The following is a 228,461-nucleotide window of genomic DNA, read 5'->3' on the forward strand; positions in this document are numbered from 1 at the left end:
TTAGATGCCGATAACAACCCTTTGGACGGAATAAAGACCTACGTTAGCCAGGTACTGGATGCTGACTCTAGCCCAATTGATCGTAAGCATCTGCAGAAACTTATAAAAGTAGATTTTGTGGCCGCACAGCGTGGCCTTGGTAGTGAGGAAGCTGATTCCCGGTCTGCTTCTGGCCCCCATCGAATAGGTTTATTCTCCAATCAGCTTCTCAAATTTGCTCGACAGCATCTAAATGTGGCAGCAACAGGTCATGGGCACCGAGCTGACCTCATAAAAGCTGTTGCTGATGCCCAGCAGGAACTAGATAAAAAGATTCATGAGGCTATTGGACCATCGGTAGAAGAGGTTAAAGAGCTTGGGTACCCCGGCCTGCACGACCCCCAAGAGATTCGTTTCCGCACCCGCATACAGACAGCCGAATTACTCGACCATGGGACAGCTGTTCAATACAGCATGCAGAAGGATTCACTAGAAGAACTTCTTCCGGAATATTCCATTGGTCTCGGTTATCAGAATTTACAGTCCCTTAGTTACCAACTAGTTTCTTTCAAAGCTGCTCGCTTAAATCCTGAAAAGGGCGCTCCAGCTCCTGTTCATCTGGTTATGATTGAGGAGCCCGAGGCTCATTTGCACGTACAGGTACAGCGTATTTTCCCGGGGAAGGCACATAAGCTAATCAGTCCTAACGGTAGCAATGAGTCAGGTCTTAAAAGCCAATTGATTATCAGTACTCATTCTAGTCATCTAGCACATGCTGAAAATTTTGACCGGCTACGATATGTTCGCCGTATTGCTAAGAGTGAAGAACAAAACATGCCTACCACTGAGGTGGTTAATCTTGGGCAAGTTTTTGGTGATGATAAAACGACCCGTCAATTCGCTGAACGTTATTTTCGCGTTCAACACACAGATCTTTTATTTGCCAATGCTGCAATCTTTGTCGAGGGGGTTGCTGAGCGAATGCTGTTACCTCTTTTCATTGAAAGAGATTTTGCAACACTCAACAGTCGCTATCTGTCCTTCCTAGATATTGGTGGCAGCCATGCTCATCGGCTAAGATCTCTCGTTGAAAGACTCCGTATTCCAACTGTAATTATTACTGATATCGATCCAGTTGAAGAAAGACCAGGTAAGCCTAAAAAAAATGGGGATCCGACTACAACCTTAGTTGCTGTAGCTAATACAGGACAACCCGGACTGCAATGTGGGAACCCGACTCTTCGCGGATGGCACCCTAAGCTGCAACAGCTTGAGGATTTCAAGAACCCGAAAAATGAGCATCTTGTCTGGAAAGAAATTGCTGAATGTTCTGTACGTTTTGCATGGCAGTTGCCTGTAGCCGAAGCTGATGGTCAATGGCCAAGTACTTTTGAAGACTCTCTAATTCTTAGAAATATCCCTTGGTTTAAGCAACTTATTGATGAAAAAGTCGATGGCGATGGGAAGCAAATCAAACCGCCGAAGGGTGCGCTGGGCTCAGTAGCAAGAGAGGTCGCTGAAAATGATAATATTCCAGAACTACTCGCGGCTCTGCATAAATTAATGCATGGATCTTTTAATAAAGGAGACTTTGCCGCAAGTATCTTTGAAATGGTTGCTGCGGATGAGCCGATAGTCTGCCCTAAATATATCGTGGATGCATTGGAATGGCTCCAGACACAGCTTGAGCCAGGCAAGGAGGTGATGCCATGACTAACTCACCAATCCTTGACGGCAATGATCGCGATGCAGGAGTAGTTGAAGAGATCTGCGGCTACCTTACAGACATACCACCTCGTAACTACTTCCTTTTTGCAGGTGCTGGTTCTGGTAAAACACGAACTTTGGTAGAAGTTTTACGTCGCCTTACTGGTGTGACTGAGCATGAGAAGGGGGGACAATTAGCACGCTCCCTGAAGATGTATGGGCGTTCGATTAGAGTTGTGACCTACACCAAGAATGCTGTGTCTGTAATCAACGGACGTCTTGGGGACAATAATTTAGTCAGTGTGTCTACCATCCATTCGTTTTGCTGGGAGTTAATTAATGGGTTCAACGATGACATTCGCGAGTCCCTTATAGCATTAAAAGAAGCTCAACTCGCTAAAGAGACCGCAGAGGCACAAGCGAAACCGAAGGGTATTACTGCAGCAAAACAGCGTGACCTTGACGAAATCACGAATGAAATTGAGGATCTTCGGACAACAGAAGTATTCAATTACCATCCTGATCGCAATACATATGGGCCTGGCGCACTACCGCACAATTACGTACTCGATGCGACAGCTTGGTTGCTTCAAAATAAGCCAACACTCCAATCCATTCTTAAAGATCGACATCCAATAATATTGATTGATGAGTCGCAGGACACGATGAAAGGTGTATTGGACTCCTTGATGGTGCTTGCCAAAAAACGGGAGAGAGATTTGACTCTTGGTCTGCTGGGAGATCATCGACAACGAATTTATATGGATGGTCATGCCGATCTTCCAAGCATTGTTCCGGAAAGCTGGGCAACGCCTGAGTTACAAATGAATCATCGCAGTCAACGACGGATAGTCACGCTGATTAATAAAATCTGGGAAACAGAACTTGAAGGCAGGACGCAACCAACAAAGGGTTCAGCACAACATCCCCGAACGGAAAAAGCTGGTGGAACGGTTCGGCTCTTCTTGGGGGATACATCACGAAGTCCAGAGGATAAAGTGCTTAGTGAACGCTGGTGCGCAGAGCGAATGTTTCAAATTAGTGGTATAGCAGATTGGAATCAAGGGCAATATCAGTTGCTTGCGCTTGAGCATAAGCTTGTCGCCACTCGTGGCTCGTTTCTTGATGTTTATGAGGCAATGGTTTTGTTAGATCCCAACGCTGCAGCACCATCTGGCAGTGGGGACAATAAGGGGCCTTCAACAGTACAAATTTTGCTTAATGAGCTGGCGCATTTAGAAGCCTGTGTCAGTAATGAAGGAATCGTTAATGAGTTTAAGGCCACCGAGGTTTTTCGACGTTATGGCGGTTTAGATAATATGCCTGAGGACTCAGATGCAAGAGTTTACCGTACTGATGAAATGCTTGAGGCGATAGCGGTATTTGCAATGGCTTGCGCCAACCCTGAGTCAACGGTCGCTGAAGTATTAGCACCAGTTTTAAATGCAAAATTATTTGAAGTAGATCATCGCCTTCAGGAGGCTTATGCCGACAAGTCACCAGCCCCGCCAGCACCTGGACGAGGTGAGGATGAGTCAAAGCAAACAAGAGTCCGCCGTGGATGGTGTGCACTGTTTGCTGCGCCATGGAAACAACTTAAGTGCTATCGGAATTACCTTGCTGGGATTTCTGAGCTCGCAACACATCAGGTAGTTAAAGGCTCTGAGTTCAAGCACGTCATGGTTGTAATGGATGATGCTCTTGCTGGTGGAAATCTCATTAAGTACGACAAATTTTTTGGTGGTGCGGAGTTAAGTCCAACAGATAAAAAGAATGCAGAGTCTGGTAAGGAGACAACAATAGATCGGACTTTACGCTTGCTGTACGTGACTTGCAGCCGTGCGCAAGAATCGCTCGCCTTAGTGCTTTGGTCGTCCGATCCAACTGCCGCAATGGCTCGAATCGAGGAGAGCATGTGGTTTACTAAAGATGAAATACAGGTCATTCCAGAGTGTCTGGTCACCGGCCTTAGTCGCTGAATTCATAGTAACTATGTTACTTATGCCTATGATCGTAAAATAACATTTTGCTTGAACATTTACCTAAGCCGTAAGCGCTCTAAGAGACAGTAATGAAAAACACAGTGACAGATAACACCCCGAAAAAAACTAAACAATCTGAACAAGAGGGGGAGGGGCAAAACAAAAAATCCGCGGTAGGGGGGAGTGCCGCTGAGCGAGGGTTAGATTTTCAAGCTCGCGTTATCGCAATCACGATGATTTATCTGCTGTCAGAACGAAAAATAACCTGGTTAAGCGATATCCTTAACGATGTTCCATGCCTAGTTGATGCTGAAACAGGGGGACCTGGTGACGACATTTCATTACTCACCAAAAACGGAAAAACAGTTGAAATTCAGGCTAAACGTGGCCTGAGAAGCGGCACCGATTTGTGGGAGGCGCTTAATGCTTTGGTACAAGCGATCCATAAAGAAGAAATTAATTCAGGAGTGTTGGTTGTCTGTCCTAATAGTAGTGCAACGATACGTACAAATCTCGCAGAGAACATTATACGTATTGGTACAGGAAGGAAGGATGGACTCCATAAAATCGGCCACGAGTTCGTTGAAAAATCTGGACTCAATATTGAAGAGCTAACCCGTGTATGTAATTCTCTGCGAATTATTACAGTTGCTGCAGTCGAGGGAAACAATAGTGAAGAAACCAATGCTATTAACCAGCTTCAACAACTATTCTGCGAGCCTTATCAAGCATGGGGCATGCTTGTTGAACACGCTCGGAAACTCATCAGGATACGGGGTAGGGTAACAATATCTTCTTTACTGAATGAATTCAGACTTAACAATTTAGACATTAAAACTAATTCCATTGACTGTGGAATTCAGCTAAGAGCAACAATCTCTAAATGGTTTGAGGCAAGCTATTCGCAATTCAGTATTCCCGGCCAAGTTAAACCTGTTTCACTAAAGTCCTGTTGGATCCCACTAAAAACCGCAGTCATTAAGGATCTGGAAACGTTTCCTAATGACTTATCACAGGCTCTAGTTAATTATCACAGCTATTCAGCGGGCAACCGGCACTCAAGTCAAAAGTTCGATGCCTGTACCTTGGGAAGATACATTAAAAAAGGAATAATTATTGGTGGTCCAGGGATAGGCAAATCGATGCTCCTCCGCCGTATTGGAATTGAGTATGCATCAGAATGCTATCTGGTGTTACTAGCTTCCCTTACAAGAATAGCTTCTTTAATTAAACATAAAGGGATTCCTTTTGAAGAGGCGTTGGTTGACGTCGCACTTAGTGATTCGGGATTGACCTATCGAACTGTTGATTTGCAGGATGCGGTCATTTTATGTGATGGGCTTGATGAATGTGGTTCAAGTCAAAAAACAATTACCGATGCATTGCATAGATTTGCTGTGGCCTATCCCAAAGCAAGAATCTTACTTACTAGCCGCCCTGTGGGTTATCAGCCTGGGTTACTTGCTGAGTGGAGACATTATGAGCTTCTTCCTCTGGAAGACTCTCAGGCAGATGACGCTATTACACAAGTAATGGCCGCACTTAATTTTGACAGCTCCGAGGCTCGATCCCAAGCACTCGTTCACGCGAAAGAACAGATGAAGTCCCAACATCTGAAGGGGGTTGCTGCCAGAAGTCCACTAATTCTGACGATGCTGGCATCCTTGTCTTCAAAAGGAATTGAACCCGGTACCTCCCGTAGCTCGCTGTACAGACAGTTATTTAAATTACTTGAGTCATTTCCTTCAACGCGTTCTGTCAATTCTCTACCAACAGCGGCTGATCGGAACTGGTTTATCAATTTGTTAGGATGGGTTTTGCTAGAGCATGGAACAGAACCTTTTGATACAACATCCGAGCGTTGTGTTTCTGAGTGGCAAAATGAAACTCAAGGGAGCCGACTCGATTGCATGAACAAGGTTGATGCCTGCTTTAATTACTGGGAGTCTGTGGGAGCTATCGAACGAGTACATACTTTAGATCAAGAAGCGGTGACTTTTGTGCATAAAACGTTTGCTGAGTATGCTGCTGCAGTTTTCATCAAAGGACAGCCGCATAATGCGCAACGTGATTTACTAATAAAAGTTATACGGCATGAATCAAAACGTGAGACGCTTTCTTTTGCAAGTCACCTTGGTCTGGTTCAAGAGATTCTTGATGTATGGAGTGAATTGATAGTCAATGGCGATACTGCAGCGACAAAAGGATTACGAGAAGCACACAAAATTATTATTGACGCGGGGTTACCAGTAACGCCAGAGTCACTAAGTGTTTTTGCTGATTGTTGCTGGAAAGCTGCGACATCATCTATAAGTTTGTTTAACGCAGGAGATTCGCTTTGCCAAATTGCAGAACAAAACTGGGATGTTGTGCGCGATCATGTGACTTCAAACCTCAACTCACAGGATGGCTGGCTTTGGCTTGTCGCTTGGGGATGCCTCCTGACAGGTTCCCCGGATGAGGTCAGCTATCATGATGCGGTAACTGTATTGAATAGTATAAAGTCGAAATGGCCAATACGACTGCAAAAAGGAAACTCTATCTTTGATTTCATTTCTGGTCAGCACGTAAAAAACTGCATCGTTTTAGGCGCAGCAAAGGTTATCCTACGAGATCCTAAAGAAGCAGGACTGGTCGTTCTCACTGCCATAATAGATAAAGGAAGAGGCGTTTCAGCCAGCTGCCTTCTGCAGCTTCTGAAACTCTATCAAGAGGCGGGTATTGAGTTAGAAAATGAGGTGTCTCGTTATTCGTTCCTGAACCAAGATTTTATGAATGCATACGACGTAATTGATCGGGAGTGTTTAAATTTCCTATCTCTATTAGCCGACGAGTATGACGTTTCGGATCAGAATGATATTTTGCCAGAGAAGATGATTGAGCTTGGCGCATTTATGACAGTATCTGGTTTTCATCAACTGTCGTTAAGTGGATTACATCGTTTAGGATGTTTTAATGAAGATGTCGTTTATCTACGCATATTTCTGTATCAAGTTGCCAGGTCCGTAGGACTTGAGCCTGAAAAAATAAAGTATCAAGCCGCTATGTTGAAAAAACACGGTCTCAGTAACAAATCGGTACTCAATTCCTATTTTTTCCGGCTACCTGTTGTCGATATAGATTTGGCTCCTGAAAAAGTTGAAATTGACGAGTCCGATTTTGATAGTTTGTGTTCGTTAATTTTACTAGACCATGAGTACTACAGTGTTTTAGCAGCACTCGTTCTACATGAGCACATCAGTCATCCACGCGTCTTGGAATGTATAGAAAAAATCATTATGAGAGGTCATGGACTGGCCTTGTATTTAGCTGTCGAGCTCATAAAAGACATGTCTGAATCGAAATGGCAGGAATTTATCCTCCACCGGCTGGAAACATCTATTCCTGACAAAGGTTGTTCATATCTATACGATGCACTCATTTCCCCCTTCGACTTGCGTCATGAGAAAATTGTAAAGCAAGGGCTGCGAAATGAATCTATGGACATTGCAATCGCTGCCGCAAAATTTGCGACCAAACTCCCACCATCTAAAGCATTATTGATTGAGCTTCGGATTATTTATGAAGATTGGAAACAGCTGGAGAAAACTTCTCCAGATGGAGTCGGAATTGATTCGGATAGCCCTCGGGATGTTCTTGCTCAGATTTTAATGCAGAATTTCAGTCAGAATGATGTGGAGCTCATTCTGGATATGGTGCAGGAGAAGCGCAGTCCCATCCGCAGTGCAGGTGAGAAAGCATTGCTCGATGCTTTGGCTGAATCTGTCGATTTACAACAAAACCTCACGAATTGGGTCAGTGAAGGAGCCTGTAAAGGCAAATTGTTAGGTAAGATTATCAGTAATATCAATTTAAATGCTAAGACAGTAATGGAGCTTGTTCCGTTTCTTAAGCATCAGTCTGCAGAGTTACGTTTTGCGTGCATGGCACTTCTTAACAGACGATATCTCAATAATGATCAAATCGAAATGTACGCACGAGAGCTTTTAACGGATTCAGAAGTTGAAATCAGGGAAAATGCACTTTCAGTGCTGTCTTCTTTGACTCTCAATGATACCAACTGAATCGCCGCTGGTTCAACAGACACCTAATAGTCATTTAAAGTGGTTTAAAGTGAGGTGACCATGTGAGGTAAGCATTATCCTAAGGAGTTTAAAATTATAGCGGCCAAACAGAAAGTTAATAATGGTCACTCTATTCCTTGCTTGGTAGCACGATCTAGTATTTCCACCTACTGCTTTTATTCTTGGATCAAAGTATATGGTTCGGATTTCTTCCTTAACAAAGTCTAGCAAGATGCTCAATCTGAGATCCGATGGTCAAGTGGGATACTGACGAATAGTACATATTAGGGATACTTACATCGCGAACTCACAATTCATCAATGATGGGACCTATATCGAGCAAGGGTGGGTTTTTAGATAGTTTGGGGAATGCAAGAAAAATTGTTGTAAAAACTAATTTTTACACGTCAAAAAAAGATTGAATTAGATATTTACCGTAGAGATAATTTTTATTAGTTTGAAAATTACAAATTCACTTAATCCAGGATGTTATATTTTGGGCATTTTTCAATGCCCAAAATATAGCTACTAAAATTCATGTTTAATTGTTGAAAAAATCGATGTATTTATCATCATCACCATTTACGACTCCGATTCTATGCATTCCTTTCTTAACTAATAAATCATATCCAAGCGTATTTGGACCGATAGATACTAAATTTTTTTCAACTATTTTCTTATTTAAGTGATAACCTAACACTTCACAAAACAAGGTTATATGATCACCTGTTTTGATACGATTAATGACTTTAACTTCGATATTGGCAATGGCTTCAGCTATGCCAGGTATCTCAACATTAGGCAACTCTAATTTTGTAAATCCACACGTCGAAAATTTATCGACATCTCGACCGCTATAAAAACCGCACTGCATGGCTTCATTGGCTAACGACTTTCCTGGAATAGCTAAAACCACTTCCTTAGATTGCTCAGCTAAGTGATAAGAATAATTCCTATCTTCTATTGATATCGATATCATCGGTGGATTATAAGAGCACGTAGTTGTAAAGCATAACGTAATAATATTAAATCTATTTAATTCAAGATCGGAAAAAATGCCTAGCATTATTTTACTAGGTTGATAATATTCCCTGAGTTTTTTGCGGGTGATTTTAATCATTTAATAAATCTTCTCAAAACTTTCTCATATAGGAAAGTAGCAATTATAGAACAAACAATGTTGATAATTACAACCCACCACATAGGTTGATTCGAGTCGCTATTAATCCAGCCAGCCACAATAGTCGTTAATCCAAATTTATCTATCCAAAACGCAGATGCAGTGCCCAAGCCTAATGATGCCAGCCAAGACCAATATTTGATCTTTTTTTCTTGTTTTCTTAATAAGCTATCAATTGAATCAATATCAGAAACCAGCTTTATATATGCCCTTGATAATGCAATATCTGTCCGAACGGATTTTTTTTGTATAGCATCAATTGCTATAGAATTTTTAATTTCATCGAATAATTCTTTTAACTCAACTTTTTCGAAAGCAGACGTTAACTCCTTATCAATACTTTGCTTAACTTTTGTCGCTCGTACACCACTCCTTCCTTTATGAGTTATTGATGGTTCATCTGATAATTTTATAAACTCAACCCTGGCAAGGGGAATCCCTTCATCCATTGTTAAAGTTCGGTTGGAGTTATTGATTAACGTGATAGATATCTGACCTGTAAATCCCGGATCAACATAAGTATTTTCAGCTGAAAATCCAGCCATAAAAATCTGCCCGACAGTATTTACTCGAGCATAGACATTTTTAGGTAAAGAAAAAACTTCTTTAGAGTAGACTAGTATGGTATCGCCAGGGTTTGCGCAAACTTTCCCAGTAGACTCTTCTTTTTCATTTCGTTGAATATTACCTTTGTCGTCATATTTGATGAGCTCAAAACCAGCATCTAAAGATAACTCATATGTTGAATATTTAGCTTTGGTTTCATCTGCATTCTCACAAAATAATTGCGACAATGCTTTTTTAATAAAGTTATCCGTTAACATACCATTGGGATATTCTTTATCGCATAAAAGTGTCATTAGATTTTCCTTGACTAATCTTGTTTTAAATGAATAGATCAAATCTATTAGAACTTTCCATTACTATATCAAGCACGATCAATGCGATACAAGTAAAGTTGCATAACTGGGGAGTTTTATATGTTGAAATTGAAAATATCATTTTTTAGCTCGGTAACTCCAGCTTATCCTAGTGCACGTGATCGTATCCCGTTATGTAAGTGGAAAGGCTTCAACAGAAATGTGCTTTTTATCGCGCAACACGCTGCAGGTGCTGGGTCAGTTCAACGACGAGACCCGCTTTTGGCTTTGCACTGCATCGACTCGTTGAAACCAAAACACATACCGGATGGAAATATAATAATTCTCCAGATCAGCCCAAAAGTCTAGGCTCATCTGAGTTCATATAAGTCATCCGATCAACCGCATTCCTTTCATTCCCCCTTTGATAATGCTCCCACGATCTGCTGCCATAATAAAGTCAGCCCACCATTGCATCATAGGACGACGTTGCTCAAGGTAATCACTGCGGTTATAAGCGCGACGTACCTCATTTTTATCTACATGAGCCAGTGCTGCTTCAATGACATCAGGCGGAAATCCTTCCTCATTGAGTGCCGTACTGGCGATAGAACGTAAACCGTGTGATACGAGTACGCCTCCTAAGCCAGCACGCTTAAGTGCGGCATTAACTGTTTGGCTGTTCATTGGCTGGGTTGGTTTGATGCGACTGGGAAAGATAAACTCTCGGCCACCACTGAGTGACTTCATCATTTCCAGAATAGAGAGAGCCTCATCGGATAGTGGAACCGTATGATCCCGGTTCATCTTCATTCGAGCTGCAGGAATTTTCCATTCGCTAGCATTGAAATCGATCTCATCCCATCGAGCCTCAGTAGCTTCGGCAGGGCGGGTGATGGTGAGAAGTTGCCACATGAACAGGCATCTTGTGGACAGGCTGATACTTGCCGTACGCATGGTCTGCATTAGCTGCGGAAGTTGATCCGGCCGGATGCTTGGCATGTTTTTCTTTTGCGGTTTCTCGAAAGCTTTTCCGATGTTTACACTAGGAACAGCATCAATCAGGCCTGTGTTCTGCGCATAAATCATGACTTCGTTAATACGCTGACAAAGGCGGCGAACAGTCTCTAATGCCCCTCTGGCCTGAACCGGCTGAACTGCTTTAACCAGAGTATGAGCCTTAATCTCAGTGACGCTGATATCACCGATTGCCGGGAAAACATCTCTCTCAAGCGATCGCCAGATATCGTCGGCATAGTCCTCTGTTACGCTGGCTTTCTTCACATTCCACCAACGCTCCGCAACTAACAGGAAAGTGTTGGTTTTGGCTTCTTGAGAATTTCTAACCTGTTCTTTCTGATGTTCCTGAGGATCAATGTCTTTCGCTAACAGAACTCGAGATTCAGCTTTGAGTTTACGTGCATCAGAAAGGGAGACAGCAGGATAGGCTCCAAAGCTTTGCTTGGTTCGCTGTTTTGTCAGAGGTCGATAGTAACGGAATTGCCAGAGCTTACTGCCGCTGGACTTGATTAGCAGAGTAAGCCCGTCACCATCATACAGCTGGTAATCGGCAACTTTAGGTTTGGCGGCTTTGATTTCCGTATCGGTTAACGGCTTAGTTTTTCTTGCCATGGGGAGTCTCCCTGCGTTTAGGCCCAACGAAAACAATAGAGCTTTTCGTTGGGCCTATCAATGGGCCTAAAAGGTTCGGATTTAATTAGTTGGCATCAGACTTCGCGGGACAAATTCAAGGCACAAAAAAGCCCGCAGGGCTTGCGCCGTGCGGGCTCTTAGGACTTCATCGGATGACTCTGGTAATCACCGATGGAGAATTTTGGTGGAGCTGGGGGGATTTGAACCCCCGTCCGAAATTACTACACCGTCGGCACTACATGCTTAGTCCAATCTTTACATTCGCCGGCCAGCTGCGGATGGACACGCTACTGACAGACTAGCCTGATTGAGTTTAACGCTTCAGCCCCAGGCAGGACGTCCACGCGATCTCTTTTGGGTTTGACCTCTCTTGATCCCCGTCCTAAGAGCGGAGGCTAGGGAGAGAGGGCTCTAAGCAGGGTATTAAGCTGCTAAAGCGTAGTTTTCGTCGTTTGCGACTATTTTTTTGCGGCTTTTTACGAGGCCAACCGCCCCTCGGCATGCTCCTAGGGCTTCGCAAATCCCGTCGAATCCAGAATCAGCCCCAAGTAACTTTGTGCAGTATACCAGAAGTTTACTTCGATAAGCCAGCGGCTTAACGATTGGCATGCTTCATGATACGGGCTTTCGCCGTCTGCCATTCGCGATCTTTGATGTCATCGCGTTTGTCGTGCTCTTTCTTGCCTTTGGCTACGCCGATCTTGATCTTGCTCCAGGCATTTTTCCAATACAGGGACAAGGCCACCACGGTGTAGCCATCGCGGTTGACGCGGCCGAGCAGGGTATCCAGCTCGCGTCGTTTCAGCAGCAGTTTACGGGTACGCGTCGGATCGCACACCACATGCGACGAAGCCACGTTGAGCGGGGTGATGGTGGCGCCAAACAGATAGGCTTCACCGTCACGGAACGTCACGTAGCTGTCGCTGAGGTTGGCTTTGCCTGCACGCAGCGATTTAACTTCCCACCCTTGCAGCGACAGGCCCGCCTCGAACTCTTCTTCAATGAAGTATTCGAAACGCGCGCGCTTGTTTTGAGCAATGGTGGCGGAACCGGGTTTGTGTGCTTTTTTCTTTGTCATAGTGCGTTCATTATACTGGATGCTTCAGCGAAAGAAATCCTTTCCCGTTCAGCACCTGCGCAATTTTTCGCATTTTTGGCGCCCCCATCCCTTAGCAGATTTTTTGTTTGCCGCCAGATAAATGGTATTATCTGTACGTTTTATGTCTCACAGGAAATGATATGCCCCAGATCAGTCGGTCTGCATTAGTGCCGTTCAGCGCCGAGCAGATGTATCAGTTGGTTAACGATGTTCATTCTTATCCCGATTTTCTGCCAGGTTGCACCGGCAGCCGGGTGCTTAACGCTACCTCCAACGAAATGACCGCCGCGGTGGACGTCGCCAAGGCCGGTATCAGCAAGACCTTCACCACGCGCAATACGCTGCTGGATAACCAGAGCATCAATATGCAACTGGTCGATGGTCCGTTCCGCAAGCTGATGGGTGGCTGGCAGTTCACGCCGCTGAGCGAAGAGGCCTGCAAGGTGGAGCTGCACCTGGACTTCGAGTTCACCAACAAACTGATAGAGCTGGCATTCGGCAAGGTGTTCAAAGAGCTGGCGGGCAGCATGGTGCAGGCATTTACCCAGCGGGCGAAAGAGGTCTACAGTGTCTGACATCCAGGTCGAGGTGGTGTACGCCTTGCCGGAGCGTCAGTACCTGCGCAAGGTGAAACTGGCCGAGGGCAGCAGCGTCGAGCAGGCGATCCAGGCTTCGGGCCTGCTGGAGCTGCGCCAGGATATCGATCTCAAGAGCAACAAAATCGGCATCTACAGCCGCCCGGCCAAGCTGGGCGATACGCTGAACGACGGCGACCGGGTGGAGATCTACCGGCCGCTGATAGCCGATCCGAAAGAGCTGCGCCGGCAACGGGCAGAAAAGGCAAAAAAATAAGGCGCTATGAGCGCCTTATTTTTTTATCTGAAACTGATTTTCTCTTCCGCGTTGCAGCCTGCGACTGTCATGAGGAACATCATGCCCCCTCATGGGCCGAAAGAGCGGGCGGCGCCGATTACTTGGTCAGCGCCGGTTTGTTCTGGATATCGGTCAACACGCCTGCGCTGTCGAAGGTCAGCGTCAGCGTCTGCTGGGTGATGTCTTCATGGCCAGGCTGCTGGCGGAACACATAGAACCACGTCTGAGTCCCGAACGGGTCTTGCAGCATTGGGGTGCCCAATGTGTAAGCGACCTGTTGCTGGGTCATCCCTTTCTGAATTTTCGCCACGTCGGTCGACGTCAGGTAGTTCCCCTGGTTGATGTCAGGACGATAAACCACCTTTTCAAAAGTAGAACAGCCTGCAGTCAGCATCACAAGAACTACAGCGGCGGCAGTCAGCGTTTTACAGCGCATAGTAATCACATTCCTTTAGGGCATAGGATGCCGATGATAATAGACCTTGCGGCAGTTGGAAACCTTTATACCCTTCATCTTTCACGTTGCGACGCGTTGGCTTTCTTTCAGCACCTCAAGCGCTTGGCCTGTTTCAGGCCGTTGAGGAGGCTTAGGATCGCCGCCGCGCCGCACTTTAGATATCTTTCGGGTCAACAGCGTCACTGTCAGACCGCAGGAAAGTGAAAAAGTTGAGCTTTTTTATGCCGCCAGCAGTTCTTTGGCGTTCGCCAGCGTATTACGGGTGACTTCGCTGCCGCCGAGCAGGCGCGCCAGCTCCTGCAGCCGGGCGCGTTTATCCAGCGGCGCCATCTGGGTTTCGGTGACCGTGCCGTCGGTCTGTTTGCTGACGAACAGGTGCTGATGCCCGCATCCGGCCACCTGCGGCAGGTGGGTCACGCACATCACCTGGGTGGATTCGCCGAGCTGGCGCAGCAGGCGGCCAACGATGGCGGCGGTCGGGCCGCTGATGCCCACGTCCACCTCATCGAAGATCAGCGCTGGGGTTTCCATCTTGCGGGCGGTGATCACCTGTATGGCCAGCGCGATGCGCGACAGCTCACCGCCGGAGGCGACCTTCGCCAGCGGTTGCAGCGGCTGCCCCGGGTTGGTGGAGACGCAGAACTCGGTGCGGCTGGCTCCTTCGGCGCTCAGGTGCTGCGGTTCGAAGCGCACATCGATGTTGAACTTGCCGTGCGGCATGGAGAGCGCCTGCATGCTGTCGGTGATGAGCGTGGTCAGCTCGGCGGCGTAATGCAGGCGTTTCTGATGCAGCTGCTCTGCCAGCGCCAGCGCCTGCTGGTGATGCAGGGTGACCGCCTCGTTCAGGTGTTCATGGTCGCTTTCCTGCTGTGAAAGCAGCTGCTGTTCATCCAGCAACTGCTGATGCAGCTGCGGCAGCTCTTCCGGCGCGACCTGATGTTTGCGCGCCAGGCTGATTTGGCGCGACAGGCGCTGTTCCAGCTCGTGCAGGCGGTTGGGATCGAGATCCATGCGATCGGCGTAGTGGCGCAGCTCGTCGCTGGCTTCGCTGATCTGGATAGAGGCCTCTTCCAGCATGTCCAGTAGGCCGCTGAGCTTGTCGTCCAGCCCGGCCAACTCGAGCAGCAGGTGCTTGGCGCTGTAGAGCTGGCTGAGCATGTTGTTCTCGTCGCTGTCGGCCAGCAGCTGCAGCGTTTGCTGGCTGAGGGTCAGCAGTTGGCCGCTGTTGGCCAGGCGCTTGTACTCGGCGTCGGTCTGTTCGAACTCGCCGGCCTGCGGCGCGAATTCGTTCAGCTCTTTCAATTGGTATTGCAGCAGCTGCTTGCGCGCTTCGCGCTCGATGGACTGCTGCTGATGGTGCGCCAGCTCGCGGCAGCTCTGGTGCCAGCGTTGGTAGGCCTGGCTCATCGCCGCCAGCAGGGCGGGCTCGTCGGCGTAGGCGTCGAGCAGCGCTTTCTGGTGCTCCGGCTTGAGCAGCAGCTGATGGGCGTGTTGGCCATGTATTTGGATCAGGCGTTGCCCCAGCTCGCGCAGCTGCGACAGCGGCACGGCGGTGCCGTTGATAAAGCCGCGCGAACGGCCGTCGGCGTTGATCACCCGCCGCAGCAGGCATTCGTTGCTGTCGTCCAGCTGGTTCTGCTCCAGCCACGCGCGCGCGGACGGGGTGTCCGCCAGCGAGAAGCGGGCGCAAATGTCGGCACGGGCGGCTCCCAGGCGAACCACGTTGCCGTCGGCGCGGTTGCCGAGGCACAGCCCCAGCGCATCGATGGCGATGGATTTGCCGGCGCCGGTTTCACCGGTGATCGCCGTCATGCCCGGTTGAAAATCGATTTCCAACTCACGAACGATAGCAAAGTTGCTGATGGTTAATTGCGCCAGCATGGGAACCTTCCTGTGTATAAACACATAACTGTAGTTTCATACAGTATAAACTGGTTTTATATACAGTAAAGTGGCCGATGCAGATTTTAGAATAATTTTTTCGACCAGCCCAACTTGGTGCTTAACGTGTTGAAATAGCTGTAGTCCTTCGGGTGAATCAGGTTCAGATGGAAGTTGCTGCGGCGGATCAGCACTTCTTCGCCTTCCTGGATCGGCAGTGCGATCTGGCTGTCGCAGCTGATCTCCAGATCGCTGCCGATCTGCGAGAATTTCAGGCGGATGGTGCTGTCGCCGTTGATCACCAGCGGCCGGGCGGAGAGAGTGTGCGGGAACATCGGCACCAGCGCGATCGCCTCCAGCGACGGGGTGAGGATCGGCCCGCCGGCGGAGAGCGAGTAGGCGGTGGAGCCGGTCGGCGTGGCGATGATCAGGCCGTCGGAGCGCTGCGAGAAGGCGAAGCGATCGTCGATATACACCTCGAATTCGATCATGTGTGCCACTTTGCCGGGGTGCAGCACCACTTCGTTGATGGCGGTGCTGATGCGGCACTGCTGGTGCTCTTTATGCACGATGGTTTCCAGCAGGAAACGCTGTTCGTCGATGTACTCGCCTTCCAGCACGTCCGCCAGCTGCTGCAGGGCGTTGTCGGGATCGAGATCGGTGAGGAAACCGAGGTTGCCGCGGTTGACTCCGATTACCTTGATGTCGTAGCGCGCCAGCACGCGCGCGGCGCCGAGCATGTTGCCGTCGCCGCCGACCACCACCGCCAGATCGGCGCGCTGGCCGATATCCGCCAGGCTGCCGGTGACGGCGTCTTTCAGCCCCAAATCATGGGCGATTTGGCGTTCGACCATCACCGAATAGCCGCGGGCGACCAGCCAGTGGAACAGCATCTCGTGGGTTGCCAGCGCTGAAGGGTGACGCGGGTGGCCAACAATGCCAATACAGGCGAATTTTTTATTCATTTGTTGTGATTTTCCTCACCGGGACCCGTTTATGCCCCACATTGTGACCGGTTGACTTGAAACCCCGGTTTTGATCCCCATAATAAGCCAAGTTGCGAGATTAATGCTAAAACGCGGAGATATTCATGAGTAGTAAAGAACAGAAGACGCCAAACGAGCAAGTCTCGGAAGAAATGGAACAACACGCTCATCACGAGGATACGCTGCCGGAAGCGGCGGAAGGCGTCGATCTGCGCGATGCGCGTATCGCCGAACTGGAAGCCCAACTGGCGGAAGCTCAGCAGCACGAGCGCGACAGCCTGCTGCGCGCCAAAGCGGAAGCGGAGAACATCCGTCGCCGCGCCGAACTGGACGTCGAGAAAGCGCACAAGTTCGCCCTGGAGAAATTCTCCGGCGATCTGCTGCCGGTGATCGACAACCTGGAGCGCGCGCTGGATCTGGCGGATAAAAACAATCCGGAACTGGCCGCGATGATCGAAGGCATCGAGCTGACGCTGAAATCGCTGCTGGACGTGGTGCGCAAGTACGGCATCGAAATCGTCGGCGACGTCAACGTGCCGTTCAACCCGGAAGTGCATCAGGCGATGAGCATGATGGAATCCGCCGATCACCAGCCGAACCACGTGATGATGGTGATGCAGAAAGGCTATACGCTGAACGGCCGCCTGCTGCGTCCGGCGATGGTCGCGGTCTCCAAAGCCAAGGCGTAATCGCCCCGGCAACGGCATAAAGAAAGGCACCCGAGGGTGCCTTTTTTGTCTCTGGACTACGCCTGCGGCAGGCGCGGCATCCAGTCGATCGGCGTGAGCCCTTGCTGCTCCAGCAGCTGATTGGCCTGCGAGAAGTGGCGGCAGCCGAGGAAACCGCGGTGCGCGGAGAGCGGCGACGGGTGCGGCGCCTTCAGCACATGGTGGCGGTTGCGGTCGATAAAGTTGCCTTTCTTCTGCGCGTGCGAGCCCCACAGCAGGAACACCACGCCTTCGCGGTTCTCGTTCAGGGCGGCGATCACTTTATCGGTAAAGGTTTCCCAGCCCAGGTTGGCGTGCGAGTGCGCGCGGCCGCCTTCCACCGTCAGCACGGTATTGAGCAGCAGCACCCCCTGTTCGGCCCAGCTTTGCAGGTAGCCGTGATCCGGGCGTTCGAAACCGGGAATGTCGGTCGCCAGCTCTTTATACATGTTCACCAGCGACGGCGGCGCCGGCACGCCGGGGCGCACCGAGAAAGAGAGGCCGTGCGCCTGATTGGGGCCGTGGTAGGGATCCTGGCCGAGGATGACGACTTTGACGTCCGCCAGCTCGGTAAAGCGGAACGCGTTGAACACGTCTTTCTGCGGTGGATAAATGGTCTTACCGGCCTGGCGCTCAGCGGCAACAAAGGCGAGCGTTTCAACAAAATAGGGCTGCTCTTTCTCTTTGCCGATCACGTCATGCCAGGTGAGGGAGGTGGCCATAAACGCTCTCCTTTGTTTTCTTTAGCAATTCATGGGCTATAGCTTACCGTGTCGGCCCGCGCAGCGAAACCCGCTTTTCATTTCTCACTGTCACGCGTAATGCAATTATTTTTGAAAATTTACAAAAATAATTGGTTTTTGCCGCAGTGGGAAAATTGATATAAAACATAAATTTGCCCCTTCACGCCTTGTGCCTACCCGGTAAAAATTGACTTTAATCAAAGAACTGGCACGGTCAGGCTGGTATACAGAACAACAAGACAACAATGGTTTTACCAAATGGCCGAAACCAGAATTGGGTTTTCTCACGATGTGAATTTTTACGCCCTTGTACGGAGGCAACATAATGATTACCGGTATTCAAATTACCAAAGCGAACGACCAGGCGCTGGTGAATTCTTTCTGGCTGCTGGACGATGAAAAAGCGGAAGCTCGCTGCGTGTGCGCCAAGGCCAACTACGCGGAAGATCAGGTTGTCGCGGTCAGCGATCTGGGCCAGATCGAATACCGTGAAGTGCCGCTGGAAATGCAGCCGACCGTGCGCGTGGAAGGCGGCCAGCACCTGAACGTCAACGTGCTGCGTCGCGAAACCCTGGAAGACGCGGTCAAGCATCCGGAAAAATACCCGCAGCTGACCATCCGAGTGTCCGGCTATGCGGTGCGTTTCAATTCCCTGACGCCGGAACAGCAGCGCGACGTTATCGCCCGCACCTTTACCGAAAGCCTGTAATTTGCGGCGCAGTCAATCAGGGAGCTACGGCTCCCTTTTCTGCGTTTGGCGGCCGAAAACCGAACGCGGATCACATTCTGTACAAAGATAAGCATTTCTAATACAGAACTCATCCGACCTGCCGATAGCTAAATCAGCACCTATTCAGGTGCTCAATAAAAAGTCTATCGACAAGGAGTCGGCATGAGTATGCCTTTAAGTTTTACCTCTGCAGTATCCCCGGTGGCCGCGATCCCTACACCTCGCGCCGCTGCCGAGACGGCGACGGCGGCGCAGCCTGCGGCAGCGCCGGCAAATCCGGCGCCGGTGGCCTCTCCCTCTCAGAACACGCTCAATGCGCAGAATCTGTTGAATACGCTGGTCGGCGATATCTCCGCGGCGGCGCCGACGGCGGTTGCGCCGGGCGTGACCCGGGGACAACAATCTCAGGAAGGCGATTATGCGTTGGCGCTGTTGGCCAAGGACGTTTACTCGCTGAACGGCCAGGGCGCCGCCGGGTTCAACCGTCTGAGCGACAGCGCGTTGCTCGGGTTCGGCATCGATCCCGCCAGCCTGCACGACGCGGGCAGCGGTTTCCAGGCCGGGATTTACAGCAACGACAAGCAGTATGTGTTGGCGTTCGCCGGCACCAACGACTGGCGCGACTGGCTGAGCAACGTGCGGCAGGCGACGGGGTATGACGATGTGCAGTACAATCAGGCGGTTGCCGCCGCCAAAAGCGCCAAGGCGGCCTTCGGCGATGCGCTGGTGATCGCCGGTCATTCGCTCGGCGGCGGTCTGGCGGCCACGGCGGCGCTGGCGACCGGCACCGTCGCGGTCACCTTCAATGCGGCCGGGGTCTCGGATTACACCCTGAATCGCCTGGGGATCGCTCCGGCGGCGGCGAAGAAAGACGCCGAAGCCGGGGGCATTCGCCGTTACAGCGAGCAATATGACATGCTGACCAGCACCCAGGAATCGACTTCGCTGATCCCGGACGCCATCGGCCACAACATTACCCTGGCCAACAACGATACCCTGACCGGCATCGATGACTGGCGGCCGAGCAAACATCTGGATCGCAGCCTGACGGCGCACGGCATCGACAAGGTGATAAGCTCGATGGCGGAACAAAAGCCGTGGGAGGCGAAGGCCAATGCCTGAAGGGCGTCGCTTGCGGCGGGCGCTGGCGATAGCCTTACTGGCGCTGGTCGCGGTGACCGGTTTACTGATGATGGCTAAGGAGCAACAGATGGGGCAGGAGATTTCACCGTTTGACGGCCGCAGCAACCAGGCGCTGGCTCAGGCGGTGGCGCGCGGCGATACGCAGGGCATCGGTGCGCAGGCCACACAGGAGCGCTTGCGCGAACGGGGCGAGCGGCAGGTCACGCTGTTGCAGTGGGCAGTGCTTTCGCAGCAGCCGGTCAGCGTGCAGACGTTGCTGGCGCTCGGTGCCGACCCGGCGACGGCGGGGCTGGACGGCAACAGCGCGCTGCACACCGCGGCGATGTTGCAAGACGCACAGTATCTGCGGTTGTTGCTGACCGAAGGGGCGCCGGTGAACGTGCGCAATGCCGTTACCGGCGCCACGCCGCTCGCGGCGGCGGTGCTGGCCGGGCGTGAGGAGCAGCTGCGGCTGCTGCTGGCGGCCGGGGCGGACACCACGTTGAGCGATCGGCTGGGGGATACCCCGCTGCATCTGGCGGCGAAGATCAACGCGCCGCACCTGGCGCTGTTGCTGTTGCAGGCCGGTGCCGATGCCCGGGCGCGCAATCAGCAGGGTTATGCGTTCCAGTTTTACTTCTCGCAAACGCCGGCGCATTTGCAGAATGACGAGCTGAAGGTGCAGTTCCGCGAGCTGGATAAATGGCTGCAGGGGCGCCGCCTGGCCACGCATTACGCGCAGCAGTAAACGCCCATAAAAAAACCGCCTGCACAGGCGGTTTTTTCTTAGGCAGCGGCGGTTATTGCGCGTCGCCGGCCGGTTTGGCCTTCGCCTGACGGCGTTTGCCGACGTTTTTGGCGTCGCGATGGCGCACTTTCACCTTGGCCTTTTCTTTGTTCTTCGCCTTGTCTTCCGCGCGCTTGGCCAGCACTTTCTTCGACGGTTTACCGTTGCTCTTCTCGTTCGGCACCTTGGTTTTCGGCCGCAGTTCGTCGATCACGCGCGCTTTCAGCGGCTCGTTCAGGTAACGGCCCACTTTGCCCAGCAGCAGATGGTCGTGCGCTTCCACCAGCGAAATGGCAGTGCCTTTGCGCCCGGCGCGGCCGGTACGGCCGATGCGGTGCAGGTAGGTATCCGCCGTGCGCGGCATGTCGAAGTTGAACACGTGGGTGATATCGAGGATATCCAGGCCGCGCGCGGCAACGTCGGTGGCCACCAGCACGTTAACCCGGCCATCCATCATGCGTTTGACGGCTTCGTTGCGTTTGGCCTGCACCATTTCGCCTTCGAGATAGCAGGTGTTGATACCCGCTTCGCGCAGCCAGGTGGCCAGTTCGTGCACGCGCTCGCGCTTGCGCACGAAGATCACTGATTTCTGCACGTCCGGCTGCTTCAGCAGGTGGATCAGCAGCGCGGTTTTGTGCTGCACGTCATCGGCGCGATAGTACCATTGCAGGATCTTTTTGCGTTCGCGGCGCGACGGATCGGCTTCCACTTCCACCGGCTCTTTCAGGATGCGCTCGGCGAATTCGCGGATCGCTTCGCCTTCCAGCGTGGCGGAGAACAGCAGCGTCTGGTTGCGCCAGCGGGTTTCGGCAGAGATGGTTTCGATGTCCTGCGCGAAGCCCATGTCGAGCATGCGGTCGGCTTCGTCGAGGATCAGGGTTTCCACCGCGCGGCAGTCGAAGTTCTCTTCTTTAATGTATTGCAGCAAGCGGCCGGTGGTGGCGACCACCACGTCCTGGTTTTCGCTGAACACTTCCGCGTGGTTCATGTAAGCGACGCCGCCGGTGATGGTGGCGATATCCAGCGAGGTATGAGCAGCCAATTCACGCGCCTGGTCGGCGACCTGCATCGCCAGTTCACGCGTTGGCGTCAGGATCAGCACGCGCGGCGGGCCGGATTTTTTGCGTGGAAAGTCCAGCAGGTGCTGCAACACGGGCAGCAGGAAGGCGGCGGTTTTGCCGGTGCCGGTCGGAGCCGAACCTAAGACGTCGCGCCCGTCCATCGCCGGCGGGATCGCAGCGGCCTGAATGGCGGTGGGGCGATCGTAGCCTTTGTCGCGCAGCGCGTCGATCAGGCGATCATCGAGTTCGAGTTCGGAAAAAGTGGTTGCTGTCATGGTCTACCTCTACTTGGGGCGCCGATTATAGACGGGTTGGCCGCGATCTTCACCTATTTAAGCGGAAAGCCGCTCTTTTCCCGCCGATCAGATTGCCTTATGCTACGCCAGTTTTATAGCCAGGTGGTGAGTGTGAGCAAGCGATCGAAAGCCGATTTTACCCCGCGCCGCGGGGGTTTTACCTTTAAACAATTCTTTGTCGCCCACGATCGTTGCGCCATGAAAGTGGGCACCGACGGGGTGCTGCTCGGCGCCTGGGCGCCGCTGGGGCAGGCGCGCCGGGTGCTGGACATCGGCAGCGGCAGCGGGCTGATCGCGCTGATGCTGGCGCAGCGCAGCGGCGACGAAGTGACCATCGACGCGGTGGAGCTGGATGAAGCCGCCGCCGGCCAGGCGCGCGAAAACGCGGCGGAATCGCCGTGGCCGCAGCGCATCCGCGTGCATGCGCAGGATATTCACCATTATGCGCAGCAGCATGCCGCTGAGTATGATCTGATCGTCAGCAATCCGCCTTATTTTGAGCCGGCGGTGGCCTGCCGCGATCAGGCGCGCCACAACGCGCGCTACACCGAAACCCTGACGCACGAGGCGCTGTTGGCCTGCGCCGCGCAGCTGTTGGCCGCGCAGGGCACGTTCTGCGTGGTGCTGCCGCACGACATCGGCGCCGAATTCGAACGCCTGGCGCAGCAAAGCGGTTGGCACACGGCGGCGAAAGTGAACGTCAGCGATCGGGCCGATACGCCGCTGCACCGGATGTTGCTGGCGCTGACGCGGCGGGAAACGCCGCTGCGGGAGCAGGCGCTGGCGATCAAACAGGCCGACGGCAGCTATACCGACGATTTCCGCCGGTTGATCACCGACTTCTACCTGTTCTACTGAAAAGAAAAGGGCGCCGATAAGGCGCCCTGTCGCAGAGTTTAAGGTTGCAAAATGGTCGGCAGCGCTTCCGGCAGCAAATCCGGGTAGTCCAGCGTGTAGTGCAGGCCGCGGCTCTCTTTGCGCGCCATGGCGCTGCGCACGATAAGCTCGGCCACCTGCACCAGATTGCGCAGCTCCAGCAGGTTGTTGGAGATGCGGAAGTGCGCGTAGTACTCGTCGATTTCCGCCTGCAGCGTGTTGATGCGGCGCAGGGCGCGCTCAAGGCGCTTGGTGGTGCGCACGATGCCGACGTAATCCCACATGAACAGCCGCAGCTCGTGCCAGTTGTGTTGAATCACCACCCGTTCGTCCGCATCGTCCACCCGGCTTTCATCCCAGTGCGGCACCTGTTTGGCCTGCTGGATGAACGGCAGGCGCTGCAGAATGTCTTCCGCCGCCGACCAACCGTAAACCAGGCACTCCAGCAGCGAGTTCGACGCCATGCGATTGGCGCCGTGCAGGCCGGTGTAGCTGACCTCGCCGATGGCGTACAGCCCGTCGAGATCGGTGCGGCCGTGCTGATCGACCATCACGCCGCCGCAGGTGTAGTGCGCCGCCGGGACGATGGGGATCGGTTGCCGAGTCAGATCGAAGCCCAGCGTCAGCAGCTTTTCGTGGATCATCGGGAAATGCTGGGTGATGAACTCCGCCGGCTTGTGGCTGATATCCAGGTACATGCAGTCGGCACCCAGGCGCTTCATTTCATGGTCGATGGCGCGGGCGACGATATCGCGCGGGGCCAGTTCGCCACGCGGGTCGAAATCGGGCATAAAGCGGCTGCCGTCCGGGCGCTTCAGGTAAGCCCCTTCGCCGCGCAGCGCTTCGGTCAGCAGGAAGTTGCGCGCCTGTGGGTGGAACAGGCAGGTCGGGTGGAACTGGTTGAACTCCAGGTTGGCGACCCGGCAGCCGGCGCGCCAGGCCATGGCGATGCCGTCGCCGGAGGAGATGTCCGGGTTGGTGGTGTATTGGTATACCTTGGCCGCGCCGCCGGTGGCCAGCACCACCGTTTTGGCGCGGTAGGTTTCCACCCGCTCGAGCTCGCGGTTCCAGACGTAAGCGCCCACGACTCGGCGGGTGCCCGGCAGGCCGATTTTGTTCGAGGTAATAAGGTCAACCGCGTTGCGGCGTTCCATCACGCAAATATTGGGGTGAGCGCTTGCTTTCCCCACCAGCGTGGTCTCTACTTCCTTACCGGTAGCGTCCGCGGCGTGCAGGATGCGGCGATGGCTGTGGCCGCCTTCGCGCGTGAGGTGATAATGCGCCTCGCCCTGCGCGTTGACCTCGGTGTCGAACAGCACACCCTGATCGATCAGCCACTGCACGCAGTGGCGCGCGTTGCCGGCGATGAATTCGACGGCCTCTTTGTCGCACAGGCCGGCGCCGGCAATCAAAGTGTCATCAACGTGTGAGGCAATGCTGTCCGTCTCATCGAACACCGCGGCGATCCCGCCTTGGGCGTAAAAGGTGGCCCCCTCGCTGAGCGGCCCCTTGCTGAGAACGGTAACCTTGCAATGCTGCGCCAGGCGCAGCGCCAGTGACAGGCCCGCAGCGCCGCTGCCGACGATCAGTACATCGCTAACATGTTCAGATGATGGTTGCATAACGTATGATGTGTGCAGAAGAAGAGTGAATTTCATGTTAGCCTAACTGTCCGGGCAAAAGCCACGGATAGGGTGACATCAACAGAAAAAACAATGGCGATATGGAACTTCGTGTTCTATATGAACTCCAAGCGAGTGCTTGCTCAGGAAAATAATGTATGGCTGGCAGTACAATTTTACGCGTGGAGACGGATTTGGGGAGAGTTTACCTCGGATGAGCGAGCAGTTAACGGATCAAGTTCTGGTTGAGCGGGTCCAAAAGGGCGACCAGAAATCGTTTAACCTACTGGTAGTGCGCTATCAGCATAAGGTGGCGAGTCTCGTTTCCCGCTATGTGCCGCAGGGCGATGTGCCCGATGTGGTGCAGGAGTCGTTTATCAAGGCCTATCGCGCACTGGAATCGTTCCGTGGCGACAGCGCTTTTTATACCTGGTTGTATCGAATCGCCGTGAACACGGCAAAGAATTATCTGGTTGCTCAGGGGCGCCGTCCGCCATCCAGTGATGTGGACGCCAACGATGCGGAAAATTACGAAAGTGCGGGCGCACTGAAAGAAATTTCGAACCCTGAGAACTTAATGTTGTCAGAAGAGCTGAGACAGATAGTTTTCCGTACCATTGAGTCTCTCCCTGAGGATCTTCGCATGGCGATTACCCTGCGGGAGTTGGATGGTCTAAGCTACGAAGAGATAGCCGCCATCATGGATTGCCCGGTCGGAACCGTACGTTCGCGTATTTTCCGCGCCCGGGAAGCTATCGATAATAAAGTTCAACCGCTGATCCAGCGTTAGCAATGGCGGGCACAGGAAGGGTACTTAGGCATGCAGAAAGAAAAGCTTTCCGCTCTGATGGATGGTGAATCGTTCGACAGCGAGCTGTTGAGTTCTCTGTCGCAAGATCGAACGCTTCAGCAAAGCTGGCAGAGCTATCACCTGATACGTGACACACTGCGGGGTGATATCGGACAAGTGATGCATTTCGATATCGCCGATCGCGTCGCCGCTGCACTTGAGAAAGAACCTGCCCGGCTGGTGCCTTCCGCCGTCCAGGAATCTCAGCCGCAGCCTCACACCTGGCAGAAAATGCCGTTCTGGGACAAAGTGCGTCCTTGGGCGAGCCAGATTACGCAAATCGGCATGGCGGCCTGCGTGTCGCTGGCGGTCATCGTCGGCGTGCAGCACTACAACCAGCCTTCTGCGTCATCGAACGCGTCCGAATCGCCGGCCTTCACCACGCTGCCGATCATGGGCCAGGCCTCACCGGTCAGCCTGGGCGTTCCTGCCGACAGTTTCTCCACCGGCAGCGGCCAACAGCAGCAGGTGCAGGAACAGCGTAAGCGTATCAACGCCATGCTGCAGGACTATGAACTGCAACGTCGCCTGCATTCGGATCAGCTGCAGCTTGAGCAAAGCAATCCGCAACAGGCTGCCATTCAGGTTCCCGGAACTCAGTCTTTAGGAATGCAACAGCAGTAATGAAGCAAATCTGGTTCTCCGTTTGTTTATTGACGGGCAGCCTGCTCTATTCCAGCATCGCCCCGGCGCAGCCGACTGCGTCCGGGGCGTTATTGCAACAGATGAGCAGCGCCAGCCGTTCTCTCAATTACGAGCTCGCCTACATCAGCATCAGCAAGCAGGGAATCGAGTCGTTGCGCTATCGCCATGCGGTGATCGGCAACGTGCCGCTCGGCCAGCTGTTGCACATGGACGGCCCGCGCCGCGAAGTGCTGCAGCGCGGCGGCGGGATCAGCTACTTCGAACCCGGCCTGGAGCCGTTCACGCTCACCGGCGATCACATCGTCGATGCGCTGCCGGCGATCGTTTATGCCGATTTCACCCGCCTGGCCAAGTACTACGACTTCATCTCCGTGGGCAGCACCCGCATCGCCGATCGGCCGTGTGAAGTGCTGCGCGTGGTGGCGCGCGACGGTTCCCGCTACAGCTACATCGTCTGGATGGACGAGGACACCAAGCTGCCGCTGCGGGTGGATTTGCTTGATCGCGACGGCGAAACGCTGGAGCAATATCGGGTGATCTCCTTCGCGGTCGGCGCCGACGTGCAGGGCGCGATGCAGGGGCTGCTCAAAGCCAACCTGCCGCCGCTGCTGTCGCTGCCGGCGGTGGAAAACGTCCAGCTGAGCTGGAGCACCGGCTGGCTGCCGGCGGGGGTAGACGAGGTGGCGCGCAACCGCCGCAAATTGCCTAACGTCGCCGTGCCGGTTGAATCCCGCCTTTACAGCGACGGCTTGTTCAGCTTCTCGGTCAACGTCAGCCCGGCGGGCAGCGGAGCCGGGCAGCAGTACTACCGTCAAGGGCGCCGCACCATCCAGACCGAAGTGCGCGCGGGCAACGAAATCACGATTGTGGGCGAATTGCCGCCGGCGACGGCCAAACGCATCGCCGACAGCATTTCTTTCAAGGTATCGCCGTAATGATGAAAGAGTGGGCCACGGTGGTTTCGTGGCAACAGGGCGTAGCGCTGCTGCGCTGTGAACCCAAGGCCGGCTGCGGCAGCTGCACCGCGCGCTCCGGCTGTGGCGCGCGTGCGTTGAACGAGCTGGTGCCGGAAACCGAGCATCAGCTGCAGGTGCATATCGATCAGCCGCTCGAGCCGGGGCAGCGTGTCGAGGTCGGCATCGCGGAAGGCAGCCTGCTGCGCTCCGCCATGCTGGTTTACCTGACGCCGCTGCTGGGCATGATGCTGGGTGGCGCGTTATTGCAATATTGTTTCGGCAGCGACGCCTCGGCGGCAGTCGGCGCCGTGCTGGGCGGCGGGGTGGCCTTTATGCTGGCGCGCCGCTTGGCCCGGCGTCTGGGCGAGCAGGCCGACTATCAGCCGGTGGTGCTGCAGATTGGCTTACCGCCTACCGCACTGCGCATGCAGGCGGAAAACTCCCCGCTGATTTAAACCGACGGCCGCGTCATCGCCGGGTTGTGATAGGCGGGGATGCGGTTGTGGATCATATGTTCCAGCAGCGCGATGAACAGATCGGCACTGAGCAGCGAATCATCGTTGATAGCGAACAGCACATTGCCCTGGCCGTCGAATAAGCGGATGCCGCGCTGCGGATGATTTTCCAACGCGCGGATCTGCTCGATAGGCACGTTGCCCCGTTCAGTGGTCAGCAGGGTGGCGCTCAGCCGCAGCGTTTCGGTCGGCGTGCCTTGCCGTTTGCCGAGCAGCAACTGCCACAGCCAGCGTGCGTCGCCCTCAACCGTGTGAAACGACACCGTCTCCCCCTGATAGAGCGCGTTCAACGCCAATGGCCCGCGCTGCTGCAGCTGCTGATCGACGATCACGTCCGCCAGTCGCCACGAATGGGCGACATTGCTGAAGACCGTGCACCAGGGCTGATCCGCGCCGGCGCGGAACGCCGTGACGTCAAACAACCCGCCAAAAGCCTTGCCGCCGCGAAAGCGATAGATGTCGCCGATTTTCTCAAACGGAATGAAACGCTCTTTGTGATGGTGGCCGTCAAAGACCCGCACGCCGTGCTCGTAGAGCCGATACGTCAACACCGGGCGCAGGTAATGCCGCAGCGCCAGCAGCGTACAGCCGAGTAAAATTGTGCCCGCGCCGGCCTGCAACAGCGTGATGACGTCGTTCTCATCAATGCTGCTCAGCAGCGGCAGCACCAACAGCGCCGCACCCACGCTGAACAGCAGCGCCGCCGCCGCCAGAATGCCCCAGTTGACCTTCGAAAAATCGTGCCGGCTCAGCATTTGCCCTTTATCGATCATAATGCACCTTCCAATCAACGTACGCAGATATGCTGGTGAACCCCGGTGGGCTGCCGATGTAGTGCCCGGAATAATGTTTTGTCGCGGAGTTCATGCCCTTTCTATCCGAGGGACGGTGGTGGCGTATATGGGGTTTTTCCTAAAGGATGTGGGGCAAAATCGAATTCTAAGAGGTTGATCCAAATATTCTTTTTCGATAATTTCAGAAGGGGTTTATTGCGCTGCGGCCGGTTATGTATTAGCGCCGGAGTTTGACGGCCACGGAGCGCCTGCAAGCCTTGGGTTCAGGCCGTATAGCCCGTGTTAACATCTGTTTTCATCAGCCGGGGCGCCCTGTAACATTTAGCTGCGCATAATAGAATGCCTTCACTGCACCGATCGCTAGGTTTTCAGTGGTGTGGCATGTAGAATGCAGCGATTCAGGTGCAAGACGGCCTAACCCATTCACTGTCGCTTTAGGTCCATGCGGGTTTCTATAGGCGAGTAATTCAGAAATACCAAGGCAGAAAAACTTTTATAATGAAGCATATACGAAATTTCTCCATTATTGCCCATATTGACCACGGTAAGTCGACGCTGTCTGACCGCATTATCCAAATTTGCGGTGGCCTGTCCGACCGTGAAATGGCTGCGCAGGTGCTCGATTCCATGGATCTGGAGCGCGAGCGCGGCATCACCATCAAGGCGCAGAGCGTCACGCTGGATTACAAGGCGCTGGATGGGCAGACCTATCAGCTTAACTTTATCGACACCCCAGGCCACGTTGACTTCTCCTATGAAGTGTCCCGCTCGCTGGCGGCCTGCGAAGGCGCGCTGCTGGTGGTGGACGCCGGCCAGGGCGTAGAAGCCCAGACGCTGGCCAACTGCTACACCGCGATCGAAATGGATCTGGAAGTGGTGCCGGTGTTGAACAAAATCGACCTGCCGGCCGCCGATCCGGATCGCGCCGCGCAGGAAATTGAAGACATCGTCGGCATCGACGCCACCGATGCCGTGCGCTGCTCGGCCAAAACCGGCGTCGGCGTGCCCGACGTGCTGGAGCGCCTGGTGCGCGACATTCCTGCGCCGCAGGGCGATCCGGATGCGCCGCTGCAGGCGTTGATCATCGATTCTTGGTTCGATAACTACCTGGGCGTCGTGTCGCTGGTGCGCGTCAAGAACGGCACGCTGCGCAAGGGCGACAAGATCAAGGTCATGAGCACCGGCCAGGTGTACAACGCCGATCGTTTGGGCATTTTCACGCCGAAGCAGGTCGATCGCGACGTGCTGAACTGCGGCGAAGTGGGCTGGCTGGTCTGTGCGATCAAAGACATCCTCGGCGCGCCGGTGGGCGATACCCTGACGCAGGCGCGTCAGCCGGCGGATAAAGCGTTGCCGGGCTTCAAAAAAGTGAAGCCACAGGTGTACGCCGGTCTGTTCCCGATCAGCTCCGACGACTATGAATCTTTCCGCGATGCGCTGGGCAAGCTGAGCCTTAACGACGCCTCCCTGTTCTACGAACCGGAAAGCTCCACCGCGTTGGGCTTCGGCTTCCGCTGCGGCTTCCTTGGTCTGCTGCACATGGAGATCATTCAGGAGCGTCTGGAGCGTGAATACGATCTGGATCTGATCACCACCGCGCCGACGGTAGTCTACGAAGTGGAAACCACCGGCAAAGAAGTGATCTACGTCGACAGCCCATCCAAGCTGCCGCCGTTGAACAACATCCAGGAACTGCGCGAGCCGATCGCCGAATGCCACATGCTGATGCCGCAGGAATACCTGGGCAACGTCATCACCCTGTGCGTTGAGAAACGCGGCGTGCAGACCAACATGGTCTACCACGGCAACCAGGTGGCGTTGACCTATGAAATCCCGATGGCGGAAGTGGTGCTCGACTTCTTCGACCGCCTGAAGTCCACGTCGCGCGGTTATGCGTCGCTGGATTACAACTTCAAGCGCTTCCAGGCCTCCGACATGGTGCGCGTGGACGTGCTGATCAACAACGAGCGCGTGGATGCGCTGGCGCTGATCACCCACCGCGATAACTCGCAGTATCGCGGCCGTGAATTGGTGGAAAAGATGAAAGATCTGATCCCGCGTCAGCAGTTCGACATCGCGATTCAGGCGGCGATCGGCACGCACATCATCGCGCGCTCCACCGTGAAGCAGCTGCGTAAAAACGTGCTGGCGAAATGCTACGGCGGTGACGTCAGCCGTAAGAAAAAGCTGCTGCAGAAACAGAAAGACGGTAAGAAGCGCATGAAGCAGGTCGGCAACGTCGAGCTGCCGCAGGAAGCGTTCCTGGCCATTCTGCACGTCGGTAAAGACGGCAAGTAACCGCGACGAGTTCGCGAAACGAGGGAGTTTGCATGGCGAATATGTTTGCCCTGATCCTGGCGTTGGCCACCCTGGTCACCGGGATCATCTGGTGCTTCGAGCGCTTTAAATGGGCGCCGGCCCGCCGCGCGAAGATTGCGGCGGTCAACGAGCAGACCGCGGGCGCAGTAGACGATAAAACGCTGGCGAAAGTGGCTAAGCAGCCAGGCTGGGTAGAGACCGGGGCATCGGTCTTCCCGGTGTTGCTGCTGGTCTTTGTGGTGCGCTCGTTTATTTACGAACCGTTCCAAATCCCGTCCGGCTCAATGATGCCGACGCTGTTGATTGGCGATTTCATTCTGGTGGAGAAATATGCTTACGGCATTAAAGATCCGATAACCCAGACCACGCTAATTGAAACCGGTCATCCGAAGCGCGGCGATATTGCGGTATTTAAATATCCGCTGGATCCGAAGCTGGATTATATCAAGCGCGTGATTGGCCTGCCGGGCGACCGTATTACTTACGATCCGGTGAATAAGCGCGTTACGGTGCAGCCGTCGTGCAACAGCGGGCAGTCCTGCGATACCGCGCTGGCGGTCACCTACGCCGACGCGCAGCCGAGCGACTTCGTACAGCTGTTCAGCCGCAGCGGCATGGGCGAGGCCAGCAACGGTTTCTACCAGATCCCGCTGAATGACAACGTGCCGCAGGGCGGCATTCGTCTGCGTGAACGTCAGGAGAGCCTGGGCAACGTGACGCACCGCATCCTGACCGTGCCGGGCACGCAGGATCAGGTGGGCGCTTACTACCAACAGCCGGGCAAACCGCTGGCGGAGTGGGTGGTGCCGGCCGGGCATTACTTCATGATGGGCGACAACCGCGACAACAGCGCGGACAGCCGTTACTGGGGCTTTGTGCCGGAGAAGAATCTGGTGGGTAAAGCCACGGCCATCTGGATGAGCTTTGAAAAGCAGGAAGGCGAGTGGCCTACCGGCGTGCGTTTCAGCCGGATTGGCGGCATTCATTAATCGCTGATTTATTCCCTGTCAATTTCACGCCGCAGCCTGCTGCGGCGTGAAAGATTAAGGGGATATAAACACAGCATTATGTTTCCACTCGTTGTAGAATACTTTCTCGAGCGATAAAAGTTGGCTCCTGCTGGGAGCCACTGCAAACGAAACAGCTTTGGATCGGCTTTCGGCGAAGCAGGCCTGTTCCGTATGCTGCAAGTTTTTGACGCATTCTTGATCTATTGGTAACTCATGAACCCCATCGTAATAAACAGGCTGCAGCGGAAGCTGGGCTACACTTTTCAACAGCAGGAGCTTTTACTGCAGGCTTTGACTCACCGCAGCGCCAGCAGTAAACACAATGAACGTCTTGAGTTTCTGGGTGACTCGATTCTTAGCTTTGTCATCGCCAATGCGCTCTATCACCGCTTTCCTCGCGTAGACGAGGGCGATATGAGCCGCATGCGCGCCACGCTGGTGCGCGGCAACACGCTGGCGGAGATGGCGCGCGAGTTTGACCTGGGCGAATGTCTGCGGCTTGGGCCGGGCGAATTGAAAAGTGGTGGGTTCCGCCGCGAGTCAATCCTGGCGGATACGGTGGAGGCATTGATCGGCGGCGTGTTCCTGGACAGCGACATCCAGACCGTCGAGCGCCTGATTTTGGACTGGTATCGCAGCCGGTTGGACGAAATCAGCCCCGGTGATAAGCAGAAAGACCCGAAAACCCGTTTGCAGGAATTTTTGCAGGGGCGTCATCTGCCGTTGCCTTCTTATTTGGTGGTGCAGGTTCGCGGTGAAGCGCACGACCAAGAGTTTACCATCCACTGCCAGGTGAGTGGTTTGAGCGAGCCCGTGGTGGGCACCGGCTCGAGCCGCCGTAAAGCCGAGCAGGCGGCAGCGGAACAAGCGCTGAAAAAGCTGGAGCTTGAATGAGTGAAGTAAAACAACACTGCGGTTTTATCGCCATCGTCGGCCGCCCGAACGTGGGCAAATCGACGTTGCTGAACCAACTGCTGGGGCAGAAGGTTTCCATTACGTCGCGTAAGCCGCAGACGACCCGTCACCGCATCATGGGCATCGACACCGATGGCGCCTATCAGGCGATCTACGTCGATACCCCAGGGTTGCACATCGAAGAAAAACGCGCCATCAACCGTTTGATGAACCGCGCGGCCAGCAGCTCGATCGGCGACGTCGAACTGGTTATCTTCGTGGTTGAAGGCACCAACTGGACCGCCGACGACGAAATGGTGGTCAACAAGCTGCGCAGCCTGCGCTGCCCGGTATTGCTGGCGATCAACAAGGTAGATAACGTCACCGACAAATCCAAGCTGTTGCCGCACATCGCGTTCCTCAGCCAGCAGATGAATTTCCTCGACGTGGTGCCTATCTCCGCCGAGAAAGGGATGAACGTCGACACCATCGCCGGCATCGTGCGCAAGCTGCTGCCGGAAGCGGAACACCACTTCCCGGAAGACTACATCACCGATCGCTCCCAGCGCTTTATGGCGTCTGAGATCATTCGTGAGAAGCTGATGCGTTTCCTGGGTGAAGAGCTGCCGTATTCGGTGACGGTGGAAATCGAACAGTTCGTGGCCAACGATCGCGGCGGCTACGATGTGCACGGCCTGATCCTGGTCGAGCGCGAAGGCCAGAAGAAAATGGTCATCGGCAACAAGGGCGCCAAGATCAAAACCATCGGCATCGAAGCGCGCCAGGACATGGAACAGATGTTCGATGCCAAAGTGCATCTGGAGCTGTGGGTGAAAGTGAAATCCGGTTGGGCGGACGACGAACGTGCGCTGCGCAGCCTGGGCTATGTTGACGATCTGAAGTAACGCCGTGGACGGCTGGGAGCGCGCTTTCGTCCTGCATGGGCGGCCGTACAGTGAAACCAGTCTGATGCTGGATCTGTTTACCGAAGGTCATGGGCGGGTGCGCTTGCTGGCAAAAGGCGCGCGCAGCCGCCGCTCCAATCTGAAGGGTTGCCTGCAGCCCTTTACCCCCCTGTTAGTGCGCTGGGGCGGCCGCGGCGAAGTGAAAACGCTGCGTAACGCCGAAGCGGTCTCTCTCGGTTTACCCCTCAGCGGCATGATGCTTTACAGCGGCCTGTACGTGAACGAACTGCTGGCGCGCGTGCTGGAGCAGGAAACCAACTACTCGGTGCTGTTCTTCGACTACCTGCAATGCCTGCAGGCGCTGGCGGCGGAAGACAGCTCGCCGGAACAGGCGTTGCGCCAGTTCGAGCTGGCCTTGTTGCAGCACCTGGGTTACGGCCTCGATTTCCTGCACTGCGCCGGCAGCGGCCTGCCGGTGGATGACGCCATGACCTACCGCTACCGTGAAGAGAAAGGCTTTATCGCCAGCCTGGTGGTGGATCACTACAGCTTCACCGGGCGCGAACTGCGCGCGCTGGCGGAGCGGCAGTTTCCCGATGCCGAGACGCTGCGCGCCGCCAAGCGCTTCACCCGCATGGCGCTGAAACCCTACCTCGGCGGCAAGCCGTTGAAGAGCCGCGAACTGTTTCGCCAATTCGTGCGCAAACAGCCGAATACGCCGGTCGACGACGCCTGACCTTTTCCCCTTTTGCCGTTCTGCACCCGCGTGTAAACTGCTGGCACTGAAAATCGTATTTAGAGGTTGTCATGGCTGATTTACTGCTGGGCGTCAATATCGATCACATCGCCACGTTACGTAACGCGCGCGGAACCCAATACCCGGATCCGCTTCAGGCGGCATTCATTGCCGAACAGGCGGGGGCCGATGGCATTACCGTGCATCTGCGCGAAGATCGCCGCCACATCACCGACCGCGACGTGCGCTTGCTGCGCCAGACCATCCAGACGCGCATGAATCTGGAGATGGCGGTGACCGACGAGATGCTGGACATCGCCGTGGAGCTGAAGCCGCATTTCTGTTGCCTGGTACCGGAAAAGCGTGAAGAAGTGACTACCGAAGGCGGCCTGGACGTTGCCGGCCAGCTGGACAAAATGAGCGTGGCGGTCGAGCGCCTGGCGCAGGCGGGCATTCTGGTCTCGCTGTTCATCGATCCCGATCATCGCCAAATCGACGCGGCGGTGGCGGTGGGCGCCCCCTATATCGAAATCCACACCGGCGCCTACGCCGAAGCGCAGGGCGAGCTGGCGGTTCAGGCCGAGCTGCGCCGCATCGCGGTCGCCGCCGCCTACGCGGCCGAGAAGGGGCTGAAGGTCAACGCCGGCCACGGCCTGACCTATCACAACGTGCAGCCGATCGCCGCGCTGCCGGAAATGCACGAGCTGAACATCGGCCATGCGATTATCGGCCAGGCGGTGATGAGCGGGCTGCCGGCCGCGGTTGCCGACATGAAAGTGCTGATGCGGGAAGCGCGCCGGTAATGGCGGTGCTCGGGCTGGGTACCGACATCGTCGAGATGGCGCGTATCGAAGCGGTGGTGGAACGTAGCGGCGATCGTCTGGCGCGCCGCGTGCTGAGCGACGCCGAATGGGCGCTGTACCAGCAGCACCAGCAGCCGATTCGCTTTCTGGCCAAGCGTTTCGCCGTGAAAGAGGCCGCCGCCAAGGCGTTCGGCACCGGCATTCGCAACGGCCTGGCGTTCAATCAGTTCGAGGTGTTCAACGATGCGTTGGGCAAACCGAATATTCGTTTGCACGGCCGCGCCGCCGAGCTGGCGGGGGAGATGGGGGTCACCGCGATCCACGTTTCGCTGGCCGATGAACGGCGCTATGCCTGCGCGACGGTGATCGTCGAAAGCTGAAAATAGAAAGGGCGCCCTGCGGCGCCCTTGTCAGTCCTGCGGCGGGTTAAATGCGATCGGCGTGGTGCAACAACACGAACTTATCCCACAGCTGCTCATTAGTCTCGCGATGCTGCGGATCGGTAATGATGGTGTTGTCGATGGGGCAGACCTGCTGACAGGTTGGCGTATCGTAATGGCCAACGCACTCGGTGCAGCGGTCGGTATCGATTTGGTAGATCTCATCGCCCATCGAAATCGCCTGGTTCGGGCATTCCGGCTCGCACATGTCGCAGTTGATGCATTTGCGTGTGATTAGCAGGGCCATGGCGTATCTCTCATTATTAACAGGGGTATTTTTCGCAGCGGCGATTATACCGGTTAAACCAACTTTTTCATCAATTGTTCGCTGTGCCTGATACGGTCGCGGGCATGATCGAGGTCGTGCTGGATCAGCGCCATAAACAGCAGGTCGGTGAGAGCGTACTGAGCGGTGCTGGAAGAGATGGCCGCGCTGCGGGTGCGGGGCTCTTCGGCGATGGTATAGAGGCAGTGATCGGCGCGTTGCTGCAGGCCGTTGGGCGAGAAGCTGGTAAGCGCCAGCACCCTGGCGCCGGCCTGGCGCGCTTCTTCCGCCGCCAGATTGATTTCACGCCGCTCGCCGCTGAAGGAGATCGCCACCAGCAGATCGCGTTTGTCCAGCGCCTGCACCGCCGCCAGTTGAACGTGCATATCCGCTTCGGCCACCGCCATCACCCCGATTTTCAGCAGCTTGAAGGAAAAATCCTTGGCCACCAGCCCGGAGGCGCCGATGCCGATCAGCATCACCCGGCGCGCCTGGCGCAGCATGTCCAGCGCCTGATGCAGCCGTTCTTCGCTGTTGATGTCCAGCGTCGCGCGCAGCGCCGCCTGCTTTTCCGCCAACAGCTTTTCACCGACGGTTTTCAGCGTGTCGCTGCTGAGAATGTGGTTATGAACGGTCACTACCGGTTCTGCCTGCGGCTGGGCCAGCGTCTCGCTCAGCGCCAGCTTCAGCGCCGGGAAACCTTTATAGCCCAGCTTTTGGGCGAACTTCACCACGCTCGACTGGCTGACGCCGGCCAGCTGGGCCAGCTTTTGCGAGCTGAGATGGCGCGCCTGTTCGGCGTTGTTCAGCAAAAAATCCGCCAGCTTGCGGTCGTTTTGCGCCAGTGTCGGATACATCTGGCGAATGCGCAGAAGGGTACTCATTGATCTTTCCCTGGAAACCAGCGGCCATTTTGCCACGCAGGCAGCGAAAACGCGCGGTGAAAATTTTTGTGAGCTCGTCGTTAAAATAGCAAATAGCGCTCGCTTTGTTGAATAAAATATTCAAATATTGATTTAATTTTGTGAATTAAAAATTCAAAGGTGAACAGATGAACTTAGGCGCACTGGTATCGGAAACCCGCAACCCGGCCACCATGGGGCTGGATGAGATGTCGACGCTGGACATGGTCCGCTGCTTTAACCAGGAAGATCGCAAGGTGCCGGAGGCGATTGAAAAGGTGCTGCCGGCGATCGCGCAGGCGGTCGATTTGGCCGCGGTGGCGCTGAAGGCCGGCGGGCGGCTGATTTATTTGGGCGCCGGCACCAGCGGGCGCCTGGGCGTATTGGATGCCTCCGAGTGCCCGCCGACCTTCGGCGTGCCGCACGGTGTGGTGGTGGGGCTAATCGCCGGCGGGCCGGGTGCGCTGCTCAAAGCGGTGGAAGGGGCGGAAGATGACGCAGCCCTGGGCGAGGCCGACCTCCGGGCGCTGAACCTGACCGCCGTCGATATGGTGGTGGGGTTGGCGGCCTCGGGGCGCACGCCTTACGTGATCGGCGCGCTGCGCTATGCGCGCGGGCTGGGTTGCCCGACGGCGGCCATCTCCTGCAACCCGGATTCGCCGATCGCGCACGAAGCGCAGGTGGCGATCTCGCCGGTGGTGGGGCCGGAGGCGCTGACCGGTTCAACGCGTCTGAAATCCGGCACCGCGCAGAAGCTGGTGCTCAACATGCTGTCGACCGGCGCGATGGTCAAGCTGGGCAAGGTCTACCAGAACCTGATGGTGGACGTGAAGGCCACCAACGTCAAACTGGTGGATCGCGCCTGCCGCATCGTGGTGGAGGCCACCGGCGCCGAACGCGCTCAGGCGGAGGCGGCGCTGGCGCAGACCGGCTTTGAGGTCAAACCGGCGATCCTGATGATTTTAGCCGGCGTCAGCGCCGATGAGGCGCAGCAGCGGCTGCAGCGGCACGACGGCTACCTGCGCGCGGCGTTGGCGCGTTAATTCACGGTGGGGGCGGCGATGGACAAGACAACGGCATTGGCGACACAGATCCTGGCGGGCGTGGGGGGCGAGGGCAATATCCTCAAACTGGAGAACTGCATGACGCGGGTGCGCGTCGAGGTCAGCGACGAACAGCGTCTGGATCTGGCGGCCCTCAAGCAGTTGCCCGGCGTGAAGGGCTATATCAAGCAGGGTGAACAGCATCAGTTTATCGTCGGCCCGGGCGCCGCCGCCAAGGTGGTGGACGCCATGCGCGCTTTGCTGAGCGGCAGCGCGCAGCCCGCCGTTGGTGACGCCGCCCGCACCAAGGCGCAGGCCAAACAGAAATACGCGGCGCCGATGAGCGGCGCGCTGAAAAAGCTGGCCGACGTTTTTATTCCGCTGATCCCGGCGTTTATCGCCTCGGGGCTGATCACCGGCATCATCAACCTGCTGAAACGGCCCGACATCGCCGGACAGTTGGCGTTGGACTACCCGAACGCGCTGGGGCTGCTGGCGATCTTCGGCAGCGCGGTGTTCGCCATCATGAACATTCTGGTTGGGGTGAACGCCGCGCGGGTGTTCGGCGGCTCACAGGCGATGGGCGGCGTGATGGCCGGGATCCTTTCCAGCCCGGCGCTGGCGCAGATCACCCTGTTCGGCGAGGCGCTGCAGCCGGGGCGCGGCGGGGTGATCGCCGTACTGCTGGTGGTGGCGTTGATGTGCTGGGTGGAGAAACGCCTGCGCACGCTGCTGCCGGAGTCGGTCGAACTGATCCTCAATCCGCTGCTGACCACGCTGGTGACCGCCTCGTTGGCGATCCTGATCCTGCAGCCGATCGGCGGCGCCATTTCCGATGCCATCGCCCACGGCGCCAATCTGGCGATCGACAAGGGCGGGCTGCTTGTCGGGGCGCTGCTCTCCGGGCTGTTCCTGCCGCTGGTGCTGTCCGGCTTGCACCAGGGGCTGGTGCCGATCCACGTCGAGCTGGTGCAGGCGCACGGTTCCAACCCGCTGTTGCCGATCCTGGCGATGGCCGGCGTCGGTCAGGTGGGGGCGGCGCTGGCGGTGCTGTTGAAAACCCGTAACGCGCGGCTGAAGAAGGTGATCAAAGGGGCGTTGCCGGTCGGCATTCTCGGCATCGGCGAGCCGCTGATCTTCGGGGTGACGCTGCCGCTGGGCCGGCCGTTTATCGGCGCCTGCCTCGGCGGTGCGGTAGGCGGCGCGCTGATCAGCTACTGGAAAGTGGCGACGGTGATTACCTTTGGCATTTCGGGGCTGCCTTTGGCGTTGACCATCGTCTCAGGTAAGGTGATGTTGTATCTGGCGGGGATGCTGATTACGATTATCGCCGGTTTTCTCTTCACCTGGATGATGGGGTTCAACGATCCCGAGGAGTAGCGTTTGAGCGACAAGCAGCAACCATCGGCCGCAGCAGGGCGCCGCGTGGTCTTTTTCGATCTGGACGGCACTCTGCATCAGGAGGATATGTTCGGCAGTTTCTTGCGTTTCCTGCTGCGCCGTTTACCGCTGAATTTGCTGCTGGTGATACCGCTGTTGCCATTGATTGGTCTGGCGCTGTTGCTGCTGGGGCGCGCCGCGCGCTGGCCGATGAGCCTGTTGTTGTGGGCTATCACCTTCGGGCGTACCGAAGTGACGCTGAAGGCGCTGGAGCGGCAGTTCATCGAGGTTTTCCGCCAGAGGGTGACTGCGTTTCCGGTGGTGCAAATGCGCTTGCGGCAGTATCTGGATGAGCACGATGCCGAGGTGTGGCTGATTACCGGCTCGCCGGAGCAACTGGTGGCGCAGGTGTATCGGGATTCGGCGTTTCTGCCGCGGGTGCGGTTGGTCGGCAGCCGCATCGCGCGCCGCTATGGCGGCTGGGTGCTGACCTTGCGCTGTCTGGGCGTACAAAAAGTGGTGCAGCTGGAGCAACGGCTCGGCGCGGCGCTGAAGCTGTACAGCGGTTACAGCGACAGCAAGCAGGATAACCCGCTGCTGTTTTTTTGCGAGCACCGTTGGCGGGTGAGCAAGCAGGGCGAGCTGCAGCAGCTGGAATAAACAAAGGGCGGAGAATTCCGCCCTTTGCTGTTACCGCTGCCGCGATCAGTCGTCGGTTACGTCGTGCGGTTTGCGTCCGAGCTGCCAAATCTTCTCCGCATAATGCCCCAACGCCCACAGGCTCAGGCCGAGCAGCGCGAAGAAAATCGTCTTCGGCATGCTGTCCCAGAAAAACTCGAACAGGCGGGTATAGAGGTTGATGCCGAGAAAGGTCAGCCCGAAACCGCGCAGCATGGCGTCGTCATGCTTCAACCCCAGCCAGATGGCGGTGAAGGCGGCCAGCCCGAACAGCAGGCTCCAGTGGAACAGCTCAATCTGGCGCGCGCGGTACCAGCTGTCGAGATCGCCGTAGTTGCCGAAGATGGACAGCAGCCACAGCGCGATGAACAGGTACAGCAGGCCCATCGCCAGCGACACCCGCTGCAGGCCGCGCTGCGCCAATAGCGGCCGCAGCAGCAATGCGGCGGCGATCAGCACCGCGCCGAAGGCGATAAAGCGAATCGGGTAGCTCATGCCGAGCCAGTAGGCGCCCCAGCCGGACAGGTAGCCGGTCTCGGCTCCGAAGGCGTTGCCGAGCGACAGCAGGGCGAACCACCATACCAGCCCGGAGCGGCTGAACCAGCCGATGGCGCCGTACAGCAGCGCGGCGACCAGCAGCAGCACGGAAACCCGCCCGCTGCCGTTATCCAGCCAGACGCCCAGTTGCCATAAGGCGCAGGCGGTGAGCAACACGGCGACAAACAGCGCCGCCTCATTGCCGTAGCGTTTTTCCGGGTGGCGTTGACGACGACGCAGCGCCCAGACGTAGGCCAGCGCCGCCAGTACGCCGGCGATCGCCATGCGCACCGGCGCGTCGAAGCGGAACAGTTCGCTCAGCCATTCAAGCAGTGCGCTGTCGGCGAACAGGCTGGTGACGGCGATCAGCAACGAGGCCAGCGCGGCGAGAAACGCATAGCGCGCCAGCCGTCGCCAGTCGAAAGGCTGCACGTCCACATGCAGCAGCAGTTGCTGTTGTTGCTCGGGGGTCAAGGCGCCTTCCCCAACCCAGCCGTCCAGCGCCTTGCGCACCACGACGGCGTTCTTTTTACTGAGTTTCATGTTTCTTGTCCCTGAATCACACGCTGATGTGGCCAGTATAGCCATTGGCGGGCGGCTACGACAAAGGGAGGCTAGTGTGTATAATGCCCGCCGCAAAAGCGCACGAGGAATTATGCGATGACTGAATATAACGATGAGTACTGGATGCGTCAGGCATTGCAGCTGGCCCTGCGCGCGCAGGAAGAGGGCGAGGTGCCGGTGGGTGCGCTGCTGGTGCTGGACAATCAGGTGATCGGCGAGGGCTGGAACCGGCCGATCGGCCGGCACGATCCTACCGCGCACGCCGAGATCATGGCGCTGCGGCAGGGCGGCGCGGTGCTGCAAAACTACCGCTTGTTGAACGCCACGCTGTACGTCACGCTGGAACCCTGCGTGATGTGCGCCGGCGCGATGGTGCACAGCCGCATCCGCCGGTTGGTGTACGGCGCCGCCGACGAGAAAACCGGCGCGGCCGGTTCGCTGGTGGATATTTTGCGCCATCCGGGCATGAATCATCAGGTGGAGATCGTCTCGGGCGTGCTGGCGGACGAATGCGCCGCCACCCTGAGCAATTTCTTCCGCCTGCGCCGCGAACAGAAAAAAGCGCTCAAGCTGGCGCAGCGGGCGGCGGATAAGCCGGAATAATCAGTAGTTGAGCGCCAGTTCCGGCATCACCGTCGGATAGCCTTTTCCCAACGCTTCCTGCTCGGCGGCCGCTTGCGCCGCCTTTCTCTCTTTTTCCTGCAGATAACCCACCAGGCTGACCTGGTAGCGGCGGATGTTTTCTACATAGTTGTAGGCTTCACGCCCGCGCGCATAGCCATAGGTCAGCTGCGGGTAGTAGCGCTTTTGGCTGAGCATCGGCAGGCGCTGTTTGACGTCGACCCAGCTGTCCGGATTGCCTTTTTGCGTTTTGGTCAGCTTGCGTGCGTCCAGCATATGGCCCCAGCCCATGTTGTAGGCCGCCAGCGAGAACCAGATGCGCTCATCTTCCGGCACGCTGTCCGGCACCTTGGCCATCAGCCGCTGCAGGTACAGGGCGCCACCCTGAATGCTCTCTTCCGGATCGAGGCGATCGTTGATCCCCAGGCCGTCGGCGGTGGCGCGGGTCAGCATCATCAGGCCGCGCACGCCGGTGGGGGAGGTGGCCTGCGGATTCCAGTGCGATTCCTGATAGGCGATGGCCGCCAGCAGCTTCCAGTCGATCTCGTTGGCGTGTTTCTCGAACAGCGGGCGGAAGTTGGGCAGCACCGAGTCGATGGCCGACAGGAAGGTTTTGGTATCCACGTAGTCGAAGCTGCCGACGTGGCCGAGGTATTTCTCTTCCAGCCGCGCCAGGGTGCCGTCGTCCACCATTTGACTGTAGAAATCCAGCATCGCCGCGTACAGGCTGTCGTCGCCGTCGCGTTTGAGGTACCAGGTGACCGGCTCTTCGTCGGTGACGTCGAACGCCACCGCCAGCTGCGGATGGATGCGCTGCAGCAACGCGATGGTCACCGAATCGCCGAGGGTATAGTCCAGCTTGCCGTCGGCAACCCGCTCCAGCAGCTCTTTGGAGGTGAGATCGCTGGAGGACTCCCAGGCGAGATCCGGGTATTTATCCTGTTTGAGCTGCTTTAGCGTGCTGACGTGCGCGGAACCGGAGGCGACCGCCAGCTTGCCTTTGATGTCGGCGAAGCCTTTTGGCCGCGGGGTGCCCAGCCGGTACACCAGCTGTTGGGAAACGGAGTAGTAGGCGGGGCCGGTGCGCGCGCGGCTGAGGCGCTCCTGGTTGTAGATAAGGCCCGCCGCCAGCAGGTCAGCGTCGTCGTCGTCCAGATCGTCGAACAGGTCATTGATGTTCTGATGGGGGATCACCACCAGTTTTACCCCGAGGTAGTTGGCGAAGCGCTTGGCCAGTTCGTAGTCGAGCCCACCCGGCCCTTGCTTGGTGTTGAAATAGGTCAGCGGTGAGTTCAGCGTGCTGATACGCAACTCGCCGCGGGAAATGATCTCCTGGAGTTGCCCGCCCTGGCCGCTGCGCCAGGTGATATTGGGCCACAGCGCGAGAGCCAGAAGCAGGGTGACAACGCCGATGAGGATGTAGTTTATTTTAAGACGTTTCAAATAGTTATCCAGTGGTGGCACAGGTACGCCGGCGACGACAACCGCGACTTTTCTCATGGTTAAATCACCAGTGCGGGGGGCATTTTGCGCAACAAAACGCCAGTGTGCAACTTTATTGACACGTTATGACAATTCGACGGTGCGGCGCGCTTTTATCAATAATCCCTACGCAAACGGTTTCGTCGGCGGCGAGGATTCTCTATAATGACGCGCGTTTTCCCCTGTTGCGCCCAATGAAGCGTCTTATCCGTCGCTTCGAAGACGAGAGAACTTTGATTATGGAAATTCTGCGTGGTTCGCCCGCTTTATCGGCTTTTCGCATTACCAAACTGCTGTCCCGCTGCCAGGACGCCCACCTGCCCGTCAGTGATATCTACGCCGAGTATGTCCACTTTGCCGATGTTAGCGCACCGCTAAGTGCCGAAGAACACGCCAAACTTCAGCGCTTGCTCAAGTACGGTCCTTCTCTCGCCGAACACGCCCCCGAAGGCCGGCTGCTGCTGGTCACGCCGCGCCCGGGCACCATTTCCCCCTGGTCTTCCAAAGCCACCGACATCGCCCACAACTGCGGTTTGCAACAGGTGCTGCGGTTGGAGCGCGGTCTGGCGTTCTACGTCAAGGCGCCTGAGCTGACGGAAGCCCAGTGGCACCAGCTCGCTGCGCTGCTGCACGATCGCATGATGGAAACCGTCTTCAGCGAGCTGCAACAGGCTGAACAGCTGTTCGCGCACCATCAGCCGGCGCCGTATCAGTCGGTCGACGTGCTGGGCGCAGGGCGCGCCGCGCTGGAGCAGGCCAACGTCCGGCTCGGCCTGGCGCTGGCGCAGGACGAGATCGATTACCTGCTGAATGCCTTTACCGGTTTGGGGCGCAACCCGACGGATATCGAACTCTATATGTTTGCGCAGGCCAACTCTGAGCACTGCCGCCACAAGATTTTCAATGCCGATTGGATCATCGACGGCGAACAGCAGCCCAAGTCGCTGTTCAAAATGATCAAGAACACCTATGAGCAGACGCCGGACTATGTGCTGTCGGCGTATAAAGACAACGCCGCGGTGATGGAAGGCTCGCAGGTCGGCCGCTTCTTCGCCGCGCCGGAGAACGGCACGTACGATTACCATCAGGAAGACGCGCATATCCTGATGAAGGTGGAAACCCACAACCACCCGACGGCGATCTCGCCGTGGCCGGGCGCCGCGACCGGCTCCGGCGGCGAGATCCGCGACGAAGGCGCCACCGGCCGCGGCGCCAAGCCGAAGGCCGGCCTGGTGGGCTTCTCGGTGTCCAACCTGCGCATTCCCGGCTTTGAACAGCCGTGGGAGCAGGACTTCGGCAAACCGGAGCGCATTGTCACCGCGCTGGACATCATGACCGAAGGCCCGCTGGGCGGCGCGGCGTTCAACAACGAATTCGGTCGCCCGGCGCTGCTGGGCTACTTCCGCACCTATGAAGAGCGCGTCAACAGCCATAACGGCGTGGAGCTGCGCGGCTACCACAAACCGATCATGCTGGCGGGCGGTATCGGCAACATCCGCGCCGATCACGTGCAGAAAGGGGAAATCACCGTCGGCGCCAAGCTGGTGGTGCTGGGCGGCCCGGCGATGAATATCGGTCTGGGCGGCGGCGCGGCGTCATCGATGGCGTCCGGCCAGTCCGATGCCGATTTGGACTTCGCGTCGGTGCAGCGCGACAACCCGGAAATGGAACGCCGCTGTCAGGAAGTGATCGACCGCTGCTGGCAGCTGGGCGACCAGAACCCGATCCTGTTTATCCATGACGTCGGCGCCGGCGGCCTGTCCAACGCCATGCCGGAGCTGGTGAGCGACGGCGGCCGCGGCGGCCGTTTCGAACTGCGCGACATCCTCAACGACGAGCCGGGCATGAGCCCGCTGGAAGTATGGTGCAACGAATCGCAGGAACGTTACGTGATGGCGATCGCCCCGGCGCAGATGGCGCAGTTCGACGAGATCTGCCGCCGCGAGCGCGCGCCTTACGCGGTGATCGGCGAAGCGACCGAAGAGCAACATCTGACGTTGAACGATCGTCACTTCGACAATCAGCCGATCGACATGCCGCTGGACGTGCTGCTCGGCAAGACGCCGAAGATGACCCGCGACGTGACCCGTCTGCAGGCGCAGGGCCAGGCGGTACAGCGTGAGAACATCACGCTGGCCGACGCGGTGAAGCGCGTGCTGCATCTGCCGGCCGTCGCGGAGAAAACCTTCCTGATCACCATCGGCGACCGCACCGTCACCGGCATGGTGGCGCGCGACCAAATGGTCGGCCCGTGGCAGATCCCGGTAGCCGACTGCGCGGTCACCACCGCCAGTCTGGACAGCTATTATGGCGAAGCGATGTCGCTCGGCGAACGCGCGCCTGTGGCGCTGCTGGACTTCGCCGCCTCCGGCCGCCTGGCGGTCGGGGAAGCGCTGACCAACCTGGCCGCCACGGAAATCGGCAGCCTGAAGCGCGTGAAGCTGTCCGCCAACTGGATGGCCGCCGCCGGCCACCCGGGTGAAGACGCCGGCCTGTACGAAGCGGTGAAAGCGGTGGGCGAAGAGCTGTGCCCGGCGCTGGGCATCACCATTCCGGTGGGCAAAGACTCCATGTCGATGAAAACCCGCTGGCAGGAAGGCAATGAACAGCGTGAAATGACCTCGCCGCTGTCGCTGGTCATCACCGCCTTCGCCCGCGTGGAAGACGTGCGCCACACCGTGACGCCGCAATTGCGCACCGATAAGGGCGACAGCTCGCTGCTGTTGATCGACCTGGGCAACGGCCATAACGCGCTGGGTGCTACCGCGCTGGCGCAGGTTTATCGCCAACTGGGCGACAAACCGGCCGATGTGCGCGATGTCGCGCAGCTGGCGGGCTTCTTCAACGCCATGCAGCAGCTGGTGGCCGATCGCGCGCTGCTGGCTTATCACGACCGCGCTGACGGCGGCCTGCTGGTGACGCTGGCGGAGATGGCCTTCGCCGGTCACTGCGGCGTAGAGGTTAACCTCGATGGCCTCGGCGACGATGCGCTGGCGGTGCTGTTCAACGAAGAGCTGGGCGCGGTGATCCAGGTGAGCGCCGAACGTCTCGACGACGTGAAGCGGGCGTTCGCGCAGCACGGTCTGACCGACAACGTGCATCACATCGGCAGCGTACAGGCCGGCGATCGTTTCGTCATCAATCAGCACGGCAAAGCGTTGTACAGCGAAAGCCGCAATACCCTGCGCACCTGGTGGGCGGAAACGACCTGGCAGATGCAGCGTCTGCGCGACAACCCGGCGTGCGCCGATCAGGAACATCAGGCCAAGCAGGATGAACAAGATCCCGGCCTGAACGTGAAGCTGACCTTCGCACCCGAGGAAGACATCGCTGCGCCGTACATCGCCAAGGGCGCTCGCCCGAAAGTGGCGGTGCTGCGCGAGCAGGGGGTGAACTCCCACGTTGAAATGGCGGCGGCGTTCCACCGCGCCGGCTTTGACGCCGTGGACGTGCACATGAGCGATCTGCTGGCCGGGCGTCGCGATCTGCAGGACTTCCACACGCTGGTGGCCTGCGGCGGCTTCTCTTACGGCGACGTTCTGGGCGCCGGCGAAGGCTGGGCGAAGTCTATCCTGTTCAACGAGCGGGTGCGCGACGAGTTCGAGGCGTTCTTCCACCGTCCGCAGACGCTGGCGCTGGGCGTGTGCAACGGCTGCCAGATGATGTCCAACCTGCGTGAGCTGATCCCGGGCGCCGAACACTGGCCGCGCTTCGTGCGCAACCTGTCGGATCGCTTCGAGGCGCGCTTCAGCCTGGTGGAAGTGGCGGCCAGCCCGTCGCTGTTCATGCAGGGCATGACCGGCTCGCGCATGCCGATCGCCGTTTCCCATGGCGAAGGACATGTCGAAGTGCGCGATGCGGCGCATCTGGCGGCGTTGGAAAGCCACGGCCTGGTGGCGCTGCGTTTCGTCAACAACGCCGGTCAGGTCACGGAAGCTTACCCGGCTAACCCGAACGGTTCGCCGAATGGCATCACCGCTGTGACCAGCGCCAACGGGCGCGCAACGGTGATGATGCCGCACCCGGAACGCGTGTTCCGCACCGTCAGCAACTCCTGGCACCCGGAAGAGTGGGGCGAGGATAGCCCGTGGATGCGCATGTTCCGCAACGCCCGTAAGCAACTGGGCTAAAAACGGCCACCACCGTACAGAGGGCGCAAGTAATTGCGCCCTTTTTTATGGCCGGCACTCGGCGATTGGCGGCAGTGTCTGCATTTAGCGACAAGTGCTGGTTTGCTTGTCGCTAAATGGAGACATTTAACCCATTGATTTTATTGCCGGTAAACAGGTTTGACTTTAGTTGTCGGCGTTTGGCGACAGGGTGGTGTTTTTTTCATCGTGCATTGGTGCTGATTGGGCGCATGGATTTACCTTTTTTTATTTATTATAAAATAAAATCATTATGTTATGATTTTTGTTGCAAAGTTGGCACGTAACGTGCATTATTCTCGGCGGCTGCTCATTCACCTTTTTATGACGGCGCCGTAATTAGACGGCAAATCGCCTCATAAGCCTCCGAATGATGCCAAAGAAATGGTGCCTATCGTCCAACCAAACCGATAACAGACCGCGCAAGCGGCTTTATCAAGCATCGGGCGACACGTGGAGTGAGGCACCGCCTGTATCCAACTGTGATGAAGGGTTCATCAATCCTGGATACTTACGGATGCTATTCGTCCTGTTCGATGCCAGCCGCTGCGCTACATCACCCTGGGGACGAGGTTCAAGGGCATCCACACTTTCCTTGCGGCGGGGCAAGCTTATTGCCCCGGCGTCAATTCTCAACGCTGCGCTTATCCCTGTTTCGTTGCCCATGCCCTCGAACGCAGACGCTCTCCCCACACTTTCGCTTTTGCACCGGTTTTTGTTACCGAGGTCGTATGCCATCGGCAGACTAATCCTATCGGCGCGGTTCACCGATCCCACGGCTTTTTCCTTGTGCGTTCAGGATTCTCCCTTGTCGGGCTTTTCTCTTTCCGGCGAGTCAGTTAGCATCGTGACAGAGCTGAGAGAATGAGATGATTTCGTTGAAAAAATGGCGTTTATTCCCCCGTTCGCTGCGGCAATTGGTGCTGCTGGCCTTCCTGTTGGTGCTGCTGCCGCTGTTGGTGCTGGCCTATCAGGCCTACCAGAGCCTGGATCACCTGAGCGCGCAGGCGGCGGACATCAACCGCACCACGCTGGTGGACGCTCGGCGCAGCGAGGCGATGACCAGCGTGGCGCTGGAGATGGAGCGCAGCTATCGTCAGTACTGCGTGTTGGTCGATCCTACGCTGCAGAAGCTGTACCAGAACCAGCGCAAACAGTATTCGCAGATGCTGGACGCCCACGCGCCGATCTTGCCGGACGAGCGCTACTACCAAACGCTGCGCCAGTTGCTGACCCAACTGGCGGCGATCAAATGCCATAACAGCGGGCCGGACCAAGAGGCTTCGGCCTTGCTCGAGTCGTTCTCCCGTTCCAACGCCGAAATGGTGCAGGCCACGCGCGCGGTGGTGTTCTCGCGCGGCCAGCAGCTGCAGCAGGCCATTGCCGAGCGGGGCCAGTTCTTCGGCTGGCAGGCGCTGCTGCTGTTCCTGGTCAGCGTGCTGCTGGTGGTGCTGTTCACCCGCATGATCATCGGGCCGGTCAAGGCCGTGGAGCGGATGATCAACCGCCTGGGGGAAGGGCGCGCGTTGGGCAGCACCGCATCATTCAAAGGGCCGCGCGAGCTGCGTTCGCTGGCGCAGCGCATCATCTGGCTGAGCGAACGGCTGGCGTGGCTGGAGTCGCAGCGCCACGAGTTCCTGCGCCATATCTCGCATGAATTGAAAACGCCGCTGGCCAGCATGCGCGAAGGCACCGAACTGCTGGCCGACGAGGTGGCGGGGCCGCTGACTTCCGACCAGAAAGAGGTGGTGACGATCCTCGACAACAGCAGCCGCCACCTGCAGCAGCTGATTGAACAACTGCTGGATTACAACCGCAAACTGGCCGATGGCCCGGCGGAGCACGAGAACGTCGAGCTGCGCGAGATGGTCGATTTGGTGGTCGCCGCGCACAGTTTGCCGGCGCGGGCGAAGATGATTTCCACCGAAATCGCGCTGGAAGCGGAAATCTGCTGGGCAGAGCCTACGCTATTAATGCGCGTGCTGGATAATCTCTACTCCAATGCGGTGCACTACGGCAAGGAATCCGGTAACATTTGGATCCGCAGCCGTCAGGTTGGACAACGGGTGCAAATCGACGTCGCCAATACCGGCACGCCGATCCCCGAGGCTGAAAGAGCCATGATTTTCGAGCCTTTTTTCCAGGGTAGTCACCAGCGAAAAGGGGCGGTAAAAGGAAGCGGACTGGGGTTGAGCATCGCTCAGGACTGTATCCGTCGCATGCGCGGTGAGCTGCAACTGGCGACGGTCGCCGGTGCAGACGTCTGCTTCCGCATTGAACTGCCGTTAACCGCCGAGAATGAATAAATAATGTACACATGGTCTAAACGCCTTCGTCTTTCACAGACCGAACGTTCACCGCGTGCCACGCACAGAGCGCCGCTCGGCAAACGCCCGATCACCTGGCTGGGCGCCGTTTTCTTTATGCCGCTGTTGCTGGCGGGCTGCGTCGATCGCGCCGTCAGCGGCGGATTGAGCGCTCAGCAGCAAGAGGCGATCCCGGATACCAAGGTGATCGATTACCGCACCGCGGCTTGCGATACCCTGTGGCAATTGGACGACAAGGACGCGCTGGATAACGCGCTCTACTGGCTGCGCGCGATGGACTGCGCCGATCGCATCGGCTCGACCCAGGCGCGTGCGCTGGCGAAAACGGTGCCGGGCGACAGCTGGTCCGGCGTTTTCAAACAGAGCATCCTGCTGGGGAGCGCACAGCCGACCTCCGGTGAACGCCGCCAGATGCTCGACAGGATCAACAGTTACCGGATGGAGTTCCCCGGTTCGCTGCGTCCGTTGACGCAGCTGTGGCGCCAGCAGCAGATGCTGCAGATCACGTTGTTCGATGAGAAAGCGCGCTATCAGCATCTGCAGGAGAGCAGCGACAGCCAGATCGATTCGCTGCGCCAGAATCAGGCGCGCCTGCAGTCGCAGCTGCAGGACACCTCGCGCAAGCTGGAAAACCTGACCGATATCGAACGCCAGCTCTCATCGCGCAAGCAGCTGCAAGGGGAAATCCCGGAAAACGGCGCGGGCCAGCAGAAGGGCGAAGCTGCCGGTAAAAGCGGCGCGGCCGCCAAAGGCGCTGAAACGCAGGACGAACCGGAAAAAGGCACCGCGCTGCCGGTTGAACCGGAAGACACCTATACGCCGCACCCCGCCAATAAGGAGTCCCACGCGCAATGACCGCACGCAAACCGGCCAACCTGTTATTGGTTGACGACGATCCCAGCCTGCTGAAGCTGCTGGGCATGCGCCTGACCAGCGAAGGTTTTCACGTCACCACCGCCGAAAGCGGCCAGGAGGCGCTGCGCCTGTTGGTGCGCGAACAGATCGATCTGGTGATCAGCGATCTGCGCATGGATGAGATGGACGGCATGGCGCTGTTCGCCGAAATCCAAAAGCATCAGCCGGGCATGCCGGTGATCATTCTTACCGCGCACGGTTCGATTCCCGATGCGGTGGCCGCCACCCAGCAGGGAGTGTTCAGCTTCCTCACCAAACCGGTGGATCGCGATGCGCTCTATAAGGCCATCGACGAGGCGCTGTCGCTGTCGGCCTCCCCCGCGGGTGACGACGCCTGGCGCGAAGACATCGTCACCCGCAGCCCGTTGATGCTGCGCCTGCTGGAGCAGGTGAAAATGGTGGCCCAGTCCGACGTCAGCGTGTTGATCAACGGCCAGAGCGGCACCGGCAAAGAGGTGTTGGCGCAGGCGATCCACGCCGCCAGCCCGCGCGCGGGCAAGGCGTTCATCGCCATCAACTGCGGGGCGCTGCCGGAGCAACTGCTGGAGTCCGAACTGTTCGGCCACGCCAAGGGCGCCTTCACCGGCGCGGTCAGCAGCCGCGAAGGGCTGTTCCAGGCGGCGGCGGGCGGCACGCTGTTCCTCGACGAGATAGGCGACATGCCGCTGTCGCTGCAGGTGAAACTGCTGCGCGTGCTGCAGGAGCGCAAGGTGCGGCCGCTGGGCAGCAACCGCGATCTGGACATCGACGTGCGCATTATCTCCGCCACCCACCGCGATCTGCAAAAGGCGATGGCGAAGAACGAGTTCCGCGAAGATCTCTACTATCGCCTCAACGTGGTGAATCTGAAGATCCCGGCGCTCAACGAGCGTGCCGAAGACATTCCGCTGCTGGCCAATCACCTGTTGCGCGAAGCGGCTCAGCGGCACAAGCCGTTCGTGCGCAGCTTCTCGACCGACGCCATGAAGCGGCTGATGACCGCCAGCTGGCCGGGCAACGTGCGTCAGTTGGTCAACGTCATCGAGCAGTGCGTGGCGCTGACTTCGGCGCCGGTGATCAGCGAGGCGCTAGTGGAACAGGCGCTGGAAGGGGAAAACACCGCGCTGCCGACTTTCGCCGAAGCGCGCAACCAGTTTGAGTTGCACTATCTGCGCAAACTGCTGCAGATCACCAAGGGCAACGTGACCCAGGCCGCGCGCATGGCGGGCCGCAACCGCACCGAGTTTTACAAATTGCTGTCGCGCCACGAGCTGGACGCCAACGATTTCAAAGAATGACAGATTCCCGCCGGCGCCTGCCACGCAGGTTCTCAACAAATCCGGCGGAATGATTTACACTCCGTTCTCTTTGCCGCGGCGCGCCCCGGCGTAGAGCACCATGGAACGTATTAAGCGGGATCGTACACAAATGAGCAGATCACTTTCCATCGCCCTGGCCCAGCTGAACCTGCTGGTCGGCGACATTGAAGGCAACACCGAACGCATGTTGCAAATCGTGCAGGAGCAGCAGAAGGCGGGAGCCGATCTGGTCATGTTCACCGAACTGGCGCTGTCCGGCTACCCGCCGGAAGACCTGCTGTACCGCAATGATTTCTATCAGCGCTGTGATGCGCAGCTGCTGCGCCTGCAGCAGGCTTCCGCCGAGACGGCGATCCTGGTCGGCCACCCGTGGCGCGAAGGCGACAAGCTGTACAACGCGCTGTCGCTGTTTGCCGAAGGCCGCCTGCTGACCCGCTACTTCAAACAGCAGTTGCCGAACTACGGCGTGTTCGATGAGAAGCGCTATTTCCACGCCGGCAACGACACCTGCGTGGTGGAACTGAAAGGCTACCGTCTGGGACTGCTGATTTGCGAAGATCTGTGGTTCCCGGAGCCGATCGACGCCGCCAAGGCCGCCGGCGCGGAGATTATCCTGTCGATCAACGCCTCGCCGTATAACCGCGAAAAACCGTATATCCGCAAAACGCTGATGGCCGGCCACTGCCAGCGCACCCAGCTGCCGCTGGTGTACCTCAACCAGGTCGGCGGCCAGGATGAGCTGATCTTCGACGGCTGCTCCAAGGTCTTCGACGCCGCCGGCACCATGACCCACCGTCTGGCGGCCTTCGACGAGCAGGTCACTCGCCTGGAATTCAACGAGCTGGACGTGGTGGCGATGGCCGATCCGGCCGCTGAGTTGCCGCAGCTGGCGCAGGTGTATCAGGCGCTGGTGTTGGCGGTGCGCGACTACGTGACCAAGAACGGTTTCAAAGGCGCGGTGCTGGGGCTGTCCGGCGGCATCGACTCGGCGCTGACGCTGGCGATCGCCGTGGATGCGTTAGGTAAAGACAAGGTGCAGGCGCTGATGATGCCGTTCCGCTATACCGCAGATATCAGCATCGCCGACGCCAAGGAAGAGGCGGAAATCCTCGGCGTGGAGTTCGATATCGTCTCCATCGAGCCGATGTTCGATGCCTTTATGGGCCAGCTGTCGCCGATGTTCGCCGGCACCGAGCGCGACACCACCGAAGAGAACCTGCAGGCGCGTTGCCGCGGGGTGGTGCTGATGGCGCTGTCCAACAAACGCCGCAGCATCGTGCTGACCACCGGCAACAAGAGCGAAATGGCGGTGGGTTACGCCACGCTGTACGGCGATATGGCCGGCGGTTTCGACGTGCTGAAGGACGTGCCGAAAACGCTGGTGTTCAAGCTGTCCGAATACCGCAACACCGTCTCCTACGTGATCCCGCAGCGGGTAATCGATCGTCCGCCGTCCGCCGAGCTGGCGCCGGATCAGGTCGATCAGGACAGCCTGCCGCCGTACGATATCCTGGACGCGATCCTCGAAGGCTACGTTGAGCGCGACAAGTCGGTCGCCGATCTGGTGGCCGAAGGCTTCGACGAAGCGATCGTGCGCAAGGTGATCCGCCTGGTGGACATCAACGAATACAAGCGGCGTCAGGCCGCCGTCGGGCCGCGCATCACCGCCCGTAACTTCGGCAAAGACCGCCGTTATCCCATCACATCCGGTTTTGGCCGCAAAAATTGGTAATAAGGAAAGAAGATGAAAAAGATCGACGCGATTATCAAGCCGTTCAAACTGGATGACGTCCGCGAAGCGCTGGCCGAAGTGGGCATCACCGGCATGACGGTCACCGAAGTCAAAGGCTTCGGCCGCCAGAAGGGCCACACCGAGCTGTACCGCGGCGCCGAGTACATGGTCGACTTTCTGCCGAAGGTGAAGATAGAGATCGTGGTTGCCGACGACATCGTCGACACCTGCGTAGAAACCATCATGCAGACGGCGCAGACCGGCAAGATCGGCGACGGCAAGATTTTCGTCTTCGACGTGGCGCGCGTGGTGCGCATCCGTACCGGCGAGCAGGACGAAGAAGCGATCTGATCCTCCGCAGGATCATCGGTCATCAGGGCGCAGCTTGCTGCGCCCTTGCCATTTCTGTCCCCCGCACATCGCACTTCTTCGCCTCATTGTTCCCCCCATTTTTGCCTGTCAGCATTCTAAAAAAGCGAACGCTATCGCGTTTTTGATACTTTTCCCGATCGCTTCTCTCGCGAGATCTACAATCAACGTAACTATTTTGATTAAGGTGATCCCCAATGAATTTCAAGTTGCGGCTAGGCGGCAAGGGCGTGCATCCCCAGGAGCTTACTCAAGTAAGTGACTGGGGTAAGCGAACGCAGACAACAACGCAGCGGCTTGAAAGGCGATGGGGATGATGACGTTACGCCAAATCCGCCACTTCATCGCGGTGGCGGAAACCGGGTCGATCTCCGCCGGCGCCCAGGCGGTGTTTGTCTCCCAGTCTTCGCTGACGCTCGCTATCCAGCAGCTGGAAACCGAGATCGGCGTGCGGCTGTTCGAGCGCCACGCCAAGGGCATGACACTGACCCATCAGGGGCATCAGTTTCTACGCCAGTCGTATCTGATCCTGGCGACGGTGGACAACGCCAAGCGCAGCCTGCAGATCGGCACCGAAAGCCTGACCGGCAAGCTGACCATCGGCGTCACAAGTCTGGTGGCGGGCTACTTCCTGGTGGAACTGCTCACGCGCTTTAAATCGGCCTATCCCAACGTCACCGTGCAGGTGGTTGAAGACGAACGCCCGTACATCGAGCATCTGCTGGTCAGCGGCGAGATCGACATCGGCGTGCTGATCTTGTCGAACATCGAAGACCGCGACGCGCTGCAGACCGAGGTGCTGATGCACTCGCCGTATCGCCTGTGGCTGCCGCCGCTGCACCCGCTGCTGGAGCACGAGAGCATCAGCCTGGCGGACGTGGCTAAACAGCCGCTGATCCAGCTCAACGCCGATGAAATGGACGTGCACGCGCGGCGCATCTGGGCGCGCGCCGGGCTGAAGCCGGAGATCGCCATGAAGACCGCCTCGACCGAGGCGGTGCGAAGCCTGGTGGCGGCGGGGATGGGGGTGTCTATCCAGCCGGACATGGCGTACCGCGCCTGGTCGCTGGAAGGCAACATGATCGAGGCGCGCAAGCTGGACGATCTGCTGGAGCCGCTGGATATCGGGTTGGCGTGGCGGCGCGGCAGCGCGCGGCCGGAACTGGTGACGCCGTTCATCACCATCGCGCGCGAGAACGGCAGCAAACACGCCGCCGGGCTTAAGCATTCGATTTAATCGAACGCGTCGTTCAGTATTTAGAATTTGTTGCCCGCCAGAGGCTCGCTTAGGCTGATTAAAACTAACTTATTCACATTTGGTTAACGTTTTTGTCACTTAGGGGCGTCAGGCGATGGCAGATGTGCAAGTTCTCTCAGGTTTGTCCTGTCAGCAGTTCATTAACGGTCAGCTTATCGACGGCGAAGGCCAGCAGGAATGCATCGTCAATCCGGCCAACGGCGAGACGCTGATCGCCCTGACCGAAGCCTCTTCGGCGCAGGTTGGCAGCGCGGTGAAAGCCGCGCAGCAGGCATTTGGCCACTGGTCGCGCACTACACCGGCCCAGCGCGCCACGCTGCTGTTGCGCATTGCCGACGCCATCGAGCGGCAGGCGCCGCAGCTGGCGCAGCTGGAGGCCCTCAACTGCGGCAAACCGCTGCATCAGGCGCTCAATGACGATCTGCCGGCGGCGGTCGACGTGTTCCGCTTCTTCGCCGGCGCGGTGCGTACGCAACAAGGGCAACTGGCCGGTGAGTATGTGCCGGGCCACACCTCGATGATCCGCCGCGATCCGATCGGCGTAGTCGCCTCGATCGCCCCCTGGAACTATCCGCTGATGATGGCGGCGTGGAAGATCGCGCCGGCGTTGGCGGCGGGCAATACCGTGGTATTCAAACCGTCCGAGCATACGCCGCTGACCATTTTGGCGCTGGTGCCCGCGCTGCAGGAGATCCTGCCGCCGGGCGTGCTGAATATCGTCTACGGCGGCGGTGAAGGGGTCGGCAGCCAGCTGGTGGGGCACCCGCAGGTGCGGCTGGTGTCGGTCACCGGCGATATCGTCACCGGGCAAAAAATTCTTCAGGCGGCGGCCAAAAGCGTTAAGCGCACCCACCTGGAACTGGGGGGCAAGGCGCCGGTGATCGTCTGTGACGACGCCGATCTTGACGAAGTGGTCAACGGCATTCGCACCTACGGCTATTACAACGCCGGTCAGGACTGCACCGCCGCCTGCCGCATCTACGCGCAGGCGGGCATCTATCCCAAACTGGTGGACGCGCTGGGCGAGGCGGTCGCCAGTCTGCGCTTCGCCCGCAAGCGCGATCAGGACAACGAGATCGGCCCGTTGATAAGTAGCCGCCAGCGCGATCGCGTCGCCAGCTTTGTCGAGCGCGCGCTCAGCCAACCGCATATCGAATTGATCACCGGCGCCGCGGCCCACTCCGGGCCGGGGTTCTATTACCAGCCGACCCTGCTGGCGGGCTGCCTGCAAAGCGACGAAATCGTGCAGCGCGAGGTGTTTGGCCCGGTGGTCAGCGTCACGCGCTTCGAGCATCTGGCGCAGGCGGTCGAATGGGCCAACGACTCGGAATACGGGCTGGCTTCGTCGGTATGGACGCAAAATATCGATCGGGCGCTGCACATCGCCGCCCATCTGCAGTACGGCAGCACCTGGATCAACACCCATTTCACCTTGGCGAGCGAGATGCCGCACGGCGGCCTGAAACGCTCCGGCTACGGCAAGGATCTGTCCAGCGATTCGCTGCAGGATTACAGCGTTGTCAGGCACGTAATGGCGAAGTTCAAAGCCAGCTTCTAGCGGTTCTATAAAGCAAAATCAGGCGGCAGCCGTTCCCTGCCGCACACAGATACGCAACACAGGGGTAATTACGATGAGAAAAACTACCGCAGTCACCACCACCGTCTCCGCGCTCTGTCTCACCGTGCTGTGCGGTCTGGCCCAGGCGGCCGATCTGCCGCAGTCGCTGGGCAAGGGCGAAGGCCGGCTGGATATCATCGCCTGGCCCGGCTACATCGAACGCGGCCAGTCCGACAAAAACTACGACTGGGTCACCCAGTTTGAGAAGCAAACCGGCTGTGCGGTGAACGTGAAGACCGCCGCCACTTCCGATGAAATGGTCAGCCTGATGGCCAAGGGCGGCTACGATCTGGTAACCGCCTCCGGCGACGCCTCGCTGCGCCTGATTTTCGGCAAGCGGGTGCAGCCGATCAACACCGCGCTGATCCCGAACTGGAAGAACATCGATCCGCGCCTGCTGAACGGTGCCTGGTACACCGTGGACGGCAAAACCTACGGCACGCCGTACCAGTGGGGGCCGAACCTGCTGATGTACAACACCAAAACCTTCCCGACGCCGCCGGATAGCTGGGCGGTGATCTTCCAGCAGCAGAACCTGCCGGACGGCAAGAGCAACCAAGGGCGGGTGCAGGCTTACGACGGCCCGATCTACATCGCCGACGCGGCGCTGTTCCTGAAGGCCACCCAGCCGCAGCTCGGCATCAGCGATCCTTACCAGCTCAACGAAGAGCAGTATCAGGCGGCGCTGAAGCTGCTGCGCAGCCAGCACGCGCTGATCCACCGCTACTGGCACGACACCTCGGTGCAAATGAGCGACTTTAAAAACGAAGGCGTGGTGGCCTCCAGCGCCTGGCCGTATCAGGCTAACGCCCTGAAGGGTGAAGGGCAGCCGATCGCTACCGTGTTCCCGAAAGAGGGTGTGACCGGCTGGGCGGATACCACCATGCTGCATACCGACGCCAAACACCCGAGCTGCGCCTACCAGTGGATGAACTGGTCGCTGGAGCCGAAGGTGCAGGGCGACGTGGCGGCCTGGTTCGGGTCGGTACCGGCTTCGCCGGCGGGCTGCAAGGCCAGCGCGCTGCTGGGTGAGAAGGGCTGCGAAACCAACGGCTTCAACCAGTTCGACAAAATCGCCTTCTGGAAAACGCCGCAGGCGCAGGGCGGCAAGTTCGTGCCATACAGCCGCTGGACCCAGGATTACATCGCCATCATGGGCGGCCGCTAAGCCGCGGGGGCGCGGCTCGCTGCGCCCGAATCACATCAGTATGGAGCACAGAAAATGACCATTGCCGTGCAATTCATCGATGTTTCGCGGACTTTCGGCGATGTTCGCGCCGTGGATCGGGTATCCATCGACATTCAGGACGGGGAATTTTTCTCCATGCTCGGGCCATCCGGCTCGGGCAAAACCACCTGCCTGCGCCTGATCGCCGGCTTTGAACAGCTCACTTCCGGCTCGATTCGCATCCACGGCCAGGAAGCCGCCAACCTGCCGCCGTATCAGCGCGACGTGAACACCGTATTTCAGGATTACGCGCTGTTTCCGCACATGTCGGTGCTGGAAAACGTCGCCTACGGCCTGATGGTGAAGGGCGTCGCCAAACGCGAGCGGCTGGCGCGGGCGCAAGAGGCGCTGGAGAGCGTGGCGCTCGGTTTCGTCGCCGAACGCAAACCGGCGCACCTGTCGGGCGGCCAGCGCCAGCGCGTGGCGTTGGCGCGCGCGCTGGTCAATCGGCCGCGGGTGCTGCTGCTGGACGAGCCGCTCGGCGCGCTGGATCTCAAGCTGCGCGAGCAGATGCAGGGCGAGCTGAAGAAGCTGCAGCGTCAGCTGGGCATCACCTTTATCTTCGTCACCCACGATCAAAGCGAAGCGCTGTCGATGTCCGATCGGGTGGCGGTGTTCAATAACGGCCGCATCGAACAGGTGGATACGCCGCGCGAGCTTTACATGCGGCCGAAGACGCCGTTCGTCGCCGAGTTCGTCGGCACCTCCAACGTGGTGCGCAGCGAGCTGGCACAGCGCCTGCTCGGCGAAAGCCGAACCTTCTCGATCCGGCCGGAACATATCCGCCTGCTGGAGCACGGCGGCGCGGCGCAGGACGAGATCCAGGTGCAGGGCACGCTGCAGGAAATCCATTACCAGGGCGCGGCCACGCGGTATGAAATCGCGCTGAACGGCGGCGAAAAGCTGCTGGTCAGCCAGGCTAATCCGCAGTGGATCGCCGCAGGGCAACAGCGGCAGATCGGCCAGCCGATCGTCGCCTGCTGGCCGCGCGCGGCGATGGTGCCGCTGCTGGAGGAGAGGTGAGATGGACATGAGCATCGATTCCCCCTCGGCGCGTGGCGGCACCGTGCGCGCGCTGTCGACCTGGCTTTATCGCCGGCCGACGCTGTATCTGCTTTTGCTGCTGGTGCCGCCGCTGCTGTGGTTCGGCGCGGTGTACCTCGGTTCGCTGCTGACGCTGCTGTGGCAAGGATTTTACACCTTCGACGATTTCACCATGGCGGTGACGCCGGATCTGACCTTCGCCAACCTCGCGGCGCTGTTCAACCCGGCCAACTACGACATTATCCTGCGCACGCTGACCATGGCGGTGCTGGTGTCGCTGGCCAGCGCGGCGCTGGCGTTCCCCATCGCCTATTACATGGCGCGTTACACCAGCGGCCGCGTCAAGGCGTTCTTTTACATCGCCGTGATGATGCCGATGTGGGCCAGCTATATCGTCAAAGCCTATGCCTGGACTTTGCTGCTGGCGAAAGATGGCGTGGCGCAGTGGTTCCTGCAGCACCTGGGGCTGGAGCCGCTGTTGGCGTCGCTGCTGACGGTGCCCGGCGTCGGTGGCAACACGCTGTCGACCTCGGGGCTGGGGCGTTTTCTGGTGTTCGTCTATATCTGGCTGCCGTTCATGATCCTGCCGATCCAGGCGGCGCTGGAGCGCCTGCCGCCCTCGCTGCTGCACGCTTCGGCGGATCTGGGCGCCCGGCCGGCGCAGACCTTCCGCCACGTCATTTTGCCGCTGGCGGTGCCGGGCATCGCCGCCGGATCGATCTTCACCTTTTCGCTGACGCTGGGCGACTTTATCGTGCCGCAGCTGGTGGGGCCGCCGGGCTATTTCATCGGCAGCATGGTGTACGCCCAGCAGGGCGCGATCGGCAATATGCCGATGGCCGCGGCCTTTACGCTGGTGCCGATCGTCCTGATCGCCATCTATCTTTCCATCGTCAAACGTCTGGGGGCTTTCGATGCACTCTGAACGCGCGCCCTTAGGGCTGAAGCTGGCCGCCTGGGGCGGACTTGTCTTCCTGCATTTCCCGTTGGCGATCATCGCCATCTACGCCTTCAACACCGAGGACGCGGCCTTCAGCTTCCCGCCGAAGGGCTTCACGCTGCACTGGTTCAACGTCGCCGCCGGGCGGCAGGACATTATCGATGCGGTGCTGCTGTCGGCGCAGATCGCCTGTCTGGCGACCGCCATCGCGCTGGTGCTCGGCACCCTGGCGGCGGCGGCGCTGTATCGGCGCGATTTCTTCGGCAAGGACAGCATTTCGCTGCTGTTGCTGCTGCCGATTGCGCTGCCGGGGATCGTCACCGGCTTGGCGCTGCTGGCGGCGTTCAAGGCGCTGAACATCGAGCCCGGCATCCTGACCATCGTCGTCGGCCATGCGACGTTCTGCGTGGTGATCGTGTTCAACAACGTCATCGCCCGGTTCCGCCGCACCTCGTACAGCCTGATCGAAGCGTCGATGGATCTCGGCGCCGACGGCTGGCAAACCTTCCGTTACGTGATCTTGCCGAACCTCGGCTCGGCGCTGCTGGCCGGGGGCATGCTGGCGTTCGCGCTGTCGTTCGACGAAATCATCGTGACCACCTTTACCGCCGGCCACGAGCGCACGCTGCCGCTGTGGCTGCTGAACCAGCTCGGCCGCCCGCGCGACGTGCCAATCACCAACGTGGTGGCGCTGTCGGTGATGCTGTTGACCATGCTGCCGATCCTCGGCGCTTACTACCTGACCAAAGGTGGAGAAAGCGTCGCCGGCAGCGGCAAATAATTTCCTTACCCGACCTCTGACAAAAGGATAACCCTATGCAAAGCCAACTGTTGATTGACGGCCAACTGGTGAATGGCCAGGGCGCGACCCAGCCGGTGTATAACCCGGCGACCGGCGAAGTGATCGCGCAGGTGGCGGAGGCCAGCCCGGAGCAGGTCGATCGCGCGGTGCTGGCGGCGGACGCCGCGTTCGCCGCCTGGGGGCAAACCACGCCGAAGGAGCGCGCCGAGCATCTGCTCAAGCTGGCGGATCTGATCGACGAGCATGCCGAGACCTTCGCCAGGCTGGAGTCGCTCAACTGCGGCAAGCCTTATCACTGCGTATTGAATGACGAACTGCCGGCGGTGGCCGACGTGTTTCGCTTCTTCGCCGGGGCCAGCCGCTGCCTGACCGGCATGGCCGCCGGCGAGTATCTGGCCGGGCACACTTCGATGATCCGCCGCGATCCGCTCGGCGTGGTGGCCTCGATCGCGCCGTGGAACTACCCGCTGATGATGGCGGCCTGGAAACTGGCGCCGGCGTTGGCGGCGGGCAACTGCGTGGTGATCAAGCCTTCTGAGCAGACGCCGCTGACCACCTTCAAACTGGCCGAACTGGCCGCCGGGCTGTTCCCGCCGGGCGTGCTCAACGTGCTGTTCGGGCGCGGCGCCGGCGTGGGCGATCGGCTGACCGGGCATGACAAGGTGCGCATGGTGTCGCTGACCGGGTCGATCGCCACCGGCGAGCACATCATCGCCCACACCGCCGCCGGCATTAAGCGCACCCATATGGAGCTGGGCGGCAAGGCGCCGGTGCTGGTGTTCGACGATGCCGATCTGCAGCAGGTGGTCGACGGCATTCGCGGTTTCGGCTTCTACAACGCCGGGCAGGATTGCACCGCCGCGTGCCGCATCTACGCGCAGAAAAGCATTTATCCCGAGCTGGTCAAGCGGCTGGGCGAGGCGGTGGCCAGCCTGAAGATCGGCGCGCCGGACGACGAGACCACCGAGCTGGGGCCGTTGATTACCGCCCAGCATCTGGAGCGGGTGGCCGGTTTTGTCGAGCGAGCCAAAGCGTTGCCGCACGTACAGGTGGTGACCGGCGGCGAGAAGGTGAAAGGGCCGGGCTACTACTTCCAGCCGACGCTGTTGGCCGGCGCGCGCCAGGACGATGAGATCGTGCAGCGCGAAGTGTTTGGCCCGGTGGTGACGGTGACGCCGTTCGACGACGAAGAGCAGGTGCTGGCCTGGGCGAACGAATCCAATTACGGGCTGGCGTCGTCCGTGTGGACCCGCGACGTGGGCCGCGCGCATCGCTTAAGCGCCCGCCTGCAATACGGCTGCACCTGGGTGAACACCCACTTCATGCTGGTGAGCGAAATGCCGCACGGCGGCCAGAAATTGTCCGGCTACGGCAAGGATATGTCGATGTACGGGCTGGAGGATTACACGGCCATTCGTCATGTGATGTTCAAACATTGATTTTACAGTAATTATCCGCACAATAGCGCGGCCTTCGAGCCGGCTCCGGCCGGCTGATGATAATAAAAATTGAAAGGAAGCCTATATGGGTATCACCAGACGCGATTTTCTCAACGGAGTGGCGATCACCATCGCCGCCGGGTTGACGCCGCTGCAAATCTTGCGCGCGTCGCCGCAAACCGCCAATCAAACCCTGTACTATCCGCCGGCGCTGACCGGGTTGCGGGGCAACCATCCGGGCTCGTTCGAGCATGCGCACCAGTTGGGGCGCGACGGCAAAACCTTTGATTTCGGCAGCGTACCCGCCGTTGAAGAGTTCGATCTGGTGGTGGTCGGCGCCGGCATCAGCGGGCTGGCGGCCGCCTGTTTCTGGCAGCAACTGAAAGGCGAGCGGCAGCGTATTCTTTTGATCGACAACCACGACGACTTCGGCGGCCACGCCAAGCGCAACGAGTTCAACAGCGACGACGGCATGCTGCTCGGCTACGGCGGCAGCGAATCGCTGCAGTCGCCGCGCTCCAACTTCAGCCCGGTGGCGATGGGGCTGCTGCGCAAGCTCGGCGTCGATATCGACCAACTGGAGCAGGCTTTCGACACCACCTTCTACCCGGATTTGAATTTGAGCCGCGGGGTTTACTTCGATCGCAAGAACTTCGGCGTCGACAAGGTGGTGAGCGGCGATCCGGGCCGCACGGTGGCGGACGACATTCCGCGCGATCGGCTCAACGGCCGTTCTTATGAAGCGTTCATCGGCGATTTCCCGCTGCCGGAAAGCGATCGCCAGGCGCTGATCGCGCTGCACACGGTGGAGAAGGATTATCTGCCGGAGATGACGCTGGAGCAGAAGGTCGAGTGGCTCGATACCCACAGCTATACCCAGTTCCTGCGCGAGAAGGTGAGCCTGAGCGAATTGGCGATCCGCTATTTCCAGCAGACCACCAACGACTTCCAGGCGGTGGGTATTGACGGCACCTCGTGCAGCGATGCGCGCATCTGCGATCTGCCGGGCCTTGACGGCATGAATCTGCCGCCGCTGGACGAAGAGTCGCAGGCGGATCTCGACGATCCTTACGTGTTCCACTTCCCGGACGGCAACGCCACGCTGGCGCGCCTGATGGTGCGCCAGCTGATCCCGGCGGTGGCGCCGGCCGGCAAGGACATGAACGACGTGGTGCTGGCCAAATTCGACTACAGCCAGCTCGATCGGCCGGAATCGCCGGTGAAGCTGCGTTTGAACAGCACCGGGCTGCACGCGGCCAACGTCGGCGACAAGGTGGAAGTCACCTACATGACCGGCGAGAAGATGACCAAAGTGCGCGCCGGGCAGGTGGTGATGGCCGGCTACAACATGATGATCCCGTACCTGGTGCCGGAGATGTCGCACGAGCAGCAGGAGGCGCTGAAGCAGAACGTCAAGGCGCCGCTGGTGTACAGCAAGGTGGTGATCCGCAACTGGCAGCCGTTCATCAAGCTGGGCGTGCACGAGGTCTATTCGCCGGCCGCGCCGTACAGCCGCGTGAAGCTGGACTATCCGGTGAGCATGGGCGGCTATCAGCACCCGCGCGATCCGGATCGGCCGATCGGCCTGCATATGGTGTATGTGCCGACGCTGCCGGGCAGCGGCCTCAGCACGCGCGAACAGTCGCGCAAAGGGCGCGCGCTGCTGCTGGGCACGCCGTTTGAAGTGCACGAACAGATGATCCGCGAACAGCTGCAGGGCATGCTGGGCGAGGCCGGTTTCGACCATCAGCGCGACATTCAGGCGATCACCGTCAACCGCTGGTCGCACGGTTACTCCTACTTCCTCAACGGGCTGTTTGACGACGAAGACGAAGCCAAGAAAATCATCGAAACGGCGCGGCAGCCGATCGGCAAGATCGCTATCGCCAACTCCGATGCCGACTGGAGCCCGTACGCCAACTCGGCGATCGATCAGGCATGGCGCGCGGTTAACGAACTGGCCTACGGCAAGGTTGCCGCCAAGGAGGGAGCATGAGTCTGCGTTCGCTGTACCTGTTGAGCCTGCTGGCCGCCGGCGGCTCGGCCCAGGCGATGTCGGCCGGGGAATACGTCGCCAAAGCCGGTGACTGCACCGCCTGCCATACCGCGCCGGGCGGCGCCGAATTGGCGGGCGGCATGAAGTTCCCGACGCCGCTCGGGGCTATCTACGCCACCAACATCACGCCGGACAAGCTGCACGGCATCGGCGCTTACTCATTCGAAGAGTTCGATCGCGCCATGCGTCAGGGGATCGCCAAAGACGGTCACCGGCTTTATCCGGCGATGCCGTACACCTCCTACGCCAAAATGAGCGCGGAAGACATGCGCGCGCTGTATGACTATCTGATGAACGAGGTGCCGGCGCAGAACGTCGCCAACCGCGCCAGCGACATCAGCTGGCCGCTGTCGATGCGCTGGCCGCTGGCGGTGTGGAACCAGCTGTTCCACGACGACCAGCCGTATCAGGCCGATCCGCAGCAAAGTGCCGAGTGGAACCGCGGCGCCTACCTGGTGCAGGGCGCGGGCCACTGCGGCAGCTGCCATACGCCACGCGGTTGGGCGATGCAGGAGAAGGGGCTGGACGGTAAGGAGCCGGTATTCCTGAGCGGCGCCGAGCTGGACGGCTGGTACGCCTCCAACCTGCGCGGCCTGCCGCCGGAAGAGGTGACGGCGCTGCTGAAAACCGGCCGCAGCCGCCATGCGGCGGTCGCCGGGCCGATGAGCGAGGTGGTGGCCCACAGCACGCAGTACCTCAGCGACGGCGATCTGAACGCCATCGCGGTGTACCTGCGCAGCCTGGCGCCGGACCCTGTCGCCGGGGCCGCCTCGAAGGCTGCGCAGGCGGATAACCCGAGCGGCAAGGCGACCTATGCGATGTACTGCTCGACCTGCCACGGCAATAAGGGAGAGGGCACCGACTTCACTATCCCGGCGCTGGCGGGCAACGCCACGGTAACGGCGGACAATCCGCTGACCGCGCTGCGGGTGGTGCTGGAAGGGGCGCATACCCCGATCACGCAGCAGGCGATGGCGCTCGGGATGCCGGCTTACGGCTGGGCGTTGAACGATCGGCAGGCGGCCGACCTGATGAGCTATCTGCGGGGAAGCTGGGGCAACCAGGCGGCGCCGGTAACGGTGCAGCAGGTGCAGGACGCGCGCCAACTGCAGGCGAAATGAAGAGGGAGCGCGGTCTGACGGCCGCGCTCCGCAAGCATTACAGCACCTTATGCGGGCCGAAGCATTCGTAGTGGATGCGTTCGGCCTCTACGCCCATCTCCAGCAGCTGTTTGCCCACGAACTGCATGAAGGCCACCGGGCCGCAGAAGTAATAGTGCATCTGCGGATCGGCCAGGCTGCCTTGCAGCGCGCTCAAATCCATCAATCCGCGGCTGTGGTAGTCGCGGCCTTCCACGTCATCGGCGCCCGGCTCGCGGTACCACACATGGCGGCTAAGATTCGGCATGCGCCCGGCAATATCCGCCACTTCCTCGGCAAAGGCATGCACGCTGCCGTTTTCCGCCGCGTGCAGCCAGTGGACCTGCGCCTGGTGTTGGTTGTCGTGCAGGCTGTTGAGCATGCCGAGCATCGGGGTTTGGCCGACGCCGGCGGAGATCAGCGCCACCGGCGTGGTCGGCGCCACATCGAGGAAGAAGTCGCCGTGCGGCGGGGCGATGTCGATCACGTCGCCTTCCTGCGCCTGCTGGTGCAGGTAGTTGGACACTTTCCCCTGATCTTCGCGCTTCACCGCGATGCGGTAGAACTCGCCGTTTGGCGAGGTGGTCAGCGAGTACTGGCGAATTTCCTGATGCTCCAGGCTGTCGTGCTTGATGTAGACCGCCAGGTATTGCCCCGGTTTGAAGTCCGCCACTCGGCCGCCGTCCACCGGTGCCAGCACGAAGCTGCAGATCACGTCGCTCTGCGGCTGTTTCTTCAGGATGCGGAATGCGCGCAGATCGCGCCAGCCGCCGTTGTCGGTTTCGCTCTGCTGATAAATCTGCTCTTCACGCTGGATAAATACGTTGGCCAGCACGCCGTAGGCCTTGCCCCAGGCGTCCAGGACTTCCTGGCCCGGGCTGAACATTTCGTCCAGGGTCGCCAGCAGGTGACCGCCGACGATGTTGTACTGCTCCGGCTGGATATTGAAGCTGGTGTGCTTCTGCGCGATGCGCTCCACCGCCGGCAGCAGCGCCGCCAGGTTCTCGATGTTGGCGGCATAGGCGCAGATGGCGTCGAACAGCGCCTGACGCTGATCGCCGTTGCGCTGGTTGCTCATGTTGAAAATATCTTTCAATTCCGGGTTGTGCGCGAACATGCGATCGTAAAAGTGGGCGGTCAGCTTCGGCCCGGTCGCAGCCAGCAGGGGAATGGTGGATTTCACGGTGGCGATGGTTTGGCTATCCAGCATGGAAGCGCTCCTTGGGTTGGGATCTTGACGATAATTGTAATGATGTATTTTAAATGCATCTTATTGGGTTCCGCGTCGCTTGTAAATACCCTTGTTTTCGTTGCGGTGTTCTTCGGGCGTCGATCGCGCTCACAGAACATGAAAAAAGCGCATCGTTCGCATGAGGAAATGTCCGTTGATAAACGGCGGCATTTAGCGGATCAAAGCCTTGCGCCACCTTATGCCAATCGTTTGCGTAAAAACCTCTGTCAAGACCTATCTTCGGTGGGGCGAAACGGTTTACACTGTGGCCCAGAACCCAAACGGGTAGTTATTTGGTGATTTTTTAGTTAGCTGATTTAAGTCAGGAGATGCCGGATGTTAAAGCGTGAAATGAACATTGCCGATTACGATGCGGAACTGTGGCGTGCCATGGAGCAGGAAGTGGTGCGTCAGGAAGAGCACATCGAGCTGATCGCGTCTGAGAACTACACCAGCCCGCGCGTGATGCAGGCTCAGGGTTCCCAGCTGACCAACAAATACGCTGAAGGCTATCCGGGCAAGCGTTACTACGGCGGCTGCGAATACGTGGATATCGTTGAGCAGCTGGCTATCGACCGCGCCAAAGAATTGTTCGGCGCCGATTACGCCAATGTGCAGCCGCACTCCGGCTCCCAGGCTAACTTCGCCGTGTACACCGCGCTGCTGCAGCCGGGCGACACCATTCTGGGCATGAACCTGGCGCACGGCGGCCACCTGACTCACGGTTCCCCGGTCAACCTGTCCGGCAAACTGTATAACGTGGTGCCTTACGGCATCGACGACAAAGGCCAAATCGACTATGACGATCTGGCCAAGCAGGCGCAAACCCACAAGCCGAAAATGATCATCGGCGGCTTCTCCGCCTACTCTGGCGTGGTTGACTGGGCCAAAATGCGCGAAATCGCTGACAGCATCGGCGCTTATCTGTTCGTCGACATGGCGCACGTGGCCGGCCTGATCGCCGCCGGCGTGTACCCGAACCCGGTACCGCACGCGCACATCGTCACCACCACCACCCACAAAACCCTGGCGGGCCCGCGCGGCGGCCTGATCCTGGCGAAGGGCGGCGACGAAGAGCTGTACAAGAAGCTGAACTCCGCCGTGTTCCCTGGCGGCCAGGGCGGCCCGCTGATGCACGTGATTGCCGGCAAGGCGGTGGCGCTGAAAGAAGCGATGGAGCCTGAGTTCAAGGTTTACCAGCAGCAAGTGGCGGTCAACGCCAAGGCGATGGTTGACGTGTTCCTGCAGCGCGGCTACAAAGTGGTCTCCGGCGGCACCCATAACCACCTGTTCCTGCTGGATCTGGTCGACAAAAACCTGACCGGTAAAGAAGCGGACGCCGCCCTGGGCCGCGCCAACATCACCGTCAACAAAAACAGCGTGCCGAACGATCCGAAGAGCCCGTTCGTCACCTCCGGCGTGCGTATCGGCACCCCGGCCGTGACCCGTCGCGGCTTCAAAGAAGCCGACGTGCGCGAACTGGCCGGTTGGATCTGTGATGTGCTGGACAACATCAACGATGAAGCCACCATCGAACGCACCAAGAAGAAAGTGCTGGATATCTGCGCCCGCCTGCCGGTTTACGCATAATCCCGCTTTTGCCTGAAAAACCCGCTGCGGCGGGTTTTTTTGTGGCCGTTCGCGGTAAACTGTGAGCTGTCTGGCACTCTAACGCATTGACGTGGAATGAAGATTGCGGGCAGGTGTGAGCTCTGTCAAAGTATTGCCCTCACTCCGGAGGGATCATGGTTCTGCAATCCACGCGTTGGCTCGCGCTCAGTTATTTCACCTACTTCTTTTCCTACGGCATTTTCTTACCGTTCTGGGGCGTGTGGCTGAAAGGCGAGGGCATCGCGCCCGAAACCATCGGCATATTGCTCGGCGCCGGTTTGGTGGCCCGCTTCCTCGGCAGTTTACTGATTGCTCCCCGCGTTAAAGATCCCTCTCATCTGGTTTCCGCGCTGCGCCTGCTGGCGCTGCTGACCCTGGCTTTCGCGGTTGGCTTCTGCTTCGGCAACGGCTGGGGCTGGCTGATGCTGGTGATAGCGGGGTTCAACCTGTTCTTCTCGCCGCTGGTGCCGCTGACCGACGCGCTGGCCGCCACCTGGCAAAAGCAGATCCGCATGGACTATGGCCGGGTGCGGCTGTGGGGCTCGCTGGCGTTCGTCATCGGCTCGGCGCTGACCGGGCAACTGGTGGCGGTGTGGGGCCATAACGCCATTCTCTACAGCCTGATCCTCAGCGTGCTGGCGATGCTGCTGGGCATGCTGCTGAAGCCGAGCGTGATGCCGCAGGGCGAAGCGCGCACGCACGGCGGGGCCGAGGGTTCGCTGTGGGCGCTGTTGAAAGAAGGGCCGGTGTGGCGCTTCCTGCTGTGCGTCACGCTGCTGCAGGGCGCGCACGCCGGCTACTACAGCTTCGGCTCCATTTACTGGCAGGAGGCGGGCTATTCGGCCTCGACCATCGGTTATCTGTGGTCGCTGGGCGTGGTGGCGGAAGTGATTATTTTCGCCAGCAGCAACGTGCTGTTCCGCCGCTGGAATGCGCGCAACCTGCTGCTGCTTTCCGCCTGTTGCGGCGTGTTGCGCTGGAGCCTGATGGCGTACAGCACCGAGCTGGGTTGGCTGCTGCTGATCCAAATCCTGCACTGCGGCACCTTCACCGTGTGCCATCTGGCGGCGATGCGCTTTATCGCCGCGCGCCAGGGGCAAGAGGTGATCCAACTGCAGGCGGTGTATTCGGCGCTGGCGATGGGCGGCGGTATCGCCGTCATGACGGTCATTGCCGGGTTCCTGTTCGAACATTGGCAGGGCGGGGTGTTCTGGGTGATGGCGGCGGTCGCGGTGCCGGCCTTGTTCATCCGGCCGCCGGCGGTCAGCGTCAGCCGGTGATTAAGGGGCTTCCAGCAGCGCGCGGATGGCCTGGCGCTGGCGGTTTTCCAGCGGCAGTTCGGTATAGATCAGCGGCGGGTGCGGAGCGCTGTGCACCGCCGCGTAGGGGGTGATCACCAGCGTGACGCCCTGCGGCGCTCCGCCGCACAGATAGTCGCTCAGCGGCAGATACTTGATGTTCAGCGGCAGCAGCGTGAGCTCGCGGATCTGATATTCCACTTCCTCTTCCAACTGCGGGTTATCCAGCGTCAGCAGCAGCACCTGTTTTTCCTGCAGCGCGTTGTCCTGCATCAGCCAGGCGCCGAAGCTGATGGCCACCAGGCCCGCCTCCTCGTTGGAAAAATGCACGCCGTACTCCTGCTCCAGCGGTTTCAACGCTTCCTGCGTGGTGCGCATCAGCCGCGGGTATTTGCGCACCACTTCTTCCAGTAGCATATTGTCGATGCCGATGGCGAAACGGCAGCGCTCCAGCGCCGGCGCCAGATGGGCGAACAGCTGGCTGACCAGCTCCGCCTTGCTGCTGAAAGCCATGCCGGACAGCTGCTGGAACCGCTCGACCATGCTGTCGATCGCCGTCATCAACCGCTGCTCATGCGCCGAGTCGTTGCTGTGGTAGCTGTGGCTTTTCAACAGGGTGAAGGTCAGCGCCAGGAAATCGCGCTCGTCCGCGTGCGGCGGCTGGTTAAACAGCCGGTTGCAGGTCTGATGCAGCCAGGCGGCGGCTTGCTGCTCCAGTTTTTGCCGCAGCCAGTCGCGCTGAACGGCGTCGAAACGCGGGTGTTGCTGCAGGCGGTTTTGCCAGGCGCAGTAGAGCAGATAATGCTGCAGGAATTGGCGGTCGCGCGCGTCAAAGTGACGATTGAGCAGCGGCTCGCAGGCGTCGAGCGCCTGGGCCAACAGCGATGTCAACTCGGCATCGGCCGCCAGCGCTTGCCGCAGGCGCGGGGCGAAATCGTCTTCGACGAACCGCGGGCTGCAGCGCAGGGTGCGCCTTAGCCAATGGAGCAGGCACAGGCGTTGGTTGAGCGCGCTGCCCCTCAATCGGTAGCCATGGTCGGGATCGACGGCGATCTCCAGATGGTGGAAACGCTGGATTTCACTGGCCACCTCGGCTATATCTTGCCGGGTTATCGGGGGGGCGACGCCATTGATTCGGCTGAGGGTCTCCAGCTGTAACTCGGGCTCCGGCGTGTACAGCATCAGCAGCAGATGGCAGCGCCGTTGTTGTCCGGAGAGCTCAGGCACGGGAGAGGTGTCCAGGCTCATATCACCTTCCGGCATAAAAGGTTGCGATTATGCCTAAGCATAGCAAAAGGCTTTGTGCCGGCAGGGTTAACGCGCGGCTTTTACTTCGGCTTACAACTTTCGTCACAAATATCGCCGGCAGAGGCGGGCCGTTCGACATTTATTTGTGTTACGTTATAACAAATATAGGTAAAGCAGGATAATGATGAAGTTACGTCGACTTTTGGCTGCCTTTGGCGCCGTGTTCAGCGCCGGTGCGATCGCGCATCCGCACAGCTTTATCGATATGAACACCACCTTCGTCGCCAAGGATCAGCGGTTGGTCGGCCTGAAAATGGTGTGGGTGATGGATGAAATCACCTCGGCGGATCTGCTCTACGATGCGAAAAACGCCAAGAGCGATTCGGAAGTGTGGAAAAAGCTGGCGGCGGAAGTGATGGCCAACGTGCTGGGGCAGCACTATTTCACCGACCTTTACCGCGACGGCAAGCCGGTGAAATACCTGAACTTGCCCAGCGAATATCACCTGTCGCGCCAGGGCAACCAGGCGGTACTGGAGTTCGTGCTGCCGTTGGCCGAGCCGCAGCCGCTGGCGGGCAAGCCGTTCGAGCTTTCTACTTACGATCCGACTTATTTCGTGGATATGACCTATAAAGACCAAAATGCGCTGCATTTGCCGCCGGAGATGGCGCAGCAGTGCAGCTACAAGCTGATGACGCCGAAGCCGAATGCGTCGCTGCAGGCCTATGCGCTGTCGCTCGACAAGAACGACTCGCCCGGTGAAGACCTGGCGCTGGGGCAGCAGTTCGCCCAGCGGGTGACGCTGCAATGTCGCTGAATCTCTCGCAACCGACGATAAACCGGCGCCACTGGGCTTTCGGCCTGTGGCCGCTGCTGCCGTTCACGCTGGCGCTGGCGGCCGCCGCGCTGCTGGCGTGGCACTATTGGCCGCAGCTGCTGATGCAGAGCGTGGTATGGCAAAAAGCGCTGCACCAGCAGATGGCGGGGTTGTTGCAGCAGGTGAAGGCCGCGCCGCAGCAGGCAGGGTTGGCGCTGACGCTGTTCAGCCTCGGCTATGGCGTTTTGCATGCGCTCGGCCCCGGCCACGGCAAAGTGGTGATCGCCACCTATCTGGCCACTCACCCGGCGCGGCTGAAAAGCAGCCTGAAGCTGACCTTCGCCGCTTCGCTGGTGCAGGGCGGGGTGGCGATCGCGCTGGTTACGCTGATGCTGGTGGTATTGCAGCTCTCTTCGCGCCAGCTTCACCAAAGCAGCTTCTGGCTGGAGAAGGGCAGCTTTATTTTGGTGATGTTGCTTGGCGTGTTGCTGAGTTGGCGCGCGCTGAAACGTCTGTTTGCGGCGATCAAGGCGATGCGCCCGGCGCCGGCGCTGCGCATTAACAGCCTGACGCCGCTGGCGGCGGAGCATGTGCACAGCGCCGATTGCGGCTGCGGCCACCGGCATCTGCCGAGCGACAGCGAGCTGCAGGCGGGAAGCGATTGGCGCACCCAGACCGCCATCGTGCTGGCGATGGGCATGCGTCCCTGTTCGGGGGCGATTTTGGTGCTGCTGTTCTCTAAGGTGATCGGCGTGTTCGGCTGGGGAGTGATCTCCGCGCTGGCGATGGCGTTCGGCACGTCGTTGACCATCTCCATGCTGGCGCTGCTGGTGCATTACAGCCGACGGCTGGCGGTGCGCCTTAGCCGCTCGCGTGCGCCCGCCGCCTGGAGCGCGGTGGCCTGGGGATCGTTGGCGCTGGCCGGGGGCCTGATCCTGTTGGCCGCCGGGCTGTTGCTGTACGTCAGCGCGCAGCCGGAATTCGGCGGCGGCATCCGCCCCTTCTCCCGCTAACGGGCATAAAAAAAGCGCTGCATCGGCAGCGCTTTTTTCGATTCGCTTCTGGCGATTAACGCTTCAGCGCTTCGCTCAGTTCTTCGCGCATGGTGGCCAGCATGGCTTTCACGACGCGCGGGTTGCCTGCTACCACGTTGCCGGAGCTGAAGTGGTTGTGGCCGCCGACGAAGTCGGTGACCAGGCCGCCGGATTCACGCACCAGCAGTTCGCCCGCGGCGAAGTCCCACGGCTTCAGGCTGATTTCGAAGAAACCGTCTACGCGGCCGGCGGCCACATAGGCCAGATCCAGCGCTGCGGAACCGGTGCGGCGGAAGTCCGCGCACTGGGTGAACAGCTTGCCGACGATGTTGATGTAAGGCGTGGCGTGCTGTTTGACTTTGAACGGGAAGCCGGTCGCCAGGATGGTGCCATCCAGATCTTTGGCGTTGGTGCCGCGCAGACGGTAACCGTTGAGCTGGGCGCCCTGACCGCGCGTGGCGGTGAACAGTTCGTTGCGCATCGGATCGTAAACCACGGCCACTTCAGTGCGGCCTTTGATGCGTACGGCGATGGAAACGGAGAAATGAGGGAAACGTTTGATGAAGTTTGCAGTGCCATCCAGTGGATCGATCACCCATTGCACATCGCGATCTTCGCCGATCAGCTCACCGCGTTCTTCGCTCACGATACTGTGTTGCGGATAAGACTTGCGGATGACGTCGATGATCAGATGCTCTGCATCGCGATCGACGTTGGTGACGAAGTCATTGGTCCCTTTCTGGCTCGCTTCTACAGCGTCCGGGGTTTCGTAGTTTTTGGCAATCAGGTTACCGGCCTTGCGCGCAGCGCGCACGGCGATAGTCAGCATCGGATGCATGGGTATCTTCCAACTAGGATGTTAAAGAACAGGAAACGGCGCGAAGTATAGCAGCTGTTCGGCAAATTGCCTACGGCTGTGTTAAGATGCTGCGATTTTCCGCCACGCTCAGAGTTTGTATGCTGCACAATATCCGCATTGTTCTGGTAGAGACTTCACATACCGGCAACATGGGCTCGACCGCCAGAGCCATGAAAACCATGGGTTTAACCAACCTTTATCTGGTTAATCCGCTGATCAAACCCGATTCTCAGGCCATCGCCCTGGCCGCCGGCGCCAGCGACGTGATCGGCAACGCCACCATCGTCGATACCCTCGATGACGCCATCGCCGGCTGTAGCCTGGTGGTGGGCACCAGCGCACGTTCTCGCACCTTGCCGTGGCCGATGCTGGAGCCGCGTGAATGCGGCGTGCGCGCGGTGCACGAAGGCGAACACGCGCCGGTGGCGCTGGTGTTCGGCCGCGAACGCGTCGGACTGACCAACGATGAATTGCAGAAGTGCCACTACCACGTCGCCATTCCGGCCAACCCGGACTACAGCTCGCTGAACCTGGCGATGGCGGTGCAGATCCTGGCGTATGAAGTGCGCGTGGCTTACCTCGATCGCCAACAGGCGGGCGCGCCGCAGCTGGAAGAGACGCCGTATCCGCTGGTGGATGACCTCGAGCGTTTTTATCAGCACCTGGAGCAGACGCTGCAGCGCACCGGTTTTATTCGCCCGTCCCATCCGGGCCAGGTGATGAGCCGCCTGCGCCGGCTGTTCACCCGCGCGCGCCCGGAAGGGCAGGAGCTGAATATCCTGCGCGGCATGCTGACGTCGATCGAGAAACAGGATAAACATCAAGGTAATTAATTGATGTGGCATAACGGTGGGTGACAATAGTATTAGTTATCCAAAGGTTATAACATGTATTTTATATACCTTTGTTCTTGCTAAGTTCAAAACGTGCTAATACTTGAGTTAATTACTAGGTTAAATAGTTGACTGTTTTACTCAGGAATGTCAGACTTTCGGCCATATTTGACCAACAGGTAACCATTGAGCTATGAGACTGACATCCAAAGGCCGTTATGCCGTAACCGCTATGCTCGACGTAGCGCTGCATTCCCAGGAAGGGCCGGTGCCACTGGCGGACATTTCCGAACGCCAGGGTATTTCGCTCTCTTATCTGGAACAATTATTCTCCCGTCTGCGCAAGAATGGCCTGGTGGCCAGCGTGCGCGGTCCGGGCGGTGGTTATCTGCTGGGTAAAGACGCGGGTGAGATCGCCGTTGGCGCTGTCATCACTGCCGTCGATGAATCGGTAGATGCAACCCGTTGCCAGGGCAAAGAAGGCTGTCAGGGCGGCGATCGCTGCTTGACCCACGCCCTGTGGCGCGATCTGAGCGAGCGCATCAGCGGGTTCCTGAACAACATTACGCTGGCTGAACTGGTCAACAACCAGGAAGTGCTGGTGGTGGCGGATCGTCAAAACAACGATACGCGCCGCACGGCCAACGGTCGTCCGCAAGAAACTATCAACGTTAATCTGCGCGCATAAGCAGCTGGCGAAATTATTTTAGTTTTTGGAAGTGATGTACGGAGCACAAGAGCAATGAAATTACCGATTTATCTGGATTACTCAGCAACGACGCCGGTTGACCCGCGCGTTGCTGAGAAGATGATGCAGTTTTTGACCCTGGACGGCACTTTCGGCAACCCGGCTTCCCGTTCCCACCGTTTCGGTTGGCAGGCGGAAGAGGCGGTAGACATCGCCCGTAACCAAATCGCCGAACTGGTGGGCGCCGATCCGCGCGAAATCGTCTTCACCTCCGGGGCGACCGAATCCGACAACCTGGCGATAAAAGGCGCTGCCAATTTCTACCAGAAAAAAGGCAAGCACATCATCACCAGCAAAACCGAACACAAAGCCGTGCTCGACACTTGCCGTCAGCTGGAGCGCGAAGGGTTTGAAGTGACCTACCTGGCGCCGCAGAGCAACGGCATCATCAGCCTGCAGGATCTCGAAGCGGCGATGCGCGATGACACCATTCTGGTCTCCATCATGCACGTCAATAACGAAATCGGCGTGGTGCAGGACATCGAAGCGATCGGCGAAATGTGCCGCGCGCGCGGTATCATCTACCACGTTGACGCCACCCAGAGCGTGGGCAAACTGCCTATCGATCTGAGCAAGCTGAAAGTCGACCTGATGTCGTTCTCCGGCCACAAAATCTATGGCCCGAAAGGCATCGGCGCGCTGTATGTGCGCCGCAAGCCGCGCATCCGCATCGAAGCGCAGGTACACGGCGGCGGTCACGAGCGCGGCATGCGTTCCGGCACCCTGCCTGTCCACCAGATCGTCGGCATGGGCGAAGCTTACCGCATCGCCAAAGAAGAGATGACCGAAGAGATGGCGCGTCTGCGCACCCTGCGCGATCGTCTGTGGAACGGCGTGAAAGATATGGAAGAAGTGTATCTGAACGGCGATCTGGAGCACGGCGCACCGAACATCCTGAACGTCAGCTTCAACTACGTTGAAGGCGAGTCGCTGATCATGGCGCTGAAAGACCTGGCCGTTTCTTCCGGTTCAGCCTGTACCTCCGCCAGCCTCGAGCCGTCCTACGTGCTGCGCGCGCTGGGCATGAGCGATGAATTGGCGCACAGCTCGATCCGTTTCTCCCTGGGGCGTTTCACCACGGAAGAAGAGATCGACTACACCATTCAACTGGTGCGTAAATCCATCGGCCGTCTGCGCGATCTGTCCCCGCTGTGGGAGATGTTCAAGCAGGGCGTGGACATCAACAGCATCGAATGGGCGCATCATTAATTCTCAGGTTTCAGGAGCAAGGTCATGGCTTACAGCGAAAAAGTAATCGATCATTATGAAAACCCGCGTAACGTGGGTTCTTTCGACAACGAAGATCCTACCGTCGGCAGCGGCATGGTAGGGGCACCGGCTTGCGGCGACGTGATGAAGCTGCAAATCAAGGTTAACGATGAAGGCATCATCGAAGACGCGCGCTTTAAAACTTACGGCTGCGGTTCCGCCATCGCCTCCAGCTCGCTGGTGACCGAATGGATGAAAGGCAAGTCGCTCGATCAGGCTGAAGCGATCAAAAACACCCAGATCGCCGAAGAGCTGGAATTGCCGCCGGTCAAAATTCACTGCTCGATCCTGGCTGAAGACGCCATCAAAGCAGCGATTGCCGACTATAAGAGCAAGCATAGCGCCGAGTAATTTGTCTGAGTCGGCCCGGCCGCGCCGGGCTTTGATTTGAAGTGTGAGGTTGTGATGTCTATTACCATGAGCGACAGCGCTGCGCAGCGTGTTCAGGCGTTTTTGACGAACCGCGGCAAGGGTCTCGGCCTGCGTCTGGGAGTGCGAACTTCCGGCTGCTCCGGGATGGCCTACGTGCTGGAATTTGTTGACGAAGCCAACGATGACGACATCGTGTTTGAAGACAAAGGCATCAAGGTGATCATCGACGGCAAGAGCCTGGTCTACCTTGACGGCACCGAGCTTGATTTCGTTAAGGAAGGCCTGAACGAAGGCTTCAAGTTCAACAACCCGAACGTCTCAAGCGAATGCGGCTGCGGCGAGAGTTTCAACGTCTGACAGTCCATCGTGCTCCCCCGTTTCGGCGGGGGAACTTCATCCGCTAACGCCCAGAGCACGCTATGGATTACTTTACTTTATTCGGGCTGCCAGTTCGCTACACCGTGGACGGCAGCCTGCTTGCGTCCCGCTTCCAGGATCTGCAGCGCCAATTTCACCCCGATCGTTTCGCCAACCAGCCGGAGCGCGAACGCCTGATGGCGTTGCAGCAGGCGGCGACCATCAATGAAGCTTACCAGTCGCTGAAGCACCCGTTAAAACGCGCGGAGTATATGCTATCTTTGCACGGCTTCGATCTGGGCAACGAACAGCATACGATGCGCGACACCGCGTTTCTGATGGAACAGCTGGAGCTGCGCGAAGAGCTCGACGCCATTGAGCGCAAGCCGGAAGCGGAAAGCCTGCTGGCCGATTTCGGCGCGCGGCTGGCCTCCTCCATCAAGCAGCGCAGCGCGCTGATGCTGCAGCAGTTGGACAGTGAACAGTGGGCGGATGCCGCCGACACCGTGCGCAAGCTGCGCTTTTTGGACAAACTCCAGCAACAGGTTGAACAACTCGAAGAAAAACTGCTGGGTTTTGAGTAACACCTTCTGATTCTGATTGTGGAAGCTTCAACATGGCCTTATTACAAATTAGTGAGCCTGGCCTCAGCGCCGCGCCGCACCAGCGACGTCTGGCCGCTGGCATCGACTTAGGCACCACCAACTCGTTGGTCGCCACGGTGCGCAGTGGGCAAGCGGAAACGCTGGCCGACGATCAGGGACGCCATTTGCTGCCTTCGGTGGTGCATTATCAGGCGGACGCGCAGCGCGTCGGCTGGGAGGCGCGCCAACAGGCGGCGCAGGATCCGGCCAATACCGTCAGCTCCATCAAACGCATGATGGGCCGTTCGTTGGCGGACGTGCAGCAACGTTACCCGAACCTGCCGTATCAATTTCAGGCCAGCGACAACGGCCTGCCGCTGATCGTCACCGCCGCCGGCCCGGTTAACCCGGTTGGCGTCTCCGCCGATATCCTGCGGGCTCTGTCCGCGCGCGCGCAAGCGGCGCTGGAAGGCGAGCTGGATGGCGTCGTGATTACCGTTCCCGCTTACTTCGACGACGCGCAGCGCCAGGGCACCAAAGACGCGGCGCGTCTGGCCGGCCTGCACGTCCTGCGCCTGCTGAATGAGCCGACCGCGGCGGCGATTGCCTACGGGCTGGATTCTGGCCAGGAAGGGGTGATCGCGGTTTACGATCTGGGCGGCGGCACCTTTGATATCTCCATTCTGCGCCTCAGCCGCGGCGTGTTCGAAGTGCTGGCCACCGGCGGCGATTCCGCGCTGGGCGGCGACGATTTCGATCACCTGCTGGCCGACTGGTTGCGCGACCAGGCCGGCGTGGCCGATCGCAGCGATCACGGTGTGCAGCGCCAACTGCTGGACGCCGCCATCGCCGCCAAAATCGCGTTGAGCGATGCCGACAGCGTGTGCGTTGAGGTAGCCGGCTGGCAGGGCGAGGTGACCCGCGCCCAGTTCGAAGCGCTGATCGCTCCGCTGGTGAAACGTACGCTGATGGCCTGCCGCCGCGCGCTGAAAGATGCCGGCGTCGCCGCCGACGAGGTGCTGGAAGCGGTGATGGTCGGCGGTTCCACCCGCGTGCCGCTGGTGCGTGAGCAGGTGGGCGCCTTCTTCGGCCGCACGCCGCTGACGTCTATCGATCCGGATAAAGTGGTCGCCATCGGCGCCGCGATCCAGGCCGACATTCTGGTGGGCAACAAGCCGGACAGCGACATGCTGCTGCTGGACGTGATCCCGCTGTCGCTGGGCCTCGAAACCATGGGCGGTCTGGTGGAGAAAGTGATCCCGCGCAACACCACCATTCCGGTGGCGCGCGCGCAGGAGTTCACCACCTTTAAAGATGGCCAGAGCGCGATGATGATCCACGTGCTGCAGGGCGAGCGCGAGCTGGTGCAGGATTGCCGTTCGCTGGCGCGCTTCACGCTGCGCGGCCTGCCGCCATTGCCTGCCGGGGGCGCGCACATTCGCGTCACCTTCCAGGTGGATGCCGATGGTCTGCTGAGCGTCACCGCGATGGAGAAATCCACCGGCGTGGAAGCCTCGATCCAGGTCAAGCCGTCGTACGGCCTGTCGGACGGCGAAATCGCCGGCATGATCAAAGATTCGATGGCCAACGCGCAAAGCGACGTGGGCGCGCGCAAGCTGGCGGAGCAACGCGTGGAAGCCGCGCGGGTGCTGGAAAGCCTGCAGGGCGCGCTGGCCACCGACGCGGCGCTGCTGAGCGAGGCGGAAAGCCAGGCGATCGCCGCCGCGACCCAGGCGTTGCAGCAGGCGGCGCAGGGTGAAGATCCCGCCGCTATCGAAGACGCCATCAAAACATTAGATGCACAAACGCAAGATTTTGCCGCGCGCCGCATGGACGCTTCCATTCGCCGCGCGCTGGCTGGCCATTCTGTGGATGAGGTTTAACCATGCCTAAAATTGTTTTCCTGCCCCATCAAGATCTGTGCCCGGAAGGGGCGGTTCTGGAAGCCGAAAAAGGGGAGTCGATCCTCAACGTTGCGCTGCGCAACGGCATTGAAATCGAGCATGCCTGCGAGAAATCCTGCGCCTGCACCACCTGCCACTGCATCGTGCGTGAAGGCTTCGATTCGCTGGAAGAGAGCAGCGAGCTGGAAGACGACATGCTGGACAAAGCGTGGGGGCTGGAGCCGGAAAGCCGTCTGAGCTGCCAGGCGCTGGTCGCCGACGAAGATCTGGTGGTCGAAATGCCGCGCTACACCGTCAACCACGCGCGTGAGCATTAATTGTTAGCCGCAGCGTCAACCCGGAGATCATAATGGGACTGAAGTGGACCGACAGCCGTGAAATCGGCGAAGCCCTGTACGACCAATACCCGGACACCGATCCGAAAACCGTGCGTTTTACCGACATGCATCAGTGGATCTGCGATCTGGAAGAGTTCGACGACGATCCGCAGGCTTCCAACGAAAAAATACTGGAAGCGATCCTGCTGGTCTGGTTAGATGAAGCGGAGTAAATAGCGTAACGGGCTGCCATGGGCGGCCCGTTTATTTTGTATCCGACATACCCGTCGTCTTTCAAACCGCAGCGTTGTTACCTGCACGATCACACCCCAGTCACTTACCTGAGTAAGCTCCTGGGGATGAGATCGCTGGGCGCCTAGCTGCAATTTGAAATCCATAGGGTATGCAATAAAGCCCTAATGAAATAATAAAGGGAACATCCGGAGTAAGAAGGCTATGACAACAGAATTCATGCAGGTCACGCTGTCGCAACAACCTGCCGACGCCCGCTGGGGCGAGAAAGCGCTGCTGAGCACCAACGGCGAAGGGATGACCATCCACCTGACCGGCGCCGACAAGCTGGGCGCGATCCAGCGCGCGGGCCGCAAAATTGACGGCCAGGGCATCAAAAACGTCAAGCTGGCCGGCGACGGTTGGGATTTGGAAAACAGCTGGGCGTTCTGGCAAGGCTATCGCGGGCCGAAAGGGCAGCGCAACGTCGAATGGGCCGAACTGCCGGAAGCCGCGCGTCAGGAGCTGGATCAGCGCCTGAAGATCGTCGACTGGGTGCGCGACACCATCAACATGCCGGCGGAAGAGCTGGGGCCGGAGCAACTGGCGACCCGCGCCGTCGATCTGATGTGCGACGTCGGCTGCGATGCCGTCAGCTACCGCATCACCAAGGGCGAAGATCTGCGTGAGCAGAACTATGCCGGCATCCACACCGTCGGCCGCGGCTCCGAGCGCCCGCCGGTGCTGCTGGCGCTGGACTTCAACCCGACCGGTAACCCGGACGCGCCGGTGTTCGCTTGCCTGGTCGGCAAGGGCATCACCTTCGATACCGGCGGTTATAGCCTGAAACAGAGCGCCTTTATGGATTCGATGAAGGCTGACATGGGCGGTGCGGCCACCATCACCGGCGCCCTGGCGCTGGCGGCGGCGCGTGGTCTGAAGCAGCGCGTGAAGCTGTACCTGTGCTGCGCCGACAACATGGTCAGCGGCAACGCCTTCAAACTGGGTGACATCATTCGCTACCGCAACGGCAAAACCGTCGAGGTGATGAACACCGATGCGGAAGGGCGCCTGGTACTGGCCGACGGCCTGATCGACGCTTCTGAGCAGAATCCGCAGCTGATTATCGACTGCGCGACCCTGACCGGCGCGGCCAAAACCGCGGTAGGCAACGACTACCACGCCCTGTTCAGCTTCGACGATGCGCTGGCACAGGAACTGCTGAGCAGCGCCGCCGCCGAGCACGAGCCGTTCTGGCGTCTGCCGCTGGCCGAGTTCCACCGCAGCCAGCTGCCGTCCAACTTCGCCGAGCTGAACAACGTGGCCGGCCCGGCCTACACCGCCGGCGCCAGCACCGCGGCGGCCTTCCTGTCGCATTTCGTTAAGAACTACCAGCAAGGCTGGTTGCACATCGACTGTTCCGCCACCTACCGCAAAGGCGCGGTGGATCAGTGGTCGGCCGGCGCGACCGGGCTGGGCGTGCGCACCCTGGCCAATCTGTTGCTGAGCAAAGCCAAATAATTGAACGCCCGCCGCGTCGGGCGCTAGAATGCGCATTATCTTCGGGGCCCAGCATGCTGGGCCTCGCTATTTGATCCCTGGAGTTTGCCATGAGTTCCCATCATCACGATGCCGCCCCGAGCGAGAACGAGCTTGAACGCCTGCTGAAGCTGGCGGTGACGGAGCCGGCCCACCGTCCGGCGTTCTTCCGTGAACTGCTCGACGCCACGGTGCTGATCCTCGGCGACAGCGAGCAGGTGCAGCAGGACGGCGACATCACGCTGAACGCGGATACGCCGGTCAATATCCAGCATTGGGAAAAGCAGGACGGCGGCAGCATCATTCCGTTCTTCACCTCGCTGGAAGCGTTGCAGAAGGCCGTTGAGGACGAACAGCCGTTCATCGCCATGCCGGCGCGGGTGCTGTTTGAAATCACCCAGGGCGCGGATTTGTTCCTCAACCCGAAGGCGGAATACGGCAAAGAGTTCTACCCGGAAGAGGTGGCGATGCTGCTGGCGACCGGTGGCGTCGTCAAACCGGTTGAGCATTACGTCGACAAAGAGACCCAAATCCTGTTGGGGCAGCCCGAAGAGTACCCGTCGGCGATGGTGGATGCGCTGATCACGCTGTTCAGCCAGCGCAAACCGGTGCGCCGCGCGTTTCTGGCGCTGATGCACGACCAGGCGGCGGACGAGAAGCCGAATCTGCTGATCGGGCTGGAAGTGGATGCAGAACCGGCGGAGATCGAGGCGTTGATCAACGAGGCCGGCAGCGTCGCCAGCGAAACGGCGCCGAATGACGAACCGGTCGATTTCTGCCTGGTGTCGGAGAAAGAGCGCGGCATCAGCCACTACCTGATCGCCCATACGCAGCCGTTTTATCAGCGCCGCTGGGGCAGCTGGCTGCGCAATTTGATCCCGTCCACCGACAAGACCCAGTAACGCGGCGCGTGGTCGGAAATGCCGCAGGAAGATCATATTTTTTTAATGAAATGTTGATTTTCCCGTAGGCAAGCGTTAACGGCGCACATATAATCTGCGCCACTTGAGAAGGCCGGCAACATTGCAGACCGGCCTGTTTTGGAAGTCATACAGAGGCCATCATGACCGTAGAACGTACCTTTTCCATCGTTAAACCAAACGCTGTAGCCAACAACGACATCGGCGCTATCTACGCGCGTTTCGAGCGCGCCGGTTTCAAAATCATCGCCGCTAAAATGCTGCGTCTGACTCGCGAGCAAGCTGAAGGCTTCTACGCTGAGCACAAAGGCCGCCCATTCTTCGACGGTCTGGTAGAGTTCATGACCTCCGGCCCAATCATGGTGCAGGTTCTGGAATCTGAAAACGCCGTGCAGCGCAACCGCGACATCATGGGCGCAACCAACCCGGACAACGCACTGGCCGGCACCCTGCGCGCCGACTACGCGGACAGCTTCACCGCTAACGCCGTTCACGGTTCCGACTCCGTTGAATCCGCACAGCGTGAAATCGCTTACTTCTTCAACGAAAGCGAAATCTGCGCACGTTAATCGTGCCGTTTCTGAGCTGATAGCCAGGCATTCACCGGCTGAAACAATAAAAATGCCCTGAATGCCTTTCAGCCATAGAAACCCGCTACTAAAATTTGTACAATGCCGCGCCCCTGATAAGACGACTTGTCAGGGGCGTGTTTTTAGTGCCGCCACCCGAATCTCGCGGGCTGAAATGCACAACTTACTGTCCATTCTTTAGCGCCATAACGTGTAATAACGAGGCCAGAGATCATTATGTTAGAACCCATCACGTCTGAGCACACCGTGTCTGAAAATAATTCGCTGACTACCCCCTCCGTTAACGTGGAGCAACCGGCTGCGGCCAAAATCAACCTGCTGGATCTGAACCGCCAGCAAATGCGCGAGTTCTTCGCCGAAATGGGCGAGAAACCGTTCCGCGCCGATCAGGTGATGAAGTGGATTTATCACTACTGCTGCGACGATTTCGAGCAGATGACCGACATCAACAAAGTCCTGCGCGGCAAGCTGCAGCGCGTGGCGGAAATCCGCGCGCCGGAGGTGGCGGAAGAACAGCGCTCGGCCGACGGCACCATCAAATGGGCGATCAAGGTGGGCGATCAGCAGGTCGAAACCGTGTACATCCCGGAAGCCGACCGCGCGACGCTGTGCGTCTCCTCGCAGGTGGGTTGTGCGCTGGAGTGCAAATTCTGTTCGACGGCGCAGCAGGGCTTCAACCGCAACCTGCGCGTGTCGGAAATCATCGGCCAGGTGTGGCGCGCGGCGAAAATCATCGGCGCGCTGAAGGTGACCGGCCAACGCCCGATCACCAACGTGGTGATGATGGGCATGGGCGAACCGCTGCTCAACCTGAACAACGTGGTGCCGGCGATGGAAATCATGCTGGACGACTTCGGCTTTGGCCTGTCCAAACGCCGCGTGACCCTGTCTACCTCCGGCGTGGTGCCGGCGCTGGACAAGCTGGGCGACATGATCGACGTGGCGCTGGCCATTTCGCTGCACGCGCCTAATGACACCATCCGCGATGAGATCGTGCCGATCAACCGCAAGTACAACATCGAGACCTTCCTGTCCGCGGTGCGTCGCTACCTGGAGAAATCCAACGCCAACCAGGGGCGCGTCACCGTCGAGTACGTGATGCTGGATCATATCAACGACAGCACCGACGATGCGCATCAGCTGGCGGAAGTGCTGAAAGACACGCCGTGCAAGATCAACCTGATCCCATGGAACCCGTTCCCGGGCGCCCCCTACGGCCGCAGCTCCAACAGCCGGGTGGATCGTTTCTCCAAGGTGTTGATGGAATACGGCTTTACGACTATTGTTCGTAAAACCCGTGGTGACGATATCGACGCCGCCTGCGGGCAACTGGCGGGTGAAGTGATCGACCGTACCAAGCGTACCCTGAAAAAGAAAATGGCCGGGGAACCTATCAACGTACGGGCGGTCTGAATCCTATAGCACCATTTTTTGTTATCTAACAGCCTGTTATGCGAAATATTCACGCTAATGGGCGTTAGCTGACGGCCGATAAGGAAATGAATGCGGGCATGAAGCTGAAACTGTGGGGTGTGTGGCTGGCGGCCGGATTATTGGCCGGGTGTTCCGGTTCAGCGCCGGAAAAGGAAGCACAAGTCTCTGAGGCGGGCCAGACGCGGTTGCAACTGGGCCTGGAGTACCTGCAGCAAGGCGACATGGACGCCGCGCGCCAGAACCTGGAAAAGGCCCTGGACGCGGCCCCGCAGGATTACCGCACGCAGTTGGGCATGGCGCTCTACGCGCAGCGGAACGGTGAAAACGCCGCGGCCGAACAGCGTTATCGGCAAGCGCTCAAACTTGCGCCAGGCAATGGCACCGTATTGAATAATTACGGTGCGTTTCTTTGCGGTTTAGGGCAGTATGTACCGGCGCAACAGCAGTTTAGCGCTGCGGCGCTGGCGCCCGATTATGGTCAGGTCGCCGACAGCCTGGAAAACGCAGGTTACTGTTTTCTCAAGGCCGGACAAAACGATGAAGCGCGCACGCTGTTGAGCCGCGCGCTGAAAGTCGATCCGGACAAAGGCGCTCCGCTGTTGGTGGAGGCCGAAAAGCAATTTGGAGAAGGGAAGCGCGCCCAGTCGCAACTTTTATTGGATGTTTATCAGCATGTTCTGCCGGCTAGCGCCAGCAGCTTATGGTTACAGATTCGTTTCGCCGCGTTAGCCGGCCGTCAGGATAGCGTTCAACGCTATGGCAAGCAGTTAGCGCGAAGTTTTCCACAATCCAAACAGTACCAGCAGTTCTTAGCTAATGAATACTGAAGCCTCCCAAGATAAAACCGTATCCATGACGACGGGCCAGCGCCTGCGTCAGGCCCGTGAGCAACTCGGGCTGAGCCAACAGGCCGTTGCAGAACGCCTGTGTCTCAAAATGTCCACCGTGCGCGATATCGAGGAAGACAGCGTGTCCGCTGACCTCGCGTCCACCTTCGTGCGCGGCTACATCCGTTCCTACGCCAAGCTGGTGCATTTGCCGGAAGACGAACTGCTGCCGATGCTGGCCAAGCAGGCGCCGTTGAAGATGGCGAAAGTGGCGCCGATGCAAAGCTTCTCGCTGGGCAAGCGCCGCAAGAAACGCGACGGCTGGCTGATGAGCTTCACCTGGCTTATCGTGTTCGTGGTGATTGGCCTGACCGGCGCCTGGTGGTGGCAAAACCACAAGGCGCAGCAGGAAGAGATCGCCACCATGGCCGATCAATCCTCCGCGCAGCTTTCACAGAATAACGAAGGGCAGTCCGTGCCGCTGACGGACGGCAACGCCGACGCCGGCACCAACGTGCCGTTGACCGACAACAGCGCCGCGCCGGCCGATACCGGCGCAGCGGCTCAGGCGCCGGCGGCGACCGCCCAGACGCCGGGCGCGGCTCAGCAACAGCCTGCCGTGGTGTCGCCAAGCCAGACCACCCTGCCGGAAACCGCGCCGGCGGCGCAATCGCCGCTGCCGACCGCCGATGCGGGCGTGGCTGCGCCGGCGGCCGATCCGAACGCGCTGGTGATGGATTTCTCCGCCGACTGCTGGCTGCAGGTGACCGACGCGAGCGGTAAAACGCTGTTCAGCGGTACCCAGAAGCAGGGCGGCAAGCTGAACCTGACCGGCACTGCGCCGTACAAACTGACCATCGGCGCGCCGGCGGCAGTACAGATCCAGTATCAGGGTAAACCGGTTGATTTGAGCCGGTTCGTTAAGTCAAACCGTGTTGCTCGCCTGACCGTCGCCGCGCAGTAATCGCGCGGCCCCGGTCGTGATGTCAGAGCAGCAATGGAGAGTAAGTAATGCATAACCAAGCGCCCATCAACCGTCGAAAATCTACACGCATTTACGTCGGCAAGGTGCCTATTGGTGATGGCGCGCCGATTGCCGTGCAGTCGATGACCAACACCCGTACCACCGATGTTGAAGCAACGGTTAATCAGATTAAAGCGCTGGAGCGCGTGGGCGTCGACATCGTCCGCGTTTCGGTTCCTACCATGGACGCCGCCGAGGCGTTCAAGCTGATCAAGCAGCAGGTCAACGTGCCGCTGGTCGCCGATATCCACTTCGATTATCGCATCGCGCTGCAGGTTGCCGAATACGGCGTGGACTGCCTGCGCATCAACCCGGGCAACATCGGCAACGAATCGCGCATTCGCTCGGTGGTGGACTGCGCCCGCGACAAGAACATCCCGATTCGCATCGGCGTCAACGGCGGTTCGCTGGAGAAAGATCTGCAGGAAAAGTACGGCGAACCTACGCCGGAAGCGCTGCTGGAATCCGCCATGCGCCACGTGGATATCCTCGATCGCCTCAACTTCGACCAGTTCAAGGTCAGCGTCAAGGCGTCGGACGTGTTCCTGGCGGTGCAATCCTACCGTCTGCTGGCGTCGCGCATTGATCAGCCGCTGCATCTGGGCATCACCGAAGCTGGCGGCGCGCGCAGCGGGTCGGTCAAATCGGCCATCGGCCTGGGCATGCTGCTGTCTGAAGGTATCGGCGATACCCTGCGCATCTCGCTGGCGGCGGATCCGGTCGAAGAGGTGAAGGTCGGTTTCGACATTCTGAAGTCGCTGCGCATCCGCGCGCGCGGCATCAACTTCATCGCCTGCCCGACCTGTTCGCGTCAGGAGTTCGACGTGATCGGCACGGTGAACGCGCTGGAGCAGCGCCTGGAAGACATCATCACGCCGATGGACGTCTCGATCATCGGTTGCGTGGTGAACGGCCCGGGCGAAGCGCTGGTGTCCACCATGGGCGTGACCGGCGGCCACAAGAAGAGCGGCTTCTACGAAGACGGCGTGCGCCAGAAAGAGCGTTTCGACAACGAACAGATGATCGACCAGCTGGAAGCGAAGATTCGCGCCAAGGCCGCGATGATGGACGAAAGCAACCGTATCACGGTCAATCTGCTGGAAAAATAAGCGTTATCGCTACACGGCGGGCCTGTTGGCCCGCTTGTTTATGCACCTGAAGGGCGGAAAACCGCATCCGCGTTGAATACCGGGCGGCAAAGTCCCTATAATCAGGTTCATTTTTACAGACAACGGACAGAGAACTCACGTGGCAAAGAACATTCAAGCCATCCGCGGCATGAACGACTACCTGCCGGAAGAAACGGCATTATGGCAGCGTATTGAAGGCACCCTCAAGCAGGTGCTGGGCGGCTACGGTTACAGCGAAATCCGGTTGCCGATTGTAGAGCAGACCCCGTTATTCAAACGCGCGATCGGCGAAGTGACCGACGTCGTGGAAAAAGAGATGTATACCTTCGAAGACCGCAACGGCGAAAGCCTGACGCTGCGTCCGGAAGGGACGGCTGGCTGCGTGCGCGCCGGCATCGAACATGGTCTGCTGTACAATCAGGAACAGCGTCTGTGGTACATCGGCCCGATGTTCCGCTACGAGCGCCCGCAGAAGGGCCGCTACCGTCAGTTCCATCAGCTGGGCGCGGAAGTGTTCGGCCTGCAAGGCCCGGACATCGACGCCGAGCTGATCCTGCTGACGGCCCGCTGGTGGAAAGCGCTGGGCATCGCCGAGCACGTCAAGCTGGAGCTGAACTCCATCGGTTCTCTGGAGGCGCGCGCCAACTACCGCGACGCGCTGGTGGCGTTCCTGGAGCAGCACGTCGAGGTGCTGGACGAAGACTGCAAACGCCGCATGTACAGCAACCCGCTGCGCGTGCTGGATTCCAAGAATCCTGAGGTGCAGGCGCTGTTGAACGACGCGCCGCGCCTGTCCGAGTACCTGGATGAAGAATCCCGTGCTCACTTCGCCGGTCTGTGTGAACTTTTGGCGCAGGCAGGTATCCCATATACCGTTAACGAGCGCCTGGTGCGCGGTCTGGATTACTACAACCGCACCGTGTTTGAGTGGGTGACCACCAGCCTGGGCGCGCAGGGCACCGTCTGCGCGGGCGGCCGTTACGACGGTCTGGTCGAGCAGTTGGGCGGCCGCGCCACCCCGGCGGTCGGTTTCGCCATGGGCCTGGAGCGTCTGGTGCTGCTGGTGCAGGCGGTCAACCCGGAATTCAAGGCGCCGTCGGCTATCGACGTCTACGTCATCTCTTCCGGCGCGGGCACCCAGAGCGCGGCGATGCGGCTGGCTGAACAGGTGCGCGACGCGGCGCCGCAGCTGAAGCTGATGACCAACTACGGCGGCGGCAACTTCAAGAAGCAGATCACCCGTGCGGACAAATGGGGCGCGCGCATCGCGCTGATCCTGGGCGAGAGCGAAGTGGCGGAGCAGCAGGTGGTGGTGAAAGACCTGCGCAGTGGTGAACAAGAAACGCTGGCGCAAAGCGAAGTCGCTGCGCGTCTGGCTTTGATGTTAGGTTAAGGAGAAGGACACCGTGGAAGTCTATACCACTGAAAACGAACAAGTCGACGCACTGCGTCGGTTCTTTGCCGAGAACGGCAAAGCGCTGGCGGTGGGCGTGGTGCTCGGAATTGGTGCCCTGGTTGGCTGGCGTTACTGGCAGAGCCATGAAAACTCCAACATGATGGCGGCATCGCAATCCTATCAGGAAACCAGCGATCGTCTGGCGGCCGGCAAGCCGGATGACGTGGCTGCCGCAGAGAAATTTGTCCAGGCCAACGGCAACAGCTACGGCGTACTGGCCGCGCTGCAGTTGGCCAAGCACTTTGTCGAACAGAATGATTTCGCCAAGGCGGAACAACAATTGGCGCTGGCGCAGGGCCAGACCAAAGACGACAACCTGTTGGCGATGATCGACCTGCGTCTGGCGCGCGTCCAGCTGCAGGAGAAAAAGCTGGATGAAGCGCTGAAAACGCTGGATGGCGTGAAAGGCGAAGGCTGGGCGGCGATGATGCAGGATGTGCGCGGCGATGTGCTGCTGGCGAAGGGCGACGCCAAGGGCGCGCGCGAAGCTTACAGCAAAGGCATTGAGTCCAACGCTTCTCAAGCGCTGCAGGTTCTGCTGCGCATGAAATTGAATAACTTGTCCAGCTAAGGGGAATTCCCATGCAATTGCGTAAAACACTCTTGGTCGGACTGGTTTCCGCTGCCTTGCTGAGTGGTTGCTCGCTGTTTAACAGCGAAGAAGACGTGGTTACCATGTCGCCGTTGCCGAAAGTTGAAAATCAGTTTACGCCGAACAAGGCGTGGAGCACCTCGGTGGGCGACGGTATCGGTGAGTATTACTCCCACCTGCGTCCGGCCTATCAGGACAGCACCATTTACGCCGCCGATCGCTTCGGCATCGTGAAAGCGATGGATGCCGACAGCGGCAACGAGAAGTGGAAGGTCAATCTTTCCGAGAAGACCGGCTTCTTCTCCAGCAACCTGTCTGCGCTGCTGTCGGGCGGCCTGACGGTTGCGGGTGACAAGGTTTACGTCGGCAGCGAAAAAGCGGTGGTTTACGCATTGAACACCGCCGACGGCGCCATCGCCTGGCAGACCAAAGTGGCCGGCGAAGCGATCTCCCGTCCGGTTGTCAGCGACGGCATGGTGTTGGTGCATACCTCCAACGGCATGCTGCAGGCGCTGAACGAAGCCGACGGCGCGGTGAAGTGGACGGTTAACCTGGATATGCCTTCGCTGTCGCTGCGCGGTGAATCCGCGCCGGCCGTCGCCTTTGGCGCCGCCATCGTCGGCGGTGACAACGGCCGCGTCAGCGCCGTGCTGATGCAGCAGGGCCAGCTGATCTGGCAACAGCGCATTTCTCAGCCGAGCGGCGCGACCGAAATCGATCGCCTGAACGACGTGGACACCACGCCGGTGATCGTTGACGGCGTGGTCTACGCGCTGGGTTACAACGGCAACCTGACGGCGCTGGATCTGCGTTCCGGTCAGATCATCTGGAAACGCGAGCTGGGTTCGGTGAATGATTTCATCGTCGACGCGGGCCGCATCTACCTGATCGACCAGAACGATCGCGTGGTGGCGCTCAGCACCGAAGGCGGCGTGACCGTGTGGACGCAAAGCGATCTGCTGCACCGCAACCTGACGCCGCCGGTGATGTATAATGGTTATCTGGTGACCGGTGACGCCGAAGGCTATCTGCACTGGGTCAACACCACCGATGGCCGTTTTGTCGCCCAGCAGGAAGTGGACAGCTCCGGCTTCCTGTCTGCGCCGATGGTGGCCGGCGACAAGCTGGTCATCCAGGCTCGCGGCGGGAAAGTTTACGCTTTCACCCGCTAACGCCGCTCGTCGTAACCCTTCTTGCACCCGAATGATTTCGGGTTGCAGCCAGGCGGCAAGCGCATGAGTCCTCGGGAGCTTAGTGAGCTAAGTGACCGAGGCGAAGGTGCGCAGACAACGCCGCTGTGGCGCGAAAGATGAAGGGGAAAACGGCTCCTGAATGTTCAGGGGCCGTTTCGTATTTTATAAGCTGCACCGCTGGTGTCTATCCACAGTGCAGTAACGCATTGATTATTAAGTAATGAGGCTTCAACAATGATACCTGTCGTCGCGCTGGTCGGGCGCCCGAATGTGGGTAAATCCACCTTGTTCAACCGTTTAACCCATACGCGCGATGCGCTGGTGGCGGATTTCCCGGGGCTGACGCGTGACCGCAAGTATGGTCGTGCTGAAATCGAAGGCAATGAATTTATCATCGTCGATACCGGCGGCATCGACGGCACCGAAGACGGCGTCGAAACGCGCATGGCCGGTCAGTCGCTGCTGGCGATCGAAGAAGCGGACATCGTGCTGTTCATGGTCGACGCCCGCGCCGGCCTGATGCCGGCGGATCAGGGCATCGCCCAGCACCTGCGCAGCCGCCAGAAGGCGACTTTCCTGGTGGCCAACAAGACCGATGGTCTGGATCCGGACACCGCCACCGCCGATTTCTACTCGCTCGGTCTGGGTGAAGTGTTCGCTATCGCCGCTTCTCACGGCCGCGGCGTGACCCAGCTGATTGAACACGTGCTGGTGCCGTTCGTGCCGGAAAAACCGGAAGACGTCGAGCTGACCGAGGAAGAGGCCAACGCCGCTTACTGGGCCGAGCAAAACGGCGAAACGCTGGAAGGCGAAGAAGACGAAGAGCCGGAAGAAGCGTTCAATCCGCAGGATCTGCCGATCAAACTGGCGATCGTCGGCCGCCCGAACGTAGGTAAGTCTACGCTCACTAACCGTATCCTCGGCGAGGAGCGCGTGGTGGTGTACGACATGCCGGGCACTACCCGCGACAGCATCTACATTCCGATGGTGCGTGACGAACGCGAATACGTGCTGATCGACACCGCCGGGGTGCGCAAACGCGGCAAGGTGACCGAAACCGTCGAGAAATTCTCGGTGATCAAGACCCTGCAGGCGATTGAAGACGCCAACGTGGTGCTGCTGGTGATCGACGCGCGTGAAGGCATCTCCGATCAGGACCTCTCGCTGCTCGGCTTTATCCTCAATAGTGGGCGCTCACTGGTGATTGCGGTCAACAAGTGGGACGGCATGAGCGAAGAAGATCGCGAGCACGTGAAAGAGATGCTCGATCTGCGTCTGGGCTTCGTCGACTTCGCGCGCGTGCACTTTATTTCCGCCCTGCACGGCAGCGGCGTCGGCAACCTGTTCGAATCGGTACAGGAAGCCTACGAGTGCGCAACCCGTCGCGTAAACACCTCGATGCTGACCAAAATCATGCAGATGGCGGTTGACGATCACCAGCCGCCGTTGGTGCGCGGCCGCCGCGTGAAGCTGAAATACGCCCACGCCGGCGGTTACAACCCGCCGATCGTGGTGATCCACGGCAACCAGGTCAGCGATCTGGCCGATTCGTACAAGCGCTACCTGATGAACTACTTCCGTCGCTCGCTGAACGTGATGGGGACGCCGATCCGCATCCAGTTCAAAGAGGGCGACAACCCGTTCGCCGGCAAACGCAACCTGCTGACGCCGACCCAGATGCGTAAGCGCAAACGCCTGATGAGCCACCTGAAAAAGAGCAAGTAATCGCTCATGAGGGGCGCGGCAGTGATGCCGCGCCCCTTTTTTATTGGCCCGAAATCGTTTTATTATCTGAAGATTACCTCGCCTGTCTGAAGGAACACCATGTCCTGGGAAACCTGGAGTTTTGCGTTCGACGTCACCGTGCCGAATCTGCTGATGATGCTGCTGGGGATCCTGTTGCGCCATTGGCGCCTGATGGATGACCGCTTCGTCGACGGCGCGACCCGCCTGGTGTTCAATCTGGCGCTGCCGTGCCTGCTGTTTTTCAGCATCGCTACCAACCATCCGCAGCTGCTCGGCAATCTGCCGCTGGTGCTGTTCGGCGCGGTCGGCACGCTGGCGACCTTCCTGCTGCTGGAGCTGGCGGCCAGGTGGGTGGTGAAAGAACCGCGTGAGCGCGGGGTATTCGTGCAGGGCGGGTTTCGCGCCAACACCGCCATCGTCGGTCTGGCCTACGCCATGACCGCCTACGGCAGCGAAGGTATTGCGCTCGCCTCGCTGTACCTGACGGTGACCGTGATCCTGTTCAACATACTGTCGGTCATCACCCTCACGCGCAGCCTGCAGGGCGGGCAGGGCAAGAAAATCAGCCACCTGTCGCTGCTGCGCAGCATTGTCACCAATCCGCTGATCATCGGCCTGGTGTGCGGGCTGCTGTATGCGCAAACCGGGCTGGGTATCCCGACCGTGATCCGCCAAACCGGCAGCTATATCTCCGCGCTGTCGCTGCCGTTGGCGCTGCTGTGCACCGGCGCCAGCCTGGATTTCCGCGCCATGTTCCGCTCGTCCAACGTGGCGGCGCTGTCGTCGGCGGCCAAGCTGTTTCTGGTGCCGTTCCTGATGACGCTGGCCGGCTGGCTGTGCGGGTTTCAGGGGGCGGCGCTGGGCATTATCTTCCTGTTTTCCGCCACGCCGACCGCTTCGGGCAGCTATGTGATGACGCGCGCTATGGGCGGCAACGCCACGCTGGCGGCCAACATTATCGCTATCACCACCGTCGGGTCGTTCTTCACCACCGCGTTGGGGATCTATTTCTTGCGCTCATGGGGCGCGATTTAACCTGGGAGCCGTTATGGATGCGCATTGTCCGCACTGTCGTCAGACCATGAATTGGGTAGCGGGTCACTACCATTGTGCAACCTGTCAGCGCGATTATCGGCAGCTGGCGAGCTGCCCGGAGTGCGGGCAGCCGCTGCAAGAGTTGAAGGCCTGCGGGGCGGTGGATTACCTGTGCCAGAACGGGCACGGGCTGATCTCCAAAAAACGGGTGAATTTCAGCTATCAGCCGCTGTAAGCCCTCACTCATCCACCTGGCCGGTTTTCCACAGATCCACCAGCGCCTGCGGCGCGCTGCTTTCCGGGATTAACAGCACGATCTCGGTGCTCAGGGTGGGGCTGGTGTAGTTGATCTGTACGCGGTAGTAGCGCTGGTCGCCGCAGCCGGGGGAGTTGGGTTGGCCCTCTTCCTGGGCGTACGGCAGCGTCTGATTCAGCAACTGATTCAGGCGCTGCCGTTGCTCCGGCGTGATATCGGCCAGCGCAATGCGGCGCTGGCCCGCCAGTTTGGGAATGTAGGCGAAGCCTCCCTCGCGCGCCAGCTCAATGACCGTATCCTGATTGAGCGTCGGCAGCGGTTTCATTACTCCACCCCCACCTGATGCCAGGCCTGTTGCACCTTGTCCGCCACGCTTTGATCGAAACGCGCCTGCGCGTGTTTCACCGTGGCGCGGGCGAAGGTGGCGAAGTCGGCGTTTTGCGGCAGCGCTTTGTCGCACACCGTGTCATACCAGACGTAGCCGGCTTTTTCCCAGGCGAAGCCGCCCAGCGCGGTTGCCGCCAGGTAGAACGCGCGGTTGGGAATGCCGGAGTTGAGGTGCACGCCGCCGTTGTCTTCCTTGGTCTGGATGTAATCCTTCATGCTGGCAGGCTGCGGGTCTTTGCCCAGCAGCGGGTCGTCGTAGGCGGTGCCGGGCGCTGACATCGAGCGCAGCCCTTTGCCTTTGATGCCCTTGGCGAGCAGACCGGCGCCGATCAGCCAGTCGGCTTTATCGGCGGTTTGCTGCAGGTGGAATTGCTTGACCAACGAACCGAACACGTCAGACAGCGATTCGTTGAGCGCGCCGGACTGCTGGTAGTAGATCAGCCCGGCTTCGCTCTCGGTCACGCCGTGCGTCAGCTCATGGCCGACCACGTCGATGGCGATGGTGAAACGGTTGAAGATCTCGCCGTCGCCGTCTCCGAACACCATCTGCTGGCCGTTCCAGAAAGCGTTCTGGTACTCCTTGCCGTAGTGCACGCTGCCGACCAGCGGCAGCCCTTTATTATCCAGCGAATTGCGCCGGTAGGCCTGCCAGAAGAAATCGTAGGTGACGCCGAGATAGTCGTAGGCCTCGTCCACCGCCACGTCGTGGTTGCTGGGCTGGCCCTCCTTGCGCACCTGTTTGCCGGGCAGTTGGGTGCCGTTCTGGGCGTCGTAGATATCGCGGAGCGCTTCGCCGGCTCGGGCGTTTTTCTCGGTCGGTGAACGCAGCGGCTTGTTGCCGAGCAGGCTTTGCACGTGGTTCAGGGTGTGCAGCGCGCAGTCGCGCTGCGGGGCGTTACCGTGTTCAATAATGCGGCGCAGCATGTAGGGAGGAATGACGGAACGCATGCGCTGGGCTGGCATAGTGGCTCTCCTTAGGCAAAAAATTTACCTCATCGAATGAATGCACTGAGCCTAAGTGTAGTCTACTCGTCATAAAGCCTGTGGTTATGCGTGCTCACCGCCGGGGTGGTCTTGTGGGGACTTATGCGCCGCACCGAGGCGCGTACCGCCAACCGGCCATGTAGCAGCAGGTTGCACGGCGGCGCGTCGGCGCGCAGCATGCGCCGCTGCAGCAGCTGGATCGCCTCGTAGCCCAGCTCATCGCGCGGCACCTGTACCGAGGTCAGCGGCACGTCGTGTATTTCCGCCAGGTTGAAGCCATCGGTGCTCATCACCGATACGTCGCCCGGTACGCTCAGCCCCAGCTTGTTGAGCGCCTTGACCGCCCCGACCGCCATGTAGTCGCCGCCGGCCAGGATCGCCGTCGGCAGCGGGGCGCGGTTCAGGTAGGTGCTCAGCGCCTGTTCGGCCTCTTCGCTGCCGAAGCCGGAAGTGGTCACCAGATGGCGGCCGTCGTCGAACGGCAGATGATGCCGCGCGTAGGCCTGCCGGATGCCCGCCAGCCGCAGCTCCATGGTGTGGCGGCGCAGACACTGCAGGTTGAGAATATGGCTGTGCCCCTGCTGGAACAGATAGCTGGCGGAATAGTCGCCGATCAGCTGATGATCCGGCGAGACGCTGTCCAGCCGCATCTGCCGATCGGTGCAGTTGATCAGCACGCAGGGCTTGGGCAGATCGGCCGCCAGGGTATGGATGTGTTCGTCGTCGATGCCGATGATCAGCGCCGCTTCGGTGTGCGGATCGCTCATTTTTTCCAGAAACAGCGCGCCGTCGCTGTGCTGCTCTTCCAGGCCGCAGTAACGGATGCGCACCTCGTGCTGCATCAGTGCGGCGGCGATGCCCTGAATGACCTTGTAGTAGAAGATATCGGTGCGCACGTCGAACGCGCGCTGCGGCGCGAACACCATCACATTGTTCAACATCAGTCGGCCGCTGGAAATGCCCTGTAGAATGCCGTTTTGCTGCGCGCATTCCAGCACCTTGCGGCGCGCTTCGGCGCTGGTGTTGGCCTTGCCCGCCAGCACGCGGGAAACGGTGCTGATCGACAGCCCGGTTTGGCGGGCGATCTCCTGGATTTTCAGCTTTCCGTTCATTTTGTGATCTCCTTCAAATTCGTCCATGAGAATATTTTCACTGCGGCTTTTCAGCACTTTGACTGGATCCTGCGGCCATTATGACTATTTTTTCACCCGCCTGTGAAAATCTTTGCAAAAAACCCCGTTTCGCTGTGCGTGATCGCTGAGTAGTCTGCATTGGTACACCAATTTTAACGACTTGTCAGTCCAATTTTAACGGTGTGCAAAGAAGAAAACAAAAAATAAATCATGGGGTTGTGATGGACTGCCGGTCCGTTATGCGGGCGTTGGCCTGTGTTCACCGTCCCCTTTTGATAGCGCAACGTACCCTACCAATGCGCGCGTCGCTGTCATGGGCGGCCGCGGGGAGAGAACCGATGAGTGTGGAGATCAATCAGACGGTCGCGCAGAGCGGCCGGCGCAAGTTCAAATCGCTACGCTGGTGGATGCTGGCGCTGTTCTTGTTGGGCGTCACGGTCAACTACATTACCCGCAACTCGCTGGGCATTCTGGCGCCGGAACTGAAAACCAGCCTGAACATGAGCACCGAGCAATATGCCTGGGTGGTGGCGTCGTTCCAGTTGGCCTATACGGTATTTCAGCCGATCTGCGGCTGGCTGATCGACGTCATCGGCCTGAAGATGGGTTTTCTGATCTGCGCGGGCATTTGGGCGGTGGTGTGTATGCTGCACGCCGGTGCCGGCAGCTGGTTGCAACTGGCCATTTTGCGCTTCTTCATGGGGGGCGCGGAGGCGGCGGCCACTCCGGCCAACGCCAAGGCGATCTCCGACTGGTTCCCGAAGAAGGAGCGTCCGATCGCCGCCGGTTGGGCGGGCGTCGGTTTCTCCATCGGCGCCATGCTGGCGCCGCCGATCATCGTCATCGCCCACGTCTCCTTCGGCTGGCAGGGCGCGTTCCTGTTCTCGGGCGGGCTGGCGCTGATCTGGGTAGTGCTGTGGTGGCTGTTCTACCACTCGCCCCAGCAGCACCCGAACCTCAGCCAACAAGAGCTGGATCTGATCCGTGAAGACAACGAGCCGGTGCTGCCGAAGCTGCCGTTCTTCACTTCACTGACCAGCCTGTGCAAGAACAAGAAATTCTATGGCATCGCCATCCCGGCCTTTCTCGCCGAGCCGGCCTGGGCGGTCTTCAGTTTCTGGGTGCCGCTGTACTTGGCCACCGAACGCGGCATGGATCTGAAGCAGATCGCGATGTTCGCCTGGCTGCCGTTCCTGGCGGCGGATATCGGCAGCGTCGCCAGCGGCTATCTCACCACCCTATACCGCAAATGGTTCGGCTGCAGCCGCGTCAACTCGGTGGTCGCCAGCTCGGTGACCGGCGCTTTCCTGATGGTGTCGCTGGCGTTCGTGGCGATCACCCAAGATCCCTATGTGGCGATCGCGCTGATCTCGATCGGCGGATTCGGCCATCAGGTGATCTCCTGCATGCTCAGCGCCCTGGTGGTGGAATCGTTCGATAAAAACCAAATGGCGACGGTCAACGGCATGCGCGGCTCCAGCGCCTGGATCGCCAGCTTCCTGTTCACGCTCCTGATCGGCGCGGTATCCGACACCCTCGGTTTCAACCCGCTGTTTATCGCGATGGGCTTCTTCGATTTGATCGGCGCCCTGTTCTTGATCGCCCTGATCGCCGAGCGCGGCGGTAAGAAAACCCCTTCACACAGCTAAGTGGAATATGTATGAAAACGTTGAAAAATTGGACGCTGGCGGCGCAGCATGCCGACCACGTCGAGCTGCTGGTCGATGAACGCCACCGTTTCTGCCTGTACGTGCTGGAAGACGGTCTGTTCCGCGTGTTGATCAAACGTGAGGGCGAGCTGGCGCTGGATCGCACCTGGAGCATTGCGCCGCAGGAGGATGTGCCTTGGGAGGGGCGCGATCGGCTCAGCGTCGCTGGTTTCAGCCTGCCGGGCTATCAGCTGCGCCGGGAGGGCGATCGGCTGGTGGTCAGCACGCCGCTGCTGCGCGTGACGGTGCATCAGCCGCTGTGGCTGGCGTGGGAGTATTGCAATGCCGCCGGCGAGTGGCGGCCGCTGGCGGCGGATCGGCCGACCAGCGCCTACCTGCTCAACGCGCACGGCGACGGCGTGGCGCATTACCAGCGGCGTTTCGCCGATGAGCGCTATTACGGCCTGGGGGAGAAGGCCGGCGATCTGGAACGCACCGGCCGCCGCTTCGAGATGCGCAATCTGGACGCGATGGGCTACAACGCCGCCAGCACCGATCCGCTGTACAAGCACATTCCGTTTACCATCACCCGCGGGCCGGAGGCGAGCTTCGGCCTGTTCTACGACAACCTGAGCAGCTGCTGGCTGGATCTGGGCAACGAGATCGACAACTACCATACGGCCTACCGCCGCTATCAGGCCGAAGCGGGCGATCTGGATTACTACCTGTTCCTCGGGCCGAAGGTTTTGGATGTCACCAAGGCGTTCGTGCGCCTGACCGGCCGCACCCACTTCGGGCCGAAGTGGAGCCTGGGCTACAGCGGTTCGACCATGCACTACACCGACGCGCCGGACGCCCAGCAGCAGCTGCAACAGTTCATTGCGCTGTGCCGTCAACATGCCATCCCCTGCGACTCTTTCCAGCTGTCGTCGGGCTACACCTCGATCAACAACAAACGCTACGTGTTTAACTGGAACTATGACAAGGTGCCGCAGCCCAGGCTGCTCAGCCAGGCGTTTCACGACGCCGGCCTCAAGCTGGCGGCCAACATCAAGCCGTGCCTGCTGCAGGATCATCCGCAGTATCAAGAGGTGGCGGCGCAGGGGCTGTTTATCCGCGATTCGCAAAGCGACGCGCCGGAACGCTCCAGCTTCTGGGACGACGAAGGATCGCACCTCGACTTCACCAATCCGGCGACGGTGCGATGGTGGCAGCAGGGCGTCACACAGCAGCTGCTGGAGATGGGCATCGATTCGACCTGGAACGACAACAACGAGTACGAAGTGTGGGACGGCGAAGCGCGCTGCCACGGCTTTGGACGGCCGATCGCCATCAAACATCTCCGCCCGGTGATGCCGCTGCTGATGATGCGCGCCTCGATGGAGGCCCAGTTGCGCTTTGCGCCGCAGCGGCGGCCGTACCTGATCTCGCGCTCCGGCTGCGCCGGCATGCAGCGCTACGTGCAGACCTGGAGCGGCGATAATCGCACCAGCTGGCAGACGCTGCGCTACAACATTCGCATGGGGTTGGGCATGAGCCTGTCCGGGTTGTATAACCTCGGCCACGACGTCGGTGGCTTCTCCGGTGACAAACCGGACGCGGAGCTGCTGGTGCGCTGGGTACAAAACGGCGTGATGCACCCGCGTTTCACCATCCACTCCTGGAATGACGACGCCACGGTCAACGAACCCTGGATGTACCCGGCCGCTACCCCGGCGGTGCGCGAGGCGATCAACCTGCGTTACCGGCTGCTGCCGTATTTCTACACGCTGCTGTGGCAGGCCTGCGCCGACGACGAGCCGATGCTGCGCCCGACTTTTCTCGATCACGAACAGGATGCGCGCACCTTTGGCGAAAACGACGATTTTCTGATTGGCCGCGATCTGCTGGTGGCCAGCGTGGTGGAGCCGGGGCAACGTCGCCGTTCGGTGTATCTGCCGGATAACGGCGAAGGCTGGTACTGCTTCTACAGCGGCCAGTGGTTCGGCGGCGGCCAGACGGTGACGCTGGCGGCGCCGTTGGAGCGTCTGCCGCTGCTGGTGCGCGCCGGGGCGGCGCTGCCGCTGTCGCAGCGGTTGGCGCATGTGGACGTGGCCGCCGACGATCGGCGCGAGCTGCGGCTGTTTCCGATCAAGGGCGGCGGGGCGAGCGGCGGGCTGCTGTTTGAGGACGACGGCGAAAGCGACGGCTGGCGGCAGGGCGAGGCGCTGTGGCTGCGCTGGGAAATGCGCTGCGACCCTCAGCGCATCATGCTGGATATCACGACGGAAGGGCATTTCCGCCCGGCCTGGCGCACGCTGACGCTCAGCCTGCCGGAAGGCGAAACGCGCGCGCTGTGGGTGAACGGTGAACCCGGCGAGCGTTTTACGCTGGAGTAGGGCTTACTCGGCCGCGCGCTTCTTGCGCGGCTTTTTGGCGACGGTGATGGTTTTCACCTCGCTTTCCACCCAGCCATCCTGCAGGCGGGTTTTCAGCAGCTCGCCGACCTGCGCCTGCTTGGTGGTTTTCAGCAGCTCGCCGCGCGGAGTTTGCGTCACGCTGTAGCCGCGCGCCAGCGTCGCCAGCGGGCTGACGGTCTCCAGCTGGCTGCACGCCACGCCGAAACGCTGGCGGTAGGCGTTGAGCTGGCGCTCCATCGCCTGCTGCAGACGGTATTCCTGCTGCTGCACGCGCTGTTGGTAGCGGTGAATGCGGCCCTGCGGCTGCACCTGCGCCAGCCGCTGCTGGACGCGTTCGCTGCGGCGGGCGGCCAGGCGCAGCTGCTGCTGCATGCCGTCTTCCATTCGGCGCTGCAGCTTGAACAGCAGCGTCTGCTGGCGCGCCAGGCGCAGATGCGGATGCTGCTGCTGTAAACGGTGATGAATGCGGGTGAACTGCTGCTGACGCTGCGCCAGGTAGTAATCCATCGCCATCTCCAGCCGCTGCTGCTGCGACTGCAGCTGGCGCAACAGCTCGAGCTGATTGCGGCTCACCAGTTCGGCGGCGGCGGAAGGGGTCGGCGCCCGCAGGTCGGCGACGAAGTCGGCGATGGTGACGTCGGTTTCATGGCCGACGGCGCTGACGATCGGAATGCGGCTGGCGAAGATCGCCCGCGCCACGCGTTCGTCGTTGAAGCTCCACAGATCCTCCAGCGAACCGCCGCCGCGGCCGACGATCAGCACGTCGCATTCATCGCGGCGGTTGGCGGTCTCGATGGCGCGCACGATCTGCATCGGCGCTTCCGCGCCCTGCACCGAGGTGGGGTAGATGACGATCGGCAGCGACGGATCGCGCCGCTGCAACACCTGCAGGATATCGTGCAGCGCCGCGCCGCTGGCGGAGGTGATCACCCCGACGCGTTTGGCCGGCGCGGGCAGCGGCTGCTTGAACTGCTGATCGAACAGCCCTTCGGCGCTCAGACGTTGTTTCAACTGCTCGAACTGTTGCTGCAGCAGGCCGTCGCCGGCGGGCTGCATGCTTTCGGCGATCAGCTGGTAGTCGCCGCGCGGTTCATACAGCGTGATGCTGGCGCGCACCAAGACCTGCTGGCCGTTTTGCGGCCGGAAGGTGACGCGGCGATTGCTGTTGCGGAACATCGCGCAGCGCACCTGGGCGCGGTCGTCTTTCAGGGTGAAATACCAGTGGCCGGAGGCGGGCTGGGAGAGGTTGGAGATCTCGGCGGAGAGCCAAATCTGCCCCATTTCCATTTCCAGCAGTTGGCGAACCGTCTGATTCAGGCGGCTTACGGTAAAAATGGAAGGCGAAACAGGTAGCGACATGTGACCCAGATCAAATTTCAAAACAATCACTTAATTGGTCGATACTACATGGCTGAAAAAGGTAATCAAGACTTTTTGTAAGAAAGTGCTGGAGGCAACCGATTCCGCTCTGTATAATGCCGCGGCAATATTTTATCTTTTTCACAGCCCACCCTGGTGAGATATTGCCCATGCTACGTATCGCTAAAGAAGCTCTGACGTTTGACGACGTCCTCCTGGTTCCAGCCCACTCCACGGTTCTGCCTAACACCGCAGAGCTCGGCACTCAACTGACCAAAACCATCCGCCTGAACATCCCTATGCTGTCCGCAGCCATGGATACCGTTACCGAATCCGGCCTGGCCATCGCGCTGGCGCAGGAAGGCGGCCTGGGCTTCATCCACAAAAACATGTCCATCGAGCGCCAGGCTGAAGAAGTCAGCCGCGTGAAAAAACATGAAAGCGGCGTAGTCACCGACCCGCAGACCGTTACCCCGGCCACCACGCTGCAGGAAGTGAAAGAGCTGACCGCGCGCAACGGCTTCGCCGGTTATCCGGTCGTCACCGAAGACAACGAGCTGGTCGGCATCATTACCGGCCGCGACGTGCGCTTCGTGACCGATCTGACTCAGCCGGTGACTGCGGTGATGACGCCGAAAGATCGCCTGGTCACCGTGAAAGAAGGTGAAGCGCGCGACGTGGTGCTGCAGAAGATGCACGAAAAGCGCGTAGAAAAAGCGCTGGTGGTGGACGACAGCTTCCACCTGCTGGGCATGATCACCGTTAAAGACTTCCAGAAAGCGGAACGTAAGCCGAACGCCTGTAAAGACGAGCACGGCCGTCTGCGCGTGGGCGCGGCGGTCGGCGCCGGCGCCGGCAACGAAGAGCGCGTTGATGCGCTGGTGGCGGCAGGCGTTGACGTTCTGCTGATCGACTCCTCGCACGGCCACTCCGAAGGCGTGTTGCAGCGCATCCGCGAAACCCGCGCCAAATACCCGGATCTGCAGATCGTCGGCGGCAACGTCGCGACCGCGGCGGGCGCCAAAGCGCTGGCTGAAGCCGGCGTGAGCGCGGTGAAAGTGGGTATCGGCCCTGGCTCCATCTGTACCACCCGCATCGTGACCGGCGTAGGCGTACCGCAGATCACCGCCATCGCCGACGCGGTGGAAGCGCTGGAAGGCACCGGTATTCCGGTTATCGCCGACGGCGGCATCCGCTTCTCCGGCGATATCGCCAAAGCGATCGCCGCGGGCGCCTCTTGCGTGATGGTCGGCTCCATGCTGGCGGGTACCGAAGAATCTCCGGGCGAAATCGAGCTGTATCAGGGGCGCTCGTTCAAATCTTACCGCGGCATGGGCTCGCTGGGCGCGATGTCCAAAGGCTCTTCCGACCGTTACTTCCAGACCGATAACGCCGCCGACAAACTGGTGCCGGAAGGTATCGAAGGCCGCGTGGCCTATAAAGGCATGCTGAAAGCCATCGTGCACCAGCAGATGGGCGGCCTGCGCTCCTGCATGGGCCTGACCGGCTGCGCCACCATCGACGATCTGCGCACCAAGGCGGAGTTCGTGCGCATCAGCGGCGCCGGCATTCAGGAAAGCCACGTGCACGACGTGACCATCACCAAAGAGTCGCCGAACTACCGCATGGGCTGATGCCTTAACCTCTCCTGAGTGAGAGGCCGGGGTGGGGCGCTAAGCCCCATCCCGAAAACATACATTTTCGCTCTTTTTCTCTTGTTGCTGGAATTCGCCTCACATGACACAAAATATCCATAAGCATCGCATCCTCATACTGGACTTCGGTTCGCAATACACCCAACTGGTCGCCCGCCGCGTGCGCGAAATCGGCGTTTACTGCGAACTGTGGGCCTGGGACGTTAGCGAAGAGCAGATCCGCGAATTCAACCCAAGCGGCATCATCCTGTCCGGCGGCCCGGAAAGCACCACCGAAGCCGGCAGCCCGCGCGCCCCTGACTACGTGTTCAACGCCGGCGTGCCGGTGCTGGGCGTGTGCTACGGCATGCAGACCATGGCGATGCAGCTGGGTGGCCATGTGCAGGGCTCCAACGAACGCGAGTTCGGCTACGCGCAGGTGGAAATCGTCAACGAGAGCGCGCTGCTGCGCGACATCGAAGACGCCATCAGCCCGGCCGGCAAACCGCTGCTGGACGTGTGGATGAGCCACGGCGACAAAGTGACCGCGATCCCGTCCGACTTCGTGACCGTCGCCAGCACCGATACCTGCCCGTTCGCCATTATGGCCAACGAAGAAAAACGCTTCTACGGCGTGCAGTTCCACCCGGAAGTGACCCACACCCGTCAGGGCCAGCGCATGCTGGAGCGCTTCGTACTGGACATCTGCCAGTGTGAGGCCCTGTGGACGCCGGCGACCATCATCGAAGATGCGGTTGAGCGCATCCGCGAGCAGGTGGGTGAAGACCACGTGATCCTCGGCCTGTCCGGCGGCGTTGACTCCTCCGTGACCGCGATGCTGCTGCACCGTGCCATCGGCAAGCGCCTGACCTGCGTGTTCGTCGACAACGGCCTGCTGCGCTTGAACGAAGCCAAGCAGGTGATGGAAATGTTCGGCGACCACTTCGGCCTGAACATCGTGCACGTCGAGGCGGAAAACCGCTTCCTGACCGCGCTGGCGGGCGTCGACGAGCCGGAAGCCAAGCGTAAAATCATCGGCCGCGTGTTCGTTGAAGTGTTCGACGAAGAAGCCTGCAAGCAAGAGCAGGTGAAATGGCTGGCGCAGGGCACCATCTATCCGGACGTAATTGAATCCGCCGCTTCCGCCACCGGCAAAGCGCACGTGATCAAGTCGCACCACAACGTGGGCGGCCTGCCGAAAGAGATGAAGCTGGGCCTGGTCGAGCCGCTGAAAGAGCTGTTCAAAGACGAAGTGCGCAAAATTGGCCTGGAACTGGGCCTGCCGTACGACATGCTGTACCGTCACCCGTTCCCGGGCCCGGGTCTGGGCGTGCGCGTGCTGGGCGAAGTGAAGAAAGAGTACTGCGATCTGCTGCGCCGCGCCGACGCCATCTTCATCGAAGAGCTGCACAAAGCCGATCTGTACAACAAAGTCAGCCAGGCGTTCACCGTGTTCCTGCCGGTGCGCTCGGTCGGCGTGATGGGCGACGGCCGCAAATACGACTGGGTGGTCTCCCTGCGTGCGGTGGAAACCATCGACTTCATGACCGCGCACTGGGCGCATCTGCCGTATGACTTCCTCGGCCGCGTGTCCAACCGCATCATCAACGAAGTGGACGGCATCTCCCGCGTGGTGTACGACATCAGCGGCAAGCCGCCGGCGACGATCGAGTGGGAGTAATCCCGCGTCCGGCGTAGGCTGGCGTCAGTGAACCGCACATGAGAACCAAACCCGCTTAACGGCGGGTTTTTTTATGCCCGATGTTTGGCGCCCTGTGCCGTAGACGGCCTCCGATCCGCAAGAGGGCTGGGTTGAGAGAGGCGTGAATGGAGAGGACAGCCCGCACGGAGCCGCCTGCGCTTTGCTTACGGCTCATTTCCTGAGGCGCTGCGTTTCCCATCTCGGCTTTGCGCCTATCCGCAGAACGGTATTCTGCAACCACGCGCACTTCGCCGGTGCGATGATGTCGTCGGATAACGGGGCTTTATTCACCGTATCCGCCGGGCCGCGGCATAATGAATTGCCGTATTGAGGCGCGTCGACTCATCGGCATCGGGCGATGGCGTAGCTAATTAATCCTCTGCGAAAATAAAAGGACTCCGTGCGCCCTTTTATGGGATTTTTCTGAAAGACTTGGTCTGACGAATAAATATATCAGAAGGATGCGATGAATTAGTCTATTTCTTATTTTATAAATCTTTCCTTCTGTTTTTATTGAGGAAATCAGCGGTTTTATTGTATTTAATAACCCTTCTCAAGGGCGATTCCTACGTTTTATCGGCATTCATTGCTTGGAGTTGAAATTCTAATTATATGATTTTTCTTGTCTTTTAATTATTGTCGTAACATAAAGTGCGAACTGTGTAATTATCTGGCATTTGATATTTTCTAAGCTATCTACATAGGCTACTCTAAATGTAAGGGTATTAAAATGCACCGCCGAGAGGGAGGCAAACGATTTATCAACGGATGCCAGGATATGCTTTCTTTTGACTGCTTAGTTGCACAACGTCAGGATGGATATTGGTCAAGATGAAAGAGACAGGAAAAGCCTTCACCAGGGAAAAGCTTTATAAGAATTATACCAATAACGTCACAAGGAGGATGTCTACCCAAAAAGAAGTATCTCTTTGTCAATCAATTATAAAAGGTTCATCGTTTTTCACATTCTAATCCTAATTGCATGATTGCGGCAGCGCTTTGTTTTTCATTTTAATGGATAAAAGCCCAATGAGCAGGTTGTCTGAGGGTGGGTTTTGTTAGGGCATGGATGTCATTATGAGTTACCAGCATAGTATCGTGGTCGAGCTAGTTAATTTGATCGAGATGAATATACAGCATGATCTCTCGATAGAAAAGTTATCGGATTTGTCTGGTTATTCGAAATGGCACTTGCAAAGAATGTTTCAGCGTTATACGGGAATGAAAATAGCGACGTATATCAGAAATAGGCGTCTGAGCAAGTCTGCCGTCATGCTCAAACAGTCTGATTTAAAAGTATTGGAAGTGGCTACTGCTATCGGCTTTAGCTCCCAGCAGGCTTTTAGCCGCGCCTTTCAACGCTTTTTCGGTGAAAGCCCAAAGGACTTTAGAACGAGCCAGGAATGGGACTTTTCCAAACATCTCCCTCCCTTTTTAATACAAAATCCGTCAGCATATCATTTTATCGAAATGCCCAAGAACATATACCTGCTTAAGGGATATAAGTTTTTTCTCTATCATTCGATGAATGCTTCCAGCTCTGGAGGAGAGGAACGACAGAAATACGGCAGCCGCACAGGGAAAAATACCGATACGTCAATGCGCACGGTAAAGTTGGCTTCATCCGGTTGGGAAGTAACGCTCAGCAAAGGGTACTACGAGACACGCAATCTGACGTTGATAAGAGGGCAGTATTTATTGTTCGAGTTTAACGGCAGGTTGAACGAATATCTGGTTTTTTTTGACAGCATCTATGACGCCTATCTTCCTTTGCTTGGCGTGCGAATAAGAAACGGCTTTTTAATTGAGTTGCATAAAGAAAAGAATTTTCAATACGCGGAAATTAACGTCAAGGTGTTGATTTATATTGGCAAGTCTTGACGCTCTTCGGGCAGTAAAACAGAGGGATTATCCCAAGGAAAAGGAGGTGCTTATCAGGGTGATTAATTAGCGCTCGGGCTGTTGCCGTTTTTATCTCTATCTATTTTAATTTTAAAAGGAAGTCAGTTATGACTGGTTCTAGTTTGAACACGTTCCCTGTGGGCTATGAGTATGTCAATTTTGTTAATTGGTCAAAAGAAATCTCCGGCAATCATATTCTGACCTGCTATCCACAAAATACGGATGAGCTCTTGGCCGTAATTAACTGGGCGCATGAGAATAAATATTGCGTGCGTCCGGTTGGCATCAAGCACAACTGGTCCCCGCTCGTTATTGCAAACGGGGAGGATAACAGCAATGTCGTGCTGATCGACCTCACCAGGAAATTCAAAAACATCTCAATCAATAAAGTGGGAGAGCATGGATACGTCACCGCGCAAACGGGGGTGACAATGCAGGCTTTGCTCACTGAATTAGAAAAAAAGAAACTCGGCTTTTACGCGACGCCGGCGCCTGGCGATCTGACCCTGGGCGGCGTGCTCGCCATCGGCGGCCATGGAACCTGCATCCCGGCAAAAGATGAGCCTCTGGCTGAGTTTGCCAGCTTTGGTTCCGTGAGCAATAGCGTGGTGTCGCTAAAAGCTGTCGTCTGGGATCAGGCGCGGTCGAAGTATGAATTAAAGGAGTTTACGCGTGATAATGCGGAGAGCTCGGCATTCCTGGTGCATGTCGGCCGGGCTTTTATCAGCGAAGTGACGCTGCAGGTGCCGCGCAACCGGCGTTTACGCTGTCAAAGTTATGTTAATGTCACTGCGGCGGATCTTTTTTCCACTGCGAGCACGACAAAAAATACCTTCAGCCATTTCTTGGATCTGTGCGGGCGCGTTGAAGTCATCTGGTTCCCGTTCACGGAAAAACCATGGCTGAAAGTGTGGAAGCAAGAAGACAGCTTCCCAAAAGTGTCAAAACCGGTTAATGGTCCATTTAACTATCCGTTCTCGGATAATTTGCCGGTTAAAATTTCCGATATCATTAAAAAAATCAATAATGGCCACCCGGAGCTGACCCCGACACTCGGCAAGGCGCAGATGGAGTTGGTCAGCATTGGTTTAGGGGCCACCGTGTCGGCGGATCTGTGGGGGTGGAGCAAGGATCTGCTGTTGTATGTGAAGCCGACAACGCTGCGCGTGACGGCCAATGGTTACGCGATAATCACGAAGCGGAGCAATATTCAAAACGTATTGCACGATTTCACAAAAAAATATGAAGACATGGTGGCCGATTACCAGCGCAAGAATTCATTTCCGATGAATGGCCCGATTGAAATTCGCGTCACCGGATTGGACAGTGCAAAAGAGAGCGCGGTGGCCAATGCCATTGCTCCCGATCTTTCGGCTATTCGTCCCGTTGAATTCCATCCGGAATGGGATGTCGCGATCTGGTTGGATATTCTGACCATGCCCGATACGCCGGATGCCAATAAATTCTACAGTGAAATGGAAAAATGGATTTTTAGCCACTATGCGGGCGACTATGCGACGGTTCGCGTAGAGTGGAGTAAAGGCTGGGGTTATACGTCACAGGCCGCGTGGCAGGATAAAACCGTACTCGAAGAAAACATTCCGCGCAGCTTTAATGCCGGGGCAGGGAACAATGACAGTTGGAATCATGCCTGCAACGTGCTGAATAAGTACGATCCGCACAACGTGTTCTCCTCTCCATTGACCAAAGCGGTTTTCAAACAGAAGAGTTAGTGAGTGCGTAATTGAAATAACCACCTGATTGGGCAGGTGGTTAGCATCATTAACCTTTCAGAGGGAGCCGCTTGTTTTCAAGCACCCCATTCTTTCTCGTAATGATATTCGATACGGCTTGCATCCCCGCCCAGCAGGGAGCCTACGGCTGCAACGCTTTTAAATGCTGCATAGCCAAGCGAGTCCGCGACATTATGAACGGCGCCCAAGCCAAAACCGATCGCGTTGAACCCTTGGCCTACGGAAGAGATCAATCGGGTATTAAGCGCATCATTGGCCAATTTTACGGTATCAATGATAACATCGCCGGCAAATCCTGATACAAAGCTTGCCGTATCGGAAATAATCCCCGCACCAGAAACGATTTCGATCTCTGCAGTATTTAGCTCTTTCATAGTAAATCCTTTCAACTTTATCCCTATACCTCAGGAACGAAACGTAAAGCGTTTCGCCGCTTAATTCTCGCAGCCTCTGTGAATGACGGCTTGATGAGAATACGCTTAGATTAAAGAGGTCGGCGTTGAAATATGCAACTCATAACGCCGTCGCTAATATTAGGGTCGCACTTTTTGTGACGTTTCAGCAGTTTTGTGTTTTTTTAAGATTATTATTACTTGTGGGTTTTGCCAACAAAGACTAAATCTAAATAAGCGCCGTGTTGGGCCAGGGAAAAGATAAAAATGAACGGTGTCGTTATATATGGAGAGGTCAGAATTTGTTTAGGGAAGAGGCCTTATCGCACAGTCGTTCTAAATGGGCAGGAAAAGCATTGTTAATTGCAGGGTTGCCGGCCTGGGTCATCGCGGGCATTTCACTTTCATTCGTTTCTGTGCTGATCATTTTCGTGACCTATGGCGGTTATACCCGGCGTATCAGCGTGGGCGGAGAGGTCACGACGCTGCCAAGATCGGTCAATATATTTGCTACTCAGCAGGGATTCATTGCACAACGCTTTGTCAATGTGGGCGATCAGGTAAAAAAAGGGCAGCATCTTTATCAGATAGACGTCAGCAGGGTGACGGATTCCGGCACCGTCAGCGCAAGCACGCGGCAGGCGATAGAAAATCAACTGGCGCAGGTCGATAGCATCATCGCCAAATTGGAGGCGAACAAGAAAACGACCCTGGTCAATCTGCAAGCGCAGATTGACCAATATAAACTGGCGCACAGCCAGTCCAAACAGATGGTCGAGAATTCACGCAACGGCGTTAACTTCATGCGCGAAACCATGAAAAATTACGATGAGTATCGCAGTAAGGGGCTCATTAATCGGGATCAGCTGAATAACCAGGTTTACCTCTACTATCAGCAGCAGAGTACGTTCCACAGTCTCTATAACCAAAGCATTCAAGAGTCTTTGCAGATAACTAACCTGAATAGCGATCTCGCGACAAGAGCGTCCGATTTCGATAATCAAATCTCACAATATCAATTTCAGCGCAATGATCTCCTGCGGCAGCTGGCCGAAGCGGACGCCAGCGGCTCGTTGATTGTCAATGCGCCGGCGGACGGGCGCGTTGAATCGCTCAGCGTGACGCCTGGGCAAATGGTCAATACGGGAGACAGCCTGGCGCAATTAATCCCCAGTAATCATGCCATCTATTATTTGGTTTTATGGTTGCCCAACAGCAGCGTGCCTTACGTGAGCCGAGGCGATCACATCAACGTTCGCTATGACGCCTTCCCGTATGAAAAATTTGGTCAGTTTCCCGGCGTGATCGAAAGCATCGCTTATGTTCCCGCATCGATTCAGGAAATGTCCACTTACAGCAGTTCGCCAACTCGACAATCGGCTGAACTGGTTGAGTCGTACTACAAAGTGCTGGTGGCTATCGATAACACGCAATTCGGCTATCAGGGAAAGAAGCTGAACCTTTCAAGCGGCATGAAGGCGCAAGCCACGCTTTTCCTGGAGAAAAGACCCATCTACCAATGGATGTTCGCGCCATTTTATGACATGAAAAACAGTGTGTCGGGGCCACTTCGTGAATAAAGTTTATGAGAATATCGTTGGCAAGCTGAACCTGTCGCTCAGAAGAAAAGTGCCGCAGGTCTTGCAAACGGAGGCCGCCGAATGCGGGCTGGCCAGTTTAGCGATGGTGTGCGGCTATTACGGCATGCACATCGATATGCTGTCGATGCGCCAGAAGTTTGATATCTCGGCCCGCGGCGCCACCCTGAGCTCGCTGATCGCGATCGCCGAGAATCTCAATTTGAAAACGCGGGCTCTATCCTTGAGCCTGGATGAGATTCACCAGGTGAAAAGGCCCTGCATATTGCACTGGGATATGAATCACTTTGTGGTCCTGGTCAACATTCGCGGTGGGCGGATAACCCTGCACGATCCGGCATTTGGCCGCCGGGTTATCGGCCTGCAGGAGTTTTCCCTTCATTTTACCGGAATCGCTTTAGAGGTATGGCCAAGCAGTGAATTCACGCCTGTGGTGCAGAAAAATCGCCTGCACTTTAGGAAACTGCTCAGCAATGTCACCGGTCTTAAAAGCGCGCTGGTAAAAATTTTCGCTCTGTCGCTGGTCATTGAGGCCGTCAACCTGCTGATGCCCGTCGGGACTCAGTTGGTGATGGACCACGTCATCCAGGCCGGCGACCATAATTTATTGGTCATTATTTGCGTCGGTTTACTGTTTTTTATCTTGTTCCGCACCTGCGTTTCGATGTTTCGCTCGTGGATCTCCATCGTGATGGGCGCGCTGATCGATATACAGTGGAAATCAGGGCTGTTTGATCATCTGATGAAGCTCCCGCTTGCCTATTTTGAAAAGCGCAAGCTGGGTGATATTCAATCGCGCTTTGGCTCGTTGGACGCCATTCGCACCACGTTTACCACCAGTATCGTTTCCAGCATCATTGATGGCATCATGTCGGTCGGTGTATTTATCATGATGTTCATGTACGGTGGCTGGCTGGTGTGGGTAGCCTCCGGCTTTACGGTCTTATATGTTCTGCTGCGCCTTTCGACCTATCGCTATTATCGGCAAGCGTCCGAGGAGCAATTGGTGAAGTCGGCGAAAGCCAGCTCACATTTTATGGAGACGCTGTACAGCATCGCGACGCTGAAGTCGTTGGGGTTGGCGGGAACGCGTTCGCAATTCTGGTTAAATTTAAATATCGATACGGCAAACGCCAATATTCGGGTGACGAAGCTCGATATGTTCTTTGGCGGCGTGAATGCGTTTCTTGCGGCCTGCGATCAAATCGTTATCTTGTGGTTGGGCGCGTCTTTAGTGATCGACAGTCAAATGACATTAGGCATGTTTGTCGCTTTTAATGCCTATCGGGGGCAATTCTCCGATCGCGCGTCAAATCTTATCGATATGGTCATTCGGCTGCGAATGCTGAATTTGCATAATGAAAGGCTGGCGGACATCGTGCTTTCTACGACAGAGGAAGAAAAGCCCTATCGCAAGATATGCAATTCCAACGAGGCGGTGACTTTTGAAGTGCGCGATCTGCTTTATCAATATGATAGCCTTTCGCGCCCAGTGATCCCCGGACTCAGCCTGCAGATCGCGGCGGGAGAAAGCGTGGCGATCGTCGGGCCTTCAGGCGTCGGCAAAACCACGTTGATGAAGCTGATGTGCGGGCTGTTGGAACCGACGGAAGGGCGTTTGTTTATCAACGGCATTAACATTCATGATATCGGCATTAATAATTATCGGGAGTGCATCGCATGTGTATTGCAAGAAGATAAACTGCTTGCCGGTTCAATTGCCGAGAACATATGCAGTTTTGATGCTCATCCCGATACGGAATTTATCGTTGAATGCGCCAAGCATTGCAATATTCACGACGATATTATGAAAATGCCGATGGGATATGAAACGTTGGTGGGCGAATTGGGGGGGAGCCTTTCCGGCGGGCAAAAACAGCGGGTGCTTATCGCCCGCGCGTTATATCGAAGGCCCAGTATTCTGTTTATGGACGAAGCCACCAGTCATTTGGATCTGGACAATGAAAAAAGGGTGAACGAAGCCATATCCTCGTTGAAAATGACCCGCGTTATCATTGCTCATCGGCCATCGACGATTGCATCGGCAGATCGGGTAATTACTTTGCAGCCTGTAAATGCAATGGCGTAATTGTTTGATGAAATATAAAATTTTATATTTATTTCATCTTTAATTAAGATTTTCGTTATTGAGTTAATTTATCGAGCACCTTATACCTAAAGCGTGAACCGACGGTTCATAAAAAGCAGTCTTTTTTAATTGATTCTTTTTAGTGAATGGAGATGAAAAATGAGAGAATTAAACTCAACAGAAGTTCAGCAGGTGAACGGCGCAACGATTGGCCTGGGTCTGGCTATTATCGGCAAGGTTGTTAACAGCTGGGGAAACGCGTGGAATAATGCCTGGGGCGGTTGCACGCCAAAACCGCCGGTATGTAAACCTGAGCCGCCGGTCTGCAAACCAGAACCGCCTAAATGCGATTAATCGTATTTAGATAACGCCACGTAAAATGCGGCAGGCTTAATGTTTTATTCATTGAGCCTGTCTTATTGCTGGCGGATAACCTGCGCCATCTGTGTAGTTAACTTGCCCCCCACTGCGTCAACAGCGCATGCAGCCTGGCCGGTTCCAGCGGCTTGCGCAGCACCAGATAGCCTTCCTGCTCGGCCTCTTGCAGAACTTGCGAATTGAACTCGCCGCTGACCATGGCGCCACTCACGTCCGGCAGGCGTTCGAACAACGCTTTGAGGATGTCGAAACCGCTCTCGCCGGAGCGCAGGCGTTGATCGCACAGCACGGCGAACGGCGTAAAGCCGTCGTCGACGATGGCGAAGGCTTCCTCGGCGGAGGCCGCGCAGCGCACGGTGATGCCCCAGGTGCTCATCAGGCTTTCCCAGGCGGAGGTCACCAAAGGATCGTCGTCCACCACCAGGCAGGATCCCCGCAGCGGCGCGTAGCGGGTGGGCGTGGCGGTGTTGTCGTACGTCGCCGCGCTCTCCGGCGCTTTGTCTTCGCCGAGGTATTGCGCAAAGCGCATCCAGAAGCGCGAGCCTTTGCCCTCGACGGAGTGCATGCCGTACTTCACCTTCATCAGCTTGGCGCAGCGCGCTACCACTGCCAACCCCAGCCCGTGCCCGGCGCTGTCTATCTTCCACGCCAGCTCGGGGCGGTAGTAAGGGGAGAAGATTTTGCTTTTCTCTTCGTCGGCGATGCCTACGCCGGTATCCCACACTTCCACCAGGCACTCGGCGCCGCGCGGGCGGATGGCGATCAGTACGCCGCCCCGTTGCGTGTAGCGCAGGGCATTTTGGATCAGATTGATCAGCGATTGCCGCACCAGCAGCGGATCGCCCATCACGCTGATGCGCCGCCTGGGCCGCCAGGTGCGCAGCGCAAGCGAGCGGCTGTTGGCCTCTTCGCGGAACAGGGTGATCACTGAGTCGAGCAGTGCGCCGATATCCACATGGGTGGCGGCGGTGCGCACGTTGCCGGATTCGATCTTGCTGAGATCAAGCAGCGAATTGAACATCAGATGCACTGAGCGCACGCTCTGCTGCAGATCCAGCAGCTGCGGCGTCAGGCTGTCGTCCCGGTTTTTGTGGATGATGGCTTCGATCAGAAAACCCATGGCGTGCACCGGTTGGCGCAGATCATGGCTGGCGGTGGTCAGGAACTGGTTCTTGTCCAACAGCGCCTGTTCCGCCTCTTCTTTGGCCTGGCGGAACTGCTCCGCCAGGCGCGAACTTTGCTCTTCGAGCAGCGCTTGCTGAATAAAGAACGCATGTGAGGTTAACGCGTGGCGATAAATGGCGAAGCCGTACAGCAAGTTCAGCATCAGCACGATGAACATCACGTCTTCCAGCCGCCAAATGATACCGAGGTTCAGCAGCCCCCAGGAGGCGAAGAAAAAACGCGTAAAGGTGCTGATGACGGGCGTAAGATGCGTTGCGTTGGCGGCGACGATCGCGGCGATGCTGATATTGAGCAGCAGGAAAAAGTCAAAGTTATGGGTCTGCGGGGTAATTAAATAGAGTGAGGAGATCCCCAGCCCGTGAATAAAGGCCACCTTATTAATGCGCGGCAGCCAGCGGCGCAGCACGGTGTCTTCATCATTTTCTTTGGCCTCGCGCAGGTAGCGCCGATGCCATATTCTGATCGCCACGGCGCATAGCAGGTAAACCATGATCCAGGCAATGGTTGGGCCAAGTTCATCCCCCAGCAAATAAATCCAGATGGCGAAAGGGATGCCGACGAAAGGTACGGCGGTAAAGCTGAACACCAATCGCATGAAGGTGTTGTCCAGCAGGCGGATCTGCGCGCGTGGTGAGATGCCATCATTTTGTAAATTCTGGAAAAACCTCATTGCGACGGCTCCCGTTTGCCGTGCAACAGCGTAATGGCTTCGACCCGGCTGTTGACGCCGATCTTTTTCAAAATATTGCTGATGTGTTCTTTGACGGTGGGTTCGGAAATAGACAGCTGCGCGGCGATCCTTTTATTGGGCAGGCCGCGCATCATCATATTTAATACGTCAATTTGTCGTGGGGTTAAATTAAATTTTTTTAAATGCTCGTGGTTGCTTTTAACGGCGAATTCATTCCCGTCAGGAAACCATTCCTGATTATCGTTCAGCGCAAAGACCGCCTTGGCGAATAATTCAGGAGGTTCGTTTTTTAATACAAACCCATGCCCGCCGGCAGTGTGCACTTTCTGCCAGATATCGTTATTCTCGTCGCCGCTAACCACCAAGATCCGCACCTGAGGATAAAGTTGCTTTACTTCTTTGAGTAATTTCAACGCCGTACCGGAAGAGAGCCAAAAATCGATCACCAGTAAACGCGGCGGGCCATTTTCCCTAATATGACGGTAGCAATTCTCTTCTGTGGTCACCACATGCGCCTGTTTGAATCGGCAATGCGTGCTGAGAAAATTAGCGATGCCGCTTGCTACCAATGGATGGTCATCAACGACCAACGCATAATCCTGCCCCAAAGGATTCTCCTTTCGCCTTCAAATATCAGATAGGTCTGATGAGTTATTATCAACCCTCCCTACTTTAGGAGGGTTTTTTCGTTTAGGAAAGGGAAATATATTATTCGAGGATTTGGATAAGAGAAAACATAAAGCCAATCGGTAATTTTAACTGATTGGTTATAAAGGATAATTTATGAAGAAACCACTTATCGCTTTAACCGTTACGATGATGATAGCCGGTTGTTCCACCCTGAAAACCGATCAGGCCATTCCGCTGCTGCAGGCGGAAACCGCTAAAATGCTGGGCCTGGGTTCATCGGACGAAATTACCGTGACCAATGTCAATGGCGCGCAGCCGGATGCGCTGGGCGGCCAAAAACTTTCTTATCGCGCCACCACGGAAAAAGGCCGAATTTTCGATTGTTCATCGCTGATGATGCCGGGAATTTTAGGCTCCTCGCCGTCGCTGAGCGCGCCGACCTGTACACCGGTAGTCACCCATAAATAATTCGCTTTGGAGGCGGTATTGCCGCTTCCTGGTTTTCCATCGTCGGAGCGCCAGCGCCGGGGGGCAATAAGCTTTTGCTTCGACGATCAATAAACCTGCGTGCGCGGAATAACGCCTCATACCTCCTCTAGCGCATTGAGTTTTCTTATAACAATACATTCCGCGACATCACGCTAACGAGTACGGAGATAGCCCGTGAATGACACGACATCGCATTCTTTAGCGGTTAAAACACCGCTTTCCAAACTTTACCTCGCTCTATTTTCCGCGCCGCTGTTGATGCTGGCGCCCGCCGATATCGCTCGCGCAGACGATGCCATTTTTGACGGCGACTCAAAAATTACCGAATCATTGGCCTACACCGGGGACGTTTACGTCGGCCGTAACCAAAGCGGCAACCTGCTGATCGAGAATGGCAAGATCAGCGCCTATAACATCAATATCGGCCGGATGTTCAACGGCCAAATTCATGACAGCGTAGTCACGGTCCGCGGGCCGAACGCCGAGCTGAATGCGGTGAACGATCAGTTCGTGCTGCGCGGCGGCCTCAATCTGGGGCGGGGCACTTTGCGGGTTGAAGACGGTGCGCTGGCCAGCGCGAAAGAGATCGTGGTCGGCACCACCCGTGGCTATGACAGCCACCTTATCGCCACCGGCGCCGGTTCTCGCGTTACCAGCAATTTTCTCAGCGTCGGCACCGATCTGGGGGCACGTTCCACGCTGGCGATTGAAGACGGCGCGGTGCTGAACACTGCCTTTGACGCACGCATCGGCAATGGCAGCGGGCCGGGTGAGACCGATACGCTGAGCCCGAAAGCCACGGTCAAGGGGGACAATTCCCAGTGGAACGTCGGCCGTGCGCTCACGCTCTACGGCGATCTGGACGTGCTGAACGGCGCTGCGGTCAACGTCGGTAATATTCAGGTGGCGGGCGTCTCGGGCGCGCGTAAAACTGCCGAGCTGACGATCGCCGGCAACGGCTCACGGTTTACCAGCGGCAGCAGCGTCAACGTCGGCGATTACGGCAACGGCGTGTTGGCGGTCATGGACGGCGGGACATTCTCCGCCGGCGGCAACGAAGTGGTGCTGGGCAAGACCGGTTCCGGCTCGAACCGCGGCGCGCTGATTATCGGCAGCCGCGGCAATATGGACACCGGCACCGGGTTAACCGAACCGACGCTCGGCGCGGCGGGCGCTGCAGGCACTATCGATGCCCAGACGGCGATCGCCCTGCGAGGCGGATTGTTCCGCAGCTATGTGTACTTTAACCATACCGACGGCAATTACGTTTTCAGCAACAAGATGAGCGGCGAAGGCGAGGTGATCAACAGCGCCGGGCACACGACGCTGAACGGCGATCTCTCTGAGCTGCAGGCGAACGTCACCGCGCGCGGCGGCAAGCTCATCATCGCCAGCGACATCAATACCCAGAAAGAAGACGACATCTTCGAGATCCAAACCCTCGGCGCCGAGAACGGCGGCACGCTGATCCTTAACGCGACGGCGGGCACCGACGTCAATAACGGGCTGGGCTACAGCAGCGCCGCGTCGATCAAGGCCGGCGGCACGCTGGGCGGCAACGGCACGCTGGGCCAGACCGAGATCCAGTCCGGCGGCCATATCTCGCCCGGCGACGGCAATATCGGCACGCTGACGCTGAAACGCTACCTGAACTTTATCGGCGAATCATTCTATGACGTCGATATCGCCGGCGACGGCCGCAGCGATCAACTGCTGGTGGCGGGCAAAACCACCATCAGCGATCGGGCCAAGGTGCAGGTTACGGCGCTGGATCCACAAACCAGCTATAAAACCGGCCAAAGCTACCGCATTCTGACCTCGGACGGCGGCATTGACGGCCAGTTCGCGTCGGCGGTCTCCAAGTCTGCCTTCCTCGATGTGGCGTTAAAACACAGCGCCAACGCCGTGGATCTGACCATCGCGCAGAAAGACACCGGCGGTGAAAACCCGGGCGGTGAGAATCCGGGTGGGGAAAATCCAGGTGGTGAGAATCCGGGCGGAGAAAACCCTGGCGGTGAGAATCCAGGGGGCGAGAATCCGGGCGGAGAAAACCCAGGTGGGGAAAATCCGGGGGGCGAGAATCCAGGCAGCGGCAAGCCGGGCATTTTCCAAACGGTGGCCGAGAGCGGCAACCAGTGGAATACCGCCGGCGCGCTCTCCACGCTGGCGCAGCGCGGTCCTTCACTGGCGCTGTACAACTCGCTGCTGCTGCTGAGCGCGCCGGAAGCGCGCGAGGCGTTCAATCAGCTGTCCGGCGAAGTCTATCCGTCGATGCAGTCTAACCTGATCGCCGGCAGCACCCAGCTGTTCAACGTGCTGAACCAGCGCATGCTGCGCCTGTTCGACAATGACAGTCTGCCGGTACCGCCGTTGGCGATGTCGCTGGTGCAACCGGCGCAGGCGCAAAACAGCGGCGTCTGGGGCCAGACCTTCAGTTCCTGGGGCAGGAACAGCGGCAACGGCAACGTGGGCAAGCTGGATGGCAACACCACCGGCTTCCTGTTGGGGGCGGATCGCAAGCTGGCGGACCATAACGTGCGCATCGGCGGTTACTTCGGTTACAGCCGCGGCGATTATGACGTCGACAGCCGCCGCTCCAAGGCCGATACCGACAACTACCACCTCGGCCTGTATGCGGCCGGGCAACAGGATGCGTTCTCGCTGCGCGGCGCGCTGGGTTACACCTGGCACAAGATTGAAGGCAAGCGCAACGTCGATTTCAGCGGCTTCTCGGATCGGCTGAAGTCGGATTATGACGCGAACTCGCTGCTGGCATTCACCGAAGCGGGTTACCGTTTCGGCCAGCCGGAGATGAACGTCGAACCGTTCATCAACCTGAGCTACATCCGCCTGCATACCGACAGCTTCCAGGAGTCGGGTGGCGCGGCGGCGCTGAGCGTGCGCAATGAAACGATGGACACCTTCTACTCCACGCTCGGGGTGCGCGGCGTGACTGAACTGCCGAAGAACGTCAGCCTTTACGGCTCGCTCGGCTGGCAACATGCCTACGGCGATAAGAACACCTCATCGCGCATGGCGTTTGCCGGCAGCGACGCGTTCGTCACTCAGGGCCAGGCCGTGGATGACAACGTGATGGTGGGCGATATCGGCGTGAGCGTGAAGCTGTCGCGCGCTGCGACGCTGGATGTTGGCTATCAGGGGCAATTCGGCGCCGATACCCGCGTCAATTCGGTCAACGCCAACCTGCGCTGGTCGTTCTGATTTTTCCTCTAGACTTCTCTGGTACTTGCAGGCCCGCTTGATGCGGGCCTTTTTTATGGTGGGCATTAAGTTTCCCGTGAGCCTGCGTAAGGGGGCGCTAAGACATTTCCCGATATGAGCAGGGCGGGATTGTCTGTATGATTAATGCTCTTCTTGGTATGGGCAAGGGACTGATTTTCCAATGCGTGAATTGACAAGGCCGTTAACGATTTTCACCAATAAGAAGCCTTTTAACGACCGTTTTGCGGATGATATGCAATATGGCGATATGGATGAACGTACACTTAAGCAACGGTATCGCTTGGGGCAAGTATCAACGTTTATCGATTGGAGTACTTATAAATCGCCCTATGATCATCCGGCAACGCGAAATATTCCGGCAGCAGGAAAAGAAAAGGCGGTTGCCATGCTTTTTGATGAGCTGAGAGCTGCATCGAGATACTTTTCTTTTACTGGCGTTTATCAAGGCTTGATAGTTAAGCTCTTCAATCACATGCAGGGCAATAACGGAACTGACTTTCAAGATGTTCAAATGGATTTAGCCTATAAAAGGCTGATACTGAGCGATAAATCAGAAAATAGTACGCTAATTCGAATTAAAAGTGTTCTCGACACCTTTGACTTTAACTCATATCGGCTGAATAAAGAGGCATTTGCTCTTCAGTTATCACAGAGCCGTTTGCCAAAGTATGTTCGCTGGGGAGACTGCATAAGATAAATGGAATGGGAGTCAGTGTGCATGAGGTCAACAGTACAGAGATCAGTGTTGATTCTTTGGTTTTTCAAGGTAATAGATATACTGCCGTGATTAGCTATAAAGCTCAGGATTATTTTGGATTGGATAAAGAAGATATTAGCAAGTTAACGTTTAATTCTATTGGTTTTTTCAGGATTTGGTTTGTACTTCAAAGGTATAAAGAGTTCGCGTTTAGACCCTTTTTCACCAACTTTGGCGCGAAGATAATAGTGACAGGTGAAAACTATGCTTAACAAGAAAAAGGTTGCGTTCTTTTCTTTGGTTGCCGTAGCGGCTTTTTGGTTGGTTTGGGTGCTTGTCAGGCCGGCTAATGTTGTGCGGGTTGATGGTGCTGCTGTTTATGTTCAATACCTTCCGTTGACCACGGAAGGTAAAATATCTTGGTGGAATGATAATAAAGATAAACTTCAGGAAAAATATCATATTATCAAAGACGAGAGTCACTTTACCGTTGCCGTAATGAATTTTGATGGCTATGTTGCCGCTCCGACGGGTAGCAATGATGGAAGTGTTGATGACTATCATTGTTTTGCCGAGGGCGATGCCAAGAACAAATGTATCTATAAGGATATAGCGATGATTATTAATGGTGATGCTAATAAAAGGATTTTTATCAGTCTGGATGGGAAGACTTTTGCTCAAGAGCCTGACGGTAAGACCACGCTGTTAAAAAAATAGTGACCCTTACTCTTACCCCCTGATTTTCCTCGTTTTCAATCAGACTCGTCTAGGTGGTGGTCAGGGTTTCGCCCTCGCCAAGCCCGCGCAACGGCGGGCTGAGCAGGGAAGGACGTTTAACGCCCTTTTTTCTTGCGTCCTGGCTGGGTAAAGCGCTTGCGGCCGGCCGGCGCAGCGGTTTTATCGGCGCTTTTCGGTCCGCCGACGCTCGGTTTTTTCGCCGGGGAAGATTTGGCCGGGGCTTTCTTCGTCGGTTTAGCCTCGGACGAAGAGCCTTCAATCAGCTTGAACAGCTCAATCAGCTCGTCATCGGTCAGATCGCGCCATTCGCCCAGCGGCAAGCCTTTCAGGCTGACGTTCATGATGCGCGTGCGTTCCAGCTTGGTGACCTCATAGCCGAAGTGTTCGCACATGCGGCGGATTTGGCGGTTCAGCCCCTGCACCAGCGTGATGCGGAACACGAACGGCGCTTCTTTCTTCACCTTGCACTTTTTGGTCACCGTGCCAAGCATCGGCACGCCGGCGCCCATGCCGCGAATAAACTCGTCGGTCACTGGCTTGTTGACCGTCACCAGATACTCTTTCTCGTGATTGTTGCCGGCGCGCAGGATCTTGTTGACCAGGTCACCGTGGTTGGTCAGAAAGATCAGCCCCTGCGAATCCTTGTCCAAGCGGCCGATCGGGAAGATGCGCTTGCTGTGGTTGACGAAGTCGGTGATGTTGTCGCGCTCGCCGTCCTCGGTGGTGGTGACGATGCCGACCGGTTTATTCAGCGCAATCAGCACCAGATCTTCTTCATTGCGCGGTTCGATCAGCTGACCGTTAACCTTCACCACATCGCCGGCAAATACCTGGGCGCCAACGGTGGCGCGTTTACCGTTGATGAAAACGTTGCCCTGTTCGATGTATCGATCGGCGTCGCGGCGTGAGCAGATACCGCTCTCGCTAATGTATTTGTTCAGACGAATGGATGAGTTAGTCAGCATGGGATCTCCGTAAAACGCGGACTATACATTACCCGGATGGCGCTGCGAAGCGAATCATGCAGGGGGGGGCTGGATACGCGTATCCTGACCACGGTTGCTACAAAGGTATTTGCAATATTTTTTTCGTTTAATTAATTATAGAAAATCGATGGGGATTTCCCTGAAAGTCATTCAAGTTATAAATGGATTATGCCAAATGCAATTCTTTAAGAGTTCATGTATAGATTCATTTTAAAAAAGTATTAGGATATCGATAAATTCAAGGAGGGATAAATGAACGCATTAGCCGAAGAAGGGACATTACGACGTATGACCATAGGGGAAATAAAATTGGCTCGCCATATATATGGAAGCTCAATTATATATGGTCGTGTATGGATACACTGTGATAGTTATTTTCCGTTTGGCTTACAAAACAGACGTTATGCCATGGCACCTAATGGTGAGTTATGGTTACGGAGGGAACTCTATAAAGACGATTTTTCTGATAATAGGGTTCTGATAGAAGATAAACATCTTTTCATCCATGAATTGGGGCATGTATGGCAACATCAGCATGGACAATGGGTAAGAATGCGTGGGTTGTTTAGTTGGGCGGCTGAGTACAACTATCGTCTTGATAGAAATAAAATTACTGATTACTCGCTGGAGCAACAAGCTTCGATTTTTGCTGATTACTGGCTGCTGTTGGTTTATGGTATTGAAACGTGGCGTTATTATCAACGTCCTGGACGAGTGGGTAGGTACAGGGGAACCGATAGTTTGCGTGACATTCATGCACTTTATCAAAAAATTATTAGGGGATGAGAGGGAGCATGAAAAAATATGTGGTTCTATTCACGGCCTGCTTCTTGGTCGGCTGTCCGGGGCCTGGCGATAAGTTTACTCCGCGTTTCCCCGCCGTCGTCACTGCCAAAGATAACCATGTCTGCATTCTTTCTTCTATGAAGGCGGGGGATAATATCCGCTTCGTTCAGATTTATAGCGAATCAGGCGATAAGCTCATTAAAGATATAGATAATGACGCTTTTTTTGTTGAACCGGGGAGGTGCATGCCGGTATTCGACTATGCTTTTCGGCCAGGGAAGCGTTATTCCGTCGCCTACGATATACAGACACCCGAAGGTTCGCATTTGATTACCGCCGCATTCATGGTTGTCTCCGACGAACGGGGCAACCTGAGGGTTAACGATTAACGTATGTTCTTAGGTTCAGTTTGTTGGGCTGCGTTAGGTTGTAGAATGAAAGGCTATGAAAAAACTTGCCCAGTTGCTCGCTAACGCATTGGCTGTTGTTGGGCTGGCTGTGCTGACAATAAAGCTTTTTCCTGTACCCAGGCTAAACCAGAATCAAACCGCTTGGCTGATTGACGCCAGTGGGTTTTTCCATTTTAACGATACGGAATGGTTTGGTGCGCTCGTTTTTGGCGCGGTTTATCTGCTGGCCGGGTGTCTGGAATGGCTCTTTATCCGCCAGGTTTTTCAGCGGGTGAGCTGCGGGCACCGCCACTAACTCTCATCACCGTTCCCCCACCTTCACCACCCGGGTGTTAAGCGGGGTGAGCGTCTGCCCGGCGTTGCCGATCGGCGTCAGGCGCGGCACGGGGCGGCCGCTGTCGCTTTCCACCAGCGTTGAATGCGCCTCTCCTTCGGCGAACAAATGATCTTCCCCCCACTGGCGCAGGCCAACGATCACCGGAAATAGCGCGCGGCCTTTCTCGGTCAGCACATACTCCTGATAGGCACTGCCGTCTGCGGCGGGCACGATCTCCAGCACGCCGTGCGTCACCAGGGCGCGCAGCCGGGTGGCAAGAATGTTCTTCGCCATCCCCAGCCCTTTTTGAAATTCGCTGAAACGGGTGACGCCGTCGAAGGCGTCGCGCACGATCAGCAGCGACCACCAGTCGCCAATCACATCCAGCGTGCGCGCCACCGGGCACGGCGCGTCTTCCAGGCTCTTACGTTTCACGACGATTATCTCCTGCTGCATATTCTGGTTGCATTATAAAACCTCTGCGCCTAAAGTTCATTGGGTTTAATAATGAAACCAAGTTGAGGTGTGCGATGAGCGACAAACTGCTGGAACCTCCCTGTGCGGCATTGGGGCGCCTGCCGGCCGCCCTGGTGCTGCTGTTGGCCGCCGCCAGCGCCTTTAGCGTGGCCAACGTTTACTATGCGCAGCCGCTGTTAGACGCCATCGCCCGCGATTTTTCCATCAGCCTGGCGGCGGTCGGCATGGTGATCGCCGTGACTCAGTTGGGCTGCGCGCTGGCGTTGCTGTTGGTGGTGCCGCTGGGGGATCGGTTGAACCGGCATCGATTGCTGGCGGGGCAACAGCTGGGGCTGATCGCTGCGCTGCTGCTGGTGGGCTGGGCGCCCAGTGCGGCCTGGCTGCTGGTGGGGATGATGTTGGTGGGGCTACTGGGCACCGCCATGACGCAGGGCCTGATCGCGTTCGCCGCCGCCCTGGCGCCGCCGCAGGAGCGCGGGCGGGTAGTCGGCGCGGCGCAGGGCGGGGTGGTGCTGGGGTTGCTGCTGGCGCGCACTCTCTCCGGCGCGCTGGCGGACGTTGGCGGCTGGCGCACGGTGTACTTCTTCTCCGCCGGAGTGACGTTGGTATTGCTGCCGATCCTATCGCGCCTGCTGCCAGCGCCACGCACCGTTCCCAGCACGCTGAGTTATCCCGCGCTGCTGGGTTCAATGTTGAGCCTGTTGCTGCATGACCGCACGCTGCAAATTCGCGGCATGCTGGCGCTGCTGATGTTCGGCGCTTTCAGCCTCTTTTGGAGTTCGCTGGTGTTGCCGCTGAGCCGGCCGCCGTTCAACTTCACCCATGCCGCGGTGGGAGCGTTCGGCCTGGTCGGCGCGGTGGGCGCGCTGGCGGCGGTGCGCGCCGGGCATCTGGCGGATCGCGGGTTGGGGCAGGCGGCCAGCGGCGCATGTCTGCTGCTGTTGACGCTGGCCTGGCTGCCGCTCGGTTTGCTCGGCAGCGGCCTGGTTTGGCTGGTGGCGGGCATCGTGCTGCTGGATCTGGCGGGCCAGGCGATCCACGTGCTGAACCAGAGCATGATTTTCAGCGCGCACCCGCAGTCGCACAGCCGGCTGGTGGCCTGCTACATGCTGTTTTACGCCGTCGGCAGCGGGCTGGGCGCCTTTGCCGGCACCCATGTGTACGCCTGGGCGGGCTGGAGCGGCGTCTGCTGGCTGGGGGCGGTCGTCAGCCTGAGCGCATTGCTGTTTTGGCGGCTGACGCTGCGCGGGATGCCGGATGCGGCGGGTAAAGGCTAGCGGGCCGGTGAGTGCATCAGGTAATAATCTTCTTCGCCGTCGTTGCCGGTGGAGATGATGCACCAGCCGTGCTTGCGGTAGAACGCCAGCGCTTTTTCATTTTTCACCAGGCATTTCAGCGAACCGGTGGCGGTGAAGGTGGCTTGCGCCGCATGCAGCAGCGCACTGCCGACGCCGCGCGGCGGCTGATGGGGATCGACATACAGGTTATGAATGAAGTTATCTTCGCGGTAGACGGAGACGAATCCCAGCAGCGCGCCGCCGTCTTCCGCCACCCAAATCGCTTCGCCCAGCGTCGCGCCGTCGAAATCTTCCAACTGATAGTTTGAGGTATCGCGCCAGCCGAACGCCGCCTTGCGCGACGCCAGGTACAGCGTGCGCAGGAAGGGGCGATCGGTCTCTTGGTAGGGTCTTATCTGCATGGCATCTCCCGGTGGTTTGTGCTCACTATAGCGCATTGCGCGGCGTATGCTCGCTGGGCCAATTTAATCGCTTGTTTGTCCGCGCCGCCGCTGGCATGATCCCCTGCAGGGATTAACGCAACGTTGATCACAACCTATTGATTTTCATGACTCGGGGTGCCCTTCCGCGTGAAGGCTGAGAAATACCCGTATCACCTGATCTGGATAATGCCAGCGTAGTCCTTGCGATTATCCGAATATAAATCAAAAGATTATTACTCCTTTTCGTCCCGTTTTGTTCAGCCGTAACACATTGAGGCTCTCCAAATGGGACACAAAACCATACGCCACACCATTAAACGTAACGGGATCTATTACGTTCGTTTTCGCCTGCCTGATAATAGGTTTTTCCGTAAGTCGTTAGAGACTGATAGCCACGCCCAGGCTCAATTGCTGATGTCATTTGTTTCTCCTGTAATTCCTTTGGTCCAACGTGGAACCATCCAACCGGATCACTTCGGTAAGCATCTTTCTGAGTATGGCAATAGTCTGAAGCAGCAGAATGAACAATGGCTGGCGCACCAATTTCTGAATGATGTGCGGCGCAATATTCAGCCGATAGTTGCTCAGGAAGACCGCGAGGTTGTCACTCCTTCGGTAGATGAGGAAGAACACACTGAAGCACAGCCAGAACACGCGTTAACACTGGCTGGCGCATGGAACATGTACAAAAAGGAGAAGGCTCAGGACTGGACGAAGGCAATTTCACAGGCCAATGAGCGCTTTATGGAAGTCATGTTAACTGTCCTCGGTGCATCAACAGACGTAATGACGATAACCAAGCAGGACATCAAGCAGGTTATGGAAGTTGTTGAAAACTTGCCAAAGCGCGTTGTGCAGCTTTATCGGTCGATGACTGTTCAGCAACTAATCGAGTGTGATGATGTCCCGCCGAAAATTTGGTTGGCGCTGAGTCTATCCACAAGCATTTGAAGATTTACAAATCGCTGTTCAAAACCTTCCTGACTGACAATAAAGATATTCTGGAGAAGTCTCCAACTGATGGAGTAGTTGCCTCACCATCTAAAGCAAGGTTTGGTGCATATAGCGCAGCAGAAATGAGAAAGTTTGTGGGGTGGGCGCTCAAGCAGCCTGACGGATGGCAGAAGTGGATCACCTTGTTGTTGGCGTACACTGGAGCCAGAAGAGGCGAGATCGCAAAGCTGGAGAAGTCACAGATCAAGTATGACTAGGACAGCCAGCGTCACTATCTCCTGATAGCAGAAGGAGGGCAGGGTAAAACAGAAAACGCTACAAGGCAGGTGGCGCTTCATCCCAAACTGATCGAGTGGGGTTTTCTTGATTTTGTTAATCGGCAGTGGAAAGAGAAAATCTTCTCGCCTGTGTCTGGCAAGAACATGCCGAAGATCGGCAAAGTTTTAGCGGATGTTCGAGAGCAGCTTGGTATCCCCTACCAGGATGATTATGGACAGCGCCGACTGGTGCATAGTTTCCGGCATACTATGATTTCAACCTGTTTAGCTGGTTGGGTTGCTAACCTAGCGCACTTGCAACAGGTGGTTGGTCACGAAAAAAGTGGGACGGGTATCACAAAGAGATACATGCATAACTCCCATTACATACTGTATGTTAAGTAATTGATAGACTTAATTGGTTCTAATGAGCTAATTCAATAATATAATCTGGCTGCTTAGTGTGTTTACAAGGCTGCTATTGAGACAATTAGTTGCACAGCAGTGGGAAAGATTACATAGTTTACAACCTGAATTATTACACTTAAAGGAATATCATGGCTGATTATATCAATAGTAACATTCTTAGCCAATCATATGTTCATGTAGAGCCTGAGTGGCTTGCGACAGTAAAAGGGAAAGAGAAACAAGAGGCTATTGAAAGGATAAAAAATATCATCAAAAAACATGCCGAAGAGAGGATGAAGTTCTTTCTTTATGATGATGTTGATATTGATGTTTCCTTTGAAGATGGCTCTATTAAAGCTCGTATCACTGCATATGGTAGTGTTTGTGTTTTATTAAATGCTCTTACTCCAGTCGGTAATTTTGTAACAAACTATTCCTCATATAGGGAAGGAATTAAAACAATAGTTTCTGATGTGGCAAGACTTAGTGATGTTGTCAACGCTGAAGTTTTGTTCCAAACTAAATCAAGGAGTAAAAAAGAAATTATTAGAGTTGAGGCTAGGAAGGGTATTGTTGGTTCGCTTGAGAATATTAATAAAAAAATAAATGAAATTAGCTATAAGACTAAAACACACAAAAAAAATTCAGTCATGTCAATATATAATTCAATCTTGGAATTACATAAAAATATTCTTGAATTGATGGATAATGTAAATGATGCTGATGATAAAGAACTTGTAAGAACTGCACTTATTGATGGGGTTAAAAATCTCAACTTGGGAAAAGGTGCATTTGATCTAACAGATCCAATGTCTCAAAAAATACACTCTGATTTGCTACAGGAACGAAAAGAATTAGTCAGTAATCTGGAAAATTACAAATAGCTTGAAGTTCTTATGTTAAAAATATTATTCGGCTCAGTCTAAAAGAGGTTTGTATGTTAGATCAAAATCTTGTTGAAATTTCAGTGTGGCGAGACCGAGAATGTAGCAATCAAATAGTTGAATTTGATTTGCCTGATTCAGTTTGCAACAATGCTGATACTTTTCTATCTGAAGTAAATAATTTTCTGATTGATAATGAATTTATTGAGAATATTCACCCAAGTTTTTTAACAAACTTAGAGTTTTCAGAGGCTCTGGCGATTACATGTTCAAAAGAAACAATTTGTGATCATTACAAAGTTGATCGAGAGACAAAAGAACTCGAAAAATTAATATCTCGCTCAAGAAAAATGATAATTTATGCACGTGATAAATTTTAATAGATTTGCCTTGATTGCCTATTCAACAGAATAACAATTTAAGTTTATGTTCAAACATGATTTAACTTAGGGGTGTTTTATGAAATCACGAGAGCTAAAGACTATTCATGATCTGATAATTACAAATTATCAAAAGCATGACTTAGGAAATGGCCGTTATCTCCATACTTTCCAGCCAGCAACAACTGACACTACCTATCAGTTTGAAGCCAACATTGAGGATGTAGTCATCGAAGGAGAAAGATATAATATTGGATTCACTGAGCATAATGGTATAAAGACTATTGATACATCATGTTTATCAAAGTCATCTGTTCTAGACAAAGACTTTAGCTATCAATATGCTCGTAATATGTCTAAACAGAAACATGATGAAAATAAAGGGAAAAATGATTCGAGGGTAAAGCATTCTGAGTCCGATGGCTACTATTGGGGGCGGAAATATGCTTGGCGTGAATTTGGACTAGCTCTACCTCGAGAGGTCTTTGAGCGCTACTTAATAGAGTGCATTGGTCATCCTTATATCGAATGTCAGGTCATAACAGAAGGATATCCACAAGGTGATGATTCTATCGCTTTTTTAGATGATGGCCTAGCTGATGCCATTGATGGTTTAATCCAAACTGCTGTGATTGTTAATAAAGGGCCTTATTTTAAATCACCATTATATTATGGTGGTGATAAAAAATTTACGATTAAAGGTGTCCCTGCTATAACCGACAAAAAATGATCTATTTTAAAATCAGACTTACTATAAGACGTAAGTCTGATTTTATCGAAAAATCAAAAAATAGTCTTTTATCTTTCCTTTAAATGAATGTATGTTCAAGGGTGAATGTAATGTAAAAACCATTCATCCTCGTAAACGCCACCCTGAAAGGTATTTTTTTTGACTCGGTTTACTCCTGAATTTATATTGTTAACGTGTTCTAATTGCTAGTGATTAGATTCTACAAAAGTAGAAAGGCGAGCCTAATAGCTCGCCTTTTCATATTAATTTACTAGCTTACGACTTTTAGACAATAGCACACTCACATCTGAGTGTCTGGTTACCCTGCCTGGCAGAACTGCCCAAACTCCTAGATATTTTCCCACTTATGAGGACCATAACCCACCCCATTTTATTTCGGGTATATGGTAGGCTGAGGGAGGCTCGTCAGTGTACACCTCTGGATTTGGTTTTAAATTAACTTATTTATTTTTTTAAATTTATATCAATCATCCGTTGCCGGGATTACCCCCGCCCAGACGGATGGCACACAATGAATAACGATAAGTCAAACTAGCCTAAACACTTCCAATACATGAGGCGTATGGTCACTGTTTACCCTTCATACATCATTATTGACGGTATTAAGATCAGCCGTTCCCGTCTGTCCTTTGTATTCCAATTGGAATTGGCAAAAGCACTTCGACTGTATGAAGAAAACGTTTGCAGAAAATAGATTTATTTTAAATCCTCACAACTGAATTAATTTTATTAAGCCGCCTTATGGGCGGTTTTTGTGCCTGCCATTTATCTGTGGGATACAACGTGAGACACAAACTGGGACACAGAGGATTTTTTAGGGTTGAGTCTTTGGCTTCCCACTGGCATGATCCAGAATAGGGATTAACGGGACGTTAATCACAAACTTTTGATTTTGTTTTACAAATGACTCGGGGTGCCCTTCCGCGTGAAGGCTGAGAAATACCCGTATTACCTGATCTGGATAATGCCAGCGTAGGGAAGTCACGGCCGCTCAACCGGCGCCGCCTTCTTGAACGCCGGTTGGGAGGAATATGATCGCTCGACCTGATGCACTACCCGGCGCCCGCGCCGCGGCCTGTCTGACCCAATTCCAACAGCGGCCTCCGCTGATCCACTGCCTGACCAACGAAGTGGTGCAATCGCTGACCGCCAACGTGCTATTGGCGCTCGGCACCTCCCCGGCGATGGTGGTGGAGCCGCAAGAGGCGGCGCAGTTCAGCGCGCTGGCCGACGGCCTGCTGATCAACGTCGGTACCCTCAATGCGCTGCGCGCCGAATCGATGCGGGCGGCGGTGGCCGCCGCCAATCGGGCCGGCAAGCCCTGGACGCTGGATCCGGTGGCGGTCGGCGCGCTCTCCTACCGCACCGCCTTCGCCAAACAGCTGCTGGACGAGAAACCGGCGGCGATACGCGGCAACGCCTCGGAAATCATGGCGCTCAGCGGGTTGCTGGCCAGCGGCCGCGGCGTGGACAGCGGCGACGATTCGCTGGCGGCCTTGCCCGCCGCGCGTGAGCTGGCGCAGCGCAGCGGCGCGGTGGTGGCGGTCACCGGCGCGGTGGATTACGTCACCGACGGCCAACGCGATTGGGCGATCGAAGGCGGTTCCCCACTGATGACGCGGGTGGTGGGCACCGGCTGCGCGCTGTCGGCGGTCGTGGCGGCGTTTTGCGCCCTGCCGGGCGATCGCCTGGACAACGTGGCGACCGCTTGCCGGGTGATGTCCCACTGCGGCGGTCTCGCGGCCAGACAGGCCGGCGGGCCGGGCAGCTTTACGCCGGCGTTCCTCGATGCGCTGTATCAACTGCGCGGGGAGGATCTGTGATGAAACGCATTAACGCGCTGACCATCGCCGGCACCGATCCCAGCGGCGGCGCCGGTATTCAGGCCGATTTGAAGGCCTTCTCGGCGCTCGGCGCCTACGGCACCTCGGTGATCACCGCGCTGGTGGCGCAAAATACCCGCGGCGTGCAGTCGGTGTATTACATCGATCCGGCGTTCGTCGCCGCGCAGCTGGACTCGGTGTTCAGCGACGTGCGCATCGACAGCGTCAAGATCGGCATGCTGGCCAACGCCGACATCGTGCAGGCGGTGGCCGAACGGCTGCGCCATTACCGGCCGGAATTCGTGGTGCTGGATACCGTGATGCTGGCGAAAAGCGGCGATCCGCTGTTGGCGCCGGAGGCGGTGGCGTCTATCCGGCGCGAGCTGTTGCCGCTGGTGTCGATCATTACGCCGAACCTGCCGGAAGCGGCGGCGCTGCTGGCGTGCGCGCCGGCGGAAGATGAAGCGCAGATGCGCGAGCAGGGGCGGGCGCTGCTGGCGATGGGCTGTCGGGCTGTGCTGATGAAGGGCGGCCACCTGAGCGAAAGCGAGAGCCCGGACTGGTTGTTTACCGCCGAAGGCGAGCAGCGCTTTACGGCGCCGCGCGTCGCCACCCGCCACACCCACGGCACCGGTTGCACGCTCTCGGCCGCGCTGGCGGCGCTGCGCCCGCGCCATGCCGACTGGGCGGCCACGGTGGCCGCCGCCAAGGACTACCTGCAACACGCGCTGCAACAGGCGGACACGCTGGAAGTGGGGCACGGCATCGGGCCGGTGCATCATTTTCACGCCTGGTGGTGAGTCAACTTTTTGCCGCAACCGTGGTCTGACTAGTTCAGGCCCGGTTTACGGGCGAAACCTGATTTAACCTAGGGAGAAGGACTATGACGGGACACCAGGCGCTGCGTTGCGCCCTCTTCGGCGCACTGCTCAGCTTCAGCGCGGGCAGCTTCGCTCAGCAGATCGTCACCACATCGGATTTGATTCAGCAGCCGGGGTATCAGGCCAGCTGGCAAAACATGGTCAAAGGCCAGGCGCGGATGCCGGGCTGGGCGCGCAAGGGCGTCGGCACCTCTACGCCGGCGCAAAACTTGAGCTGGAAGGGCAAAGAGTATCTGGTCGGCAACCTGTGCAAGCCGCACGACTGCGGCAACAACTTTTTGATCGTGGCGTTCAGCGCGGATAAATCCCAGGCCTGGGGCGTGCGGGTGGAAGTGGAAGATCGGCCGGAAGCCGTCGATCATCCGAAGAAATACGCCAAGTACCAGTGGCTCGGCAAGCCGGATGACGACATGAAAGCGCTGCTTAAGCAGCAGTTCGAGAACAATCCCGACTGGAAATGATCTGACCGGGGGCGCTGACAATGTCGCCCCCGGCGTCGATCAGCCGATGCCGGCCTGATGCAGATCGTGCAGGTTGAGCGCCCCCACCAGCACGCCGTCCATATCGACCACCGGGGCCGCGCTGATGTGCTGTTCGTGCAGCGCTTCCAGCGCTTCGCCGGCGCGCCACTGCTCCGGCAGCCGATAGCCGGGGCGGGTGATCGCCGGGCTGAGCGGGTCCTGCAGGCTGTTGCCTTTCACCAGCCAGCGGCGCAGGTCGCCGTCGGTAAACACGCCCACTACCCGCTGCTGCGCGTCGCACACCGCCACCAACCCGAGCCCGGTGCGGCTCAGTTCCAGCATCGCTTCCATCACGTTGGCGCTTTCGCTCACGCGCGGCAGGCGATCGCCGGTGCGCATCAGGTGATGCACGCGGTTCAACAGGCGCGCCCCCAGGCTGCCGCCCGGGTGCGAGCGGGCGAAGTCTTCCGCATTGAAACCGCGCTGGCGCATCAGCGCCATCGCCAGAGCGTCGCCCATCATCAGGGTGTTGACCGCGCTGGAGGTGGGCGCCAGCCCCATCGGGCAGGCTTCGCGCTCGACGCCGATATCCAGTACGCAGGCCGCGCCCTGCGCCAGCGGCGACTCTTTGCCGCCGGTGATGGCGATCACCGGAATGCCGTTCTCCGCCAGCAGCGGCAGGATCAGGTCCAGCTCTTTGGCGCGGCCGGAATAGGAGATGAACACCACCACGTCCTCGGCGCCGATCATGCCGAGATCGCCGTGCAGCGCCTCCGCCGGATGAACGAAGAACGACGGCGTGCCGGTGCTGGCCAGCGACGCGGCGATTTTTTTGCCGATATGGCCGGACTTGCCGATGCCGGAAATCACCGCTTTGCCGCGGCAGTTCAGCAGCAGCTCGCAGGCGCAGACGAAATTGTCATCCAGGCGCGCCAGCAGGCGCTGCGCTTCGGTCAACTCGATCTCCAGCGTTTCGCGGGCGAAGGCGAGCAGGGCGTTGGCGTTACTCATCGGGGTCTCCTACCAGAATGATATTGATGCCTTTCGCCTGCAGGGCGGCGAGGTAATCGGGGTTGATGTCTCGGTCGGTGATCAGCGTATCGACGGCGCTGAGTTCGCACACCACGTTCGGGCTCTTGCGGCCGAATTTCGAGGAGTCCACCAACAAAATAATGCGGCCGGCGGCTTCGCACATCGCTTTGCTGACGTTGTGCACTTCGTTGAAGGTGGTGACGCCGGCGTTGAGATCGACGCCGTCCGCGCCGATAAACAGCTTGTCGAAGCTGAATTGCTGAAACGCCGATTCGGCCAGGCTGCCGTGGAACGAGGCCGATTTTTTGCGGTAGGTGCCGCCGGGCATCAGGATGGTCTGATCGTTGTCCAGTTCCACCAGCGCGTTGACGATGGTCAGGCTGTTGGTCATCACCGTGATGTTATTGAACTGCGCCAGGTGCGGCACCATCTGCAGCACCGTGCTGCCGGCGTCGAAGATCAGCGAGTCGCCGTCGGCGATCAGCGCCACGGCGGCGCTGGCGATGCGGCGTTTTTTCTCGGTGTTGATATGGGTTTTACGGTCGATTGGCTGATCGCCGTCGTCGCGGCTGAGCACCACGCCGCCGTAGGTGCGGATCACCTCACCTTCTTCTTCCAGCAGGGTAAGATCTTTGCGGATGGTGGTGCCGGTAGTGGAGAAATGCTCGGCCAGGGCGTCCACTGCCGTTTTGCCATGCTGCTGCAGATATTCAAGGATAGCGGCCTGCCGCTGCTTTGGTTTCATCGCGATTCCCGTTCACAAGAGTGGGGCATTTCCCCTCGCTGAATAATTCACTATGAAAGGTAATGCCTTTTAATGTGAAAATATCACGATTTGGGTTCAATCGCTAACGATAGTGCAGACTGGCATGCGCGATCCTCGGGGAAGATCACATCCGGGCGCAAATCCCGCTGATGCAAACCGTGCAAATGAGGCAGCGGGCGGGGCCGGGCGAAAACGGTCAGGCCGCGCAGCAACAGGCTGCCGCACACCCGCCGATCGGCGTCGAAGGCCAGCGCCAGCACCACCCGCGGGCGAAAACGGCCGCCGGAGCGGCCGACGCCGACGGCACCCAGTCGGCATAAGCCGTCGAAGGCGCGGTTGAAACGTTGCAGTTGCCACCAGCCGAAGGCGATTTGCAGCAGCCAGGCCAGCAGCGCGAAGGCGATCAAAGCTTGTGTCATGGGGTTCTCCTTATGCCCCCTTCCGCGGAAGGGGGCGTCGGTGGCGTCAGAACATCACCTGGCCGCCGGTGATGTTGATCGATTGGCCGGTGCAGTAAGAGGCCTTATCGCTGGCGTAGAACAGCAGGGTGTTCAGCACGTCCTGGTAGTCGCAGCCGCGCTTCAGCGGCACTTTGTCGATGTAGTACTGCTCCACCTGGTCCGGCGCGATGCCCAATTTTTGCGCGTACTGCGGCAGCAGCGATTGAAACATCGGCGATTTCAGCAGGTTGCCGAGCATCAGCGAATGCACCGTAATGCCGTATTCCGCCAGATCGAGCGCCAGCGACTGCGTCAGCCCCACGCCGCCGAACTTGGCGGCGCTGTAGCCGGAGTTGTGCTTGCTGCCGACCTTGCCGGACTTGGAGTTGATCTGAATGATGCGCCCGGCGATACCGTCGCGGATCATCAGGCGCGAGAACTCGCGGGCGCAGAGGAAATAGCCCACCAGGTTCACCTGCAGCGAGCGGTCGAAGTCGCCCAGCGGGAAGTCGGTGATCGGCGCCGCCTTGGCGATGCCGGCGCTGTAGACCAGCAGGTTGGTTTGGCCAAATTCCCGGTCAACCGCCGCCGCCAGCGCGATCACGCTCTGCTCGTCGGTGGCGTCGGCCTGAAAACCGCAGGCGCTGCCTGCGCCGTACTCTTCGTTGATCTGCCGCGCCACCCGATTGGCGTTGTCGGCGTTCAGATCGGCCACCGCCACCCGATAGCCGGCCTGCGCCAGCCCGTGGGACAAAAAGGCGCCTAACGTTTGGCCGCCGCCGATCACTACAGCTACTTCAGACATGGTCTACTCCTTATGCGATAAATGACAGCGTGCTGCCCAACGGGATATCGGTCGGCGTCGGGCCGGAAACGTGGATCGAGCCGGGGAATTCGGCTTCGGCTTCGCCGTCGAAGCGCACGGTGATGTGGCCCAGTTCGCGCAGATTCTGTGTGGCGACGCTGCCGACGGCGGTGATGGCGTAGCGCTGCTGCGCCAGTTCCATCACGCCGCCCACCTGCAGCTCACCGGCGGTCGCGCCGTGGCGGTGGATAAAGCAGAACTCTTCGATATCCGCCGGCGCGCCTTCCCGGAAAGTGATCAGCATGTTGTCCAGCAACGCGTCGCGGGCGCAGCCGCCGATCTGCGTGATGGTGGTATGAAAAATGGTGTGCATAAACGTCTCCCTGGGAATCAAATTATTGATAAATAAAGGCCGAGGCGGCCCAGGCGATCAACACCGTCGGCGCGCCGGTCAGAAAGCGGCCAACCAGCACTGAAGGCACGCCGACCCGTACGGTGTCCTGTTTGGCTTCCGCCAGCGACAGGCCGACCGGAATGAAATCGCAGGCGGCCTGCGCGTTGATGGCGAACAGCGCGGGCAGCGCCAGCTGCGGCGGGATATGGCCGAGGCCGATCTGCACCCCGACCAGCACGCCGATCACCTGGGCGATGACCGCGCCGGGGCCGAGGAACGGCGACAGCAGCGGGAATGAGCAGATCAGCGCCAGCGTCACCAGGCCGATCGGGCTGTTGGCCAGCGGCGTCAGGCCGTGAGCGATAAAGTCCCCGAGGCCGGAGGCCATGATGATGCCGATCAAGGCCGAGACGAACGCCATAAACGGCAGGATGGTCTTCAGCACGGTGTCGATGGTGTCGCGCCCGGCCTGGAAGAACACCGCCACCACCGATCCCATGCCCATGCCGACCTTCGCCAGCAGCCCGTCGCTTTGCTCTGTGATCTTCTTGCTGGTGTCGTAGTCGCGCGCCTTGGGCGGCGCGGCAACGGCGGCGGCGGGTTGGCTATCTGCCGCTTCGATTCGGCTGATGTTGTGGTCACGCACGCCGGAGACATAGATGTCTTCGAGGATAAACTGCGCCAGCGGGCCGGACTGGCCGGTGGCGTGGATGTTGACTGTCGGAATGCGGCGTTTCGGATACAGGCCGCAGCGCAGGGTGCCGCCGCAGTCGATCACCGCCACGCCGATCTCTTCTGCCGGCGGCTCGCCCTCTTTGAAACCGTCGACGGCCGGCCAGCCGGTCAATTCGCTGAGGCGATCGACAATGGAAGGCCGGGTGCCGGCGGTGATGTACACCACTTTCTTGCCGGGCTCTATCGGCAGCTCCAGGGGGCCACCCCAGCCGCTGGCGCCTTTTTCAATACGGATATAAGCACTCATGCTGCACTCCACGAATTAAAGTTGCACCTGGCGATCCAGACGGATGCCCATCTTGCGTTCGAACAGGCTGGTGGTGAGATCGGTGATCCAGCCGCGGAAGAAGTTGGTGAACAGCCCCACCAGGAAATAGCTCACCGCCAGCGGGCCGAGCGGCAGGCCGAGGGTGGTCAGGCCGCTGGCGATGCCGAGGTAAACGAACAGTTCGCCGGGGTTGATGTGCGGGAACAGGCCGTTCATCGAGTGGCAGCTGTAGGAGGCCGCCGCGTAGTAGCTCGGCTTGTATTTCTCCGGCATGAAGCGCCCCAGGCTGAGGGTCATCGGGTTGCAGAAGACAAAGGTGCCGATCAGCGGCAGCAGCAGATAACGCGAAACGGGGTTGCCCGCGCAGCGCTGTGCCAATCGTTCGATACGTTCCTGGCCAACAAATTTGATCAGCGCGTTCATGATAACCAACAGGCTGATCAACAAAGGTAAAATGCCGGTCACCATGCCGACAAACACTTCACCGCCTTTCTGAAACAGGCCGATAAACCACTCGGCGCCGTGGGTGATTAGCTCAATCATTATGTTCTCCTGTAATGGACTGATATGGCCTGGAGCGAACGGCGGCTCTGTCGCCATGGGCCTTACAGTAGTCACTTTGTTGGGCTATTTGTTTTAAATAGATCACACTTTGAAAGATAAATATTTTATTTTGAAAGTTTAAAGTGAAAGAAAAATAAGATTGGCGGCGTTGGGTTTAGGGGGGCGGGCACAAAAAAGCCCGGCGAGCCGGGCTTTGGGACAGACGGTCCGTCACATCAGGCGATAGTGACCTTCTTGTCCAGGTAGGCGTCTTGCACGGCGTTGATCAGCGCCACGCCGTCTTTCATCGATTTCTTGAACGCCTTGCGCCCCAGGATCAGGCCCATGCCGCCGGCGCGTTTGTTGATCACCGCGGTGCGCACCGATTCCTGCAGGTCGTTCTCACCGGCGGCGCCGCCGGAGTTGATCAGCCCGGCGCGGCCCATGTAGCAGTTGGCCAGCTGGTAGCGCACCAGATCGATCGGGTGATCGGTGGTCAGCTTGGTGTAGACGCGATCGTCGGTATAGCCGAATTTCACCGCACGGTAGCCGCCGTTGTTTTCCGCCATTTTCTGTTTGACGATGTCGGCGCCGATGGTGGCGGCGATGTGGTTGGCCTGGCCGGTCAGATCGGCGCTGGAGTGGTAGTCCACGCCGTCCTTGGTGAACGCCGGGTTGCGCAGATAGGCCCACAGCACCGTGACCATGCCCAGCTCATGCGCGCGCTCGAAGGCGATCGAAATCTCTTCGATCTGGCGGCGCGACTGCTCGGAGCCGAAGTAAATGGTGGCGCCGACCGCCACCGCGCCCATGTTGAACGCCTGCTCGACGCTGGCATACAGGGTCTGGTCGTACTGGGTCGGGTAGCTCAGCGTTTCGTTGTGGTTGAGTTTGACCAGGAACGGAATTTTATGCGCATAGCGGCGCGATACCGACGCCAGCACGCCGTAGGTGGAGGCGACGCAGTTACAGCCGGCTTCAATCGCCAGCTCGACGATGTTCTTCGGATCGAAATACAGCGGATTGGCGGCGAACGAGGCGGCGGCGGAGTGCTCGATGCCCTGATCGACCGGCAGGATCGACAGGTAACCGGTGCCGCCCAGGCGGCCGTGGTTGAACAGGGTTTGCATCGAACGCAGCACGCTGTTGGGGCGGTTGTTATCGATCATTACGCGGTCGACGAAGTCGGCGCCCGGCAGGTAGAGATTCTCGGCGGGGATAGTGGTACAGCGGTGTTGCAGCAGATCTTCCGCTTCCTTTCCTAGCAACTGCACAATATCAGTCATGATTCACTCCCGATTAAGCTTCTTCATACACCGGCAATGCAAGGGTTTTTGACCACCGGCGTAGTAAAAAAGCGGTGATTGAAGCTGTAAAGCGATGCTACCGAACTTGATCCGGCAAGGACAAACAATAGATGCGATTGAGAGGAAATGCCATTGGCGTGGCCAAATACGCGGGGGCGATCGCCCCCGGCGCGTTAAGTGCTTGATTGTTCGATCTCGCCTGCCTTGGCGTTCCGAGCGGCGAGCGGGCGCAGAGCCGGATTAGCCCAGCAGGGCGCAGTTCGGCGGCAGGCGGCATTCGATGGCCTGCGGCACCACTTCGATGCGGAAATGGCGGCCTTTGAGCGGCTCGCCGTCGAGGTTGAAGGTCATCTCATGCGGCGCGTCGATCTCCAGCCACGGCAGCGCGGCGCTGAGGATGCTGTTGCTCTCTTCGTCGTTGAACAGGGCGGCCACCAGCGCCGGCAGCAGTTCATCGGCGATCAGCAGGCGCAGCTGCAACTGCCCGTCGTTAATCAGCGCGTTGGGGCACAGTTCCTGGCCGCCGCCGGCCTGTTTGCCGTTGCCGATGCCGATCACCAGCGCTTCGCCGGCCCAGCGGAAGTCCGGCCCGCGGATTTCACAGCGGTCGGCCTGCAGCGTATCCATGCGCAATAAGCCGTGAACGAAGTAGGACACGCCGCCCAACGCCGCCTTCAGCTTCTCCGGCGTTTCAGTGGTGATACGGGTGCCGAAGCCGCCGGTGGCCATGTTGATGAAGTAGCGCTCGCCGTTGACCTTGGCCAGATCGATAGGCACCGAGCGGCCCTTGATCGCCAGCTGCAGCGCCTGCTCGGGCGAGAGGGGAATGTTGCAGGCCATGGCGAAGTCGTTGGCGGTGCCGAGCGGCAAAATGCCCAGCGCCGGCCGACCTTGCGCCGGCAGTTGCGCCAGCGCGGCGGCCACTTCGTTGATGGTGCCGTCACCGCCGCCGGCGACGACGGTGCCGACGCCGAGCCGAGCGGCTTCCGCGACGTAGCGCGCGGCGTCGCCGTGTTCCCAGGTGACGCGCACGTGCAGCGTTATCTGCTCTTCGCGCAGCCGGTTGACGGCCTGGCGCAGCTCTTCGTTGCCGGCGCCCTTGCCGTTGATGATAAGCAGTGCTGGTGCATGTGAGTGTTGAGGCATTGCCGAGCTCCTCCGGCGGAAAACCAATAATGCCTCAAGATAAACCAGCCCAGGCCGCCAAGCCATCAGAATATTCAGCTAATTCCGGTTATTTCCCATTGCGCCGTGAATATGAAGACGATGCGAATTTATCTGAATTTAACCTGACAATAAGCGCAATTTTAATGGCGGCAGGATTAATCGCTATAGCGTTATTTATATATCGATGTGGCGTTATTATTTTTATTAAAATGGATAACGGGAAAACGTAATGAGAAATAGGCGCGCCGGCGGCAATGGCGGGCCCATAAAGAAAAAGCCAGCCCAAGGGAGATTGGGCCGGCTAAGGAGGTGGTTCCTAGTATTGCTATGCAAATATTTTCGTTGTTCGTTTTAAGCAGCGTGATAGTAACCAAGCTGCGGGCACATTGATGTGATCCAATTCTAATATTTGCTAAAAATCGCCGCCGAATGACGGCGATTCATTGTTAGGCTCCGGCGCTATTTTCTTCCGCCAAATTGCGGATCAGCAAAGCATAATTGAGATCGATATCCTGCGGGATCGGCAAATAAACGATATGGCCGTTGCCCGGCGCGACCTCAATCGGCTCGCCTTTCTTATTTTGCATGCTTTCGAGGGTGAACAGCACGTTGCCGCCCGGCGTCATCATCTCGACGCTGTCGCCGAGTGAGAATTTATTCTTCACGTCGACTTCCGCCCAGCCTTCGCGGCGCACGCCGGTGAACTCGCCGACGAACTGCTGGCGCTCGGAGAGCGAAGAGCCGTAGTCGTAGTTCTGCTGCGCTTCGTGCACGTGGCGGCGCAGGAAGCCTTCGGTATAGCCGCGGTGCGCCAGGCCTTCCAGCGTGGTGAGCAGGGTCGGATCGAACGGTTTGCCGGCAACGGCGTCGTCGATGGCGCGGCGGTAGACCTGGGCGGTACGCGCGCAGTAGTAAAAGGACTTGGTGCGCCCTTCGATCTTCAACGAATGCACGCCGAGCTGCGTCAGACGCTCTACGTGCTGGATGGCGCGCAGATCCTTGGAGTTCATGATGTAGGTGCCGTGTTCGTCCTCGAAGGCGCTCATATATTCGCCTGGTTTTTGCGCCTCAGACAGCATGAATACCTTGTCGGTCGGCGCGCCGATGCCCAGCGTCGGCTCGACGGTCTGCACCGGGATCGGCTCGTGCAGGTGCACGATATTGCCGGTGTCGTCCTCTTTGCCTTCTTCCGCCTTGTACTGCCAACGGCAGGCGTTGGTGCAGGTGCCCTGGTTGGGATCGCGCTTGTTGATGTAGCCGGACAGCAGGCAGCGGCCGGAGTAGGCCATGCACAGCGCGCCGTGGACGAAGATCTCCAGCTCCATGTCCGGCACTTCGGCGCGGATCTCGGCGATCTCTTCCAGCGACAGCTCGCGCGACAGGATCACGCGGGTCAGGCCCATTTGTTTCCAGAACTTCACCGTCGCCCAGTTAACGGCGTTGGCCTGCACCGACAGGTGGATGTCCATCTGCGGGAAGGCTTCGCGCACCATCATGATCAGGCCAGGATCGGACATGATCAGCGCATCCGGGCCCATATCGACTACTGGTTTCAGATCGCGCAGGAAGGTTTTCAGCTTGGCGTTGTGCGGGGCGATGTTGACCACCACGTAGAATTTTTTACCCAGCGCGTGCGCTTCGTTGATGCCCTGCGCCAGATTCTCGTGGTTGAACTCGTTGTTGCGCACCCGCAGGCTGTAGCGCGGCTGGCCGGCGTAAACCGCATCGGCGCCGTAGGCGAAGGCGTAACGCATGTTTTTCAGCGTTCCGGCCGGGGAGAGAAGTTCCGGTGTAAACATAGTGTGTCTCGGTCTGATTTCAGGTCAGCACCACGCCACCTGATGGCGCAGTAAAAGCGGGGGATTGTAGCCGCGGCGCGGCAAAAAATCAGCAGTTAACCGGATTTATTCAAGGGAGATTGATCCCGGTCAAACGGAAAACGCGCGATGGCGGCCACCGCGCGGGCGAAACGGGAGATCAGGCGCTCAAATCGCGAATATCGGTGGTCGGGCCATTTTTAATCACCGACTGGATACCGTTTTTGGCTGCGCTTTCGGAGCTGTACATTTCGCTGACGCCGATCACCTGATGGTTCTTGGCCTTCAGCACAAAGTAGGGCTGGTTGCTGGTGCTGTGCTTCAGTTCAAACTGCGCTTCATGCGGCGAATTGGTCTGCACCGAGGCGATGCCGTTCTCCGCCGACGCTTTGCTGGCGTACATCTCGCTGGCCAGAATGATCTCGCCGTTACTGGCTTTCAGGTTGAAGTGGTACTGTCCGTTCTTTGCTTTTTTCAGCTCGTAATGACCGATTGCCATGGTTCTTCTCCTGTAGGTTCCGATTCGTGATGTAAGTGTAGCCAATCGCTTGAAAATCGGTGGCTAAACCTCACAGCAGCTTAGTCGAAAAAATGCGCAATTTTTTTGCGCCGGCGCGGAGTTTTCGCCCGAGAAGCCCGGCGCCGCACGGGAAGCTAAGGGAGGGGCGGTGATTGCGCAGTGCAGTATTTGGGACGTCTAAGCCGTGGAACACTCGCGATTTCATCTTGGCGGGTTCACCTCGCAGAGATAAAATAGGGCAAATTTTGCACAGGAGCGCCAAGGATGGAAAAAATCGAACGGTCAGTAGGAAATGATAAAAGCGAGGGCAGCGATAAAGATTGGGAGCCTCTGTTGAGAATGATCGCTAACACAGCCCTACCACACGACTTCCTGCTGTCGGATGAGCGACAACAGGGTGTGGCTGACCGCGCGCCTTGGTGGAACGCGGTCGATTCTCTCCCCTAAACCCCATTCACCAGCCGGCAGGGTTCGGCTTCCCAGCGGTAACCGACGCCGTATACCGAGCGGATAAAGGATTTTTGCCCGTCGATCAGCTCCAGCTTGCGGCGCAGGTTTTTGATGTGGCTGTCGATGGTGCGGTCGGTGACCACCCGATAGTCGTCATACAGGTTGTTCAGCAGCTGCTCGCGCGAAAATACGTTGCCCGGCTGGCTGGCCAACGTTTTCAGCAGGCGGAACTCCGCCGGCGTCAGATCCAGCAACTGCCCCTGATAGCTGGCCTGGAAACGCGGTTCATCGATGTGCAGCAGGTCATCTTCCCGCGCATTCTCCTGCGGCCGATAGCTGCGGCGCAGGATGGTTTTCACCCGCGCTACCACTTCGCGCGGGCTGTAGGGTTTGCAGATGTAATCGTCGGCGCCGATCTCCAGCCCCAGCAGGCGGTCAATCTCTTCGATTTTCGCCGTCACCATCACGATCGGTACGTCGCTGAAGCGGCGCAGCTCGCGGCACACCGTCAGCCCATCGGCGCCCGGCAGCATCAGATCGAGCAAGATCAGCGCCGGCGGATGCTGGTGCACGGTCGGCACCACTTCGTTGCCGTTGGTCAGCCAACGGGTGGCGTAGCCCGCCGCCTGCAGATAATCCACCAGCAGCTGGCCCAGCTTGGGCTCATCTTCAACAATCATGATCTGCACGGGTTGATTCTGAATGTCCATCAGGGCGCCTTATTTTTTATCGGGGTAGCAAATTCTACTGTAATGCGCACGCCGCCTAAAGGCGAATGCTCGGCGCGGATTTTCCCGTCGTGCGCTTCCACGATGTTGTGGCAGATCGCCAGCCCTAATCCGGAACCGCCGCTGGCGCGGTTGCGCGAGCCTTCCGCCCGGTAGAAACGTTCGAAAATGCGCGTCAGTTGCTGATCGCTGATGCCTGGCGCGCTGTCCTGCCAGCAGAGGGATAGCCGCCCCGGCTGCAGCTCGGCACTGATTTCCAGCCGGCCGCCGGCATCGGTGTAGCGCAGGCTGTTTTCCAACAGGTTATTGAACAGCTGATTCAGGCGATCGGGATCGCCGAACAGCGGCGCCTGGGGCGACAGATGGGTGACGATCTCCAGCCCTTTGGCGCGAAAGCGCTCGCGGAAGGCGGCGACGGCGATCTGCAGCAGATGCACGCAGTCCACCGACGATTTGCGATAGGCCAGCGCGCCGAGATCGGAGAGCGAAAGCTGGTGCAGGTCGTCGACCAGTTTGGTCAGGGTGGACACCTCGGCCTGCAGCGAGCTGAGCGACGCGGGCGTCGGCTGGCGTACGCCGTCCTGCAGCGCCTCCAGCTCGCCGCGCAGCACCGCCAGCGGCGTGCGCAGTTCGTGCGACACGTCGGCCATAAAGGCGCGGCGCATCTGTTCATTTTTCTCCAGCGAGGTGGCCAACTGGTTAAAGTCGTGCGCCAGCCTGCCCAGCTCATCCTGGCTGCTGACCGCCACGCGGGCGGTGAAGTCGCCCGCCGCCAATCGATGGGTGCCCGCCACCAGGCGTTTAACCGGGGCCAGCATGCCGCGCGACAGTAGCCAGGTCACCGCCGCCGCCAGCAGGGTGGAGAGCGCGACGATGATCCAGCTGGTGCGGCGCTGCTGGCGATCGAAGTTGATGTCGGTATTGCGCGTCAGGCGTTCGACCGGGGTAGTGAGCACCCAACCGACGATCTCGTTGTTGTAGCGGATCGGGTGGCGCGGCCCCTCTTTCGGCAACGGGCCGGAATGCCCGACCAGCCGATTGAACTGGCTGTCCACCACCCAAAACTGGGTGCGCCAGCCCTTGGGCGGCAGGTTGTGGCTGCTGTCGCTGTTCTGCTCGAACGAACGCATGATTTGGTAGACCACCTGATCGTTGTTGCGCAGGAATATCCAGTTGCCATGATGGCTGTACTGCTCCTCCAGCGCTTCGCTCAGCATGTTGATGCGCTGCTCGTTACTGCTCTTGATGTAGTCGATAAAACCGCGCTCAAAGCTGACGCGCACCCCCCAGTGCATGGTGATCAACACCAGCATGCAGGTGGCGAAAATGGCCAGGAACAGCTTCCCGGTAATGCCTATCTTCATTGCAACCTCGTTGAGCCGGTGCCCGGCTCTTTGGCCAGCGTGCGGTTAGGCGCGCTATCCGCCGGCACGCGCGCGAAGGCCAGCGCGGGCAGGGCGATAATCAACGCCATACAGCAGTAGCTGTAAATAAATGCGCTGTGGATGGCCGGGCTGTCGGCCACCGCCTGGTGATGGGCGAAGCTGCCGATCAAGATGCCGGCGACGCTGACGCCGAGGCTCATCGACAGCTGCATGACCATCGACAACAGGCTGTTGCCGCTGCTGGCCAGCCGGTCCGGCAGGTCTTTCAGCGTCAGGGTATTCATCGCCGAGAAGCGCAATGCGTTGACCATCCCCTGGAAGAACAGTATCACCGGCAGCAGCCACAGCCAGCCGAGCATCGCCGCCAGCAGGAAACTCAGGCTGACCAGCGCCAGCAGCAGCGTGGCGGCCACCAGCACGTTGCGGTAGCCGAAGCGGTTGACCACCTGCACCACGATGCGCTTCATGCCCATGCTGCCGATGATCATCGGGATCATCATCAGCCCGGCGTGGAACGGCGTGAAGCCCATGCCCACCTGCAGAAACAGCGGTGTCATGAACGGCAGCATGCCGCTGCCGATGCGCCCCAGCAGACTGGCCAGCAGCCCGATCTTGTAGGTCGGGGTGCGCAGCAGCCGCAGCGAGAACAGGGCGCGGCTATTGCCGTAGGCATGCCAAACATACCCCAACAACGCCGCCGCGCCCAGCGCCACCAGGCCGGCGATGGCGCCGCCGGTCAGGCCCATGCCTTTGTGGCCGTCGAGCGCCAGCGTCAGCGACGCCATGCCGATCGCCAGCAGGAAAAAGCCGCTGAGATCGAAACGGCGGGTCTGCATTTGGTAGTTGGGCATCAGCAGCAGCGTGGCGATGGCGCCCACGATGCCCACCGGAATATTGATCAGGAAAATCCAGTGCCAGCTGGCGTATTGCACCAGAAGTCCACCCAGCGCCGGCCCCATCAGCGGGCCGATCTGGCCCGGCAGCGTCACGAAGGTCATCGCTGCCATGTACTGCTCGCGCGGCACGATCTTCATCACCGTCAGGCGGCCGACCGGCACCATCATCGCGCCGCCGATGCCCTGAAGCACGCGCGAGGCGATCAGCTCGTTCAGGGTTGCCGAGCGGGCGCAGAGGAGGGAGCCGAGGGTAAACAGCACGATGGCGCTGAAAAACACCCGCTGTACGCCGACCTTGTCCGCCAGCCAGCCGCTGGCCGGCAGCGTCACCGCCACCGTCAGCACATAGGCGACGATCACCGACTGCATGCGCAGCGGGTTCTCCCCCAGGCTGGCGGCCATCGAGGGCAGGGCGGTATTGACGATAGTGGTATCCAGCGTCTGCATAAAGAAGCCGAACGCCACTATCCAGAGTTGCCAACGTACCGTGGCGGTGTGTTTCATCAGCATCGGTCGGCCATTAGTGCGGCAGCGGGGCCAGCTGCTTGTTGCGGCGGAACTTCGCCTGCAGCCGGTCGAAGTAAAGATAGACCACCGGCGTGGTGTACAGCGTCAGCAACTGGCTCATCACCAGACCGCCGGCGATGGTGATGCCGAGCGGCTGGCGCAGCTCCGCGCCGTCGCCGCTGGTCAACACCAGCGGCAGCGCGCCGAACAGCGCCGCCAGCGTGGTCATCAGGATCGGCCGGAAGCGCAGCAGGCTGGCCTGGAAAATCGCCTCGCGGGCGCTGATGCCGCCGTTGCGCTGCGCCTCGAGCGCGAAGTCGACCATCATGATGGCGTTTTTCTTCACGATGCCGATCAACAGCATGATGCCGATCAGCGCGATCAGGCTGAACGGCGCGCCGAACAGCTCGAGCGCCAACAGCGCCCCCACGCCCGCGGAAGGCAGGGTGGAGAGGATGGTCAGCGGATGGATATAGCTCTCGTACAGCACGCCGAGCACGATATACACCGTGGCGATCGCCGCCAGGATCAGGATCAGCTGCGACTTCAGGGTGTCCTGGAACACCTGGGCGGTGCCGGCGAAGGCGCCGCGCACCGTGGACGGCACGCCGAGCTGAGTCATGGTGCGCTCGACAGCGGCGGTGGCGTCCGACAGGCTGCCGCCGTCCGGCAGGTTAAAGGAGATGGTCGAGGCGGCGGACAGCCCCTGATGGTTGACCGACAGCGGCGCGTTGGCCGGTCGCCAACTGGCGAAGTAGGAGAGCGGTATCGCCTTGCCTTCGTTGTTGATGATGAACATCTTGTCCAGCGAGCTGACGTCCTGAGTGTAAGGCGGCGCCACTTCCATCACCACTTTGTATTGGTTGAGCGGTTGATAGATGGTCGAAATCTGTCGCTGGCCGAAGGCGTTGTTCAACAGGTTGTTGGCGTCGGACACCGAAATGCCGAGACGCGCCATGGTCTCGCGATCGTAGACCAGATCCATCTCCGAGCCTTTATCCTGCTGATCCGAGTTGACGTCCGCCAGCTCGGGCAATGCCGCCAGCGCGGCGCGGATCTTCGGTTCCCAGTCGCGCAGCGCGGCGAGGTCATCCGCCAGCAGCGTATATTGGTAGCTGGCGTTGGCCTGGCGGCCGCCGACGCGGATATCCTGCACCGCCATCAAGAACAGGCTGGCGCCCGGTTCTTTGGCCAGGCGAGCGCGCAGGCGGGCGATCACTTTCTGCGCGTCGTCGCTGCGTACCGACAGCGGTTTCAGTGAGATGAACATCGAGCCGCTGTTGGTGCGCGAGCCGCCGGTAAAGCCGGTGACGTTTTCCACGTCCGGATCTTCGCGCACGATTTTCATGAAATCTTCCAGTTTGCCGCGCATCGCCTGGAACGAGATGCTCTGATCGGCCTGGATAAAGCCCATCAGGCGGCCGGTATCCTGTTCGGGGAAGAAGGTTTTCGGGATGCTGATATACAGCCAGACGTTGAGCGCAATGGTGGCGAGGAACACCGCCAGCACCCAGCGCGAGTGGCCAAGCACCCAGTTCAGCGAGCGTCCGTATCCCTGCTGCAGCGCCAGCAGCATTTTGCCGAAGCCGCGCGCGCGCCGCTGCGAACGTGCCGGCTGGTGGCGCAGCAGATAGGCGCACATCATCGGCGTGAGCGTCAGCGAGACGATCAGCGACAGCCCGATCGACACCGACAGGGTGACGGCGAATTCGCGGAACAGCCGGCCGGGCAGGCCCGCCATCAGCAGCAGCGGGATAAACACCGCCACCAGCGAAACGCTCATCGACAGCACGGTGAAACCGACCTCCCGTGCGCCCAGCAGCGCAGCGTTGATCGGTTTCATGCCGGCCTCGACGTGGCGGGAAATGTTTTCCAGCACCACGATGGCGTCGTCCACCACAAAGCCGGTGGCGATGGTCAGCGCCATCAGCGACAGGTTGTTGAGGCTGAAGCCGCACAGATACATGGCGGCGAACGAGCCGATCAGCGACACCGGCACGGCGACCGCCGGGATCAGCGTGGCGCGGCCGGAGCGCAGGAAGATGAACACCACCAGGATCACCAGCCCGATGGCGATCGCCAGCGACTGTTCGACCTCGGCCAGCGACGCGCGAATGGTCGGCGAGCGATCCTGCGCGACGTTGAGCGAGATTGCGGCCGGAATGTTTTCCTGCAGCGCGGGCAGCTCGGCGCGAATGCGATCGACGGTTTCGATGATGTTGGCGTCCGGCGCGCGGCTGATGGCCAGAACGATCGCCGGCTTGGCGTCGGTCATCCCGGCGTTGCGCACGTCCTGCACCGAATCTTTGACCTCGGCCACGTCGCCGAGCCGCACCGCCGAACCGTTGTTGTAATGAACGATCAGCGGGCGGTAGGCGTCGGCGGTTTTCAGCGCGTCGTTGGCCTGGATTTGCCAACGTTGCTGCGGGTTTTCGACGGCGCCCTGCGGACGGCGCACGTTGGCGTTGGCGATGGCCTGCCGTACGGTGTCCAGCGACACGCCCTGATTGAACAGCGCCGAAGGGTTCAGCTCCACCCGCACCGCCGGCAGCGAGCTGCCGCCTACGGAAACGTCGCCGACGCCCTCGGTCTGGCTGATCTTTTGCGCCAACTGGGTGGAGGCGAAATCGTAAAGCTGCCCCTGGCTGTAGGTGTCCGACGTCAGCGTCAGGATCATGATCGGCGCGTCGGAAGGGTTGACCTTGCGATAGCTGGGGCGGCTCGGCATGCCGGTCGGCAACAGGCTTTGCGCGGCGTTAATCGCCGCCTGCACGTCGCGCGCGGCGCCGTTGATGTCGCGGCTGAGATCGAACTGCAAAATCACCCGGGTGCTGCCGAGCGAGCTCATCGAGGTCATTTCATTGACCCCGGCGATGCGGCCCAGCGCGCGTTCCAGCGGCGTCGCCACCGAGGAGGCCATGGTTTCCGGCGAGGCGCCCGGCAGCGACGCGCTGATCGAAATCACCGGAAAATCCACCTGCGGCAGCGGCGACACCGGCAGCAGGCGAAAACCGATCGCGCCGCTGATGGCGATGGCTAGCGTCAGCAGGGTGGTGGCCACCGGCCGGTGAATGAACAGGGCGAAGAATTTCACGGCAGCTCCTGCGTATCCGGCTGGCGATGCGTGTTGCGCGCCAGTTTGTCAAACAGCAGGTAGATCACCGGCGTGGTGAACAGCGTCAGGATCTGGCTCATGATCAGGCCGCCGACCATACAGACGCCGAGCGGATGCCGCAGCTCCGCGCCGACGCCGGTGCTGAGCATCAGCGGCAGCGCGCCGAGCAAGGCCGCCAGCGTGGTCATCAGGATCGGCCGGAAACGCAGCAGGCAGGCCTGATAAATGGCGTCGCGCGGCGATAAGCCCTGTTCGCGTTCCGCCGCCAGCGCGAAGTCGATCATCATGATGGCGTTCTTCTTCACGATGCCGATCAGCAGGATGATGCCGATGATGGCGATCACGTCCAGTTCGCTGCCGGCCAGCATCAGCGCCAGCAGCGCGCCGACCCCGGCGGTCGGCAGGGTGGAGAGGATGGTCACCGGATGAATGAAGCTTTCATACAGCACGCCCAGCACGATATACATCGCCACCACCGCCGCCAAAATCAGCCACAGCGTGCTGCCGAGCGCCGCCTGGAAGGCCAGCGTCGCGCCCTGGAATTGGGTGGTGATGTCTTTCGGCATGGCGAGATTTTTTTCCGCCTGGGTGACCGCGTCTACCGCTTCGCCGAGCGAGTAGCCGGCGGCGACGTTGAACGAGACGGTGGCCGACGGGAATTGGTCGAGGTGGTTGACCGACAGCGGGCCGAACCGTTCTTCGATTTTGGCGATGGCGCTCAGCGGCACCACGGCGCCGTCCTTGCCGCTCAGACGGATCTCATTGAGCGCCGCCAGCCCCGGCGTCGCGCTGACGTCGTGCTCCAACACCACCCGGTATTGATTGGCCTGGGTGTAGATGGTGGAGATCAGGCGTTGGCCGAAGGCGTTGTACAACGCATTGTCCACGTCGCTCATGGTGACGCCGAGGCGCGAGGCCGAATCGCGATCGACGTTGACGTAGGCGACCAGCCCCTGATCCTGCCAATCGCTGGTGACGTCCGCCAGCTGCGGGGTTTGTTTCAGCTCATCCATCAGCTGCGGCACCCACAGGCTGAGATCGTCCAGCGACATCGCCTGCAGGGTGAACTGGTACTGGGTGCGGCTGACCTGGGTATCGATGGTCAGATCCTGCACCGGCTGCAGGTACAGCTTCACGCCGGGGAACTGCGCCGTTTGCTGCTGCAACCGGCTGATGATCGCCGGAATGCGGTCGCTGCGTTCGCTCAGCGGCTTCAGGTTGATCTGCAGCCGGCCGCTGTTGAGCGTGGCGTTGCTGCCGTCGACGCCGACGAACGAGGTCAGGCTTTCCACCGCCGGATCTTTGAGGATCTGCGCCGCGACCTGCTGCTGGCGCTCGGCCATGTTGCTGAACGAAACGCTCTGCGGCGCCTCCAGCGTGCCCTGAATGATGCCGTTGTCCTGCACCGGGAAGAAGCCTTTCGGGATCAGCAGGTACAGCAACACCGTCAGCGCCAGGGTGCCCACGGCCACGCCGAGCGTCAGCCAGGGGTGGTTAAGCACCGTTTTCAGCCACTGGCCGTATCGCGCGATCACGCGCTCGAAAAAGCGCTCAGAGGCGGCGGAGAAGCGGTTCTGCTTGCGCAGCGATTCGTGGCTGAGCATGCGGGCGCACATCATCGGCGTCAGCGTCAGCGATACCACGGCGGAGATCAAAATCGCCACCGCCAGCGTCACGGCGAACTCGCGGAACAGGCGGCCGACGATGTCGCCCATGAACAGCAGCGGGATCAGCACCGCCACCAGCGAGAAGGTCAGCGAGATGATGGTGAAGCCGATCTCGCCGGCCCCTTTCAGCGCGGCGTCGAGCGGTTTTTCCCCTTTCTCGATGTAGCGCGAGATGTTCTCGATCACCACGATGGCGTCATCCACCACGAAACCGGTGGCGATGGTTAATGCCATCAGCGTCAGGTTATTGATAGAGAAGCCGAGGAAATACATGGCGGCGAAGGTGCCGACCAGCGACAGCGGCACCGCCACGCTGGGGATAATGGTCGCCGGCACGTTGCGCAGGAACACGTAGATCACCATTACCACCAGCGCGATCGCCAGCAGCAGCTCGAACTGCACGTCGCTGACCGAGGCGCGGATGGTGGTGGTGCGATCGGTCAACACCTTGACGTCGACCGACTTGGGCAGGCTTTTAATCAGCGTCGGCAGCATTTCGCGGATGCTGTCGGCGGTGGTGATGACGTTGACGCCGGGCTGGCGCTGAATGTTCAGCACGATCGCCTGTTGCTGGTTGGCCCAGGCCGCCAGTCGGGTATTTTCCGCCCCTTGTTCGATGGTGGCGATATCCTGCAGGCGGATCGCCGCGCCGTTCTGATAGGCGACGATCAGCTGGCGATAGTCGTCGGCGGATTTCATTTGGTCGTTGGCGGACAGGGTGACCGAGCGGGTCGGGCCGTCCAGGCTGCCTTTTGCCGAGTTGACGTTGGCGTTGCTGATGGCGGTGCGGATGGTTTCGCTGTTCAGACCATAGGCGGCGACCGCCGCGGCGTTCAGTTTTACACGCACCGCCGGGCGTTGGCCGCCGGCCAGGGTCACCAGGCCGACGCCGGTCACCTGAGAGATTTTCTGCGCTACGCGCGTCTCCACCATGTCTTCCACCTGCGTCATCGGCATGGCGGTGGAGGTGACGGCCAGCGTCAGGATCGGCGGATCGGCCGGGTTAACCTTGCTGTAAATCGGCGGGTAGGGCAGATCGTTCGGCAATAGGTTGGTGGCGGCGTTGATCGCCGCCTGCACTTCCTGCTCCGCGACGTCGAGCGGCAGCGCCAGCTGGAATTGCAACGTCACCACCGAGGCGCCGCCGGAGCTTTGCGACGCCATTTGCTTCAGGCCGGACATCTGGCCGAACTGGCGTTCCAGCGGCGCGGTAATGGCGGAGGTGACCACGTCCGGGCTGGCGCCGGGGTACAGCGTCACCACCTGGATGGTTGGGTAGTCCACTTCCGGCAACGCGGAAACCGGCAGCGCGCGATAGCCGATGATCCCCGCCAGCAGTATCGCCACCATCAGCAGGGTGGTGGCGACCGGGCGCAGGATAAACAGGCGGGAAGGGCCGCCGCCGCGGGTCGGTGGCATCACCTGCATCAGGACTTCCTCTGAACGTCAGGTTCGCGCTTGGCTTTTGACGCCGCAGGCGCGTCGTTCGGCGCCAGCACTTCCACCTGCATGCCTTCGGTCAGGCGATCGATGCCGTCGGTCACCACCCGATCGCCGGCGTTGAGGCCGGCGCTGATCACCACCTGCCGGCTATCCTGCACGCCGGCGGTGACCCGGTGTTTGCTGACCTTGTTGTCTTCGCTGAGCGTCCAGACGAAGTTGCCTTCGTTGCCCATCTGCAGCGCGGCGGTCGGGATCACCACCGCATCGTGCAGGGTATCCACCTGCAGCCGCGCGTTGACGAACTGGTTGGGGAACAGCGCGTCGTCTTCGTTGGCGAAGCGCGCTTTCAGCTTGATGGTGCCGGTGGCGGTATCAATTTGGTTGTCCAGGCTCAGCAGCGAACCGGTCGTCAGCTTGTTCTGGTTGGTGCGATCCCAGGCTTCGACGCTCACCGGCCCGGCTTTTTGCGCCTTGAGCAGATCGGCGATGTTGCCTTCGGGCAGCGTGAACACCACGTCGATCGGGTGCGTCTGCGTGATCACCACCAAACCGGTGGTGCTGCCGCTGGTGACGTAGTTGCCGACGTCGACCAGTTTCAACCCGACGCGGCCGTCGATTGGCGCAGTGATGCGGCTGTAGGTGATCTGCAGTTTGGCGCTGTCGACCGCGCCCTGATCGGCTTTGATGGCGCCTTCGGTTTGCTGCACCAGCGAGGCCTGCGTATCCAGCTCTTGACGGGAAACCAGATTGGTTTTCACCAATTGCTGGTAGCGCGCCAGATCGCGCCGGGCGTTGGCCAGCGTGGCCTGATCTTTCGCCAACTGCCCCTGCGCCTGGGTCAGTTGCACCTGGAACGGCCGGGGATCGATTTCTGCCAGCAGATCGCCGGCTTTGACCTGCTGGCCTTCGGTAAAGTGGATCGCCATCAGTTGGCCGTCGACCCGGCTGGTGACGGTGACGGTATTGGCGGCGGTGGCGGTGCCCAAGCCGGAAAGATAGCGCGGCACCGTCTGTTGCGTGGCCGTCGCGGCCTGCACCGGCGACATCGGCGCGCCGCGCCGCCCGCCCGCCGCGCGACCGGCCCCCGCTTTGCCGCCGGCCTGCTGCGCGCCCGGGGCCGTGCCGGCCGGCGGTTGAGCGGCGTTAAAATAACGCCAGGCGAAGACGGCGGCGATGACCAGGATGGCCGCAACCAGCAGGCGCGGCATCAGGGAACGGCGTTGGGGTTTTGCATTCATGGCGGCGAAAATTCTCTCCAAAAGGCAGGGGTGCGGGCACTCATTACCACAAAAATGACACTCCTTACAGGATACTAGTTTAGCCAGCGGGGACGGCATAAAAATGAAGGAAATATGGAGGAACCGTCAGCATTGTCCTAATAAGTGGGTGATTTGAGCGTGCTATGTTTATAAGTGATTTGTTTCAGCTTATAGCCAATCCGTTTTAGCGTTCTATCCTGGTTGGCGCTAATAATTAACCCGCGAATCTTTTCCCACAGGAGCAGGTGATGAGCAACAGAGAATTGGGCCGCTCAGGCATTCAGGTGCCGGCGTTGACCTTTGGCGGCAATGTGTTCGGTTGGACGGCGGATCAAGCGACCTCGTTCAGCCTGCTGGATGCGCTGGTGGACAATCAGCTCAACTTTATCGATACCGCCGACGTTTATTCCAGCTGGGCGCCGGGCAACCGGGGCGGCGAATCGGAAACCGTCATCGGCGAATGGCTGAAGAAGAGCGGCAAGCGCGACCAGATGATCATCGCCACCAAGGTGGGCAAACCGATGGGCGAAGGCAAACAGGGTCTGTCGCCGCGCTATATTCAGCAGGCGGTGGAAGATTCGCTGCGGCGCCTGCAAACCGATTATATCGATCTTTATCAGTCGCATGACGATGACCGCGATACGCCGCTGGAAGAGACGCTGGCGGCGTTCGATGCGTTGATTAAGGCCGGCAAGGTGCGGGCGATCGGCGCCTCCAACTATCAGGCGGATCGCCTGGAAGAAGCGCTGCGGGTGAGCGAGAGCAACGGATTGGCGCGCTACGAAACCCTGCAGCCGGAATACAATCTGTATGCGCGCGAAGGGTATGAAGCCGAGCTGGAGGGGGTGGCGCAGCGCCATGGCCTCGGGGTGATCAACTTCTTCGCGCTGGCCAGCGGCTTTCTGACCGGCAAATACCGCAGCAAAGCGGATGAGGGCAAAAGTCAGCGCGGCGATCGCATCGTCGAACGCTACCTGAACCCGCGCGGTTTCCGCATCCTGGCGGCGCTGGATCAGGTGGCGGGCAAACACGGCGTCTCTGCGGCGCAGGTCTCGCTGGCCTGGCTGATCGCGCGTCCGAGCATCACCGCGCCGATCGTCAGCGCCACCTCGTTGTCGCAGCTGGATGAGTTGGTCAGCGCCACGCGTCTGACGCTGGATGCGGACGACATTCAGACGCTGAACCACGCCAGCGCCGAGTAAGAGCCGCCGGCGATTTTGCTCTATGCTGAAGGGGTCAATATGACTCATTCAGGAAACTGCAATGTCTGGCGATATCATCAACGACCTCGCGGCGCTGGAACAGCTGTACGGCAAGCCCGCCGCGCCCTCGGTTTTTAAAGAAGTCAGCTACATCCACCCGGCGTACCGTCCGTTTATCGAGGCGGCGCCGTTCGCCGCCCTCTCGACGGTGGGGCCGGACGGCATGGACGTCTCGCCGCGCGGCGATCCGGCCGGTTTCATTCATATCGAAGACGAGAAAACCTTGCTGTTGCCGGATCGGCGCGGCAATAACCGCATCGACAGCCTGCGCAATATCCTGCACGACAGCCGGGTGGCGCTGCTGCTGCTGATCCCCGGCATCGGCGAAACGCTGCGGATTAACGGGCGGGCGGAGATCGTGGTGGCGCCGGCGGTGTTGCAGCGCTTCGTCTACCGCAACCAGCTGCCGCGTTCGGTGCTGCGCATTCGGGTGGAGGCGGTGTTCTTCCAGTGCAGCCGGGCGATCTTGCGTTCGGGATTATGGGAAGAGGCCAGCCGCCTCGAGCGTTCGGCGCTGCCCAGCCCCGGCCTTATTTTGTCTGCGGTGAGCCAAACGCGCTTCGACGGTGAGGAGTACGACAGCGCGCTGCCGCAGCGGCTGAAGGATACGCTGTATTAATCGCCGTGGCGTTCGCGCCACGTTTGTCGATTCAGCCGGTATAAGACGTGCTTTTGCAGCGGATGGCCCGCCGGCAGACGCGGGTGCAGGAAGGTTTCGCCGTCGAAGCGCATACCGATGCGCGTCATCACCCGGCGCGACGGCTGGTTATCTTCGGCGGTGAAGGCCACTACTTCCGGCAAATGCAGCGTGTCGAAGGCGCACGCCAGCGCGGCGCGCGCCGCCTCAGCGGCGTAGCCGTTGCCCCAGTGGGCCGCCGCCAGCCGCCAGCCGATCTCCACGCAGGGGGAGCAAGGCAGATCGTCGCCCGGCCGCGCCAGCCCGACAAAACCGATAAAAGGCGCGCCGCTTTTCACTTCCACCGCCCACAGCCCCCAGCCGTGCTGTTGCAGGAAGGCGCGGATGCGTTCGGCCTGCGCGCGGCTTTCCTCGGCCGTCATCGTCGCCGGGAAATAGCGCATGACCTGCGGATCGGCGTTGAGCGCGGCGAAGGCCGGCAGGTCGTCGTCGCGCCAGGGGCGCAGCCGTAGCCTGGCGCTGTCGAGGGTAAGGATGGTCGACATGATGCATAGCCTCCAATGAACAAGGGCGCGGCGAGCCGCGCCCTTGGGCTGTCAACGGAACAGCGTTTGCGCCCAGCGCGCCAGCCCGGCGGTGACCGAGCCGAAGTCGTTGCCGCCGACGATCGGAATGCCCGGCAGCTGCTGTTGCAGCGCGGCGCGCAGCAGCGGCGAACGCGCGCTGCCGCCGGTCAGGTAGATCACCTGCGGCGCGGTCTGGCTGCTGGCCAGCGCGGCGCTGACCTGCTCCTGAATGCGCATCAACGGCTGCGAGATGGCGTCGGCGAGCTGATCCTGGCTGATGTTCTCCGCCAGATCGGCCTGCACGAAATTGAGCGGCGCGCTGATGGCCGTTTGGCCGGACAGGGCGATCTTACTCTCTTCGGCCGCCCGCACCAATCGGTAGCTCAGGCGCTGCTGGTACACTTTCAGCAGGCGCTTGACCTTTTCCGGCTCCGCCGCGTCGAGGATCAGATCGCGCAGCACGCGGCCGTTGGCGGCGCTGTAGAAATCGTTTTGCGCCGGCACATCGTTGGTCGCCACCGCGTTCCAGTAAGGCAGCGCCGGCAGGGCGATGCCTTTCGCGGTTTCGCCGCCCAGGCCGAACAGCGGCATCAGCTGCTTGAAGGCCAGCATGATGTCCAGATCGTTACCGCCGACCCGGCAGCCGCTGTGGCCCAGCAGGCTCTGCTGGCGATCGGCGCGGTTGCGCCACTGCGGCCCCATCAGCAGCACCGAGCAGTCGGTGGTGCCGCCGCCGATGTCCACCACCAGCACGGTTTGCTCTTCGCTCAGCGTCGCTTCGAAGTCCAGCCCCGCCGCCACCGGCTCGAACTGGAATTCAATGTCCTTGAAACCGGCGCGTTCGGCGGCGCGTTGCAGAATGCCCTGCGCCTGCCGGTTGGCTTCGTCGCCGCCGATGCCCTGGAAGTTGATCGGCCGGCCGATCACTGCCTGATCGATGCCGGTTTGCAGCACATTTTCTGCCTGGCGTTTGATGTGGAACATCATGGCGCACACCAGGTCTTCGAACAGCGCGATCTGCTGTGGTTTCAGGCCGTTGGCGCCGAGGAAGGACTTCGGCGAGCGCACGAAATACACCTCTTCCGGATCTTCCATATAGTGCGCCAGCGCCTGCAGGCCGAACAGCACGCTGTCGCCGTTGACCGGAATGTCTTCTTCGCGGTTGTAACTGATGGCGCGGCGCAGCAGCTGCTGGTTTTCTTCGCTGCCGGTCGGGATCTGCCAATGGCGGTGCAGGCATTCGCTCACCGCTTCGCGGGTCGGCGCGCACAGCATCGAAGGCAGATAGGGCGCGTTGTTTTCCAGCGTCAACAGCTCGGGGCCGTGGTCGCGCATCACTGCAACGGAACAGTTGGCTGTCCCGTAATCGAATCCAATAAACATCTCTTTTTTGTCCCCATGCCAATGAAGGGGGGCGACTTTACCCGAGACGGGGCCGGCGGGCAATGCGCCAATGCGCGAGTGTCGAAAAATTTAGCGGGCGCGGCGGCTTGCGCGAACTTTCTCAGTGCGGATAACGCTCAAGCCGCAGCAATGGCACAGTCGGCTATGAAAATGGCGTGCTTCGCCCATCAAGACGCACGCCATTTCTTTATACTCAACAGGTATTCCGAGCGGGGAATGCCTTTCCCTATGACTCTGTGATGAGGATTTCATGACGCGCAACTCGACCTTTCTCATGAATATCGGCTGGAGAACCCTGCTGAAAGATCTGGGGCTCCAGCCGACGGATGTTTTACGCCGGGCTGCATTGCCTGAAGATCTGTTGTCACGCACCGCTGAAGGGATCACTACGGAAGAATATTTCCGCTTCTGGCGCGCGATGGAGGAAGGAACGGGCGACCCGTTGTTTCCGTTGAAAATCGTTGCGCTGATGTCAACGGAATCGTTTGACCCTCCGATATTCGCCGCCCTGTGCAGCGCCAATCTGGCGCAAGCTGTCCAGCGGTTAGCGAAATACAAGCAACTTACGGCGCCGATGAGCCTGGAGCTCGCCATCGGCCCTGAAGGCGAAATGACGATTTCACCCCGCTGGTTGTTGGCGGAGGAGGCGGTACCGGCGTCTTTACTGGTGGCTGAGCTGGCATTTTATGTTCGGCTGGCGCAGCTTGCCACGCGCGAACCGGTAAAAGCGCGCCGTATCACCTTGCCTGAACTGCCGCCTGCAGCCCTTTCACGCCCCTTGGCAGCCTTCTTCGGCTGCGCGGTAACGCCTGGGGCAGGGCCGGGTATTACTTTCTCCTCCGCAGATGCCTTGCGTCCCTTTTTGACAGTGAATGAGGGCATGTGGCGCGTTTTCGAACCCGAGCTGCGTCGTCGCCTCAGTGAACTGGACGCCACGGCAACCACCGGAGAGCGCGTTTGTGCGGTGCTGCTGGAGTTGATTCCCAGCAATACCGCCGGCATCGACGCGGTGGCGGCAAGATTGGGCATGAGCCGCCGGACGCTGCAGCGGCGTCTGGAAGATGAGGGCGAGAGTTTTCGTTCGCTGAGCAACGGCACCCGGGAAAAATTGGCGCGCCACTATCTTAAGCATTCGACCCTTACCAGCGGAGAGATTGCCTTTTTGCTCGGTTTTGAAGAGCCGAACTCTTTCTTCCGCGCCTTTCACGAATGGACAGGGCAAACGCCGGAAGCGGCTCGCCAGGCGATGCGGCTGAATTAGCCGAGAGGCGCTGTTCACGTTGGCGCATTCTGCGAGTTGATTGGCGCGGTTCGACATGGTTGCGGCAGGGCCCGTCGCTTAAAGTGGACAACATACAGACTGCGCAGGCAGTCGCCAACGCAATCATCCTAATAAGGAGCAGTCAGTATGAAGTCCAAAGTGATCCTGGTGACCGGCGCCTCGTCCGGTATTGGCGAAGCCACCGCCGTCACGTTAAAGCAGCGCGGGCATACCGTTTATGCGGCCGCCCGCCGGGTTGAACGCATGCAGGCTCTGGCTGCCGCCGGCATTCGCGTTTTGCCGTTGGACGTCACCGACGATGCTTCCATGGCGCAGGCGGTAAAGACCATCATCGCCGAAACGGGGCGTATCGATGTGTTGGTCAATAACGCCGGTTACGGCTCCTATGGCGCTATTGAAGACGTTTCTGCGGATGAGGCTCGCGCTCAATTTGATGTGAATGTGTTCGGTGCGGTTCGGCTGACGCAGCTGATTTTGCCGCACATGCGAGCGCAGCGCTCCGGCACCGTCATCAATATTACGTCGATGGGCGGGAAAATACATACGCCGCTGGGCGGATGGTATCACGGCACCAAATTCGCCTTGGAGGCCATCAGCGACTGTTTGCGCATGGAGGTACAACCTTTCGGCATCGACGTCGTGGTGATCGAACCCGGCGGCATCCAGAGTGAATGGGCGGATATCGCCGCGGAAAAACTGATCGGCGTTTCCGGCCAGAGCGAGTACGCCGCTCAGGCTCACGCTGTCGCCCACGCCATGGTCAGCGACGCCAGTAAGAAACGGCAATCGCCGCCGAGCGTGATTGCCGATACGATCGCCAAAGCCGTCGTCGCCCATCGTCCGAAAACGCGCTATGCCGTGGGGTTTGGCGCGAAACCGCTGATTTTTCTGCGGCGCTTGTTGTCCGATCGCGCCTTCGATGGGCTGATGCGCCGGGCATTGGGGGTACCGCGCCAGGGGCAATAAGTCGTTGGGCAGCGGGGCTTTATGTCGGTGGCGGTGAAAATGGTGCGTCTGAACGCTGTTCAGACGCATAATCATTAAAGACAATCGCTAATCTGGACGGTGGGAAGGTGCGTAACTTAATGTCCGAATTCCGCACGTCAGCGCGCTAGCCGAGTCCCATAATGCAGAAAAAACCGAACCCGAGCGTTGCCATGAATACTCAACAGCAAGCGTTGTACGACGCGCTGCGCGCGCGTGACCGCAAATTCGACGGCCGTTTTTTCGTCGGCGTCTCTTCCACCGGCATCTATTGTCGCCCGGTGTGCAGCGCCCGCACGCCGAAGCTGGAAAACTGCACCTTTTATCCGAGCGCGGCGGCGGCTGAACTGGCGGGGTTTCGCCCCTGCCTCAAATGCCGACCGGAACTGGCGCCCGGCCTGGCGCTGATCGATCTGGGCAACCGCTATGCCCAGGTAGCGGTGCAGCTCATCGAGCAGGGGTATCTGTCCGAACACAGCTGCGAAGCGCTGGCGGCGCGGCTGGGCATTTCCGATCGCCATCTGCGGCGCATCTTCGCCGAACAGTTTGGCGCTTCGCCGATCGACTACGCGCAGTCGCATCGGTTGCTGCAGGCCAAGCGCCTGCTGGCGGACACCGATCTGCCGCTCAGCGAGGTGGCGTTCGCCGCCGGTTTCGGCAGCCTGCGGCGTTTCAACGAGCTGTTCAAGGCGCGTTACCGCCTGATCCCTTCGGCGCTGCGCAGCGGCGGCGCACGCGGTGAACGGGCCGCCGCCAGCGGGTTGGTGTTTCACCTGGGCTATCGGCCGCCCTATGACTGGGCGCGCATGCTGAATTTCTTGCAGGCGCGCGCCGTGCAGGGCGTGGAGCGGGTCGAGGGGCGCCGCTACCTGCGCTCGATCGCCGTCAGCCAGGGCGGCACGGAACACCGCGGCTGGCTCAGCGTGCAGCCGGAAGAGGCGCGCAATCGGGTTCGGGTCGAGATTGCGCCGACGCTCAGTCTGGTGACGACGGAGGTGTTGCGCCGGGTGCGCCTGCTGTTTGATCTGGACGCCGCGCCGGATCGCATCAATGAGGCGCTGGGCTCGCTGGCGGCCGATGCGCCGGGGCTGCGCCTGCCGGGCTGCGTGAACAGTTTCGAGCAGGCGGCGCGTGCGGTGCTGGGGCAGTTGGTCAGCGTGAAAATGGCGGCGACCTTCGCCGGGCGGATGGCCGAACGCTGGGGCGAAGCGCTGGCGACGCCGCATGAGGGCATCACCCACGTTTTCCCCACGGCAGAACGGGTGGCGCAGCTGCAGCCTGAAGAACTGCGCCCGCTCGGGGTGCAAGTGAAGCGCGCGGCGGCGCTGATCGAGATCGCACGCGCGCTGGGGGAAGGACGGCTGCAGCTCGACAACGTGCTGGATATCGAACAGGGCATCAAGGCGCTGACCGCGCTGCCGGGCATCGGCAACTGGACCGCCAGCTATATCGCGATGCGCGCCTGGTCGTGGCCGGACGTGTTCCTGGCCGGCGACTACCTGATCAAACAGCGTTTCCCCGGCATGACGCCGCGCCAGATTGAACGCTACGCCGAGCGCTGGCGCCCGTGGCGCTCTTACGCCACGCTGCATCTATGGCACAACGGCGGCTGGGCGCCGGAAGCGGAGAGTTGAACGCGGCTAGCGGGGAGACTCGATCAGCTGCAGCAGGCGGCTCATGCCTTCACGCATCAGGAACGCCAGCAGCTTTTCCCGTTCGGCCGGCGTGAGGTGATAGTAATACTCGATCCAGACCCGTACCGGATCCTGACGTTTGACGTCGTAATCCGGATGGTCGGTTTCGCGCAACGCCGACAGACTGCGCGCGCCGAACGGCAGACTGTCGATATGGTATTCCAGCGCTTTGCCCTGTACGCCGCTGCGGCGGCGACTGACCCAGCCTTCGCGCCGGGCCATCAAATTGACCCCTTGCGGGGTTGAGGGCAACCCCGCCTTACCCATCAGTTCCCTGGCGGAAAACCATTTCTTTTCCATAGTCCCTTGTCTCTGAGCCATCACCTGTCGAGGAAAATCAACGGATACGTCGATGTTCGCATGGGGATTTCATCTTACTTAATCGTTTAAGCTTCAGGTGTTATTTATATCACTAATCTTGTCTTGGTTAATATCATGTAACGAACGAGATGCGAGGCGCTGCCCGGGAGACGGCGCCTGAGAGGGGGGAGAGGGTTAACGGATGCCGAAATAGCCGTCGCTGAGCAACACCGCCAGCGGCTGCTCCAGCGCCACCTGGTCGCCGTCCGCCAGATCGACGCCAATGTCGCGCAGCGCCTGCAGCGTCACCGGCTGGTGAGCCGGTCCGGCGAAGGTCTGCGCTTTAATGCGATGCGCCGCGCCGTTGAGCATCGAGACCATCAGCTCGTCCATCTGGTTGCAGTGCACGTTGGTGATAAAGCGCTCATCGATGCGAATGATGTCGATCCGCTGGTCGCTGAGCTCATCGAACGCATTGATGTTATGCCCGAAGCCGTTGACGATCAGCCGGCAGCCCTGCTGCTGCAGTTCGCGGAGAAATGCCCGACACTGCGCGGCGTGCTCCAGTATTGCGGCCTCATCGACGCTGAACAGCAGCGCCTGCGGCGGCAGCGAGGAAGCGCGCACCGTTTCCGTCAGGTAGCGCTGGAAGTCGGCGCTCAGCAGGCTGTCGATGGCCAGCGGCAGCGCGAGCGACAGCCCTTTGCGTTTGATGTCGTCGGCATATTTCACCAGCAGTTGCGCCGCCGTCCAGCGGTCGATGTCCGGCATCAGGCCGTACAGCTGCGCGGCGGCGATGAACGCCTCGTGCGACAGCGGGCGGTCGTCCGGCGCCATCACCTGCAGCTTCACCTGGTGAAACGCGGCCGACAGCGGCGTCGCCGGCGGCGCGATGGCGCGGGTCAGCAGCCGCAGCTGCCCCTCGCTGACGATCGCCTGTACCTCCTGTGGGCTCAGCAATTCATGCTGCCGTTCCAGCAGCTGTTTTTGTCGCGTTTCATACAGATACACCTGGCCGCGCCCGTGGTGTTTGGCGGTGTAGCAGGCGATGTCGGCCTGCGCCAGCAGCTCGCTGCTTTTGGCGTCGCCGCCGATGCGCGTGATGCCGGCGCTGGCGCCGACGCGGTAAATCTTTCCTTCCCAGTAGAACGGGTGTTGGCTGATTTGGTTGACCACCTGTTGCATCAGCGATTTGGCCTGTTCAAGCCGGCAGTCGAACAGGATTAGGCCGAATTCGTCGCCACCCAGCCGGGCCAGGCAGTCGCTGTTGCGCAGCTGGTGCCGCATCAGCTGGGCGATGTCCCGCAGCAAGGCATCACCCGCCGCGTGGCCGGCGGTGTCGTTCACCGCCTTGAACCGATCCAGATCGAGGAACACCAGCGAATGCGACGACGACGGTTCGCCGCTGGCGACGATCGCCGCTTTCAACTGCTTCTCGAAGCGGGTACGGTTCGGCAGGCCGGTCAGCGCGTCGTGCGAGGCGCTGTAGCTGAGCTTTTTCATCAATTCGCGCGAGGCGGTGACATCCTGCAGCACCATCACCGCGCCCATGGTTTCGCCGTCGAGGGTTTTCAGCGGTGAGACCGACTGCTGCACGTCGAAATAGCGCCCGTCGCGGCTGTGCAGCACCAGCGCGTAATCCGCCGGCCACTGCCGTGGGTATTGCGTGAGGTTTTCGATTTCCGGGCCGTCTTTACCGTTGGTCAGGCGCACCACGCCGGCGACGGGCATACCGATCGCCAGATCGAGCGGCCAGCCGCACATCTGCTCGGCCACCGGATTCATAAAGGTAATGCGCTGGTGACCGTCGGTGGAGATCACCCCTTCGCCGATGGCGTCGAGGGTAATGTGCAAGCGCTCTTTCTCCTCGTGCAGCGCTTCGGCGAGGATCTTGAGCTCGGTCATGTCGATATTGGTGCCGATCATGCGCAGCGGCTGGCCCTGGTCGTCGAGGATCACATTGCCCTGGCCGCGAATATGGCGTAACTTGCCGCCGCGCGTGGTGATGCGAAATTCCATGACGAATGGTCGTGGCTGAGCCAGAATCTCGGCCAGCTCGCGATCGGTGCGGTCGCGATCTTCCGGCACCAACAGCGTGCGCCACAGCGCCAACGTCGGCGTTTGGTCGGAATTGAGATCGTAGAGTTCGAACATGCGCTGATCCCAGGTGAAGTTTTCCTGGCTTATCACCCATTCCCAGATGCCGACGCCGCCCACCTGATTGGCCAGCGTTATGCGCTCCACCAGCCGGTTGTTTTCCGCCTGGCTGCGCTTCAAATCGCTGATGTCCTCCACCTGAGAGATGAAGTACAACGGCACCCCTTCGGCGTCGCGCACCAGCGAAACCGCCAGCAGCGCCCAAACGGTCTGGCCGTCGCTGCGAATGTAGCGTTTCTCCAGGGTATAGCTGCTGATATGGCCATCGAGCAGGTCGTGCAACTGGCTGAGATCGGCGTTGAGATCGTCGGGATGCGTAATTTCTTGAAAGGTCAGCTTATGCAGCGCCTCCGGCGTATAGCCGAGCAGCGTGCACAGCGCCTGATTGACCTGCAGCCATTTGCCCTGCGGCGACACCAGCGCCATGCCGATGGCGGAATACTCCAGCGCGCTGCGAAAGCGGCTTTCACTTTCGACGATATGCTGTTTTTCCACTCGGAAGGCGTGCATCACCACCGCCATTGCGTGCGCCGGGATTAAAATCAGCAGCATCGGCAAGTACAGACCGAGATCGCCAAGGTGTTTGCCGGTAGCCTGAAAATGCAGCAGTCCCAGCGAAATCATCACGGTGATCAGCAAGAGGGTGCAGAAGCAAACGGTGAACGCCTCAAAACGCGGCAGTGCGATGGCTGCCCACAGCAGCGGCAAAATCACGAACGTGAACGGAAAAGGCAGATAGGTCAGCGCCATAAAGCTGAAAGCCAGCGTAACCATCAGTGTCAGCAATAATGGAAACGGGTTCAGCGCCGTCAGGGTACGACGGTTGTAAGCGAGGCCGATCGGTGCCAGCGACAGTACCCCTATCGCTTCGGAAATGAACCAGGTACCGAACGGCTGCCAAAAAGGCTGCTCTGGCGCGGGTACCAGGCCGGCGGCCAGCAGCGCGCTGAACAGCGGGGTAAAAATCACCGCACAGACCACAAAACGCAGCCAACTGGCGAGATCATTCAACGGATCGTACGGGTGTAGCATGCGGCGCAACAGCAGGGCGCAAATCGCCGCTTCCAGCAGGTTGATGGCGGCCAGCTTGACGGGAGTGACGCTGACGCCGAACAGCAAGAAGCTGGCGAGCACGATGCCGAGGCCGCTGGCCAGCAGCGGCAGCCCCCAGTGACGCGGGGCGTGGCGGTACAGCACCGCGATTGCGGCGGCGGTCGGGAACCACAGCGGCGTGAAGTGGCGGGCTTCGCTGGACAGCGACAGGCTCAGCAAGGCGAGCAAAAACGTCGCCAGCGCCACGAACAGGGAATGCGTCACCACGACGCCTTTGTGTGTGCCGAACGTGTTCGGCGCGCTGATATCCATAGACACCCTTACCGATGGCCTCTGTCAGTGATTGGATTCATGACGTGGATGAATTAAGACGATTTATTGGCAAAGGGTAGTACAGCGCGAGAGGAAAACCTACCGGGAAGCCCGACTTTACTGCGTTAACGCCAGCCCGGCGACAGAATGACGAAAAAGCCGGCGCGAGGCCGGCTTTTGGCGTATTACAGCAGGAACAGAGTGGCGAGGCCGAGGAAGATGAAAAAGCCGCCGGTGTCGGTCAGCGCGGTGATGAGCACGCTCGAGCCGACCGCCGGATCGCGGCCCAGTTTGAGCATGGTCATCGGGATCACCACGCCCATCAGCGCCGCCAGCAGCAGGTTTAGCAGCATCGCCAGCGTCATCACGCCGCCCATCGCCGCGTCGCCGTACAGCAGCCAGGTGATCACGCCCATGATGCCGCCCCACACCACGCCGTTGATGATGGCGACGCCCAGCTCCCTGAGCATCAGGCGCGAGATGTTGCCGACTTCAATCTGGTGCAGCGCCAGCGCGCGCACAATCATGGTGATGGTTTGGTTGCCGGTGTTGCCGCCGATGCCAGCGACGATCGGCATCAGCGCCGCCAGCGCCACCAACTGGGAAATGGTGTGTTCGAACAGGCCAATCACGCGCGAGGCGACGAACGCGGTACAGAGGTTGATCGCCAGCCAGGCCCAGCGGGTCTTGACCGCCTTGCTGACCGGGGCGAACACGTCTTCTTCCGGGCTCAAACCGCCCATGCGGCGCAAATTGGTGTCGCTCTCTTCGTTGACGGCGTCGACGATCTCTTCGATAGTCAGGCGGCCCATCAGTTTGCCTTTGGCATCAACCACCGGGGCGCTGATCAGGTCGTAACGTTCGAACGCGCCGGCCGCTTCATCGGCCTTGTCTTCGGGCTGAAAGGTGGCGGGATCGCTGTCCATCACTTCGCGCACCGGGATCTCCGGGTCGTTCAGCAGCACTGCGGTGAGCGGCAGTTCGCCCAGCAGGGTGTTTTTGCGATCGGTGACGAACAGTTTATCGGTGGCGTCGGGAATGGTTTTACGCATGCGCAAGAAGCGATGTACCGCGCCGAGCGTGACGTCCGGCCGCACCGTCACCAGTTCGAAATCCATCATCCAGCCGACGCTGTCTTTGGCGTACTGGCTCATCTCGCGCACCTGGGCACGCTGCTCCGGCTCCAGCGAGGTCAGCAACCGGCCCATCAGGTTACGCGGCAGGTATTGCGCCAGGTAGGCCTGCTCGTCGACGTCCAGCGTTTTGATCGCTTTGAGCAGGTCTTTGTCGCTCATTTCTTCGATCAGGCTGTCCCAGACCGGTTCGGCGACCTCCACCAGCGTCTGGCCGCGCTTGCTGTTGCCCACCAGCCGCCACAACGCCATGCGTTCGTCCTGCGGCAGCGCTTCCAGCAGGTCCGCCAGGTCGGCGGCGTGCATGTCGTCAAGCAGGCCGGTAATTTCCGCCGTTTGGTTCAGCAGTTCGCTTTGGCTGAGGGCGTGTTCATCCCCTGGCCGGCCGAGAATGCCGTCGACCAATTCCTTATTGTTCAACAACAGAGTGAGAATGCGCTGGCGGTGTTCAGCGACTTTTTTGACGTTATGGGTTGCGGCTGACATGGTGTTCCTTAACGGGCGCTCGGCGTTCCTGACGCAGGCTCATTAAAAGATAGAGCATAGCGAGTGCCGGAGTCATTTTTATGAAACGGACGGGGCGCGGCGGTTATTCAGAGGAGGCGTCCTGTTGCGGCGCGCTGACTTCGGCGGCGTTTTGCGCAGCGGCCTGCTTTTTTTCCTGATGATGAGGCACCGCCACCACGGCGGCGTACAGCAGTCGGCCGACTAAAATGATAAAGCTGATAAACAACACTATCTTCGTCATCTGTCCGGTGGTTTTCTTGCGCATATATCACCCGGTATGCCGGTGTCCTGTGTTATTCGCTCGAGAATTTGTAACCGGATTTTAGGCGCTGATGACAAAAGTTGTCCATTTTTTTCCGGCGAGCGGCGCGCCGTATTAGGGTTTCGTTTAGGTTGGCGGAGCGGGGGCGGAAAGAAAAACCCCCTGGCTGGCAGGGGGCGGGGGATCAGGCGGAGCGTTGTTCGTCTTGCGAACCTTCTTCGTCGATCAGAAGCTTCCAGCCGACGACGTCGTTCCAGTAGGCCTGCTCGCGCTCGAAGTCCAACTGCACCAGGTTGTTTTGCGCCAGGTAGCTGGCCGGGAAGCGCAGCGTCCAGTGGTTGTCGTCGGTGGTCAGGCGCAGCGTTTCCGGCGTGGTGGTCGACTGGCGCTGGTTGTTGAGCAGGGTGCTCAGACGCAGCAGTTGGATCAGCGGCAGGTAGTGTTTCTTTTTGAACAGGTTGAGGCGCGGCAGCTCTTCCAGCTTGATCGCCTTGCGGTGGAAACGCACCAACGCCGCCAACAGCAGCTGCTGTTCCTGGTTAAAGCCAGGCAGATTGGAGTTTTGCAGAATGTAAGCCGAATGGCGATGCATGCCGCTGTGGTTGATGCTCAGCCCCACTTCGTGCAGCATGGCGGCCCATTTCAGCAGGGCTTCCAATTGCGGATGCACCAGCTTGGTGTTTTGCGCCATCCACTGCGAATAGAGCAGTTCGGTGGTTTCCAGCACCCGCTTGGCCTGTTCGCGGTCGATGTTGTAGTGATCGGCCAGGCTTTTCGCGGTGCGGCTGCGGATGTCCTGGTGGCGGAAGCGGCCTTCCATTTCATACAGCACGCCTTCGCGCAGCGCGCCGTCAGACAGGCGCAGATCGCGGATCGCCAGCGCATCGAACACGCCGCACAGAATAGCCAGCCCCGGCACGAACACCGATTGGCGATCTTCCGACAGCCCCGGCAGGCTCAGTGAGCTGAAGCTTTTGAACTGCAGCACCTGTTCGGCGAGCATTTCCAGGCGTTCGAGGGTGATCAGACCGTCTTTTTCTCCCATCGCCACCAGCACTTCGTGGGCGGCCTTGATGGTGCCCGAGGCGCCCAGCGCGTACTGCCAGCCCTGAATGCGGTACTGCCAGGCCAGCGTTTCCAGCTTCTGCGCCGCCGCCAGCCGCGCGCGGCGGAAGTTGTTTTTGCTGATCTCGCCGCCGGGGAAGAACAGCTGGGCGAAGCTGACGCAGCCCATGCGGCGGCTTTCCGCCAGCAGCGGCTCGAAGTCTTCGCCGATCACCAGCTCGGTCGAGCCGCCGCCGATGTCGATCACCAGCTTGCGGCCTTTCTCCGGTTGAGTGTGCTCCACGCCCATGAAGATCAGGCGAGCTTCTTCCTGGCCGGCGATGATTTCGATCGGGTAGGGGATCACTTTGGCGGCGCGCTTGAGGAACACTTCGGCGTTCACCGCCTGGCGCAGGGTGTGGGTCCCGACGATGGTGACGTTATCCGCCGGGAAGCCCTGCAGCCGTTCGGCAAACAGCGCCAGGCAGGCCAGGCCGCGTTCTATCGCCTCTTCACTGAGTACGTTGTTGCTGTCCAATCCGTCGGCGAGGTGCACCCGCTGTTTTAAACGGCCCAATACCTGTAAGGCGCCGTTGACGACGCGGGCGATCACCATGTGGAAACTGTTCGACCCGAGGTCGATGGCGGCGATTTCCTGCGGTTTGTTCGTTGCAGTGTTTTTTAGCGGCATAGTTGCTGGCCTACTGTCCTGGTTGTTCCAGAGCTTTTAAATACTCGTAAATAGCCACCTGGGCGCGCACTTTGCGGCGGTTGCCGCGCGGCACGTACTGGTTGCTCAGTTCTTTATCCACATAACGGGCCTTGACCGTATCGCTGAACAGGATCTCCAGAATGTCCAGAACGCGCTGTTTCAGCGCCGGATCCAGCAGCGATACCGCCACTTCGATACGGTAATCTATGTTGCGGGTCATCCAGTCGGCGGAGGACAGATACACCCGTTTGTCACCTTTGTTGTCGAAAACGTAAACCCGATCGTGTTCCAAAAAGCGATCGACGATGCTGATCACCTGAATATTGTCGCTGATCCCCGGCAGGTTGGGAATCAGGGAACACATGCCCCGCACCAGCAGGCGGATCTTCACGCCGGCGCCGGACGCGGTATATAACCGATCTACCAGCCCTTTATCCACCAGATTATTTATTTTCAACATAATGCCGGCCTGTTCCCCGGCCTGGGCGTTGGCGATTTCGTTGTCGATCAGCTCATACAGCTTCAGGCGCGAGTTCTGCGGCGACACCATCAGGTTGTCGAAGGTGACCGGCCGGTAGGGGTTCTCGATAAAGTTGAACACCCGGCGCACTTCGTTGGTGATGCGCGAGTCGGCGGTCAGCAGCGAATAGTCGGTATAGATGCGCGCGGTTTTTTCGTTAAAGTTGCCGGTGCCGATATGAGCATAGCGCACAATTTCATCGCCTTCACGGCGCGAAATCAGGAACAGTTTGGCGTGGATTTTCAGCCCCGGCGCCGAGAAGATCACGTGTACGCCGGCTTCGGTCAGGCGCTTCGCCCAGTGAATGTTGGCCTCTTCGTCGAAGCGCGCCTGCAGCTCGACCACTACCGTGACCTTTTTGCCGTTGTGCGCGGCGTGGATCATCGATTCGATGATGCGCGAGTCTTTCGCCACGCGGTAGATGTTGATTTTGATCGCCAGCACGCTCGGATCGAACGACGCCTGGCGCAGCAGCTCCAGCACGTGCTCAAAGGTGTGGTACGGGTAGTAGAGCAGCACGTCTTTTTCGCGAATGGCGTCGAAGCCGTTGCGGAAACCGTCGAACCAGATGTGGCGCAGGCGCGGCAGCGGCTTGTTGACCAGATTGGCCTTGCCGACGTTCGGGAAGCTGATGAAGTCTTTAAAGTTGTGATAGCGGCCGCCGGCGATCACCGAATCGTAGTTGGAGATGCCCAGCTTGCCGCGCAGCAGTTCCACCATCTCGTTCGGCATGTCGCGCTGATAAACGAAGCGCACCGGTTCGGCGGTGAGGCGCTGTTTCAGGCTGGAGGACATCAGTTCCAGCAGGCTGGATTCCATTTCGGTCACCAGATCGTACTCGGCGTCGCGGGTCATCTTCATCGAATAGGCGTTGAGCGCGTCGTAGTCGAAGAAGCCTTTGAAAATCTCATCCAGGCAGTAACGCAGAATGTTGTCCAGCAGGATCATCGGCTTGCGGCGGCGCGGCGCTTCCGGCGGCAGATTGACGAAGCGCGGCACTTTGTCCGACGGGATTTCCAGCAGCGCATAGTCGGTGCGCGCGCCGCGGATAATTTCCACCGCCAGATAGGTGTAATCGTCTTTCAGGAACTGCACCAGATTGGTGTCGTGGTTGATCAGGATCGGCGTGATGTGCTGGCGCAGATGCTGTTTGAAATACTGGCGCAGCCAGATTTGCTGGTTTTCGGACACCTGGCGTTCGTTGATCAGGAAGATCTGGTTGCGCGCCATTTCCAGCAGCAGATCGTTGTACAGGCCGTCGAATTCCTGATCGGTTTTCAGCACCTTGGCCTGGATCTTTTTCAGCAGGTGGCGCGAGGCGCCGGCGGAGCCCTGCTCTTCGCTGATCAGGATGCGGCGTTTGAGATCGGCGAAGCGGACTTTATAGAACTCGTCGAGGTTGTTGGAGTAAATGCCCAGAAAACGCATTCGTTCAATCAGGGGATTGCTCTTATCTGCGGCTTCCTGCAACACGCGTTCATTAAAGGATAACCAGCTTAGTTCTTTTTCGATGTAGAGCTTTTCCTGACCCATTGCCACTCCAGTTCAATTTTAGAATAGGATCCGGGACGCAGCGCCCGGATGCCGCTCTAGTGTCCTTCATCATTATTGCGAGAGATTGACAGGAAAGTCCAACATATCCATTGCGTTGGCGCGCGGCGTTTTTCGCCGACAATAAATTTTCCCCGCGGCGGGATGCCCGGCAGTGAAACGATCAGCATGAAATGACGGTTAGCAGGCTTATTCTTGGCGTTATAAAGCGTGTTTATGGTCATTTTTCAGCAATATATCAAATTCATATTGTCTGTTGGCAGTGTAAAAAACCTGGGTTGAGTCGGGTAACTTTGTCATGCAAACGTCATAAAACTGACATAAGATGCCCGGTTATCTTACGGCGTAAGCCCGATTACATCAGCGACAGCGAGACACATGACACAGACGACGGCAAATCAACATCCCCGAGATCGCCTGCGCGGGCGCATCGACCGCGGCGTGCAGGCGGCAGTGACCGCCTGCGGGCTGATGGTGCTGATGACGTTGATGCTGATCTTCGTTTATCTGCTGTTTGCGGTGCTGCCGCTGTTCAAACCGGCCTCGCTTGGGCAAGTTCAGCCGCTGCCGATTGTGGCGTCTTCCCCGGCGCTGGCGCTGGGCATGGACGTGCAGCAGCGCGTCGGTTATCGCATCGATGCGCAGGGCACGGGGCAATTTTATCGTCTGTCGCCGGCGCCGAGCGGCCAGGCCCAGACACCGCTGGCGCAGCAAACGCTGCTGGCCAAACCGGCGCTGCTCGCGCAGGCCGCCGGAGAGCGCGATCTGTTTGCACTGGCGCAGGCCGACGGCCGGTTGGTGGTGGCGCGCGCGGATTTCGCCACGGCGGAAAACGGCCGGCCGCAGTGGCTGTTCCCGCTCGGGCAACCGCCGCTGGCGCTGGATCCGCAGCGCAAGCCGCTGAAGCTGTTGTCGCTGGCGGACGCGCATCGCGGGCAGTATCTGCTGGCCGGGGTGACCGACGATCGGCGGCTGGTGTTCGGCCGTTTCAGCCCTGACCGGCCGCCGCAGTTCAGCGAGCGGCCGCTGGAACACGACGCAGAGCAGTTGGTGCTGACGCCGGATGGCCGCCAGCTTTACCTGCTGGCGGGCAACCGGCTGGCGCGTTACCAGATCGACGGCGCGCAGCTGCAACTGCGTGAAACGCGCACCTTGGGCGAACACGCCCCGTACCAGATGACGGCGCTGCCCGGCGGCAGCGCGCTGCTGATCAAGGGCGCCGACGGCAACCTGCGCGAGTGGTTTGAGGTGGAAAAAGAGCAGCGCTGGCGACTGACGCCGGTGCAGCATTTCGACCACGGCGCCGACGGGCAGGAGCTGACGGTGGCTGAACCTTATCGCCGGGTGTTCGCCACCCTGCGGCCCGATGGCGGCTTCTCGTTATTCTCCACGATCCAATCCCAGCCGCTGCTGAATACCCGTTTGGGCGCCGAGGTGCGGCAAATGGCGTTCGCGCCGCGCGGCGATGGCCTGCTGCTGGAGAGCGCGCAGGGCTGGCAGCGCTATGCGCTCGACAACCCGTATCCGGACGTCACCTGGCGTTCGCTGTGGGGCAAGGTGTGGTATGAGAACTACCCGCAGCCGGCCTATGTCTGGCAGTCCACCTCCGGCGAAGACAGCTACCAACCTAAATTCAGCCTGATGCCGGTGATCTTCGGCACCTTCAAGGCGGCGGCTTACGCGATGCTGTTCGCCATCCCGCTGGCGTTGGCCGGCGCCATCTATACCGCTTACTTTATGACGCCGGGGCTGCGGCGAGTGATCAAACCGGCTATCGAAGTGATGGGCGCGCTGCCGACGGTGGTGATCGGGCTGGTGGCCGGCATCTGGCTGGCGCCGATCATCGAGCAGTATCTGTTGGCGGTGCTGGCGTTGCCGCTGCTGCTGGCGGCGGCGGTGCTGCTGTGCGGCGCGTTGACCCATCGCTTTATGCCGCGCTGCCGGCCGGGCGTCGATCTGCTGTTGCTGTTGCCGCTGCTGGCGTTGACGGTGTGGCTGGCGTTCAGCCTGGGGCCGTGGCTGGAGGTGGCGCTGTTCGGTGAGCCGCTGCATTTCTGGCTGGGGGATAATTATGACCAGCGCAATGCGCTGGTGGTGGGCGTGGCGATGGGGTTCGCGCTGGTGCCGATCATCTTCTCGCTGGCGGAGGATGCGCTGTTCAGCGTGCCGGCCACCCTGAGCCAGGGCTCTTTGGCGCTGGGCGCCACCCAATGGCAGACGGTGATCAAGGTGGTGCTGCCATCCGCCAGCGCCGGCATTTTCTCCGCGCTGATGATCGGCTTTGGCCGCGCGGTGGGAGAAACCATGATCGTGCTGATGGCCACCGGCAACACGCCGATTATCGACGGCAGCCTGTTCCAGGGGCTGCGAGCGCTGGCGGCCAATATCGCCATCGAAATGCCGGAGGCGGTTTCCGGCAGCAGCCATTACCGCGTGCTGTTCCTGACTGCGCTGGTGCTGTTTGTCTTCACCTTCGTGTTCAACACGCTGGCGGAGGCGGTGCGCCTGCGGCTGCGCAAGCGCTACACGCCGAATCAGGAGGCGCCATGAAAAACTGGGTGAAGAGCGGGTCACCGTGGGTGTGGCTGACCGCCGGTTCGGTCGCCGTCAGCCTGCTGGCGCTGATCGGCATTCTGTTGCTGCTGGCCGGGCAGGGGATGCGCTATTTCTGGCCGAGCCCGGTTTATCAGTTCGAACTGAATCAGAACGGCGCCGGGCCGGTGACGGTGATCGGCGAGTTGTACCAGCAACAAAGCATTTCCCGGCGCCAGCTGGCTGAGGCGGGCGTCACGCCGCCGGGCGAGGCGCAGAACGTCGAACGTTATCTGATTAAGGTCGGCAACCGCGAGCGCGAGGGGCAGGATTTCCGCACCTTGCTGGCCAGCGATATCCGCAGCCAAAGCTCGCCGCGCAGCCTGCTGGTGCTGGAGCGCGACAGCCACGGCACCGCTTACGGCTATCTGGCGGGGCTGCTGGAAGACGGGCAACCGCTGACCGGCCGCAATCTGGGGCAGGCGTTGCAGCAGCGCCTGCCGCAAATCGCCGCGCTCTCACGCCAGGCGCACGACATTCAATTCCGCGACATGGCGCGCATCAATCAGCAGTTTGACGCGCTGCGGCTGCGGGAAAAGCGCCTGCAGCGCGACGATAAGCTGGACGCCCGCGCACAGGACGCCATCAAGGCCGAACGGCTGGAGCTGCAGCGGCAGTATCAGCTGTTGTCCGAACGTCTGGCGGGGCTGAACCGCGATCGCCAGCGCGACGCGTTGCTGCTGCGCGACATGCACGGGCAGACGTTGACCATTCCGCTCAGCCAGGTGCGCGATGCCTGGTACCCGAACGCCATGAGCACCTCCGAGAAGCTGGCGCACTGGGGCGAGCAGGTGAAGAAGTTTCTCATCGACAGCCCGCGTGAGGCGAATACCGAGGGCGGGGTGTTCCCGGCCATTTTCGGCACGGTGTTGATGGTGATCCTGATGTCGATCGTGGTGATGCCGTTTGGCGTGATCGCGGCGGTGTATCTGCACGAATATGCCGGCAACAATCTGCTGACGCGGGTGATCCGCATCGCGGTGGTCAATCTGGCCGGCGTGCCCTCGATCGTCTATGGCGTATTCGGCCTCGGCTTCTTCGTCTATATGATAGGCGGCACGCTCGATCAGCTGTTCTATCCTGAATCCCTGCCCAACCCGACCTTCGGCACGCCCGGCGTGCTGTGGGCGGCGCTGACGCTGGCGCTGCTGACGCTGCCGGTGGTGATCGTCGCCACCGAGGAAGGGCTGTCGCGCATACCCACCTCGCTGCGGCAGGGCTCGATGGCGCTGGGGGCCAGCCGGGCCGAGACGCTGTGGCGCATCGTGCTGCCAATGGCGGCGCCGGCGATGATGACCGGTCTGATCCTGGCGGTGGCGCGCGCCGCCGGGGAGACCGCGCCGCTGATGCTGGTGGGGGTCGTGAAATCGGTGCCGGTGCTGCCGGTGGACGAGATTTTCCCGTATCTGCACCTTGAGCGGAAGTTCATGCATTTGAGCTTCCAGATCTACGATATGGCATTCCAGAGCCCGAGCGTGGAGGCGGCGCGGCCGTTGGTGTTCGCCACCGCCTTCTTGCTGGTGACGATCGTGGTGAGTTTGAATCTGGCGGCGATGGGCATCCGCCATTCGCTGAGGGAGCGGTACCGAGCATGGTCGCAGTAACAATGACGCTATTTTTGGGGAGTGCGTAATGGGTTTGATGACGCCAGGCAGTTTGCCCCGGCTGGATGTCCAGCATCTCGACGATGAACAGACCGCGCTGGCGGTCAACGGCCTGAACCTGTTTTATGGTGACAAACAGGTGCTGCACGATATCTCGCTGCGTATCCCGAAACACCGGGTGACGGCCCTGATCGGCCCTTCGGGCTGCGGCAAATCGACGCTGCTGCGCTGTTTCAACCGCATGAACGATCTGGTGGACAACTGCCGCATCGAGGGCGAACTGCAGCTGAACGGCGCGGCGATCTCCGGCGCGCAGATCGACGTGGCGGCGTTGCGGCGGCGGGTGGGCATGGTGTTCCAGCGGCCGAACCCGTTCCCGAAATCGATCTATGAAAACGTGGTGTACGGCCTGCGCCTGCAGGGCGTGCGCGACCGGCGCTTGCTGGATGAAGCGGTGGAGCGTTCGCTGCGCGCCGCCGCGCTGTGGCATGAGGTGAAGGACCGGCTGCGCGAAAACGCCTTCCGCTTGTCCAGCGGCCAACAGCAGCGCCTGGTGATCGCGCGTGCCATCGCCATCGAGCCGGAAGTACTGTTGCTCGACGAGCCGACTTCGGCGCTGGATCCGATCTCCACGCTGACCATCGAAGAGCTGATTTCGGCGTTGAAGCAGCGTTACAGTGTGGTGCTGGTGACGCACAACATGCAGCAAGCGGCGCGCGTCTCCGACTACACCGCCTTTATTCATCAGGGGCGGCTGGTGGAATACAACGACACCGACGCCATTTTCACGTCGCCGCGCCAGCGCCGCACCGAGGATTATATTACCGGGCGGTATGGGTGAGGGGAGAGCGACGGAGGTTTTCGCTCCGTCGCCGGCAATGGCCGTTGCAGTCGGCCTGCGTCTGCTGTTTTATTTTACCCGCGCATTAAGCCGGCATGAATTAAGGCATGGCATAAGTCTGATTGCCGGCGAGTTTGTTTTATTCATCTTTCATCATGTGGAATTCAATCCATTCTCTGCAATTTATTATCAACCACAATTATGTTGTCGGTGATGATCAATATAATTGTTCATGTCGATAATGGCTGTGGCGGGCTCGGCGGTGCTGAAATGGTAATCCTTAATGCGCGCGGCCTTTAGCCGTAACCCGCAATACCAACCCCACCAACAGCAACGCAGCCCCCGAGGCATAGAGCGGGAACCAGCGCGTCCACCAGAGCGGGGAAAACAGCGGGGTGCTGTTGGGATCTGCAGGCGCGTAGCCGCTATAGGTATTTAGACCGGCGGCGATGGCGAGCATCGCCAGGCCGATAAAAAGCAGCAGGTTTGAAACTTTAGCCATTTACGTTACTCCTTCGTAGAAATTCAGAGGAAAGGTTCTTGTTATTGCGGTGCGTTACTGTTTCATCCACTATTCCGGTTAAATACGTTCTTGGATTTTTTATCAGCTCATTTTCCGGTAAAAATGGCATCACCGAATACTAGCCGGTTATTCGCCAATAAAAAACCCGCCAGCGCGGGTTTTCTCTTTTTTCTCGCAGACCGTCACTTCACCAGCGGCTTATCGCCCGGCGTTTTGAACTTCGCCAGATATTGCGGCTGGAAGATGCACATGCGCAGCACGGTGCGGTATTCGCCGTTGACGAAGAACTCGTCGATCAGCTCGCCTTCCACGTTAAAGCCCAGCTTGCTGTAGATGTGGATCGCCTTCGGGTTCTCCTTGTCGACGATCAGGTACAGCTTGTACAGGTTCAGCACCGAGAAGCCGTAGTCCATCGCCAGGCGGGCGGCGGTGCTGGCGTAGCCTTTGCCCTGGTGGGCGGGATCGATGATGATCTGGAATTCTGCGCGGCGGTGGATGTGATCGATCTCCACCAGTTCCACCAGGCCGACCTTGGCGCCTTCGTGCTCGATGATAAAGCGGCGCTCGCTCTGATCGTGGATGTGTTTGTCGTAGAGATCGGAAAGTTCGACAAAGGCTTCGTAGGGTTCTTCAAACCAATAGCGCATAACGCTGGCGTTGTTGTCCATCTGGTGGACGAACGACAGATCGTCCCGTTCCAATGGGCGTAACCTGACGCTGGCAGTGCTGGACATGTGGGCTCCTCTGTGCCGTGAAATTGTGCAAAGTATAACTTCACAGAATGGATGAAGGCGAAAAAAAACGGCGCCGCGTGGGCGCCGTTTAGGCAAGGTTCAGACTTCAGACGGTGCAGGTATTAGCTGGCCTGGCGACACTTATGGCCTCTGGTGGCAATGGAGTCTGCAATAAAATTTGTTCGGCGATTTCCGCCGATACTTTTTTAATCGCAACAATCAATTGAATTGCCGAATTTAGGACAACGCTTTTTATTTCTTCCACGCTTTTGCCGCGAAGAAACGAATGCAGGAAGACATCGCCAAACGCGCTATTGTTCAAGTCGCTGCGGGTTTTACAGGCCATCAGACGCTCAAATCCGTTATCGCTGTCATAGGGGCCTTCACAGAAAAATGCCGTTTCTACCGCGATTCGTTTGATCGCCATGAGTACAAATCCGTCCATCGAGGGGCTCTCCATTCGTTTTATTTAAGGAGCGGGCCGTGCGGATCAGGCCAGCGTCATTACCTTTCTCTTTCTGTTCTGCCAGCGCACCTGGCCCTCTCCCCAGGGTTTGAGCTTGTTGAAGCGCTTGATTGCCTGAGGTGCGAAACCGGGCCTGCAACAAAAATCGAGCAGCCATATCCTGTCTCCCTCATTCCATTCGGAAGGGTGAAGTGGGAACCCCGGATCGCGTTGCAATTGCGTTTCGGTGTCCTCCGTCAGACAGGCCCAGAGAACATAGGCCAGCGGTTGGTCATTGGTGTCGAAAAGAAACTTGATCTGCCCGTGCTGTATGGCAAATATCAAGCGCTCTTGAACGCTTTTTATCGGATGAAGGCTGTAATTTCGGTGATGTAACATGCAGCTCACGGCAAAACCAAGCTGCTCATAGTCTGACCATTGATCTTGGCCGCCGGCGGTTTCTCGAATATAGAGCGTCATGCTGGTTCATTTCTCCTGGAGGGGATGACAAGCGGCTGCCCGCCAAAGGTTTCTTTGGCGAAGGCCACCGCCTTTATCCGCATGTCGGTTAACAGTTGCCGCAAGCGTTGGTCGTCATCACCATTGGCCTCCACCAGAGCCGTGATTTCGTTGAGCATCTGTATTTTCCCGCACTGGGGGCGGGGCCGCAGCCTGAGGCGAGCCTGTTGCGCCATGCCTTTCTGAATAACGGTGGCATCGATTCCCTGGGCGCGGCAGGTTTCGACCAACCAATGATTGACCTGCGAGAAAGCGCGCAGGGTGCCCATAAAACGCGCATCCCGTGAGAAATCGTCATGCGTGGGGACGGGGTGCCCTTGGCTGCAGCGAATCAAGGTCACGACCAAACGTTCCAGCGGCGATTCGTCTCCCGCCATTTCCGCTGAGACATAGAGCTTTCGGCAACGGTGGATAAGCAGCTGCAGGAAACTGTTTGCCAGCCTCTCTAAGGGTTTTGGCGTCTGCGCCGGTGAGAGCAGGTCGATGGGAATGCCCAGTAGCGTCAAATAGCCGCGGCAACAGGCCTGCTGAAAAAAATGCCAGAAATAGGTTTTTACCTGTTGCTGGGCGATGGCAATGAAAGGCCGATCAAACAGGTACTTCCCAAGGTAGAAGCACAGCTCGGATAGGCTGTTCTGAATGATTGCCGGTTCTCTCATCAATTGTGCAAACTTGAGCTGGTATTCGAAATCGTAACGATGATCGCTGGGGAATAAACAGGTTAGCCCGTTAAAATCCAATACCCTACCGTCCATGGTGATGTTGGAGGATGAGGTGGTCAACATCAGGAAGCGGGTGCGGCAAAACGCCATTTGCCGAGCCAGACGTTTGGTGAGCTCATACATCCCCTCAAGGCAGCGGCGCCGCGGATCGCGAGCGGCCTGTTCGCTGAAGCCCGCGGTGGGGACCGGCAAATAGTCCGGCAGGCGGCGAAGCACGGATTTAACCCGTTGAACGTCATGCATGAGCTGCCCTGCATATTCCGCTTTGGGCCGGAAGTAGGGCGTTCGTTCAAAATGTGCCGGGCGGACCAGGGGCTCGCGAACCAGAAGGGCGCGGCGAGAGCGGCCCTTTGTGCGGGTGAAATCCCCATGGGTATAGCTGTCGGTGAGCAAAATCGCGTGGGTGCGCGCGGCGCCATAAGGCAACGTCTGCGCCAGCATTTCGCTCCATAGGGCTTCATAGATCGCCTGTTCGGCGCGCAGTTCGCCATTGGAGTGATACCAATCCGAACCTTGCCCGACCAGCGGATTAGCACCGATTCCTTTCACCTGGTAACGGCCATCAAAACCGCAGCGGGCGCCGCCGCCGTTACGTTGAATACCGCCTCCGCCGTAACGTTCCGCGTGGAAAACTTTGACGGCGCCTGGCGTATCGGGAGTGACCAGATAGCTGCACGCGGCGTGCAGCGCTTCGCCGTCTGCCTTTTCTTCGGCGGACCAAATGAGAGAGGACGTAACCCGGTGTGCCGTGAAAGGCACTAAATTTTCCGCCAGGTCCTTAAGTAAAAAAGAATCGCTCATTGGGTGATGTACTCTATGGTGTAGTTCAGTTCTGATACGGACGTGCGCTGCGCGAAACGAGCAAAAGCGGCGTCCAGATGCCCGGCGATATCGCGCAATGCTTCCGCCCTGGCCATCGCGGGGTGATCGCAGTCGATGTCGATATTTTGTATTCGTCCATGTACATAGGGGCGCCAGGCCTCCAAATCCAACCAGTCTTCTGCGCGCGGCGCTGCTGCCGTGAAGAACAGCAAATTACCGTAGAAGTGGCCGTGTTCCGACTGGCCGACCAGGCGGCGGCTATTAATCACCACGTCAATCAAGCGGTCGAGCGTGCCGTCATCCAGACTGGCCAGGGCGCTGCCGTGTTTTCGCAACAGGGCGATTGTTTCCGCGCGTTGCAGGATCTCGCCTTTCGGCACGACCAGCGAAGGCAATTCTTGATCGAAGGGCAAGGCGATGCCCGCAATGAACAACAGGGCGGCCAGCGCCAGGCTCTCCTCCTCTTCGCCATTGAGCGTTTCAAAAGCGAAGCGTCGCCACAGATCGCTGGGATAGGCATCCATCATCGCCAGCAATTCGACCTGCTGATCTTGTTGCTCTAGGTGGATGGCGACATTGTGGGCGATCATGCCGCCAACCGACCACCCGATGATCCAGTAAGGCCCCTCGGGCTGATGGGCGCGTATGCGCCTGGCATATTCTGCGGCCATTTCATCCATCGTTCGGGTGATATTGCTGCCCGGCGTCAGGCCTTGAGCTTGCAAGCCGACGATTTCACACGGCGTTTTGAGAAAACGCGCCAGGCCGCTGTAACACCAGGCGATGCCACCGGCCGGATGGATGCAAAACAGCGTCGGCAGCGCGTTTTGCGAAGCGCCGGCGCCAGGGCGCAGCAGCAGTGTGGCATCGAGCATATCCGGCGCTGAGTGCTGGCCTTGTTCGGCCAGCGCCCGGGCTGAAGGATGAGCAAAGATACTGGCGATGGTGATTTGCCAACCCAGGCCGGCGTTAATGCGGGCGGCGACATCAACGGCGCTCAGCGAGTTGCCTCCCAGTTCGAAGAAGTTGGCTTCAGGCGCCACGGCAGGCAGGCGCAGCGCATCGGCAAAATATTCGCACAGCCGTTGCTCCGTCAGGGAGGAGGGAATGCCACCGCCCTGTGATTGCGGGCTTTGCGGAGCGGGCAGCGCTTTTCTATCCAGTTTGCCATTGCGGCTGAGCGGCAGTTCGGAGAGAAACACCAGGCACTGCGGCAGCATGTAGGCAGGGAGATATTCCCGGCAGAGCGCTAGTAAGGCTTTTTCATCGGCCTCGGCGCCGCTGGCCACGACATAGGCGACAATGCGCCCGTCATGCATGTTGGCACAGGACTGGAGCACCTGCGGATGTCGATTGAGAACCGCGTCAATTTCCTCCAGCTCAATACGCTGCCCGTGTATTTTTATCTGGTGATCCAGCCGCCCCAAATAGTCTATTTCGCCATTCGGGCGCCAGCGCGCCAGGTCTCCCGTGCGGTAAAGGCGCTTGCCGTCCGCCGTGGCGAAAAACCGTTCTGCCGTCAGCTCGGGTTGGCCCGCATAGCCGTCAGCGAGACAAATGCCCTCAATGTGCAATTCCCCTTCGATGCCAATGGGGGTGGTGTTGCCGAAGGGATCCAGCACGTGGATGCGCGTATTCCAAATGGGGCGGCCGATAGGCACGCTGCGCTTCTCGTCGCTGCAGCTCAGCGCGTGGTAAGTGACATCAATGGCGGCCTCCGTCGGACCGTAAAGATTATGCAAAGGCGCCGTCAGCAATGTCCGCTGCCGTTGGGCCAGCTCCGGCGACAAGGCTTCCCCGCTGGCGAATACCCTGAGCAGCGGCAGCGGTTCGGGCCTGCGTTCGACGGCGTCGAGAAACAGCGCCAGCATCGATGGAACAAAGTGCAGCGTTGTGATGCGATGCTGCACGATGCAATTCAGCAGGTACGCCGGATCGGTATGGCCGCCGGGCCGCGCCATCACCAAGGTTGCGCCCCCGATCAGCGGCCAGAAAAACTCCCAAATCGACACATCAAAGGTGGCCGGCGTTTTCTGCAGCACGCGATCCTGCGTTCCGAGAGGATATTCGGCCTGCATCCATTGCAGGCGATTGGCCAAGGCAAGATGGCTCACGATCACCCCTTTTGGGGCGCCGCTGGAACCGGAGGTGAACAGAATATAAGCCGGATCTGCGCCGCTTTGCCGCGTGACGAGCGGCAATGCCGCGTCGCCCTGATGGGCGGCTAGTGAGTACAGCGCGGCGAGATCGAGCCGGGGAACGCTGTCCGGCAACCTGTCGTCATCGGCGCGATCGGCTATCAGCAATGCCGCATTGGCCTGCTCGAGCATCTTTTGCTGTCGCCGCGTCGGCAGTTCGGGCGACAGCGGCAATAGCGTGGCGCCGGCACGCATAATGGCCAGCAGAACCACTTCTAAGGCTACGCTGCGTTCAAGTGTGACGGCGATCACCTGGCCGCGAGCGCCTTGCAGATGGCGTTCAAGGGCATGCGCGCACCGCCGTGAGCGCAGTTCCAGCGCCGAATAGCTCAGCCGTTCGTTTTCGTCGAGCACGGCTAGCTGATGCGGAGTGGCTTGAGCCTGTTTGAGGAACAGGCCGAGGATCGTGTTGGCGGGTAACGGCTGGGCGGTGTCGTTCCATTGCGCGATTAACGCCAGTTCCGCCGGTGCTGGCAGCGTCAGTTGTTGCAGCGGAAGGGTCGGCGCCGCAACCAACTGCATGATCCAATGCAACAGCCGCCGCACATGCAATTGCAGCTCTGCGTGATGATGGCGCGCGGCATTGGCGATAAGACGCAGGCGGCGCGGTTGCAGGTCCGTACCCAGTTCCAGGTGGAGGTTAAGATCGCGTACGGGGCCGGTGGCGATATGTTTGACCGTGGCGCTTAGCTCCGCAAAATCGAGCGTCGCAGGCGGAGGCAAGATGTTCAGTTCGATGCCGTAAAGGGGCAGAGTATCGCCTACCCTGCCGATGGCTCGGCCGATCCATTCTCCGCGGTAGCGCTGGTGCGCGAGCAGCTCGCGCCGGCTGCGGGCGACGGTGGCGCAAACGTCGCGAAAGTGCGCGTGTTGCGGCAAATCCAGCAGAAGCGGCAGGATATTGCTGCGTGTGACCGCCGCCTGGGCACCATAAGTATCAAGCCGCCCCATGCAGGGCAGGCCGAACAACAGTTGCCGCTCGCCCGACTGACAGCGGGAGAAATAGCTGGCGAACGCGCTGAGCAAGATGTCGGATAACGCGATCCCGCTGCTTTGGTAGAAGCTGCCCAGGGCTAGCGCCAGCTCGGTATCGATAACGGTCTCGACTTCCAACGTGTGCTCGGCCATGGCTTGCGCTGGCGCACCCAGAAAGGTCGGCGCAGGCAACTGCGCGCAGCGCTGCATCCAGTAGCGGTGATCGTCCGCATATTGCGCGCTCTGCCTGTAGAGGACGTCGTCCTGGCAGAGCGTGGTCAGTTTGACAAAGCGGCTGGGGAGAGGCGGCGTTCCTTGCAACAGCGCTCGGTAATGCTCCCCCGCACGGCGGTGGAGCAGGGAATAGGCGTAGGCGTCGAAAGCGATATGGTGTATTCGGGAAAACCATATCGCTTCGCGTTCATTCAAAACATACAGCTGATGTTCATGAAGATGTAAATTCTCCGGTCCCTGTTCCCGTTGCGTTATCTGTTCCATCGCGCGCCAGGCGAGCGCCTCCGGGTCTGCGTGATGGCTGAGATCGCAGACGGTCACGCGGCCAGCAGGCTGGCGGATGCCGAAAGACGGAGTGCCATCGATATCGAGGAAACGGTGGTTGAGCACCTCAATATCCTGCAGAGCCAGTTCGATGGCGTTGAGCAATAATGTCCGATTAATTTCACCGTGCAGGCGCAGGGCTTGCGCCGTCGCATAGAGTTTGGAAGAGTGGCTCGCTTGCGATGCGTACCATACGCCCTGCTGGGTGTCCGCCAGGGGGGTATTATTAAGGGATGAATCATTCATTTTTTCTCTGGCTCCTGTTCTGGAGTGGTACTCAAGTGCCTTGTCACCAGGCTTTCCATTTTCTTTTGGCCTGCAAAATCAAATCAATATCTCTGTGTAATTGATATTCAGTGCTTTGGGTTTTTCACCTAGCGCGATTTCATTCAATGAATGCCCTGCGCTCTTCGTTGGCGACAATGACCGGCGGGGGAAATTGCCTTGCCCTTATCGCCAAGGTCATCGCAAAATCTTCTGCCGCGTTTCGCCGGGCATACCGCAATAAATTAAGTAGCTATCATTTTTTAATCGCTATTGGGCCGCACCCCGGCGGCGACGCGCGGCTTGCTTTTCGCCGGCTCTCTGTTGCGCCCGGCATTATTTTCCCTTTGTCGCTGCGCGAATGGCCGGCAGCACAAACAGTGAGGCGATAAAGCTGATGAATACGCCATAAGCGATACTGATCATCTGCATTTTTCCGCTGACCATCATGGGGAACACCAGCTCATGCGCGTGGCCAAACGTGGTGAACGTGATGCCGTTGAACAGCAACATGCTCAACAAGGCGCCAATGGAAGAGCCTGCCAGGCCCAGCAAGAGGGTTTGGCAGAGATAAGACACATCAATAACCCTGCCGAATCCCAGCAGCAGCGTTATTGCCAGCTGGTCTTGTTGGTTGGCGATGAGCGATTCACACAGCGCGATGATGCCCGCAGTCACCGACACCCCCGCCAGCAATGAAAATAACAGGCCGAACCACAGCAGCACCTGGCCCAACCCTTCGCTGCTGCCGGCATAGTAGGTTCGGCTGTCGCTAATGGCGACTCGGTCATTGAGCGTTCCCTGGATGGCTTGTTGCAGTTGCTCGACAGAGGTGACATTGCTGGTCAATGCCACCAGGTTGTAATCCAGTCCCGCGCCCCAGCTGGTGCGGATATGTTCCAGATCGGCCATGAACTCGGACTGCCGCGGCGAACCGCCGGTGGTAAATTCACCGACGATTTTCCAATCGCGGTCGTGCAGGCGTATGGTCTCGCCCACGTGGAACGCCGGATAATGCCGCGCCAATGACGCGCCGACGACGAGCTCATTTTGCCCCGGCTGAAATGCTCTGCCGCGGGTGAGGGTGACCAGCGGTTGCCCGTTGTTCGCGTTCATCAGCGTGAATGCCGCCGGCGTTACGCCGCGCACCAGATACTCTTTCTCCACGTTGTCTGGGCGGAGCCGCACCAGGACAACCCACTCCGGCGAAGCCGCAACAAGGCCGGGCAAGCGCGAAAGTTGCGCCGCCTGCGTTCGCGTTATCGTGCTGGTCAGTTCGGAAGAGGAGTCTTTGCTTTGCGCAAAATACAGGCCGGGTTCCGCACTCGACTCCAGCGCGCCGATCAGCCCTGCGCGCAGTGAAAATAACGATGTCACAATGACCGCGAGAAAAATGAAGCTGGATAGAATCGCGGTGAAATAAAGCGGCCGCCGCCACAGGTTGCGTAATCCAATGCCCAGCAATATCCCGAGCTGGTGGATTTTCGAGGATGAACGCGGGTTCATTTTCTCTCCTCCTGCAGGCGAGCGATTTGCAAGAGGGAGGGCAATGCGCAGACCAGGGATAAAATAAAGACCAGCAGGAGGCCGATGGCATAATCCTGGAAATGCGGCTCAACGGCGTTTAATACGGCGGGGAACAGCGTCGGCAACAGCAGAATAAAAATAACCGACAACACTATGCCCACGATGGCACCCGCCAAGGTGATGGCGCCGAGTTGCACGGCAACCGCTTTAATCAACTGTGATTTGCGAAAACCCAGATAATTAAGGGTGCGGTAGTCGCTCAAGGCTTTATGCGTCATGACATAGAAGTTGGTGCTGAGCAGCAGCGCCAATAACAGGCACAGCGCCAGATTGACCCAAAAAATCACGCGATGGAAATCGAACAATTTACTCATAAACAATTTTATATGCATGCGTACGGGGGCTGTCTGCGTGGTGCCGCGCAACCGCTCCGCGCCAAACAGGGCATCAATCTGCCGGGATAGGTTCTCGGCAGACATGCCGGGTTTAGGGGTCGCCATAAAAAAACTCACCAGCCGCTTGCCATTTTGTCTCACGCTGTCGAGGTAGTCATAATGCATCCAGACCGCGGGAGGGGTGTCGGTTTGGGTTTCTTCAACGATGCCAGTAATGTAAAGATCGAGAATGGGGTTAGGCGCGAGCTTCCAAATCGCGGATGAAAGCGGCAGCCGATCGCCCGCTTTTAAGCGATATTGCGCCGCAAAACGGCTGTCGACCAGCACGCCTTGCCGGTCATTCTGCCAACGCTCCAGTAAGCCCGGCGCTATTTTTAAAGAGGGGATCATGGCGAAGTAGTGTTGGTCTTCTACCGCGATAGCGGGCACGAACCATCCGGGGTGGCGATAGTAAGCACCGACCCAAACTCCCCAGCTCAGCCGATCCAACGCCGGCAGTTGACTCATTTTCTGATGATAAAACTGCGGCAGCAGCATCTGGGAACTGAGGGCATTCAGCACCAGTAGCCGGTTGTCTGCGCCGGGCGGATCGCTTGCCTTTAAGCTGAAGGCGCGATCAAAGGTCAGCATGAGCAGCAGCAACATGACGCCGCTGGCGATAAACAGCAAGATCATGATAAATCTTCTCGACTGCTCAGTGGCGGAGCGCCACAACCAGAGGTAAAACACGGCTCTCATGGCATATCCCTACGGATCAGCTTGCCGTCCCTGAGTTGGAATTGGCGCTGTGCCCGCGCGGCGACCTGAATATCATGCGTCACGACGATGATAGCCTTGCCCTGCTCCCGGCTCAGTAGCGTCATAATATCCATAATTTCCTCCCCCGCCTCCTGGCTGAGATCGCCGGTAGGCTCATCGCACAGCAGCAGATCCGGATTAGTGGCTATCGCACGCGCAATGGCCACGCGTTGGCGCTCTCCTCCGGAGAGTTCATCCGGCAAGTGGCGGCGCCGGTGTTCCATCTGAACCAGCTCCAGCGCGGCGTCGACGCGTTGCCGGCGCTGTTTGGCGTCCATATGCCAAAGGTGCAGGGGGAGGGCGACATTCTCTTCGGCGCTGAGCACGGGCAACAGGTTATAAAACTGAAAGACGAAGCCAATATGGCGGGCTCGCAGCGAGGTGCGTTCTTCAGGTCGCAGCCGATGCAGCGAATGCCCTTGCAAAAATACCTCGCCCCGATCGCAGACATTAACGCCGGAGATCAGATTGAGCAGCGTCGATTTCCCTGAGCCGGATGGCCCCATGATGCTGACCATCTCGCCGCCGTGCAGGCTAAAATCAAGATCGTGCAATACCGTGATGTGCTCGCGCCCTTTTTTATAGTCTTTGCCGGCCTGTTGCAGTTGTACGACCGGATCGCTCGGCGCGGTTGCCGTTTTATTCATAAAAATCTACCTGAATTGACATATTATGTTTCAGCCAGGGCTGTTGCTGAGCGAGCTTGATAATGACTAAAACCGCCGCGCGTTGCTCATCCACCACCGAAGAGATAAGGCTGACGGTGCCTGAGATCTGTCGATCGGGGAGGCCATCCGGCTTGATTGTCACTCGTTGTTGGGGCGCGACTTTCGCCAGCTGGCTTTCGGGCAGCCAAACTTCGGCATCAAAATCATCCAAACCGACAATGGTGGCGATCCCCGTGCGGGTGAAACCGCCGCCGGCGGAAATGGGCGAGACCGTTTCCCCCGGGGAGGCGTCTAACGACACCACCTGGCCGTCGAAGGGCGCGCGGATAATCGTACGCAACAGGTCGATTTCACTGGCTTTTATCTGCCAGCCCACTTGTTGTAATTCTGCCTGATATTGGCGGCGCTGCGCCTCGAACGAATCCAACTCCGCTTTGGCGCTATCGACATCATCCTGGCTCACATAGTTGAGCGGCAACAAACGGTTCAATCGCTGCAGCTGATTGCGCGCGCGCGGCAGGCGGGACTCTGTCTGCGCGAGTTTGCCCGCCGCGATTTGCTGGCTGGCCTGGAGCGACGCAAGCTGCGCTCTTAGCGAACGCCCGTCGAGTGATGCCAATCGCTCGCCTTTTTTTACCTTGTCCCCGCGTTGCACATAAATCTCTTGCACCGTTCCCGTAATCTCTGCCGAAACGGTGGAGAGGCGCGAGGCCTTGATGAATCCTGCGGCCGTGACTGCAGATGCGGCCGCCGCAGGGGGCGCTGGCTCGACAGGTGCTGCGGTGTTGGCCTGAGGCTCGGCGGCGCTGGCGCGCTCGGCCGCTGCTGGCTGGGTAAACCATGCCCTGCCGGCAACGAGACCTAAGGCTAACGCCAGCGCAATCGCTCCGACGAGCGCCGCTTTGCGCCATGGCCGCCCGCGCGGCGGAGTATGAGGCGAGTTCAGCAGGTGCAACGCCTGCTGGCGGGCGGAGTTGCGCGGTGCCTCTGAAGATGGGGAACGCATAGGTGCTTAACGATCCCCTACTGTCAGACGCAAGATCACACCAATGAAGAGCAGAGCGGCTCCCGAAGCGTAAAGTGGGAACCAGCGCGCCCACCAGTTGGTGGAGAACAATGACGCACCGTTGGCGTTGCTCGCCGTGTAGCTACTGTAGATATTGAGGGCCAGGGCGACAGCGAACATGACGAGGCCGATAATAAGCAGCAAGCCTGATACTTTATGCATGGGATTTCTCCTTCAGAGGGGACATAAGAGAGGCGTCGAGGTAATCGCCAGGGATGACCATCTCAGTGTGAATTTCAGTGAGATAGGTTTCATTCTTCACTTCCATCCAACTGTTTTCCGGTGACGGGAGAGCCTCTCGGAAGACTAACCAGTCAACTTTTCGCGCCAGTAGCAGCAATTGGTCAAGGCAATGTGAATTGCCCAGCCTGCACCACATCGGCTTGCGAATCTTGTCGTTGTTAAATGACTGCCAGCTAAGATGATCGTTGAATTGCCCGTTCACATAGCTGTCTGTCGGAATGCCGTTCTTCAGTAACAATGCCAACAGGCGCGCCGGATGCTCCGCCGCCTGATGCCCGGACAGCTCATGGAAAATGCGGGAAGAGCGGACCCACCAGGTTTCACGGATCAGGACACAGTCTTCCTCCTCCATGCGCGGGGCATGGCGGAAGTCATGATCCAGCTCATTGGCCATCAATCGCTTGTAGGCGGGGCGGCCAATCTGCACCGGTTCGGCCAGTACGGTAAGCAGGTATTTGGTTCCCCAGGCCACCATCGGCGTCGCCGCGCCGAGGTAACATAATTGGAACGCTTGTCCCTGGTTGTCCGTCAGCTTCAGCAGGCCGCTCTGCGTATCATGATGCAGTTGGAGCCGGTCGAGCGTCAGGTCGCCGGCAACCTGAGGCGGCTCATCCAGGCACAGATGATGAGCCGCCAGGCGGGCCTGAGCCTGGAGATTGCTGGACTCGCCGCTGACGCTGAAGGTTAATGGCAGCGCCGGCGCGGCGAACTGGCGCAGCCAGTTTTGCAACTGATGGCGCCTGTCGTCGGCCTGGCTGTCGTTGGTCAATGTGGTGCGCGCCAACTGCCAGCCGATACGCGAATACGCATTGTTGATGACCACTTTGCCCCGGGGATGCGCTAGCTGCCCCACATGACGGGCATCCAATTGCAGGAAGAGCGTTACCGGCAGCTTCAGGGCGGCGGGGTTGATATTGTGCTGCCGCCAGCGGGCCGTTGTGGCGGCGGACTGCGAGATACGTTGTTGGGTGAATTGAATAAATCCCTGCCAGCTCTGCTGCAAAAACAATGAGACATCGGTGCAGTGGCCACCTGCGCCGTATTTGTCGATAAAGTTCTGCAGCAGCCAGAGGTACTCCTGCGACAACGTGGCGCGTTTGGCCACCGCTTTCGCTACGCGGGCAAGTACATTGGGAATGAAAGCGTCAGGCAATGTCATCCTGATCCCTTCCCGCCAGGCGTCTTCATATAAAATATTGCGAATTTCGGGCATCTGATGGCGGGTCAGCCGCTCCCAGCTCTGTTGAATCGTCTGTTGAGCCTGCTCAAGCAGCGCAACGCGCTCCGCGTTTTCTGCCGCACCAAAGCGTTCGGGCAGTTCGGGCAGGTTGCGCAGAGCGTCGCTGGAGAGCTCCGCCGGCATCAGCGCCAAAACATCGGCCAGAGGGGCAGGATGATGCGTTCCCCACTGTAATGTCGGGCGCAAGACGTCCTTGCGCACCAGCTTTCTCAGCAGTCTTTCCGCTTCGGACGGGGCCATCCCAGCCAGTTCGAAATGCGTTCGCCACGCGCTCCAGCTTTGCTGGTGGCTGGCGCTCAGAACGGCGTCGATTTCCGCCGCCTCCAGGCCCAGGACAAATTGCTGCTCTTCGTTCCATAACAAACCGTGGCGTTTCTCATAGCGATAGAAATGGCCGCGCATCTGGCTGGCGGAAATGCGTTGCAAGGAGGGGTTACGGCACAGCGGCAGATCATGTTTCGCCAACCAGAGCTGCGTATACAGCGCGTCGCGCAAGGCTAATGCGATGGAGCGGTTGAGGTGTACGGTCGAGGTCACCTTGCCTTCACCGGTTTGCAGAGTGGCTTCGCCGGCCGAGCTTTCAAACGGGACCAGGCTAAAAGAGGAAAAGGTGCTGAATGGGCTGACTTTGCCCGCCGCTCGAATCATGTAGGCAAACAAGGAGCGCTCTACGCGCCGGCGCCGTTTGGCCGGCCAACTCTGCCAATTTTGTTCCAGATCGCAAAGCAACTGCGGGGAGGCAAGGCAGAGCGCCCGGCGCAGAGCCGGTTCGTTGGCGGCTTTGAGCAACAAGGCCTGCGTCTGTTCGTTGACACGCTGCCAGCGTTGGTTAAAGGTTGCCGCCAACTGCCGGCGCTCATTCGCTATCGCCAACCATTCGGTCAGTTGCTCCAGAGCGGCTGAGTCGTAATGCGCCAACCAGGCGCGCACTTCGGCAGACAGGTTGAAATAGCGATCGTTGAAGATATGGCGGCGACAGCGAATCATATCCTGGCGAACGCTGTCCGCCGAGGGTAATGCGATATTCGCATGCAGCCTGGCGATAAGCGCCTGCCCGAGTTGCCGCCAGGCCGGCTCCTGCAAGTGGTGTTGCCGGATAATCGCGGATAAATCATCCGGAAGTTGGCTGACATAGTGCGCCGGCAGGCCTGCGGTGCGCAGCATGATAAAAGGGGCGACGAGCAACAAAGGCTGCGCGGGTAACGTCATGATAATACTCCAGATGCCAACCAGTTATTCACCTTCTGCCAACTCACGAAGCTTAACCAACCCATCGCCGCCGCCATGCAGAGGCTGTAAAGCAGGCAATAACTGCGGAATAGGCGGCGGCCTCGGGCAGACCACTCGCGGGTTTTCTTATTGGCGCCGGGTTGGGCAAAAGCGCGAAATGCCCGCGTGGCATCCGAAAGCCGAAAAGGGGTGAGATTGAAAAGCAGGCCGAACAGTATCAACAGCAGTAACGGCCGTATCGCGGTGGCGACGGCGCTTTCACTCAGCGCCGCGAGCGCTCCCAGACACAAGAGATCCATCAATGGCCCTGCCATCGCCACCCAGGCCTTCATGCCGCGCAGTGGGAATAGCGCGATGGCGCTGGTGTTGACAAACACGGAGGGCAGCCACCAGCCGCGAAATTGCAGACCTGCCCCCAGAACCGGGCAGCCGTAAAGACGGCAAACGACGGCATGCGCCATTTCATGCAAAAACAGCCATAACGGTATGCCGACAAGCATCACCATCAGCTGGACGCTGGCCCATTCGCCCTGCAGCAGCCAGGCGTTTAGCCCTGGCAAACACGCGATGAAACGCCACAAGGCAGCGGCAATCGCGAGGCTCAGCAGGCCGTAACCTAACCCGCGCGGGACAACCCGCAGCACGGTGGCGATTTTATGTGCGGCGCGATCGGGGTTAGGCAGCTGATATCGCCCGGCCACTTTCGCCGCCGCAGGCGGCTTTTGCGCGCCATCAACGATCATATTCGCCTGTTTCAACCGCAGCAGAAACGCGGACAGCGCCTGTTGGCACTGTTCGGGCGTTGCGTTCGGGTGGTGTTCTGCCAGCTCCGCCAGGAGGGCCGCCATGGAGCTGCCCCCTTGCAACTGTTGGGCAAGCCGGGCAGAAAACCCACTCAGCTTTAACGGCGCATTACTGTTTTCTTGCAGCAACAGCGCCACATTCGCCTGCGGAGAGATCAGTTTCACATCCTCGTTTAAACGCAACAGGGGGGATGCAGGCGGCATGTTAAACACCCTCTGCCGGCGGAGGGGACGCCAGCACTAGACAGAACAGCGGCGCCTCGCGATAGCCGTCGGCGCCCGCGTGGCGAATGAGCCCTTCTTCGATCACGCCTCCCGCCAGCGTTCCGGTCAAGCCGCAGTCCAGCGCCGCCAACCAGCACTGCATCGCGCTTGCCGCGGCGTTTTGCAGCTGCATGCGGTATCCCGCCGCGCCATGGTCATGCAGGGTCTTTTCAAGATCGGCAACCCACATCAGCAACGCGCCGGCTTTATGGAACGCTAATTGATTGATGCAATCAGCCAAATGTGCGCGGCCAAACCCGCTATCCCGTTTCCGCCAGTAACGGCGATCTGCCTGACTGCACTGATAAATGCCCGCGGCAAGTTCGCCGCTGGCTTCCGGCAGCAATATCCAGGGTTCCATTGGCAACGCCGGCATCCCGCGCAGGCGGCTTTGTTCAAGACCGGCATGCGCGACGGCGATCAGGGTATTCAGCCAGGTTTCCGGGAACGGGCTATCGGCATAGTCATACGTCGCCCTGCGGCGCTCCAGCAACGCGGAGAGCGGCTCATCGCGGTGCACAGTCGCCAGTGATGAAAGAGCAGCGGGCGTGGGCGACACTGGCGCGGCGGCCGGCCGTGGGCGGTGGCTAACGGCGACCAGGCTGCTCGCCGTTTCATAAAGTGGAGCAGGGCACGGCTCACCCTGTGACGGGGGCGCTTGCACATGCAAGACCTGGCAGAGGATATGGGGGTTATCCTGTTGCGTGAAGAAGAGCAATGACGCCAACCATTGCAGGTCGACGCCATGATCTTCTCTCAGCGTCCAGCCCGCCGCGCGCGCGGAAAGCGCGCAATATTGATTAACCACTCCAGCGTCAAGGTTAACGATGTTATAGCTGAAGTCGTTATATTTGCCGCGCACGCGGTTCAGGTTGCCGCTGATAATGAGTGAAATCGGCTCTTCGGGATGCTGGAGCAAGTGTTCCAATTGCTGGCAGTCAATGCCGTCAATCCTGACGAGCTGGTGCTTTTCACCGAGATAGAACCAGGCCCCGCAAGGTATCCCCGGCAGCGGCCGGCGGACGACCACAAACATATCGCACGAGAGCAGTTGCCCACCGCTGGGCGCGATGCGGCGTAATGTGCCGTCTTCACCTTTTTGATAACCCGTGGCGTGGCGCAGCAACCAGCCCAGATTGGCCAGTGTCAACGGTTGTGACGGCATTGCCGACATTCGCCAGGGCGGCGGACAGCGCTCCGCCAATGCGCTGTCGGGCAGGTTGATATGCTGCTGCCCATGCAGCCTGACCGGCCTTGAGGCGTGGCGGTTGAGGTTATCCAGCGTGAAGTGCATCTGATGCGAACGCGGTGGCAACAAGCCCTGCGGCGGCAAGCGTGTGCCGATATGGTGCTGCCAGGCAGTAAATGCCTCTTCCCCCGGCGGCAGATAGGCGGCATGGCCTAAACCGCTTAGCGCGGTACCGGGAATGCGGGCGACCTTATAGGCTAAGGTGTACTCCCCCTCGCCCCGATGGCTATGGGAAACGACCTTGTTGAGGTAGCTTTCAGAGGACAGCCCGAGCAGAATTTGCCCCAGCTCATGGGCGGCATAGACGGCGCGGAACGCCACCTCTTGCCGATCGTTGGCGGGCGATGGCTGCTCACATTGCGTGCGTGCGCATTGATAACTGGCGCTGATGTTCGGGAGGGTATAAGGGCCCACCAGCGTGCGATCCGCGCCAATAATGCAGCTCAGATAACGCACGCCGGCCTGGTGCAACCCATCGGCGCATGCCTGGCGGAAAACGTCGGACTCGCTGCCGTCAAAAATGATCAGTGCATCATCCCAGGGGAGGGCGCTGGACGTTGGGCGCTCGGTCAGAACGTCAATGCTGGCGACCATAGGCGCCAACGCGTGTTGCAGCAGCGATGACACATCTTCCGGGCAAACCAGGGCGAGCCTGCGGCGGCGGGCGGACTGCAGCGCCGCAGTGCGGTTGGCGTGCAGGCGGGTATTGTCGACAAAGCGGCCGCAATAGCTTGCCAAATGGCTTGGGGCGCCGTCATCCAGGCCTTCACCTTCTTCAAGGAAGCCATAGCGAAACAGTAAGGACAGCATGCCCAGGGCATTCTCGCGGCTCATGGTCGCGTCGTCGGTCAGCACGCTTTCCAGCACGTTGACGCCATCGAGGCGCTCGAGGAAGACCGCCAGCGTGTTTATCCCCTGAACGCAGGTCAGGATGCGCGGCTGATAGGCGCCATACACGGCTACGCGGGTATCGCTTTCAGGAATGAAAATCAGTTCCGGAATTAATTTGGGGCGCTTGGGCAGCAAAGCGTAAAGATCGTTATGGTGGCTAAACTGTGCGCCCGACAAGACGGTCGACATATGAGTGGCTTTCATTAGCGTAAGGCTCCTTCCAGGTGTTCGGCCAACAAGGCCGTGCCCTGAGCCTGCGAAATATGCCGGTTTTCACGGCAGCTGCAGCCGTGTAACGCCACCACGGAACTGCTCGCGGTGCGATTGCTGCCAAAGCTCACGGCGGTCAGTTTGCCGAATTGGTCTTCGGGGAGCTGCGCATACTGCTTTAACCGTAATCCAGCCATCAGCACCAGCGCCGGCGTATATCCGCGCAATGCGTTCTGCGGCTGCTGTTCATGATATCGCTGCAGGTTCAAATCCATCATTGCCGTACGCGGCGTTTCGGCGAGGCTGAGCAGGCGCTTCGCCGCACAGGCATAACAGGCGGTTCGGCCTGGGATGACTAGGGGGCCGCAAAACAGCATATGGTCGTTCAACACGGTGCAAGCGTGAGGGATCCCGGCGCGAAACAGCTGCGTGGTGAGCTGTTCAAGCTTAAGCGGCGCGCCGCCGGATAGCGCGATCCCGACGAACGAAGCCTTGCTGTCGGCCCAGGAATAGTTCAGTGCGGTTGCCAATGTCAGTTGAGAGATCCCTTCCTGGCAGTGCATATAATCGGCCACGTCATTGCCGAACGCGGTGTCACTGACGATAATCATTACCACTCTCCTTCAGGCAAAAGGTTGCGGCCACGGATTTATCGTGGCGGCTTTGCCTAATTGTTCACTCAACCGTTGCTGCTGTTCCCGTAGGCGCGGATGCCCGAGATAGCGGGCGCGATAGCATGCCGTCATGGGCAAAAGGGCGGGGATGACAGCGCGCACCACATGTAAACCGGCATCGCGCAGTTCATCCGTCGTCATGTCCGCTATCACGACGTCCATCTTGAGTTGACGAAAACGCGCCACCAATTTTTTCAGCTGTGCTGCCGGCGTTTGCGGTTGCCCGGCCTGCAGGCGGCTAATCGGCATCTGCCGCTCGCTGGCGGTGAGAAAATCGAATGCGGAGCGCTGTTCGGCTCGCCCCATGAAGATGGCGCCATGTTCGAGAGCGATAAAATCGCGTATATCGTCCGGCACCGGCAGTTGATGTTCGAGTACCGAACGCCCCATGGCGCTTTCTCGGATAATCTTGCCGCAGCTGCCCCAGGGATCGAACCCCGTAGAGCAGTTGACGAACTGGGCCGAGGTCGGATGCCCGTCGCGCAGCTGCAATCCGTAGATTGTCGGGCAGCCGATGTCGGTAGTGGCATCGAAGAACAGCTGTTCCAGCCCACTGGCCGCCAGGCGTGAAAACTTGTCTTGTAATCTATCCGGTACCGGTTCATCGAAGCGGATGCGCGCTAAAGGCATTTGCAATAGCCAGGTAAGGGCAATCGCATCGCGTTCGATGACTTCATTGATCGCGGTTACCGTGGCGGTGGTGAGGTCGGTGTGCGCCGCGACGCCTGTCGATATCGGCAACCAGAAACGCTCGCTTTCCCAGGGCCGCACATACAGATGCGACATGATCAACGGGATCTTGCGCGGGCGGGAGTCCGTCAACGAGTAACCTTCCACCCAGCGCAACGGCTGGGCGTCATCAATGGGTTTGACCGGGCAGAGCGGATCGGCGAGCTCCTCCTCGCTGCAACGGGGCAGGCTGTCGGCCGCCAAACCGTCAGCCCCGAGTTCGCGGAAGCTGGCGACCGAAACATCGCGAGGATGGTAGACGCAGGTGGCGTATCGCTCTGCCGCTTCGGCGACAGCGCGGACGATCGCCATATCGACGTGTTCATCGGCGCCGCAGCCGGCAAGCGCGATTTTTTGCAGGTCGTTGCCTTTATTGTCAATGATATGGGGATATGGCATTGACAGATTGCCCAGGCTGGCCAGAACCGACGAAAAGCGGGGGATATGCATCTCCTGCGGTTCCAACGGGTAGACGCTGCCGACAACGCCCGTCAGCGGCGAGAGCAGCGACATGAACGGATATTTCTGGCGCATGGACGCGGAAACGGCAAAGTTATGATGATGCATGAATAACTCCGCTTTCCAGGCTTTTGCTTAGCAACACGGCCAGCCAGGCTTCATCCAGCGTGCTTAAGCCAAGGCGATTGTTCATTAGGTGCATGAATTGGAATGCCAGATTTTTCGCGAGGCCGTCACTGTATCGTTCGCAATGGCGTTCATAGTTACGCCGGGTCTGGTCTAGCGCAGACTGCCAGCGATCCACCAGTTCGGCGCTTTGCGCGTCTTGCCGTATCTGCGGCGACAGAAGAACCGAGTTTTCATCAATCAGTTCCCATGCGCGATCGGTAAAGCTGTTTTTGATCATTCCGATATCCGCAGAGCCCGCCAGCCAGAAAGTCGAGAAGCTTTCAAGGAAGGCGGAACGCCGGGCAACAGGAATGAACGTTTCCAACATGGCCAGCATCAGAGGCAACGCAAACTCTTTGCGCGTCATGCCGCCGCCTGCCTCGGCCTGCAATATGGCACGGGCAATGTCACTGGATTGGTGAAACAGCGCTTCGGCGATGCCAATGCCCGTTTCGCCCCCGTAGACGTCCGTTTCCGGCTCATATTCCGCGCGTTCGCAATGGACCGGGAGTTCATGCGCGGGAAACGGCGTGTTGCCGCGGAAGCTGACCAATGGCGTCCACAGGTTGGCCGGGCGCAGCGGCAGGCTATTCAGCGCATCATGCAGCGCAGCGTAAATGGCGGTTTCCAGGCGCTGGCTGTCCTTTTCCTGCAGCAGAAAACGAACGCGTAAATGTAATCCTTTTTCATCGATATAACGTAAGAAGAACCAAGGAGAATCAGGAGTGTACGCCAGTGCTTGGGTCAATCCCTGGGTGATCAGAAAGTCCATTCCATCATGATGGCTACCGATATACAGCTTGTAAAAATGCCAAGATGCCGATCTGTTTTTCATCTTTGCGTACCTGTTTTTTTTAAGATTGTTTTGGCTGGAAAAGGAACCACTTAACGCCGACAAACAGCGTGATCACACCCCATATCGCCATGCCGATACAGTTAATGAAGAAGGGGAATACGCCTTCGCTGCCATTCATGGCGTATCGCAGTGCATCGGCGACAAAACCGACCGGCGTCGTCAAAATTAACCATTTGAGTGGCGGGAATGCGCTCAGATCGAGGAACAATTGCCCGAAACACATGCACCAAAAGTTGAGTAAGGTCAGGGCGATTGTCGCGACGGTATTCGTGCGGAATAAGCCGGCCAGCGCATACCCAAAGCTCACCAGCAACAGTGCGCTGGCGACGAGCAGCACGATAAACAGCAGGGGATGCTCAAGGGTAAAGCCAAAGACCAGACTGCTAATGAGCATTAACAGGGCGATCTGAACCAGTGATATCACCAGGCGGACGCTGACCTGTGATGCGAGCAGAATCCAGCGTGGCAACGGAATGACGCCGTAATAGCGGTAAGTGCCTTTTTCTCGCGCGGCGATCAGCGGCGTCGCCGTGCCAAATAAGGCGACTTGCAACAGGGCTAGCGTCAGCAAGGACGGGAAGATAAAACTAAAATAGTTGAAACGCTCAGTTTTCAGCGTAATGAAGCGTATCGGCTGCTGGGCGTCGGCCGGTTGCTGATTGAGTGCGGCGGAAACCAGTTGAGCGATGGAGCTCATGGATTCCGTCGTGGTGATCGCAGGGCGTTGTTGTACTGCATCCCAACTCACCGCCGCGTTCACTTCATTCGCGCGCACCAGCGCTTCCGGATCGCTTCGAAGCTGGCGCTGGACGGCCAGGCCAGGATAATTGTTCAATTTAAGCCAGAGAGCCTCTGTTTCCGGCGTGTCTCCGACAACGCTCACCTGCATGGAGAACGGTTGATGATTGCCATTAATAATTTTTGCCGTTATGCCAAAGGTAAAGATGAAAAATAACGGCAATACAAGAGAAAATAAGGTTGATAGCGGATCGCGTAAATATTCTTTGGTGTTGGCGCCGAAGAAGCGCCGATAAATCTGCCAGCTATGGCTCATGTTAATCCCTTAATGCTTCGCCTGTCAGATGAATGAACACATCCTCGAGGGTGTTTTTGCTTACCTGCATTTGTTCGGGTTCACAACCCAATCGTTGTGATAACGCAATCACTTGCGGTAACACCTGTGCCAATTCTTGGGTGGGAATATGTAGGCGGCGGAAGGTTTGATCATGTTCATCGCTTTCCTGCGTCGCCTCAGGGAAGAGCGCGAGGAACTCGTCAACCGACGTCAACGGCACTGAGAATCGGATATGATGCCCAGGACAATAACGCTCAATAAGCTGTTGTGGGCTGGCATTCTCCAGCAACCGGCCGTGGTTGATGATCATCACCCGGTCGCATAAATTCTCCGCCTCATCCATTTGGTGAGTGGCGATCAATACGCCCGTGCCAGATTGACGAGAATTCGCAATAATGTGCCGCCAAATATAGCGTCGGCTTTGCGGGTCAAGATCGCTGGTGGGTTCATCCAGCAAAAGAAGCTTGGGTTTGCCGGCCAATGCCAGCGCCAACACCAAACGTCTTTTTTGCCCCCCTGAAAGCCGCGAGAAACGCATTTTACGCTGCGCTTTTAGCGCCACAATGTCCAATAACTGCTTAACCGACAACGCATCCGTATAAAGTACCTGATAGAGCGAAATGATCTCTTCAACGCGCAGCAGCGAAGGCAAACTAAAGGATTGCGGAACGACGCCTAACTGTTGCTTGATGACGTGATTAAGCCCTTGTCGAACGTCTTCGCCAAATAAACGCACCAAGCCGGCTTCAAAGGGCTGTCCTCCGTACAAGGTTTCCATGAGCGTCGTTTTTCCGGCACCGTTAGGTCCGACCAATCCAATGATTTCTCCCGGCTTGATTTGCAGCGAGATGTCATGAAGAACTTGCGTGTCACCATAAAACTTATTCAGTGACTCGACCTCTAATAGCGGCCGTTGGCGATCCCAGGATATATCCAGGGTTGGCTTATGACTGCTGTCGAAATCTAAAGTGGCGTCAGTGTACGTGCTCATTGTTTAAAGCCAGTGAGTAGAGTTTCAGATAACTAACTGGCACAGTATCTTGTACCGGTTGTGGGTAATGATTTAGCTGCCGCTACTGGTAACGCTGCCCATTGTGCCGATGCAGCTCGCCGTTGCAATGCAGCCGCAGCCCGCTGTAGAGGCGGTGCTGACGCTGCTGCCGGTTGAGGCGCAATCGCTGGCAAAGTGCAGCGTTTCAGGCAGTTCTTCGACTAATAAATCAATGCCGTCAGAGGGCATGGAAGGCGAGTCGAGAACAATATCGAAACGGTGGGATTGACGAGTCAGAGAGGTATGATTAAGCATAAATATCCTTATTAATCAGTTTATTGATGAGTTAGCTATAACATGATTCGAGCTGCTGCATATCGTTGAAATATATTCAAACGAATTCATCTCAATGGGATATTCCCCATTAAATATTTATCTGAAAAATAAAAATCAATTTTAATATCGCGCTAATTATATAAAAATAAGCAGCGGCGATACTGAATTCTTTCATATTGAATTATTTGCATTTGAAGGCGTCATATATGACTGGCGCTTGCGAATATGAAAGGAATCCTATGTACGTAATGTTAAGTTATCGTGTTAGACACACTCTTACATACTTGTAATAGAACGGCAACACATCATTACAATTGACAGGAGTGTTTTCTGTTATTGCAACGAAGCTCACAATAATCATGGGGTTGACGTTAATTTATTTAATTTAAAACTATGTATAAGGGATAAATATATTCTTTTTTGAAAAATTTCACCCAATATTGTTTAGGGTAGAAAGTATTATAATGGTTTTATTTTTTGACAAGGATTATTGCGCGCGGAACCACAGTTGGCTTGGCGTCCGTGATGCGTTCCGTTCCGGGCGGGGCATTGATGCGACATACTGGGACGCGCTCACGACGGGGTTGGCCCTAAAGCGGGCAGTTTGGCCACGGCGCAGCGAGCCTTTTGGAACCATCGCGGCGGGCAGCGAAAAAAAACGGCGCCGCGTGGGCGCCGTTTAGGCAAGGTTCAGGCTGCGCGCATCAGTCGGCGGCGTGGCCCTGCGCCGGCAGGCGTTCACCGTCCAGCCAGGCGGCGCCGTCGCGCATCGCCAGGCGGCCGTCGACGAACCAGCTCACCACCAGTGGATAGATCGTGTGTTCCTGGGTTTGCACCCGTTCAACCACGTCATCCTCCTCGTCGTCAGCGAAAATCGGCACCTTGGCTTGTAAAATCACCGGGCCGCCGTCGAGCTGTTCGGTCACGAAGTGCACCGAGGTGCCGTGTTCGCTGTCGCCGTTGTCGATGGCCTGACGGTGAGTATGCAGCCCCGGGTATTTCGGCAGCAGGGAAGGGTGAATGTTCAGCATGCGGCCGGCATAGCGCTGCACGAACTGCGGGCTGAGGATGCGCATGTAGCCGGCCAGCACCACCAGATCGGGCTGGTACTGGTCGATGGCGTCCGCCAATGCGGCGTCGAACGCCGTGCGATCGGCGTAGGCCTTGGCATCCAGCGCCTGGGCGGCGATGCCCGCCGCTTCGGCGCGTTGCAGGCCATATGCCTGCGCCTTGTTGCTGAACACCGCCACGATTTCGGCGGCGATGCGACCCTGCTGGCAGGCGTCAATCAGCGCCTGGAGATTGCTCCCCTGGCCGGAGACCAACACCACGATCTTTTTCATCAGTTGATGACCACTTGTTGTTCGTCGGAAGAGGCGGTCAGTTTACCGATTTTCCACGCTTTTTCACCTGCCGCGGTCAGCAGCGCGATGGCCGCTTCCACTTCGGCTTCCGGCAGGGCGATGACCATGCCTACGCCGCAGTTGAAGGTGCGATACATTTCATGACGGCTGACGTTACCGGCCTGCTGCAGCCAGGTGAACACCGCCGGCCACTGCCAGCTGGCTTCGTCGATCACCGCTTGCATGCCTTCCGGCAGCACGCGTGGAATGTTTTCCCAGAAGCCGCCGCCGGTGAGGTGAGCGATGGCGTGTACGTCAGCCTTCTCGATCAGCTCCAGCACGGACTTCACGTAAATCTTGGTCGGTGCCAGCAGGTGGTCGGCCAGCGGTTTGCCTTCCAACTGAGTGGCGGTCGGATCGGTGTTGCTCACTTCCAGGATTTTGCGCACCAGCGAGTAGCCGTTGGAGTGCGGGCCGGAAGCGCCCAGGGCGATCAGCGCATCGCCGGACTGCACTTTGCTGCCGTCAATGATCTCGGATTTTTCGACCACGCCGACGCAGAAACCGGCCACGTCGTAGTCTTCGCCGTGGTACATGCCCGGCATTTCAGCGGTTTCGCCGCCCACCAGCGCACAGCCGGACTGTTTGCAGCCCTCGGCGATGCCGGTGATCACGCTGGCCGCGGTGTCCACATCCAGCTTGCCGGTCGCGTAGTAGTCGAGGAAGAACAGCGGCTCGGCGCCCTGAACCACCAGATCGTTGACGCACATCGCCACCAGATCGATGCCGATGGTGTCGTGGCGTTTCAGATCCATCGCCAGACGCAGCTTGGTGCCCACGCCGTCGGTACCGGAAACCAGCACCGGCTCGCGGTATTTCTGCGGCAACGCACACAGGGCGCCAAACCCGCCCAGACCGCCCATCACTTCCGGGCGACGGGTCTGTTTAACTACACCTTTGATGCGATCTACCAATGCGTTGCCTGCATCGATATCGACACCTGCGTCTTTATAGCTGAGAGAGGTTTTGTCGGTCACTGCGCGATTCCCCACGACGATTTGCGGTTTGAAAACTGTGCTTCCGATGTTGATTCCGGAATAAGGCGCGGCAATTCTAACAGCGCAGGCAAACGTTTGCGAGCGGCTTGTGAACCGGCTCCGCTTTTTCGTCATCTATACTGATATTCAAACTTTTGTTGATCCCGATCGGGCTATTGTGGGTGGCGCGGCGAAAAAAAGGAGGTATAATCCCGCGATTTTTTTGGCCGCAACCACCTTAATAGGAGAAAAATGATGAAGATCGTTGAGGTGAAACACCCGCTGGTAAAACACAAGCTTGGCCTGATGCGCGAAAATGACATCAGCACCAAACGCTTCCGTGAGCTGGCCTCAGAAGTGGGTAGTTTACTGACCTATGAAGCGACCGCCGATCTGGAGACGGAAAAAGTCACCATCGAAGGCTGGTGCGGGCCAGTTGAAGTGGATCAGATCAAAGGGAAAAAGATTACCGTAGTGCCAATCCTGCGCGCAGGCCTGGGCATGATGGAAGGGGTGCTGGAGCACGTGCCGAGCGCGCGCATCAGCGTGGTGGGCGTATACCGCGACGAAGAAACCCTGGAGCCGGTGCCGTACTTCCAGAAGCTGGTTTCCAACATCGAAGAGCGCATGGCGCTGGTCGTCGACCCGATGCTGGCCACCGGCGGTTCGATGATCGCCACTATCGATCTGCTGAAGAAAGCCGGCTGCCACAGCATCAAGGTGCTGGTCCTGGTCGCGGCGCCGGAAGGCATCGCCGCGCTGGAGAAAGCGCATCCGGACGTTGAGCTGTACACTGCCTCCATCGATCAGTGTCTGAACGACAAGGGCTATATCGTGCCTGGCCTGGGCGATGCGGGCGACAAGATATTTGGTACTAAGTAAACATTTGAGCCGACTTAACGAGTCGGCTTTTTTTTGACTAAAACCTATAAAACCAATAAACCGAGGAAAAGCACACATGACCCGTCGCGCCATCGGCGTCAGCGAGCGCCCGCCGCTGCTCCAGACCATTCCGCTCAGCTTCCAGCACCTGTTCGCCATGTTTGGCGCCACCGTGCTGGTGCCTATCCTGTTCAAGATCAACCCGGCGACCGTGCTGTTGTTCAACGGCATCGGCACGCTGCTGTATCTGTTCATCTGTAAAGGCAAGATCCCGGCCTACCTCGGTTCCAGCTTCGCGTTTATCTCGCCGGTGTTGCTGCTGTTGCCGCTCGGTTACGAAGTGGCGTTGGGCGGTTTCATCATGTGCGGCGTGCTGTTCTGCCTGGTGGCGCTGATCGTGAAAAAGGCCGGCACCGGCTGGCTGGACGTGATGTTCCCGCCGGCGGCGATGGGGGCGATCGTCGCCGTCATCGGCCTGGAGTTGGCGGGCGTGGCGGCCAATATGGCGGGGCTGCTGCCGGCGGAAGGCGCCAGCGCCGACTCGACCACCATCACCATTTCGCTGGTGACGCTGGCGGTCACGGTGCTCGGTTCAGTACTGTTCCGCGGCTTCCTGGCGATTATCCCGATCCTGATCGGCGTGCTGGTGGGCTATGCGCTGTCGTTCTTCATGGGCGTGGTGGATTTGACGCCGATCCGCGAGGCGCACTGGTTCGCGCTGCCGACCTTCTACACCCCGCGCTTTGAGTGGTTCGCCATCTTCACCATTCTGCCGGCGGCGCTGGTGGTGATCGCCGAGCACGTCGGCCACCTGGTGGTGACCGCCAACATCGTAAAAAAAGACCTGATCCGCGATCCGGGCCTGCACCGCTCGATGTTCGCCAACGGCATCTCGACGGTATTCTCCGGCTTCTTCGGCTCCACGCCGAACACCACCTACGGCGAGAACATCGGCGTGATGGCCATCACCAAGGTCTACAGCACCTGGGTGATCGGCGGCGCGGCGGTGCTGGCGATCCTGTTGTCCTGCATCGGTAAGCTGGCGGCGGCGATCCAGGCGGTGCCGGTGCCGGTGATGGGCGGCGTTTCGCTGCTGCTGTACGGTGTGATCGGCGCTTCGGGCATTCGCGTGCTGATCGAATCCAAAGTGGATTACAACAAAGCGCAGAACCTGATTTTGACCTCGGTGATCCTGATCATCGGCGTGAGCGGCGCCAAGGTGCACATCGGCGCGGCGGAGCTGAAAGGCATGGCGCTGGCGACCATCGTGGGGATCGGCCTGAGCCTGCTGTTCAAGGCCATCAGCCTGTTCCGCAAGGAAGAAGAGGTGCTTGACGCGCCGGACGAATCGGCGGAGCAGAAGTAACGAAAAGGGCAGCCCAGGGGCTGCCCTTTTGACTTATGGCATTCGCCTTAGCTGCGAATTTTGCGGTACACGAACAGCACCACGATGGCGCCGATAACCGCCACCACGAAGCTGCCGAAGTTGAAGCCGTCAACCTTGCCGTAGCCGAAGAAGGTGCTGATATAGCCGCCGACCACGGCGCCGATGATCCCCAGCACGACGGTCAGAATAAAGCCGCCGCCGTCTTTGCCGGGCATGATCCACTTAGCCAAAATACCGGCGATCAGGCCGAAGATAATCCAGGAAATAATCCCCATTTACTGCTCCTTTCTTTTGTGGCTGAGAATAGCTTACTGCTGGGTGGCCGGCTGAGTATTGCCGTTCACCGCCGCATCGGTCTCTTGTTTCAACTCTTGCGCTTTGTTTTCGGCGCTGTTCTTGATGGCTTCGGTCTTCGCCTTGGCCTGTTCGGTCAGATCGTTGGCGCCGTTGATGGCGTCGTTTTTGATGGCCTTGGCCTGATCCACCAACTGCTGGCTCTGTTTGCCTGCGTCGTCTTTGATCGCGGCGGCTTTGGCCTTGGCGTCGTTGGTGATGGCGTCAGCCTGCTTGGCGGCGTCTTCTTTAATCGCCGAAGCTTTGTCTTTCAGCTGATCCGCCTGAGTGGCGGCCTCTTTTTTGATTTCATCCGCCGTCGCTTTCGCTTTGTCCGTCAGATCGTCCGCTTTTTTCTGGGCGGCGTCTTTCATCTGCTCGGCGCTGTCTTTGGCTTTATCCAGGTTGGCGTCAACCTTGGACGAGTCATCACAGCCGGCAACCAACAACCCGATAAAGGAGGCCAACAGCACTTTATTCCATACTTTCATCGTCTATATCCTTGCAGAAACCTTGTTGATGGTGATTGCATTTAGCCTACCTATACTAGGTCAGATTTTACTTAAATTACAAATTTAACCTGCGCAGGCATGGAGTTAGGGAATGATATCGGATAATTCTTGCCTCGGCGGGTGCCGCCGCCGATCAAGCGGCGCTTAGGCATTGTTCACTATTGCGGCATAAGATCCTGCCGGTTCAACAGCGCCCGTTTTCTGTGTTAAACTGCCCACGTTTTTCTGCCAGTTTTGGTTGAGGTGCTTCTCTGAATACGCCGGCACAGCTTTCACTGCCACTTTATCTTCCCGATGATGAAACTTTCGCCAGTTTTTATCCGGGCGAGAACCCATCCCTATTAGCCGCGATCCAATCCGCCGTCCGTCAGGAACATGGCAGCTATATCTATTTCTGGTCGCGTGAAGGCGGCGGGCGCAGCCATCTGCTGCATGCGGCCTGCGCCGAGCTTTCGCAGAAAGGCGAAGCGGTGGGCTATGTGCCGCTCGACAAGCGCGCCTACTTCGTGCCTGAAGTGTTGGACGGCATGGAGCAGCTGGCGCTGGTCTGCATCGACAATATCGAATGCATCGCCGGCGACGAAGAGTGGGAGATGGCGATCTTCAACCTCTACAACCGCATCCTGGAAACCGGCCGCACCCGTTTGTTTATCACCGGGGATCGTCCGCCGCGTCAGCTGAACCTGCGTTTACCGGATCTGGCTTCGCGCCTGGACTGGGGGCAGATCTACAAGCTGCAGCCGCTGTCGGACGAAGAGAAACTGCTGGCGCTGCAGCTGCGCGGCAAACTGCGCGGCTTCGAGCTGCCGGAAGACGTGGGCCGCTTCCTGTTGAAACGGCTGGATCGCGAGATGCGCACGCTGTTTATGACCCTCGATCAACTCGATCGCGCCTCGATCACCGCCCAACGCAAGCTCACCATCCCGTTCGTTAAAGAGATCCTGGGGCTGTAACGGGCTAATCTGCCTATTTTTCCGCGTGTTCCAGCAGGGAGCAGTAGTGCTCAACCTGCTGGCGTTGCCGATCGTTTCGCAGTTGCAAAGCGAGATTGATATGTTCCAGACACTGCGCATTGTCTGCAAGCCGTGGGTCGATTTTCCCCTGCTGTGCCAACCAGGCCGCCACGTCAGCCCAGCGCCACAGCGGTGAGGCGCCGCCGAGCCGTTGAATGGGGGAAGGGAAGCCGCCGGGGCCGCGAGTTCCGTCTTTTAGCATGGCGATCGCCTGACGCGACAGTTCGGTGAGCTCGGCAATATCGCTTAATCCCACCAGACTGGAGTCCACCGATATCACCTTGGCGCCGATATTTGCGGATTCAATATCGCTGATGGCGCTGCAAATCGCGTGCGCAAAGTTATCGCTTTCTCGATCGAACTCCAGGTAAACGGCTTTACCGTAGAAACAGATCAGCGCGTCATCGCATCCCGCCGCATACAGCGCATCTTCCAGCCCGGCGGTATCGGCGGTGACCCCATCCAGCGTCAATGAGAAATGATAGAGCGTCATGGTGATTCTCCGGTTATTTTTTCTGCGACAGCGCCAGGCAGTGATCGACTTTGCGCCGAATCTGTTTGGCATGTACCTCTGGGTTTTTTGGCGTGCTCCAGATGCTCATCATATGTTCTTGATGCCCGGCAAAGGCGCAATGTAGTCGGCCAAATGCGTGCCCCTTGCTGGGCCGAAAATGCCAACCCTGAGAAAGGGCGTAAGCTAATGCCGCCTGAATGTGCTTGTCTGGGTGTTTTTTCATCGCTCGTCCAGTGATGCGATCAGGGTAGGTGGGGTGTTGACGATTGTCAACGGCTGTTTCACCGAGAGATTTGGCGTTTGCGCAGCATAGCAGCGGAAGAAGACTGTGATGATGAAAAGTATTTATATAACAATTAATTAAAAATAGCCCTGTTCAGGGCTATTGGTATTTTGCGGTTCAATAAGAGATTTGCCGGACGATTACAAAATCTCCAGCACCTGCTCCGGCGGCCGGCCGATGCGCGCCTTGCTGCCTTTCACCACGATCGGGCGTTCGATCAGTTTCGGGTTCGCCGTCATTGCCGCCAACAGTTGCTCTTCGCTCAGGCTTTCGTCCGCCAGCTTCAATTCCTTGTACAGATCTTCTTTTTTGCGCATCAGCTCGCGCGCCGATGTGAAGCCCAGTTCCTTCAACAGCTTTTTCAGCTCATCGACCGTAGGGGGCGTTTCGAGGTACAGCACCACCTTGGGATCGACGCCGTGCTGTTCCAGCAGCGCCAGGGTTTCACGGCTCTTGGAGCAGCGCGGGTTGTGGTAAATCGTGACGTTTTTCATGGCGTTCATTCCTTGTTTAATCAGCTGCGCTGGTATTGGCGGAAGCGCTGTTGCAGTTGGCGCAGCTGGTCGATGCGCGCATCGTAGCGCGCCTGTTTCAGGCTGCCGAGTTTCTGCAGCGAGCTGGCATTGCTGAGCAGGCCGATAGCCTGATCGAGCCGGCCGTTCAGCGCCAGGCTTTCGGCGCGGGCCGACAGCTCTTCATCGCGCAGCCCCTGAGCGGCGCTGGCCTGCGCCAGCAGATCCCAGCCGTTCGGATCGTCCGGATGGGCAAAGGTGTAGCGGTTCAGGATCTTCGACGCCTGCGCCGGCTGGTTGCCTTCGACATAGGCGTTGGCCAGGTTGAGTTGCAGCACCGGGTTGTTGTTCTGGGCGGCGTTGGCCGCCTGCAGGCGGGCGATGGCCTGCGGCGCGCGTTTCTGGCCGAGATCGATATCGGTCATCAGGTCAATCAGCCAGACGTTTTTCGCATCCTGCGCCAGCATCGGTTGAATGATGTTGCGCGCGTCGTCGTATTTTTTCGCTTCATAGAACAGGATGGCGCGGCCGTATTTGGCGGCCGCCTGTTCGCGCACGTTCCCCTTGCTGAGCGAGCCGAGCAGCTCTTCATTCAGGCCATAGCCTTCCGAGCTGTACATGCCCAGTGCGCGCACCTTGGCCATCAGGTAATCCTGCGAAGACTGCACGATGTGTTTCTGCATCTGGTTGGCGCGGTTGCGTGCGTCGGAGAGACGGCTGTCCGGCAGCGGGTGCGTCAGCAGCATTTCCGGCGGCTTGGAGGCGTAACGCGACTGATCCGAGAGTTTCTGCAGGAAGTCGGGCATCGCTTCCGGATCGAAACCGGCGCGCTGCAGCACCTGAATGCCGATGCGATCGGCTTCCTGTTCGTTCGATTGGGTAAAGCTGATCATGCCCTGCTGGGTGCCGGCCATGGTACCGCTCAGCGCCGCCATGCCCATGGTCGGGTTGGCCATCGCCAGCAGGATGGAACCAAGCGCGCCCACCCAGGTCAACGGGGCGTTGCGTTGCTGATCTTCCATTGCGCGCGCCAGGTGGCGCTGGGTGACGTGCGAGATTTCGTGCGCCAGCACCGAGGCCAGCTGGCTTTCGTTGTCGCTGACGCGGAACAGGGCGGAATGCAGCACCACGTTGCCGCCGAAGAAGGCGAAGGCGTTGATTTCGTCGTTGCGCACCAGATAGAAATGGAACGGCGTGCGCACCGAATAGGCGCTGGCCACCAGCCGGTTGCCCAGTTGGTTGATGTATTGACTCAGTAGCGGATCGTTGATCAGCGGGGCGCTGGCGCGCAGTTGGCGCACGTAGAAGTCGCCCATCGCCAGCTCTTGTCCGATGCTCAGGGTGCCGCCGGCGGAGGTGCCCATATCCGGCAACTGGTCCTGGCTTTCCGCCTGTGCTGGCGCCAGGGCGGTGGCGTTCAACGTGCCGAGCAACAGCACCGCTAACGCGGTTTTGGTCAACCGGTTGGTCATAGTCAGGCGTTTCCCTTAAATAATCATTTCTAAGACGTCAGCAGCAGACAAGAGTTCTTTATTCCCACGGCGCGATCCGCGTGAAAGTGCGGCGGATCACAAACCGCCGCGACGGCAATCATCACATCATAGTCAGCGGCAGGCGACAAGGAAACGTTAGCCGGGGGCGAATAGGGCAAAAAAGTTTTATTTTTCATTTCGAAGGGCGTTTTCTCCGTCGGGAGCGAGACGGAACTTCAATAAAACGCGGATAAAGTTAGTCTGTGTTTTATTGACAAGATAAACGCAGACTCATATAGTCTGCGTTATTGAAGGTTTACTGACGGTCAAAAACGGACATATGGCGTACATCACAACCAGCGTTGAATATGGCATCCACTGCCTGCTGTGGCTGGTCGGCGATAACCAGCGCGCGCTCAGCAGCCGCGAACTCGCCGAACTGCAAGGGATCTCCCCCAGCTTTCTGGCCAAGATTTTCCCCAAGCTGGAAAAGGCGGGCATCGTCGCCGCCAGTGAAGGGGTGCGAGGCGGTTACCGGCTGGCCCGCCCGGCGGACGAGATCAGTTTTCTGGCAATCATCGACGCCATCGAGGGGCACAAGCCGCTGTTCGATTGCCAGGAGGTGCGCGGGCGCTGTGCGGTGTTCGATGACTCCCCGCCGGATTGGGCGATCTCCGGCAAATGCGCTATCCATGCGGTGATGCTGCAGGCGGAGAAGGCGATGCGCGATGCGCTGGCGGCGCAGACCCTCGGCGCCGTCGCCGCCCGCTTTGGCCGCAAGGCGCCGCAGGGCTTCTTCGGTGAGGTCAACCTCTGGCTCGACGAGCGCATGACGGAACGCACCGCGCGCAGCGGCAAAACGGCGCGCGCCAAGTCCTAATCGCCGCCTTTCCTTAAAGCGAAACACACTTTTTCCCGCCTCTTCGGAAGGGGCGGGCGGGCCTTCTGCACCCTGTTACGGGAGCGGAACGGCATCGTTCATCCGAAAAAACTGCGGGCAGCCTTGTCGCCCGGTTAACCCTGTATGAAGGAGTCATCCCATGACGCAGAAAATAGTGATTGCCGGTTCCGGTTTTGCCGGTTTTTGGGCCGCCGTGTCCGCCATGCGCGCCATTACCCTTGCCGGTAAGCATGACGACATCGAGGTGCTGATGGTTTCGCCGACGCCAACGGTCACCATCCGGCCACGCCTGTATGAAGCGGTGCTGGACAACATGAACCCCGACATTTCCGCGCAGCTCACCGCCGTCGGTGCACGGCACCTGGCCGGGACGGTGGAACGTATCGACGCCGCCGCCAAAATGCTCAGGGTGGCGCCGGCGGTGGGGGAACCCCTTGAGTTGGCCTACGATCGTTTGGTGTGGGCCACCGGCAGTCGGCTTTCCGTGCCTGCGGTGCCGGGCTTTGCCGAATACGGTTTCAACGTCGATACGCTGGAAAGCGCACAGCGCTTGGGCGCTCATATCAAAGCGCTGGCGGCCAAACCGTCAACGCCGGCGCGCAACACTGCCGTGGTGGTGGGAGCGGGGCTGACCGGGCTGGAGAGTGCCGCGGAGATGCCGCAGCGGCTGCGCGATGCGCTGGGGCAAAACGAGAATGTGCGCGTGGTGATCGTCGATAGCGCCCCGGAAGTGGGCGCAGGAATGGGCGCGGAGCCGGGGACGGTGATTCGCCAGGCGCTGGCGGAGTGCGGCGTGGAAGCGCGAGCCGGCCTGCGCGTTTCGGCTATCGATGCCGAGGGGGTGATGCTGTCGAACGGTGAGCGCATCGCCGCCAACACGGTGATCTTGGCGGCAGGCGTGCGTGCGCATCCGCTGACCGAGCAAATCCCCGGCGAACGTGACGCTAATGGCCGAGTGATCGGCGACGCCTTCCTGCGCGCGCCGGCGGCGGCGGGCATTTTCGTGACCGGCGATACGGTGAAAGCGGCGACCGACGATCTCGGTAACCACAATCTGATGACCTGCCAGCATGCGATGAGCCTCGGCCGCGTTGCCGGTCACAATGCGGCGGCGGAGTTAGTCGGGTTGCCGACGCACCCGTATAGCCAGCCGAAGTATGTGACCTGTCTGGATCTGGGCCCCTGGGGCGCGCTGTATACCGAAGGCTGGCAGCGCCAGGTGCGCTTTACCCGTCAGGAAGGCAAAAAGATTAAGCAGGAGATCAACACGCAGTGGATTTACCCACCGGCGGCGGATCGCGAGGCGCTGTTTGCCGTCGCCAATCCGGATTTCGTGATTGTGCCTTAAAGAAAAGAGAAAACGGGAGCGGCAACGCTCCCGTCGTCATTGGCCCAGCGGCAGGAACGAGCGCTCCGGCACCACGGTTTTCATCACCAGCGTGGAGCTCAGGCGCTGCACGCCCGGCAGAGCGGAGAGCTTCTCGTCGTAAAGCTGCTGGAAGGCGGGCAGATCGCGGGCGATCACGTGCAGCAGATAGTCCGGATCGCCAAACAGCCGCTGCGCCTGCACCACCTGGGGAATGTCCACCATGGCGTTTTCGAAGGTTTCAACGGCGCGGCGATCGCCTTCGCGCATGGTGACGAACACCAGGGCGGAAAAGTTATAGCCCAGGCTGCCGGGATCGAGCTGGGCGCGGTAACCCCTGATCACCCCGGACTCCTCTAATGCGCGCACCCGGCGGTGGCAGGGGGACACGCTCAAACCGATCCGCTCGGCCAGCTCGGTCACCGACAAACGCCCGTCGGCCTGCAGTTCAGCAAGAATCTTGCGATCAATCTTATCCATTTGGAAAAATTTCCCCGCTTATGCCGGTTTCAGGCAAGTAATTGAAAGCACATTTTAACGCCTTGAGGATATTCTTGCCATCTGTTGAACGGTTTTGACGGCCGCCGCGGCAGGCGGAGGCCGTTCTTCTTCCAAGTTCCAAGAGGAAAGCGCAATGGTTCTTTGTTCGGAATGGCGCGGCGCGTTTGAGAGGGCGCCGGCATGACGCTCGCTCTGTTCGCCGCTTTTTGGGCGGTGTCGATTTTGTTGGTGATCACGCCGGGTATGGATTGGGCCTATGTGATCTCGGCGGGCATTCGCGGGCGGGTAGTGGTGCCTGCCGTCGCCGGCTTGCTGTTTGGCCACCTGCTGATGATTGCGATCGTGGTGGCGGGCGTCGGCGCGCTGCTGGTCGGCAACCCGCTGGCGCTGACGGCGCTTACCTTGCTGGGGGCGGCTTACCTGCTGTGGATCGGTTTCAATATGCTGCTGCACCCGCCGGTGCCCGGCGCCGGCGAAGATCAGTGTTCCGATTCCTGGCTGCGCTGGGCCGGCAAGGGCGTGTGCGTCAGCGGGCTGAACCCCAAGGTGTTTCTGCTGTTTCTGGCGCTGCTGCCGCAGTTTACCGACGCCCGGGCCGAATGGTCGGTGCCGATGCAGATGCTGGCGTTGGGCGTGGTGCATTTGATCAGCTGCGGCCTGGTGTATCTGCTGGTGGGATTCGGTTCGCAGTCGGTGCTGCGCACGCGCCCGCAGGCTGCGAAGGTGGTGGGGCGCATCTCCGGCGCGGCGATGATCGTCATCGCCCTCGGGCTGCTGGCCGAGCAGGCGCTGAAATAGTGGTTCGAAAGGCCCGCTTGTGCGGGCCTGGCGGTATCAGGCTTTGACGGCGAGCAGCACCGATGAGGCTTTGATCAGGGCAATGGCGCGCGAACCGTTCTTCAGCGCCATCTCCTGCAGGCTTTCATTGGTGATCACCGACGTCAGCACAAAACCGGCATCCGCTTTGAGGTGTACGGTGCTGTTGACTGCGCCGTGCTCAACCGCAATCACTTCCCCGGCAAACTGGTTGCGGGCGGAAAAACGCAAACCGCAATCCTCTGTTGCCAGGATCACCCACGGCGCTTTAATCAGCGCGACGGCCTCTTTACCGATGGTTAACCCCAGCGACTGTTGGCTTTGTACCGTGACGATAGCCACCAGTTTTTCACCGCCCTGCAATGCGATCTCCACTTCGTCATTGACGGCGCCTTTGGCGACGGCGGACACGGTACCGGTGAATTGGTTACGGGCTGAAACGGGCATAGATTCTCCTTGAAAGGGGCAAACGGTAAAATTTTTCGCCAGCATGCACCCTAACCGCCGCGATTGCCAATACCGCGGGGAAAGAGTGTGAACAGAGAGAGCTTACTTAAAAATTAACGCCGATAGATGTCCGGCCGGGCGATCTGCCAGACAAAATCGGGACGGTTAATAGCGCTATAGCCCACTTTTTCATAGAGCCAAGGGGCGGTGCTGGTGACCAGCATGACTCGCCGCAGCGTCGCCATCAGCGGATGGGCCTGGCAACATTCCGCCAGCCACAGGCCCAGCCCGCCTTTTTGATGCGCCTCCAGCACGTAAACGTCGCACAGATAGCCGAAGGTGGCGTAATCGGTGACCAGCCGGGCGAAACCGATTTGTCTGGTGCCGTGATACAAACCGAAGCACAGGCTGTGGGCGAGGGACTGGCGAACGGTCTCTTTATCAATGCCCTCCGCCCATGACGAACGGGTCAGAAATGCATGAATGGCGTCAATATCCAGCAGGCTGGGCTCGGTGCTGACGAGATAGTCAGCACGCCGCCACTCCAGTGGGGCAGGGATTGTCATGAGGGCTCTTCTCCTGTGCAAGCGTTAAGGTCTGGGCCGCCGTTCAGGCGTGCAGTTCGGCGACCGTCATGGTGAAAATCAGCGTGTCTTCGCCCTCGTTGGCGTAACGGTGCGGGCCGTCCGTTCTGGCGACCGCCGAACAGCCTGGCGTAATCCTGAGCTCGGTTTGTTCGACGGCAAGGCTCAAGACGCCTTGTTCAACGTGCAGCAGCTCGAAGGTGCCCGCTGGATGGCCGCCCGATGCATAGGCTTCCCCCGGCGCCATTTCCCAGCGCCACAGTTCTATCATATTCGGGCCGCGGGTGCCTGCCAGCAAGCGGGCCGAGCCGCCGCGATCGCCGTGCCACAGCGTGGGAATGTCTTGGCTTTCAATCAGGTAGGCGGCGGGTGCGCGGGTCACGTTGACGATGTCCGCCACCGACAGGCCCAGCGCTGCCGCGAGTTTGCACAGGATGGCGATGCTGGGATTGGCGCTGCCTTTCTCGATCTCCACCAGCATGCCCTTGCTGACGCCCGCCCGGCGCGACAGTTCGTCCAGCGACAGCTTTTGGCTTTTTCGCTGCTGTTTGATGCGGTGTGACACCGCTTCGCTGACGGTTTGCACGTCGGCGCCGAACTCGGTCGGTCTGTTGACTTTTTCGCTCATCGGTCAATATTATGGAATAAAATGGTCAGTATAGGATTATTCAATGATTTTAGTCGATCCGTCAATCGATCCGGCCGTCGCTGCGCTGGCGCCCGGATTCCGGGCGTTAAGCATTACCGTGGCCGCGGCTCCCATAACCAACCCGGACGTGGGGGCGCTGGCGTTGGCGCAGGCCTGTCGCGCCCTCGGCGAGGAGGACGCGCCCTGGGCTGAGGCGCATCTCTCGGCCTGGCGCGATGTCTTCATGCGGTTTGGCGCCAAACCCAAGCGTACGCCCTGTTCCGCCGATGCCTTGCGCAAGCGCGCGCTGCGCGACGGCACGATGCCCAGCATCGATCCGGTGGTCGATCTCTACAACGCCGTCAGCATTCGTTATGCGGTGCCGGTGGGGGGCGAGAATATCGCGGCTTATGTCGGCGAGCCGCGGCTGATCGTCGCGGAAGGCAGTGAGCTGTTCGATACCGTCAAGGAGGGTGCGGTGATCCATGAATCGCCGGAGGCGGGGGAGGTGGTCTGGCGCGACGATCGCGGCGTGACCTGCCGCCGCTGGAACTGGCGTCAGGGCGTCAGAACCCGGCTGAGCGCCGAGGCCGAACGGATGTGGTTCATCCTGGAGAGCCTGCCGGCAATGCCGTTGGCGGCGCTGCATGCGGCGGGCGACGAATTGATTGCCGGTTTACGACAAATGATGCCCGGCGTTGCGATAGAGCAACGGCTCATCGGCTGCACCTCGTAACCGGCCTCAGCACTGGCGGCGGACCAATCCGCTGATCAAATCCAGCGCGTCGTCCGCCGCCGCGATTTCGCTCTCGCTGAGCGCCTGCCGCTCGATGAAGCTCTCGATAGCTTCCAGCAGAGAGAAGACGCTGATTTCATCCCCTATTTTCACGACTTCGCACACGCCGCGCCCAATTGCCTGGCAGATTGCCTCATCAAATTCAAATGGCTTGTTGTTCATCTCTCCCCCGACGGCATTTGGGATTATGACGACCATGTTACCGGTTTTTACACGGCGGCGGTCTGACGAAAATCCCATTTCTTTTCGTTGCTGCAGAATGGCTCACGATCGCGTGCGTTGGCGAAATTCTGATTTCCTTACGGCGGTCAGATTTCCCTTGAGACCGCCTGAGCGGCGCGGTATTGTCGCCAAATGACGACAATACCGCCTCATTGTCCGCATAAAAAATTTATGACGTTATCATCCCTTCATCCCGCTGCCGTGCGGGATTTTTTTATGAGGTTTATCTCAAAGTGCGGATAACCTCGACGCGATCGCTTGCCATGTTCTGGGAATAATCCTAGCTTGAAATAGTCATTTAGGGTTAGCAATCCCTCATGACCTCCTTGTAATACTTGATGCACCAGAACGTCTTCTCCCCCGCTTAGGCGGGGGTTTTTAATGATGTGCATCGGCAAAGGCCGTCAACGTAGAACCGACAGAGTTCGTGACGATAATCACTTCAAGCATCAAGGGACGGGACAATGAAAAATGATTTGGCGGCGGCGATCGCGATTGGCTGTGTGCTGTTGTTCGCACTGGCGGTTGGTTCGCCCCTCTCCATCAGCGCCTCGCTGTAATCTTCCACGGCCCCGTCCGGGGCCGTTCACCCAGTCTGTCGCCGCGTCTGCGGATTTTTGCGCCAATCGCTCGCCTGCGCGATAAAATCAGCCAAATCGCTGTTGATGTATGGCCAACTTTGAGTACTCTGAGTGCCTTGCACACCTCGAGTGCGCCCGTTCTATCTATGCTTTAATCAGGCCCATCACAGGAATCGCTATGCCCGCCCGCCAAATCTCGAGGAGCCCGCTCTGATGCTGGAGATGTTATTACAGTGGTACCGCCGCCGCTTCACCGATCCGCAGGCTATCGCGCTGCTGGTGATCCTGGTCGCCGGCTTCCTCATTCTCTATTTTCTGCACGGCATTCTGACCCCGTTGCTGGTCGCCATCGTGCTGGCCTATCTGCTGGAGTGGCCGACCGCGCGCCTGCAGCGCATCGGCTGTTCGCGCACCTGGGCGGCGAGTATCATGCTGCTGGTGTTCGCGGGCGTTGCCATGCTGCTGGTGTTCGTCGTCGCGCCAACCGCCTGGCAGCAGGGCATCAATCTGATGAGCGATCTGCCGGGCATGCTCAACCAGTTCTATAACTTTGCCGCGACGCTGCCGAAGCGTTATCCGGCGCTGGTGGATGCCGGCATCATCGACATGATGGCGGAAAATCTGCGCAGCCGGCTGTCCGGCATGGGCGAGTCGGTGGTGAAATTCTCGCTGGCGTCGCTGGTCGGCCTGTTGACGCTGGCTATCTACCTGATCCTGGTGCCGATGATGATGTTCTTCCTGTTGAAAGACAAAGAGCAGCTGCTGAACGCGGTGCGCCGCGTGTTGCCGCGCAATCGCGGTCTGGCGGGGCAGGTCTGGAACGAGATGAATCAGCAGATCACCAACTATATTCGCGGCAAGGTGCTGGAGATGGTGATTGTCGGCGTGGCGACCTACCTGGTGTTCGCCGTGCTGGACATGCGCTACTCGCTGCTGCTGGCGGTGCTGGTGGGTTTTTCGGTGCTGATCCCCTATATCGGCGCGGTGCTGGTCACCATACCGGTGGTGGTGGTAGCGCTGTTCCAGTGGGGCGTCGGCGCCGATTTCTGGACGCTGATCGTCGCCTATCTGGTGGTGCAGGGGCTGGACGGCAACCTGCTGGTGCCGATCCTGTTCTCCGAGGCGGTCAACCTGCATCCGCTGGTGATTATCCTGTCGGTGATCGTGTTCGGCGGAATGTGGGGCTTCTGGGGCGTGTTTTTCGCCATACCGCTGGCGACGCTGGTGAAGGCGGTGATTCACGCCTGGCCGGATGAACTGCGGGTCGAGGTGGAAGACAAGGCCGGCTGACGGAGGGAAACGAAGCGCAGCAGGCCGCTGCGCTTCGTGAGAATTACTGCTGCAGGTAGTTCAGAACGATGTCGTGGTGATTGGTGGTTTTGAAATCATCAAACACTTTTTCAATCTTGCCTTTGGCGTCGATCAGGAAGCTGATGCGGTGAATGCCGTCATAGGTCTTGCCCATGAAGGTTTTCTCGCCCCACACGCCAAACTGTTGCGATACCTGATGGTCTTCATCAGACAACAGCGTGAAGTTGAGCAGCTCCTTTTCGGCGAAGCGCGACAGTTTTTCCGGTTTGTCGGTGCTGATGCCCAGCACTTCGACGCCGGCCTTTTTCAATTCGTCCATGTTGTCCCGCAGGCCGCAGGCTTGCACGGTGCAGCCCGGCGTCATCGCCTTCGGATAGAAATAAACCAATACTCGCTGTCCCTGGAAGTCGGCCAAATTAATTTCCTCACCGTCCTGGTCAGGCAAACTAAATTTCGGCGCTGTGTCACCGGCTTTCAATGGGCTCATCACTACTCTCCATCTTTCTCATCATGCTGTGGATAGTTCACCACGCTAATACTGCCTTGCGCGTTCAATTCTGTACATAGGCGATGGAAGGCTTGCTCAATATTTGAGGCGTCCCGATCGCCGGAACTGTGGGCGGTGATTTGAATATACAGCTGCGGCGGCAGGTCGCCGTCCGCTGGCTGCGTGCGTGAGACCAGCTCGGCGATATTCATCTGGCTGGAGTCGAACAGATCGGTAAAACGTTCGATGATGTGCGGCGAGTCCTTCACCTCGACCTGAACCCACACGGTGGCCGGCATCGGCGGCCTTTCATGCGAGTTTGTGCGCTTCATCACGATCAGCAGCTCCAGCTCCGCGCCTTTTTGCGGCAGGGTGGATTCGATCAGGGTGATGGCGTTCCAGCTGCCGGACAGCAGCATGATGAACGTGAACTCCTCTCCCAGCATGGCCAGACGGCTATCTTCGATATTGCATCCGCAACTGCTGACGTGGCGGGTGATGGTATTGACGATTCCGGGGCGGTCGGCGCCGAGCGCGGTAATCACGAGATAGTGTTCGTCTGACTGAGGCAAAATGGCGCTTCCTGTCGTGCTTAATGGGGTTACCATGGTAAACATAAAAAAAACCGCCTGCCAAGCGCTTACAACGCGGTTGTGCGCTTGCTTTTGGATAGGCAGCAAAAGTACCATGAGTGACTTGTTTGTGGAGGGGACGGCCAATGTTTACGGGAAGTATTGTTGCACTGGTTACGCCGATGGACGACAAAGGTGCTGTCGATCGCGCGAGCCTGAAAAAATTGATCGATTATCATGTAGCCAGTGGCACCGCGGCGATCGTTTCCGTAGGGACCACCGGCGAGTCCGCAACGCTTGCCCATGACGAGCACGTTGACGTGGTGCTGCAGACGCTGGAGCTGGCCGACGGCCGCATTCCGGTGATCGCCGGCACTGGCGCCAACGCTACCGCCGAAGCCATCGCGCTCACCACCCGCTTCGCCAACACTGGCGTGGTAGGTTGTTTGACGGTGACGCCGTACTACAATAAGCCGACGCAGGAAGGGCTGTATCAGCACTTCAAGGCGATCGCCGAGAGCACCGAGCTGCCGCAGATCCTGTATAACGTGCCTTCGCGCACCGGCTGCGACATGCTGCCGCCGACCATCGCTCGGCTGGCGAAAATCAAGAATATTGTTGCTGTAAAAGAAGCGACGGGGAACTTAAGTCGCGTTAGTCAGATCCAAGTGCTGGTTGACGATGAAGACTTCATTTTGCTGAGCGGCGACGACGCCAGCGGGTTGGACTTCATGCAACTGGGCGGCAAAGGGGTGATTTCCGTGACGGCCAACGTGGCTGCGCGCGAGATGGCGGAACTTTGTGCGCTGGCGGCGCAGGGCAAATTCGCCGAAGCGCGCCGCTTAAATCAGCGCTTGATGCCGTTGCATCAGGATCTATTTGTAGAAGCAAACCCAATTCCGGTGAAGTGGGCCTGTAAGGCGTTGGGATTGATGGCAACCGATACGCTGCGTCTGCCGATGACGCCGTTGAGCGAAACCGCCCGCCCGGTGGTGGAGCGCGCGCTGAAAAGCGTCGGTTTGCTGTAACTCTAAGGGAAATTTGATGGCTTATTCATTGCAAAAGTCGACGGTAGCAAAAGTAGTGGGCATCTCTTTGGTGATGATGCTGGCGGCCTGCAGCAGCGATCAGCGCTACAAGCGCCAGGTCAGCGGCGACGAGGCTTACCTCGACGCGGCTCCGCTCAAGGCGCTGAACGCGCCGTCCGGCATGATCCTGCCGGTGCAGAGCGGCAACTATGACGTGCCCGCCACGACGCTGCAAGGCAACGTCGGCAAGCAACTGGACATTCGTCCGCCGGTGCAGCCGTTGGCGCTGCTGAGCGGTTCTCGCGCGCAATACGCCGGCGACAGCGGCACGCTGCTGCTGGAAAACAGCCCGCAGAACCAAAACCTGTGGTCGCGCGTCGTCAGCCTGCTGCAGACGAAGAACATCGCGATCGCTTCCCGCCAGGACGCCGGTCAGACCCTGACCACCGACTGGGTGAAGTGGAACCGTCTGGACGAAGACAACCAGTACGAAGGCCGTTATCAGATCAGCGTGCAGCAACAAGGCTACCAGCAGGCGCTGGTGGTGAAAAGCGTTGGCCTGCAGCAGCAGGGCAAGACCGAACAGGTCACCGATCAGTCTGAGATCCAGCGTTACAACGGCATGATGATCAACACCCTGATCGAAGGTCTGGACAAGCAGGACAACCTGGCGAGCAGCCAGACCGCCAGCCGCTTCGGCGCGCTGGACGTGCAGAGCGGCGCCGATGATACCGGCCTGCCGATGCTGGTCGTGCGCGGCCCGTACACCGTGGTGTGGGATCGCCTGCCGCCGGCGCTCGAAAAACTGGGGATGAAAGTGGGTGACCGCAGCCGTCCGCAGGGCACCGTCGCCGTGACCTACAAGTCCCTGAGCAGCAGCGATTGGGATGCGTTGGGCGTCAAGGATCCTGAGCTGGCGGAAGGGGATTACAAGCTGCAGGTCGGCGATCTCAACAACCGCACCAGCCTGCAATTCATCGATCCGAAAGGCAAACCGCTCACCCAGTCGAAAAACGACGCACTGGTGGCGGCATTCCAGTCTGCCTTCAGTAAAACCAGCGTTAAATAACCAAAAAGGGGCTTCGGCCCCTTTTTGTTTTGTCTATACGGTATCGTTTGCGTCGCAGGTTTGGCACAATAGTGCCCGGCACGCCAAAGAATTCATTAGGTCAATTCTATACCCCCTAATTTCGGGCCGCGCTCGGGAGACAACGGGGATACATCACTGGAGTAAGTAAGATGCAAAAGCTAGCTGAGCTGTATCGCGGAAAGGCAAAAACCGTTTACACCACCGAGAATCCCGATCTGTTGGTGTTGGAGTTCCGCAACGATACGTCAGCACTGGATGGTCAGCGCATTGAGCAGTTCGATCGCAAAGGCATGGTGAACAACAAGTTCAACCATTTCATCATGAGCAAACTGGAAGAAGCCGGCATCCCGACCCAGATGGAGCGTCTGCTGTCCGACAACGAAGTGCTGGTGAAGAAGCTGGACATGGTGCCGGTGGAATGCGTGATCCGCAACCGCGCCGCCGGTTCGCTGGTGAAGCGTCTGGGCATCGAAGAAGGTCTGGTGTTGAACCCGCCGCTGTTCGATCTGTTCCTGAAAAACGACGCCATGCACGATCCGATGGTCAACGAATCCTACTGCGAAACCTTCGGCTGGGTGAGCAAAGAGCATCTGGCGCGCATGCGTGAGCTGAGCTACCGCGCCAACGAAGTATTGACCAAGCTGTTCGACGACGCCGGCCTGATCCTGGTCGATTTCAAGCTGGAATTCGGCCTGTTCAACGGCGAAGTGGTGCTGGGCGATGAATTCTCGCCGGACGGCAGCCGTCTGTGGGACAAAAACACCCTGGACAAGATGGACAAAGACCGCTTCCGTCAAAGCCTGGGCGGCCTGATCGAAGCCTACGAAGAAGTGGCGCGCCGCATCGGCGTGAAGCTCGACTAAGCGTTGGCACCGCCATTCGGGGCGATCCGGCCGGATCGTCCCGCTGTTCTGCATTTTTCCAGAAAATTTCTACATTTCCTCCGCAGCAGACCATTTATAATGATGGATGTGAGATGACTAAAACCTATCCCACTCAGGCTTGAAGCTGCCTTTGCGCTTACCAACGCGCGGCATCTTCAACGAGCAGGGGAAATATCTGGAGTGTATTTATGCGTTGGCAAGGGCGTCGGGAAAGTGACAATGTTGAGGATCGTCGCGGGCAGTCTTCAGGTTTGGGCGGCGGTGGCGGCGGTTTCCGCGTGCCGGTGCGCGGCAAGGGCGGCATCGTCATTCTGGTGGTGGTGCTGGTGGCCGGCTATTACGGCATCGATCTGTCGCCGCTGTTGAACGGCGGTAATGTCGCTCCTCAGGGTCAACAACAGAGCGCCAGCATCAGTCCGAAAGACGATGAGCTGGCCAAATTCACTTCGGTGGTGCTGGCCTCGACCGAAGATAACTGGAAAGAGATTTTCCAGCGCATGGGCAAAACCTACCAACCGCCGAAGCTGGTGATGTATCGCGGCGTGACGCGCACCAGCTGCGGCACCGGTCAGGCGGCGATGGGGCCGTTCTACTGCCCGGGCGACAGAACGGTGTATATCGATCTGTCTTTCTATCAGGACATGAAGACCAAGCTGGGCGCCGGCGGTGATTTCGCTCAGGCCTATGTGGTGGCGCACGAAGTCGGCCACCATGTGCAGAACCTGCTGGGCATCGAGCCGAAAGTACGCCAGATGCAGCAGGGCGCCAGCCAGGCGGAAGTGAACCGCCTGTCGGTGAAAATGGAGCTGCAGGCGGACTGCTTTGCCGGCGTATGGGGCAAATACGCCGAGAAGCAGCAGATGCTGGAAGAGGGCGACCTGCAGGCGGCGCTGAATGCCGCACAGGCGATTGGCGACGATCGGTTGCAGCAACAGAGCCAGGGCCGCGTCGTGCCGGACAGCTTTACCCACGGCACTTCGCAGCAGCGCTACACCTGGTTTAAACAGGGCTTCGACAGCGGCGATCCCAATACCTGCAACACCTTCGCATCCCGTTAACACCTCACGTGCCGGAGCCTGACTCCGGCATTTTTTTCGAATTGAGATACAGCCTTATGCTACAGGCAGCGCAACAACTCATGCGGCGGCAGGGCATCCGGCGCCTGCTGGTGCTCAGCGGCGAACCCGAGTGGTGCCGCGAACAGGCGCAGCGGCTGGCGGCGACGTTGCCCGGCGACTGGCCTTGGGTCGGGGAGAATCCGCCGCCCGGTCAGGCGGCGTTGGCGAGCGGCGCGGTGCGTCAATTGCTGGGGCAGGAGCGGCTGCATGCAGTGTTCGATGCCGGTCATTCGCTGGACGTAGAGGCGTTGGCGGCGCTGTGCGGCGCCCTGCGCGCCGGCAGCTGGCTGCTGTTGTTGACGCCGCCCTGGCGGCAATGGGCTCAGTTGCCGGACGGCGACAGCCTGCGCTGGAGCGATTGCCCGCAGCCGATCACCACCCCGCATTTCATCCGCCATCTGCAGCAGCATCTGACCGACGACAGCGAAGTGACGATCTGGCGGCAGGATGAGCCCCTGACGCTGGCCGCGCTGCCGGCGCGTGAAGGGTGGCAGCCGCCGGATGGCCGGCCGACCGAGGAACAACAGGCGATCTTGACGGCGCTGCTGCAGGCCGAGTCCGGCGTGTGGGTGCTGACCGCCGCTCGCGGCCGCGGCAAATCGACGCTGGCGGGCATGCTGGTGGCGCAGTCGCCGCTGATCTGCTGGATCACCGGGCCGAGCCGCGCCGCCACGGCGGTGGCCGGAGAATGGGCGCAGGGGCGCGCGCAGTTTTGGGCGCCCGATGCCTTGTTGGCGCAGTGTCGGGAAGGCGACGTCAGCGCCGTGGGGTGGCTGCTGGTGGATGAGGCGGCGGCGATCCCCGCGCCGCTGTTGCAGCAGTTGATCGGTTATTTCCCACGCGTGTTGCTGACCACCACGGTGCAGGGCTATGAAGGCACCGGCCGCGGTTTTCTGCTGAAGTTTTGCGCCGGGCTGCCGGCCTATCAGGCGCTGAGCCTGCAGCAGCCGATGCGTTGGGCGCAGGGGGATGCGCTGGAACGGATAACGGACAATGCGCTGTTGTTCAACGAGCTGCCCGCCTGGCCGGCGGATGGCCAGGCGATCGATTACAGCCAGGCGGAACAAGGCGAGCTGTGCGCCGATCCGCAGCGGCTGGCGCGTTTCTACGCCCTGCTGAGCAGCGCGCATTACCGCACCTCACCGCTGGATTTACGCCGGCTGATGGATGCGCCCGGCATGCATTTCGGGCTGGCGCAGGCCGGTTTGGAGGTGGTGGGCGCCGTGTGGCTGGTGGAAGAAGGCGGATTGAGCGCCGAGTTGGCGCACGACGTGTGGGCCGGCCGCCGTCGGCCGCGCGGCAATCTGGTGGCGCAATCGTTGGCGGCGCATGGCGGCCAGTGGTGGGCGCCGACGCTGCGGTCTCGGCGCATTACCCGCATCGCGACGCTGCCGGCATTGCGGCGGCGGGGTATCGCGCGCCAATTGATCGAGCGGCAACGCCGCCAGGCGCAGGAGCTGGACTTCCTGTCGGTCAGCTTCGGCTATACCGAGCCGCTGTGGCGCTTTTGGCAATCCTGCGGTTTTGAGCTGGTGCGCATTGGCAGCAAGCCGGAGGCCAGCAGCGGCTGCTATACCGCGATGGCGATCTTGCCCCTGAGCGAGCAAGGAGAGGCGCTGCGGCACGCGGCACACAAGCATCTGGCACGCGACTGGCCCTGGCTGCGGCAGCGTATCGAGCTTACGCTGGCGATCCCGGGCGACGACGGCGATACGTCGCTCGGCGAAGAGGACTGGCGCGAGCTGGCCGGGTTCGCTTTTGCCCATCGGCCGCTGGAGGCCAGCCTGGGGGCGTTGCAGCGGTTACTGTTGGCCAGCAGTCTGCCGCTGCCCGCACTGCGCGGCCATCTGCAGCGGCGGCACTCTCCCGCGGAGTGCGCAGAGCGGGCGGGCGTCAGCGGCCAGAAAGCCTTGCTGCGCCACTGGCGGCACGAAACGGCGCAGGCGCTGGAACAGCTGAATGCGCAGCACTGCCGCTACTGGCGCGACTGGGCGCAGTCATTGCAATAAATTGAAGAACTTGCTCAATAAAACCCGATTTTCCCGATTTCTCAGCGGCGTATAGTGGCTGTCAGCGGTGCGGCGACGACAGTCGCTGCGTCAGGTTTGGTTACTATTAAGGAGTCATCGATGAAACATGAGCATTTCGTTGTCCAAAGCCCGGCGACCCCGGCGGCGCAGCTGATCTTGCTGTTTCACGGTGTCGGCGACAACCCGGTGGCGATGGGGGAGATCGGCAGTTACTTCGCCAAAGAGTTTCCCCAGGCGCAGGTGGTAAGCATCGGTGGCCCCGCAGCGTTTGGCAACGGCGCCGGCCGCCAGTGGTTTTCGGTGCAGGACGTGACCGAAGAGAACCGCGTGGCCCGCATCGCAGACGTAATGCCGCAGTTTGTGGCCGTGGTGCGCCATTGGCAGCAGCTGAGCGGCGTTGGCTATGCCGGCACTGCCCTGGTGGGGTTCTCGCAGGGAGCGATCATGGCGCTGGAGGCGTTGAAGGCGGAAAACCGCCTCGCCGGGCGAGTGGTCGCGTTCAGCGGGCGTTTCGCCCAGTTGCCTGAGCAGGCGTTCGGCGACAGCGTGGTACATTTGATCCACGGCGAAGAGGACGCGGTGATCGCGGTGCAGCACGCTCACGCGGCGGCGGAGGCGTTGCGGACCAACGGCGCCGATTTCACGCTGGACGTGGAACAGGACGTTGGGCATGCGATCAACCAGGGCATGATGAACGCCGCGCTGGAAAGGTTGCATTACTATGTGCCGCAGCGCTACTGGGACGAAGCCTTGTCCGGCAAGCGCGGCGAGCTGATCGCCTTCCGCTAAAAATTCAGGGCGCCGATGAGCGCCCTGATATCACTTCTTCTTCGGCCAGTCGTCTTCGTCATCCCACTGGGCGTTGTTGTCGCGGTGCGGCGGTATCTCCGGCTTGTTGGCCAGATAGCTTTTGACGTCAACGCGGCGCAGTTCCTTGATGCCGCTGACGACCATCCCCACCAGAACCAGCAGGATAATCCACCAGTAATCAGCTAACCATTGCATAGCTACTCCTTTCCTTTACTGCGTATAAAACGCGAAAAAATCGATGGCAGATGGCGTTCGAGCCATTCGGCACCGGCGACCTCCTTGTCTTGCCAGGCCGCCAGCAACAGCGCCGGCGTCAGCAAGTGTTCGGCCTCTTGCGCCAGCGGCCGGTAGCTCAGATGCCACGGCTCCACCGCCACGCCGCCGCAGTCTTCGGTGAAGGGGCGGTAGAAACCGAATTCGGCCATATGCGCCGTCAGCCACTGGTTAAGGGGAGCAAAGTAGCCGCCTTCCTCATATTCCCACGGTTCCAGCTGCAGCTTTTGCCCTTCCGGCAACAGCGACGGATCGTACACGTCCAGATCGCTGCCCCAGTGGTGGCGGCTGGCGCCCGGCAGAGCCGACCAGCGCAGGATCGCCTCACAGCGCTCGGCGGCGGACAGCGGCGCGACGTCGATCGGTTGACTGTCCTTATCTAATACTGGCCGCTGGCCGCAGAATTTGCCATTCCAGATGGCCAACTGCCGGTCAAAATCGCGGAAGGTGCTGGCGGGCTGGAGATCGAATCCCGCCGCACGCGCCGCCTGCTGCATCGCCAGAAACGCGTTGACGGCTTCCGGCTGCAGCCGATGGTTGCCGCTCAGCGGCGCCAGGTGCTCGGTCGAGCGGCCGGTGAGCATTTCTGCGTTGATCATGCGATCAATTGCTCCATGATGCGTTGATACATGCGGCTCAGTAGCTGCAGATCCGCGGCGTTGACGCATTCGTTGACCTTGTGGATGGTGGCGTTGACCGGCCCCAGCTCCACCACCTGCGCGCCCATCTGCGCGATGAAGCGGCCGTCGGAGGTGCCGCCGGTGGTCAACAGCTGCGGCGTCAATTCAGAATAGTGCTCGACGGCGTTGACCACCGCATCCACCAGCGCGCCACGCGAGGTGAGGAACGGCTGGCCGGACAGACGCCACTCGATGCTGTAATTCAGATGATGGCGTTCCAGCAGCTCTTCCACGCGCTGCTTGATCATCGCGTCGGTCAGTTCGGTGCTGAAACGGAAGTTGAACTGCACGTAGAAATCGCCTGGGATCACGTTATTGCTGCCGGTGCCGGCCTGCACGTTGGCGATCTGCATGCTGGTCGGCGGGAAGAACTCGTTGCCGCGATCCCATTCGATCGCCACCAGTTCATTGAGCGCCGGCATGGCGCGGTGCACCGGATTGTCCGCCAGATGCGGATAGGCGACGTGCCCTTGTACGCCGTGGATATGCAGGTTGGCGGTGATCGAGCCGCGACGGCCATTTTTCACCACGTCGCCGACGCGCTCGGTGCTGGACGGCTCGCCGACCAGGCAGTAATCCAGCCGTTCGTTGCGCGCCATCAGCGCTTCAACCACTTTAACCGTGCCGTGAGTGGCGCTGGCCTCTTCATCCGAAGTGATCAGAAAAGCAAGGCGGCCCCGGTGATTCGGGTTGGCGGCGACAAAGCGTTCTGCCGCCACCACCATCGCGGCCAATGACCCTTTCATATCCGCCGCGCCGCGGCCGTACAGCATGCCGTCGCGGATCGCCGGTTCAAACGGCGGGTTGTCCCAGCGCTTTTCATCGCCGGTCGGCACTACGTCGGTGTGCCCGGCAAACGCCAGGGTTTGCCCTTCGCCGCGCCAGGCCCAGAAGTTTTGGGTATCTTCGAAGTCCATTGCTTCGACGGTGAAACCGATCGCCTGCAGGCGATCGATCATCAGCTGCTGGCAGCCTTCATCATTTGGGCTGAGGGAAGGGCGTTTGATCAGTTGCTGAGCCAGTTCGATAACCGGGCAAGTCATACGGCGACCTCGGCGATAAATTGCTGGTAAGTGTCGGCGTTGAAACCGAGCAGGGTGCGCCCGTTGCCGGCGTCCAGCAACGGGCGTTTGATGATCGCCGGCTGCGCCAGCATCAGCGCGATGGCGGCGTCGGCGTTATCGCAGGCGTTGCGCTGCGCTTCATCCAGCTTGCGCCAGGTGGTGCCGCGGGTATTGAGCAGCGGCTCCCACCCCAGTTGCGCGACGAAACCGCGCAGCCGTTGTTCGTCCAGGCCGTCGGCGCGATAGTCGTGAAAATGATAGGCCACGCCCTGATCTTCCAGCCAGCGGCGGGCTTTTTTGATGGTGTCGCAGTTTTTGATGCCGTACATCGTCAGCGTTGTCTGTTGCGGTTTGTTTGCCATGGCGTAAAGCTACCTGTCTCGTCGAGTCGATACTGAGCGGCGTGGGCGATCTTTGGCCCGCTAGCCGCCCGGCGATAGCAGAGATAATGCCAGTAAAGCGGCGGCGAGATCCAGACAACGATGCGTGCGAGGTGCGATTGCGCGCCAGGGATAAGAGGTCGGCAACGTGGTTGAACGGCTGCCTTCGCCGACCGTGCTGGTGAAAAGGCGCCGGCGAACGCGTTCTGCCGCCAATGCAGAGCTGGCGGAGAGAGAGCTACTCTTTATTGATCCTTATGTTTAAACGATCGGTCAAACACCGTACGCGGGTAATATGCAAGAGCGGTTTTATCCGGCTGGCGCCGAGTTTTTTCATTATTCGCGACTTGTAATGATTGGCGGTTTTATTTCTGATATTCATGGCATTGCTGATGTCGGCCAGCGATTTTCCCGTCGACCATTCCGAGAGAAAATGCGATTCGCGCTGAGAGAGTTGCGGCGGCTCGGTATAGTGGCTGTAGCGCTTATATAAGTCGCCGATCAGGTGGCTGAAGCGGCTCAATGATATAAGGTTTGATAATATAATGGTCTTGCTGTCGACAATCACCATGTCATGCAGGCAGTCGGTGATAATGACTATTTTGTAGGTATTGGGGTTGGCATATTCATCGCGGTAGCGCGCTTCAAAATTGGCGATGGTGACATCGATAAAGCAGACTCTTTTGCGGCTAAAACCGGCCGGCGCGCGTTTCTCCGCCCAGGTTTGATTGATGAGCTGCCGGATGCCGATAGCGGTATAGGCACACTCGCTGAAAATATCAATTTTCATTTTATTATAATCCCTTAATTTCTATTTCCCGGTGAGGATTGATATCTTAAAACATAAAAAAAGAAACAATCTAAATAATTTCACATTGAACTTATTGGGCGCCTCAGGGAAAGAACGCTATCCTGCGGTGGACAATCAGGAAAGCCCCATATACTAGCATGATTTATAAAGAGTAAATTTGGTTTTTAATCGAGCTGCCCAGTGAAGAAAGAGGAATAGAAT

The 228,461-nt window shown here is 58.7% G+C and carries 207 protein-coding genes, 1 other RNA gene, 1 pseudogene and 1 riboswitch (1 of these 210 only partly in view); of the genes and pseudogenes, 115 read left to right on the top strand and 94 right to left on the bottom strand.

The window, feature by feature from the left end; all coding sequences use genetic code 11:
* The 3 genes from ACUTQY_RS20560 to ACUTQY_RS20570 form a co-directional block, all read left to right on the top strand.
* Positions 1-1,692: the 3' portion of an AAA family ATPase gene (locus ACUTQY_RS20560; protein ID WP_046687686.1), read on the top strand. Its footprint begins 618 nt before the window's first position; 1,692 of the gene's 2,310 nt are visible here — the last part of the coding sequence; the start codon falls outside the window, past its left edge; the stop codon is at positions 1,690-1,692.
* Entirely contained in the window at positions 1,689-3,665 is a 1,977-nt protein-coding gene (locus ACUTQY_RS20565; protein WP_046687685.1) for a UvrD-helicase domain-containing protein, read from the top strand. Before ACUTQY_RS20560 ends, ACUTQY_RS20565 begins: the two co-directional genes overlap by 4 nt.
* A 92-nt stretch (positions 3,666-3,757) precedes the next feature.
* Positions 3,758-7,732 carry an NACHT domain-containing protein gene (locus ACUTQY_RS20570; RefSeq protein WP_072055853.1) on the top strand — a complete coding sequence of 1,325 codons (3,975 nt, stop codon included), beginning with the start codon at positions 3,758-3,760 and terminating at the stop codon, positions 7,730-7,732.
* A gap of 541 nt (positions 7,733-8,273) precedes the next feature.
* On the opposite strand, the gene ACUTQY_RS20575 is transcribed toward ACUTQY_RS20570, so the two are convergent.
* The 5 genes from ACUTQY_RS20575 to smpB form a co-directional block, all read right to left on the bottom strand.
* On the bottom strand, positions 8,274-8,852 hold the full coding sequence (locus ACUTQY_RS20575; RefSeq protein WP_072055851.1) for a flavin reductase family protein: 579 nt from the start codon (positions 8,850-8,852) through the stop codon (positions 8,274-8,276).
* The gene (locus ACUTQY_RS20580; RefSeq protein WP_072055850.1) at positions 8,849-9,772 is read right to left on the bottom strand and encodes a dCTP deaminase domain-containing protein; all 924 of its coding nucleotides are present in this window, start codon (positions 9,770-9,772) and stop codon (positions 8,849-8,851) included. The genes ACUTQY_RS20575 and ACUTQY_RS20580 overlap by 4 nt, the downstream gene beginning before the upstream one ends.
* A gap of 390 nt (positions 9,773-10,162) precedes the next feature.
* Positions 10,163-11,404: an integrase domain-containing protein gene (locus tag ACUTQY_RS20585; RefSeq protein WP_197779066.1), complete on the bottom strand. Its 1,242-nt coding sequence runs from the start codon at positions 11,402-11,404 to the stop codon at positions 10,163-10,165.
* A 203-nt stretch (positions 11,405-11,607) separates the two neighbouring features.
* Positions 11,608-11,971, bottom strand: a transfer-messenger RNA (tmRNA) gene (ssrA, locus tag ACUTQY_RS20590).
* Positions 11,972-12,020: 49 nt separating this feature from the next.
* On the bottom strand, positions 12,021-12,503 hold the full coding sequence (gene smpB / locus ACUTQY_RS20595) for an SsrA-binding protein SmpB (protein ID WP_033654311.1): 483 nt from the start codon (positions 12,501-12,503) through the stop codon (positions 12,021-12,023).
* 161 nt (positions 12,504-12,664) lie between these two features.
* Between smpB and ACUTQY_RS20600 the strand changes: the two genes are divergently transcribed.
* Together ACUTQY_RS20600 and ACUTQY_RS20605 are read left to right on the top strand one after the other, a co-directional pair.
* On the top strand, positions 12,665-13,099 hold the full coding sequence (locus ACUTQY_RS20600) for a type II toxin-antitoxin system RatA family toxin (protein WP_004929096.1): 435 nt from the start codon (positions 12,665-12,667) through the stop codon (positions 13,097-13,099).
* Positions 13,092-13,376 carry an RnfH family protein gene (locus tag ACUTQY_RS20605; RefSeq protein ID WP_004929098.1) on the top strand — a complete coding sequence of 95 codons (285 nt, stop codon included), beginning with the start codon at positions 13,092-13,094 and terminating at the stop codon, positions 13,374-13,376. Before ACUTQY_RS20600 ends, ACUTQY_RS20605 begins: the two co-directional genes overlap by 8 nt.
* Positions 13,377-13,494: 118 nt before the next feature.
* On the opposite strand, the gene bamE is transcribed toward ACUTQY_RS20605, so the two are convergent.
* From bamE to nadK, 3 genes are all read right to left on the bottom strand, one after another.
* Positions 13,495-13,833, bottom strand: a complete 339-nt coding sequence (gene bamE / locus ACUTQY_RS20610; protein ID WP_004929101.1) for an outer membrane protein assembly factor BamE — start codon at positions 13,831-13,833, stop codon at positions 13,495-13,497.
* 240 nt (positions 13,834-14,073) lie between these two features.
* The gene (recN, locus tag ACUTQY_RS20615) at positions 14,074-15,735 is read right to left on the bottom strand and encodes a DNA repair protein RecN (protein ID WP_033644129.1); all 1,662 of its coding nucleotides are present in this window, start codon (positions 15,733-15,735) and stop codon (positions 14,074-14,076) included.
* Positions 15,736-15,821: 86 nt separating this feature from the next.
* On the bottom strand, positions 15,822-16,700 hold the full coding sequence (gene nadK / locus ACUTQY_RS20620; RefSeq protein ID WP_004929107.1) for an NAD(+) kinase: 879 nt from the start codon (positions 16,698-16,700) through the stop codon (positions 15,822-15,824).
* A 125-nt stretch (positions 16,701-16,825) separates the two neighbouring features.
* On the opposite strand from nadK, the gene grpE reads away from it, so the two are divergent.
* Positions 16,826-17,410: a nucleotide exchange factor GrpE gene (grpE, locus tag ACUTQY_RS20625; RefSeq protein ID WP_025159545.1), complete on the top strand. Its 585-nt coding sequence runs from the start codon at positions 16,826-16,828 to the stop codon at positions 17,408-17,410.
* Positions 17,411-17,466: 56 nt separating this feature from the next.
* Here the strand turns inward: grpE and ung are convergent, their stop codons facing one another.
* Positions 17,467-18,150, bottom strand: a complete 684-nt coding sequence (gene ung, locus ACUTQY_RS20630; protein WP_004929112.1) for a uracil-DNA glycosylase — start codon at positions 18,148-18,150, stop codon at positions 17,467-17,469.
* A 346-nt stretch (positions 18,151-18,496) separates the two neighbouring features.
* Here ung and grcA point away from each other — a divergent pair, with 346 nt between their 5' ends.
* The 3 genes from grcA (at position 18,497) to ACUTQY_RS20645 (ending at position 20,771) form a co-directional block, all read left to right on the top strand.
* Entirely contained in the window at positions 18,497-18,880 is a 384-nt protein-coding gene (grcA, locus tag ACUTQY_RS20635; protein ID WP_004929114.1) for an autonomous glycyl radical cofactor GrcA, read from the top strand.
* Positions 18,881-19,063: 183 nt separating this feature from the next.
* Positions 19,064-20,023 (top strand): phospholipase, encoded by a 960-nt coding sequence (locus ACUTQY_RS20640; protein WP_342188144.1) that lies wholly within the window; start codon positions 19,064-19,066, stop codon positions 20,021-20,023.
* A complete protein-coding gene (locus ACUTQY_RS20645) occupies positions 20,016-20,771 on the top strand; it encodes an ankyrin repeat domain-containing protein (RefSeq protein ID WP_046687674.1) in 756 nt (251 codons plus the stop codon). The genes ACUTQY_RS20640 and ACUTQY_RS20645 overlap by 8 nt, the downstream gene beginning before the upstream one ends.
* A gap of 52 nt (positions 20,772-20,823) precedes the next feature.
* On the opposite strand, the gene srmB is transcribed toward ACUTQY_RS20645, so the two are convergent.
* Positions 20,824-22,146 carry an ATP-dependent RNA helicase SrmB gene (srmB, locus tag ACUTQY_RS20650; RefSeq protein ID WP_004929122.1) on the bottom strand — a complete coding sequence of 441 codons (1,323 nt, stop codon included), beginning with the start codon at positions 22,144-22,146 and terminating at the stop codon, positions 20,824-20,826.
* A gap of 99 nt (positions 22,147-22,245) precedes the next feature.
* Here srmB and trmN point away from each other — a divergent pair, with 99 nt between their 5' ends.
* Complete coding sequence (gene trmN / locus ACUTQY_RS20655; RefSeq protein WP_033644126.1) at positions 22,246-23,025, top strand: tRNA(1)(Val) (adenine(37)-N(6))-methyltransferase TrmN; 780 nt, start codon at positions 22,246-22,248, stop codon at positions 23,023-23,025.
* A gap of 38 nt (positions 23,026-23,063) precedes the next feature.
* Here trmN and nadB read toward each other — a convergent pair whose 3' ends face one another.
* On the bottom strand, positions 23,064-24,665 hold the full coding sequence (gene nadB / locus ACUTQY_RS20660) for an L-aspartate oxidase (RefSeq protein WP_016929796.1): 1,602 nt from the start codon (positions 24,663-24,665) through the stop codon (positions 23,064-23,066).
* Positions 24,666-24,879: 214 nt separating this feature from the next.
* Between nadB and rpoE the strand changes: the two genes are divergently transcribed.
* From rpoE to rseC, 4 genes are read left to right on the top strand one after another with little or no spacing between them, the layout of a single operon-like run.
* Positions 24,880-25,455: an RNA polymerase sigma factor RpoE gene (gene rpoE, locus ACUTQY_RS20665; RefSeq protein ID WP_004929136.1), complete on the top strand. Its 576-nt coding sequence runs from the start codon at positions 24,880-24,882 to the stop codon at positions 25,453-25,455.
* A 30-nt stretch (positions 25,456-25,485) separates the two neighbouring features.
* Positions 25,486-26,139 (top strand): anti-sigma-E factor RseA, encoded by a 654-nt coding sequence (gene rseA, locus ACUTQY_RS20670; RefSeq protein WP_033644125.1) that lies wholly within the window; start codon positions 25,486-25,488, stop codon positions 26,137-26,139.
* A complete protein-coding gene (rseB, locus tag ACUTQY_RS20675; RefSeq protein WP_025303948.1) occupies positions 26,139-27,095 on the top strand; it encodes a sigma-E factor regulatory protein RseB in 957 nt (318 codons plus the stop codon). Before rseA ends, rseB begins: the two co-directional genes overlap by 1 nt.
* Complete coding sequence (gene rseC / locus ACUTQY_RS20680; protein WP_033644124.1) at positions 27,095-27,571, top strand: SoxR-reducing system protein RseC; 477 nt, start codon at positions 27,095-27,097, stop codon at positions 27,569-27,571. Before rseB ends, rseC begins: the two co-directional genes overlap by 1 nt.
* On the opposite strand, the gene ACUTQY_RS20685 is transcribed toward rseC, so the two are convergent.
* Complete coding sequence (locus tag ACUTQY_RS20685; protein WP_033644123.1) at positions 27,568-28,404, bottom strand: hypothetical protein; 837 nt, start codon at positions 28,402-28,404, stop codon at positions 27,568-27,570. The genes rseC and ACUTQY_RS20685 overlap by 4 nt on opposite strands.
* Before the next feature lie 519 nt (positions 28,405-28,923).
* Here ACUTQY_RS20685 and lepA point away from each other — a divergent pair.
* From lepA to acpS, 7 genes are all read left to right on the top strand, one after another.
* Entirely contained in the window at positions 28,924-30,723 is a 1,800-nt protein-coding gene (lepA, locus tag ACUTQY_RS20690) for a translation elongation factor 4 (RefSeq protein ID WP_019452315.1), read from the top strand.
* A gap of 32 nt (positions 30,724-30,755) precedes the next feature.
* Positions 30,756-31,733: a signal peptidase I gene (gene lepB / locus ACUTQY_RS20695; protein WP_033644122.1), complete on the top strand. Its 978-nt coding sequence runs from the start codon at positions 30,756-30,758 to the stop codon at positions 31,731-31,733.
* A 234-nt stretch (positions 31,734-31,967) separates the two neighbouring features.
* A complete protein-coding gene (rnc, locus tag ACUTQY_RS20700) occupies positions 31,968-32,648 on the top strand; it encodes a ribonuclease III (protein WP_004929158.1) in 681 nt (226 codons plus the stop codon).
* On the top strand, positions 32,645-33,553 hold the full coding sequence (gene era, locus ACUTQY_RS20705; protein WP_004929162.1) for a GTPase Era: 909 nt from the start codon (positions 32,645-32,647) through the stop codon (positions 33,551-33,553). Before rnc ends, era begins: the two co-directional genes overlap by 4 nt.
* Before the next feature lie 4 nt (positions 33,554-33,557).
* Positions 33,558-34,289: a DNA repair protein RecO gene (recO, locus tag ACUTQY_RS20710; RefSeq protein WP_015378804.1), complete on the top strand. Its 732-nt coding sequence runs from the start codon at positions 33,558-33,560 to the stop codon at positions 34,287-34,289.
* A gap of 71 nt (positions 34,290-34,360) precedes the next feature.
* Positions 34,361-35,092, top strand: coding sequence for a pyridoxine 5'-phosphate synthase (gene pdxJ / locus ACUTQY_RS20715; protein WP_046687673.1), 732 nt, complete (start codon positions 34,361-34,363; stop codon positions 35,090-35,092).
* Positions 35,092-35,472, top strand: coding sequence for a holo-ACP synthase (gene acpS, locus ACUTQY_RS20720; protein ID WP_004929169.1), 381 nt, complete (start codon positions 35,092-35,094; stop codon positions 35,470-35,472). The genes pdxJ and acpS overlap by 1 nt, the downstream gene beginning before the upstream one ends.
* Before the next feature lie 46 nt (positions 35,473-35,518).
* Here the strand turns inward: acpS and ACUTQY_RS20725 are convergent, their stop codons facing one another.
* Together ACUTQY_RS20725 and ACUTQY_RS20730 are read right to left on the bottom strand one after the other, a co-directional pair.
* Positions 35,519-35,779, bottom strand: coding sequence for a YfhL family 4Fe-4S dicluster ferredoxin (locus ACUTQY_RS20725; protein WP_046687672.1), 261 nt, complete (start codon positions 35,777-35,779; stop codon positions 35,519-35,521).
* Positions 35,780-35,832: 53 nt separating this feature from the next.
* Positions 35,833-36,681 carry a MurR/RpiR family transcriptional regulator gene (locus ACUTQY_RS20730; protein ID WP_033644119.1) on the bottom strand — a complete coding sequence of 283 codons (849 nt, stop codon included), beginning with the start codon at positions 36,679-36,681 and terminating at the stop codon, positions 35,833-35,835.
* A 167-nt stretch (positions 36,682-36,848) separates the two neighbouring features.
* On the opposite strand from ACUTQY_RS20730, the gene murQ reads away from it, so the two are divergent.
* The 3 genes from murQ to yfhb are packed head-to-tail and all read left to right on the top strand — an operon-like array spanning position 36,849 to position 39,782.
* Entirely contained in the window at positions 36,849-37,742 is an 894-nt protein-coding gene (gene murQ / locus ACUTQY_RS20735) for an N-acetylmuramic acid 6-phosphate etherase (RefSeq protein WP_033644118.1), read from the top strand.
* Between the two features lie 18 nt (positions 37,743-37,760).
* A complete protein-coding gene (locus tag ACUTQY_RS20740; RefSeq protein ID WP_033644117.1) occupies positions 37,761-39,122 on the top strand; it encodes a PTS transporter subunit EIIC in 1,362 nt (453 codons plus the stop codon).
* Between the two features lie 3 nt (positions 39,123-39,125).
* Positions 39,126-39,782 carry a phosphatidylglycerophosphatase C gene (yfhb, locus tag ACUTQY_RS20745; RefSeq protein WP_445583314.1) on the top strand — a complete coding sequence of 219 codons (657 nt, stop codon included), beginning with the start codon at positions 39,126-39,128 and terminating at the stop codon, positions 39,780-39,782.
* Positions 39,783-39,827: 45 nt separating this feature from the next.
* Here the strand turns inward: yfhb and ACUTQY_RS20750 are convergent, their stop codons facing one another.
* Positions 39,828-40,880, bottom strand: coding sequence for a DUF2157 domain-containing protein (locus ACUTQY_RS20750; protein ID WP_046687671.1), 1,053 nt, complete (start codon positions 40,878-40,880; stop codon positions 39,828-39,830).
* A gap of 117 nt (positions 40,881-40,997) precedes the next feature.
* On the opposite strand from ACUTQY_RS20750, the gene tadA reads away from it, so the two are divergent.
* Positions 40,998-41,504 (top strand): tRNA adenosine(34) deaminase TadA, encoded by a 507-nt coding sequence (gene tadA / locus ACUTQY_RS20755; RefSeq protein ID WP_033644114.1) that lies wholly within the window; start codon positions 40,998-41,000, stop codon positions 41,502-41,504.
* Here tadA and mltF read toward each other — a convergent pair whose 3' ends face one another.
* A complete protein-coding gene (gene mltF, locus ACUTQY_RS20760) occupies positions 41,505-42,965 on the bottom strand; it encodes a membrane-bound lytic murein transglycosylase MltF (protein ID WP_046687670.1) in 1,461 nt (486 codons plus the stop codon).
* Between the two features lie 278 nt (positions 42,966-43,243).
* On the opposite strand from mltF, the gene purL reads away from it, so the two are divergent.
* From purL to ACUTQY_RS20835, 15 genes are all read left to right on the top strand, one after another.
* On the top strand, positions 43,244-47,134 hold the full coding sequence (gene purL / locus ACUTQY_RS20765) for a phosphoribosylformylglycinamidine synthase (RefSeq protein WP_170852840.1): 3,891 nt from the start codon (positions 43,244-43,246) through the stop codon (positions 47,132-47,134).
* Between the two features lie 887 nt (positions 47,135-48,021).
* Positions 48,022-49,458 carry a sensor histidine kinase gene (locus tag ACUTQY_RS20770; RefSeq protein ID WP_044030659.1) on the top strand — a complete coding sequence of 479 codons (1,437 nt, stop codon included), beginning with the start codon at positions 48,022-48,024 and terminating at the stop codon, positions 49,456-49,458.
* Between the two features lie 3 nt (positions 49,459-49,461).
* On the top strand, positions 49,462-50,334 hold the full coding sequence (qseG, locus tag ACUTQY_RS20775; protein ID WP_052133764.1) for a two-component system QseEF-associated lipoprotein QseG: 873 nt from the start codon (positions 49,462-49,464) through the stop codon (positions 50,332-50,334).
* A complete protein-coding gene (glrR, locus tag ACUTQY_RS20780) occupies positions 50,331-51,671 on the top strand; it encodes a two-component system response regulator GlrR (RefSeq protein WP_046687667.1) in 1,341 nt (446 codons plus the stop codon). Before qseG ends, glrR begins: the two co-directional genes overlap by 4 nt.
* Positions 51,672-51,801: 130 nt before the next feature.
* Positions 51,802-53,424: an NAD+ synthase gene (locus tag ACUTQY_RS20785; protein ID WP_046687666.1), complete on the top strand. Its 1,623-nt coding sequence runs from the start codon at positions 51,802-51,804 to the stop codon at positions 53,422-53,424.
* Positions 53,425-53,436: 12 nt separating this feature from the next.
* Complete coding sequence (glnB, locus tag ACUTQY_RS20790) at positions 53,437-53,775, top strand: nitrogen regulatory protein P-II (RefSeq protein ID WP_004847623.1); 339 nt, start codon at positions 53,437-53,439, stop codon at positions 53,773-53,775.
* A 331-nt stretch (positions 53,776-54,106) separates the two neighbouring features.
* A complete protein-coding gene (locus tag ACUTQY_RS20795; RefSeq protein ID WP_046687665.1) occupies positions 54,107-55,030 on the top strand; it encodes a LysR substrate-binding domain-containing protein in 924 nt (307 codons plus the stop codon).
* A 115-nt stretch (positions 55,031-55,145) separates the two neighbouring features.
* Positions 55,146-56,609 carry a gamma-aminobutyraldehyde dehydrogenase gene (locus ACUTQY_RS20800; protein ID WP_042785220.1) on the top strand — a complete coding sequence of 488 codons (1,464 nt, stop codon included), beginning with the start codon at positions 55,146-55,148 and terminating at the stop codon, positions 56,607-56,609.
* A 73-nt stretch (positions 56,610-56,682) separates the two neighbouring features.
* Positions 56,683-57,837 carry a putative ABC transporter substrate-binding protein YdcS gene (gene ydcS / locus ACUTQY_RS20805; RefSeq protein WP_033644107.1) on the top strand — a complete coding sequence of 385 codons (1,155 nt, stop codon included), beginning with the start codon at positions 56,683-56,685 and terminating at the stop codon, positions 57,835-57,837.
* A 54-nt stretch (positions 57,838-57,891) separates the two neighbouring features.
* Positions 57,892-58,920 carry an ABC transporter ATP-binding protein gene (locus tag ACUTQY_RS20810; protein ID WP_033644106.1) on the top strand — a complete coding sequence of 343 codons (1,029 nt, stop codon included), beginning with the start codon at positions 57,892-57,894 and terminating at the stop codon, positions 58,918-58,920.
* Position 58,921: 1 nt separating this feature from the next.
* Complete coding sequence (locus ACUTQY_RS20815; protein ID WP_033644105.1) at positions 58,922-59,866, top strand: ABC transporter permease; 945 nt, start codon at positions 58,922-58,924, stop codon at positions 59,864-59,866.
* Entirely contained in the window at positions 59,856-60,662 is an 807-nt protein-coding gene (locus ACUTQY_RS20820; RefSeq protein WP_016929774.1) for an ABC transporter permease, read from the top strand. Before ACUTQY_RS20815 ends, ACUTQY_RS20820 begins: the two co-directional genes overlap by 11 nt.
* A 35-nt stretch (positions 60,663-60,697) precedes the next feature.
* Positions 60,698-62,122, top strand: a complete 1,425-nt coding sequence (gene patD, locus ACUTQY_RS20825) for an aminobutyraldehyde dehydrogenase (protein ID WP_046687663.1) — start codon at positions 60,698-60,700, stop codon at positions 62,120-62,122.
* Between the two features lie 85 nt (positions 62,123-62,207).
* Positions 62,208-64,118 (top strand): NAD(P)-binding protein, encoded by a 1,911-nt coding sequence (locus tag ACUTQY_RS20830; RefSeq protein WP_046687662.1) that lies wholly within the window; start codon positions 62,208-62,210, stop codon positions 64,116-64,118.
* Positions 64,115-65,299: a c-type cytochrome gene (locus ACUTQY_RS20835; RefSeq protein WP_046687661.1), complete on the top strand. Its 1,185-nt coding sequence runs from the start codon at positions 64,115-64,117 to the stop codon at positions 65,297-65,299. Before ACUTQY_RS20830 ends, ACUTQY_RS20835 begins: the two co-directional genes overlap by 4 nt.
* Positions 65,300-65,336: 37 nt before the next feature.
* On the opposite strand, the gene hmpA is transcribed toward ACUTQY_RS20835, so the two are convergent.
* Positions 65,337-66,527, bottom strand: a complete 1,191-nt coding sequence (gene hmpA, locus ACUTQY_RS20840; RefSeq protein ID WP_046687660.1) for an NO-inducible flavohemoprotein — start codon at positions 66,525-66,527, stop codon at positions 65,337-65,339.
* A gap of 357 nt (positions 66,528-66,884) precedes the next feature.
* Here hmpA and glyA point away from each other — a divergent pair, with 357 nt between their 5' ends.
* Positions 66,885-68,138, top strand: coding sequence for a serine hydroxymethyltransferase (glyA, locus tag ACUTQY_RS20845; protein WP_025303922.1), 1,254 nt, complete (start codon positions 66,885-66,887; stop codon positions 68,136-68,138).
* Positions 68,139-68,293: 155 nt separating this feature from the next.
* Positions 68,294-69,439: a 3-phenylpropionate MFS transporter gene (locus ACUTQY_RS20850; protein WP_033644100.1), complete on the top strand. Its 1,146-nt coding sequence runs from the start codon at positions 68,294-68,296 to the stop codon at positions 69,437-69,439.
* On the opposite strand, the gene csiE is transcribed toward ACUTQY_RS20850, so the two are convergent.
* A complete protein-coding gene (gene csiE / locus ACUTQY_RS20855; RefSeq protein WP_046687658.1) occupies positions 69,440-70,705 on the bottom strand; it encodes a stationary phase inducible protein CsiE in 1,266 nt (421 codons plus the stop codon).
* 181 nt (positions 70,706-70,886) lie between these two features.
* Between csiE and ACUTQY_RS20860 the strand changes: the two genes are divergently transcribed.
* Both ACUTQY_RS20860 and ACUTQY_RS20865 read left to right on the top strand, forming a co-directional pair.
* Positions 70,887-71,522, top strand: coding sequence for a DUF1007 family protein (locus ACUTQY_RS20860; RefSeq protein WP_046687657.1), 636 nt, complete (start codon positions 70,887-70,889; stop codon positions 71,520-71,522).
* Positions 71,513-72,535 (top strand): nickel/cobalt transporter, encoded by a 1,023-nt coding sequence (locus tag ACUTQY_RS20865; RefSeq protein WP_033651571.1) that lies wholly within the window; start codon positions 71,513-71,515, stop codon positions 72,533-72,535. Before ACUTQY_RS20860 ends, ACUTQY_RS20865 begins: the two co-directional genes overlap by 10 nt.
* Positions 72,536-72,590: 55 nt before the next feature.
* On the opposite strand, the gene suhB is transcribed toward ACUTQY_RS20865, so the two are convergent.
* A complete protein-coding gene (suhB, locus tag ACUTQY_RS20870; RefSeq protein ID WP_046687656.1) occupies positions 72,591-73,394 on the bottom strand; it encodes an inositol-1-monophosphatase in 804 nt (267 codons plus the stop codon).
* Positions 73,395-73,513: 119 nt separating this feature from the next.
* Here suhB and trmJ point away from each other — a divergent pair, with 119 nt between their 5' ends.
* The 22 genes from trmJ (at position 73,514) to ACUTQY_RS20980 (ending at position 93,751) form a co-directional block, all read left to right on the top strand.
* Positions 73,514-74,248 (top strand): tRNA (cytosine(32)/uridine(32)-2'-O)-methyltransferase TrmJ, encoded by a 735-nt coding sequence (gene trmJ, locus ACUTQY_RS20875; RefSeq protein WP_025303916.1) that lies wholly within the window; start codon positions 73,514-73,516, stop codon positions 74,246-74,248.
* A gap of 193 nt (positions 74,249-74,441) precedes the next feature.
* The gene (iscR, locus tag ACUTQY_RS20880; RefSeq protein ID WP_004941404.1) at positions 74,442-74,936 is read left to right on the top strand and encodes a Fe-S cluster assembly transcriptional regulator IscR; all 495 of its coding nucleotides are present in this window, start codon (positions 74,442-74,444) and stop codon (positions 74,934-74,936) included.
* Positions 74,937-74,990: 54 nt separating this feature from the next.
* A complete protein-coding gene (gene iscS / locus ACUTQY_RS20885) occupies positions 74,991-76,205 on the top strand; it encodes a cysteine desulfurase (protein ID WP_015378780.1) in 1,215 nt (404 codons plus the stop codon).
* A 24-nt stretch (positions 76,206-76,229) separates the two neighbouring features.
* Positions 76,230-76,616, top strand: coding sequence for a Fe-S cluster assembly scaffold IscU (gene iscU, locus ACUTQY_RS20890; RefSeq protein ID WP_033635600.1), 387 nt, complete (start codon positions 76,230-76,232; stop codon positions 76,614-76,616).
* A 54-nt stretch (positions 76,617-76,670) separates the two neighbouring features.
* Positions 76,671-76,994, top strand: a complete 324-nt coding sequence (gene iscA, locus ACUTQY_RS20895) for an iron-sulfur cluster assembly protein IscA (RefSeq protein ID WP_004941410.1) — start codon at positions 76,671-76,673, stop codon at positions 76,992-76,994.
* A 62-nt stretch (positions 76,995-77,056) separates the two neighbouring features.
* The gene (gene hscB, locus ACUTQY_RS20900) at positions 77,057-77,578 is read left to right on the top strand and encodes a co-chaperone HscB (protein ID WP_025303915.1); all 522 of its coding nucleotides are present in this window, start codon (positions 77,057-77,059) and stop codon (positions 77,576-77,578) included.
* Between the two features lie 32 nt (positions 77,579-77,610).
* Entirely contained in the window at positions 77,611-79,461 is a 1,851-nt protein-coding gene (gene hscA / locus ACUTQY_RS20905) for a Fe-S protein assembly chaperone HscA (RefSeq protein ID WP_046687655.1), read from the top strand.
* Between the two features lie 2 nt (positions 79,462-79,463).
* Positions 79,464-79,799, top strand: a complete 336-nt coding sequence (gene fdx / locus ACUTQY_RS20910; protein ID WP_004941417.1) for an ISC system 2Fe-2S type ferredoxin — start codon at positions 79,464-79,466, stop codon at positions 79,797-79,799.
* A 32-nt stretch (positions 79,800-79,831) separates the two neighbouring features.
* Positions 79,832-80,032 (top strand): Fe-S cluster assembly protein IscX, encoded by a 201-nt coding sequence (gene iscX / locus ACUTQY_RS20915; protein WP_006327336.1) that lies wholly within the window; start codon positions 79,832-79,834, stop codon positions 80,030-80,032.
* A 223-nt stretch (positions 80,033-80,255) separates the two neighbouring features.
* Entirely contained in the window at positions 80,256-81,551 is a 1,296-nt protein-coding gene (pepB, locus tag ACUTQY_RS20920) for an aminopeptidase PepB (protein ID WP_046687654.1), read from the top strand.
* Positions 81,552-81,640: 89 nt separating this feature from the next.
* Positions 81,641-82,471, top strand: coding sequence for an enhanced serine sensitivity protein SseB (sseB, locus tag ACUTQY_RS20925; protein WP_342188145.1), 831 nt, complete (start codon positions 81,641-81,643; stop codon positions 82,469-82,471).
* A gap of 161 nt (positions 82,472-82,632) precedes the next feature.
* Positions 82,633-83,058, top strand: coding sequence for a nucleoside-diphosphate kinase (ndk, locus tag ACUTQY_RS20930; protein ID WP_004941424.1), 426 nt, complete (start codon positions 82,633-82,635; stop codon positions 83,056-83,058).
* A gap of 237 nt (positions 83,059-83,295) precedes the next feature.
* The gene (locus ACUTQY_RS20935; protein WP_004941426.1) at positions 83,296-84,492 is read left to right on the top strand and encodes a bifunctional tRNA (adenosine(37)-C2)-methyltransferase TrmG/ribosomal RNA large subunit methyltransferase RlmN; all 1,197 of its coding nucleotides are present in this window, start codon (positions 83,296-83,298) and stop codon (positions 84,490-84,492) included.
* A gap of 98 nt (positions 84,493-84,590) precedes the next feature.
* Positions 84,591-85,340 (top strand): type IV pilus biogenesis/stability protein PilW, encoded by a 750-nt coding sequence (gene pilW / locus ACUTQY_RS20940; RefSeq protein WP_046688530.1) that lies wholly within the window; start codon positions 84,591-84,593, stop codon positions 85,338-85,340.
* Positions 85,330-86,304 carry a cytoskeleton protein RodZ gene (rodZ, locus tag ACUTQY_RS20945; protein ID WP_033644090.1) on the top strand — a complete coding sequence of 325 codons (975 nt, stop codon included), beginning with the start codon at positions 85,330-85,332 and terminating at the stop codon, positions 86,302-86,304. Before pilW ends, rodZ begins: the two co-directional genes overlap by 11 nt.
* Positions 86,305-86,351: 47 nt before the next feature.
* Positions 86,352-87,473 carry a flavodoxin-dependent (E)-4-hydroxy-3-methylbut-2-enyl-diphosphate synthase gene (ispG, locus tag ACUTQY_RS20950; RefSeq protein WP_016929756.1) on the top strand — a complete coding sequence of 374 codons (1,122 nt, stop codon included), beginning with the start codon at positions 86,352-86,354 and terminating at the stop codon, positions 87,471-87,473.
* Between the two features lie 139 nt (positions 87,474-87,612).
* Positions 87,613-88,887 (top strand): histidine--tRNA ligase, encoded by a 1,275-nt coding sequence (hisS, locus tag ACUTQY_RS20955; RefSeq protein WP_046687653.1) that lies wholly within the window; start codon positions 87,613-87,615, stop codon positions 88,885-88,887.
* A 13-nt stretch (positions 88,888-88,900) separates the two neighbouring features.
* Positions 88,901-89,521 (top strand): YfgM family protein, encoded by a 621-nt coding sequence (locus ACUTQY_RS20960; RefSeq protein WP_046687652.1) that lies wholly within the window; start codon positions 88,901-88,903, stop codon positions 89,519-89,521.
* A gap of 11 nt (positions 89,522-89,532) precedes the next feature.
* A complete protein-coding gene (gene bamB, locus ACUTQY_RS20965) occupies positions 89,533-90,714 on the top strand; it encodes an outer membrane protein assembly factor BamB (RefSeq protein WP_046687651.1) in 1,182 nt (393 codons plus the stop codon).
* 255 nt (positions 90,715-90,969) lie between these two features.
* Positions 90,970-92,460, top strand: a complete 1,491-nt coding sequence (der, locus tag ACUTQY_RS20970) for a ribosome biogenesis GTPase Der (protein ID WP_004941442.1) — start codon at positions 90,970-90,972, stop codon at positions 92,458-92,460.
* 99 nt (positions 92,461-92,559) lie between these two features.
* On the top strand, positions 92,560-93,516 hold the full coding sequence (locus ACUTQY_RS20975) for an AEC family transporter (protein WP_033651565.1): 957 nt from the start codon (positions 92,560-92,562) through the stop codon (positions 93,514-93,516).
* Positions 93,517-93,529: 13 nt separating this feature from the next.
* Positions 93,530-93,751: a zinc ribbon domain-containing protein gene (locus ACUTQY_RS20980; protein ID WP_046687649.1), complete on the top strand. Its 222-nt coding sequence runs from the start codon at positions 93,530-93,532 to the stop codon at positions 93,749-93,751.
* A gap of 4 nt (positions 93,752-93,755) precedes the next feature.
* Here ACUTQY_RS20980 and ACUTQY_RS20985 read toward each other — a convergent pair whose 3' ends face one another.
* The 3 genes from ACUTQY_RS20985 to ACUTQY_RS20995 form a co-directional block, all read right to left on the bottom strand.
* Positions 93,756-94,097 (bottom strand): protealysin inhibitor emfourin, encoded by a 342-nt coding sequence (locus ACUTQY_RS20985; protein WP_016929750.1) that lies wholly within the window; start codon positions 94,095-94,097, stop codon positions 93,756-93,758.
* Positions 94,097-95,122 carry a M4 family metallopeptidase gene (locus ACUTQY_RS20990; RefSeq protein WP_046687648.1) on the bottom strand — a complete coding sequence of 342 codons (1,026 nt, stop codon included), beginning with the start codon at positions 95,120-95,122 and terminating at the stop codon, positions 94,097-94,099. The genes ACUTQY_RS20985 and ACUTQY_RS20990 overlap by 1 nt, the downstream gene beginning before the upstream one ends.
* A gap of 62 nt (positions 95,123-95,184) precedes the next feature.
* Positions 95,185-96,255 carry a LacI family DNA-binding transcriptional regulator gene (locus ACUTQY_RS20995; RefSeq protein ID WP_033651630.1) on the bottom strand — a complete coding sequence of 357 codons (1,071 nt, stop codon included), beginning with the start codon at positions 96,253-96,255 and terminating at the stop codon, positions 95,185-95,187.
* A 359-nt stretch (positions 96,256-96,614) separates the two neighbouring features.
* Here ACUTQY_RS20995 and ACUTQY_RS21000 point away from each other — a divergent pair, with 359 nt between their 5' ends.
* Complete coding sequence (locus ACUTQY_RS21000; protein ID WP_033644086.1) at positions 96,615-97,925, top strand: MFS transporter; 1,311 nt, start codon at positions 96,615-96,617, stop codon at positions 97,923-97,925.
* Between the two features lie 11 nt (positions 97,926-97,936).
* Entirely contained in the window at positions 97,937-100,303 is a 2,367-nt protein-coding gene (locus ACUTQY_RS21005; protein WP_046687647.1) for a glycoside hydrolase family 31 protein, read from the top strand.
* Between the two features lie 3 nt (positions 100,304-100,306).
* On the opposite strand, the gene xseA is transcribed toward ACUTQY_RS21005, so the two are convergent.
* Complete coding sequence (gene xseA / locus ACUTQY_RS21010; RefSeq protein ID WP_033644342.1) at positions 100,307-101,683, bottom strand: exodeoxyribonuclease VII large subunit; 1,377 nt, start codon at positions 101,681-101,683, stop codon at positions 100,307-100,309.
* Between the two features lie 170 nt (positions 101,684-101,853).
* On the opposite strand from xseA, the gene guaB reads away from it, so the two are divergent.
* The 4 genes from guaB (at position 101,854) to ACUTQY_RS21030 (ending at position 108,654) form a co-directional block, all read left to right on the top strand.
* The gene (gene guaB / locus ACUTQY_RS21015; RefSeq protein ID WP_004941460.1) at positions 101,854-103,317 is read left to right on the top strand and encodes an IMP dehydrogenase; all 1,464 of its coding nucleotides are present in this window, start codon (positions 101,854-101,856) and stop codon (positions 103,315-103,317) included.
* 103 nt (positions 103,318-103,420) lie between these two features.
* Entirely contained in the window at positions 103,421-104,998 is a 1,578-nt protein-coding gene (gene guaA, locus ACUTQY_RS21020) for a glutamine-hydrolyzing GMP synthase (RefSeq protein WP_021504498.1), read from the top strand.
* A gap of 1,098 nt (positions 104,999-106,096) precedes the next feature.
* Positions 106,097-106,900, top strand: a complete 804-nt coding sequence (locus tag ACUTQY_RS21025; protein WP_033644341.1) for a helix-turn-helix domain-containing protein — start codon at positions 106,097-106,099, stop codon at positions 106,898-106,900.
* 128 nt (positions 106,901-107,028) lie between these two features.
* Positions 107,029-108,654 carry a cholesterol oxidase substrate-binding domain-containing protein gene (locus ACUTQY_RS21030; protein ID WP_046687646.1) on the top strand — a complete coding sequence of 542 codons (1,626 nt, stop codon included), beginning with the start codon at positions 107,029-107,031 and terminating at the stop codon, positions 108,652-108,654.
* Between the two features lie 77 nt (positions 108,655-108,731).
* Here the strand turns inward: ACUTQY_RS21030 and ACUTQY_RS21035 are convergent, their stop codons facing one another.
* On the bottom strand, positions 108,732-109,049 hold the full coding sequence (locus ACUTQY_RS21035) for a hypothetical protein (protein WP_079007635.1): 318 nt from the start codon (positions 109,047-109,049) through the stop codon (positions 108,732-108,734).
* Between the two features lie 320 nt (positions 109,050-109,369).
* Between ACUTQY_RS21035 and ACUTQY_RS21040 the strand changes: the two genes are divergently transcribed.
* The 3 genes from ACUTQY_RS21040 to ACUTQY_RS21050 all read left to right on the top strand — a co-directional run bounded on the left by ACUTQY_RS21040 (position 109,370) and on the right by ACUTQY_RS21050 (position 113,108).
* Entirely contained in the window at positions 109,370-110,647 is a 1,278-nt protein-coding gene (locus tag ACUTQY_RS21040; RefSeq protein ID WP_033644082.1) for an HlyD family secretion protein, read from the top strand.
* Entirely contained in the window at positions 110,640-112,754 is a 2,115-nt protein-coding gene (locus tag ACUTQY_RS21045; RefSeq protein WP_046687645.1) for a peptidase domain-containing ABC transporter, read from the top strand. The genes ACUTQY_RS21040 and ACUTQY_RS21045 overlap by 8 nt, the downstream gene beginning before the upstream one ends.
* A 159-nt stretch (positions 112,755-112,913) precedes the next feature.
* On the top strand, positions 112,914-113,108 hold the full coding sequence (locus tag ACUTQY_RS21050; protein WP_127897174.1) for a hypothetical protein: 195 nt from the start codon (positions 112,914-112,916) through the stop codon (positions 113,106-113,108).
* 97 nt (positions 113,109-113,205) lie between these two features.
* On the opposite strand, the gene ACUTQY_RS21055 is transcribed toward ACUTQY_RS21050, so the two are convergent.
* Both ACUTQY_RS21055 and ACUTQY_RS21060 read right to left on the bottom strand, forming a co-directional pair.
* On the bottom strand, positions 113,206-114,987 hold the full coding sequence (locus ACUTQY_RS21055; RefSeq protein WP_033644080.1) for a hybrid sensor histidine kinase/response regulator: 1,782 nt from the start codon (positions 114,985-114,987) through the stop codon (positions 113,206-113,208).
* Entirely contained in the window at positions 114,984-115,616 is a 633-nt protein-coding gene (locus tag ACUTQY_RS21060; RefSeq protein ID WP_033644079.1) for a response regulator transcription factor, read from the bottom strand. The genes ACUTQY_RS21055 and ACUTQY_RS21060 overlap by 4 nt, the downstream gene beginning before the upstream one ends.
* A 175-nt stretch (positions 115,617-115,791) precedes the next feature.
* Between ACUTQY_RS21060 and ACUTQY_RS21065 the strand changes: the two genes are divergently transcribed.
* The 5 genes from ACUTQY_RS21065 (at position 115,792) to ACUTQY_RS21085 (ending at position 120,784) form a co-directional block, all read left to right on the top strand.
* Positions 115,792-116,106, top strand: a complete 315-nt coding sequence (locus ACUTQY_RS21065) for a hypothetical protein (protein ID WP_025303891.1) — start codon at positions 115,792-115,794, stop codon at positions 116,104-116,106.
* A 195-nt stretch (positions 116,107-116,301) separates the two neighbouring features.
* Complete coding sequence (locus ACUTQY_RS21070; protein WP_033644078.1) at positions 116,302-119,349, top strand: autotransporter family protein; 3,048 nt, start codon at positions 116,302-116,304, stop codon at positions 119,347-119,349.
* A gap of 181 nt (positions 119,350-119,530) precedes the next feature.
* A complete protein-coding gene (locus tag ACUTQY_RS21075) occupies positions 119,531-120,067 on the top strand; it encodes a DUF3289 family protein (protein WP_229597903.1) in 537 nt (178 codons plus the stop codon).
* Positions 120,068-120,072: 5 nt separating this feature from the next.
* Positions 120,073-120,339, top strand: a complete 267-nt coding sequence (locus ACUTQY_RS21080; protein ID WP_342188146.1) for a DUF3289 family protein — start codon at positions 120,073-120,075, stop codon at positions 120,337-120,339.
* Entirely contained in the window at positions 120,332-120,784 is a 453-nt protein-coding gene (locus tag ACUTQY_RS21085; protein WP_033644077.1) for a DUF943 family protein, read from the top strand. The genes ACUTQY_RS21080 and ACUTQY_RS21085 overlap by 8 nt, the downstream gene beginning before the upstream one ends.
* A gap of 116 nt (positions 120,785-120,900) precedes the next feature.
* On the opposite strand, the gene rluF is transcribed toward ACUTQY_RS21085, so the two are convergent.
* Positions 120,901-121,770, bottom strand: coding sequence for a 23S rRNA pseudouridine(2604) synthase RluF (gene rluF, locus ACUTQY_RS21090; protein ID WP_046687643.1), 870 nt, complete (start codon positions 121,768-121,770; stop codon positions 120,901-120,903).
* A 273-nt stretch (positions 121,771-122,043) separates the two neighbouring features.
* Here rluF and ACUTQY_RS21095 point away from each other — a divergent pair, with 273 nt between their 5' ends.
* Genes ACUTQY_RS21095 through ACUTQY_RS21105 form a run of 3 tightly spaced genes read left to right on the top strand, consistent with a single transcriptional unit; the run spans position 122,044 to position 123,282 of the window.
* Positions 122,044-122,577, top strand: coding sequence for a type IV secretion protein Rhs (locus ACUTQY_RS21095; protein WP_072055846.1), 534 nt, complete (start codon positions 122,044-122,046; stop codon positions 122,575-122,577).
* 8 nt (positions 122,578-122,585) lie between these two features.
* Complete coding sequence (locus ACUTQY_RS21100; RefSeq protein ID WP_046687641.1) at positions 122,586-122,966, top strand: putative T6SS immunity periplasmic lipoprotein; 381 nt, start codon at positions 122,586-122,588, stop codon at positions 122,964-122,966.
* Between the two features lie 55 nt (positions 122,967-123,021).
* The gene (locus ACUTQY_RS21105; RefSeq protein WP_046687640.1) at positions 123,022-123,282 is read left to right on the top strand and encodes a DUF1158 family protein; all 261 of its coding nucleotides are present in this window, start codon (positions 123,022-123,024) and stop codon (positions 123,280-123,282) included.
* 6 nt (positions 123,283-123,288) lie between these two features.
* On the opposite strand, the gene ACUTQY_RS21110 is transcribed toward ACUTQY_RS21105, so the two are convergent.
* A complete protein-coding gene (locus tag ACUTQY_RS21110; protein WP_042785200.1) occupies positions 123,289-123,738 on the bottom strand; it encodes a winged helix-turn-helix transcriptional regulator in 450 nt (149 codons plus the stop codon).
* 95 nt (positions 123,739-123,833) lie between these two features.
* Here ACUTQY_RS21110 and ACUTQY_RS21115 point away from each other — a divergent pair, with 95 nt between their 5' ends.
* A complete protein-coding gene (locus tag ACUTQY_RS21115) occupies positions 123,834-125,057 on the top strand; it encodes an MFS transporter (protein WP_046687638.1) in 1,224 nt (407 codons plus the stop codon).
* Here ACUTQY_RS21115 and ACUTQY_RS21120 read toward each other — a convergent pair.
* Positions 125,054-125,479 (bottom strand): GNAT family N-acetyltransferase, encoded by a 426-nt coding sequence (locus tag ACUTQY_RS21120; protein ID WP_046687637.1) that lies wholly within the window; start codon positions 125,477-125,479, stop codon positions 125,054-125,056. The genes ACUTQY_RS21115 and ACUTQY_RS21120 overlap by 4 nt on opposite strands.
* A 306-nt stretch (positions 125,480-125,785) precedes the next feature.
* Between ACUTQY_RS21120 and ACUTQY_RS21125 the strand changes: the two are divergent.
* From ACUTQY_RS21125 to ACUTQY_RS21155, 7 genes and pseudogenes are all read left to right on the top strand, one after another.
* Positions 125,786-127,112: pseudogene (locus ACUTQY_RS21125) on the top strand (tyrosine-type recombinase/integrase).
* A gap of 156 nt (positions 127,113-127,268) precedes the next feature.
* Positions 127,269-128,003: a hypothetical protein gene (locus tag ACUTQY_RS21130; RefSeq protein ID WP_206195732.1), complete on the top strand. Its 735-nt coding sequence runs from the start codon at positions 127,269-127,271 to the stop codon at positions 128,001-128,003.
* 53 nt (positions 128,004-128,056) lie between these two features.
* Positions 128,057-128,383 carry a hypothetical protein gene (locus tag ACUTQY_RS21135; RefSeq protein WP_128868568.1) on the top strand — a complete coding sequence of 109 codons (327 nt, stop codon included), beginning with the start codon at positions 128,057-128,059 and terminating at the stop codon, positions 128,381-128,383.
* A gap of 79 nt (positions 128,384-128,462) precedes the next feature.
* Complete coding sequence (locus tag ACUTQY_RS21140; protein ID WP_072055845.1) at positions 128,463-129,113, top strand: hypothetical protein; 651 nt, start codon at positions 128,463-128,465, stop codon at positions 129,111-129,113.
* Between the two features lie 920 nt (positions 129,114-130,033).
* Positions 130,034-130,130, top strand: a riboswitch (TPP riboswitch).
* Positions 130,131-130,165: 35 nt separating this feature from the next.
* Entirely contained in the window at positions 130,166-130,957 is a 792-nt protein-coding gene (thiM, locus tag ACUTQY_RS21145) for a hydroxyethylthiazole kinase (protein ID WP_046687635.1), read from the top strand.
* The gene (gene thiD / locus ACUTQY_RS21150; RefSeq protein ID WP_025303881.1) at positions 130,957-131,757 is read left to right on the top strand and encodes a bifunctional hydroxymethylpyrimidine kinase/phosphomethylpyrimidine kinase; all 801 of its coding nucleotides are present in this window, start codon (positions 130,957-130,959) and stop codon (positions 131,755-131,757) included. The genes thiM and thiD overlap by 1 nt, the downstream gene beginning before the upstream one ends.
* Positions 131,758-131,840: 83 nt before the next feature.
* Positions 131,841-132,299, top strand: coding sequence for an inhibitor of vertebrate lysozyme family protein (locus ACUTQY_RS21155; protein WP_033644072.1), 459 nt, complete (start codon positions 131,841-131,843; stop codon positions 132,297-132,299).
* Positions 132,300-132,338: 39 nt separating this feature from the next.
* On the opposite strand, the gene gutQ is transcribed toward ACUTQY_RS21155, so the two are convergent.
* From gutQ to yegS, 9 genes are all read right to left on the bottom strand, one after another.
* Entirely contained in the window at positions 132,339-133,310 is a 972-nt protein-coding gene (gene gutQ, locus ACUTQY_RS21160; protein ID WP_033644071.1) for an arabinose-5-phosphate isomerase GutQ, read from the bottom strand.
* Complete coding sequence (srlR, locus tag ACUTQY_RS21165) at positions 133,303-134,076, bottom strand: glucitol operon DNA-binding transcriptional repressor SrlR (protein ID WP_033644070.1); 774 nt, start codon at positions 134,074-134,076, stop codon at positions 133,303-133,305. Before srlR ends, gutQ begins: the two co-directional genes overlap by 8 nt.
* An 83-nt stretch (positions 134,077-134,159) precedes the next feature.
* Complete coding sequence (gutM, locus tag ACUTQY_RS21170) at positions 134,160-134,516, bottom strand: transcriptional regulator GutM (RefSeq protein ID WP_004941515.1); 357 nt, start codon at positions 134,514-134,516, stop codon at positions 134,160-134,162.
* Between the two features lie 46 nt (positions 134,517-134,562).
* Positions 134,563-135,342: a sorbitol-6-phosphate dehydrogenase gene (gene srlD / locus ACUTQY_RS21175; RefSeq protein ID WP_033644069.1), complete on the bottom strand. Its 780-nt coding sequence runs from the start codon at positions 135,340-135,342 to the stop codon at positions 134,563-134,565.
* A gap of 10 nt (positions 135,343-135,352) precedes the next feature.
* On the bottom strand, positions 135,353-135,715 hold the full coding sequence (gene srlB / locus ACUTQY_RS21180; protein ID WP_004941520.1) for a PTS glucitol/sorbitol transporter subunit IIA: 363 nt from the start codon (positions 135,713-135,715) through the stop codon (positions 135,353-135,355).
* A gap of 22 nt (positions 135,716-135,737) precedes the next feature.
* A complete protein-coding gene (gene srlE / locus ACUTQY_RS21185; protein ID WP_025303875.1) occupies positions 135,738-136,718 on the bottom strand; it encodes a PTS glucitol/sorbitol transporter subunit IIB in 981 nt (326 codons plus the stop codon).
* Between the two features lie 15 nt (positions 136,719-136,733).
* Positions 136,734-137,282, bottom strand: a complete 549-nt coding sequence (gene srlA / locus ACUTQY_RS21190; RefSeq protein ID WP_020828107.1) for a PTS glucitol/sorbitol transporter subunit IIC — start codon at positions 137,280-137,282, stop codon at positions 136,734-136,736.
* Between the two features lie 236 nt (positions 137,283-137,518).
* On the bottom strand, positions 137,519-138,568 hold the full coding sequence (gene fbaB / locus ACUTQY_RS21195; protein ID WP_046687634.1) for a class I fructose-bisphosphate aldolase: 1,050 nt from the start codon (positions 138,566-138,568) through the stop codon (positions 137,519-137,521).
* Positions 138,569-138,829: 261 nt separating this feature from the next.
* Positions 138,830-139,735 carry a lipid kinase YegS gene (gene yegS / locus ACUTQY_RS21200; protein ID WP_033644066.1) on the bottom strand — a complete coding sequence of 302 codons (906 nt, stop codon included), beginning with the start codon at positions 139,733-139,735 and terminating at the stop codon, positions 138,830-138,832.
* Positions 139,736-139,764: 29 nt separating this feature from the next.
* On the opposite strand from yegS, the gene ACUTQY_RS21205 reads away from it, so the two are divergent.
* The gene (locus ACUTQY_RS21205; RefSeq protein ID WP_127897175.1) at positions 139,765-139,986 is read left to right on the top strand and encodes a hypothetical protein; all 222 of its coding nucleotides are present in this window, start codon (positions 139,765-139,767) and stop codon (positions 139,984-139,986) included.
* 216 nt (positions 139,987-140,202) lie between these two features.
* Here the strand turns inward: ACUTQY_RS21205 and trhP are convergent, their stop codons facing one another.
* Both trhP and ACUTQY_RS21215 read right to left on the bottom strand, forming a co-directional pair.
* The gene (gene trhP, locus ACUTQY_RS21210; RefSeq protein ID WP_046687633.1) at positions 140,203-141,555 is read right to left on the bottom strand and encodes a prephenate-dependent tRNA uridine(34) hydroxylase TrhP; all 1,353 of its coding nucleotides are present in this window, start codon (positions 141,553-141,555) and stop codon (positions 140,203-140,205) included.
* A gap of 178 nt (positions 141,556-141,733) precedes the next feature.
* Positions 141,734-142,072, bottom strand: coding sequence for a YegP family protein (locus ACUTQY_RS21215; RefSeq protein ID WP_033644064.1), 339 nt, complete (start codon positions 142,070-142,072; stop codon positions 141,734-141,736).
* Between the two features lie 285 nt (positions 142,073-142,357).
* Here ACUTQY_RS21215 and ACUTQY_RS21220 point away from each other — a divergent pair, with 285 nt between their 5' ends.
* Positions 142,358-142,540, top strand: a complete 183-nt coding sequence (locus tag ACUTQY_RS21220) for a hypothetical protein (protein ID WP_046687632.1) — start codon at positions 142,358-142,360, stop codon at positions 142,538-142,540.
* Here the strand turns inward: ACUTQY_RS21220 and baeR are convergent.
* From baeR to ACUTQY_RS21250, 6 genes are read right to left on the bottom strand one after another with little or no spacing between them, the layout of a single operon-like run.
* Positions 142,537-143,253, bottom strand: coding sequence for a two-component system response regulator BaeR (gene baeR / locus ACUTQY_RS21225; protein WP_033644062.1), 717 nt, complete (start codon positions 143,251-143,253; stop codon positions 142,537-142,539). The genes ACUTQY_RS21220 and baeR overlap by 4 nt on opposite strands.
* A complete protein-coding gene (gene baeS, locus ACUTQY_RS21230) occupies positions 143,253-144,635 on the bottom strand; it encodes a two-component system sensor histidine kinase BaeS (RefSeq protein ID WP_046687631.1) in 1,383 nt (460 codons plus the stop codon). The genes baeR and baeS overlap by 1 nt, the downstream gene beginning before the upstream one ends.
* On the bottom strand, positions 144,632-146,062 hold the full coding sequence (gene mdtD / locus ACUTQY_RS21235; RefSeq protein WP_033644060.1) for a multidrug transporter subunit MdtD: 1,431 nt from the start codon (positions 146,060-146,062) through the stop codon (positions 144,632-144,634). Before mdtD ends, baeS begins: the two co-directional genes overlap by 4 nt.
* Positions 146,063-146,072: 10 nt before the next feature.
* Positions 146,073-149,153, bottom strand: a complete 3,081-nt coding sequence (mdtC, locus tag ACUTQY_RS21240) for a multidrug efflux RND transporter permease subunit MdtC (protein WP_103101644.1) — start codon at positions 149,151-149,153, stop codon at positions 146,073-146,075.
* Positions 149,150-152,269: an MdtB/MuxB family multidrug efflux RND transporter permease subunit gene (locus ACUTQY_RS21245; protein ID WP_033644058.1), complete on the bottom strand. Its 3,120-nt coding sequence runs from the start codon at positions 152,267-152,269 to the stop codon at positions 149,150-149,152. Before ACUTQY_RS21245 ends, mdtC begins: the two co-directional genes overlap by 4 nt.
* Entirely contained in the window at positions 152,269-153,522 is a 1,254-nt protein-coding gene (locus ACUTQY_RS21250; protein WP_033644057.1) for an MdtA/MuxA family multidrug efflux RND transporter periplasmic adaptor subunit, read from the bottom strand. The genes ACUTQY_RS21245 and ACUTQY_RS21250 overlap by 1 nt, the downstream gene beginning before the upstream one ends.
* A 269-nt stretch (positions 153,523-153,791) precedes the next feature.
* On the opposite strand from ACUTQY_RS21250, the gene ACUTQY_RS21255 reads away from it, so the two are divergent.
* Complete coding sequence (locus ACUTQY_RS21255; protein WP_046687629.1) at positions 153,792-154,745, top strand: aldo/keto reductase; 954 nt, start codon at positions 153,792-153,794, stop codon at positions 154,743-154,745.
* A 61-nt stretch (positions 154,746-154,806) separates the two neighbouring features.
* The gene (locus ACUTQY_RS21260; RefSeq protein ID WP_046687628.1) at positions 154,807-155,424 is read left to right on the top strand and encodes a pyridoxamine 5'-phosphate oxidase family protein; all 618 of its coding nucleotides are present in this window, start codon (positions 154,807-154,809) and stop codon (positions 155,422-155,424) included.
* Here the strand turns inward: ACUTQY_RS21260 and ACUTQY_RS21265 are convergent.
* Positions 155,421-155,987, bottom strand: coding sequence for a GNAT family N-acetyltransferase (locus tag ACUTQY_RS21265; RefSeq protein WP_033644054.1), 567 nt, complete (start codon positions 155,985-155,987; stop codon positions 155,421-155,423). The genes ACUTQY_RS21260 and ACUTQY_RS21265 overlap by 4 nt on opposite strands.
* A 51-nt stretch (positions 155,988-156,038) precedes the next feature.
* Entirely contained in the window at positions 156,039-157,391 is a 1,353-nt protein-coding gene (gene yegD / locus ACUTQY_RS21270; RefSeq protein WP_033644053.1) for a molecular chaperone, read from the bottom strand.
* A 271-nt stretch (positions 157,392-157,662) separates the two neighbouring features.
* On the opposite strand from yegD, the gene ACUTQY_RS21275 reads away from it, so the two are divergent.
* The 3 genes from ACUTQY_RS21275 to alkA all read left to right on the top strand — a co-directional run bounded on the left by ACUTQY_RS21275 (position 157,663) and on the right by alkA (position 161,312).
* Positions 157,663-158,673, top strand: a complete 1,011-nt coding sequence (locus ACUTQY_RS21275) for an AraC family transcriptional regulator (RefSeq protein WP_033644051.1) — start codon at positions 157,663-157,665, stop codon at positions 158,671-158,673.
* A 147-nt stretch (positions 158,674-158,820) separates the two neighbouring features.
* Positions 158,821-159,660 (top strand): oxidoreductase, encoded by an 840-nt coding sequence (locus tag ACUTQY_RS21280; protein WP_042785188.1) that lies wholly within the window; start codon positions 158,821-158,823, stop codon positions 159,658-159,660.
* A 161-nt stretch (positions 159,661-159,821) separates the two neighbouring features.
* The gene (gene alkA, locus ACUTQY_RS21285) at positions 159,822-161,312 is read left to right on the top strand and encodes a DNA-3-methyladenine glycosylase 2 (RefSeq protein WP_033644049.1); all 1,491 of its coding nucleotides are present in this window, start codon (positions 159,822-159,824) and stop codon (positions 161,310-161,312) included.
* A 6-nt stretch (positions 161,313-161,318) separates the two neighbouring features.
* Here the strand turns inward: alkA and ACUTQY_RS21290 are convergent, their stop codons facing one another.
* The 6 genes from ACUTQY_RS21290 to ppk1 form a co-directional block, all read right to left on the bottom strand.
* Positions 161,319-161,672: a DNA-binding protein gene (locus tag ACUTQY_RS21290; RefSeq protein WP_033644048.1), complete on the bottom strand. Its 354-nt coding sequence runs from the start codon at positions 161,670-161,672 to the stop codon at positions 161,319-161,321.
* 195 nt (positions 161,673-161,867) lie between these two features.
* Positions 161,868-165,194, bottom strand: a complete 3,327-nt coding sequence (locus tag ACUTQY_RS21295; protein ID WP_089197323.1) for a diguanylate cyclase — start codon at positions 165,192-165,194, stop codon at positions 161,868-161,870.
* 185 nt (positions 165,195-165,379) lie between these two features.
* On the bottom strand, positions 165,380-166,813 hold the full coding sequence (mgtE, locus tag ACUTQY_RS21300) for a magnesium transporter (RefSeq protein WP_015378729.1): 1,434 nt from the start codon (positions 166,811-166,813) through the stop codon (positions 165,380-165,382).
* A 103-nt stretch (positions 166,814-166,916) separates the two neighbouring features.
* Entirely contained in the window at positions 166,917-167,099 is a 183-nt protein-coding gene (locus ACUTQY_RS21305) for a YfgG family protein (RefSeq protein WP_004941600.1), read from the bottom strand.
* A 181-nt stretch (positions 167,100-167,280) separates the two neighbouring features.
* Positions 167,281-168,831 (bottom strand): exopolyphosphatase, encoded by a 1,551-nt coding sequence (gene ppx, locus ACUTQY_RS21310; protein ID WP_240289948.1) that lies wholly within the window; start codon positions 168,829-168,831, stop codon positions 167,281-167,283.
* Positions 168,832-168,841: 10 nt separating this feature from the next.
* Entirely contained in the window at positions 168,842-170,905 is a 2,064-nt protein-coding gene (gene ppk1, locus ACUTQY_RS21315) for a polyphosphate kinase 1 (RefSeq protein WP_033644044.1), read from the bottom strand.
* A gap of 396 nt (positions 170,906-171,301) precedes the next feature.
* Between ppk1 and ACUTQY_RS21320 the strand changes: the two genes are divergently transcribed.
* Genes ACUTQY_RS21320 through pstB form a run of 3 tightly spaced genes read left to right on the top strand, consistent with a single transcriptional unit; the run spans position 171,302 to position 175,960 of the window.
* Positions 171,302-173,473: an ABC transporter permease subunit gene (locus ACUTQY_RS21320; protein WP_046687626.1), complete on the top strand. Its 2,172-nt coding sequence runs from the start codon at positions 171,302-171,304 to the stop codon at positions 173,471-173,473.
* A complete protein-coding gene (gene pstA / locus ACUTQY_RS21325; RefSeq protein WP_046687625.1) occupies positions 173,470-175,119 on the top strand; it encodes a phosphate ABC transporter permease PstA in 1,650 nt (549 codons plus the stop codon). Before ACUTQY_RS21320 ends, pstA begins: the two co-directional genes overlap by 4 nt.
* 28 nt (positions 175,120-175,147) lie before the next feature.
* Complete coding sequence (pstB, locus tag ACUTQY_RS21330) at positions 175,148-175,960, top strand: phosphate ABC transporter ATP-binding protein PstB (RefSeq protein ID WP_004941613.1); 813 nt, start codon at positions 175,148-175,150, stop codon at positions 175,958-175,960.
* Positions 175,961-176,240: 280 nt separating this feature from the next.
* Here the strand turns inward: pstB and ACUTQY_RS21335 are convergent, their stop codons facing one another.
* The 22 genes from ACUTQY_RS21335 to purM all read right to left on the bottom strand — a co-directional run bounded on the left by ACUTQY_RS21335 (position 176,241) and on the right by purM (position 201,972).
* Positions 176,241-176,462: a hypothetical protein gene (locus ACUTQY_RS21335; protein WP_033644041.1), complete on the bottom strand. Its 222-nt coding sequence runs from the start codon at positions 176,460-176,462 to the stop codon at positions 176,241-176,243.
* A gap of 203 nt (positions 176,463-176,665) precedes the next feature.
* The gene (gene speG / locus ACUTQY_RS21340) at positions 176,666-177,217 is read right to left on the bottom strand and encodes a spermidine N1-acetyltransferase (RefSeq protein ID WP_033644040.1); all 552 of its coding nucleotides are present in this window, start codon (positions 177,215-177,217) and stop codon (positions 176,666-176,668) included.
* 106 nt (positions 177,218-177,323) lie between these two features.
* Positions 177,324-177,662, bottom strand: coding sequence for a hypothetical protein (locus ACUTQY_RS21345; RefSeq protein ID WP_033644039.1), 339 nt, complete (start codon positions 177,660-177,662; stop codon positions 177,324-177,326).
* A gap of 45 nt (positions 177,663-177,707) precedes the next feature.
* A complete protein-coding gene (locus ACUTQY_RS21350; RefSeq protein WP_033644038.1) occupies positions 177,708-178,142 on the bottom strand; it encodes a toxin-activating lysine-acyltransferase in 435 nt (144 codons plus the stop codon).
* Positions 178,139-179,704 carry a hypothetical protein gene (locus ACUTQY_RS21355; protein WP_046687624.1) on the bottom strand — a complete coding sequence of 522 codons (1,566 nt, stop codon included), beginning with the start codon at positions 179,702-179,704 and terminating at the stop codon, positions 178,139-178,141. Before ACUTQY_RS21355 ends, ACUTQY_RS21350 begins: the two co-directional genes overlap by 4 nt.
* Complete coding sequence (locus tag ACUTQY_RS21360) at positions 179,701-183,702, bottom strand: non-ribosomal peptide synthetase (RefSeq protein WP_046687623.1); 4,002 nt, start codon at positions 183,700-183,702, stop codon at positions 179,701-179,703. The genes ACUTQY_RS21355 and ACUTQY_RS21360 overlap by 4 nt, the downstream gene beginning before the upstream one ends.
* 354 nt (positions 183,703-184,056) lie before the next feature.
* Positions 184,057-185,226, bottom strand: a complete 1,170-nt coding sequence (locus ACUTQY_RS21365) for an ABC transporter permease (RefSeq protein ID WP_033644036.1) — start codon at positions 185,224-185,226, stop codon at positions 184,057-184,059.
* A complete protein-coding gene (locus tag ACUTQY_RS21370) occupies positions 185,223-186,317 on the bottom strand; it encodes an ABC transporter permease (protein ID WP_033644034.1) in 1,095 nt (364 codons plus the stop codon). Before ACUTQY_RS21370 ends, ACUTQY_RS21365 begins: the two co-directional genes overlap by 4 nt.
* A 59-nt stretch (positions 186,318-186,376) precedes the next feature.
* On the bottom strand, positions 186,377-187,087 hold the full coding sequence (locus tag ACUTQY_RS21375) for an ABC transporter ATP-binding protein (RefSeq protein ID WP_033644033.1): 711 nt from the start codon (positions 187,085-187,087) through the stop codon (positions 186,377-186,379).
* Positions 187,080-188,114 carry an efflux RND transporter periplasmic adaptor subunit gene (locus ACUTQY_RS21380; protein ID WP_084710305.1) on the bottom strand — a complete coding sequence of 345 codons (1,035 nt, stop codon included), beginning with the start codon at positions 188,112-188,114 and terminating at the stop codon, positions 187,080-187,082. Before ACUTQY_RS21380 ends, ACUTQY_RS21375 begins: the two co-directional genes overlap by 8 nt.
* Before the next feature lie 6 nt (positions 188,115-188,120).
* On the bottom strand, positions 188,121-188,336 hold the full coding sequence (locus ACUTQY_RS21385; RefSeq protein WP_033644030.1) for a hypothetical protein: 216 nt from the start codon (positions 188,334-188,336) through the stop codon (positions 188,121-188,123).
* Positions 188,329-190,866 (bottom strand): lantibiotic dehydratase, encoded by a 2,538-nt coding sequence (locus ACUTQY_RS21390; RefSeq protein WP_033644029.1) that lies wholly within the window; start codon positions 190,864-190,866, stop codon positions 188,329-188,331. Before ACUTQY_RS21390 ends, ACUTQY_RS21385 begins: the two co-directional genes overlap by 8 nt.
* Entirely contained in the window at positions 190,863-191,894 is a 1,032-nt protein-coding gene (locus tag ACUTQY_RS21395; RefSeq protein WP_033644028.1) for a PqqD family peptide modification chaperone, read from the bottom strand. Before ACUTQY_RS21395 ends, ACUTQY_RS21390 begins: the two co-directional genes overlap by 4 nt.
* A 1-nt stretch (position 191,895) precedes the next feature.
* Positions 191,896-194,298, bottom strand: a complete 2,403-nt coding sequence (locus ACUTQY_RS21400) for a nitroreductase family protein (protein WP_046687620.1) — start codon at positions 194,296-194,298, stop codon at positions 191,896-191,898.
* Positions 194,298-194,915 (bottom strand): hypothetical protein, encoded by a 618-nt coding sequence (locus tag ACUTQY_RS21405; RefSeq protein WP_021504405.1) that lies wholly within the window; start codon positions 194,913-194,915, stop codon positions 194,298-194,300. Before ACUTQY_RS21405 ends, ACUTQY_RS21400 begins: the two co-directional genes overlap by 1 nt.
* 12 nt (positions 194,916-194,927) lie before the next feature.
* Positions 194,928-196,274 carry a YcaO-like family protein gene (locus ACUTQY_RS21410; protein WP_050594440.1) on the bottom strand — a complete coding sequence of 449 codons (1,347 nt, stop codon included), beginning with the start codon at positions 196,272-196,274 and terminating at the stop codon, positions 194,928-194,930.
* Complete coding sequence (locus ACUTQY_RS21415; RefSeq protein ID WP_072055843.1) at positions 196,261-197,169, bottom strand: thiopeptide-type bacteriocin biosynthesis protein; 909 nt, start codon at positions 197,167-197,169, stop codon at positions 196,261-196,263. The genes ACUTQY_RS21410 and ACUTQY_RS21415 overlap by 14 nt, the downstream gene beginning before the upstream one ends.
* Before the next feature lie 19 nt (positions 197,170-197,188).
* Positions 197,189-198,244 (bottom strand): ABC transporter permease, encoded by a 1,056-nt coding sequence (locus tag ACUTQY_RS21420; RefSeq protein ID WP_046687618.1) that lies wholly within the window; start codon positions 198,242-198,244, stop codon positions 197,189-197,191.
* 1 nt (position 198,245) lies between these two features.
* Positions 198,246-199,256 (bottom strand): ABC transporter ATP-binding protein, encoded by a 1,011-nt coding sequence (locus ACUTQY_RS21425; RefSeq protein WP_052133767.1) that lies wholly within the window; start codon positions 199,254-199,256, stop codon positions 198,246-198,248.
* Positions 199,257-199,328: 72 nt separating this feature from the next.
* Positions 199,329-199,571, bottom strand: a complete 243-nt coding sequence (locus tag ACUTQY_RS21430; RefSeq protein WP_127897176.1) for a hypothetical protein — start codon at positions 199,569-199,571, stop codon at positions 199,329-199,331.
* A 725-nt stretch (positions 199,572-200,296) separates the two neighbouring features.
* Entirely contained in the window at positions 200,297-200,935 is a 639-nt protein-coding gene (gene purN, locus ACUTQY_RS21435; protein WP_033644022.1) for a phosphoribosylglycinamide formyltransferase, read from the bottom strand.
* Entirely contained in the window at positions 200,935-201,972 is a 1,038-nt protein-coding gene (gene purM, locus ACUTQY_RS21440; RefSeq protein WP_025303843.1) for a phosphoribosylformylglycinamidine cyclo-ligase, read from the bottom strand. Before purM ends, purN begins: the two co-directional genes overlap by 1 nt.
* Before the next feature lie 255 nt (positions 201,973-202,227).
* Here purM and upp point away from each other — a divergent pair, with 255 nt between their 5' ends.
* Together upp and uraA are read left to right on the top strand one after the other, a co-directional pair.
* Complete coding sequence (upp, locus tag ACUTQY_RS21445; protein WP_004941642.1) at positions 202,228-202,854, top strand: uracil phosphoribosyltransferase; 627 nt, start codon at positions 202,228-202,230, stop codon at positions 202,852-202,854.
* A 76-nt stretch (positions 202,855-202,930) separates the two neighbouring features.
* Complete coding sequence (gene uraA, locus ACUTQY_RS21450; protein WP_046687617.1) at positions 202,931-204,220, top strand: uracil permease; 1,290 nt, start codon at positions 202,931-202,933, stop codon at positions 204,218-204,220.
* Between the two features lie 47 nt (positions 204,221-204,267).
* Here the strand turns inward: uraA and ACUTQY_RS21455 are convergent, their stop codons facing one another.
* Both ACUTQY_RS21455 and ACUTQY_RS21460 read right to left on the bottom strand, forming a co-directional pair.
* On the bottom strand, positions 204,268-204,516 hold the full coding sequence (locus ACUTQY_RS21455) for a GlsB/YeaQ/YmgE family stress response membrane protein (protein ID WP_016926728.1): 249 nt from the start codon (positions 204,514-204,516) through the stop codon (positions 204,268-204,270).
* Between the two features lie 33 nt (positions 204,517-204,549).
* Complete coding sequence (locus ACUTQY_RS21460; protein WP_016926729.1) at positions 204,550-205,065, bottom strand: hypothetical protein; 516 nt, start codon at positions 205,063-205,065, stop codon at positions 204,550-204,552.
* Positions 205,066-205,337: 272 nt separating this feature from the next.
* Here ACUTQY_RS21460 and hda point away from each other — a divergent pair, with 272 nt between their 5' ends.
* The gene (gene hda / locus ACUTQY_RS21465) at positions 205,338-206,039 is read left to right on the top strand and encodes a DnaA inactivator Hda (protein WP_025159568.1); all 702 of its coding nucleotides are present in this window, start codon (positions 205,338-205,340) and stop codon (positions 206,037-206,039) included.
* A 13-nt stretch (positions 206,040-206,052) separates the two neighbouring features.
* Here hda and ACUTQY_RS21470 read toward each other — a convergent pair whose 3' ends face one another.
* The 4 genes from ACUTQY_RS21470 to ACUTQY_RS21485 all read right to left on the bottom strand — a co-directional run bounded on the left by ACUTQY_RS21470 (position 206,053) and on the right by ACUTQY_RS21485 (position 208,880).
* Positions 206,053-206,592 carry a helix-turn-helix transcriptional regulator gene (locus ACUTQY_RS21470; RefSeq protein WP_033644020.1) on the bottom strand — a complete coding sequence of 180 codons (540 nt, stop codon included), beginning with the start codon at positions 206,590-206,592 and terminating at the stop codon, positions 206,053-206,055.
* A 13-nt stretch (positions 206,593-206,605) separates the two neighbouring features.
* Positions 206,606-206,836, bottom strand: coding sequence for a hypothetical protein (locus ACUTQY_RS21475; protein WP_033644019.1), 231 nt, complete (start codon positions 206,834-206,836; stop codon positions 206,606-206,608).
* A gap of 200 nt (positions 206,837-207,036) precedes the next feature.
* Entirely contained in the window at positions 207,037-207,390 is a 354-nt protein-coding gene (gene arsC, locus ACUTQY_RS21480) for an arsenate reductase (glutaredoxin) (protein ID WP_033644018.1), read from the bottom strand.
* Positions 207,391-207,410: 20 nt separating this feature from the next.
* Entirely contained in the window at positions 207,411-208,880 is a 1,470-nt protein-coding gene (locus ACUTQY_RS21485; protein WP_033651532.1) for a beta-barrel assembly-enhancing protease, read from the bottom strand.
* A gap of 340 nt (positions 208,881-209,220) precedes the next feature.
* Between ACUTQY_RS21485 and ACUTQY_RS21490 the strand changes: the two genes are divergently transcribed.
* Positions 209,221-209,760, top strand: a complete 540-nt coding sequence (locus ACUTQY_RS21490) for an RrF2 family transcriptional regulator (RefSeq protein ID WP_046687616.1) — start codon at positions 209,221-209,223, stop codon at positions 209,758-209,760.
* 160 nt (positions 209,761-209,920) lie between these two features.
* A complete protein-coding gene (locus ACUTQY_RS21495; RefSeq protein ID WP_046687615.1) occupies positions 209,921-211,129 on the top strand; it encodes an NAD(P)/FAD-dependent oxidoreductase in 1,209 nt (402 codons plus the stop codon).
* A 36-nt stretch (positions 211,130-211,165) separates the two neighbouring features.
* Here ACUTQY_RS21495 and ACUTQY_RS21500 read toward each other — a convergent pair whose 3' ends face one another.
* Complete coding sequence (locus ACUTQY_RS21500) at positions 211,166-211,627, bottom strand: Lrp/AsnC family transcriptional regulator (RefSeq protein ID WP_033644014.1); 462 nt, start codon at positions 211,625-211,627, stop codon at positions 211,166-211,168.
* A 201-nt stretch (positions 211,628-211,828) separates the two neighbouring features.
* Here ACUTQY_RS21500 and ACUTQY_RS21505 point away from each other — a divergent pair, with 201 nt between their 5' ends.
* Positions 211,829-212,446 carry a LysE family translocator gene (locus ACUTQY_RS21505; protein ID WP_046687614.1) on the top strand — a complete coding sequence of 206 codons (618 nt, stop codon included), beginning with the start codon at positions 211,829-211,831 and terminating at the stop codon, positions 212,444-212,446.
* Between the two features lie 36 nt (positions 212,447-212,482).
* Here ACUTQY_RS21505 and ACUTQY_RS21510 read toward each other — a convergent pair whose 3' ends face one another.
* The 3 genes from ACUTQY_RS21510 to ACUTQY_RS21520 form a co-directional block, all read right to left on the bottom strand.
* The gene (locus ACUTQY_RS21510; protein WP_046687613.1) at positions 212,483-212,911 is read right to left on the bottom strand and encodes a TOBE domain-containing protein; all 429 of its coding nucleotides are present in this window, start codon (positions 212,909-212,911) and stop codon (positions 212,483-212,485) included.
* A 113-nt stretch (positions 212,912-213,024) separates the two neighbouring features.
* Positions 213,025-213,477 carry a GNAT family N-acetyltransferase gene (locus ACUTQY_RS21515; protein ID WP_046687612.1) on the bottom strand — a complete coding sequence of 151 codons (453 nt, stop codon included), beginning with the start codon at positions 213,475-213,477 and terminating at the stop codon, positions 213,025-213,027.
* Between the two features lie 43 nt (positions 213,478-213,520).
* The gene (locus tag ACUTQY_RS21520) at positions 213,521-214,123 is read right to left on the bottom strand and encodes an XRE family transcriptional regulator (protein ID WP_046687611.1); all 603 of its coding nucleotides are present in this window, start codon (positions 214,121-214,123) and stop codon (positions 213,521-213,523) included.
* Positions 214,124-214,166: 43 nt separating this feature from the next.
* On the opposite strand from ACUTQY_RS21520, the gene ACUTQY_RS21525 reads away from it, so the two are divergent.
* A complete protein-coding gene (locus tag ACUTQY_RS21525) occupies positions 214,167-214,859 on the top strand; it encodes a B3/B4 domain-containing protein (protein ID WP_046687610.1) in 693 nt (230 codons plus the stop codon).
* Between the two features lie 6 nt (positions 214,860-214,865).
* Here the strand turns inward: ACUTQY_RS21525 and ACUTQY_RS21530 are convergent, their stop codons facing one another.
* Positions 214,866-215,159, bottom strand: coding sequence for a hypothetical protein (locus ACUTQY_RS21530; protein ID WP_232096991.1), 294 nt, complete (start codon positions 215,157-215,159; stop codon positions 214,866-214,868).
* Positions 215,160-215,935: 776 nt separating this feature from the next.
* On the opposite strand from ACUTQY_RS21530, the gene ACUTQY_RS21535 reads away from it, so the two are divergent.
* On the top strand, positions 215,936-217,012 hold the full coding sequence (locus ACUTQY_RS21535) for an AI-2E family transporter (RefSeq protein WP_033644006.1): 1,077 nt from the start codon (positions 215,936-215,938) through the stop codon (positions 217,010-217,012).
* A 43-nt stretch (positions 217,013-217,055) separates the two neighbouring features.
* Here the strand turns inward: ACUTQY_RS21535 and bcp are convergent, their stop codons facing one another.
* Together bcp and ACUTQY_RS21545 are read right to left on the bottom strand one after the other, a co-directional pair.
* The gene (bcp, locus tag ACUTQY_RS21540) at positions 217,056-217,520 is read right to left on the bottom strand and encodes a thioredoxin-dependent thiol peroxidase (RefSeq protein WP_033635500.1); all 465 of its coding nucleotides are present in this window, start codon (positions 217,518-217,520) and stop codon (positions 217,056-217,058) included.
* A 2-nt stretch (positions 217,521-217,522) separates the two neighbouring features.
* Positions 217,523-218,128, bottom strand: coding sequence for a glycine cleavage system transcriptional repressor (locus ACUTQY_RS21545; protein ID WP_369795937.1), 606 nt, complete (start codon positions 218,126-218,128; stop codon positions 217,523-217,525).
* 110 nt (positions 218,129-218,238) lie between these two features.
* On the opposite strand from ACUTQY_RS21545, the gene dapA reads away from it, so the two are divergent.
* From dapA to ypfH, 6 genes are all read left to right on the top strand, one after another.
* Positions 218,239-219,120 carry a 4-hydroxy-tetrahydrodipicolinate synthase gene (gene dapA / locus ACUTQY_RS21550; RefSeq protein WP_033644005.1) on the top strand — a complete coding sequence of 294 codons (882 nt, stop codon included), beginning with the start codon at positions 218,239-218,241 and terminating at the stop codon, positions 219,118-219,120.
* A 16-nt stretch (positions 219,121-219,136) separates the two neighbouring features.
* Positions 219,137-220,189 (top strand): outer membrane protein assembly factor BamC, encoded by a 1,053-nt coding sequence (gene bamC / locus ACUTQY_RS21555; RefSeq protein ID WP_046687608.1) that lies wholly within the window; start codon positions 219,137-219,139, stop codon positions 220,187-220,189.
* 170 nt (positions 220,190-220,359) lie between these two features.
* Positions 220,360-221,073, top strand: a complete 714-nt coding sequence (purC, locus tag ACUTQY_RS21560; RefSeq protein WP_033644003.1) for a phosphoribosylaminoimidazolesuccinocarboxamide synthase — start codon at positions 220,360-220,362, stop codon at positions 221,071-221,073.
* A 209-nt stretch (positions 221,074-221,282) separates the two neighbouring features.
* Positions 221,283-222,152: a KPN_02809 family neutral zinc metallopeptidase gene (gene ypfJ, locus ACUTQY_RS21565; protein WP_033644002.1), complete on the top strand. Its 870-nt coding sequence runs from the start codon at positions 221,283-221,285 to the stop codon at positions 222,150-222,152.
* A gap of 56 nt (positions 222,153-222,208) precedes the next feature.
* The gene (locus ACUTQY_RS21570) at positions 222,209-224,221 is read left to right on the top strand and encodes a tRNA(Met) cytidine acetyltransferase TmcA (protein WP_046687607.1); all 2,013 of its coding nucleotides are present in this window, start codon (positions 222,209-222,211) and stop codon (positions 224,219-224,221) included.
* 120 nt (positions 224,222-224,341) lie between these two features.
* Positions 224,342-225,031: an esterase gene (gene ypfH, locus ACUTQY_RS21575; protein ID WP_046687606.1), complete on the top strand. Its 690-nt coding sequence runs from the start codon at positions 224,342-224,344 to the stop codon at positions 225,029-225,031.
* 30 nt (positions 225,032-225,061) lie between these two features.
* Here ypfH and ACUTQY_RS21580 read toward each other — a convergent pair whose 3' ends face one another.
* The 5 genes from ACUTQY_RS21580 to ACUTQY_RS21600 all read right to left on the bottom strand — a co-directional run bounded on the left by ACUTQY_RS21580 (position 225,062) and on the right by ACUTQY_RS21600 (position 228,239).
* Entirely contained in the window at positions 225,062-225,247 is a 186-nt protein-coding gene (locus tag ACUTQY_RS21580; RefSeq protein ID WP_004941720.1) for a YpfN family protein, read from the bottom strand.
* Positions 225,248-225,249: 2 nt separating this feature from the next.
* A complete protein-coding gene (locus tag ACUTQY_RS21585; protein WP_033643999.1) occupies positions 225,250-225,924 on the bottom strand; it encodes a M15 family metallopeptidase in 675 nt (224 codons plus the stop codon).
* Positions 225,921-227,048, bottom strand: a complete 1,128-nt coding sequence (gene dapE / locus ACUTQY_RS21590; protein ID WP_033643998.1) for a succinyl-diaminopimelate desuccinylase — start codon at positions 227,046-227,048, stop codon at positions 225,921-225,923. The genes ACUTQY_RS21585 and dapE overlap by 4 nt, the downstream gene beginning before the upstream one ends.
* Positions 227,045-227,431: an ArsC family reductase gene (locus ACUTQY_RS21595; RefSeq protein ID WP_046687605.1), complete on the bottom strand. Its 387-nt coding sequence runs from the start codon at positions 227,429-227,431 to the stop codon at positions 227,045-227,047. The genes dapE and ACUTQY_RS21595 overlap by 4 nt, the downstream gene beginning before the upstream one ends.
* A gap of 256 nt (positions 227,432-227,687) precedes the next feature.
* On the bottom strand, positions 227,688-228,239 hold the full coding sequence (locus ACUTQY_RS21600) for a LuxR C-terminal-related transcriptional regulator (RefSeq protein WP_033643996.1): 552 nt from the start codon (positions 228,237-228,239) through the stop codon (positions 227,688-227,690).
* Positions 228,240-228,461: the final 222 nt, after the last annotated feature.

Source organism: Serratia sp. TSA_130.1 (assembly GCF_052691795.1).

Excerpts from the sequence above, each read along its gene's own strand:
- ACUTQY_RS21275 (WP_033644051.1), top strand. The coding sequence starts at position 157,663 with ATGACGCGCAACTCGACCTTTCTCATGAATATCGGCTGGAGAACCCTG.
- ACUTQY_RS20640 (WP_342188144.1), top strand. The coding sequence starts at position 19,064 with ATGAGTATGCCTTTAAGTTTTACCTCTGCAGTATCCCCGGTGGCCGCG.
- baeR (WP_033644062.1), bottom strand. The coding sequence starts at position 143,253 with ATGGACATTCAGAATCAACCCGTGCAGATCATGATTGTTGAAGATGAG.
- ACUTQY_RS20835 (WP_046687661.1), top strand. The coding sequence starts at position 64,115 with ATGAGTCTGCGTTCGCTGTACCTGTTGAGCCTGCTGGCCGCCGGCGGC.
- ACUTQY_RS21525 (WP_046687610.1), top strand. The coding sequence starts at position 214,167 with ATGATTTTAGTCGATCCGTCAATCGATCCGGCCGTCGCTGCGCTGGCG.
- ACUTQY_RS21215 (WP_033644064.1), bottom strand. The coding sequence starts at position 142,072 with ATGGCAATCGGTCATTACGAGCTGAAAAAAGCAAAGAACGGACAGTAC.
- ACUTQY_RS21130 (WP_206195732.1), top strand. The coding sequence starts at position 127,269 with ATGGCTGATTATATCAATAGTAACATTCTTAGCCAATCATATGTTCAT.
- iscU (WP_033635600.1), top strand. The coding sequence starts at position 76,230 with ATGGCTTACAGCGAAAAAGTAATCGATCATTATGAAAACCCGCGTAAC.
- ACUTQY_RS20600 (WP_004929096.1), top strand. The coding sequence starts at position 12,665 with ATGCCCCAGATCAGTCGGTCTGCATTAGTGCCGTTCAGCGCCGAGCAG.
- purL (WP_170852840.1), top strand. The coding sequence starts at position 43,244 with ATGGAAATTCTGCGTGGTTCGCCCGCTTTATCGGCTTTTCGCATTACC.
- ACUTQY_RS21115 (WP_046687638.1), top strand. The coding sequence starts at position 123,834 with ATGAGCGACAAACTGCTGGAACCTCCCTGTGCGGCATTGGGGCGCCTG.
- ACUTQY_RS21520 (WP_046687611.1), bottom strand. The coding sequence starts at position 214,123 with ATGAGCGAAAAAGTCAACAGACCGACCGAGTTCGGCGCCGACGTGCAA.
- pepB (WP_046687654.1), top strand. The coding sequence starts at position 80,256 with ATGACAACAGAATTCATGCAGGTCACGCTGTCGCAACAACCTGCCGAC.
- pdxJ (WP_046687673.1), top strand. The coding sequence starts at position 34,361 with ATGGCTGATTTACTGCTGGGCGTCAATATCGATCACATCGCCACGTTA.
- ydcS (WP_033644107.1), top strand. The coding sequence starts at position 56,683 with ATGAGAAAAACTACCGCAGTCACCACCACCGTCTCCGCGCTCTGTCTC.
- rodZ (WP_033644090.1), top strand. The coding sequence starts at position 85,330 with ATGAATACTGAAGCCTCCCAAGATAAAACCGTATCCATGACGACGGGC.
- ACUTQY_RS21255 (WP_046687629.1), top strand. The coding sequence starts at position 153,792 with ATGAGCAACAGAGAATTGGGCCGCTCAGGCATTCAGGTGCCGGCGTTG.
- ACUTQY_RS21535 (WP_033644006.1), top strand. The coding sequence starts at position 215,936 with ATGCTGGAGATGTTATTACAGTGGTACCGCCGCCGCTTCACCGATCCG.
- ACUTQY_RS21475 (WP_033644019.1), bottom strand. The coding sequence starts at position 206,836 with ATGAAAAAACACCCAGACAAGCACATTCAGGCGGCATTAGCTTACGCC.
- ACUTQY_RS20860 (WP_046687657.1), top strand. The coding sequence starts at position 70,887 with ATGATGAAGTTACGTCGACTTTTGGCTGCCTTTGGCGCCGTGTTCAGC.
- speG (WP_033644040.1), bottom strand. The coding sequence starts at position 177,217 with ATGTCCAGCACTGCCAGCGTCAGGTTACGCCCATTGGAACGGGACGAT.
- rluF (WP_046687643.1), bottom strand. The coding sequence starts at position 121,770 with ATGCTGACTAACTCATCCATTCGTCTGAACAAATACATTAGCGAGAGC.
- murQ (WP_033644118.1), top strand. The coding sequence starts at position 36,849 with ATGAACTTAGGCGCACTGGTATCGGAAACCCGCAACCCGGCCACCATG.
- xseA (WP_033644342.1), bottom strand. The coding sequence starts at position 101,683 with ATGTCGCTACCTGTTTCGCCTTCCATTTTTACCGTAAGCCGCCTGAAT.
- gutM (WP_004941515.1), bottom strand. The coding sequence starts at position 134,516 with ATGACACAAGCTTTGATCGCCTTCGCGCTGCTGGCCTGGCTGCTGCAA.
- rpoE (WP_004929136.1), top strand. The coding sequence starts at position 24,880 with ATGAGCGAGCAGTTAACGGATCAAGTTCTGGTTGAGCGGGTCCAAAAG.
- tadA (WP_033644114.1), top strand. The coding sequence starts at position 40,998 with ATGACTGAATATAACGATGAGTACTGGATGCGTCAGGCATTGCAGCTG.
- guaA (WP_021504498.1), top strand. The coding sequence starts at position 103,421 with ATGACACAAAATATCCATAAGCATCGCATCCTCATACTGGACTTCGGT.
- ACUTQY_RS21500 (WP_033644014.1), bottom strand. The coding sequence starts at position 211,627 with ATGGATAAGATTGATCGCAAGATTCTTGCTGAACTGCAGGCCGACGGG.
- ACUTQY_RS21140 (WP_072055845.1), top strand. The coding sequence starts at position 128,463 with ATGAAATCACGAGAGCTAAAGACTATTCATGATCTGATAATTACAAAT.
- ACUTQY_RS21495 (WP_046687615.1), top strand. The coding sequence starts at position 209,921 with ATGACGCAGAAAATAGTGATTGCCGGTTCCGGTTTTGCCGGTTTTTGG.
- ACUTQY_RS21415 (WP_072055843.1), bottom strand. The coding sequence starts at position 197,169 with ATGAAAAACAGATCGGCATCTTGGCATTTTTACAAGCTGTATATCGGT.
- ACUTQY_RS21585 (WP_033643999.1), bottom strand. The coding sequence starts at position 225,924 with ATGATCAACGCAGAAATGCTCACCGGCCGCTCGACCGAGCACCTGGCG.
- ACUTQY_RS20740 (WP_033644117.1), top strand. The coding sequence starts at position 37,761 with ATGGACAAGACAACGGCATTGGCGACACAGATCCTGGCGGGCGTGGGG.
- ung (WP_004929112.1), bottom strand. The coding sequence starts at position 18,150 with ATGGCCACCTCCCTCACCTGGCATGACGTGATCGGCAAAGAGAAAGAG.
- glnB (WP_004847623.1), top strand. The coding sequence starts at position 53,437 with ATGAAAAAGATCGACGCGATTATCAAGCCGTTCAAACTGGATGACGTC.
- ACUTQY_RS20815 (WP_033644105.1), top strand. The coding sequence starts at position 58,922 with ATGGACATGAGCATCGATTCCCCCTCGGCGCGTGGCGGCACCGTGCGC.
- pstB (WP_004941613.1), top strand. The coding sequence starts at position 175,148 with ATGGGTTTGATGACGCCAGGCAGTTTGCCCCGGCTGGATGTCCAGCAT.
- trhP (WP_046687633.1), bottom strand. The coding sequence starts at position 141,555 with ATGTTTACACCGGAACTTCTCTCCCCGGCCGGAACGCTGAAAAACATG.
- era (WP_004929162.1), top strand. The coding sequence starts at position 32,645 with ATGAGTGAAGTAAAACAACACTGCGGTTTTATCGCCATCGTCGGCCGC.
- iscR (WP_004941404.1), top strand. The coding sequence starts at position 74,442 with ATGAGACTGACATCCAAAGGCCGTTATGCCGTAACCGCTATGCTCGAC.
- ACUTQY_RS20580 (WP_072055850.1), bottom strand. The coding sequence starts at position 9,772 with ATGACACTTTTATGCGATAAAGAATATCCCAATGGTATGTTAACGGAT.
- arsC (WP_033644018.1), bottom strand. The coding sequence starts at position 207,390 with ATGAAAAACGTCACGATTTACCACAACCCGCGCTGCTCCAAGAGCCGT.
- uraA (WP_046687617.1), top strand. The coding sequence starts at position 202,931 with ATGACCCGTCGCGCCATCGGCGTCAGCGAGCGCCCGCCGCTGCTCCAG.
- ACUTQY_RS20850 (WP_033644100.1), top strand. The coding sequence starts at position 68,294 with ATGGTTCTGCAATCCACGCGTTGGCTCGCGCTCAGTTATTTCACCTAC.
- ACUTQY_RS21025 (WP_033644341.1), top strand. The coding sequence starts at position 106,097 with ATGAGTTACCAGCATAGTATCGTGGTCGAGCTAGTTAATTTGATCGAG.
- ACUTQY_RS21360 (WP_046687623.1), bottom strand. The coding sequence starts at position 183,702 with ATGAATGATTCATCCCTTAATAATACCCCCCTGGCGGACACCCAGCAG.
- ACUTQY_RS21580 (WP_004941720.1), bottom strand. The coding sequence starts at position 225,247 with ATGCAATGGTTAGCTGATTACTGGTGGATTATCCTGCTGGTTCTGGTG.
- ACUTQY_RS21100 (WP_046687641.1), top strand. The coding sequence starts at position 122,586 with ATGAAAAAATATGTGGTTCTATTCACGGCCTGCTTCTTGGTCGGCTGT.
- fdx (WP_004941417.1), top strand. The coding sequence starts at position 79,464 with ATGCCTAAAATTGTTTTCCTGCCCCATCAAGATCTGTGCCCGGAAGGG.
- ACUTQY_RS20770 (WP_044030659.1), top strand. The coding sequence starts at position 48,022 with ATGATTTCGTTGAAAAAATGGCGTTTATTCCCCCGTTCGCTGCGGCAA.
- ACUTQY_RS21345 (WP_033644039.1), bottom strand. The coding sequence starts at position 177,662 with ATGGACGGATTTGTACTCATGGCGATCAAACGAATCGCGGTAGAAACG.
- ACUTQY_RS21005 (WP_046687647.1), top strand. The coding sequence starts at position 97,937 with ATGAAAACGTTGAAAAATTGGACGCTGGCGGCGCAGCATGCCGACCAC.
- ACUTQY_RS21350 (WP_033644038.1), bottom strand. The coding sequence starts at position 178,142 with ATGACGCTCTATATTCGAGAAACCGCCGGCGGCCAAGATCAATGGTCA.
- ACUTQY_RS21515 (WP_046687612.1), bottom strand. The coding sequence starts at position 213,477 with ATGACAATCCCTGCCCCACTGGAGTGGCGGCGTGCTGACTATCTCGTC.
- nadK (WP_004929107.1), bottom strand. The coding sequence starts at position 16,700 with ATGAATAAAAAATTCGCCTGTATTGGCATTGTTGGCCACCCGCGTCAC.
- ACUTQY_RS21455 (WP_016926728.1), bottom strand. The coding sequence starts at position 204,516 with ATGGGGATTATTTCCTGGATTATCTTCGGCCTGATCGCCGGTATTTTG.
- ACUTQY_RS21430 (WP_127897176.1), bottom strand. The coding sequence starts at position 199,571 with ATGCTTAATCATACCTCTCTGACTCGTCAATCCCACCGTTTCGATATT.
- hscB (WP_025303915.1), top strand. The coding sequence starts at position 77,057 with ATGGATTACTTTACTTTATTCGGGCTGCCAGTTCGCTACACCGTGGAC.
- csiE (WP_046687658.1), bottom strand. The coding sequence starts at position 70,705 with ATGAGCCTGGACACCTCTCCCGTGCCTGAGCTCTCCGGACAACAACGG.
- ACUTQY_RS21245 (WP_033644058.1), bottom strand. The coding sequence starts at position 152,269 with ATGCAGGTGATGCCACCGACCCGCGGCGGCGGCCCTTCCCGCCTGTTT.
- ACUTQY_RS21600 (WP_033643996.1), bottom strand. The coding sequence starts at position 228,239 with ATGAAAATTGATATTTTCAGCGAGTGTGCCTATACCGCTATCGGCATC.
- alkA (WP_033644049.1), top strand. The coding sequence starts at position 159,822 with ATGCAGAAAAAACCGAACCCGAGCGTTGCCATGAATACTCAACAGCAA.
- yegS (WP_033644066.1), bottom strand. The coding sequence starts at position 139,735 with ATGCCTCAACACTCACATGCACCAGCACTGCTTATCATCAACGGCAAG.
- rseB (WP_025303948.1), top strand. The coding sequence starts at position 26,139 with ATGAAGCAAATCTGGTTCTCCGTTTGTTTATTGACGGGCAGCCTGCTC.
- ACUTQY_RS21530 (WP_232096991.1), bottom strand. The coding sequence starts at position 215,159 with ATGGGATTTTCGTCAGACCGCCGCCGTGTAAAAACCGGTAACATGGTC.
- der (WP_004941442.1), top strand. The coding sequence starts at position 90,970 with ATGATACCTGTCGTCGCGCTGGTCGGGCGCCCGAATGTGGGTAAATCC.
- recN (WP_033644129.1), bottom strand. The coding sequence starts at position 15,735 with ATGCTGGCGCAATTAACCATCAGCAACTTTGCTATCGTTCGTGAGTTG.
- ACUTQY_RS21400 (WP_046687620.1), bottom strand. The coding sequence starts at position 194,298 with ATGAAAGCCACTCATATGTCGACCGTCTTGTCGGGCGCACAGTTTAGC.
- bamC (WP_046687608.1), top strand. The coding sequence starts at position 219,137 with ATGGCTTATTCATTGCAAAAGTCGACGGTAGCAAAAGTAGTGGGCATC.
- ACUTQY_RS20935 (WP_004941426.1), top strand. The coding sequence starts at position 83,296 with ATGTTAGAACCCATCACGTCTGAGCACACCGTGTCTGAAAATAATTCG.
- ppx (WP_240289948.1), bottom strand. The coding sequence starts at position 168,831 with ATGCCGCTAAAAAACACTGCAACGAACAAACCGCAGGAAATCGCCGCC.
- ACUTQY_RS21375 (WP_033644033.1), bottom strand. The coding sequence starts at position 187,087 with ATGAATAAAACGGCAACCGCGCCGAGCGATCCGGTCGTACAACTGCAA.
- ACUTQY_RS20795 (WP_046687665.1), top strand. The coding sequence starts at position 54,107 with ATGATGACGTTACGCCAAATCCGCCACTTCATCGCGGTGGCGGAAACC.
- ACUTQY_RS21335 (WP_033644041.1), bottom strand. The coding sequence starts at position 176,462 with ATGGCTAAAGTTTCAAACCTGCTGCTTTTTATCGGCCTGGCGATGCTC.
- ACUTQY_RS21075 (WP_229597903.1), top strand. The coding sequence starts at position 119,531 with ATGCGTGAATTGACAAGGCCGTTAACGATTTTCACCAATAAGAAGCCT.
- grcA (WP_004929114.1), top strand. The coding sequence starts at position 18,497 with ATGATTACCGGTATTCAAATTACCAAAGCGAACGACCAGGCGCTGGTG.
- ACUTQY_RS20785 (WP_046687666.1), top strand. The coding sequence starts at position 51,802 with ATGAGCAGATCACTTTCCATCGCCCTGGCCCAGCTGAACCTGCTGGTC.
- hscA (WP_046687655.1), top strand. The coding sequence starts at position 77,611 with ATGGCCTTATTACAAATTAGTGAGCCTGGCCTCAGCGCCGCGCCGCAC.
- dapE (WP_033643998.1), bottom strand. The coding sequence starts at position 227,048 with ATGACTTGCCCGGTTATCGAACTGGCTCAGCAACTGATCAAACGCCCT.
- ACUTQY_RS21420 (WP_046687618.1), bottom strand. The coding sequence starts at position 198,244 with ATGAGCCATAGCTGGCAGATTTATCGGCGCTTCTTCGGCGCCAACACC.
- ACUTQY_RS21250 (WP_033644057.1), bottom strand. The coding sequence starts at position 153,522 with ATGAATGCAAAACCCCAACGCCGTTCCCTGATGCCGCGCCTGCTGGTT.
- rseA (WP_033644125.1), top strand. The coding sequence starts at position 25,486 with ATGCAGAAAGAAAAGCTTTCCGCTCTGATGGATGGTGAATCGTTCGAC.
- ACUTQY_RS21280 (WP_042785188.1), top strand. The coding sequence starts at position 158,821 with ATGAAGTCCAAAGTGATCCTGGTGACCGGCGCCTCGTCCGGTATTGGC.
- ACUTQY_RS21470 (WP_033644020.1), bottom strand. The coding sequence starts at position 206,592 with ATGACGCTCTATCATTTCTCATTGACGCTGGATGGGGTCACCGCCGAT.
- nadB (WP_016929796.1), bottom strand. The coding sequence starts at position 24,665 with ATGCAACCATCATCTGAACATGTTAGCGATGTACTGATCGTCGGCAGC.
- ACUTQY_RS21120 (WP_046687637.1), bottom strand. The coding sequence starts at position 125,479 with ATGCAGATAAGACCCTACCAAGAGACCGATCGCCCCTTCCTGCGCACG.
- ACUTQY_RS21105 (WP_046687640.1), top strand. The coding sequence starts at position 123,022 with ATGAAAAAACTTGCCCAGTTGCTCGCTAACGCATTGGCTGTTGTTGGG.
- ACUTQY_RS21260 (WP_046687628.1), top strand. The coding sequence starts at position 154,807 with ATGTCTGGCGATATCATCAACGACCTCGCGGCGCTGGAACAGCTGTAC.
- ACUTQY_RS21380 (WP_084710305.1), bottom strand. The coding sequence starts at position 188,114 with ATGCGTTCCCCATCTTCAGAGGCACCGCGCAACTCCGCCCGCCAGCAG.
- ACUTQY_RS21510 (WP_046687613.1), bottom strand. The coding sequence starts at position 212,911 with ATGCCCGTTTCAGCCCGTAACCAATTCACCGGTACCGTGTCCGCCGTC.
- ACUTQY_RS20810 (WP_033644106.1), top strand. The coding sequence starts at position 57,892 with ATGACCATTGCCGTGCAATTCATCGATGTTTCGCGGACTTTCGGCGAT.
- ACUTQY_RS20575 (WP_072055851.1), bottom strand. The coding sequence starts at position 8,852 with ATGATTAAAATCACCCGCAAAAAACTCAGGGAATATTATCAACCTAGT.
- sseB (WP_342188145.1), top strand. The coding sequence starts at position 81,641 with ATGAGTTCCCATCATCACGATGCCGCCCCGAGCGAGAACGAGCTTGAA.
- fbaB (WP_046687634.1), bottom strand. The coding sequence starts at position 138,568 with ATGACTGATATTGTGCAGTTGCTAGGAAAGGAAGCGGAAGATCTGCTG.
- ACUTQY_RS20995 (WP_033651630.1), bottom strand. The coding sequence starts at position 96,255 with ATGAACGGAAAGCTGAAAATCCAGGAGATCGCCCGCCAAACCGGGCTG.
- ppk1 (WP_033644044.1), bottom strand. The coding sequence starts at position 170,905 with ATGGGTCAGGAAAAGCTCTACATCGAAAAAGAACTAAGCTGGTTATCC.
- ACUTQY_RS21155 (WP_033644072.1), top strand. The coding sequence starts at position 131,841 with ATGACGGGACACCAGGCGCTGCGTTGCGCCCTCTTCGGCGCACTGCTC.
- qseG (WP_052133764.1), top strand. The coding sequence starts at position 49,462 with ATGTACACATGGTCTAAACGCCTTCGTCTTTCACAGACCGAACGTTCA.
- bcp (WP_033635500.1), bottom strand. The coding sequence starts at position 217,520 with ATGAGCCCATTGAAAGCCGGTGACACAGCGCCGAAATTTAGTTTGCCT.
- srlD (WP_033644069.1), bottom strand. The coding sequence starts at position 135,342 with ATGTCTGAAGTAGCTGTAGTGATCGGCGGCGGCCAAACGTTAGGCGCC.
- ACUTQY_RS20820 (WP_016929774.1), top strand. The coding sequence starts at position 59,856 with ATGCACTCTGAACGCGCGCCCTTAGGGCTGAAGCTGGCCGCCTGGGGC.
- ACUTQY_RS21050 (WP_127897174.1), top strand. The coding sequence starts at position 112,914 with ATGAGAGAATTAAACTCAACAGAAGTTCAGCAGGTGAACGGCGCAACG.
- ACUTQY_RS21295 (WP_089197323.1), bottom strand. The coding sequence starts at position 165,194 with ATGGATATCAGCGCGCCGAACACGTTCGGCACACACAAAGGCGTCGTG.
- ACUTQY_RS21410 (WP_050594440.1), bottom strand. The coding sequence starts at position 196,274 with ATGCATCATCATAACTTTGCCGTTTCCGCGTCCATGCGCCAGAAATAT.
- gutQ (WP_033644071.1), bottom strand. The coding sequence starts at position 133,310 with ATGAGTAACGCCAACGCCCTGCTCGCCTTCGCCCGCGAAACGCTGGAG.
- upp (WP_004941642.1), top strand. The coding sequence starts at position 202,228 with ATGAAGATCGTTGAGGTGAAACACCCGCTGGTAAAACACAAGCTTGGC.
- ACUTQY_RS21505 (WP_046687614.1), top strand. The coding sequence starts at position 211,829 with ATGACGCTCGCTCTGTTCGCCGCTTTTTGGGCGGTGTCGATTTTGTTG.
- srmB (WP_004929122.1), bottom strand. The coding sequence starts at position 22,146 with ATGACAGCAACCACTTTTTCCGAACTCGAACTCGATGATCGCCTGATC.
- ACUTQY_RS21365 (WP_033644036.1), bottom strand. The coding sequence starts at position 185,226 with ATGAACCCGCGTTCATCCTCGAAAATCCACCAGCTCGGGATATTGCTG.
- ACUTQY_RS20725 (WP_046687672.1), bottom strand. The coding sequence starts at position 35,779 with ATGGCCCTGCTAATCACACGCAAATGCATCAACTGCGACATGTGCGAG.
- ACUTQY_RS20830 (WP_046687662.1), top strand. The coding sequence starts at position 62,208 with ATGGGTATCACCAGACGCGATTTTCTCAACGGAGTGGCGATCACCATC.
- ACUTQY_RS21490 (WP_046687616.1), top strand. The coding sequence starts at position 209,221 with ATGGCGTACATCACAACCAGCGTTGAATATGGCATCCACTGCCTGCTG.
- ACUTQY_RS20800 (WP_042785220.1), top strand. The coding sequence starts at position 55,146 with ATGGCAGATGTGCAAGTTCTCTCAGGTTTGTCCTGTCAGCAGTTCATT.
- ACUTQY_RS21030 (WP_046687646.1), top strand. The coding sequence starts at position 107,029 with ATGACTGGTTCTAGTTTGAACACGTTCCCTGTGGGCTATGAGTATGTC.
- ypfJ (WP_033644002.1), top strand. The coding sequence starts at position 221,283 with ATGCGTTGGCAAGGGCGTCGGGAAAGTGACAATGTTGAGGATCGTCGC.
- iscS (WP_015378780.1), top strand. The coding sequence starts at position 74,991 with ATGAAATTACCGATTTATCTGGATTACTCAGCAACGACGCCGGTTGAC.
- ACUTQY_RS20985 (WP_016929750.1), bottom strand. The coding sequence starts at position 94,097 with ATGAAACCGCTGCCGACGCTCAATCAGGATACGGTCATTGAGCTGGCG.
- pilW (WP_046688530.1), top strand. The coding sequence starts at position 84,591 with ATGAAGCTGAAACTGTGGGGTGTGTGGCTGGCGGCCGGATTATTGGCC.
- ACUTQY_RS20685 (WP_033644123.1), bottom strand. The coding sequence starts at position 28,404 with ATGATCGATAAAGGGCAAATGCTGAGCCGGCACGATTTTTCGAAGGTC.
- ACUTQY_RS21320 (WP_046687626.1), top strand. The coding sequence starts at position 171,302 with ATGACACAGACGACGGCAAATCAACATCCCCGAGATCGCCTGCGCGGG.
- rnc (WP_004929158.1), top strand. The coding sequence starts at position 31,968 with ATGAACCCCATCGTAATAAACAGGCTGCAGCGGAAGCTGGGCTACACT.
- bamB (WP_046687651.1), top strand. The coding sequence starts at position 89,533 with ATGCAATTGCGTAAAACACTCTTGGTCGGACTGGTTTCCGCTGCCTTG.
- ACUTQY_RS21080 (WP_342188146.1), top strand. The coding sequence starts at position 120,073 with ATGGGAGTCAGTGTGCATGAGGTCAACAGTACAGAGATCAGTGTTGAT.
- lepB (WP_033644122.1), top strand. The coding sequence starts at position 30,756 with ATGGCGAATATGTTTGCCCTGATCCTGGCGTTGGCCACCCTGGTCACC.
- ACUTQY_RS21405 (WP_021504405.1), bottom strand. The coding sequence starts at position 194,915 with ATGATTATCGTCAGTGACACCGCGTTCGGCAATGACGTGGCCGATTAT.
- ACUTQY_RS20645 (WP_046687674.1), top strand. The coding sequence starts at position 20,016 with ATGCCTGAAGGGCGTCGCTTGCGGCGGGCGCTGGCGATAGCCTTACTG.
- thiM (WP_046687635.1), top strand. The coding sequence starts at position 130,166 with ATGATCGCTCGACCTGATGCACTACCCGGCGCCCGCGCCGCGGCCTGT.
- ACUTQY_RS21570 (WP_046687607.1), top strand. The coding sequence starts at position 222,209 with ATGCTACAGGCAGCGCAACAACTCATGCGGCGGCAGGGCATCCGGCGC.
- acpS (WP_004929169.1), top strand. The coding sequence starts at position 35,092 with ATGGCGGTGCTCGGGCTGGGTACCGACATCGTCGAGATGGCGCGTATC.
- pstA (WP_046687625.1), top strand. The coding sequence starts at position 173,470 with ATGAAAAACTGGGTGAAGAGCGGGTCACCGTGGGTGTGGCTGACCGCC.
- rseC (WP_033644124.1), top strand. The coding sequence starts at position 27,095 with ATGATGAAAGAGTGGGCCACGGTGGTTTCGTGGCAACAGGGCGTAGCG.
- ypfH (WP_046687606.1), top strand. The coding sequence starts at position 224,342 with ATGAAACATGAGCATTTCGTTGTCCAAAGCCCGGCGACCCCGGCGGCG.
- ACUTQY_RS20980 (WP_046687649.1), top strand. The coding sequence starts at position 93,530 with ATGGATGCGCATTGTCCGCACTGTCGTCAGACCATGAATTGGGTAGCG.
- ndk (WP_004941424.1), top strand. The coding sequence starts at position 82,633 with ATGACCGTAGAACGTACCTTTTCCATCGTTAAACCAAACGCTGTAGCC.
- ACUTQY_RS21385 (WP_033644030.1), bottom strand. The coding sequence starts at position 188,336 with ATGCATAAAGTATCAGGCTTGCTGCTTATTATCGGCCTCGTCATGTTC.
- ACUTQY_RS21135 (WP_128868568.1), top strand. The coding sequence starts at position 128,057 with ATGTTAGATCAAAATCTTGTTGAAATTTCAGTGTGGCGAGACCGAGAA.
- smpB (WP_033654311.1), bottom strand. The coding sequence starts at position 12,503 with ATGACAAAGAAAAAAGCACACAAACCCGGTTCCGCCACCATTGCTCAA.
- trmN (WP_033644126.1), top strand. The coding sequence starts at position 22,246 with ATGCTACGCCAGTTTTATAGCCAGGTGGTGAGTGTGAGCAAGCGATCG.
- ACUTQY_RS20750 (WP_046687671.1), bottom strand. The coding sequence starts at position 40,880 with ATGAAACTCAGTAAAAAGAACGCCGTCGTGGTGCGCAAGGCGCTGGAC.
- ACUTQY_RS21095 (WP_072055846.1), top strand. The coding sequence starts at position 122,044 with ATGAACGCATTAGCCGAAGAAGGGACATTACGACGTATGACCATAGGG.
- glrR (WP_046687667.1), top strand. The coding sequence starts at position 50,331 with ATGACCGCACGCAAACCGGCCAACCTGTTATTGGTTGACGACGATCCC.
- grpE (WP_025159545.1), top strand. The coding sequence starts at position 16,826 with ATGAGTAGTAAAGAACAGAAGACGCCAAACGAGCAAGTCTCGGAAGAA.
- ACUTQY_RS21355 (WP_046687624.1), bottom strand. The coding sequence starts at position 179,704 with ATGAGCGATTCTTTTTTACTTAAGGACCTGGCGGAAAATTTAGTGCCT.
- trmJ (WP_025303916.1), top strand. The coding sequence starts at position 73,514 with ATGCTGCACAATATCCGCATTGTTCTGGTAGAGACTTCACATACCGGC.
- patD (WP_046687663.1), top strand. The coding sequence starts at position 60,698 with ATGCAAAGCCAACTGTTGATTGACGGCCAACTGGTGAATGGCCAGGGC.
- purN (WP_033644022.1), bottom strand. The coding sequence starts at position 200,935 with ATGAAAAAGATCGTGGTGTTGGTCTCCGGCCAGGGGAGCAATCTCCAG.
- mgtE (WP_015378729.1), bottom strand. The coding sequence starts at position 166,813 with ATGTCAGCCGCAACCCATAACGTCAAAAAAGTCGCTGAACACCGCCAG.
- glyA (WP_025303922.1), top strand. The coding sequence starts at position 66,885 with ATGTTAAAGCGTGAAATGAACATTGCCGATTACGATGCGGAACTGTGG.
- baeS (WP_046687631.1), bottom strand. The coding sequence starts at position 144,635 with ATGAAGATAGGCATTACCGGGAAGCTGTTCCTGGCCATTTTCGCCACC.
- ACUTQY_RS21290 (WP_033644048.1), bottom strand. The coding sequence starts at position 161,672 with ATGGAAAAGAAATGGTTTTCCGCCAGGGAACTGATGGGTAAGGCGGGG.
- bamE (WP_004929101.1), bottom strand. The coding sequence starts at position 13,833 with ATGCGCTGTAAAACGCTGACTGCCGCCGCTGTAGTTCTTGTGATGCTG.
- srlA (WP_020828107.1), bottom strand. The coding sequence starts at position 137,282 with ATGATTGAGCTAATCACCCACGGCGCCGAGTGGTTTATCGGCCTGTTT.
- ACUTQY_RS21460 (WP_016926729.1), bottom strand. The coding sequence starts at position 205,065 with ATGAAAGTATGGAATAAAGTGCTGTTGGCCTCCTTTATCGGGTTGTTG.
- ACUTQY_RS21390 (WP_033644029.1), bottom strand. The coding sequence starts at position 190,866 with ATGACGTTACCCGCGCAGCCTTTGTTGCTCGTCGCCCCTTTTATCATG.
- purC (WP_033644003.1), top strand. The coding sequence starts at position 220,360 with ATGCAAAAGCTAGCTGAGCTGTATCGCGGAAAGGCAAAAACCGTTTAC.
- ACUTQY_RS21035 (WP_079007635.1), bottom strand. The coding sequence starts at position 109,049 with ATGAAAGAGCTAAATACTGCAGAGATCGAAATCGTTTCTGGTGCGGGG.
- srlE (WP_025303875.1), bottom strand. The coding sequence starts at position 136,718 with ATGAGTGCTTATATCCGTATTGAAAAAGGCGCCAGCGGCTGGGGTGGC.
- ACUTQY_RS21395 (WP_033644028.1), bottom strand. The coding sequence starts at position 191,894 with ATGCCGCCTGCATCCCCCCTGTTGCGTTTAAACGAGGATGTGAAACTG.
- ACUTQY_RS21595 (WP_046687605.1), bottom strand. The coding sequence starts at position 227,431 with ATGGCAAACAAACCGCAACAGACAACGCTGACGATGTACGGCATCAAA.
- ACUTQY_RS20585 (WP_197779066.1), bottom strand. The coding sequence starts at position 11,404 with ATGGCAAGAAAAACTAAGCCGTTAACCGATACGGAAATCAAAGCCGCC.
- suhB (WP_046687656.1), bottom strand. The coding sequence starts at position 73,394 with ATGCATCCGATGCTGACTATCGCCGTGCGCGCTGCGCGCAAGGCCGGT.
- ACUTQY_RS21065 (WP_025303891.1), top strand. The coding sequence starts at position 115,792 with ATGAAGAAACCACTTATCGCTTTAACCGTTACGATGATGATAGCCGGT.
- thiD (WP_025303881.1), top strand. The coding sequence starts at position 130,957 with ATGAAACGCATTAACGCGCTGACCATCGCCGGCACCGATCCCAGCGGC.
- ACUTQY_RS21085 (WP_033644077.1), top strand. The coding sequence starts at position 120,332 with ATGCTTAACAAGAAAAAGGTTGCGTTCTTTTCTTTGGTTGCCGTAGCG.
- mdtD (WP_033644060.1), bottom strand. The coding sequence starts at position 146,062 with ATGCTGATGAAACACACCGCCACGGTACGTTGGCAACTCTGGATAGTG.
- hmpA (WP_046687660.1), bottom strand. The coding sequence starts at position 66,527 with ATGCTGGATAGCCAAACCATCGCCACCGTGAAATCCACCATTCCCCTG.
- ACUTQY_RS20990 (WP_046687648.1), bottom strand. The coding sequence starts at position 95,122 with ATGCCAGCCCAGCGCATGCGTTCCGTCATTCCTCCCTACATGCTGCGC.
- lepA (WP_019452315.1), top strand. The coding sequence starts at position 28,924 with ATGAAGCATATACGAAATTTCTCCATTATTGCCCATATTGACCACGGT.
- ACUTQY_RS21205 (WP_127897175.1), top strand. The coding sequence starts at position 139,765 with ATGCCTCAAGATAAACCAGCCCAGGCCGCCAAGCCATCAGAATATTCA.
- ispG (WP_016929756.1), top strand. The coding sequence starts at position 86,352 with ATGCATAACCAAGCGCCCATCAACCGTCGAAAATCTACACGCATTTAC.
- srlR (WP_033644070.1), bottom strand. The coding sequence starts at position 134,076 with ATGAAACCAAAGCAGCGGCAGGCCGCTATCCTTGAATATCTGCAGCAG.
- ACUTQY_RS21220 (WP_046687632.1), top strand. The coding sequence starts at position 142,358 with ATGGAAAAAATCGAACGGTCAGTAGGAAATGATAAAAGCGAGGGCAGC.
- yegD (WP_033644053.1), bottom strand. The coding sequence starts at position 157,391 with ATGTTTATTGGATTCGATTACGGGACAGCCAACTGTTCCGTTGCAGTG.
- ACUTQY_RS21425 (WP_052133767.1), bottom strand. The coding sequence starts at position 199,256 with ATGAGCACGTACACTGACGCCACTTTAGATTTCGACAGCAGTCATAAG.
- ACUTQY_RS21305 (WP_004941600.1), bottom strand. The coding sequence starts at position 167,099 with ATGCGCAAGAAAACCACCGGACAGATGACGAAGATAGTGTTGTTTATC.
- ACUTQY_RS21055 (WP_033644080.1), bottom strand. The coding sequence starts at position 114,987 with ATGAGGTTTTTCCAGAATTTACAAAATGATGGCATCTCACCACGCGCG.
- ACUTQY_RS20570 (WP_072055853.1), top strand. The coding sequence starts at position 3,758 with ATGAAAAACACAGTGACAGATAACACCCCGAAAAAAACTAAACAATCT.
- ACUTQY_RS20975 (WP_033651565.1), top strand. The coding sequence starts at position 92,560 with ATGTCCTGGGAAACCTGGAGTTTTGCGTTCGACGTCACCGTGCCGAAT.
- ACUTQY_RS21485 (WP_033651532.1), bottom strand. The coding sequence starts at position 208,880 with ATGACCAACCGGTTGACCAAAACCGCGTTAGCGGTGCTGTTGCTCGGC.
- ACUTQY_RS21370 (WP_033644034.1), bottom strand. The coding sequence starts at position 186,317 with ATGATCTTGCTGTTTATCGCCAGCGGCGTCATGTTGCTGCTGCTCATG.
- dapA (WP_033644005.1), top strand. The coding sequence starts at position 218,239 with ATGTTTACGGGAAGTATTGTTGCACTGGTTACGCCGATGGACGACAAA.
- ACUTQY_RS20565 (WP_046687685.1), top strand. The coding sequence starts at position 1,689 with ATGACTAACTCACCAATCCTTGACGGCAATGATCGCGATGCAGGAGTA.
- ACUTQY_RS21000 (WP_033644086.1), top strand. The coding sequence starts at position 96,615 with ATGAGTGTGGAGATCAATCAGACGGTCGCGCAGAGCGGCCGGCGCAAG.
- ACUTQY_RS21545 (WP_369795937.1), bottom strand. The coding sequence starts at position 218,128 with ATGGTAACCCCATTAAGCACGACAGGAAGCGCCATTTTGCCTCAGTCA.
- ACUTQY_RS20865 (WP_033651571.1), top strand. The coding sequence starts at position 71,513 with ATGTCGCTGAATCTCTCGCAACCGACGATAAACCGGCGCCACTGGGCT.
- iscX (WP_006327336.1), top strand. The coding sequence starts at position 79,832 with ATGGGACTGAAGTGGACCGACAGCCGTGAAATCGGCGAAGCCCTGTAC.
- ACUTQY_RS21265 (WP_033644054.1), bottom strand. The coding sequence starts at position 155,987 with ATGTCGACCATCCTTACCCTCGACAGCGCCAGGCTACGGCTGCGCCCC.
- guaB (WP_004941460.1), top strand. The coding sequence starts at position 101,854 with ATGCTACGTATCGCTAAAGAAGCTCTGACGTTTGACGACGTCCTCCTG.
- ACUTQY_RS20730 (WP_033644119.1), bottom strand. The coding sequence starts at position 36,681 with ATGAGTACCCTTCTGCGCATTCGCCAGATGTATCCGACACTGGCGCAA.
- iscA (WP_004941410.1), top strand. The coding sequence starts at position 76,671 with ATGTCTATTACCATGAGCGACAGCGCTGCGCAGCGTGTTCAGGCGTTT.
- srlB (WP_004941520.1), bottom strand. The coding sequence starts at position 135,715 with ATGCACACCATTTTTCATACCACCATCACGCAGATCGGCGGCTGCGCC.